The organism is Pseudoclavibacter sp. VKM Ac-2867 (assembly GCF_015351275.1).
Lineage (GTDB): Bacteria > Actinomycetota > Actinomycetes > Actinomycetales > Microbacteriaceae > Pseudoclavibacter.
Genome location: NZ_JADKSL010000009.1, coordinates 1 through 171,860, shown reverse-complemented (window position 1 = coordinate 171,860; position 171,860 = coordinate 1). Strand labels below are relative to the sequence as shown.

Genomic DNA, 171,860 nt, shown 5'->3' with positions numbered 1-171,860 from the left:
CGGTCGCTGAACGCGACCGGCCTGGCCTCTTCTCTTGCCGCGGTCAGCTCTCGCCGCGACCCGTCTTCTGCTGGAGGCGGTCGATGTGCTCTGACGCCTCGGCCTTCGTGATGTCTGCCGGGATCTCTTCGCCAGCCTCTCGTGCAAGCGTGTCGAGGTAGCTGCGCTGCGCGCCGGTCATCGGCTCGTCGCCCGTGACCCAGTTCGACGGGTCCTTCTCCGTGCCGTTCTCATCGGGCTCGGTTGCTCCGAGCATTTCGCCTTCGTGTGTCTCTGCCATACCGGCGACAGTAGGCGGCTCGCCTGGCTGGCGACCCGACGGTTCCTGGGAAGATGTGTTCGAACCCGAGCGCCTCCGACGCCGCACGGTGGTAGGTGTCAGAAGTCGGCGATGACCAGCTTCTTCATCTGCATCATGTGCTCGTAGCCATCCGGTCTCGCCATGAGCTCGCCCATGTTCGTCGGCACGATCTGCCAGCTCACTCCGAACCTGTCCGCAAGCCAGCCGCACTGCTCGGCTTCCGGGACGGCGCTCATCGCGTTCCAGTAGTGGTCGATCTCCGCCTGGTCGGCACAGTCGACCTCAAGTGAGACGCCGCAGTCGAAGCCGAATTCCTGGCCGGCCCCGTTGTCCATGGCGACAAACCACTGGCCTGCGAGCTGGAAGTCGGCGTACATGATGGCGCCCGCCGGAGCGGGACCCGACGGCGCCGGATACTCGGCGACCGTGCCGATGCGCGCATCAGGGAACAGGGAGACGTAGAAGTCGATGGCCTCGCGCGCCCTGTTCTGCGCCGCTGCGCCGAAGAGCAGACTCGGCACGATGAACGGCCGTGCCTCGTCGGCCGTGCTCAGCCCGTCGGGATCGACGAACATGAGCTGCCAGCTCACGCCGTAGCGGTCCTCGACCCAGCCGTAATGCGGGCTGAACGGATACTCCTGCAGCGGCATGAGCACCTTCCCTCCATCGCTGAGCGCAGTCCAGAGCTTGTCGAGGCTCGCTCGCACCGACGTCGTGTCGCCGCCAAGCACGCGCGAGTCGAAGTTGAGCATGAACGAGACCGACGGGTTCGGCCTGAACTGGTCGCCCGCGTTGATGAGCGTGAACCGGTATCCGTCGATCTCCACGCCCACGACGAGCGGCAAGCCCGCGAAGTCCTTCTGGAAGTCGAGGAGATCGGTCTCGGGGTATCGGGCTTCCACTGACGTCGTCGTCTTGGGGAAACTGGAAGCGTAGAACTCGCCCGCTTCTTCGGCATTCTTGTTGAACCAGAGGTTTGGGATGATCTTCTGCATGACTCGCTGCTCCTGCACGCGTCGGCCGATCTGAGCCCAGTCGGGCTCACGCACAAAATTACTCCCGACTGCCGATATCGGCGGCGAGCCCCCTGCTCCAGTGGGAGCAAACACCCAGGGTTCGGCTACTGCAGACCCGCGGTGAGTCTCGCGAGGTTGTCCAGGACGGTCGAGCGCAGCGGCTGCTTCCGCCACTCGAACATCGTCAGCTCTCGCGAGTGCTCGCGGTAGTCCTGCTGCACCTCTCGCAGGTCCTCCACGAAGTCCGCGCTGCGCACCATGAGCGACACTTCGAAGTTCAGCGAGAAGGAGCGCATGTCCATGTTGGACGACCCGATGACGGCGACCTCGTCGTCGATCGTGAAGTGCTTGGCGTGCAGGATGGTGGGCGACTTGTACATCCAGATGCGAACACCCGCGAGCAGCAGGGCCTCGTAGTAGGAGCGCTGCGCGTGATAGACCATGGCCTGGTCGCCGATCTCCGAGACGAACAGCTCGACCACCACCCCGCGTGCCGTTGCGGTCGTGATGGCGTACAGCATCGACTCGTCCGGCACGAAGTACGGGCTCGTGATGATGATCGACTTCTGGGCGACGTAGAGGAGGTTGAGGAAGAGGCGGAGGTTGTTCTCGCTGGGGTACCCGGGGCCGCTCGGCACGATCTGGCAGTCCATCCGCGCTTCCTGCGGCATCGTCTCGACGTCCGTGAGGTCTTCGGGGATGATCGTTCCCGACTCCGAGTACCAGTCGGTGATGAAGACGGCACTGACGGCGTGCACTGCCGGCCCTTCAAGGCGCACCATCAGGTCGTGCCAGTGGAGGCCGCGGCGGATGTTGCCGCGCTTGTTGTACGTCGAGTCGACGACATTCTGCGAGCCGAGGTAGGCGGAGTTGCCGTCGACGATGAGGAGCTTGCGGTGGTTTCGCAGGTCTGGCCGCTGGTACTCGCCGCGCCAGGGGCGGACGGGGAGCATGTAGTGCCACTCGGCGCCGGCCCGCTCGAGGGCCTTGAGCCGCGACAGCGTGTGCTTGCGGTAGCCCGGCACGCGGATGGAGGCGATGTGGTCGAGCAGGATGCGAACACTCACGCCCCGTGCGACCGCCCGGTCGAGGGCATCGAAGATCGGCAGAGTGGTGTGATCGCAGGCGAGGATGTAGAACTCGACGTGCACCCACTTCTCTGCCGTATCGATCTCGGCGGCCATCGCGACGATGGTTGCCTCATAGTCGCCCTGCAGGACGACCTCGTTGTCGCTGATGAGAGGGATGGCCGTGTACGTGCGGTTGAGGGCGACGACGGAGTCGAACCAGGCCGGGTCGCTGTGCCTGGTCGGCTCGACCTCGACGCTCCCGACGGCCATGTTGATGAAGGTCGTGACCTCTTGCTGACGCTCCATGCGCTTCGCGGGAAGGCGGAAGCTGCCGAGGAGGAGGAAGGCGATGACGCCGACGTACGGGATGAGGAAGATGGCCATGAGCCAGGCGATGCCGACGCTCGGCTTCCGATTCCGGGGCACGACGATGATCGCGATGACTCGGATGATCAGGTCGATGATCGCGAAGATCAAGCCAGCGCTGATCGTGATGTGCGGGATCTCGGTCATCGGGTCTCCTCGGGGTACTAGGGGACAGCGTAGGCCAAGGGATGCGCGCGGGCGGGACGTGCATCCACGCTCAGAACTTGTTGCACTTTTCTCAATTAGTGCAATACTGCACTAGTGACGGATAGTGCAATGAACCTGCGGGCTCGCAAGATGGCGCAGACAAGCCGCGACATCTCGTCGATGGCCCGACGCCGCGCCCTCGACGTCGGCCTTCCCGGCTTCACGATCGAGGAGCTCTGCGAGCAGGTCGGCGTCTCCCGAAGGACGTTCTTCAACTACTTCGCATCAAAGGAAGACGCTGTTCTCGGCATCTCGGCCCGACGAGACACGACCCACCTCGACGAGCGTTTCGTTGCGGGGGGCGCCCCGGAAAGCGAGCAGCTGAGCCCGGACCTCCTCGAAGCGCTGACACACCTCGCACTCGAGCGGTGGCGCGAGTCCGACCCGGAGCCGAACTCGGGAGACATCCGCGAAGTCATGGCCGTCATCGACCAGGAGCCGAAGCTCTTCAAGCGGGTGCTCGAGCACATGTCGAGCGACGAGAAGCGGGACGTCGCCCTCGTCGAGCGTCGAGAAGGGCTCCCAGCCGGGGACCTTCGCGCCGCCGCCGCCGTGCAGCTCCTCATGTCCATCATGCGGGCGAGCGCCTTCGAGTTCTTCACGACGGACAACACCGACGACATGGAGACGGTCGTCTTCCGACGAGTCGCCGCCATGCGCGCCGTGCTGCAGCACTGAGGGCGGCGCCGCCCCCTCTTCCTGTCAGACCTCTTCTCCTCTTCCCCTCCTCTCCCCCCCCTCCCTCTCCTTCCGCACCGCACTCCTCGAACGGACTCACGCATGACCACCAGTGCACCGGCGCCAGCAGCGCCGCAGTTCCTGCTTACGAAGCGCAGGATCTGGACCATCTTCGGCGCCCTCATCGCCGGCATGCTCCTCTCGAGCCTCGACCAGACGATCGTCTCGACGGCTATGCCGACGATCGTGGGCGAGCTCGGCGGAGTCGACCACCAGGTGTGGATCACGACCGCCTACCTCCTCGCGACGACCATCGTCATGCCGATCTACGGCAAGTTCGGTGACGTGCTCGGGCGACGGAACCTCTTCCTCATCGCGATCGCGATCTTCACGCTCGCGTCGGTGGGCTGCGCCTTCGCGGACAGCTTCTGGGCGTTCGTGGTGTTCCGCGCCATCCAGGGTCTCGGCGGTGGCGGGCTCATCATCCTGTCGCAGGCGATCATCGCCGACATCGTGCCGGCCAGCGAGCGCGGCAAGTACCTTGGCCCGCTCGGCGCTGTCTTCGGCCTTTCGGCGGTCGGCGGCCCACTACTGGGTGGCTACTTCGTCGACCACCTGACGTGGCAGTGGGCGTTCTACATCAACATCCCGGTCGGCATCGCGGCATTCGTCATCGCCGTGGTGGCGTTGAAGCTGCCGAGCAAGAAGGCGACGAAGCGCATCGACTATCTCGGTGTGATCTTCTTGTCGGCTGCGACGACCTGCCTCATCTTCTTCACCGACTTCGGTGCGGATGCTCAACACGGCTGGGCGTCGATGGTCACGTGGGCGTGGGGCCTCGGCCTCCTCGTGGCGGCGGCGATGTTCGTCTTCGTCGAGTCGCGCGCTGAGGATCCGATCATCCCGCTGGGCCTCTTCAAGAACCCGATCTTCGTGAACGCGACGGCTATCGGCCTGACGCTGGGCATCGGCATGTTCGCGGCGATCGGCTTCGTCCCGACGTTCCTGCAGATGTCGTCTGGCACGTCGGCCGCCGCCTCGGGGCTGCTCATGCTGCCGATGATGGCGGGCCTCATGGGCACGTCCATCGCTTCGGGAATCCTCATCTCGAAGACCGGGCGGTACCGCATCTACCCGATCGTGGGCACGGTGCTGACCGGCCTCGCGATGGTGGCGATGACCACCTTGACGGCGGATACGCCCATTTGGCTCATCTGCGTGTTCCTGTTCTTCTTCGGGGCGGGGCTCGGCCTCATCATGCAGGTTGTTGTCCTGGTCGTTCAGAACGCGGTGCCCGCCGCTGAGATCGGCACGGCGACGAGCACGAACAACTACTTCCGTGAGGTTGGGGCGGCACTCGGCACTGCGGTGTTCGGTGCGATCTTCACAACGCGCCTGACGGAGAACCTCACGTCGGTGTTCACGGCGAGCGGCGCCAGCCCGGCTGATGCGGCGACGGCGACCTCGACGATCGACCCGCAGACGCTCTCGCAGCTGCCGGACGAGGTTCGGGATGGGATCGTCACGGCCTACGCCGATGCTCTGGCCCCCGTGTTCTGGTACCTGGTGCCATTCATAGCGCTCGCGTTCCTGCTGTCGCTCTTCCTGAAGCAGATCCCCCTCTCTGATGTTGCCGGGCTCGTGGCCCGTGGCGAGGCGGTCGGCGGGGAAGAAGCGGAGGAGCTCGACGCTGCGGCTCGGGATCGCCACGAGGCGGTCGGTGGTGCCGCCACGAGCGCGGAGCCGACGAGGCTCGACTCGAACAGCCCGAGGAGCCGCGACTAGCGGGGAGCCGCCGAGAACGCGCGGGCCGCGCGGACGGCTGCTTCGATGTGCATCCCCTCGAAAGGGAGGACCGCATTGAGCGCCTGGGCGGTGAGGTCCGGGCCCAGCTCGGCGCCTCGCCGGACGGCTTCCGCGTCGACCTGCTCGGGAGCTGATTCCGGGTCATCGAGGTCCATGACGGCACCCTCGAACCAGTCGGCGGCGGCGGCGAGCATCTGCTCCTCGCTGAGCACGGGGAGCAGGTGCTTGTCGAGTCCGTCGGCGAGGCCGTGGTCGACGGTGCGCCAGGCTTCCCCGGCGTTCTCGCGCCAGTAGACGAATCCGAGCCAGGGCTGTTCCCCGCCAGTCTCCCAGTGGCGTCCCGATTCCGAGCTGACGGCGGCTTCGACGTGCGCCACTCCCCAGTCGGGCATGCCCGTGATGAGGTCGAGGCCCCGCCTGTGCGTCTCGGAGTGGTCGCGGTCGATGCCGGCGAGGACGGCCCGGCCGTCGGGGAGCGGGGTGAGCCGAGCCCAGCTGCCGCCACCGTCTGAGTAGAACCAGCCGTGCTCGTCGGCGTGGGAGCTGTCGCGACCCTCGCCGAGGATCGCGGTCTCGATGGCTGCCACGAGCGCCCAGCGCCCCCTGATCGCCTCGATGGTCGGAAACTGCTGAGGGCGAAGTGCTGTCATGCGCTCATCTTTCCAAGCGCCTCCTCGGCGCTGCTGGGTGCCGCCTGGAACTGGACCGCGCGCGGAGTCTCGCGGATACGCGCGCGAGCCACCCTGGGGCCGGTTGCCGGTTCGACCTTCCACGCCCGGCTCTGCGCGGGCGAGACGGTGAGTCGCCCCAGGTGCACTTCGTGATGGTGGAAGGTGCAGAGCGCGATGCCGTTCCTCGTGTCGGTGCGTCCGCCGCTCGACCACGGTGTGACGTGGTGGATCTCAACGGTGTCGAAGGGGAGCTCGCACGCGGGTGCCCTGCACCCGCCGTCTCGGGCGAAGACCGCTCTTCGCTGAGCCGGACTGAAGAGTCTTCGCTTGCGGCCGAGCTTGAGGACTTCGCCGTCGTCGTCGACGAGGGCAACCCGAATGATGCCGTCGCAGAGGATGCGCCGTGCTGCCTCGACCGGGACAGGCTCGCCGCTGTGCTCGAGGCGGGAGATGTCCGCCGTCGTCTCGGCGGCTCCCACCAGCCCGGCCCGCGTGACGGTCACGACCAGGGTGGGCGCTTCTCCGCCGGTCCGGGGTGCACCCGGGGACTCGGCGTGCTGAGCAAAGACCGAGACGAGCGCGTCGATGCGCCGCTGAGAGAAGCTGCGCTCGTCCCGGATCTGTGGTTCTTCCTGCGGAGCGAGGCTGCCGCGGGGCTCGTCGTCTGCCTCACACGTCTGCTCTCGCCGCGGCGAGAGATACGCGTCGAGGACACGCATGATGGTCTCGCCCTGTTCCGGGGTCGCCAGGAGCCTGGCCTGCACCATGCCATCAGCGCGACGGGTGAAGGAGAGCCCTCGCTTCGCGGCTTGACGTTCCGCGTTGGGCTCCGCACCGTCCGGGTCGAGGAAGGCCACCCACACGGCGGCCTGCTTGGCCAGACGCTCCGGCGACGCCGGCTCGTCGTCCTCCTGGGTGAGCCCGCAGGCTGCCTGGACGAGTTCGTACTCTGCGCGATCGAGGTCGGCGATGTCGACGCTGCCGTCCGCTTCGCGCAGCCCTGCGACGATCGCCGACGCCTGGGAGAGCGTCACCCTCCCTTCCGCGACAGCGACCGCGACCTGGCTCCGTGCGGGCCGAAGCGTCTCGCCCGTCATGCTGATGCGCTCGCGCGTCGCCTCGGCGACCTCGCGCAGCTTGGCCGCCTCGGCCCGGCGAAGGCCGAAGGTCTGCCGCACGGCCTCGTGCACGGAACGGTACCCACCCCGACGCACCAGAGAACCGGAGAAGGCCACGGGCGTGATCTCGTCTCGCCCGAGCAGCTCGGCCGACATCTCCAAGATCGTCGCGTCGAGCATCCGCTTGCGAGCGGCCAGCTCTTCGAAGGCGGCGAAGAACTCGGCGTCGAGCACCGACGAGACGGACCGTCGCCCATCGATCAGCGCCGTGACGACAGCCGTGGCGGCGACGCCGGACTCTCGCTCGGCAGCTGCAACGCTCGCCGGGAAACCCGACAGGACCCCAGCGCCTGACCCAGCGCCCGCCCCGGACCCAGACACAGACCCGGACCCGGACCCAGACCCAGACCCAGATACTCCACCCAATGCGTACTCGTCGTCGCCCATCGATTCCCCCCTCATCGCCCCGGCAGCCTCTCTCCCAAAGCACTTCTGCCTTTGGATTGACGTGCCGAGCTGGCTTCCCCCGAAGCCAGACCCAGCCTACAGTTCATCGAACCTATATTCGACCCCTGTGGGTAAATCCCACGTCACAGAACAGTAACCGGGTCGCAGCACCGCGAACCGCGCAGACGAGCCTGCTCGCCTGTCAGCACGCATCCGACGCTACATCTCGCCACAGACATTCGACGAGCGAGAGCACCCGGCGGGCGCCCCCTCCAAGCTGTGTTCCTCCCAGGGCGCGCGCGGGATACTCTTTCGATCACCTGTGCTTCACTTACCGACCCTGCATCTCAGCGACTGGACGCATCCTTCCGTGGCTCCCACACTCTTCCCCTGGCTCGACCCTGAAACGATCATTCACGGTGCGGGCCCCTGGGCGCTTCTCGTCGTGTGCCTCATCGTGTTCTCGGAGACCGGCCTCCTCGTCGGCTTCCTGCTGCCCGGCGACACGCTGCTGCTCATCACGGGCCTGCTCGCCTTCTACCCCGGCATCGGCTTCGACATCTGGTGGGTGTGCCTCGCCATCGGATTCGCCGCATTCCTCGGCGGCGAGGTCGGCTACCTGATAGGCCGAAAAGCAGGGCCCCGGATCTTCGAGCGCAAGGAGAGCGGCCTCTTCAGCGTGAAGAACGTCGAGCGGACCAACGCGTTCTTCGAGCGCTTCGGCGGCCTCGCTGTCATCATCGCCCGCTTCGTTCCCGTCGTGCGCACCTTCGCTCCGGTGGCCGCTGGCGTCGGCAAGATGGACTACCGCAAGTACACGATCTACAACCTCATCGGCGCGCTCATCTGGGGCGCCGGCCTCACCTTCGCCGGCTACCTCCTCGGCTACGTGCCGGTGCTCGGCGACTTCATCCGCCAGTACATCGACGTGATCCTGATCGTCGCGGTGCTCGCGACCGTGGTGCCCACGAGCATCCACTACCTCCTGAACTCGCGGAAATCCCGCCGCGAGGCGGAGCAGCGCAGCCGCGATGAAGCGAAGAACCTCTCGCTTGCACCGAAGGACTTCGATCAGAAGCTCGGCGACTGAACGTCGGGAATCCGGCACCAGCTGACCCGGCGCGCGCTGGGCTCCGACGCCCCGCGAACCGCCGATAACAACGAGTGTCGACCTCCCGCGAGACTCGATTCCGGCCGCAGACGGGTGCCTCGAGTGCGACGTAGGCTTGCCTCCGCGGCATGCTCTGCCGCGTCTTTCGACGGCGTTGCAGTGAGGAGTTCGGGTCACCGATGAGCGGCATCTGGCGGTACCAGTCGACCTCGATCCCCCTCCGGCTGGCGAACGCCGGAGCAGTCGTCGCCCTTCCCCTGCTTGCCGTCGAGCAGCTCGGGGACGTCGCCGTCGGCGGCCTCCTCGTCGCCGTCGCCCTCTTCCCGAGCGTCATCGCGGCACCGCTCGTGGGCGCCCTCCTCGACCGGATGCGCCGCCCGAAGCTGCTCCTCATCATCGGGGGGACGATCACGGCGGCCGCCTACCTCTTCGCCTCGCAGCTGGGCACACTGCCGATCGGCGTCATCGCCGTCATCCTCGCGGTCGCCGGCTTCGTGACCCCCGCCTACATGGGCGGCCTCTCGAGTTTCGCGACCGACAACATCGAACCGGCCAGGAAGGCCTACGCGCAGGACGCGCTCTCCTACACGATCGCCTCGGTGGGCGGTCCGGCGCTCGCGGCGCTCGCGATCCCGCTGGCAGGCTCAGCACGACTCGCGATGGTGCTCCTCGCGAGCCTCGCCTTCGTCGGGGCGGTTGCCGGGTTCGGCATCCGGATGCACGCGAAGAACGGCCCGGTGGAAGGCCTCGGGCGGACGATCGCTCGCGGCATGACGTACCTCGTCAAGCACAAGCCGATCGCGATCGTCACGATCGCCGGCACCGTCAGCCAGGTCGCCGGTGGCGCGCTCGGCATCGCCGCCATCGCCATCTCCCTGGAGCGGACCGGCTCCGAGGCGTCCGCCGCCTGGCTCGTCACGGCCTACGCGATCGGCGGCCTCGCGGGCGCCCTCTTCATGGCGGTGAGGACCTGGACCACCAGGGGCCCGGTCTGGGTGATGGGGATGGGCTTCGTCGCCACCGGCGTCTTCCTCCTCATCGCGGTGCCGGCGTTGCCGATCGGGTTCGCGTTCGCAGCCGTCCTCATCTCGGGCCTCTTCGCGGCACCGGCGAACGCCGCCATGATGCTGCTCCGCGACAAGGAGAGCAAGCCGAACGTGCGCTCGCAGGTCTTCACGATCGGCGCCGGCCTGCGGGTCACGGCGGCCGCCGTCGGCGCGGCCATCGCCGGGCTCATCGCGGGCTTCGACGCCGCCTGGCTGATCGCCGGAATGGCCATCATCTGGATCCTCTCCGGCGCGATCCTCTGGTTCTTCCCGAACCCGCCGGCGCGCACGGGCATCATCCCCGTGCAGAAAGGCCCGCGGGCGCCGTAGCGCGGGCCAGCAAGCACCCCTTGATGGCGCCGAAGGCCAAGACGGCGCCGGAGGCCTGGCTCCTCGAACGCAGTCGGTCGCAACCGGTCGCAGTCGGTCGCAACCGGTCGCAGCCGTCAATCGCCGACTGCCCGTTGCCCGCCGGACGCCGCTGAGGAGAGTCAGCTGCCGCGTCCGCGCAGGCAAACGCTGCCAGTCAAGTGGCCCGCAACACGCCCGACGAAAGGGGCACTCGGCTGGCAGCGTTTGCACCCCGGCCGTCGATGACTGCCTGGCCACCATCATGGGTTGCCGAGCATCACCGAGCATCACCGAGCAACGCCAGGGGCCGGCGAAGGCCACCGAGCACACCACCACGGGCCACCCAATTCAATCGAGTTCAACCGAGCCCGCCGCGCTCCACCGCGCCCAGCAAACCCAACCGAGCACGAGGGTGAGCGAGTGCGCCTCCCCGGCCGGCGTGGGAGACTCCCCGGAAGACGCGCGTGCAGCGCCTGAGCGAGCGGAGCATCCCATGACCGAGAACCCCGCAATGGTGGTTGCCGTCATCGTCCTGGGCTTCGCGGCGGTCACGTTCCTCCTGGTGTGGATGCTGCGCGCGGCACCTCGCCCACCGCGCGACTCCGAGCTCTCCCCAGACGAACGCCGCCGACGAGCCGAGAACCCCGGCCCGGCGCCGACGAGCATCCGCTTCGATCACGGCAACAACTCGGGCTACTGAGTCGCGCGACCTCAGCGCGGACGCCAAACGCTGCCAGCCGATGTGCCCTTCACGAACTCGGTGAAGGGCACACCGGCTGGCAGCGATCGCGGTGGTGTTGCGGAAGCCGCAGCTAGGCGACGCCCACGAGCAGCCAGACGACGAAGCAGAGCAGGAAGCCGACGAGGCCGAGCACCGTCGTGAGGACGGTCCACGTGCGGAGGCCGTCCGCGACGCCGAGGCCCAGGTAGCGGGTGACGACCCAGAAGCCGGAGTCGTTGACGTGCGACAGGCCGAGCGCGCCGAAGGCGATCGCGAGGGCGAGCAGCGCGACCTGGATCGTCGAGTACCCGCCGCCGAGGATCGACGCGCTGAGGAGGCCAGCCGTCGTGAGGATCGCGACCGTCGCCGACCCCTGCGCCGCGCGCAGCGCGAGCGAGATGAGGTACGCCATGATCATGAGCGGCATGCCGGTGGCGAGCAGCGTCTCGCTGAGTGCCGTACCGATCCCGCTCTCGGTGAGGACACGGGCGAACGCGCCGCCACCTCCCGTGACGAGGAGGACGACCGCAACTGGGGGCAGCGCCGCTTCGACGACATCGCCGAGCTGCGATGCGCTCCAGCCGCGGCGGATACCGAGGAAGAAGCTCGCGAGCAGCACCGTCACGAGGAGCGCGAACAGTGGGGCTCCGATGAACGCGAGCACGTTGCGGATGGGGTCGCCGGCCGGAAGCAGCGTGGCGCCGACCGTGCCGAGGGCGATCATGATGAGCGGCGTGACGATGAGCGTCATGACCATGCCTGCGCTCGGCGGCGCGACCGTGCGGGCCTTGGTGGCGGTGCCGGTTGCGCCGGACGCGCCACCCTCCGAGCCGGACGCCCCTTCGGCGTCGGCGACAATCGCAGTCGCTTTCTCCGTGCCGAACTCGGCGAACGACTTGGCCGTGGCTGGCAGCATCGTGAAGTTCTTGCGGTTGAGCCACTTCGAGAAGAAGTGCGAGACGACGGCGAGCATGAGGCAGATGGGGAGGCCGATCATGGTCACCCAGCCGAGGTCGGCGCCGAGGATTCCGGCACCTCCGACGATTCCGGGATGCGGGGGCATCGCGACGTGCACGGCGAGCATGATGCCGCCGATCGGCAGCCCGAACTTCACCGGGTCGACGCCTGCCGCCTTACAGAAGCCGTAGATGATCGGCACGAGGATGATGAACCCGACGTCGAAGAACACGGGGATCGCGAGCACGAGCGCGGCGGCCGTGAGGGCACCGGCGACGCGCTTCGGCCCGAGCAGCTTCGTGAAGCGCCCGGCGAGGCTGGAGGCACCGCCGGAGATCTCGATGATCTTCCCGAGCATCGCGCCCAGCGCGACGAGGATCGCGACCGAGCCGAGCACACCGCCCATTCCGGCGATGATCGACTCGATGATGCCGATGCGTGCCGGTTCGAGTTCCGTCTCGGGCACCGTCACGAGCGGCAGCCCCGTCGCGAGGCCCAGAAGGACGCTCACGATGAGCAGCGCCAGGAAGGCGTGCACCTTGAGTTTGATGATCAGCAGCAGGAGGAGGCCGATGCCTCCGGCTGCTATCGCGAGCAGTAGGAATGTAGACAAGTCCGTCTCCTTTGACGAGTGCGCCGACGAGGGCGCTGACGAAAGCGTTGTTTGGGTGAGAGCGGGGGCTCTTGCTTACGAGTCGGTGGTCTTCGGGGCGAGGGCGAGGATGACGGCTGAGTCGTCGGACGCGCCGAGTCCCTGTGCCTGTCCCAGGAGGTACAGCTGCTCGGCGGCGGCGGCGACTGGCGTCGGGAGTCCGACGGCGCGACTCGCCTTGCCGACGATGCCCATGTCCTTCACGAAGATATCGAGGCGGCTGAGCACTTCGGCGCCGTCCTCGTCGTAGGCCTCGAGGATGCGAGGGCCACGGTTCGCGAGCATGAACGAGCCCGCTGCTCCGGCGCCGAGCGTCTCGAGGGTCTTGGCCGGGTCGAGCCCGAGGCGCTCGGCGAGTGCAAGCGCTTCCGCTGCGGCCGCGATGTGCACACCGCAGAGCAGCTGGTTGACGGTCTTGAGCGCCTGACCGTCACCAGGGCGGTCTCCGACCACGGTGAGGGTGGATGCGAGGAGGCCGAGCACGGGCTGCGCCTTCTCTCGCGCTGCCGGCGTCGCACCGACGACGATGAGCAGGTCGCCCTCGCCCGCGCGGACGGGGCCGCCGGAGAGGGGCGCATCCACGAGCTCGACCGAGTGCTGCTCGAGGCGAGCGACGACGTCGGCGATGCCGTCGGTTCCGACGGTGCTCGTGAGGATCACGACTGCGCCCTCGTCGAGCTTGTCGGCGATACCGTTCTCACCGAAGAGCACGTCGTGCAGCTGCTCGCCGTTGCGGACGGCGAGGAGGACCGCGTCGACCCCGGCGACCGCGCTCGCCGCGGAGGCGTGCGGCACGATGCCCGCGCCGGCCGCGAGGTTGAGGCGCGGCTGCGCGATGTCGAAGCCGTTGACCGTGAGCTGGCTGCTGAGGCGGGTCGCCATCGGCAGGCCCATCGCGCCGAGCCCGAGGACGGCGACGGAGTAGGTGGAGGAGGTCATGGTTGCTCGTTTCTCGGTGCTGGTTGAGATGTCAGCGCTGTTGCTGATCAGTTGGATGCGGATGCGGGTGCGGATGCGGATGCGTCTACGTCGGCGGCGGCGCTCGCGTGGAACTTCTCGACGACCCGCGCGAGCGAGTCCTCGTCGCCGACGTTGCCGGCGAACACGACGTAGGGAATGCCGTCGGCCGGTCCCCCGACCGCCTGCCAGAGGGAGACGATGCCGGGCAGCATGGGGCCGCGGACGACGGCGTGACGGATCTCGAGGCCGTTCGTGGCGACGTCGCTCGAGGTGATGCCGCCCTTCGCGATGACGAAGCTCGGCGGCGTCACGCGGAGCGCGTGCGCGACGACCTCGCAGACGGCGGACGAGACGCCTCTGGAGATGGCGAGGGATGCGTCCGCATCGTCGGTCTTCACGAGCTCGCGGCTCGTGTGGAGGATCACGTCGCCGCTCGCGAGCGCTTCGACGACGCGAGCCTTCGCCTCGCCGAGGTGCGCGTCTCGGGCGTCCGCGTCGATGATCGCCGAGACGGACAGCTCGACGGTCGGCAGGTGGGGATGCTCGGTCCGGAGGGCTGCGAGCTGACGTGTCGTGAGGTCGACGTGCGAGCCGACGACGATCAGACCGCCGGCAGCGGAGCCGGTCACCCGATCGCTCGCCAGCTGCGCCGGAGCGAGTGGAGATGCGATCTCCTGCCCGATGCGGGCTCGCACGAACGGCGGCCCGACTCGGTAGAGGAACTGCTTGCCGTCGGCCTCCGCGAGCTCGAGCCCGAGGGCGACGATGCGGATGTCGTCCTCGATGACCACGTCGACGACGATCGGCTGACCGTCATGCGCATCCTGCAGCACGGTTGCGACCGCTTCGGGGCCGCGACGGATGATGTCGAGCGAGAGCACGGTCACGTCTGCGGCGGCCCAGCGGCCCTTCGTCTTCTCCTCGACCCATTCGGGGAGCGCGGAGCTGCGGAAGCCGAACGTCGCATCCTTCGCGAACTCCGTCTCGGCGACCGGCACGAGCTCTCCGCTCTGCCGGTAGTAGTGGACGCCCCCGATCGTGACCCTGCCCGCGTCGGGGAAGGCCGGAACGATGAGGACGCCGTCCGGCACCGGGCCGCCGAGCTCGGCGAGCGTTGCCGCGATGACGTCGGTCTCGAGGGGGAAGTGCCCGCGCAGTGTGCTGTCGCCGCGGCTCACGAAGGCGATTCGGCGCTCGAGGCGCTCCGCCGCCGCGAGCGCTGCCGTCACGATCTCGCGGTTGCGTGCGGCGGCGGATTCGGCATCGAGGCTGCGCGTGTTCGTGAGGACGTATACGGCGTCGCGGCCCTGTTCGAGCGCCCAGACGAGGTCGTCCTGCTCCCAGCGGGTGAGGACGGGAAGGTCGGCGACGGACTGCGTCCCGGTGGGGTCGTCGTCGAGCACGATGAGGGTCACTCCGGATTCGCGGACCCGGTCGGCGACCTCCGCAGCGTCGACGCGCACTGGGGCGGGGTACTGCTCGAGCAGTCGGGTTTCATCCATCAGAGAACTCCCTTGTAATCGGATATCAGATATCTTGCGCTCGCCGCAGGAGGGTTGTCAAGGAGATATCTGATATCCCACCGTGGGGACCCTGCTGAAGACGCCTGCGACACTCTGCCGACGGGAGATCACACCCGCCCGCCCACGTGCTCAGCGGCAGTTGCGAGGCGCTGGTGCGTCAGGAGACAGTCGACGATCACGCGGTCGCCAGTCCTCCTGCCGGCAGTCCCGCAACCCGTCGGTCAGGCTCGAGGCGTGAGCACGTACTCCTGCAAGTCATCCGCCGTCTGCTGCATGTGCGACTCCATCGCCGCTCGCGCGGCTGAGCCGTCGCCGGAGCGCAGCGCCTCGAGGATCCCCGCATGCTCGCGGATGGCGTTCACCTGCACCTGCGGCACCGCCGAGGTCTCGTAGCGGCGCTCGTACATGAACTTCCCGAGCGGCTCGAGCAGCACACGCAGGAACGGGTTGCCGCTCGCCCGCAGCACGACATCGTGGAACGCGATGTCGGCGGTGACGAAGGTGTGCACGTCGTTCGCGGCGCTCGCCGCACGCATCTCCTCGAGGTACCCCTCGAGCTTCTCGAGGTCTTCGGTGGTGCGCAGCGGGGCCGCGAGCTCGCAGGCACCCGTCTCGATCATCCGCCGAAGCTGGACGAGCTGCACCGAGGCCTGTGCCTTGCCGCCGGTCGATGTCGCGGCGCGCAGGAGCGGCTCGATGCCGGTCCAGTCCTCCATGGGAAGCACACGACCGCGAGTGCCGGGAACGGGCTGCACGACCCCCTGCGCCTGCAGCGTCTTGAGGGCCTCGCGCAGCGTGAGGCGGTTCACACCGAGCCGCTCGGCGAGGTCGATCTCACGCGGCAACGGCGCCCCCTGGGGCAGCTCGCCCGAGATGATGTCATCGAGGAGCCGGTCGCTGACCGACTGAACAAGCGACGCTCTCGCCATGGTGACCTCCGAACTGGCAATGCTAGTGGGCGCGTCCGGACAGCAGCTCACGCGAGCGTCACGGCAGCGTCACGGCGACCTCCACGACGACGTCGTTCGCATCCTCTCCGATGACACGCTGGCGCACCTCCGGCGACGTGAGCGCCACCCCACGCTCCGCGAGCGCGTCGAAGAGGGCCACCACGGCCGGATGCACGGAGCCCTCCGGCAGATCGGCGCCGTGCGACCGCCAGATGGCCACGAGATCGGTTCGCGGCGGCAGCTCATCCGCGAGGATGCGGCCGTCGTCCCACGACGCGTCGTCGACTTCCGGGAGGCGCGCGACCGGCCAGCAGAGGAGCATCTGCACCTCGGATGCTCTCGCCGTGCTGCCCGGGGCCTCACGAAAGGAGGTCCAGAACCCGGGCCCCGGCTCGAGCCCAGCCTCGACACTGCGCCGATGCAGTTCGGTGAATTCCCGGTTCGCGTCCTCATCGCTCGGCACCGCACCGTCCCCGTTACCGTCCCCGCCGTCCCCGTCCCCGAGATCACCCCCGGCCGCGTCGAGGTCAGCGGGCAACGGGATGACACGCGCGACGAACGGCGTGGACCCGAGTCGGCGCTCCTCGACGACAACCGGGCGCGCGAAGGCGGTGAGCACGGTGTCCGCAGCGGTCAGAGCCGCATCCTCGGCATCACGCTTCCGCAGCACCTCCGCGCGGTGGCGGAGCAGCACGTCGGCCGCGTCGCCGTCTCGGAGTGCCCTCGCGGCGGCGGGCAGCGGCACGCCGGCCGCCCGCAGCGCCCGCAGGAGGGCACCGTCGCGCACCTGGGATTCGGCGTACCTGCGGTACCCGGTCACCGCATCCACCTCGAACGGGACGAGCGCCTTCGTCTCGTCGTAGTGGCGCAGCGCCTTCACGCTGATGCCGGTCGTGTTCGCGAATTCCCCGATGGTGAGCATGCCTCAAGCCTGCCGCCTCCCGTAGGAGGAGAGTCAAGCCAGGGCACTCCGCAGATCTGCCCGGTTGGGCCAGACGCCTCGAACTCGCTGGCATACGGCTCGAGATGCGAGGCCCGATCAGCCCGCAGCCATCTCGAGCGCCTCCTCCGCACGCTCGGCGCTGCCCTCCGCGAGGCCGCGCTTGAGCGCCGGAGCCAACACGACGCACAGGCCCATCCCGACAGCGAGCACCGCGACCTCGGTGACGGTGAGCGCCCAGATGATGCCGGGCAGGCCGAACCAGATGCTCCCTGCGATCACAACCGGGATGAACAGCACCCCTTGAGCGGCCGACATGATGGTCGCGGGCAGGGCGCGGCCGGTTGCCTGGAAGAGAGAAGTGATGAGGCCGGTGAAGCCGTTCGCGATCATCGCGATGAGCTGCGCCGCGAGCACCACGACGCCGATCGCGAGCACGGATGCGTCGGCCACGAAGAGCGCGAACACCTGCTCGCGGAAGCACAGCACGAGGGTGGCCGCGAGTGCAGCGACCGCGCCGACCGTGATGGCGGATGCTCGCAGCGCGGATCCGAAGCGTGCGCCGTCACCCTTGCCGTACGAGTAGGCCAGCAGCGGCAGCACGCCGAGCGTGACACCCATGATGAGGAACTCGGGCACCTGAGCGATACGCACGGCGACGCCCATCGCGGCGAGCGGCCCCTCGCCGTAGGCCGCGGCGAGGTTGTTGAGCACCAGCGCCGTGACGATGAGGAAAGCGGACTGCAGCAGCGTGCCGATGCCGACGCCGAGGACCGGCTTCTGCACTGAGCCTGCGAGGGTGAACCAGCGCGGAGAGAGGCTCACGTGCTCGCTGTTGCGCGTGAGCCAGAGAACGAAGTACACGACGACGACGAGGTTCGCGAGGCCCGTCGCCACTGCCGCCCCCGCCACTCCCCAGTTGAGCACCAGGATGAACAGCGCGTCGAGGGCGAGGTTCACGACGGCGGACAGTATCAGCGCGACCATGACCTGCTTCGCCGCGCCTTCCGCCCGGACGAGCTGCTCGAGGCAGACCGCCGCGGCGAGGACGGGCACGAAGCCGAGCAGCACCCCGACGAAGGCAGCCGTGGGCGCGGCCACCGATGCGTCGGCGCCGAGCAGCGAGACGAGCGGCGACAGGAACACGAGCCCGATGGCGGCGACCACGGCCCCCACGATCACCGAGCCCCAGAGTGAGTAGGACGCGACCCGCTTGATGCTCGCCGCCTTCGAGGGGTCTCGTTCGGCCCCGCCGAGGAGGCGCGACACGAGCGCCCCTCCCCCGACCCCGAAGACGTTCCCGACCCCCATGACGAGGATGAGGATCGGTGAGCCCAGGGTGATGGCCGCCAGCAGGGCCGTGTCGTCGAGCGAGCCGATGAATCCCGCATTGGTGAGGTTGTAGATCGCCCCGACGATCATCGCGGCCGCCATGGGCACGCAGAGGTGCAGGAGTGCGCTGACGATCGGTGCCGACGAGAGGTACCAGCGGTTCGTGTGCGCCGCATCCGGGGTGGCCTCACGGGCCGCCGACAGATCGGCCTTGGCTTCGGTTTCTGGTGGTGTGCTCATGGTTGCTTCTTTCTGGGCAGGACGGAGCGCGCGCCGACACTCGTCGGCACGTGGGGGGGGGCGCGACTCGGTCGCGCGTCTCGAAGGGCTAGTCGCGCACTGGCTGCGGGAGCTGAGCCGTGATCTTGGCGAGCAGCGCCTCGAACGCGACTCGCTCGTCGGGGTCGAGCGGCGCGAGGATCGTCTCGTCTGCGGCGATCATGGCCTCCTCGAAGCCCGCGATGAGCTCGGCTCCCGCAGGCGTTGCATAGACGCGCTTGGTGCGCTCGTCGCCACCCTCGGTTCGGCGTTCGATGAGCCCTCGCCCTTCAAGGCCGCGAAGCAGACTCGAGACGCTCGCGGGGGTCGTGCGACTCATTCGAGCGAGCTCCGATTGGCTCGCCCCTGGGCTCTGCACGAGGTAGCCGAGCACGAAGCTCTGCGGCCGGGTGAGCTCGCGCTCACGTGTCCAGTCTTCCCCGGCCTTCATCTGCGCCCAGCTGATCCATCGAACGAACTCGAGGGGCGTGCGTGGGGCTGGCGCTTTATTCGACATAGTTAGAACTATTACAGTTAGACTTCTAACTGTCAAGATGGCACAGCCTGGAACACGCGCCTCACGCGTAGACTGGGCTGATTCCCCGGGAGGAGCAACGATGCCCGAACCGAAGCATCCAGAGAAGCGCGCGAAGCCCGAAGCCGGCGTGACGCGCATCGTCGAGAACATCGACGAGACCGCCGCCATGTTCTCCGAGCCGAAGATCACCGCCGTCGGCATCCCCGCCGTACTGAACTCGCTCAAGGTGACGACCGCGCAGATGGGCCCAGCCCGCACGGCCCGCACCCTGCTGCGCATCAACCAGAAGGACGGCTTCGACTGCCCCGGATGCGCGTGGCCGGAGGGCAAGCACCGCAGCCCGGCCGAGTTCTGCGAGAACGGCGCGAAGGCCGTCGCCGAAGAAGCGACGAAGAGACGCGTTCCCCCGAGCTTCTTCGCCGAGCACTCCATCGAGGAGCTGCGCACCTGGGACGACTACTCGCTCGGCCAGCAGGGCCGCCTCACTCACCCGATGCTCCTCGAAGAGGGCGGCACGCACTACCGGGCCGTGAGCTGGGACGACGCGTTCGACATCATCGCCGACGAGTTCGCGCAGATGTCGAGCCCAGACGAGGCGATCTTCTACACCTCAGGCCGCACCTCGAACGAGGCGGCGTTCGTGTACCAGCTGTTCGTGCGCGGCCTCGGCACGAACAACCTCCCCGACTGCTCCAACATGTGCCACGAGTCGAGCGGTTCCGCGCTCGGCGAGACGCTCGGCATCGGCAAGGGCTCGGTGAGCCTCGAGGACCTCCACGAGGCGGACCTCATCATCATCGCCGGCCAGAACCCCGGCACGAACCACCCGCGCATGCTCACCGCCCTCGAGAAGGCGAAGCTCAACGGCGGCAAGATCATCGCCGTGAACCCGCTGCCCGAGGCGGCGCTCATGCGGTACGAGAATCCGCAGACCGTGCGCGGCATGGTGCTCGGCGGCACCGCCCTCAACGACCTGTTCCTGCAGATCAAGCTGGGCGGCGACCAGGCTCTGTTCCAGGCGCTCGGCCGCATCCTGCTCGACGCCGAGGAGGCGAACCCCGGCACCGTCTTCGACCACGACTTCATCGCGGCGAAGACGTCGGGTGTGGATGCGTACCTCGAGTCCCTCCGCACGCTCGACTGGGCGGAGATCGAGACCGCGACCGGGCTGAGCGAAGCGGAGATCCGCGAGGCAGGCGAGCTGCTGCTCGCCTCGAAATCGACGATCGTCTGCTGGGCGATGGGCCTCACCCAGCACAAGCACTCGGTGCCGACGCTGCGCGACTGCGTCAACCTGCTCCTCCTGCAGGGCAACATCGGCAAGCCTGGCGCGGGCGTCTGCCCCGTGCGCGGGCACTCGAACGTGCAGGGCGACCGCACGATGGGCATCTTCGAGCGGATGCCCGAGTCGTTCCACGACAAGCTCGACGCCGAGTTCTCGTTCGCGTCTCCCCGCGAGCACGGCTACGACACGGTCGAGGCGATCCGCGCCATGCGCGACGGCAAGGCCCGCGTCTTCATGGCCATGGGCGGCAACTTCTCCAGGGCGACACCCGACACGGCAGTGACGGAGGCAGCCATGGAGTCGCTTGCCCTCACGGTGCAGGTATCGACGAAGCTGAACCGCTCGCACGTCGCAACGGGACGCCGAGCACTCATCCTCCCCACTCTCGGGCGCACGGAACGCGACCGGCAGGCGGGCGGCACGCAGCGCGTGACCGTCGAGGACTCGATGAGCGCCGTGCATGCCTCCCACGGACGGCTCGAGCCGGCGAGCGACGAACTGCTCAGCGAGGTCGCCATCGTGACGATGCTCGCCGAGCGGGTCCTGACACGTTCGCGCCCGAACGTGCCGCAGGTGAACTGGGCCGAGCTGCGCGCCGACTACGCGAACGTGCGCGCATCCATCTCCCGGGTCATCCCCGGGTTCGAGGACTTCGAGGCGAAGATCGACGAGCCCGGCGGGTTCATCCTGCCGAACGGACCGCGCGACGGCCGCGACTTCTCGAGCATCGGCGGCACCGCGAAGTTCACTGCCAACGAGCTCGAGTACCCGAAGGTTCCCGAGGGTCGCCTGCTGCTGCAGACGCTGCGCTCGCACGACCAGTTCAACACCACCATCTACGGCAAGGACGACCGGTACCGGGGCGTGAAGAGCGCCAGGAGGGTCGTCTTCGTCAACGAAGCGGATGCACGGGACCGCGGCCTCGCCGACGGCGACCACGTCGACATCGTCTCGGAGTGGCCAGGCCGCGACGGGTCGCTCGAAGAGCGCCGCAGCGAACGCCACCGCATCGTCGTCTACTCCACCCCGCGCGGCTGCGTCGCCGCGTACTACCCGGAGACGAACGTGCTCGTGCCGCTCGACTCGACCGCCGATGTCAGCAATACGCCGACCTCGAAGTCGATCGTGGTTCGACTGGAGAAGCTCGACAGCTGACGCGAGCTTCTCCCCCACCTTTGGAGCCGCCCGCCACCCTTGGGCAGCGCGAGGATCAGACGCGGCGGCGGATGCGGATCGGCCCCCTGGCCGAGGCGCCGTCGACGACTTCGCCGCCCTGGGTGATGTCGACGTCGCCGGCCGCCACGAGGCGCAGCGCGGCTGCCCTCGCCGCATCCATCTCGCCGCGCCACTCGTCTCCCCCAACGGCTCGCGCCGCCTCCGAGGGGCAGATGGTGGCCCCCTCAGCCCGCTTGGCGAGCAAGTCGAGGATCACACGCTCGAGCTGCTGATCGCGCTGCGAGACCGCGGTCACAGCAGCCGCTCCGCGAGGACCTTCGCCGTCGCCTCGGGATGCACGCGGTGCCCGACCGACTCGGCGACCTCGACGAGCTCCGACCCCGGCAGCGTCTCAGCAAGACGCCTCGCGGCGCTCGCGAGGAACGGGAACGTGTCGCCGCCCACGACGATCGTCACGGGCACCTGCACGTCGACCATCGCCGCTGTCGGCGTCGACACCTGCCGCACGAGCTGCGCGTCGTAGACCGTCGACTGCGCGAGCGGCACAAGCCCGGGGAAGATCGGGCTCTGCCGGATCTGCTCGACGAGGGCAGGGTCGAGTCCGACCCCCTCGAGCTGGAACGTCGAGACCGCGGTTGCCGCTTCACCCTCGTCGACGAGCCGCTGCAGGCGCTCGGCGAGGTCTGGGTCCGGTTCGTGCTGACCGAAGCGGAACGGAGGCTCCGACAGGAACAGGTGCTGCACGGGAACACCGAGGGAGGCGGCGAAGAGCGCCAGCACGGCCCCGGAGGAATGCCCCACGACGCTCACTTGACCGCCGACCGCGCCGATGACGGCCGCGAGGTCTTCTGCTTCACGCTCTGGCGCCGACGGCTTCGTGTCACCGCTGTCGCCGCGAGCGCGCCGGTCGAAGGCGACGGCGGCGAAGCCGACCCTGACGAGTGCGAGCGCGAACTCCGTCACGTCCCGCGCCGTCGAGAACGCGCCGTTCACGATGACCACCACGGGCCCCGAGCCGCGGACCTCGTATGCGATACGCGTTCCATCCGCCGACAGGACCGTCTCGCGATCAACGCGAATCCCGCCCGTGCCCGGCTCTTCTGCTGCAACCATGTTCCTGCTCCCTCACCCTTGAGCGCTGCCGTCGACCCTCCATCGAGGATGGGCCGCGAGGCAAGTCTGTACCCTCGCGGCCCGTCTGGGGCGTTTCCTCCTCGGAAAGCTACCGAGCTGCAGTCAGCTCCTCGTCGGGATGCTCGCGCGCGTAGTTGGAGCCGGCGTGGCCCGTGCTCAACCGCTTCCTGAGCACCAGCAGCCACCAGAGGAATGCCAGCCCGAGAGCTCCTGCGAACACGAAGCCGTTGCCAGCGAACGCGGGGAGGAACAGCAGTGCGATCTCGACGATCAGGAAGACCACGAGACTGATGATGAGCAGCGGTCGCCTGGCGCGCCCGAGGTCGAAGGTGCCCGGTTCGGGGGCTGGGATGCGACCCCTGTAGGACGCGATCAGCAACCCGATCGTCTGCAGGACGTAGGTGCTGAAGAACGCGAGCGTCGCGATGCCGAGGAAGTAGTTGAAGGCGGCGGGGCTGACGAGCGCAGACAGGAGCAGGAGCACCGAGACCACCCCGAGCGTGAGCACTGCTGTGGACGGGGTCTTGCGGGTGGGGCTGACGTGGCGGAGCGCTTTCGAGAAGGGCATCATGTTGTCCCGCGACATCGAGTAGAGCAGCCGGGTGCCGACCAAGACGTTGGCGAGCAGGCACACGAGGATATTGGTGAGCGCGATGGCGATGACGATCTTCGAGACGACGGGACCGAGCTGTTGCGAGATGATCTCGTCGATGGGCGCCGAGGAGGCGAGCACTCCGGCCGGGTCCTTGATCGCGAGCGTGTAGACGAGGTACATCGCGAACTCGATGATGCAGGAGGCCGCGAACGCGTAGAACATGGTGCGGGGGATGACGCGGCGTGCGTCTTTCGTCTCCTCCGCCACATCGGCGACCGCCTCCACCCCGACGAGTCCGAAGAACGGCCCGAGAGATGCGGCGAGCCATGCGAGCAGGTAGGGAGTCGCGTCATCGGGGCTGTTGCCCTCGAACAGCGACGAGAACGGCTGCGCGTTGCCCGGGATGACGAAGGCCACGAACGCGATCACGAGCGTGACGCCGATGGTGACGACGAATTCCAGCCCCACCCCGATGTTGTTGATGAGCGTCGCAAGCCGGACTCGGTAGGCGTTGATGAGCACGCAGACGATGACGACCGCGATGGCGAGGAAGATCTGATTCGGCTGTGAGAGCTCCCAGCCGAAGACGCTGCCGAGGTAGCCGGCGAACACGTAGCCGAGGCTGGTCATGCCGCTGGTCCAGCCGATGAGCGCCGCGAATCCGGTGAACCAGCCGAAGACCGGCCCGTTGAGTCGGCTTGTCCACTGGTAGGCGTAGCCGGCGAGAGGGATCTTGGCCGAGATGTCAGCCGCGATGAGCGTCCAGAGCAGGAATACCGGGATCGCGATGAACAGGGTCCAGATGAATGGAGCTCCCGCATTCGAATAGCCAGCCGCGAATCCGGAGAAGACCGCCGTGGTCGCGCTGATCGTCGAGAATCCGATTGCGAAGGATGCGATCTTCCCGACGGATCTATCGAGTTTCTGGTCATACCCGAATTCCGCGAGCCGGGCATCCTCGTCCGTGCCTGAACTCGATGGTTCAGGCAGAGGATCACGCCTGGACCTTTTCAGTGGATTTATCACTGCATCTCCTCGCCTCTTTGCGTGGAACGACCATGATCCGGCCGTGTCCTTGGAGACAGTGAACCCAGTGGCCCAGCACTCTGGAAGTCCGGTCCTCTTATGGATTGATAACTCTGGTCTATCGGTCCGAGTCCGATTGCCGCACCTGCGCCCGGTCGAGCATGCGCTGGACGAGTCTTCGCGCGGACGGTGAAACCCGGTCGGGGTGCCAAGCGAGCGCGGAGTAGCTGACGGGCCTGTCCACGATGGGGACGAACGTGATGCCCGGCCGGTCGTAGAGCCTGGTCATGGACGAGGTCGTGAAGCTCACGCCGATGCCGCGGGAGACCATCGTCGTCTCGGTCTCGTACGTTGCAGCCTCACCGGCGATCAGCGCCGGCTTGCCGTGTCGAGCGTCGGCAGCCATCCAGTAGTCGCGCCAGGCTCCTGCCGACTCGGGGGCGACGATCAGCGGCTCGTCGAGGAGCTCCTCGATCCGCAGCTCGCTCTTGCCCGCGAGCCGGTGCGCCCTCGGCAGGCAGGCCACCCAGGTCTCCTCCTCCACCACTGCCATCTCGAGCCCGAACGCCCCGACGGGAGGGCGGATGAGCGCGATGTCGGACTTTCCACTCGCCAGCCCGGCCGTCGGGTCCGCGAAGTCGTATTCCGTCATCTCGATCGTGATGCCCGGCAGGTCCCGCTCCACGTCCTCGAGCAGGGTGAAGAGGAGATCCGCTCCCGTGCCGATGAGATACCCGATGCGCACTTCGGCGTGATTGATGAGCGTCGAGGCGACGTCGAGGGTCTCGTCCACAGCGCGCAGCGCCGCACGCACATGGGGGAGCCACTCGCGTCCGAATGCGGTCAGCGTGACGGACCGGGTGTCGCGGTCGAAGACCTTCGCGCCCAGCTGCTCCTCCAGTTGACGGATGGCGGAGGAGAGGGCGGGCTGGGTGATGAAGAGCTTCTCGGCAGCTCGCCGATAGTTCAGGTCCGCTGCGACCGCGTTGACGTAGCGAAGCTGCCGCAGGGTCACGTCTCCGGTCATCGCTCCTCCAAGAGTCAGTGATAGATGCAGCTTATGAACTCATCGTAGCTTCGTCTTTCCGCTCAAACAGATTCGAGATCAGGATGAAGTCACTCACACGACTTCATTTGAGGAGCAGAACATGGGCGTTCACAGCGGGTCGCATTCGATCGACACACCCGCGCGGCAGGAGTTCTTCGACATCACCGACGAGGCGCAGACGTTCCTCGCCGAGCTCGGTGCCAGAAATGGACTCCTCACCGTCTACACGGCGCATACGAGCTGCACGGTCTTCCTCCAGGAGGAGTCCGAAGACGTGACGTATTACGGGACGCAGCTGATCCTGCAGGACACGCTCAACGTCCTCGCGAAGATCGCTCCCCCTACTCGCCATGAGGGCCAGTACCTGCATCCGGGGCCGATCCACATCGAGAACGCCGCCGCGCTGCGCGATGAGCTGCCCGAATGGGGCCTCAACACCGACGGTCACATCATCTCGTCGATCCTCGGCCGTTCCGAGGTCATTCCCGTCGTCGATGGCGCGGCCGTACTCGGTGAGTTCGGACGCATCTACTTCGGCGATCTCGACAGTGTGCGCCCGCGCACACGCGTCGTGCACTTCCAGTTCATGGGTGAATGACGATGCTCGTCTACGCCATCGATGTCGGAACCACGAACCTCAAGGTCGTGCTCTATGACGAGCGGCTCGCGGTTCTTGCGAGCGCATCCGGGCCCGTGAGCTACGAAAGGTCCGGCGACCACGTCGAGTTCGATGCTGGAGCGCTGTTCCAGACCATCCTGGCGCTCGTCGCCGATTGCGCGCGGCGCGCAGCGGTGACAACTCGTGAGCACGACGCAGTGCTCGCGTTCACGGGACAGGCGGAGTCGCTGGTTCTCGTGGATGCCTCCGGTCGTCCCGTCCGTCCAGCCCTCTCCTGGCTGGACAGCAGGGCCGGTGTCGAGGCCGAGCTCATGGCTGCGTCGTTCTCAGCGGACACCGCCTTCGAGATCAGCGGGCAGCCATTCGCGTCGGCTGCATGGCCCGCCGCCAAACTGCGCTGGCTCCGAGCGCACGAGCCGGAGACGATGGCGAGAACCCACGAGGTGCTGATGGTCAAGGACTATCTCATCCGCCGCTTCACCGGGCACAGCGTCGGCGAGGTCTCGACACGTGGCTTCACCTACCTGTGGGATGTCCGCCGATCCCAGTACTGGGGGGAGATGCTCGAGTTCTGCAGCCTCACCTCAGACCAGCTGCCGGAGGTCGCTGCTGCCGGCTCCGACGTCGGCCCAGTCCTGCCGGACGTGGTCCCTCAGCTGCCCGAAGCCGTCGGCTATCAGGTGAACGTGGGCGCGCTTGACCACTTCTGCGCGATGGCGGGCACCGGCTCCTACCAGGCTGGCACCATCAGCGAATCAGCCGGAACGGTGCTCTCACTGTCGATGCTCGCGAGCGACTGGCGCTTCGACCCCAGCCAAAGGATCTCATTCCACACCGGACTCCACCCCGACGACATCGTCCTCTTCAACGGCGCAGACAGCGGAGGGGTTGTCCTCGAGTGGTTCAGAAGGGAGGGGCTCCAGAACCTCTCCCATGCGGAGCTCGAACGCGAACTCACCTCCCGGTCGGCGATGGGCGCCCCCATCTTCCTGCCCTACCTCACAGGCCTGAATCCGCCCGACTACCTTCCGGATGCTCGCGGAGCTTTCGTGGGCATCTCCCTCAGCCATGACCGCTTCGACCTCGCATACGCAGTCGAAGAAGGCCTCGCCCACCTGTTGAAACGCAACATCGACTCTTTCAGCGGAGTGCGTGCGCAGCAGATCGTGTCCACCGGCGGTGGCACTGCATCGACCTTCAGGAACCAGCTCAAGGCGGACGTCTGCGAGGTGGACGTCGTTGTCCCCAATGAGCGCGAGGCGACCTGCAGAGGGGCCGCGGTGCTCGCCCTCGTCGCGGTAGGAGAGCTCGCGAGCATCCACGACGCCGCGGAACTCAACCGACCCCTGACCGCGCGCTACGAGCCGTCTCGTGGGCGGCTCCGGACCGAACTCATCGACCGCGCCGAGCGCTACGCGCTGTTCGAAGACTCCCTACAACGCCTCTACGCGACCTGACACCTGCACCAGCGTGCAGAGGACGACACAAAAACACCTCACACGAGGTCGAGAAAATGGAGTGAAGATGAAACTGTGCTGCTCATCGCCGATGATTCCCGGTGCGACTCTCACGGAGAAGGCGGAACGGCTCTCGGCCTGGGGGTACGACACGATCGCGATCTTCCAGCCGTTCGTCGATTGGAACGACGACATCCGGGTGGAACTGGGCGAGCTCGAGTCGCAGACCGGGGTGCGCCCAGTCGAGTTCGTGCTCACTGACGACGTCTACGGCAACGCCATGTCACCAGACGCGGATCTTCGAACCCGATGCCGAGAGATGTATCTGGAGGCGGCATCGGTCTGCGCTGAGATCGGCCTCGTCACTGAGATCGAGTTCGAGTACGGCCCCCAGAATCCCCTGCCCCTCTTCGACCCGTTCCTGCAGCTTGATCTCCGTCAGCAGGAGGGCTTCCTGGACTTCTACGCCGAGATGCTCGACGTCGTTGACGGGACCGCCGGGCGCGTGCTCCTGGAACCGCTCAACCGGTACGAGAGCCGGTACCTCAACCGCGCCTCCGACAACGTCCACCTCCTCGAGATGATCAACCATCCGAGTGCCGGTCTCCTCCCCGACACCTTCCACATGTCGATCGAGGAAGCGGACATCGCCGCGACGCTGCGTCAGTGCGGTGGCCACGTCAAGCAGGTGCACCTCGGGGAGAACAACCGACTCCTTCCAGGTCATGGCTCGCTCGACTGGCCCTCGATCATCGGAGCCCTCCGAGACATCGGATACACGGGCTCCCTGAATCTCGAATGCTCCACCCACGGCGATCCGGAGCGGAGCCTGCCAGAGACAGCCCGCTTCCTGCGGGCATTGATCGACGCATGACCAGACTCCTCACTCCGCCGTTCTTCGAGATCGGGCCGAAGAACCTGCTGCGTCAGACCGAGATCGAGGCGCTGGCCGTCGCAGCGGGAGCGGCGGGGGCCGAACACGAAGTCGATGTCGTCCTGACCGTCCCGAACGCGCTCGTCACTCGAACGGCAGAGCTCGATTCAGGCGTGCTCGTCTTCGCGCAGGCAATGGACGCGGACACGATCGGCGCCACCTTCGGTTCCACGACCGCGGAGGCGCTCGTCGACGCAGGCGCCGACGGAGTCATGCTCAATCACGAGAGCCGCCAACTCGGCCCAGAAACACTCGCCGAAACCGTGTCCCGTGCTCACGGGGTAGGGCTGCTCACCATCGTCTGCGCTGGCACGATCGGCGATGCCGTCCGCTTCTCACTCCTGAACCCGACGGCGATCCTCTTCGAACCGCCCGAACTCATCGGGACCTCAGGTGCCGTCAGCCGCTCCTGGATCCCCGAAGCGAATACGACGGTCCGCGACACCAGCGGGGCAGTTCTCATGATGCACGCGGGAGGCGTCGCCTCCCCAACAATCGCCAGACACATCATGGCCGCTGGCGCGGACGGCACGGGATCGACGAGCGGCGTGCTCGGTGCGCTCGACCGGTCGGACGCAGCTCGCACGTTCATCGCATCCACAAGACAGGGGTTCGACGAGGCACTCGCCTCTCCCCAGCACGTCCAACACAACGAAGGAGACAGAACATGAGCAGAGAACTTGCAGGCAGAACCGCAGTCGTCACGGGAGGCGGCCGAGGGATCGGGCTCACCGTCGCCCGTTCACTTGCCGAGAACGGCGCCGACGTCGCACTCCTCGATCTTCTCGACAGCGTCGAGGACACCGCAGCACAGCTCGCAGACGAGTTCGGCGTCAAGGCAGTCGGTCGGAGACTCGACGTCGTCGATCAGGACGCGACAGCGGCGGTCTTCGCGGAGATCACGGAACTGCTGGGCACCCCGCAGATTCTCCTCACAGCGGCCGGCATCGAGATCAACGGCGACTCGATCGGTGTCACCGCAGCCCAGTGGCGGAAGGTCATCGATGTGAACCTGACGGGGACGTTCTTCTCCGCGCAGGCTTTCGGCGCGGGCCTCCTGAAGGCAGGGCTTCCGGGGAGCGCCGTCCTCATCGCATCCATGTCGGGCTCCATCGTCAACGTGCCGCAATGGGCTGCCTCCTACAACTCGTCGAAGGCAGCAGTCGCTCATCTCGGGAAATCCCTGGCTGTCGAATGGGCCAGCGCCGGCATCCGCGTCAACTCAATCGCGCCCGGCTACGTCCTCACCGACCTCACCCAGCAGATCATCGAGCGCGAGCCGGAACTCCTCGAGGACTGGGTCTCCCGTATCCCGCTCGGCCGCATGGCCACCCCCGCAGATCTCACCGGCCTTGTTCGATTCCTCGCCTCAGACGCTTCGAGCTATCTCACCGCGCAGCAGATCGTCATCGACGGCGGGTACACAGCGATCTGACGGATCTCGTGTGCTGGCAACCCCACGCACACGACGGGCCCCACGCTGCAGTCCTCCCTGCAGCATGGGGCCCGCCGCCCTCCACGCTCTGTCGCGGTCTGGTGTCCCCCGCTCCTGGCTACTTCACGTAGCCGTTGGGGTTGAGCACGTACTTCTTCGGCGCGCCCGCATCGAAGTCGGCGTAGCCCTTCGGGGCCTCGTCGAGCGTGATCGGCGTCGCCTGCACGGCGTCGGCGATCTTCACCTTGTCGAAGAGGATCGCCTGCATGAGCTGCCGGTTGTACTTCATGACCGGGCACTGGCCGGTCGTGAACGACAGCGACTTCGCCCAGCCGAGCCCAAGCCGGATCGAGAGCGAGCCGACCTTCGCCGCCTCGTCCACTCCGCCCGGGTCGCCGGTCACATACAGGCCAGGAATACCGAGCGCGCCGCCAGCCTCCGTCACCGTCATGAGGGAGTTGAGCACCGTCGCCGGCGCCTCGTGCCCCGCGTCGGAACCGTGCCCGCGGGCCTCGAAGCCGACAGCATCCACACCGCACTCGACCTCCGGCACGCCAAGGATCTGCTCGATCTGCTCGCCGGGGTCGCCCTTCGAGACATCGACCGTCTCGCAGCCGAACGAACGCGCCTGCGCGAGGCGCTCCTCGTTGAGGTCGCCCACGATGACGCACGCGGCGCCGAGCAGCTGCGCGCTGACTGCCGCCGCGAGTCCCACCGGGCCCGCACCGGCGATGTACACCGTCGAGCCTGGGCCGACCCCTGCGCTGTAGGCACCGTGGAAGCCCGTCGGGAAGATGTCGGAGAGCATCGTCAGGTCGAGGATCTTCTCGAGTGCCTGGTCACGGTCCGGGAACTTCAAGAGGTTCCAGTCGGCATACGGCACCAGCACGTACTCCGCCTGCCCGCCGACCCAACCGCCCATGTCGACGTAGCCGTACGCACTGCCGGGGCGGTCCGGGTTCACGTTGAGGCAGATGCCCGTCTTGCCCGACTTGCAGTTGCGACACCGCCCGCACGCGATGTTGAACGGCACCGACACGATGTCGCCAACCTTGATGAACTCGACGTCCGGCCCGACCTCGATGACCTCACCCGTGATCTCGTGACCGAGAACCAAGTCGACCGGAGCGGTCGTGCGACCTCGCACCATGTGCTGGTCGGACCCGCAGATGTTCGTCGTCACGGTGCGCAGGATGGCCCCGTGCCGCACCTGTCGACCCACGTTCGCCGGGTTCACGCCCGGCCCATCCTTCAGCTCGAACTCGGGGTACGGGATGTCGATGACCTCGACCTCGTTCGGACCCTTGTACGCGACAGCTCTGTTACTCGCCATGATCTCTCCTTTGAGTTGAGCGGGCTCTGCGTGCGGTGCACGCGAAGGCGCATCCCTGCGAACGTCTCTGTTACGCAGTGTTTCGAGGCTATTGGCCGCCCTCGGGACACACCAGGATTCGAGGCAGATGACCAGTGGATGCACAGACTCAGGCCCGGGTGATCTGTCCAGTCGACTTCCCGCGCGTTCGGAATACGGCCGCCGCCCCATCGGTTGTTGTAGCTGCAAGCATCCACTTCTCGGAAGGAACAGCAAGCATGGCAATCGTCATCACCGGCGCGACCGGACAGCTCGGAACCCTCGTCATCGACAGCCTCCTCGAGCGCGGCGCGACCCCCACCGAGATCGTCGCCGGCGGTCGCAACGCCGAGCGACTCGCGCAGATTCCAGCGAAGGGCGTTCGCACCGCCACCATCGACTACTCGAAGCCCGACACCGCGGCCGCCGCGATCAACGCCGGCGACACCGTCGTGCTCATCTCCAGCAGCGAAGTGGGCACCCGCGTCGCACAGCACGAAGCGGTCATCGACGCAGCGAAGGCCAAGGGCGCGGCCCGCATCGTCTACACGAGCGTCCTCGGTGGCGACCCGGATGCCCTCATCCTCGCGCCGGAGCACGTCGCGACCGAGTCGCTCATCCGCGAATCCGGTCTTCCTGCCACCATCGCGCGCAACGGCTGGTACACGGAGAACTACGTCGCCGACATCGCCCAGGGCGAGACGACGGGCGTCATCGTCAACAGCGCAGGCCAGGGCCGCGTCGCCAGCGCCTCCCGCGCCGACTACGCCGCCGGCATCGCCGCGATCGCCCTCGAAGACGGCCACGAAGGCAAGGTCTACGAGTTCTCCGGCGACAAGGCCTGGGACTTCGAGGAATTCGCGAAGACCCTCGCCGACGCGATCGGCCGCGACGTCGAGTACCGCGCGCTCACCACGGAGGAGCACAAGGCCGCCCTCACCTCGAACGGGCTCGACGAAGGCACCATCGGCTTCATCACGGGCCTCGACGCGAACATCCGCGACGGAGCGCTCGCTCTTACCACCGGCGACCTCTCCCGAGTGTCCGGACGCCCCACGACGACGCTCGCCGAGACGCTCCGCACCCTCACCGCCTAGGCAGCTCCGCCGGCGGTCTGGCCCACGGTCTGGCCCACGCCACGACGACCCTCGTTTTCGGGATGGGTTCCGCGCCTCCGGATGGCTTGCAGAGCATCCGCGGGCGCGAAACCCACCCGGAGACGGTCGCGGGTTACGGGTCCGACGCCCCGCGACGGATGCGCGCGGTTGCTACCGGAGCGGCTGCGGGGCGAGCGAGCGGGGTCGGCTGATCGAGAACAGCTCGGGAGCTGCACCAGCACCGTTCTCGGCGAGGTCGGCTCCGAGGCGGCCGATCGAGGGAACGAACTTGAAGCCCTCCCCCGCGAAGCCAGCGAGGATCACGATGCGGCCGACCCGGTCGATCACGAACCTGGCGTCGTCGGTCGTCGTGTAGGTGCAGCTGATCGGGTCGGCACTGTCCGCGTCGACGCCGGGCAGCCAGTCCCGCGCATACTGCGTGATGGCGTCGAGCTGCGCGGACACCGGCAGGAAGTCTCGCGAGTCCGGGTCGACGACTGGCCCGACCCCGTGCCATCCCGCCTTGATCCCCTCACCGGGGGTGAGCATCCCGTAAACCGGCGAGAGCCACCCCTCGTATCCGGGCCTCCCGAGCGCGGGCAGGTGGTTGAAGCTCGGCCAGTCGATATACCCGTTGAACTCGCGGAAGTGCACGGGCGCCTCCTGGGTGACGCGCAGGCGCGGCAGCTCGACGGCCACGCCGAGCAGCGTGCGGGTCCACGCGTTGACCGCTGAGACGACGACCTTCGCGGTGATCGTCTCGCGCGCGTGCCCTCGATGCTCGGGCTCTTCACCCCAGGAGTACGCCTCGACGACCACGCGTTCGGCCTGCTCTACGACGTTCACCGCTCGGGTACCCCAGCTCAGCTCCGCGCCGCTCGCAGCCGCCAGCTCGGCCATGCTCGTCAGCGCGTCCGCTGCTCTGACCCGGCCGGCCCTCGGGAGGTGCAGCACCTCGGTGTCGAAGCGGATGCCAGGCCATCGTTCGCCCGCGTCCTGCGTCGAGAGCAGCTCGGCAGGTTCACCGCTGGCGGAGATCGCGGCGTGCACCTCGGGGCTCGCCGCCCCGGGTCCGTGGTTCACGAGACCGACGAGGTCGAGGATCTGGCGGCCCGAGTCGAGCTCGAGCTCGCCCCACAGTGCCCGCGACTCGTGCAGCATCGCGACGAGATCCGGCTGCGTGTACGACGTGTTGAAGTTGCGTGTCGCCCCGTGGGATGCGCCCATGTGGTGACCTGGCTGGAACTGCTCGAGCAGGCGCACCCGCCTGCCGCGTCTCGCTAGCTGCCATGCGGTCGACAGGCCCATCGCGCCGCCGCCGATGATGAGCACGTCAACGTCAGTCATGACCCCACGCTACCCGCACTCAACTCGCGCGCTTTCCTCGGTACCATTGCGGAATGCTCACCGTCTCCGGTCAGCGGGAGAAGATCCTCACCGCGTACATGAACCTGCTCGTCGACTCCGGCGTGCGCGGGACGACCCTCGAAGCAGTGGGCACGACCTGCAAGCTCTCCAAGGCCGGGGTGCTGCATCACTTCGCGTCGAAACAGGCGCTGGGGGACGCGCTCCTCGAGGAGCTGCGAGGGCAGGCGCGCGTCGACGCCGACAACATGCTCGCCGACCTCGACAACGCCGTCTCGTATTACATCGTCTCCTCGCAGGATCGGGACAGCCTCCTGGAACGGCTCGTGGAAGCGGTCTACCGCCTCGCGCAGACTGGCGACAAGGACGCGCTCGACGTGCTCCGCCAGTGCCGTGAGGGCTGGTTCGATGCCCTGGTCCGGGCTATCGGCGACGCCTCGGTCGCTCGGCTCGTGCTGTTCGTCGGTGACGGCATGAACCACAACGCACTGCTCAGCGTGGGCTCGGAGAACGAGAAGTTCATCAACGCGGAGTCGACAGCCGAGATCATGAACTCGATCGCGCAGCTGCGCGCCTAGGGCCAGCTGCAGCGCAGCCTGCCCGTCCAGTCCGGTCGGGTCGGGTCCCCCATCCCGCCGACGGCCGCGTCCTGCGCGGAAACACAACCGTTACGACGGGATGCGGGAAAACTCTCGGCGCATCACCGACCAAATGGTAAGTTCGTGCTCACTCCGCGAACGCGGCAGGCCCTTTGATGCGGGAGACAACGATGACCAACGCACAGCCTGGCCCCATTACCGAGGCCCTCGCCACTCAGACCCCCGTCGGCAAGGGGCTCGCCCCCGCACGACTCGGCATCTGGGGCTCGACCGTCATCGGCCTCGCCTCGACGGCGCCGCTCTTCTCCCTCGCTGCGACCCTCGGCTTCGTCGTGATCGCCGTCGGCGAGCAGGCGCCCATCGCATTCATCCTCGCGTTCATCCCGATGATGTTCACGGCCTTCGCGTACCGCGAGCTCAACAACGAGCTCAACGACTGCGGCACCGTCTTCACCTGGGCGGCCAAGGCGTTCGGACCTCGCACCGGCTGGATGTCGGGCTGGGCCCTCGCGGTCGCCGGGATCCTGGTCATGGCGAACCTCGCGGAGATCGCCTCCGTCTACATCCTGCTGCTCATCGGGGACGGATCGCTCGCCGAGAACCGGGTCGTCGTGACGCTCTTCGGCGCCGTCATCATCGCCGTCATGACGTGGATCTCCATGCGCGGCATCGAGCTGGGCGAGAAGATGCAGGTCGTCCTGCTCGTCATCCAGTACGCGGCCATGGCGGCGTTCGTCGTCGGCTGCCTCGTCGGCTACTTCAACGGCACGGCCCCCGACCCGACGCCCGTCAGCATCGACTGGTTCAACCCGTTCCTCGCGGACGGCACCGGCATGGTGCAGGCGATCATCCTCGCCCTCTTCATCTACTGGGGCTGGGACACCTGCCTCGCCCTGACCGAGGAGACGAAGGACCCGAAGAAGACCCCGGGCCGCGCCGCAGTGCTCTCGACCGTGCTGCTGCTCATCACGTACGTCGGCATCACGATCGTCGTCATGATGTACGCCGGCCTCGGCGAAACCGGCACCGGCCTCGCCAACGAGGAGAACGCGGACGACGTCTTCTCGGTGCTCACCGACCTCGCGATGGGCCCGTGGGGCTGGTTCCTCGTGCTCGCCGTCGCCGTCTCGTCGCTGTCGTCGTCGCAGACCACGATCCTGCCCACCGCCCGCGGCACCTTCGCGATGGGCGTGTACAAGGCGCTCCCGAAGCGCTTCGCCGTGGTGAGCGAGAAGTCGAAGACCCCGACGTTCTCGACACTCCTCATGGGCATCGTCGCGATCGTCTACTACGTCGGCATGAGCTTCGTGTCGAACAGCGTGCTGCAGGACTCGATCCTCTCGATCGGCCTCGCCATCGCATTCTTCTACGGCATCGCGAGCTTCGCCTGCATCTGGTACTTCCGCACGAGCCTCTTCACGTCGACCCGCAACTTCTTCTACCGGTTCCTGTTCCCGCTGCTCGGCGGCGTGTTCATGGTGTGGGCGTTCTTCCAGTCGGCGATCGACATGGCCAACCCCGAATACGGATACACGACGTTCTTCGGCCTCGGCAGCGCGTTTGTCATCGGCATCGGCTCGTTTGTCATCGGCTTCATCCTCATGTTCGTCTGGGCCGCGATGCCCGGCTCGAAGGACTACTTCGAGAAGCGCACCATCAACCGCCACTCGGCGATCCTCGCCCCGGAAGACTGACCCGCAGCCAAGCGTCCCGCCTCCGGGGCTCGCGCTTGAGCCGCACCGCACGACCTACCAACCGCAAGGTTCATCCCGAGAACCGGGCAGAACATCCACCGCACGTGATCAGAGAAAGGCCTTTCGTGCACATCCTCATCATCGGCGCCGGAGGCGTCGGCGCAGCCGCTGCCCGCATCGCGAAGCGACGCAGCTTCTTCGACTCCTGCCTCATCGCCGACTACGACCCCTCCCGCCCGCAGGACCTCGTCGCCGAACTCGGCGACGACCGATTCCGCGCGGCCCAGGTGGATGCGTCCGACCCGGGCGCCGTCGAGTCGCTCGTGCGCGACAACGGCATCACGCACGTCCTCAACGCGGTCGACCCCCGCTTCGTGATGCCCATCTTCACGGGCGTCACCGGTGCCGGAGCGACCTACCTCGACATGGCGATGAGCCTCTCGAAGCCGCACCCCGAGCATCCGCGCGAGCAGACCGGTGTGAAGCTCGGCGATGAGCAGTTCGAGCACGATGAGGCGCTGAAGGAGCGCGGCGTCCTGGCGCTGTGCGGCATCGGCGTCGAGCCCGGCCTCTCGGACGTGTTCGCCCGCTATGCGGAGGATGAGCTGTTCTCGGAGATCGACGAGCTCGGCGTGCGCGACGGCGCGAACCTGACCGTCGAGGGCTACGACTTCGCGCCGTCCTTCTCGATCTGGACGACCATCGAGGAGTGCCTCAACCCGCCCGTCATCTTTGAGCGCGAGCGCGGCTGGTACACGACGCCGCCCTTCAGCGAGGCCGAGGTGTTCGACTTCCCCGAGGGCATCGGCCCCGTCGAGTGCGTCAACGTCGAGCACGAGGAGGTCCTCCTCATGCCGCGGTGGACCGACGCGAAGCGCGTCACGTTCAAGTACGGACTCGGCCAGGAGTTCATCGACGTGCTCAAGACCCTGCACATGCTCGGCCTCGACAGCACCGACCCGGTCAGCGTCAAGGGCCAGCAGGTGTCGCCTCGCGATGTCGTCGCGGCGGTGCTGCCGGACCCCGCGAAGCTGGGCGACCGGATGCGCGGCAAGACCTGCGCGGGCCTTCTCGTGACCGGCAAGGGCAAGGACGGCGAGCCGAAGCAGGTGTACCTGTACCACGTGGCCGACAACGAGGAGACGATGGCGAAGGACAATTCGCAGGCCGTGGTCTGGCAGACCGCCATCAACCCGGTCATCGCACTCGAGCTGCTCGCGAACGGCGTCTGGTCTGGTGCCGGGGTGCTCGCACCCGAGGCGTTCGACGCGAAGCCGTTCCTGGAGCTGCTCGGCTCGGCGGAGCCCGCCGGCTACGGTTCGCCGTGGCACGTGCAGGACCGCAGCGCGGCGCTGTCCGCGTAAGCGCCCGGGTCCGCTGACCAACTTCAGTGCGATATTGGGCCGAAGAGCCCGCTCGGGCGCCGCAGAGCCCGATATTGCACTGAAGTTGGTCAGCGACTCCGCAGCAGCCGCTCGATTTCGGCGGGAGCCGCCGGAACTCAACGGCAGCCGGGGCACTCGACGACGGCCGGCGGGCTCCGCTCCACACCCTGCCGCGCGCGCCGCCCGGCGGCCAACTTCCGTGATCAACGAGGCCAAGACGCTACTCTCAACGCGGCGAGCGCCGATCCATCACGCAAGTTGGCCGCATCAGCTGGCGAGCAACTCCTCGATCTCGGCGGCCGTCGGGATGCTCGGCGAGGCCCCGCGCTTCGAGACGGCGAGAGCGCCAGCGGCCGCCCCGAACCGGATCGCCGCTTCGAGGGATCGCCCGCAGGCAAGCGCAGCCCCGAGCGCACCGGCGAAGGCGTCGCCGGCCGCGGTCGTATCGACGGCGTCGACCTCGATCACGGGGAACGTCTCCACGCGTTCGGGTGTCACGAGCGTCGTCCCGTCCCCGCCGCGGGTGACGAGCACCGCCCCGACGCCGCGGTCGAGGAACCACCGCCCGGCTTCGACTGCGCTCGCCTCCGAGTCGACGACGACGCCCGTGAGCATCCGCGCCTCCGTCTCGTTGGGGGTGACGAGGTCGACGAGACCCCACACCTCCTCATGGAGGGGTGCGGCGGGCGCCGGGTCGAGGATCGTCGTGATCCCGGCATCCCGTGCCGAGCGCAGGATGCTCGCGGTCAGCCGCGCGGGAGTCTCGAGCTGGGTGAGCAGCACCGAGCTCGTGGCCGCGGAGTCGCGGATGCCCTGCACGACGGTCGCCTCGTCGAGCGCGTCGTTCGCCCCCGGCACGATGACGATGGAGTTCTCGCCGCTCGCATCCACGCGGATGTGGGCGATGCCCGTCTCGCCTGGCACCGTCCGCAGCTTGTCGACGCCCACGCCGGCGTCGACGAGCTCGCGCGTGACCATCGTGCCGAACGTGTCGTCGCCGACACAGGCGATGAACGAGGTGGATGCGCCAGCGCGAGCGGCCGCGACGGCCTGGTTCGCCCCTTTCCCTCCGAGGGCCAGGCTGAAGCTGTCGCCCCGTAGCGTCTCACCGGGTTCCGGTGGCCGGGCGGAGAAGGCGGTGAGGTCGGCGGAGACGCTCCCGACGACAAGCACGCCGCTTCGGTTCGTGCCGCTCATGCGCGCTTCGAGCGCATCGCCTTGAGCTGCGTGAGCGACTCGTCGCCTGCTTTCTCCTCATACTCGTCCGAGCCGAGTGGCACGAGCGCGACACGCGCCTCCTCATCGGAGTGGATGCCCCACCCCCAGCGCTTGCCGAGGGGCGACGCTCGCAGGCAGGCTTGGTCTTTGGCGAAGAAGGCGGCCCGGGCCGCGGCCCGCTCCTCAGCCGGTATCGCGTTGCGCACAGCGTAGGTCTCGAAGAGCACATCGTCGGACGTGTATTCGTACGGGTGCGCGGCGATGAGGGCGTGCTGGAGGCTCGCGATGGTCGGCCCCTTCGCCGACTCGGGCGGCACCTCAGCCTCGTCGACGGGGCAGTCGTCGGCGATCTGGATGAACGTGCTCGCGTAGTTCGTCGTTCCCATGGGCAGAGCCTACGGGGCCTTCATCGCAACACGCGGGGCTCGTCATGTCAGCGCTGCGGGCGGAGGCCGCGAAGCCAGTCGTCGGCCTCGGCCTGCGACCGGAGACGGATCACGCGGAGGTTCGGCCAGGCCCGCTCGGCCGCGTCCACTCTCCGGCGAATCTTGGCTCGACCCTTCCACCCCCACCGGACGATGTGCTCCGGGTCGACGAGGATCGTGTGCAGGGGAGGCTCGATGTTGCCGTTCCACAGTTCGACGCGCCGCAGCCTTCTGCGGAGCGTGCGCCGCACGAGCCGAGACATGTGCGTCCAGACCGAGTAGTCGAGGAACACCAGCGTGTCGGCCCGGCTCGTGAGCAGGTCACCGAGCTGAGTCGCGTACTGCCACTCCGTGACCCAGCGCTCCTCGCTGGTGAAGGCGTCGACGGATTCGATGAACCCGGGCAGCACCGTCCATCCCGGGCCATGGAACAGGGCGTCGATCTCCGTGTGCGGAAGGTTCGCCGTGCGCTCCACCTGGCGCGCAACCGCTGTCTTCCCAACGCCGGCGGCACCCGCGATGAGCACACGGCGAGGGGCGGATTCCGGGGATCCTGCAGGAGCTGACACTCTGCAACCCTACGGTCGCCTTCCGGCACTCGCTGGCCCGATGCCGCTCGAGCTCGCCGCAGGGTGGTCGGCGGCGGAGACGCGAAGATGGCCGGACACAGGGTGTCCGGCCATCTTGCGCGCGTTCAGGGGAGACGCGCAGCACGATCGGGGGATCGCGCCTCGGCCGCCGAAGCGACCTGGTTCGTCGTTAGACGGCGAGCGTCGCCTGCACGTCGAGGTTGATCGTGACGGTGTCACCGAGCGTGAGGCCGCCGGCCTCGGTCGGTGCGTTCCAGTTGACGCCGAAGTCCTTGCGGTTGATCTTCGTGACAGCCTCGAAGCCGAGCTTCTTCTGGCCGTAGCCGTCGGTCGTGATGCCACCGAACTCGACATCGAACGTGACGGGCTTGGTGACGCCGCGGAGCGTGAGCTCGCCGTCGACCTTGACCGAGTCGCCCTCGACGCGCGTGGCGGAGGAGGCGAACGTGAAGGTCGGGAACTCTTCGGCGAGGAAGAAGTCGGAGGTCGCGAGGTGCTGGTCACGAGCAGGCTGCTTCGTGTTGACCGATGCGACCTCGACCTCGGCGTTGACCGTGGACTCCTCGATCGTCTCACCCGTCGTGATGGTGCCCGAGAAGGTCTCGAAGCCGCCACGGACCTTGCTGATCGCGAGGTGGCGAACGACGAAGCCGACCTCGGTGTGCGTGGGGTCGATGTTCCAGGTGCCGGCGGTCCAGCCGTTGATGTCTGCTGCGCTGATGCTCATGTCTTCTCCTGAAGGGTCGTTGGGTGCTGTCTCGGTCAAGTCCTGGACAACGTAACACATTGTTGCGGATACAAGTTATTCAAACGCATAGAAGTGTGACGGTATTCCGACGCCCAGGGAAATCTTTGGGAAACGGGTCGACAGCCTCGGCGACCAGCCGTCCGAGCTAGCCCTGCTGCTGCTTCGCGGCGTCGCTGACCGACTTCATGAACCGCAGCACATTGTCATCCACGAAGATGTCGTTCGGCTGCAGCGGCCGCGACAGATGCAGCCCATCGAGCGACCGGATGCGCGACAGGGCCACGTACGTCTGCCCGGGCGAGAAGGCCCTCGCCCCGAGGTCGACGACGGCGCGATCGTACGTCTTACCCTGCGACTTGTGGATGGTCACCGCCCACGCGAGCCGCAGCGGGAACTGCGTGAACTCCCCCACGACGTCGCGCGACAGCTCCCGCGTATCCGGCGAGTACGAGTACTTCAGCTTTTCCCACACGAGGGGCTCCACCTCGTGCTCGTCGCCATCGATCTCGACGTAGACGGTCTTGTCGATGCGCGTGACCTCGCCGATCGAGCCGTTCACCCAGCGCCCGTCCGAGTCGTTGCGGAGGAACATGACCTGCGCGCCGACCTTCAGATCGAGGCGCTCATCCGCGGGGAAGTTGCGACCACCGAACTCCCCCGAGATGTCAGCGTTCGCGGTCATCGACGCCCCGGGCAGGCGCTCGAGGTTCTGCGCGTTGATGCGAGACACCTGCGCGTTGCGCGAGGCGAGCGTGATCGTGCCGTCGGCCGGGGCGGGCCTCGCGCCGACCGTGTTGAGGCGGTTCGCCATGTCGGCCGTGACCTGCCCGTATCTGACAGCCGTGAGGATGTTCTTGAACTCGTCCTCATGCTGCCGGTGGATCTCGCGCAGGGCGTGGATGCGCAGCTCCGACTCCTGCCACACCTTCGCGTCGAAGAACCACAGCGAACGGTAGTGGTCGCGGAAGTACGCGCGCTCATCCGGGTCGGACGGCGGCACCGGCGCCAGCTGGAACGGGTCGCCGAACATGACGAGCTGCACGCCGCCGAACGCCTCGTTCTTCCGCTGACGCGCCTGCCGCAGCGAGCGGTCGATGGCGTCCATGAGATCGGCGCTCACCATCGACACCTCATCGATGACCAGCGTGTCGATCTTGTTGAGCAGCTTCCGCACGTCGCCGTTCTGCTCGATGGGCGCATCCCCGATGACACCGATCGGCAGCTTGAAGAGCGAGTGGATGGTCTGCCCGCCCACGTTGAGGGCCGCGACCCCCGTAGGTGCCGCGATGACGAGCTGCTTCGACGTGTGCCACGCGAGGTGGTTGAGGAGCGTCGACTTGCCCGTACCGGCGCGCCCCGTCACGAACAGGTGCTCGCGCGTGTGCTCGATGGCGTCGAAGACACCCTGCTGCTCCGGGGTGAGGACGATCGTCACTTGGTGGACTCCTGCTGCTGCTCGCGCTGGAGCCGCTCCTGCTTGCGCTTCTCCAGCGCCTCCGTACGGTCGGCCATCACCTTGAGCTGCGCGTTGTACGCCTCGAGCTCCGCGTCGCCGTCACGGTCGGCCTTCCGGTCTCGTCGCTTCGCCTCCCGGTCGTCGGACCGGGACCATGAGTAGGCGACGAGCATCGCGAGGAGCACCGTCGGCACTTCGCCGACACCCCACGCTATGGCACCGCCGATCTGCTGGTCGGTGATGGCATCCGCTCCCCACGGCCTACCCATCGCGCCGTACCAATCGGCGAGCAGCAGGCCCGTGCCGCTCATGATGCTGAGGCCGAAGAAAGCGTGGAACGTCATGACGAGCACGAGGGCGATGAGGCGCATCGGGTAGGGGGCGCGCGTGCCGATCGGGTCGATGCCGATGAGCGCGTTGGCGAAGAGGTAGCCGACGATGAGGAAGTCGGCGATCATCCACATGTGCCCGACGTGGTCGGTCACCGCCCAGCGGAACAGCGGCGTGTAGTAGAAGACGAGCAGCGAACCCGCGAAGACGACGGCGGACACGATGGGGTGCGAGAAGAACTTCGCCCACCTCGAATGCACGAACTTGAGCGCCCACTCTCGCGTGCCGAGGCTGCCGTCGTGGCGCGCGTGCACGCTGCGCAGGAGGAGCGTCATGGGGGCCGACAGCACGAACATGATCGGCACCAGCATGGTGAGGAACATGTGCTGCGTCATGTGGAAGCTGAAGACGAACTTGCCGTAGACGATGAGCGAGCCGTTGACGAGGTACAGCAGGATCACGATGCCGAGGACAAACGAGATCGTGCGACCAAGCGGCCACTCGTCGCCGCGGCGACGCAGGCGCAGGACCCCGGCGATGTAGAAGAACAGGCCGAAGAGGCACAGCGTTGTCCACATCGGGTCGAGGCGCCACTCGGTGAGCAGACGGAACGGCTCGAACTCAGGAGGCAGCAGCTCGCCCGTGAGCAGCTGCGCGGGCGTCGGGGCCGCGAGCTGGTCGGCCGTGACCTCCGTGACGGGCGACGGGGTACGACCGAGTGCCGCTGCGGCACCGGACGCGATGCCCATGAAGGCGAGTTCGAGCGAGATGAGCCACACCATGGGCTTGCGGGTGGATGCTCCCTGCTCGACGGCAGCGCGCATCCGGTTGATGAGTCCCCGCCGCTGCGCCCAGCCGACGAAGCCGAGCACGACGAGCACAACCGCCTTCACGATGACGATGACCCCGTATGGCGAGGCGAGCTCTTCGAACGAGCCGATGTTGGCGACGCTCGCGACGACACCGGATGCGGCGACCACGATGAACGCGACGAGGGCGAGCGACGAGTAGCGCTCGATCACTGCGAGGCGGCGCACATCGGGCATGCGCGGCGCGAGGATGGCGACGACCAGGAGGCCGCCGAGCCAGAGCGCGGCGCCCATGTAGTGCAAGGTGATGCCACCCACGACGGTCTCGTGGTTCGCGGCGCCCGCGGCGTGCCCCTGCGCCCCGAGCGGCCAGAGGCAGAAGAGCGAGAACGCGGCCGAGAGCCCGACCATCCACGGGCTGCGGCTCGCGAACACCACAACCGACAGCAGCAGCACCATGCCGAGCGCCAGCACCCACGCCTGGCCGAGCTCGAGCGAGGTGAAGAAGAAGAGCAGTCCCTGCCCGAAGGCGGCGTCGAGCGAGAACGCGGCGTTGGAGATCTGCAGGTAGGTGAGGAAGGCCGCCGCCGCCGTGGAGACCACCCAGGCAGCCGCACCGGACGAGGCGATCGTCATGGCCCGCTCGAACTCGGGCTGCTTGCGACTCGCCGCCCACGCCGCTAGCACCAGGGCGCCGATCGTGACGGAGGCCGAGAGGTTCAGCGCGAGACGCGCGACCGGCACACCCCACATGACGATGGGTCCAGGGTCGGAGACGATGAGCGGGGTCGCTCCGCCACCGTAGGCGAGCCCCCAGATGACCGCCACGAGAGCCGCGAGGAGGAAGATCGCCGGCCCGAGCACGATCATGCGCTTCGTGTGCAGCGACCAGGAGTCGGCGCTCGCGCGATTGCGCTCGGCCTTGCTGCCGCCCCTGCCCGCAGTTGCCGCCGCCTCGATCGTGGAACCGGAATCGAGGGGCGTAGGCATGATGATCAAGTGTAGATCGTCGCTGGCGTTCGGGCTCGTCATCCACAGAGGGAAGCGGTGCAGCCCTGGCCTTCCCGCCAGCGCCACACCCCTCGACCTCCGCGCCCCAACTGGTTTCGGGATGGGTTGCTCGCCTCGGGATGCATTGCTCCCCATCCCGAGACGAGGAACCCATCCCGAGTCATCGAAGCGTGGCGAGGATGTGGGGTGCGGCATTCGGCCAGCGGCCGGCGACCGGCAGCAGTAGGCAGGCGCCCGACGGACGGGATGAGCGCACACAAGAACGCGGGGCCGCTTCCGAGTGGAAGCGACCCCGCGTGCATTCAGGCGCGAAGACTACTTAGCTGCGGCCTTGAGCTTCGAGCCAGCCGAGATCTTGACGCCCTTCGAGGCGGCGATCTGGATGGCTTCACCCGTCTGAGGGTTGCGGCCGGTGCGCGCGGCACGAGCGGTCTGCTCAACGGAGAGCCAGCCCGGGATCGTGACCTTCGTGCCCTTGGCAACGTTCGAGGCGAGTTCGCTGAAGAGTGCGTCGAGGACGCTTCCAACAACAGCCTGGCTCTGGCCGGTCTCGGTCGCGATCGCGGCAACGAGTTCGGTCTTGTTCACAGTCTTGTCTGCCATATGTCCTCCTTAGGACGCAGCCCCGCCCTTGCGAGTGCAGCATGTTGGGTTCAGAAGTCCTGCAGTTCCGCGGGATTCCGCGGCAGGACCTTCGTCAACCTACCAAAACCAGGGCCTCTCGCTTGCAGATTCGCCTGACACGCCGCGTCTTGCCACGGAATTCACCGGTTCGTGGCTGTTCTGGACCGGATCGATGCCCGTATCGGCGCTTGAACGGTCCAAGTGGTGGCGTCGCGTCAGCAGCGACGGGACCCGCTCAGCGCCGCTTGATCTCCGGGAAGTCGTCGTCGCGCCACTCCTCGGCGAGGCGAGTGCCATCGGCCTCGATCTCGCGATTGCGGAGTTCGACGCGACGGATCTTGCCGGACGCCGTCTTCGGCAGCTCGAAGAACTCGAGACGCCGAACCCGCATGTACGGCGGCATGACCGCGCGGGCATGCCGGAGCACCTCGAGCGCAGTCTGCCGATTCGATTCCCAGCCCGCCGCGAGCGTCACGTACGCCTTCGTGATGTTGAGCTTCGTCGCATCCGGCGCCCCGACGACGCCCGCCTCCGCGACGGCATCGTGCTCAAGGAGGAGGCTCTCCACCTCGAACGGCGACACCTTGAAATCGGACGACTTGAACACGTCGTCGGTGCGCCCGACGAAGGTGATGCATCCGTTCTCGTCGCGCACCGCGACGTCGCCGGTGTGGAAGAAACCGTCGCGCACCGCATTGTCGGTCGCCGCGGGTGAGCCGAGGTATTCGGTCATGAGGTTCACGGGGCGCTCACCGCGCATGTCGAGGCAGATCTCTCCCTCGTCGCCTTCGACGCCCGTCACGGGGTCGAGGAGCACCACGTTCATGCCAGGCAGCGGATGCCCCATGGCACCCGGCTTGATGACATCGCCCGGCGCATTCGCGATGAGGGCGGTCGTCTCGGTCTGGCCGTAGCCGTCGCGGATCTCCAGCCCCCACCAGGAGCGGATGCGGGCGATGACCTCGGGGTTCAGCGGCTCGCCGGCCGAGAGCAGCTCGCGCATCGCCCGCGGCTTCTCCGACCTGCCGTGCTGCACCAGGATGCGCCACACCGTCGGCGGAGCGCAGAACGAGGTCGCGCCCGCCTTGTCGAGCTGCTCGAGCAGAAGGGCCGCATCGAAGCGCTGGTAGTTGACGACGAAGACGGTCGCCTCTGCGTTCCAGGGCGCGAAGAAGCTGCTCCACGCGTGCTTGCCCCAGCCTGCCGCACTGATCGCGAGGTGCACTCCGCCCGGCTCGACCCCGATCCAGTACATCGTCGAGAGGTGTCCGACGGGGTACGAGCGGTGGGAGTGGACCACGATCTTGGGGTGGCTCGTCGTGCCGGAGGTGAAGTAGATGAGCGCGGCGTCGTCGCTTGCCGTCCGCTTCTCGATCGGCGCATCCGACACGTCGTAGATGTCGTTGAAGTCGAGCCACGCCTCCCGCGCAGCCCCTTCGAGGCCAGCACCCACCTGCGCGATGCGGTAGCTCCCGAGGACGTTGTCGAACTTCACCGCGTCTGCCTCCTCGGCGATGACGAGCCGCACTCTGGCACGTTCGACGCGGTCGTCGAGGTCGTGCGGGCCGAGCACCACGGACGTGGGGAGGATGACGGCGCCGAGCTTGAGCGCGCCGAGCATCGCCTCCCAGAGTTCACGTCGATTGCCGAGCATGAGCATGACGACGTCACCGCGGCGGATGCCCTGCCCCTCGAGCCAGTTCGCGACCCGGTTGGATCGCCGGCGCAGCTCGTCGAAGCTGTACTTCGCCTCGCTGCCGTCATCTTCCACGATCCAGAGCGCGGTGCGGTCGTTGCCCTCGGCGATCTGGTCGAACCAGTCGAGCGCCCAGTTGAAGCTGTCCCCGACATCGGGCCATTCGAATTCCCGGACCGCGCGCCCAGCGTCTGTGCGGAGGGCGAGCAGCTGGTCACGTGCGCTGCGGAAGGCGTCTGCGCCTCGAACATCTGACATGCGTGCCATTCTCACGCACCCCGCCGACAAAGACCTTCGCTGCGCTAGGGCAGTTTCCGCCCATCCACGTGCCCAAGACGGGACGAAACTGCCCCATTCGCGGGCGGGATGGCGCGGGAGGCGCGAGAGCGGCAGGTATAGGGCAGTTTCCTCCCATAGAGGCGCCCGAAACGGGAGGAAACTGCCCCATTCGCGAGCGCGATGAGGCGGGAGGCGCGGCGCGGGGAGGCGCGACGGGACGGCGCGGGGATAGGGCAGTTTCCACCCATCCACGTGCCCAAGACGGGAGGAAACTCCCCCATTCGCGAGCGGGATGAGGCGGGAGGCGGCGGCGGGCAGCGCGGCGCGGCGCGGGAGGCGCGAGGGCGCGGCGGGGAGATATAGGGCAGTTTCCGCCCATCGGCGCCGCCGAGACGGGAGGAAACTGTCCCATTCGCGGACCGGATGGGGCGGGAGGGCGCGGCGGTAGGAGCGGGGATAGGGCAGTTTCCGCCCATCCAGGCACCCGAGACGGGAGGAAAACGCCCCATTCGCGAGCGCGATGAGGCGGGAGGCGGGCGGCGCGGGGAGGCGCGAGGCGGCGGGAGGGCACGGCGCGGGGCGGGGCGCGGCGGGGAGATAGGGCAGTTTCCACCCATCCACGTGCCCAAGACGGGAGGAAAGTGCCCTATTCGCGAGCGGGATGAGACGGGAGGCGGGCGGCGCGGCAGGCGCGGCCGCGGGCGCGGGCGCGGGCGCGGCCGCGGGCGCGGGCGGCGCTCAGCGCGGCGGAAGGTAGTCGAGCAGCTCGCCCGGCTTGCACTCGAGGACCGCGCAGAGCCTCGCGAGCGTCTCGAAGCGCACAGCCTTGGCGCGGTTGTTCTTGAGCACCGACAGATTGACCACGCTGATCCCCACGCGCTCCGAGAGCTCCACGAGCGTGATCCCGCGCTTGGCCATGATCTCGCCGAGGTGGCACACGATGTAACTCGGCTCCTCGAGGGGGTCCGGCACCATCAGACGAGCCCTTCCTGATCCTGCTGCAGGCGCGCGCCGCGGCGCATGATGAGGTTCACGACGAGCACGATCACGAGGATGAGCAGGAACGTCCACGTCTGGTCGAGGACCGTGGGCTCCGGCGCATCCCGTCCGTCCCAGCCGAGCTTCGCGATCGTCCAGTTCGTGCCGAGAAGCTCGAAGAATCCAGGCGCGGCGAGGGCAGCGATGACGAGTCCTGACGACCAGTCGAGGAGGCGGATGCTCTTGCCCCCGAAGAAGTCGCCCTTCGCGAGGTTCCTGGCGAAGAGGAGGAGCATCCACACGGCGGCGAGGCTCAGGAGCGCACCGACGACCTGGCCGATGAGGAGCAGCACGAGGGCGCCGGTGGGGATGAGGTCGCTCGCGACGAGGATCGTCGAGGCCCCGTCGAGTGGGATGTCGGCGCCGACGGGAGTGGGGAGCGAGACAGCCGCCCCCTCGAACGATGCGTTGACACGCACCTGGCCGTCGACGAGGAAGCCGATGACATTCTCGAGCGGCTTGAGGACGACGAGTCCGGCGGCGACGATGCCGAGCGGCCACAGGTAGCCGAGTTCCTTCGCTTCGCGGTCCGAGCCTGTCGTGTTCTGTCGTGCGTTCATGATCTTCCTCCATATCGTTTCTCGATATGCATAACGATAAACGATATGTCGGGATGCGCAACCCCGGACTCGCAGCTCGCTTCGGGATGCCCTTCACGCCTCGGGATGCCTTGCAACCCACCCGGAGGCACGCAAGCCATCCCGAGAGCGCGCTGGGGGGCTGAGTGAGCCCGACAGGGAACGCGAGGGAGCGCAAGTGGCGGGAGAGGGCCCGAGAGTTGCCCAGGATGCGAGAGCCCTGGCCGCGAGACCCAAGGACGCGACCGGGCCGCCGTTCCGCGCCCAAGCACGCAAAACAAGCACGCACGAAACTCCAGCGACCCAACGCCCCAACACGCACGAAACCCCCGAGCGGAGACGCTCGGGGGTTTCGGAAAGCACTACGCCATTGCTGGCGGGCCGGTGGTTACCAGCTCGACTTCGTGATTCCTGGCAGCTCGCCACGGTGTGCCATGTCGCGGAAGCGGACACGCGAGATGCCGAACTTCGAGACGTGGCCGCGGGGGCGTCCGTCGATGCTGTCGCGGTTGCGAACGCGGACCGGCGAAGCGTTGCGGGGAAGCTTCTGGAGGCCGACGCGAGCTGCCTCGCGCGACTCGTCGGTGCCGTTCGGGTCGACAAGAGCCTTCTTCAGCTCTGCGCGGCGTTCCGCGTAGCGCTCGACGATGACCTTGCGCTGCTCGTTCTTGGCGATCTTGCTCTTCTTGGCCATGTTTAGCGCTCCTCTCGGAATTCGACGTGCTTGCGGATGACCGGGTCGTACTTCTTCAGCACGAGGCGGTCAGGCGTGTTGCGACGGTTCTTCTTCGTCACGTAGGTGTAGCCCGTTCCAGCGGTGGAGCGGAGCTTGATGATCGGACGTACGTCCTGGCTCTTCTTCGCCATTAGAACTTGACTCCCTTCGCACGAAGCTCAGCGACGACGGACTCGATGCCGCGTGCGTCGATGACCTTGATGCCCTTAGCCGAAAGCGTCAGCGTGATCGTGCGCTTCATGGAAGGCACGAAGTACTTCTTCTTCTGGATGTTCGGGTCGAACCGACGGTTGGTCCGTCGGTGCGAGTGCGAGATGTTGTGACCGAATCCGGGAACCGCCCCGGTCACCTGGCACACTGCTGCCATTGTTTCCTCCGTAGATACCGCGGGAACCAGAAGGCCCCGCCCAAGATCTCTTGTCTGCGTCGATGGCGGTTGCACACCAACACGGTCGCGCCAGAGGGGAACCCCGGCGCACCAAGGGTCGAGCTTAGGCGACACGCCCGGGGAAGCGCAAGCCTGCATCGGGAGACGCGCCGCGACGGGATGAAAGACTCGAGCATGGTCTCCTCCCCCGGCTTCTCCCCTCCCTGCGGTCCGATCTCCGGCTGGACGCAGGACTGGCCCGGTGGCCGTCAGATCGTGCGGGCCTCGGGCATCCCTTATGCCAGGGCCGACAGATTCGAGGCCCCGCGAGCAGAGCCCGACCACGGCGAGACCTTCGCGGCGACGAGCTGGTCGCCCGCATGCCCGCAGGCGCCCATGCCCGTGCTCGAGGAGGTACTCGGGAGCGGCATCGACGAGCTCGGCGTCGACGAGGACTGCCAGCGGCTGTCGATCACCCTGCCCGATGATGTGGGGCCCGGGGAGCAGCTGCCCGTCATGGTGTGGATCCATGGCGGCTCCTACGTCTCTGCCGCCGGTGACGCTGCGGCGATGGACCCGGCACCGATCGTCGCCGAACAGCGTGTGGTCGCCGTCAACGTGACGTTCCGACTCGGCCTGTTCGGGTTCCTCGGGGGAACGGATGCACGCCCCGCGAACCTGGGACTGCTCGACATCCTCGAGGCGTTCCGCTGGGTGCAGCGCAACATCGCGGCGTTCGGCGGCGATCCGCGGCAGGTGACCGCCTACGGGCAGTCGGCTGGCGCGCATGCGATCGCGCAGCTGATGGCGCTGCCGGAGGCGCCGAGCCTGTTCCGGCGGGCCATCATCCAGAGCGCACCCCTCAACGTGGCGGGCGGGCGTGAGGAGATGCAGGGCAGGATGCTCGACGCGACGAGAGAGCTCACGGCAGCGAGTCCCGTGCGCGAGGTGGTGCGCGCGCACGCAGACGCGTTGCGCGCCTCGTCCGCGTACGGATTGCAGGGCGCGATGTCGTTCAGCCCGCAGTACGGCGAGGATCCGCTGCCCGACGATGCCGGCGTGCTCGCCGGGCGCGATGCGAACGCTCCGGCGATCGATCTGCTCATCGGCTTCACCTCGGAGGAGGCGCTCCTCTTCGTGCCGCGCATCCCGGCCACCAAGCGCCTGAGCGAGCTGCCGATCGTCGGGAAGCCGCTCACGAAGGCCGTCGTCGGCGCGCTCACGTGGCTCGTCTACCGGCGCGACGCGGCGACGTTCGCGAAGCGGCACGTGCGCGCCGGCGGCCGTGCGTCGACGTACGTCGTGAGCTGGAAGGCGCCGCACAACGTGTGGGGTGCCTGCCACATGATCGAGCTTCCGCTGCTCTTCGGCAGCGAGAAGACGTGGCATCGGGCGCCGCTCGTGCGCGGCGCGGGCTGGGCGGAGATCGATCGCGAGGGCAGGCGGCTGCGCGCCGTCTGGGGCGACTTCGCCCGCGGAACCCTGCCGAGCGGCACCGACAGCATTCCCGGAGTTGCGACCTTCCGGCGCCTCACGACCCGCGAGCGCTGACCGCAGCCCGCGGGTTACGCACCGCTAGGAGAGGAACGCCAGGGCCACGGGGGCGATCACAAGCGCTGGCAGCAGGTCCCCGACGGGGATGGGCTTCAAGGGGACCAGGCGGACGCCGAGCGCGATCAGGATGAGGCCGCCCACCGCCGACAGCCCGTCGATCTGGGCGTCGCTGAAGACATCGCCGGCGAGGAACCCCACAAGAGTGAACGCGCCCTGCAGGATCGCGACCGGGATGGCAGCGAAGAGCACGCCCTTCCCGAAGGTCGAGGCGAAGGCCATCGCAGCGAAGCCGTCGAGCACGGCCTTGACGTAGAGCTGGTCGGCGCCGAGCCCCAGACCGTCGGAGATGGATCCGAGGATGGAGAGCGGTCCGACGCAGAAGAGCAGCGTCGCGGTCACCATCCCGTCGACGAACCGACCGTCGCCGTTCGCGTCCGAGGTGAGGCGGCGTCGCACCCAGCCGGCGACGCCTTCGAGCCGGTCCTCGATGCGCAGCCAGGAGCCGAGGAGCGCGCCGAACACGAGCGACAGCAGGATGACGATCATCGCGAACGGACCAGCTGCGTCCGCGAGCGCCTGAGAGCCCATGTCGGCGACGCTCATCCCTCCGAGGACGATCACGAACAGCCCGAGGACGGCGGTGACGGTCGCCTTCGTCCGGTCCTTGAGGCGGTCGCCGAGGAGGATGCCGAGCAAGCCGCCGACGAGAATGAGTGCGACGTTCAAGAGCGTCCCGGACCCGATGATCACGGTCCGATTATCGCGCCTCCGACCAGGCTCCGTCGCAAGCGTCTCATGCCCCGCCTACTCGCCGACGTCCGCCACCGAGAACACGTAGTAGCTGTGGCCGGGCGCCGAGACCTCGACGACCCTCCCTCCCGGGATCTCGCGGGGCTCGCCCGTCGCGACGGCCGGGTGGTCCGCGCGCCACGCATCCACGTCGTCGACGAAGTACATGGGGCCCGCTGCACCCCAACCGGGCTCGTCGTCGAGCATCAGCTCGATCTCGAGCTCCGGCATCTGCAGCGACACCGTGTGCTCGCCCTCACGCCACGCCTCCTCCCACCCGAGGTCGAGGTAGTGCTGCACGGCCGCTTCGAGGTCGTCGACGGGCTGGAACTGGAACGTCAGGATCACGGTGCTCTCCCCGGTGGGCGTGCTGGCTCGGTGCTCCGAATGTAGCCGTCGATGCGCGCGGGGCGCCATGCGCCGATTCCGAATCGTGATGCTCGCGACGAGCGTCGATACGGTTCCGTGACCGGATGCGTGCCGTCGGGTTCGTAGGGTCGGTGCATGCCTTCTCGCCGTCTCACTCCAGCGACGATCGTCTGCGCCGCGCTCGCGGTGCTGCTCGTCGGATGCGCGCCCGCTGACTCCCCGAGCGTCGTGGGTTCCGCATCCGCGCCGGCGCAGACCGCGAGCGCTGGCGTCGAATCAGCGCCCTCGGAGACGGCCCCCTCCCAGGCGTCGCTCGAGGGCATCTCGATGCAGGAGATGACCCACCAGCCGGTGTCCGTGCAGATGACGCAGTGCCTCACGCAGCACGCGAAGTGGATCGACCTTCCCGCGGGCACGACGTCGTCTGACCTGTACACGCGCATCTCGGCGTATGAGCAGGAGCTGCTCTTCCTCCTCCCCGATGCGGTCGGCGGCTTCGACAACGTGGACGTCGCAGCCGACCCCAGCCCGCGCGGCACGGTCACGGTCTTCGTCGTCGGGTCCGCGGAGGCCGGCGACGAGGCAGCCGCCGCATGGACGGCGCTGCGCGATGCATCACCAGAGGTGGAGGCCGCCGCGGCCGGCATCGAAGCGGAGGGCGCATCCTTCGCACCAGAGCTCGTCGAGTACTCCTACGCGGAGCTCTGCACGTCGAACCTGGCGATCCTGTCCGTCTGGATGGAGAACGACAAGGGGCTCGTCTCCGCTCGCATGGACGTGGAGCTGAATCGCAACATCCTCGGCATCGAGCCTCAGCTCTTCTCGGACGAGTACCGGCAGCAGTTGCTTGCCCTCGGGCCTGCTGGCATCTACGAGTTCGAAGAGGTTCGGTAGTCGCGAGCCGGCGGCTGCCGAGCAACGTAGGCGCGGCAGTCCTCCGCTGTCGCCGGGCCGAAGACGCGGACCCACCCGGCGGGGGCCTGGGCGAAGTCCGGCCACAGCGAATGCTGCCGGTGCTCGTTCCTGACCACGAACACCTGCTCGCCAGAGTCCTCCCAGGCGCTCACCACGCGCTGAGGGTGGTGCGGTTGTCGTGGACGTCGCATCTGTCGTGCATTCCGGACCTCGGTTCAGCGTTCTGTAGGACTCCGAGAAGGAGCGTGGCGCTGTGCCGCTGCGGGGGGCTGGGCATGGGAGCGCGACCGTACGCCCGGCGCCAATGAGTGGCGTGTGAAGTAGGCAGGCGGCCTGCCGATCGCAGCAACCAGGACCCCCAACCGCGCGCTCCCAAGCAGCACCCCGCCGCTGCGCCTACTGTGTCCCGCATGACTGCGACCACGCACGAGGGTGTCCTCTTCGGGAATCGCTTCGCGCGCGAGCTCCCCGAGCTCGCCGTGCCGTGGCAGGCCGAACCAGCCCCCGCGCCGCGATTGCTGCTCCTCAACGAGGACCTCGCCGGGGAGCTCGGCTTCGAGCCGGCGTTCCTCCGCTCGGAGGACGGCGTCGCGGTCCTGCTCGGCACCTCCGTTCCCGAAGGGGCCACCCCGGTCGCGCAGGCCTACGCGGGCCACCAGTTCGGGCAGTACTCGCCGCGTCTCGGCGACGGCCGTGCGCTGCTCCTGGGAGAGGTGACGGATGTGCGCGGACAGCTGCACGACATCCACCTCAAGGGCTCCGGCCGCACGCCGTTCTCTCGCGGCGGCGACGGGCGCGCCGTGCTCGGACCCATGCTGCGCGAGTTCATCGTGAGCGAGGCGATGCACGCCCTCGGCATCCCGACGACCCGCGCGCTCGCGGTGATCGCTACGGGGCGCCACGTCCAGCGCGACGACATCGAGCCCGGCGCGGTGCTCACGAGGGTCGCGAGCAGCCACCTGCGCGTCGGCTCGTTCCAGTACGCGCGGGCCACCGACGACCTGGAGCTGCTCCGTCGCCTCGCCGACCACGCCATCGCCCGACACTTCCCTTCCGCGGCGGGCGCCGAGGCCCCGTACCTCGAGTTCTTCGAGCAGGTGGTGGCAGCGCAGGCGAAGCTCGTCGCGCAGTGGATGCTCGTCGGCTTCGTGCACGGGGTCATGAACACGGACAACATGACGATCTCGGGCGAGACGATCGACTACGGCCCGTGCGCGTTCATCGACGCTTTCGATCCCGAGGCGGTCTTCAGCTCCATCGATCACCGCGGGCGGTACGCCTTCCGGAACCAGCCGCCGGCCGCTGCCTGGAACCTCGCGAGATTCGCGGAGGCCCTCCTGCCGCTCTTCGCCGAGGATGAGGCCGAGGCCATCGCTCTCGCTGAGCGCAGCGTGTCGGCGTTCGGCCCTGCCTACGAGGATGCCTGGAATGCAGGGATGCGGCGCAAGCTCGGCCTGGACGACGAGGGCGACTCGGAGGCGAGTGATCGTCTCGTCGCCGAGCTGCTCGCGCTGCTCCAGAAGAGCGGGGCCGACTACACCTCCACCTTCCGGGCACTCAGCGCGTACGTGCGCGGCGACCGCGCGCCCGCCCTCGCCGCGTTCGGTGAGGCTGCCCCCTCGTTCCGCACCTGGGCTCAGGCCTGGCTCGCGCTCGCGCCGAACGCGGGCGCGATGGACCAGGTCAACCCCGTGTACATCCCCCGCAATCATCTTGTCGAGGAGGCCCTCGCCGCCGCAGACGCCGACGACCTCCAGCCGCTCGCCGATCTCCTCCAGGTCGTGACCAGTCCCTATGACATTCGAACGGGCCGCGAACGCTATGCGGCCGGGGCGCCGGCGGACTTCGGTGACTACCGGACCTTCTGCGGCACCTGAGTCGCGCTGCCCGAGTTCAACCGAACGGCCGATCCGCATGTCGGTGGTGGTTCCTAGACTCGCTGCATGACCGTTCCGCTGCCGAAAGCTCCGCCCCTCGTGGACGAGCTGGCCCTCGACGGCGTGGAGACGGCTGGTGGGCTGACGCAGAGCGACCTGCGGTCGGCTGAAGCTCTGGTGGAGAACCGACACTGGAAGCCGTGGATGCGCGCGGTGACCATCTCGCTCGGCTCGTTCCTGAGCGGGGCGCTCCTGTTCGTGATCACGCTCGCGGTCCAGGTGGAGGATCCCGGAACGGACTCGGAATCTGGTGCGTTCCTCGGGTTCATGATCGTCAACGTGGTCGTCGGCCTCGCGGCCTGCATCGCCATCGGCCCGGTTCGCGGGTCGCGCGCCGGAAACCTGTGGATCGTCGCCGTCGGCATGGCGAGCTCGCTCGCTTTCGCGGCCTGGCTCGTCGCCGTCATGCGCCTCGGAGCCAGGCGTTCGCTGCCCATGGATGTCTCGGTCGTCGCGATCGTCGTGGTCGGCGGAATCCTGTGGGACTGGTTCGAATCGAGCGTCACCGGCCGCGCGCCCATGGACGCGCCGATCTTCTACATCATCGTCGTCGCGCTCTCGACGATCATCGCCCTGCTCTTCGGCCGGTCCCGGGGCACGCGAGCCGCGCTCATCACGTCCCTGCGGGCCCAGGCCGCGTCGGCTGAGCGCGAACGCGCAGCCCTGGCGCAGAGCCGCGCCTCCGACATCGAGCGGGCACGCGCCGAGGAGCGTGCCGCCATCGCACGCGACATGCACGACTCCATCTCCCACGACCTCGCGGTCGTCGCCACGCAGGCCGGGGCGCTCGCCTACCGAAGCGATCTGTCACCCGAGCTTGTCAGGGAGACGGCCGCCACGGTTCGCGAGTCCGCTGCGCGAGCGAACACGCAACTCCGCGAGGTGCTGCAGGGCATGCGCGAGCCGAGCGAGACCGGACGAGGCGACACGCCGCTTCCCGACCTGGACGCGCTTGCGTCTCTCCTCGTCGACGGCATCCCCGCGCACGCGCCGCCTCAGATGACCTGGCTCACGATTGGGCCCGGAGACCTCTCGAAGCTCTCCGGGGAGCGCATCCGCGCCCTCCACCGCACGCTCTCCGAGCTGTTCGTCAACGCTGGGAAGCACGCGCCGGGAGCAGAGGTGCGGGTCGAACTCGCCGGCAGCGACACCGAGATGGCCATCTCGGTCGCGAACGCCGTGCAGCAGGGGCAGGCTCCCGCGCCGGGGACAGGCTACGGACTCCTCGGTGCTCGAGAGCGCATCCACCTCGTCGGCGGCACGCTCGAGGCGGGGGCTCGCGCAGACAACGATTTCGTGGTGAAGGTGAGGCTCCCGTGGTGAATCCCGACGGCATCCGCGTGCTCATCGTCGACGACGAGGCGGGCATCCGCCTCGGCCTGCGCCTGCTCATCGATGGGGCAGAGGGCATTCGTGTCGTCGGCGAGGGCACCAACGGCGAGGAGGCGCTTGCGCTCGCCGCCGAACAGCACCCAGACGTGATCCTCATGGATGTCCGGATGCCCGGGATCACTGGCATCGACGCCGTCCAGCGACTCACTGCCTCGGGTTCGCCGGCGAAGGTCGTCATGCTCACGGCGTTCGACACGGAGGAGTTCCTGCTGGATGCGCTCCGGGCAGGAGCGGTCTCCTTCCTGCTGAAGGACGCCCCACCGGAGGACATCGTCGGGGCGGTGCTCGACGCCGCGCAGGGCAAGGCCGTGTTCTCGCCGAGCGCCCTCGACCGGCTTGTGCGCGCGGCCGCAAGCGGCTCGAAGGACAGCGCTCACCACGGCGACAAGGGCGGCGGCGGTCAGCGACCGGCGCGTGACGCGCGGGGCGACGAGCTCCTCGCGACCGTCACGAGCCGAGAACGGGAGATCGCCCGCTACGTCGCGCAGGGCATGACCAACGCGGAGATCGCCGCCGCGCTCTACGTCAGCCAGGCAACGGTCAAGACGCACCTCGCGAGCCTGTTCTCAAAGCTCCACGTCACCAACCGCGTCCAGCTCGCACTGCTCACCCTGGAGTGGGACGCGGCCGGTCGCATCTGAGTGGCCGGACGGGCTGAGCGGCCGACAGGTTGCGGCTGACCGTCGTCTGACCGGCGGCTGACTGTGACGGCTGTCCGAGCGCTCCCTGCGTGTACTCTGGGCGGCACCACGGAGATCAAGGGGAGCGCTGTCATGCCGAACATCCCTTCTGCCGACCGCGAGGGCCAGGACGACGACCCGACCCCCGCCCCGCCGACCGAACAGAGTCCGGCGCTGCTGCTGAGCACCGTGCTGACCGAGTACGCCGATGCACGGTCCGCGTCCCAGAACGACGCGCGTCGCTCGCTCGGCATCGGCGAGATGGATGCGCGCGCCCTCGCGTACCTCAAGGAGAATCCGGGGGCCAGGCCCAGCGCCCTTCGCGCGCACCTCGGGCTCACGTCCGCCGGCGTCTCCACCCTGTGCGACCGACTCATCGAGCGGGGCACGATCCACCGCGACACCGACCCGAGCGACCGCCGCGCGAGCCTGCTGACCGTCATGGTCGACCTGGCCGCGGAGCCGTGGAATCGCCTCGGCGAATTCGACCGTGGAATCGCCTCGGCCATCGCGGCCGAGGCCGAGCCCGAGACGCTCCTGCGCCTGGCGCAGCTGCTGACGCACGCGCTCCGAGTGAGCAGCGCGTCGCGCGCAGACGCCGCGCCTCACCCCAGCTAGGAGCTCGCCTCAGCCGACACCGGTGGGCGATCGTTCTGCGAGTGGCGTGCGGCAACCAGCACGATCGACTTCGCTTGCAGGAAGGTGCAGAGCGCCGAGACGACCGCGAGCTCCTGCGAGAGCGTCTGCACGTCGGCTGCCGACAGGTGCAGCGTGTGCTCGCGCGGTTCCATCGTGACCGACCAATGCGGGCTCTCGAGCGTGCCCGGCTGCACGTACACGTCACTGGGCACGTGCGTCAGCTGCACCCGGACAAGGCCGGTGTCGTGCCCTTCGTCGCCGTCCTGCAGGATGACGTTGACGACCCCAGGTTCGACGTAGCCGAGCCCCTCGAACTCGCGGGCCCATGACTCGAGCACTTCCTTGCTGCGATAGGGCATCCTGAACCTCCGACCCGGGGTGATCACTTCCGCACCCAGCATCCCCCATCCTCAGCGGCTCCAACGCCTGCCCGGCCGCCCCTGGAGGAGGCTGGCACACTTTGCCGAGTCGGGGTGCCTCGACGGCACAGACTGCTCGATCCGCCGCCCGTATCGCCTAGGTTGGTCGGGTGTCAGACGAAGAAACCGCCCAGCCGGCGCAGCATCCCTCGCATCGCCCGATCTTCTCGTTCTCGCGACGCAGCGGCCGCCTCACCGACGGCCAGCAGACGTCGTGGGAGTCGCTCGGCCCGAAGTACCTCGTCGAGGTCGAGCGGGCGGAGCTGGACTTCTCCGTGAGCCCCACGTTCCGGGTCGATCCGGCCGAGCTGTTCGGTCGGGATGCGCCGCTTGTCGTCGAGATCGGCTCGGGCACCGGTGAGGCGGTCGTGGCGGCCGCCGCCGCGCATCCGGAATGGAACTTCCTGGCGGTCGAGGTGTTCGTCGCGGGTCTCGCGCGCACCCTCCGACGGGTCGAGGACGCGGGGCTCTCGAACGTTCGACTCGTCGAGGCGAACGCCGTGGAGGTGCTCGAGCACATGCTTCCCGCCGGCAGTGTCGAGGAGCTGTGGATCTTCTTCCCCGACCCGTGGCACAAGGCGAAGCACACGAAGCGTCGGCTGGTGCGCGATGGCTTCGGCACCGTCGCAGCGAACTCCCTCCGCATCGGCGGCCGCATGCGGCTCGCGACGGACTGGGAGGACTACGCCTTCCAGATGCGCGAGGTACTGGATGCGGCCACCGAGTTCACGAGCGAGCACCCGGGCGGCTGGGCCCCGCGCTTCGAGGGCAGGACCCTCACGGTGTTCGAGCGGAAGGCAGAGAAGGCCGGGAGGCGCATCCACGACCTCAGCTACGTGACGGCGGGCTAGCTTCTGCCGGCGACGACTCCTCGTCTTCGCGCTTCCCAGATCCGAGCCGGAGCGTCGCGGCGAGGCCGAGGGCCAGGAACGCGGCGGCGGTGAACGCTGACGCGCGGGTGCCGTCGGAGAGCGCGGCCTTCGCGTCGTCGGCGAAGTCGGCCGTGGCGGGGTTCTCGCCGAGGCCCGCGATCGCGCCGCCTGCCGAGTCGACGACCGCCGAGACCACTTGATCTCGCTGTTCGGCGGGCACCTGGGCGTCGTCGAGCGAAGCGCCGAGGGAGGCGCCGGTCGTGGTGAACAGGATGGTGCCCAGGATGGCGACGCCGAGCGCCGAACCCACCTGCCGAGACGTGGACTGCGTGCCGGATCCCTGCCCCGAGAGCTCGACGGGCACATCCTGGAGCACGACACCCGTCAGCTGCGCCGTGGCGAGCCCGACGCCGAAGCCGTAGACGAACAGGGCCGGGATGAGCCAGCCCCACTGCGCATCCGGGGCGATGATGAACCCCGCCCAGGCGATGCCGATGATCTCCGCGAGGATGCCGACGCGCACGATGACCACTGCGCTGACCTTGCCGCTGCTCGCCCCCGCGAAGCCGCTCGCGACGAACGAGCCCGCCGCGAGCGCCAAGAGCACGAACCCGGTCTGCAGCGCATCGAAGCCGAGCACGAACTGCAGCCACAGCGGCAGCGACAGGATGATGCCGAACTCCCCCAGGGCGACGACAAGCGCCGCCACGTTGCCGTTGCGGAACGATGAGATGCGGAACAGCGAGAACTCGAGGAGCGTCGACTCGCCCCGACGGGAACGGGACACACCCCGAACGATGAAGAGGGCGAGCGCCACGGCCGAGATGGCGAAGGCGAGCGGCACCGGCGAGATGGGGAGGGGCCACTCGAACGACCCGATCGTGAATGACTCGTTGACCGCCCACCAGCCGTAGGTGCGCCCCTCGATGAGCCCGAAGACGAGCGCCCCGAACGTGACCACTGAGAGGGCCGCGCCGACGAGGTCGAGGCGCTTCTGCGTCGGTTCCCGCGACTCGTTCACGAAGAGCAGGACACCGACGACGATGATGATGCCGAGTGGCACGTTGATGCCGAACGCCCACCGCCACGAGAACGCTGTCGTGAGCCAACCACCGAGCAGCGGGCCGACGGCCGCCATGCCGCCGATCGTCGAACCCCAGACGGCGAATGCGATGCCCCGCTCCCGGCCGCGGAAGGTCGCGTTGATGATCGACAGCGTGGTCGGCAGGATCATGGCACCGCCCACCCCCTGCACGAGGCGGGCGAGGATCAGCAGCCCGCCGGTCGGAGCGAGCGCGGCGGCCACCGAGGCGAGCGCGAAGATCACGACCCCGATCAGCATCAGCCGCCGACGCCCGACGCGGTCGGCGAGGCTGCCGAACAGGAGCAGCAGCGACGCGAACACCAGCGTGTACGCCTCCTGCACCCACTGGACCTCGGTCGACGTGATGCCGAGCTCCGTCACGATCGACGGCACGGCGACGTTCACGATCGTCGAGTCGACGATGATGAGCGCTACCGCGACGCTGATGAAGACCAGACCAACCCACCGACGACGCGCTGACTCCGCCATGATGCTCACTTCTTCTGCTGTGGAACGAGGAGGACGAGGTGAGACTACGCCCGCGATTCTGGAATTTCGCTCAATTGTTTAACTACTTTCAGGGCGGAGATGAATCAGGTGATGGTGCCGTTTCATTCCCTCCCTGACCGTTCATGACATCCTCCGGCGCACCATTTGTTGCGTGTCACGAAGCGTCACACCCTGGCCAGACCGATGGTCCAGGCGTAGCCTCGCTCAGTTCGCGAGAAATCTCGCGAAATGAGAAATCGCATCGGGAGATCTTCCATGTCGGCCAACACCCCAGGCACCCCCACCTCCGAGGTGGCATCCAACGCCACCGGAGCAGAGGCCACGCCGCGCCCCAAGAGCCGCGCGCGCAAGCTCCTCACCTCGTTCGGATTCCAGATCCTCGCCGCCCTCGTTCTGGGTGTTGTCCTCGGACTCGTCGCCCGCAACCTCGGCGACGACGCTGAAGGCAACCCGAACGGACTCGCGGCGACACTCGACACCATCGGCAGCTCGTACGTCACGATCCTGACGGCCGCTGTCGTCCCGCTCATCCTGACTGCCGTCATCTCGAGCATCGCGCAGCTGCGCCTCGTGACGAACGCGGCGAGGCTCGCGGGCCAGACGCTGCTCTGGTTCGGCATCACGGCCCTCATCGCCGTGACGATCGGCATCACCCTCGGCGTCACCATCCAGCCGGGCAACCGCGTCGACCAGTCGCAGCTCGAGACCGGCGAGCCCTCCTCCGTCGGTACCTGGTGGAACTTCCTCACCGGCCTCGTGCCGCAGAACTTCCTCGGCATGGGCGTGCGCTCGCGCGTCGACGCCGAGACGGGCGACGTGAATTCGACGATCGCGTTCAACGTGCTGCAGGTCATCGTCATCGCCGTCGTCATCGGCATCGCGGCCCTCCGCCTCGGCAAGCGCGCCGAGCCGTTCCTCGAGTTCACGGCCTCTGCCCTCGCGGTCATCCAGAAGGTCCTGTGGTGGATCATCCGCATCGCCCCGCTCGGCACGCTCGGACTCATCGCGAGCGCCGTCGTCGACTACGGCTGGGAGAAGCTCACGAGCCTCGCCTGGTTCGCGATCGCCATCTACGTCGGCCTCGCCCTCGTGCTGTTCGTCGTGTACCCGATCCTCGTGAAGGCGCACGGCCTCTCGGTCGGCCGCTTCTTCTCCGGCGTGTGGCCGGCAGTGCAGCTCGCATTCGTGAGCCGCTCTTCCATCGGCACGCTCCCCCTCACGCAGCGCGTCACCGAGCGCAACCTCGGCGTACCCCGCGAGTACGCGTCGTTCGCCGTGCCGTTCGGTGCGACCACGAAGATGGACGGATGCGCCGCGATCTACCCGGCCATCGCGGCGATCTTCGTCGCGCAGTTCTTCGGCATCGAGCTGTCGATCATGCAGTACGTCCTCATCGTGATCGTCTCCGTCGTCGGTTCGGCCGCGACGGCTGGCACGACGGGCGCGACGGTCATGCTCACCCTCACCCTGTCGACGCTCGGCCTGCCCCTCGAGGGCGTCGGCCTGCTCCTCGCCATCGACCCGATCCTCGACATGGGCCGCACCGCGACCAACGTCGCCGGCCAGGCGCTGGTTCCGATGATCGTCGCGAAGCGCGAGGGCATCCTCAACGAGAAGCTCTACAACGCGCCCCGCGGCGACGTCGCCTTCTCCGACGAGAGCGACGAGGAAGTGGAGGAGACCATCAAGCGCTCCACCGCCTCGACGACCGACCGCGAGCAGGACGAGTTCGAAGGCGCGACGCTCCAGGACGCGGAACGTCGCAGCTAGCAGCACGGCAGCGATCAGCGGGCGCTTGCCCTCGGAACCCCCAGCGGGCATCCGGGAGCGGGCGCCCGTTCTGCGTCTGCGACGACTGGCCGCGCCCCTCAGGCCGCCATCCAGGCCGCCTGCCCGCGCCACCACGGCCGCCGAGAGCGGACTTGTGGTCGTTTCCAGCGGGTTTTGACGACCACAACTCAGCTCCCGGCCACGGCGCGCGCATCGAGGTCCGGGATGAGATCGGGCCGGGATGCGCGGGCTCGGGATGCGCGGGGCGGGGACGGGTTCGGGGCGGGCTCGGGATGCACGGGGCCGGGCCATCCCGTGCCGCCGAGAGCGGACTTGTGGTCGTTTCCGGCGGGTCTTGACGACCACAACTCAGCTCCCGGCCGCGGCGTTCGCATCGAGGGCCGGGATGAGGTCGGGCCGGGATGCGCGGGCTCGGGATGCGCGGGGCGGGGACGGGTTCGGGGCGGAGGTCGGGATGCACGGGGCCGGGCGTGCGAACCTTGCCGCATGCGCGCATCCACCTGGACTCCCCTCGCGATCGTCTACCTCCTGCTCGCCATCGTCGGCGGAGCCGTGACGTGGACGTTCAACGTCATCGCTGGCATGGAGGGCAGCGCCTTCATCGGCGACTACTTCGGCAGCGGGCCCGCCGTCACGTCGATCGTGATCGACGTGCTTGTCGCCGCCACGGTTGGCGTCGTCTTCATCATCGTCGAGGGCCGCCGCCAGGGCATGCGGCGCCTGTGGGTGTACATCCTCTGCTTCGGCGTGGCCTTCGCGTTCGCCCTGCCGCTGTTCCTCGCGATGCGTGAGCGGCACCTGGCATTGGGACGCCACAAATCTCGTCCACCCGGCCGTGCGGACTTTTCGCAACCGTGATGGGTTTTTACCCATCACCGTTCGCCGAAACCCCGCACGCGCATCGGCGAAACCCATCACTGTTGCGAGAACCCAGCTCGAAGTCGCACCACCCGCTGGGATGCAGCCCAGTAGGCGCGGAACAGGAACACGACTCGTTCGCCCTTCGCTCTCCGCAACATCCACACGGGTATGGCGGCTCACGACAGCGGGGCCGCGGCGAGCCACATAAGTCCGGCTTCTCGCGACCCCCGCTCCTCACTGAGAACGCTTCACTGGTCGATGGAGGCCATGTTCGCGTCGTCGTGCCTGGCGCCCGCCGCGGGCTCGAGCGCGTCGAGGCGGGCGATCTGCGACTCCGTGAGCACAATCGCGTCGGCGGCGGTGTTCTCCTCAACGCGGCTCACGCGGCGTGTGCCCGGAATGGGGGCGATGTCATCGCCGCGCGTGAGGATCCAGGCGAGCGCCGTCTGGGCTGGCGTCGCGCCGATCTCCTCGCCGATCGCACGAACCTCGTCGACGATGCGCAGGTTGCGCTCGAAGTTCTCGCCCGTGAACCGTGGGTTCGTCGTGCGCCAGTCGTCGTCCGCGAAGTCGGCGACCGAACGGATCTGGCCCGTGAGGAGCCCGTGGCCGAGCGGTGAATACGGCACGAAGCCGATGCCGAGCTCGCGGAGCAGCGGAAGGATCTCGGCCTCCACGTCACGCGTCCACAGCGAGTACTCGGTCTGCAGGGCAGAGACGGGATGCACGGCGTGCGCCCGACGGATCGTCTCCGGGGATGCCTCGGACAGCCCGAAGTGCAGGACCTTGCCCTCGGCGACCAGCTCGGAGATGACCCCCGCCGTGTCCTCGATGGGCGTGTTCCGGTCGACGCGGTGCTGGTAGTAGAGGTCGATGTGGTCGGTGCCGAGGCGGCGCAGCGAGCCCTCGACGGCGGCACGGATGTTCGCTGGGCTGCTATCGACACCCGGCTGCCGCCCGGCGTGCGAGTAGAGGCCGAACTTGGTGGCGATCTTGACCTCGTCGCGGCGCCCCTTGATCGCCTCGCCAACGATCTCCTCGCTGAGGAAGGGGCCGTAGATCTCTGCCGTGTCGATGTGGGTCACGCCGAGCTCGAGGGCTCGGCTGATGGTCGCGATCGATTCGGAGCGGTCGAGTTCGCCCTCGCTCGTGTAGGTACCCGCCATGGTCATGGCGCCGAGTCCGATGCGGGAGACCTCGAGGCCTCCAAGAGTGATGTGCTTCATGGAGAGCAGTCAAACCTCATCCATCGACGGCAGCGCGGCCCTGGTGTGAGGTGCACTGACAGGGCCCCTCTGCGCAGCGAGCTGCGGCGTAGGGTCGCTGGCATGGACATCCATGACGACCTGAGCGCGTTCCTCACCTCCCGGCGAGCGAAGCTCACGCCGTCGCAGGCGGGGCTGCCCCACTTCGGTGGTCGACGCCGCGTTCCCGGGCTGCGCCGCGAAGAGGTCGCGCTGCTCGCGGGGATGAGCGCCGAGTACTACAAGCGACTCGAGCGAGGCAACGCGGGCGGTGTCTCCGAGGCCGTGCTCGACGGTGTGAGCCGTGCCCTGCACCTCGACGAGGCCGAGCATGCGCACCTGCACGAACTGGTGAGGGCAGCCAATGAGGGCATGCACCCGCAGCGACAGCGCCGCACCAAGAAGCAGCAGCTCAGCGCAGCCATGCAGCAGACCATCGACGCCATGTCGACGGTGCCCGTGTTCATCCAGAACGGCAGACTCGACGCGATCGCGACCAACACGCTCGGTCGGGCACTGTTCGGCCCGATGTTCGAGGATGCCCGCACGCCTGTCAACGCGGCCCGTTTTCTCTTCCTCGACAGGCGTTCGCATGACTTCTACCGCGACTGGGAGAACAACACGCGTCAGATCGTGGCGCTCCTCCGCTCCGAGGCTGGCCGCTCCCCGCACGACCGCAACCTCAGCAACCTCGTTGGCGAGCTCTGCACTCGCAGCGAGCTCTTCCGCAGGCTCTGGGGAGCTCACGACGTACGCGAGCACCGCGACGGGCTGAAGCGCGTGCACCACCCCGTCGTGGGCGACCTCGACCTCACCTACCAGAGCATGGATCTCGCCTCCGACCGCGGACTGCTCATGCTCGTGTTCTCGGCAGAGCCGGGGAGCGCATCCCACGAGCGCCTGCAGCTGCTGTCGAACTGGGCGGTGACGCATGCGACGGACATAGCGCGGATTCCTCAGCACGCACAACCTGAACAGGGGGTCAGGACCACGACGCTGCCGCGTCGCGCGGCGTCCCAATGAGGCCACCTCCACCGGGGCGTGGCCTGAGCTCGACGCTAGCCCATGGACCATCCTGCTGCCGAGCACCCGGTCTCGCGCATGAGCGCGGGCCTGTGCCAGGATCTGACCATTAAGCACGTGACGAAGCTGTCGGCTGTCGCCGCCGCGATTCTCCTCCCCGCGGCGCTCGCCGGGTGCACCTCTGGCCCCGCGGATGACGCGCAGGCGGCCCCGGACACCGGCACCTCGAACACCGCGGCGCCGACCTTCGCGGACCTCACGGCGAGCCCCGCCAACACGAAGGATCTCCCGGCAGACCTTCCCGACTCCGCGCTCGACGGGGCAGACATCGAGTCGATTCGGTGGGTCGGCGAGCACGAGGGAACCGACGTGTGGCTGGCCGCACCGGTCGACGGCAGCGAGTTCGACGCCTGCATCCTTGCGTTCCCTGACGCGCAGAACTGGACAAGCGGATGCGGCGGCGGCGTCTCGGGGCCCGACCAGCGCTGGTACGCCATCGTCCCCGACGGGGAGGCACCACCCGAGGACAGCACGGCTCTCTCCGAGAACGTGTACGTGCAGAGCGAGTGAGCGGGCCGGCCCCACGGCCGGATTCTCGGCTGACGTCATCCGCTCTCGCCTGACATTGTCGGTGGTCGCCGTTAGCGTCGCAGCATGAACATCATCCTCATTCCCGGCTTCTGGCTCACGGGCGATTCCTGGGCCCCCGTCACACAGGCCCTCGAAGCGGCTGGCCACGCCGTTCATCCTTTGACCCTGCCTGGCAAGGGCCCCGGCGAGGACCCGGCCGGCGTCGGCCTTCGCACCCACATCGACGCCGTGATCACGCTCGTCGACTCGCTCGACGGCGACGTCGTGCTCGTCGGGCACAGCGGCGGCGGGGCCGTGGCCTACGGCGTTGTGGACGCACGACCCGAGCGCGTCGCGAAGGTCGTGTACGTCGACTCCGGCCCGCTCGCAGACGGTGGCGTCATCAACGACGAACTCGAAGCGTCCGGCGTCACCCTCCTGCTGCCCGACCGCAGCGCCTTCGGAGAACCCGAGCTGGTCGACATGAGCGAGGAGGTCTGGAAGCGGCTCGAGGCCATCGCCGTGCCCGAACCCGCCGGCGTCGCGACCGAGAAGCAGCAGCTGAGCGACGAGCGCCGTTACGACGTGCCAGCAGTCGTCATCACCAGCACCATGCCAGAACCGTTGCTGCGGCAGTTCATGGAGGGCGGACACCCCTACGTGGCGGAACTCGCTCGTGCACGCTCAGTGCGCATCGTCGAACTCCCGACCGGCCACTGGCCCCAGCTCACGAAGCCCGCAGAGCTCGCCGCTGCCGTCGTCGACGCCGTGACGGGCTGACAACGACGAGACACCGCATCCCGAGCACCGGCGGGTCAACTTCACCGGGTCGATACAGGCGGGTCGACGTGATCGGGCCGAACACGGAGGTGGGGAGAAGAAGACGAGGCTAGAAGAAGATCTGCAGGGCGGCGAGCAGCGCGACTCCGCCCAGGACTGTCACGAGCACGGTGACACCGATGCGCGTCTGCGGACGTCGCCGCGAGCCGATGCTGCTCGATGTCTGCGCGAGCTGCGTCGCGGCTATCAGCTCCGGTGACCCTGCCGGCGGAAGCTGCTCCGTCACACTCGCCGGGTCGGACGCAGGAACGTCGATCGTGTAGCCACTCGGGTCGACCCGCTCCGGCAGACGCTCGAACCTGCCGTTCACTGCACTGCCCATGCCGCTGCCTCCGCTCCATCACCGCCCGCGCCGCTTGCCGCGTCCGCCCCACGCTATCGAGCCCAGGTCCGAGAGCCCCGGGAGCTGCCGCTTCTGTCCGGCACTCGAACCTGCGAGAATCCGCGCATGCGCACATGGCTGCTCCTGGCCGCGGCGATCTCATGCGAGGTCACCGCATCCCTCTCCCTCAAGGGGGCACTGGATGCTCCCGCTCTGTACGCGGTCGTCGTCGCCGGGTACCTGGCTTCGTTCGCGTTCCTCGCACTCGTGCTCCGCGCCGGCTTGCCCCTCGGCGTCGCCTACGGCATCTGGGGCGCCCTCGGGGTCGCCCTGACCGCACTGCTGTCGGCGGCGCTCTTCGCCGAACCGCTCACCGCGCTCATGGGCCTCGGCATCGTGCTCATCATCGGCGGCGTGCTGCTCGTCGAGCTGGGATCGCAGCGCGCGCACGACCGCGCCGAACGACTGAAGGTCCAGACGCAGAGGGCCGATGAGGTGTCCGCGTGACGCTCGGCTGGCTCTTCCTCGCCGGCGCGATCCTCACCGAGGTCGGCGGCACACTCTCCCTGCGGAAGACCGTCGACGGCAGCCGCCTCTGGTACCTGCCCGTCGCCGCCGGCTACGTGACCGCCTTCACACTGCTGTCGCTGACCTTGGCGCAGGGAGTACCGCTCGGCGTCGCCTACGGCATCTGGGCGGCCGTCGGCGTCGCACTCACCGCGGTGCTCAGTCACTTCATGTTCAAGGAGCCGTTCACGTGGATGATGGCGGCCGGCATCGCTCTCATCGGTGCCGGGGTACTGCTCGTCGAGGTGGGTGGCCAGCACTGAGCACGGGCCACCTCACGCTTCAGCTTCGGGCTGATGCGGCGGCGGCAACCGCTTCGACGGTGAGCGGCGGGCCACCCTGGGATCGGCGCTCCACGATCGGGAATGCCGCGCCGTTCAGCACCACCACGGGGGTGGCGAGCGAGCGGACCCGGGCACGCACGGCCTCGAGATCCACCTTGACGATCACGTCGCCAGCCGCGACCACGTCACCCTCCGCTCGCTTGAGGTCGAACCCCTCACCATGCAGGTCGACGGTGCCGAGGCCGATGTGCACGAGAACCTCGAGCCCCTCGGGCGTCGTCACGCCGAACGCGTGGCCGGTCGGGAACAGTGCCGTGATGGTTCCGGATACGGGACTGCGGAAGTCGCCGGACGTCGGTTCGACCGCGAAGCCGTCACCCATCGTGCCGGCGGAGAACGCTTCGTCCTCGACGTCGGAGAGGCGAATCACCGCTCCTTCGACCGGGGCGAGGACGTCGATGCGCCGGCCTGCCACCCCTGCCCCACCGGTCTGACCAGCCGCGGCCGCGGAGCCCGCGCGTGCTGCCTCGTCGCCGAGCAGCTCAGTCTCCTCGTCGCCCTGACCTGCGTTGTGCTCGGCGAGGAGCGCCGGCGTGAAGCCCCAGAGGTAGGTGATCAGGAAGCCGGAGATGTACCCGGCGAGGAGCCCGACCACGTACGCGAGGATCGCGTATCCCTGCCCGTTGTCGCTCTGCAGCAACGGCAGCAGCGCCCACCCCGAGGGGCCGATCGCCGTCGCGCCGAAGGCACCCGCGAACTGGTTGAAGGCTCCGGCGACAGCACCGCCAACCGCGCCGCCGAGGCAGGCAGTGAGGAAGGGGCGACCCAGCGGCAGCGTGACCGCGTAGATCAGCGGCTCCCCGACTCCCAGGATGCCGACAGGGAGGGCACCCTTGATCGTCGTCCGCAGGGACGTGTTCCGGTTCAGCCTGAAGTAGATCGCCAGCGCGGCGCCGACCTGGCCCGCTCCCGCCATCGCGAGGATCGTGAGCAGCGGTGTGAAGCCCACCTGCTCGATGAGCGTCGCGTGGATGGGGATGAGCGCCTGGTGGAGGCCGAGCATCACGAGCGGCAGGAAGAGCCCGCCGAGCACGAACCCGGCGAGGAGACCGGAGTTGTCGAGCAGCCAGATCGCTCCCGTGCCGATCGCAGTCGCGATGTTGCCCGCGACGAACATGAACACGAAGATCGTTGCGAGCCCCGAGATGAGGAGAGCCAGCGTCGGCGTGACGAGGATGTCGATGGCATCCGGGATCTTCCCGCGCAGACTGCGCTCGATCCAGGCGCAGAGCCCGGCGGCGAAGATAGCCCCGATGACGCCGCCCTGCCCGGGTGCGAGCACGATGTCGCCCAGGACGGGGAGGCTGTACTGCACGTCGCTGATGCCGGCGAAGACGATGATCGCCGCGACGGCGCCACCGAGCGCGGGTGTTCCGCCGAACTCCTTCGCGGCGTTGATGCCGGCGAAGATCGGCAGGAACGCGAAGAACGCTGAGCCGATGACGGTGAGGGCCGGAACCACCGCTTCGACGAACTCCGGGGCCGTCCCGACCGTGACCCAGTTGACGAGGAGCCCGCGCACGGCGGCGACGATGCCGGCTCCGATGAGCGCCGGGATGAGCGGCACGAAGATATTGGCGATCTTGCGGATGAAGTTCTTGAAGGGGGTGTTGTTGCGCTGCTTCTGACCAGCCTTGATCGCCGCGCCACGCGCGGCGAGGGCCTCGGCGTCAGCACCCGAGGCGCCGAGCGCTCGACGGAAGCCGTCGGTCACCTTGGTGACCTTGCCTGGGCCGAGCACAACCTGGTAGGTGTCGTCATCGACAACGCCCAGGACGCCGGAAAGCGACGTGATCGCGCCGTCGTCGACCAGGTCGCGGTCGACGAGGGAGACCCGCATCCGCGTCATGCAGTTCTCGACGCCGGCGATGTTGCCGGGACCACCGAGCAGCTTCAGCAGCTCGCTGGCGAGATCGTCGTTTGCGCTCATGGGCATCCTCTTCTCGCGACGTTGCTCGAATTTTGAAGAACAGTACCAGGATGAACGAGGAAAAGGTAAAAAAGTTCCCCACCGGCGCGAGCCAGCGATCCGCCACGGAGCGACGGAGCCCTACGACCTCGTTCACTCTCGTCGAGGGACCTCAGCCCCGCGGGACCGCCCGATGCGTCTTCTCGATCGCCGCGACAGAACCCTCGTAGTCGACCTGCGCGACCCCGGTGAAGACGCAGTCGACGACCATGAGCTGCGCGATGCGACTGCCGAGCGCTGCGGAACGCAACGGGGTCTCCCGCGCAGCGGTGCGCAGGACGATGTCGGCGAGACCGGCAAGCGATGACCGCTCATGGTTCGTGATCGCGATCGTCGTCGCCCCCGTCGACTTCGCGATGCGGAGGAACTCCACCACCCCCGCGGTCTCGCCTGAGTGCGAGATGGCGAGCGCGACGGACCGATCGTCGAGCACAGCCGCGGCAGTCCACGCCGCGTGGGCTTCCGGCCACTCGAGGGCGATGCGCCCGATTCGAGAGAGCTTGCGCTGCAGGTCGACACCGACCACGGAGCTCGCCCCGATCCCGTGGATGTCGACACGGGCGGCACCTGCGATGGCCGCGACGGCAGCCGCCAGGGAGTCGATATCGAGAACCTCGGCGGTGTCCGCGATCGAGAGCGTCTCGTTCATCGCGATCTTGGCCACGACGTCGGCGAGCGAATCACTCGGTGAGATGTCTGCCGCCGGGGCAACCCCTCCGCTCGAGGCGAGGCGCTCTCGCAGGTTCTGCTCGGTGAGGTCGTGGCGCAGATCGCGGAAGCGCGCGTATCCGGCACGTCGCGTGAACCGCACGACCGTGGTCGTCGAGGTGTCGGCGAGCTCCGCGATCTCTGCCATCGACTTCGACGCGAACCCTTCGGGGTCGGCGAGGAGCGCCTCCGCTATGCGACGCTCCGATGGCCGGAGCGAGGGCAGCAGCGCCCGGAGCTCGACCAGTACGGTGCGAGAGTTCGCTTCAGTGCCTTGGGTGCTCACGATCCACCTGCTTTCCGAGGACAGCGTAGCGAGGCTCGACCGCACCCCGTCGAGGAAGTTTATTTACTTACCTATCGTGCGTCGTGTACTTTCATAACTCAGGGTCGCATAGTGGCGAGCCAAGGATCGGAGACGAGCATGCCAGACACAGAGATCTCGACACTCGCGGCGCTCTCCACAGAGGGGCGCAATCCGCGCAGCATGGAGCTCGACACACTCGAGACCGAGCAGATCCTGCGCCTCATGAACGACGAGGACGCGACCGTCGCCGGCGCTGTCCGCGCAGCACTCCCCGTCATCGCGCAAGCCGCCGATCGCATCGCCGAGGCGCGGCGTGCCGGCGGGCGACTCATCTACCTCGGGGCTGGCACCAGCGGCCGTATCGGCCTTCTCGACGCGGTCGAGTGCCCACCGACCTTCGGCACCTCCCCCGAGGATGTCCTCGGCGTCATGGCCGGCGGGTCGCAAGCGTTCGTGCGCGCCGTCGAGGGCGCCGAGGACGACCCCGAACTGGCTGAGCGGGAACTCGATGCGGTCGCCCTGCGGGCAGAGGATATCGTCGTGGGGCTCGCGGCGAGCGGACGCACGCCGTACGTCATCGGCGGGCTCAGGGCCGCCAGGCGCCGCGGCGCCGCGACCATCTCCATCGCCTGCAACGCAGGTGCGCCCATCAGCGCGGAAGCCGATATCGCGATCGAGGTCGTGACCGGACCTGAGGTCCTCACGGGGTCGACCAGGCTCAAGGCGGGGACCGCCCAGAAGCTCGTGTGCAACATGCTCTCGACGGCCAGCATGGTCCGCGGTGGCAAGGCCTACGGCAACCTCATGGTCGATGTCCGCCCATCCAACGCCAAGCTGGTCGACCGGGCTCAGCGCATCGTCGCCGAGGCGACGGGAGCGTCGCGCGCCGACTCCGACGCTGCGCTCGCATCGGCGAGTGATCACGCGAAGACCGCGGTGGTCATGCTGCTCGCCGACTGCGACGCGCAGCGGGCCGCCGCCCTACTCACCGAAGCCGAGGGCAGCGTGCGCCAGGCAGTCGAGCTCGCCGCAGGCTGAGCGGGGTGACGGAAAGCTGAGTACCACCGCGCACAGGTCGACGGCCCTGCTCGTCACCTGACGTCGAGGCCCACCAGCTCCGCGCTGCGCTTCCACAGGCCCTCGATGAGGTCCTCGTCGAAGATCTGCGGATTCACGTTGGTCGCGTGGTGCCGCTCGTCGTAGTACTCCCCCGCCTGCCAGGTCACGCCGGGCTGCCCGGCGATGAACCACTCGAGCGTTTCGCCACCCTTGGCCGCGCTGATCGTGAAGAGCTTCGCGAGCGGTGTGCGATAGAGCAGGCGCATGAGGCTCGTCGAGTCGGAGGAGAAGTTCGTGCCGACGACCCCGGGGTGGAAGGCGACGCTCGCGACGGGCCGCCCCGCCAGGCCTCGGTGCAGCCCCTTGGTGAAGAGGATGTTCGCGAGCTTCGCGTCGCCGTAGGCCTTGTTCGCGCTGAAACGGGCGTCGTTGTTGAGGTCGTCGAGGTCGATGCGGCCCATGAGCCGTGCCGCGATGCTCGCCGTGTTCACGACGGCCCCCACGGTGACCTGGTCGAGCAGGAGGTTCGTGAGCAGGAACGGCGCCAGATGGTTGACCTGCAGGGTCAGCTCGTGGCCATCGACGGTGCGCGTTCGGTCGCCGAAGATGCCGCCGGCGTTGTTCGCGAGCACGTCGATCGGGCCGACCTGCTCGATGAGTCTCGCCGCGAGCTCCCGCACCTTGTCGAGGTGGGAGAAGTCGGCGACGAAGCGCTCGGCCCCGATCGCGTCGGCGACGGCGGCTGTCTTCTCCGCGTTGCGCCCGACGACGACCACGCGCCACCCCTTGGCCGCGAGGGCCCGCGCCGCCGCAGCTCCGATCCCGTCCGAGCCGCCCGTGATGACGACGGTGCGCGCCTCAGCCACGAGCGTTCGCCTCCAGGACGCTCTCGAGTCGCGTGATGATCGCCTCGAGCCCGAACTGGAAGGCCAGCTCGAGGCGACGCGACGGCTCGAGCGACGTCGTCACGCCGTGGAGGACGGGGTGCGCGACGGGGTCAGCCGACCACGGAATGGACGGGGACGCCGCATCCACGACCCGCCCGAAGGTGAGCCCTTCGAGCACGGCGATCGCGACGAGCGCCTGCTCGTCGGTGAACCCCACCGAACGGAACGTGATCGCGATGGCCTCGTAGACGTCGAGCGTCTCCTCGTCGCTCACGGGCTCCTGCACCATGATCGGCAGGGCGAGCGGATGCTTCGCGAGGGCCGAGGTGTAGTCCTTCGACCAGCGCCGGACCTGGTCCTGCCAGCTCATGGCGGCAAGCGCCGCGAGGTCCTCGTCGGTGGCGTCCTCGAGCCCGATCGCGAGCGACAGCTCCGTGCTGATGAGGCTGCGGATGCCGTTGACGATGCCAGCCCGCCCGTGCACGTGGTGATACATCGACGAGGCGCTCACGCCGAGCTCCTTCGCGAGGACCGGGATGGAGAAGTCACCCTTTCGGTCGATCTGGTCGAGTGCAGCCAGACAGATCTTCTCGGGCGACAGGATCGGTACCCGCGGACGCGCCATGGTCACACTCCCAGTTCTCGATCCACGGCAGAGCGTGGAGATGGATCGGTCTAGAAGACTATGACGCTTCGCGCGCGCTCGCCTCTCCGCATCGCATCGAACGCGTCGTTGACGTCGCTCAGCTGGATGCGTTCGCTGATGAGCTTGTCGACGGGCAGGCGTCCGGCGAGGTAGAGCGCGGCGAGCTTCGGGAAGTCGCGGCCGGGCACCGTTGAGCCGTAGTTCGTGCCGATGAGGCGCTTGCCGGTCTCGGCGAGCATCAGGGCGTCGATCGAGACCGGCGCATCGACCGGCGGGAGTCCGACGATGACGGCGGTGCCGCCCGGAGCGATGAGGCTGGGCAGGGACTCGATGGTCTGCACGCGTCCGATCGCCTCGAACGCGTATTCGGCGCCTCCCCCCGTGATCTCAGCCACCTGGGCGGAGAGGTCGGGCCCTGGCACGATCGTGTGGGTCGCCCCGAGCTCGCGGGCCGCGGCGAGCTTTTCCTCGTTGAGGTCGATGGCGATGATGGGGTTCGCTCCCACGAGGTGCAGGCCCATGATGATGCTCTGCCCGACGCCACCGGCGCCGATGACAACCGCTGACTCGCCCGCGTCGACGGAGGCGTCGTTGACGACCGTGCCGATGCCGGTGGCGATCGAGCAGCCGATGAGGCTCGCGACGTCGAACGGCACCTCACGGGGAACCTTGATGGCCGCCGACTCCGGCACCACCGCGTACTCGCTCATCGTGCCGGCCGTGAGGTACGGGTACACGGGTTCGCCGTCGAGCGACAGGGGCGTCGTGCCGTCGGGGAGGAGGCACTCCTCGCTGCGACTGCCCGTGCACACGTAGGCGCGACCGCTGAGGCAGGCGGTGCACCGACGGCAGGGGTAGAACCAGCTGAGGATGACGTGGTCGCCCGGTTCGACGTCGATGACGCCCTCGCCAACGGCGATGACCTCGCCCGCACCCTCGTGCCCCATGACGGTGGGCGATGGCAGCTGCCAGTCGCCGTCGAGCACGTGCCGGTCGGAGCCGCAGACGCCTGACGCGCCGATCTTCACGAGCACGGTGCCCGGCCCCGGCTCAGCGACCTCGATCTCGCGGATCTCGAGCTGGTTGCTTCCCTCGAAGTGAACTGCCGCTTGTGCGCGCATGGTCAGACCCCTTTCCGGGTGGTCGTGTGGTGAGTGGACGTGGCTTCCGTGTCCGAGAACGCGCCGACGCCGCGGCGCCGGTAGAGCAGCTGGGCGAGCAGCAGGTACACCCCGCCCGAGAGCACGGTGGCTGGGGCCGAAGCGGTGAGGATCAGGAACAGCGGATGCGTCTCGAGCGTGACCGGGTTGTAGATCCACAGGTAGAACGCCGCACCGACGACGACCGAGACGATGCCGGCCCAGTTGACGCCGCCCGTGAAGTGGTAGGCGCTCTCGCCTCGGAGCCGGTAGAGGTCGGGGAGGCGAACCCACTGGCGTCGGAGGACGAAGTAGTCGGCGAGGATCGCCCCGCACATGGCGGCCAGGAAGGCGCCAGAGATCGTGACGAACACCATGAACTGCTGATACATGAAGTCGGGGAAGAACGTGAGGATCGCCGGGAGCACGAAGAACGACCCGCAGAGCAGCGGCCAGGGCACACGCCCGAGGAGGTTGCCGCTCGCCTGCCTGATCGCGAGCACCGTCGAGTAGACGATGGAGGACATGCTCGTGATGTTGGCGAACGAGATGAACAGCAGCATGAACGCGCCGAGGATCGGACCGCCGAGGGGGAGCATCCACACCGTCGGGTCAGAGTCGCCGAGGGTGAGCGCCGCGGCCATGCCGACGACCTGGGCGACGAGCGTACCGACGATGAGGCCGGTGAACGCGGGCCAGAGCGCGGCCTTGGGCGAACGGGTCATACGCGCCATGGAGCCCATCACGGGGTACCAGGAGAAACCGACAGCGACGTTGAACTCGACCGCGAGCATGAAGTTCAGCTGCGATTCCTCGAACGGCGCGAGGGGCTCGGCTGCGAAGAGCGCCTCCCAGGACGTGTTCGAGACGAGGAAGAACAGCATGAAGACCGTGACGAGCACGAGGCCTGGGGCGACGAAGCGGTTGAGCTTGCCGATCGTGACGGGGCCGCGCGACAGGATGAGCCACGCGATGAGGATCGCGACGAGACCGACAACCGTGACGAGGAGGCTGCCCGAGCCGAAGTCGGTGCCGGCGGCACCGTTGGCGACCTGCGTGACGGCGCGGCCGACCATGATGGCGAGGAGCGACGACCAGCCCATCTCGGTGACGAGGATGACCGTGAAGACGAGCACACCCACGCCGATGAGCCCGAAGACGGGGCGGAGGATCGTGTACTGCTCGACGCCGAAGCGTGCGCTCGCCGCCGTGGCGGCTGGCACCATGATGCCGAGGCCGATCGCGTTGCCGATGACCATCGCGGCGATGCCGTCCTGGAAGCCGACGAGCAGTGCGGTCGAACCGCCGACGAGGAACGCCCAGGTCGCGATCGCGAGGCTCAGGTTCACCCAGCTGTAGTCCCAGCCGGACCAGATGCGCTCCTTCTTGAGGAGCGGGAGCGAGCCGAACGTCGCCGCCTGGTCGAGTTCGGCGGATGCACCCTCGACCTTTCGCCCGACGCCGCCGCTCACAGGATCACCACGAGGGCGCCAGCGGCCACGAGGGCGACGCAGGTGAGCACGAAGAGGCCGATGTCGCGGCCGCTCAGGGGTTCGTGCGCGATGTCGCCGGCTTCGGCGGTCGCGATAGAGTCGAGTCGTCTCGCGAGATCTGCCGTGATCTCCGGGTCGCGCATGTCCATGGGTCCAGCCTTCGTCGTCGAATCCAGAAGAACCGAATTACCTTCGGTTTCGGCTATCCTGAGGCTGCTCCCCCAACCATGTCAAGAACTACTTTTCGAGAGACACGGCACGCTCGAGATCCGAGCGACCACGACGACGATGTGAGGCTGGCAATGGCGCTGATTTCCGTACTGCAAGCACAGGGCGCCGTCGGCGCCGTCGAAGAGAACCTCGAGCTCCTCCGCTCCTTCGCCGGGCGAGCGGCCGAGGCAGGCACCGACATCCTCGTCACACCCGAGCTCTTCGCCACCGGCTACGCGCCAGAGCGGGTCGCCGGCGAGGACGGCTCGGCCATCCGCGAGCAGATCGCACGGATCGCCGCCGACTCCGGCATCGCGATCGTCGCATCCACGGTCGAGCACACCATCGAGCGCTCAGCCGGGTTCGCCGCCAACGCCACGACCGAGCGCCGCTTCATCTCAGCATCGCTCTTCGCGAGCGACGGCAACGAACTCACCCGCTACCGCAAGTCGAACCTCTTCGGCGCTGAGGAGCAGCGGGTCTTCGACCTGGGGGATGCGCCCGCCGAGGTCGTCGAGGTCGCGGGCCTCAGGGTCGCGCTCGCCATCTGCTACGACATCGAGTTCCCCGAGATCGCGCGACGTGCCGCGGTCGCGGGCGCGGAGGCACTGCTCATCCCGACGGCCGTCCCGTCGACGGGCGACGTCGCGGGCGGCCAGCCAGGGCACACCTACAACGCCGAGGTCATCTCGACGCACATGGTGCCCGTGCGGGCCCTCGAGAACGGGCTGTACATCGCCTACGCGAACCACTCGGGTCCGGGATTCACGGGGCTCAGCTGCATCGCGAGCCCCTACGGCAACACCCTCGCCATGGCCGGCCGCGACGACGCCGAGCTGCTGAGCGCTGAGTTCACCTCCACTGAGGTGGCGAAGGCCCGCGAGGTCAACACGTACCTGAAAGACCTCCGCGACCCTCGCTAGCCCCGGACTGCTCGGCCAGCTGCACGCCTACCGGTCGCTCGTCGGCCCGATCGGCTCGGACGCCGAGCCGTCCTGGGTGTCGGGCCGCGCCGCATCCCTCGACCGTCGGCGGACCGCCGTCTCGCGGCCCAGCTGCCGCCCGCCGAAGACGACGAGCACGAGGCCGACGACGAGCGACGCGATGCGCACCCAGACGGGAAGATCCGCGATGAGCGCCGGGCCGGCGAAGATGAAGGTGGCGGCAACGAAATACCAGACTGCAACTTGCTGGGGAGCGGCTTCCTGCTCGGGCTTCATGCCCACAACCCTACGAGCGGCAACTGGACGCGACGTCGACGAGTCGGCTGCGGGTGTCGTCCGCGGGCGTCAACTGCACTCGCCGACCACACGGCCCTGGGTCAGGTGCGGCGCGTTAGCATCGGGGATGCTTCAGCGAACCCTCGGCCGTACCGGCCGCCCCGTGTCCATCGTCGGCCTCGGCACCTGGCAGCTCGGCGCCGACTGGGGAGACGTCGACGAGCACGCAGCGCTCGACGTCCTCAGCGCCGCCGTCGAGAGCGGCGTCACCTTCTTCGACACCGCCGACGTCTACGGTGACGGTCGGAGCGAGACGCTGATCGGGACGTTCCGACGCGAGAACCCGAACGCCGACGTCTTCGTCGCCACGAAGATGGGACGCAGGGGCCCACAGGATCCCGCCGAGTTCACGCTCGACAACTTCCGGGCCTGGACGGACCGCTCGCGCAAGAACCTGGGCGTCGACACCCTCGATCTGGTGCAGCTGCACTGCCCGCCGACCCCCGTGTTCTCGAACGATGCCGTCTACGACGCCCTCGACACGCTCGTCGCTGAGGGGGCGATCGCCGCCTACGGCGTCAGCGTCGAGACCGCGGATGAGGCCCTCGCCGCGATCGCCAGGCCGGGAACCGCATCCGTGCAGATCATCTTCAACGCGTTCCGCCTGAAGCCGCTCGACCTCGTGCTGCCCGCAGCGCGCGAGGCTGGCGTCGGCATCATCGCCCGAGTCCCCCTCGCCTCCGGCCTCCTGAGCGGCAGGTATACGAAGGACACGACCTTCTCGGCCGACGACCACCGCACCTACAACCGCGACGGCAGCGCCTTCGACGTCGGAGAGACCTTCTCAGGCGTCGATTTCGGCACCGGCGTCGAGGCGGCCCAGGCGTTCGCCGCGGCGCTTCCCGAGGGAATCTCCCCCGCCGCGGCGGCCATCGCCTGGGTCGCGGCGCAGGACGGGGTGACGAGTGTCATCCCCGGCGCACGCAACCGAGCGCAGGCGGAGTCGAACGCATCCGCCGCCTCGCTCGAGCTGCCCGCAGATCTCGACGCAAACGTGCACGAGATCTACGACCGGTTCTTCCGCCAGACGGTCCACGCCCGGTGGTGAGCGGCCCCACGGGCGGCTCCACTGCGGGGCCGCCCCGCGCGGGCTAAGCGGACGCCGCAGCTGCAGCCGTGCACTTCGGGCAGAGGCCGAAGATGTCGACCACGTGCCTCGCCTGCGTGTAGCCGTGCTTCGCGGCGACGCTCGACGCCCACTGCTCGACGGGGTCGGCCGTGATCTCGACGGCCGCTCCGCAGTTGCGGCAGATGAGGTGGTGGTGGTGCTCGCCCATGACGCAGGCGCGGTAGACGACCTCCCCCTCGGCGTTCTGCAGCGAGTCGGCTTCCTCGCTCTCGCTCAGCGCGCCAAGCGTGCGGTACACGGTGGCCAGCCCGATGCGCTCGCCAGCCGCCGACAGCCGCTGGTGCAGCACCTGGGCGCTCACGAACTCCGAAGACTCGGCCAGAGCGCGGCGCACGGCCTCGCGCTGACGAGTGTTCCTCTTGACGGGGGCCGCGGCAGCACCGGCGGTCGCGCCGCCCTCACCGTTCGTCTCGTCGCTCATATCAGCCGACCATACCGGGGGCGGATGCGCGTTGCGAGACGCCCTGCGCGAACCGGTCGACGACGCCCTTCGCGAGGAGCGCGATGACGAAGATCGCGACCGCGGTGAGCGCCATCGACCCGCCGGCCGCGAACGACAGGGACCGGGACACCTGCAGGCCGACCACGGCGGCGGTGACGCCGAACACGCAGGACAGGGCGAGCATCCACCCGATGCGCTTCGTGAGGAGCCTGGCCGCCGCCGCGGGGGCAGCGATCATGGCGATCGCGAGGATGGACCCGATCGCCGGCATCGCGACGACCACCGTGAGCGTGATGAGCGCCAGCGCCACGAGATCCCAGATGCCCTCGCGGAAGCCGGCCGCGCGGAAGCCGCGGGCATCGAAGCTCGAGAACAGCAGCTGCTTGCCGAAGAGCGCATACACGCCGAGGACAATCACGAGCGCCGCACCGAGCAGCCACACGTTGGTGGGGTTCATGGCGAGGATCGACCCGGTCAGGTACGAGTCGACGCGCACCGACTGGCCGCGGTTGAGCGACGCGAAGAGCATGCCGAGCGCGTAGCCGAAGCTCAGGATGATGCCGGCCGCCACCTGCTTGCCCTGCCGCGGCACTCGCGAGAGCGCGGCCATGAGCGCCACGAGCAACAGGCTGAAGATGGATGCGCCCGCGACGATGTTGATGCCCGCGACGGCCGCGAAGACACCGCCGGGGAACGTCGCGTGCGTGAGGGCGACGGTGTAGAAGGCACGCTGGCGCAGCAGCACCAGCACGCCGACGAGACCGCTGAGGAGGCCGACCAGCGTGCCCGTGAGCAGCGCGAGAGCGAAGTAGTCCATGGCTACGAGACCACCCCGGCAGCGGATGCGGGGGCACGGTCAGCAGCGGTGGCGGTGCCTCGGCGGCGGGCGGCGGCGGCGAACGCGGTGAGCCTGGTCACGACGACCACCACGAGGTACAGCGCGACGAGCACAAGCACGAGCACGGCGCTCGGGGAAGCCTGGATGCCCGCATCCAGCGACAGCCAGAGGCCAGCCCAGAGGCCGACGAGCCCGCAGCCGACCGACACGAGGAGCGAGACCACGGCGATCGCCCAGACCCGACGCGTGACGAGGCGAGCGACGGCGACCGGCACGATGAGGAGGGCGAGCACAAGCAGGTTGCCGACCGCGCGCGCGGCTGCGACGACCACGAGCGCGATCGCGATGTTCAGCGCCAGCTCGTAGGCGAGCACCCGCATGCCGGAGGCCTGCGCCTGCTTGCGGTCGAAGGAGACGAGCAGCTGCTCCTTCCAGGTGCCGAGGACCAGCAGCACGGCGGCGCCGCCGAGCACGCAGATCGCGACGATGTCGGCGCTCGAGACCGTGAGGAGCTGCCCGAAGAGGAGATGCTCGAGCCCTGACGCGTAGTCGACGCTGCGCGAGACGATGACGATGCCGAGCGAGAACGCACCGGCGAGGACCACCGCGATGGTCGCGTCGGAGCCGATGCCCCGCGCCGAGGCGATGGTCAGTGCAACCGTCGCGATCAGGGCCGCGATGCCGGCGCCGACGTAGACACCGTCGGTGCCGGCCGCGATGAAGCCGATCACGACGCCGGGGAACACCGAATGCACCAGGCCGTCGCTGAGGAACTCGAGGCCGCGGAGTGCCAGGGCCGTGCCGACGATGGCACTCGCGACCGCGAGCACGATGATGGCGACGGCTGCGCTCTGCACGAACGGCAGCTGCAGCAGGACGGAGAGATCGGTCACACCCGGGCCCGCTCGTGGTCGTCGCTGTCGTCGCCGCCCGGCGCGCAGACCGTGCCGTGGGCGCCGCCGTGCGCCTCGGTGTCGGCGGACGTGCCGGAGAACGCCGCCGCGAGCGCCGCATCCGTCAGCGCCTCCGAGATGGGCCCGCCCGCGATCTGCCTGCCGTTGAGCAGCAGCACGTGGGAGCACACCTCATGCGCGAGCTCGAGGTCGTGCGTGGAGACGACGATGCCGACCCCCGTCTCGCGGAGGCGGCGCAGGGTCGCGATGAGCGCATCCCGGTTGGCACGGTCGAGGCCGTTGAACGGCTCGTCGAGGAGGATGAGCCTCGGCTCGGTGGCGAGCGCCCGAGCGAGCAGGCCGCGCTGCCGCTGGCCGCCCGACAGCTCACCGAAGGTCGTGTTGGCGAGCTCGGTCAGCCCGACCGTCTCGATGGCGCGACGCACGATCTCGCGGTCAGCGGCTCGCGGCCACCGGAGCAGCCCGATGCGCCGGTAGCGGCCCATCATCACGACCTGGCGGAGCGAGACGGGGAAATCGGGGTCGATGTGCGTCGACTGCGGCAGGTAGCCGACCTCCGACGCACGAGACCCCGGAGCCGAGCCGAGCACCTCCGCGGTGCCGCTGGTCGACAGGAGACCGAGCAGCGACTGCAGCAGCGTCGACTTGCCTGCGCCGTTCGGGCCGAGCAGCGCGACCGCGTCGCCCTCCCCCAGCTCGAACGACACACCGGTCAACGCAGGCGCCTCCCTGCCATAGGCAATGGAGGCGTCGCGGTACGAGACGAGCGGGGTTGGATGCGTCACTGCTGCGCGAGCACCTCAGGCAGGTCGGTCGCGGTGGCGCCCCAGGATTCGATGATCATCTGAGTATTGTGCACCGTCGCACCGACATACGTGCCCGTCGGGGTTCCCGGCTCGCCGAGCGCATCCGTCGCCAGCGCCTCCTCACCCGAGAACACCTTCGCTCCGGTCTGCGCCGCGATGGTCTCCGCGTTCTGCGGGGAGAGCTGCGTCTCGGTGAAGATGGCCTTCACGTTGTGCTCCTTGATCTCGGCGATGAGGGAGTCGATCTCCGCGGCACTCGGCTCTGCGCTGTCGTCGAAGCTCGGCATGATCGAGCCGACGAACGTGATGCCGTACTGGTCGAGGTAGTAGTGCAGCGCGTCGTGGTTGGTGACCACGACCCGCTCGGCCTCAGGGACGGCGTCGACATTCGCTGCGATCCACGTGTCGAGCTCCGTCAGCTCGGCGTCATACGCGTCGGCGTTCGCCTGCACCGTGGCGGCGTCGATGCCGGGGAGCTCCTCGAGGTGCGTGGCGATCTCGGCCGCCATGAGCTTCGCGTTCGCCGGCGAGGTCCATGTGTGGGGGTTGCCCTCGGCGTGCTCATCCTCGGCGTGCGCCTCGCCCTCGGCGTGCGCCTCCTCCTCGTGGCTGTGCTCTTCGCCCTCGGCGTGCGTGTGCTCGTCTTCGGCGTGCTCTTCCTCACCGTGTTCGTGCTCGTGGCTGCCCGAAAGCGTGACGTTGGCCGAGGCATCCACGACCTCGCCCGCGTAGCCGCTCGACGAGACGGCCGCGTCGAGCCACTCCTCGAGTCCAGCGCCGCTCGAGACGACAAGATCGGCCGAGCCGAGCGCGACGAGGTCGGCGGGGGTCGGCTCGAAGCTGTGCGCGCTCATGCCGGGCTGCAGCAGCTGCGTGACCTCGACGTTCAGGCCCTCGGTGAGCTCGCGAGTGAAGTCGGCGACCTGCGTGGTGGTCGCGACGACGGTGAACGACTCGCCCTCCGCGGTGGGCGCCGCGGCGCTGTCGGTGGCCGCGGTCGGACCGGAGCAGGCCGCGAGCGCGAGAGCGGACAGCCCGGCGAGGGCGATGAGGGCAGGAGAGCGAAGGTTCACCCGTGGAGTGTAATTCGTACTGAGAATCAATGTCAATTGCGCGAACTGGGAATTGTGGTCGGGTAGTGCGGTGACTCCCGGCAGCTGCCCGTCGGCCCGTCGGCCCGGCGGCTGGGTGGCTGGGTGGCTGGGTGCAAAGTTGTGGATAGACGCTGCTACACCCCGCGCCAACAACATCCCGCCACAACCCTGCGCAACACGAGGTGCGTAGACCCTGGTCCGCTCTCACCTCACGGGCCGGCGAGCCCAGCCCGCGCCCCGGCGACTCGGCGGCCCGGCAGCCCGGCGTCCCGGCGTCCCGGCGTCCCGGCGTCCCGGTGCAGAGTTGTGGATAGACGCTGCTGCACCCCGCGCCAACAACATCCCGCCACAACCCTGCGCAACACGAGGTGCGCGGACCCCGGTCCGCCCTCACCTCACGGGCAGGCGAACCCAGCCCGCGGCCCGATGGCTCGGCGGCCCGCCGACTCGGCGACTCGGCGACTCGGTGGCCCGGTGGCCCGGTGGCCCGGTGCAAAGTTATGGATAGACGCTGCTGCACCCCGCGCCAACGACACCCCGCCACAACTCTGTGCAACGCGGTGAGCACGCATCCCAGGAGCCAGCGCAACCACTGACCAGAGTTGTGACGAAGTGCGCCTTGGCGGACGCGGAACTGCGTCCAGCCACAACTCTGGCCGCGGTAGCAGCGGGGGCGGGGACGGGCGCGCGGACGCGCACGACCGGGGCCGAGCGCGGCTCAGTCGAGCAGCAGCGCAGGCTCCTCGACGATCGTCGCGACGTCGGCGAGGAAACGGCTCGCGACGTCCCCGTCGACCAGGCGGTGGTCGAACGATGCGCCGAGCGTCGTCACCATGCGGGGGCGGACCTCGTCCTCGAACACCCACGGCTTCAGCTTGATCGTGCCGAGCGCGAGGATGCCCACCTCGCCGGGGTTGATGACGGGCGTGCCCGTGTCCATCCCGAACACCCCGATGTTGGTGATCGTGAACGTGCCGTCGCGCATCTCCGTCGGCGGCGTCTTCCCGTCGCGGGCGCGGTAGGTGAGCTGCTCGATGGCCTGCGCCAGCTGGTGCAGGGTCATGGCGTGCGCATCCTTGATGTTCGGCACGATGAGCCCGCGCGGGGTCGCGGCGGCGAGGCCGAGGTTCACGTAGTGCTTGACCGTGTACTCCTCGTCGGTCCACGCGGCGTTGACCATCGGGTTGCGGCGGATCGCCCACATCACGGCGCGCGCCACGATGAGCAGCGGCGAGACCTTCACGCCGGCGAAGTCGGGCGACGCCTTGAGGCGCTTCACGAACTCCATCGTGCGTGTCGCGTCGACGTCGGTGAAGAGCGTCACGTGCGGTGCCGTGAACATCGACGAGACCATGGCGTTCGCCGTTGCCTTGCGCACGCCCTTGACGGGGTGCTTCTCCTCGCGGACCTCGCCCCAGATGGGGGTCTCGAGGTTCTTGAAGACGCTCGCCTGCTGCGCGTGGCGGATGACGTCGTCGCGGGTCGTCTCGCCGGCGAGCCCAGTCGGCTCGACCTGCGACAGGTCGACGGCCAGGTCCTTCGCGAGCTTGCGGATCGGGGGCTTCGCGATGATCGGCGACGCGGATGCGGCGGGCACCGAACCGGGGCGTGCCTGCGTCCGTGCCGCCCCAGACGCTGGAGCGGCAGCCTGCGCGGCTGGGCGGTGCGACGGCTGGGCCGGCGCGGGAATCTGCGCGGGGCGCGTCGGCTGGGCTGGCGCCGCCGACTTCTTACGCCGCCGCGTGGTGGGCGCGTCACCGAGTCCGTAGCCGACGAGCACCGAGTTGGCGCCAGACTCGGCCCCCTCGCTGGAGACGGTGGAAGCCGCATCCGCCTGTGCCGCATCGAACTCGAGGTCGGCAGCCGGGGCCTCAGGAGCCGCGGCGGGCGCCTCGGAGCTACTCGAGACCCCAGCGGTCTCGATGGAGAGGATGTGCTTGCCCACGTCGACGGTCTGGCCCTCGCTCGCGAAGAGCTCGACGACGCGGCCCTCGAAGGGGCTGGGCAGCTCGACGATCGACTTGGCCGTCTCGATCTCGCACAGCGTCTGGTTCAGCTCGACGCTGTCGCCGGCCTTCACGTGCCAGGAGACGATCTCGGCCTCGGTGAGTCCCTCCCCGACGTCGGGGAGTTCGAAGTTCTCGGTGCTCATTGGTGTGCTTGCCTCTATCTGTGCGGGCTTGGTTCAGTACTCGAGCGAGCGGTCGACGGCTTCGAGGATGCGGTCTGCGTCCGGCAGGTAGCTCGCCTCGAGCTTCGCTGGCGGGAAGGGAACGTTGAAGCCCGACACGCGAAGCACGGGCGCCTCGAGCGAGAAGAACACTCGCTCCTGCACGGTCGCGGCGATCTCGGAGCCGATGCTGGCATTCGAGGGGGCTTCCTGCGCGATGACGAGGCGACCCGTCTTGCGGACGGACTCCACGATCGGCGCGTAGTCGATGGGGCTCAGCGAGCGGAGGTCGATGACCTCGAGGCTGATGCCCTCGGCCTCGGCGACCGCTGCCGCCTGCAGCGCTACCGCGGTCATGGCGCCGTGCGCGACGAGCGTCACGTCGGTGCCGACGCGGGCGACTCGGCTCGCGTGCATCCCGGCGGCGGGGGCGGCGAGGCTGACCTCGCCCTTCTGCCAGTACTTGCTCTTGGGTTCGAAGAACATGACGGGGTCGTTGCTCTTGATGGCCTGCTGGATCATCCAGTACGCGTCGTTCGGGGTCGACGGCGAGATGAGGCGGAGTCCGGCGGTGTGCGCGAAGTAGGCCTCTGGGCTCTCCTGGTGGTGCTCGACGGCACCGATGTGCCCGCCGTAGGGCACGCGGATGACAACCGGCATCTGCAGGCGGCCCTCGTTGCGGTTCGTGAGCTTCGCGAGCTGCGTCGTGATCTGGTCGAAGCCGGGGAAGATGAAGCCGTCGAACTGGATCTCGCACACGGGCCGGTAGCCGCGCATGGCGAGGCCGATGGCGGTGCCGATGATGCCGGACTCCGCGAGCGGGGTGTCGAGCACGCGGTTCTCGCCGAAGTCGCGCTTCAGGTGCTCGGTGACGCGGAAGACACCGCCGAGCGTGCCGATGTCCTCGCCGAGCTGCACGACCTTGTCGTCGTCCTCCATGGCGCGGCGCAGGCCGGCGTTGATGGCCTTCGCGAGCGGCATGGTGACCGTCTCCGGCGCATCCGTCTCCGACCCGGGCGTTGTGGTGCTCGTGGCGACGTCGGTCATCGGGCTGCCTCCTGGCTCGCGTTGTCGTCGAAGGACGCCTCGTACCGGCGCAGCCACTGCTTCTCTTCCTCGAGCTGCGGATGCGGGTCGCTGTACACGTTCTCGAACATGGAGTCGTTGTCGGGCTCTTCGATCTCGAAGACGCCGCGGCGCACGTCGGCCGCGTAGTCCTTCGCTGCCTCGTCGACGCCGGTGAAGAAGTCCTCGCCCACGTCCTGCGCGCGCAGGTAGGCGCCGAGGCGGGCGATCGGGTCGCGGCGGCGCCACGACTCCTCCTCGTCTCTCGTGCGGTACTTGGTGGGGTCGTCCGTCGTCGTGTGGGCGCCCATCCGGTACGTCTCGGCCTCGATGAAGCCGGGGCCACCGCCGGCGCGCGCCCGCTCGAGGTGCGCGCGTGTGACGGCGAAGCTCGCCATGACGTCGTTGCCGTCGATGTGCGTCGAGGGCATGCCGAAGCCGCCCGCGCGCTTGTAGAGCGGGTTGTTCGCCTGCACCGAGACGGGCACGGAGATGGCCCATTGGTTGTTCTGCAGGAAGAAGACGAGCGGCACCTGATAGCTCGTCGCGAAGATGTAGGCCTCGTTGGTGTCGCCCTGGCTGGTCGCGCCGTCGCCGAAGTACACGACGCTCGCCTCGTCCTTGTCGAGGTCGCCGGTGCCGGTGGCGCCGTCGAACTTCTGGCCGAGCGCGTAGCCCGTCGCGTGGAGGGTCTGCGAGCCGATGACCAGCGTGTAGGGGCGCACGCCGTGGCCTTCCGGCGACCATCCGCTGTGGGTCACGCCGCGCAGCAGGCGCAGCACGTCGACGAGGTCGACGCCGCGCACGAAGGCGACGCCGTGCTCGCGGTAGGAGGGGAAGACAGCATCTTGCGGGCGCATGGCGTAGGCGGAGCCGATCTGGGCGGCCTCTTGCCCCTCGGCCGGGACGTACAGCGACAGCTGTCCTTGGCGCTGCAGCATGGTCGACTCGCGGTCGAATGCCCGCACGTAGCTCATGTCGCGGTAGGCGCGCAGGTAGTCCTCAGTGGTGAGCAGCTCAAGCTGCTCCAGGAAGGGCTCGGCGGCCTTCGTCGGCTTCACCTCTCCCTCTGGAGTGAGGATCTGCACGGTCTCGTCGCCTGGAGTCACGTCGTGTGGCGCCTTCCTGCTGTTCCGATCTCGCAGGCGGTTGCCCGAGATTTCGCCAGTCTAGTTCTCCACCCCATGGCCGTTCAGGAGAAATCCTCCAACAGTTCGGGCCAAGCCTGCACGGCATCGACGACACGAAGCGGGTGAACGCCCCAGCTGCTTCACCGCAGGATCGGGGAGAATGGGGGGCATGCGAGCCATTCTGAGCATCCTCATCAACGCCGTGGCCCTCTGGGTCGTGACCCTCATCCTGCAGGCGCATGTTCAGGTCATCCCGTTCGAGGAGTCGACCTGGGGCGTCATCGGCACGCTCGCACTGTTCGGACTGATCTGGGGCGTCGTGAACGCCGTGGTCGGTGGGGTCGTGCGTGTCGTCGCGTTCCCCCTCTACATCCTCACGCTCGGCCTCATCTCGTTCATCGTCAACGGCTTCCTGTTCTGGCTCGTCGGGGTCATCAGCGACAGCATCGGCTTCGGCATCGAGGTCTCCGGTTTCTGGTGGGCGGTGCTCGCAGCGCTCATCATGTCGGTGGTCACCGCGGTGCTCGGCGGCTGGGTGCGCGGTGCCGACTCGAAGCTCAAGAGCGATGAGCGTCGCCGTCGCGAAGCCTGATCGAGGCATTCAGATCTTGATGTCGTCTGGCTTGAGGCTGCTCGTGATGGGCGCGAACTTCTCCTCGATGAGCCGACTCGCCTCGTCGATGGCCTCGCCGGGCTCCGGCAGCGGGTCGAGCCGGTCAACCGTGTAGAGCCTCGACTCGTCGAGCTCGAAGCCGTCGTAGACGTCGAGGAGATCCGTGCGCGCCGCCTCGAGTGAAGGCACCCTGCTCGCGTCGGCGATGCCGGCAGTCTCGAGGTAGCGCGTCTGCGCGTGGGCCGCGAGCGGGTCGTCGTCGAACGGAGTCACCGCATCGGCATCGGCGAGCACGACCGTCGAGTCCTCACCGTCCGGGGCGAGACCCTGCAGGCCGACGATCGGGTCTTCCCGGTGCTGGATCTCGATGATCGGGGCTCGACTTCCCGGCGACCCGCCCTCGCCGCGCCCATCGTCTTGCTGGTGCTGGAGCTGCGCCCTCAGCCGCTCGGCGTCGATGGGACCTCCGATCGAGACGAGGCCCTTCGTGTCGAACTTCCCCAGCCCGGCGATCGACGCCGCGACGAGCGCACCCTGCGAGTAGCCGGCGAACACGACGGCATCGCCCGGCTCGATTCCCGCCTCTGCCATCGCCGCGAGGACGGCAGACACCGACTGCGAGTCGATGCCCGCATACGCCGCGAGGTTGCCGGCCAGATCGAAGGGGTTCTCCGTCGTGCCGTACGACTGGTTCGAGGTGCCCGTGATCGCGACCTCGTAGAGCTGGGCTCCGGCCGCGTCGACGTAGCTCGTGACGCGGACCTGCGGTCCTCCGTCGACCGAGGGCGGGATCGCCGCGACCAGCGGCTGGAGTCCCGTGGGAGCGGCATCCCGGCCATCGAGCGGAGCACTGGTGCTCCCCACCCGGAAGCGATCGCTGGGGGTCAGCCCGGCCACACCAGCCGCGGCGAGCGCCCACGACACGAGGTTGCTGCCGTCGGCGCCGGGGACCGGCGGGAGACCGAGCATCCCGAGCGCGAAGTCATCGGCGTTCTCGACGGTGACGCGGATGAGCTCCTGCACCCGCGGGTCGCTCAGAGTCGTCGCCTCCCCCGCAAGAGCCGCGAGCGCCGCGATTCCAGCCGCCGGACCGAGCAGCGCGACCGTCAGCGGCAGCGAGCGGCCGAGGAAGTTGGCAGCGCTTGCGCCCGCTGCTTGGACAACGGCCGCAGAGACCGCCTCGGCCCGCTCGTACAGTTCGGCGGCAAGCTGGATGCGCTCGCCGAGTGAGGACAGCTGGGTTTCGAGCGGCGCCCCTCCGAAGAACGCGACCTCGCCCTGTGCCGCTGCTGCGGCGAACGTGAGACCCGAACCGCTCAGCCATGCCGACGGCGGCATCCACTCCTGACCGGCGAGGATCGTGCGGAGCGCTTCGAAGTCGACGGCGAAGAGCCCAGCACGGGCGGCGACGGCGCGGACGTCGCTCGGACCGACGACGACAACCTCGCCGCTCATCGGGCTCCCAGCGCCTCGAGCTCGAGGGTCAATGCCCCATGCGCTCGGCGGTACTCATCCTCGGCGAGCTCGGCAGCGGTCGCGACGAGTCCGATCGCGTCGGCGAGGAGCTCGGCCTCGATGGCAAGGCAGCGCTGGGCTGGCGAGCTCCACGCGTCGGAGACCGCGAGCAGCCTGAGGCCCGTGCAGATGTCGGTGGTGCCCGAGCCGAAGGCGTGCAGGGCGCGAGCGTTGTCGAGGGCGATGAGCTGCAGGGCCCGGATGATCTGCTCCCTCGCGGCATCGACGAACGGCAGCGTCTGGCCGATCGTCAACGGCGTGATGGGAACGAAAGACGTGGTCTCTGGCATTCGCGGTGGTCCTCTCCTGCGTCGATGGCTCCGATCCTGAGGCGGCAGGAGGAGCGGCGACGGATGCACGCCCACGGGTGTGGAGGGACGCGCATCCACAAGCCAGATGCCTGCAGAGTGCGGCTTCGCTCCGACGGGCAGCGAAAGAGCGGGTGAACACGCACGCGAACCGGTGCTGAATGCGTGACAATGGGCGTCATGGCGAAAAACAGCAAGGACGCGGTCTTTCGCATCATCTTCGTCTGCACCGGCAACATCTGCCGCTCCCCGATGGCGGAGGTCATCTTCCGCGACATGGTCGAGCAGATCGGCCTCGGCAGCGCCGTGAGCATCAGCTCGGCCGGAACCGGCGAATGGCACGTGGGCGAGAAGGCGGACCCCCGCACGCAGTCCGCGCTCGAGCGGGCAGGGTTCACCGCCGAGAACCATCGCGCGAAGCAGTTCGAGGTCGACTGGTTCGACACGTTCGACCTCATCATCACCTTCGACCGCGGCCAGCGGCGCATCCTCAAGGCGTGGGCCTCCGACGACGAGCAGCGCTCGCTCGTACAGCCCCTTCTCACCTTCCACCCGGCGCCCCCGGGCGGGATCACGGAAGTCCCAGACCCGTACTATGGCAACGATCAGCTCTTCGACCACGTGCGCGACATGATCACGAGCGCGTGCGAGGAGCTTCTTCGTCAGATCGAGCCGGTCGTCCGGGCTGCGCTGACGGCGCGCGCCGGATCGTCCTCGTCCCAAGGAGCACAATGAGCCCCCTCCCTCCCCAGATGCTGAGCCCCCTCGACTCGCGCTACCGCAAGAGCGTCGAAGGTCTCGGCGAGCACCTCTCCGAGGCCGCGCTGAACCGTGCCCGCGTGCACGTCGAGGTCGAGTGGCTGCTGTTCCTCACCGACCGTGAGATGTTCGGCTCCCACAAGATCGATGCAGACAAGGCCGCAGCTCTGCGTGCCCTCGTCACCGACTTCGGCCAGAAGGACATCGACGAGCTGGCTGAGGTCGAGGCTCGCACCCGTCACGATGTGAAGGCCGTCGAGTACTACGTGCGCGCCCGCCTCGAGGAGCTCGGGCTGAGCGAGCTCGCCGAGCTCACCCACTTCGCCTGCACGAGCGAGGACATCAACAACCTCTCGTACGCGGTCACCATCCGCGACGCCGTCACCGACGTCTGGCTCCCCGCGGCCTCCGGGCTCGCGGACCGCATCGCGGAGCTCGCCGTCGAGCTGCGGGATGTGCCCCTGCTGTCGCTCACGCACGGCCAGCCGGCGACGCCGACCACGCTGGGCAAGGAGCTCGCCGTGTTCACGCACCGGCTCCGCCGCCAGCTGAAGCGCGTCGAGGGAACCTCGTACCTCGGGAAGTTCGCCGGCGCGACGGGCAACTTCGCCGCGCACCAGGCGGCGAGTGCCGACACCGACTGGGAGACGCTCGCCGACGAGTTCGTGAGCGGCCTCGGCCTCACGTGGAACCCGCTGACCACGCAGATCGAGTCGCACGACTGGCAGGCGGAGCTCTACGCCGACGTGTCGCGTTTCAACCGCATCCTGCACAACTTCTGCACCGACGTGTGGACCTACATCTCGCGCGGCGTCTTCCGTCAGATCCCGCAGGCCGGATCGACGGGCTCGTCCACGATGCCGCACAAGATCAACCCGATCCGCTTCGAGAACGCGGAGGCGAACCTCGAGATCTCGAGCGCTCTCCTCGACTCGCTGGGCTCGACGCTCGTCACCTCGCGCCTGCAGCGCGACCTCACCGACTCGAGCGCGCAGCGCAACATCGGTGTCGCGTTCGGCCACTCGCTGCTCGCGCTCGACAACGTGACGCGTGGACTCCGCGAGATCGCCGTCGACGAGGAGCTGCTGGCGAACGAGCTCGACGGCAACTGGGAGGTGCTCGGCGAGGCGATCCAGACCGTCATCCGGGCCGAGATCGTCGCGGGTCGTTCATCCATCGCCGACCCGTACGCCGTGTTGAAGGACCTGACGCGCGGCCGCCGCATCGGCAAGGCCGATCTCGTGGAGTTCGTGACGGGCCTCGACATCGGCCAGGAGGCGAAGGATTCGCTCCTCGCCCTCACGCCCGGCAGCTACACGGGCGCCTCGTCGCGCCTCGTCGACCACCTGAGCTGAGCGGGCGGGCAGAACGCCCGCTGGTTCTCCAGCTACTTGCTGGTCGGGGCCTCGTTCGACGTCGTCTCGTCGAGCGGGGCCTCATCTGCATCTGCGGGGAGCGCGGATGCGGGTTCCTCGGTCGCCGCTGCCTGCTCAGGTGCGTCGATGCGCTCTGAGGGCTCCGCTTCGGCTGCAGCCTCGTCGATGGGTGTCGTCTCGTCTGCAGCCGCCGCCTGCGTGGCCGCGCGGCTCTGCTCGCCTTCGTCGCTGCGGGAGACGCCCTGCTCTGCATTCTCGAAGCGGTCGAGGTAGATCTCGTTCTCGGGGTTCGGCGAGTAGGAGAGCACGAGCATCGCGAGCACGAGGATCGAGACGATGAAGGCGACACCGGCGAAGATGATGCCGAGCAGGAAGTCCTGTGTCGTGAGCAGCAGGATGAGGAGCACGAAGCCCGCCATCACGGCGGAGATGCCGAGCAGCTCGAAGGGCTTCATGAGCGCGCGGCGCTTGGGTTGTGTCACTGGGGAATCAGGCTTTCTTGGTGAGTTCTGGCTTGGCGGCTGGTGCATCCGCGAGGATGCCGCGGAGGGTGATCCCCTCGATGACCAGCAGCACGCCGAGCACTGCGAGGTAGGCGCCGACGTAGCCGACGGTCTGCACGGATGCGGTGAGGGTGCCCTCGACCTGCTCGATTCCGCCGTAGTCGACGCGGAGGTCTGGCGGGATGATCGCGACGAGGAGTCCGAGGAGCACGGTGACGGCGCCGGTGATGAGCACCTCGCGCGAGAAGAACTTGGTGGCGCGTCCGACGCGGGCGCTGATGAGTTCGAGCGCTCCCGTGACGAGGGCCCAGGTGGCGACGGTCGCGATGAACGCGGCGGCAGTCGCGTGCTCGGTCTCCGCAGTGCCCATGAAGAGGGCGAAGCCTCCGGCGAGCGCCGAGACGACGGCACGCGCGAACGTGAGCGCGCGCGCCGGGTGGTCCTTGAAGCCGACGGCTTCGAAGCCGATGAGCACGCCGGATGCGAGGGCGAATGCTCCGAACGTGATGAACCCGAACGCCGCAGAGTGATCCTGCGAGAAGGTGATGACGGCGGCGATGATGAGCGCGGGCACGGCGCGGGCGATCATCGACATCCACAGGCGTTCCGGGACTGCTGTAGGCCCCACTTGCATCGTCATCGTTCGCTCCTCACGATCTGCCGCCAGTCTACCCAGTCGGTACCGCACGGCTCCCCGGCGCGGGACGACGTCACCGTGTTGCAACCTGGCAGCCGCCGGGGCCACGTCATCTGCGCTCCGCTGCGACCTCGCTCAGCGGACGTCGACGAGTCCGCCGCGGATGCCCCAGAGCACGACCTGCAGGCGGTCCCTCGACGCGGTCTTCTGGAGGAGCCCCGCGAGGTGGTACTTCACCGTGGTGGGTTCGACGAACAGTTCACCGGCGATCTCCGCGTTGGACAGGCCGCGCGCGAGGAGCCGGAGCACGTCGAGCTCCCGCTCCGTCAGCGCGACCTCCGTCGGCGGGGCGGGCTGGGACGCGGGCCGCCGCCGTTCGGCGAATTCGTGGAGGATGCGCCGGGTGAGGCGCTGGTCGAGCGTCCCGTGCCCCGCGGCGACCGAGCGGACCGCGGCGAGCAGCGTCCCCTCATCCGCGCCCTTGAGGAGGAACCCGGCAGCCCCGGCCTCGAGCGCCGCGAACACATCAGCGTCGACGTCGAAGGTCGTGAGGATGAGCACCGCAGCGCCGAGCGAGGGTTCTGCAGCGATCATCCGCGTCGCAGCGATGCCGTCGGTTCCGGGCATGCGGATGTCCATGCAGACCACGTCGGGGCTCAGCTCGCGCGCGAGCCGAACCGCTTCTGCACCGTCGGCGGCTTCGGCAACGACGTCGAAGTCAGGCTCCGCGCCGAGGATCACCGACAGCCCGGCGCGGACGACCGCCTGGTCGTCGGCGATGAGGATCCGGATCATGAGTTCTCCCCGTCTCGGTTCGCGCTCTGGCCCGTGCCGCGGATCGTGAGCGCATTCCGCCACCCGCCGTCGCTCGTCGGCCCTGCGCTCAGGGCAGCGCCCACGAGCTCGGCTCGTTCGGCCATGCCGGAGAGTCCGTACCCCCGCTGCGCGGGCGCGGGCGGCCCGACCGCATCCGGTACGCGGCCGGTTGGCGCGTTCGCGACGACGATCTCCACCTCGCCGTCATCGAATCGCACGCTGACCTCGCTCCGCGCACCCCGGGCGTGACGTGCCGCGTTCGACAGTGACTCCTGCACCATGCGGTACGCGGCGGCCTCCGTCAGCGGGCCAAGTGGCCGAGACGCACCGGTGACACAGAAGTCGACAGCCTGGCCCCGCTCCCGCGCGGCATCGACGAGCGTCGCGATCCCTTCCAGGTTCGGGGTGGGACTCGGGCGATCAGGGCCGCCTGTGCGCTCGTCGTCGTCGCTTCGCAGCAGACCGACGGTCCGCCGGAGATCGACGAGCGTCGTGCGTGCGTCGTCCTGAATGCCCTGCATCATGGCCCTCGCCCGGTCGGGGTCCGAGCGGGTCAGGGTGGTTGCCGCTTGCGCGCTGACGATGATGCCCGACAGGTGGTGGCCGGCGATGTCGTGGAGTTCCCGTGCGAGCGCGGTGCGCTCCGCCCTGAGTTCACCGCGCGCCCGCTCCACCTGTCGCTGCTCGGCCATGCGCGCCTGCTCGCGGAGCGCATCCGTCAACCGCTCCCGCCCGAGCACGTAGTCGGCGATGCCCGCGGGAAGGACGTAGAGGAGCAGGATGCGCAGGAGGAGCGTTGCGGTGAGGATGAGCGGCGCCTCGCGTGACCCGAGCAGCATCGCGACGCCACCGACCGTGGTCGTCGCGGCTGCCCCCACGCCGAGCGCGATGAGTGCCGTCCTGCGGGGCAGCTGCCGAACGACCCGGTATGAGGCGATGCCCACCGCGAGCGCGCCGATGCCGAGCTCCCCGGCCGTCGTGCCGAGGATCGCGAGATCGATGCCGACGACCGCCCCGAACACGGGCAGCGGGCGGAAGCGGCTCGGCCACAGCAGCAGCGCTTGGACGGCGAGGAGGGCTGCCAGAGGAAGCGGGGACCCGGTGCCGGGGACCGACGCGAAGATCGCGCGATCCCAGGTACCGATCGCGAGGAATCCGAGGGCACCCGCCAGCACGAGGAGACTGGGCGTCGCAGACCAGAGGGCGCCGATCACGGCCGAGTTCCGCGGCGATGAGCGCATGACCCGATTCAACCACGCCGGGTGGTGGCCAGGGACGAGGCCACCACCCAGCGGCGAACGCGTCATTCGCTACCCCCCGCACAGCGTCTCGTCGAGGGCGTCAGTGACCATCCGGTACTGCGCGAGAAGCTGTTCGTTGTCGTCGGGCGACACGACCGCCCAGGGCAGTGCGGTGACGGCGATCGTCACGGCGGTGCCGTCCGGGCCGACGGCGTTGCGGGTCTGGGTTCCGGGGATGTCTCCCCCGTGCCCCCAGGCGACTCCGCCACAGGACAGCGGGTAGCTCTGCAGGCCCAAGCCATAGGCGGCGCCAGGGGTCAGTTCGTTGCTGGCGGGGACGGTCGTCTGCATCTCCGCGAGCGCTGAGGTGCTCAGGAGCTGGCCGTCGAGGAGGGCGCGCATGAACGTGTTGAGCTCGGACGGCGTCGACACGAGCGCGCCGGCGGCCCAGCCGAACGCGGGGTCCAGGTCGGAGATGTCGCGAAGGTCGCCGGCCGTCTCTGCGTGGTAGCCGCGGGGGTGCTGGCCGCGCAGCTGCCGTTCCCCCGGCGCGGGCAGATAGGTGTGCTCAAGGCCGAGCGGCGCGGCGATGCGGTCGTCGATCTGGGTCGCGAGGGCCCGTTCCGTGACCGCCTCGATCATGAGCCCGAGCACGAGGTAGTTCGTGTTGCTGTACGCCCACCGCTCCCCGGGGGCGAACGCCGCGGGCTTCTCCAAGGCGACGTCGAGCATGGCCCTGGGCGAGATGTACGTCTGCTGCGCGCCGAACGCGTCCGCCGCGATCTTGTCGGCGTACTCGGGCAGGCCTGCGGTGTGCTGGAGGAGCTGGCGCACGGAGATCTTCGTGCCGTCGACCCCGTCACCGGTGATGAGGCCGGGCAGGTACGTGTCGATCGGCTCGTCGAGGGCAACCTGATCCTCATCGGCGAGCTGGAGAACGATCGTCGAGACGAACATCTTCGTGTTGCTGCCGATGCGCACCTCCCCGTCCACGGGCGGTGCCTCTCCCGTGGCGATGTCCCCCTGTCCGAGGGCGAGGTTCGAGGTCCTGCCCTCGCTGTCGGTGACGGATGCCAGCACGCCGGGGTATCCCGCGTCGACGAGCGCCTGCATGGTCGCCGCATGGCGGTCTGGGCTGGCATCGGCGTTGGCGGCGTTCGACCATGCACCGACGCCGATCGCGCCGGCAGCGAGCACGCCGGCAGCGGCGATCACTGCGGTCGCTTTCTTCGGCTTGCCATGCCCGGCATGGGGTGCCGGATCGGTGGGGTGTGCGTCTGCGGTTCGTTGCGTTTCCATGTATCCAGCGTGACGAAACGCGCCGCTTGGCACCCCATCCTTGCGAACAGTCGAGCCTGCCCACGCGGCTAGTCAGCGACCTTCGGGGTCGCGAGCAGCGCGACCGTCAGGTCGAGGACAGATCAGGTGCCGGGACCGGAGCTGCATGACCGCTTGCCGCCAGAATCTCGTCGACGAAGCCCTGGGCGGTGGTCGCCACGATCTGGAAGTGGTCGCGCTCCGCGGTGGTGCTCTCCGGGCGCTCGACCTTGTCGAGGGCAGCGTCGGCGTACTCCTGAAGTGCGGTGATGAGGACGGAGTGGCGATCTTCGTCGGTCAGGTCGAGAGTCACGAGATGCGGGGTCTGCTCAGTCATCACGGCAGTGTCTCACCCTCTCCCGACACCAATATGTGCCCGTCGACACCCCGCGACGCTCGGTTGCGGGGGACCTCCGCCGCTCATCGAGTGGAGAAGGCCTCGAGCGGGCGAGCCCATCGCTGCCCGACGACGTCCCGTTCGAATCGCGGGTCGAGCTCCTGAGAGAGCAGGGAGAAGCCGGCGCTCTGGAGGAAGCCAGCGGCTGCAGTGAAGTCACGGGCGCTCCAGACCTCGACACGTGATGCGTTTCGTCTCCGGGCGAAGTCGATACCAGTGTCTACGAGCGCCCGGCCGACGCCGCGGCGCCGCGCGTCGGGTGTGACGATCAGCAGCCGCAAGAGCGCGGCTTCGCCGTCCTCCCCTGCCATGCAGAAGATGCTTCCCACGCGTCTTCCGTCGAGCTCGGCGATCCACGCCCCTTCACGCTCGCGTTCCTCGCCGTCGGCATAGCCCTCGATGGCGTGCGCGACAAGACGTTCGTAGGTGCGGCCATCCTCGAAGGAATCCGAGAAGACCTTGTGGGCGAGCAGTACCCAGGCGAGGTCCCCGGGCTGGTCGAGCTGGCGGATCGAGTGCTGCGGAGCGGACGATGCTTCAGGGGAGGTCATGACAGCTTCCTTCGAGCGCGAAGAAGTGGACGGACTCCGGTCAGTGCGTACATTTCCACGTTAGCGCCGACGATGCCAGGAACGAAGTGTTCAGCCGTGCAGACCGGGCCCGTCGTCGACGTCGTGACCGAAGAAGTACTTGACTCCGGCGCGCCACGGAAGGGCGAGGAGCCGATCGGCGTACGCGGCGAACGCCGCGACGTCATCTGGCCCGATCGTGGGGCCGATGGTGGGGTGTCCGAGGCCCGTCCAGGTGGCGAGAAGCTCAGCGTCCGGTCGGAAGAGCACTGGGCCCCCGGCTGCCGCTCGGTCGACGCCTTCCAGGAGCTCATCGATGACGTGCTGCGGGGTGAATGCTGCCCCTCGGAAGACGTAGCTCGCGGCGACGTCGGCCAACGCCATTGCCATCTCCCGTTCCCACGCGTCGACGGTCGAGCCCTCGTCGTAGAGATCGAACTCGACACCGGACAGGTCGAACCCGCTGTCGGTGGCGAGCTCGAAGGTGATGTCGTGGATCTCGTCGAAGACGCGTGCGAGCTCGACGTAGCGGACCGTGGCTGCGCGGGCCAGGAGGCTCCGGCCGGAACCGGCGAGGCGGAGGTAGATGGAACCGTCGTCGTGATCGGGCAAGACGAACAGGCGGTCGTCCGTTGCCTCGCGTTCTGTTGCGGTGGCGATGAGCAGGTCGAGGAGCTGGAGCTTCTCCTCGCGCTCGAGCGAAGAGGTGTCGCCGCTGTAGGTGTCGAGCAGTTCAGCACGGACCGTGAAGTCGCCGAGTTGCGCGAGACCAACACCGAGCGCAATCTTCGTCGCTGGGGACGTCGCATCGGCCCAGTCACGGAGCAGCGCGTCGAGCTGAGCGGCGTCTGGGGCAGGTCCGAACATGCGATCAGGCTACTGGGGACGCGTCTGAGCACTGCGGTGGGCGCACAACCCTCATGACGCGCTCGGGGTCACTCGGCATCTGCCAGCTTCGAGACCGACCGAACCGTCGCGGCCAGGATCGTCTGCCGCGCACGTCCCTGCGAGAGACGAGGCGCGCACTGCCAGATGGTCAACCAGGCATCGGTGGTGGCTTCTTGCGCTCGATCTTCTCGATTGAGGAGTCTGAGCGCCAGCGCGAACATCGTCGGGCTCAGGGCATCGTAGAGACGAGACAGCGCTGCACGGTCTCCGGATCCCACGAGCACGAGGTCGGCATTCAGCGTGTCGTCTCCTGGCTCCGATCCCCCGTCGGCACGTGGCTGTTCTGTGACGACCGTGCTCATCGCGCGCCACCTCGCATCGGGCCACGGCTCAACGTGCACCGACCTGAGTGCGTCATGGTGACCCTCTCTCCGTGAGGGGGTCGGAGCTGGCCGCTCTCCCTCGAGCCCTGCAAATATTTATCTAGTTAACCTAGCTAAATGAGAGGCGGGGTGCCCGCGAGTTTGCTGAGACCGTGACGTGCCACCGGTCGCGAGGAGCCGCAGTTCAACCCCTGGTTGGCATCCGCCACCACCCCCTCGTCCGTAGCGTCGTGAGCACGAGACAACCGCTATGACGAGGAGCGCGACGAGATGACGATCGAAGTTGAGGCCCTGACCAAGACCTACAAGGGAAAGCACGCGGTGCGGGATGTGAGCTTCACCGTCCAGCCGGGCAAGGTCACCGGGTTCCTTGGGCCGAATGGAGCAGGAAAGTCGACGACGATGCGCTCGATCGTCGGCCTCGACCACCCCACCTCCGGGCGTGCACGCATCGACGGCACCGAGTACCGGGCCTTCGCGGCACCGCTGCGCGAGGTCGGCGCCCTGCTCGACGCGAAGGCGGCGCACAAGTCCCGCACGGCACTGAACTACCTCACCTCGATCGCAGCGACGCACCGGATTCCGCGCTCGCGCGTCGACGAGGTCCTCGAGGCAACCGGCCTCAGCGCAGTCGCTCGCAAGAAGGTCGGTGGATTCTCCCTCGGCATGGGTCAGCGCCTCGGCATCGCCGCGGCGCTGCTGGGCGACCCAGGCACGCTCATCCTCGACGAGCCGGTCAACGGCCTGGACCCCGAGGGCGTGACCTGGGTCCGCGAGCTCCTGGCTCGGCTGGCGGCCGAGGGGAGAACGGTCTTCCTCTCATCGCACCTGCTGAGCGAGCTGGCCCTCATCGCGGACCACGTCATCATCATCGGCCGCGGCGAGATCATCGCGGACTCACCGCTCAGCGCGCTCACCGAGCAGAACGGCCTCCGCGTCCGCGTGCGCACCTCGGATGCGCGCACGCTCACTCGCCGAATGACGACCACGGGGGTGAGGATCGTCTCGAGCGAGCCCGAGCTGCTGGAGGTGGAGGGCCTCACCACCGAGCAGATCGCCCGCGCAGCCCACGAGACGGGGGTGCTCATCACCGAGTTGACGCCCCTACGGCAAACCCTCGAAGAGGCCTACAACCACCTCACCCGCGACTCCGTCGAGTACGCCTCGTCCTGATCTCGCTTGCTCCACGAAAGGACCATTCTCATGGGCACCACCACCACCGCCGCCACTCCTTCCCGCATCGTGCGCCAGTTCCCCGTCCGGAACGTCAGCCTGCGTGGCGCAGTCCGCTCCGAATGGATCAAGTTCCGCGGACTGGCCTCGAACAACGTGCTTGCCGGGTTCACGTTCCTCCTCCTGGTCGCCAACGGAATCGCGATGCCATGGGCGTACGTCTTCCGCGACCGCGGCTCCGCCCAGGCGAACTACGACGCGTACCCCGAGATGATCGTCGACAAGACCGGCTACGTCGGCATCGTGCTCGCCGTGCTCGCGGTACTGATGGTCACGAACGAGTATCGCTCCGGGCAGATCAGTACCACGCTGCTCTCGGTTCCGCGCCGAACGCCGGCACTGATCGCGAAGGCGGCGATCATCGCGAGCGTCGCCTTCGTCATCGGCGTCGTCAGCTCGGCGATCGGGTTCGCGGTCGCACCGCCCATCCTCGCCGGCGGTGGGTACAGCTACGTCCTCGAGACACCAGACCTGCTCCGGCTGGTCGTCGGCTCGGGCTTCTACCTCGCTGCCATCAGCGTCATCGGCATCGCGCTCGGCGCGATCATCCGCAACGTCATCGCCGCGGTACTCGCGACGATCGTGTTCCTCATCATCGTGCCCGTGATCCCGCAGATGTTCTCCGAGTACGGCACCGAGATCATGCGCTTCTTCCCGATCCAAGCTGGCTCGCTGCTCCTGGCGCCCGCCGGCACTGACCCGATGGGACCGTGGGGCGGCTCCGCCGTCCTGCTGCTCTGGACGCTGGCGCTGTTCGTGAGCGCAGCGGTCGTGCTCAAGCGCCGCGACGCCTGAGCACGCTCATGGTCGGGCTGGCAGCGAGAATGGGAGCACAGCTCGGGATGGAGGTCGGGGTATGAGTGCTCGCTCATCACCGCCAGGGGTGGATGCCGCGGAGGTCGACCGCGTCCTCAGCACACGGCTCCTGCTCTGGTCCGGCGCTCACCCCAGGACGGTCGACGGGGTCGTCGCCCTGCTGTGCCTGGGAGCCCAGATGCTCGTCCTCGTGCTCCCAGGTGCACAGGAGCCTTGGCCGGGCCTGCTCCTCGTGCCACTCTCCTGCGGCCTCCTCCTGTGGCGGCGACATTTTCCCCGCACCATCCTCGTGGCAGTCGCCTCGGTGAGCACGACGGGCTTGCTCCTCCCCACCCCGGTCGCGCTCCTCGTACTGCCCGCGGCAGTCGCGCTGTACACGCTGGCCTCGTTGGCTCCCGTCGCGACCGCGCTCCTGGGGTACGCAGTCGTCGTGGGATTGCCCGCAGCAGGCATGCTCCTCATGTTCCTGGCGACGGGCGTCCCCCGTGCACCGTCACTCCTCGACCCCCTGGCGCTGATCGCTCTGGCTCTGGGTATCGCCGTCCGCAGCGCAGCGCGGCGCCGAGAGGCGCTCACGGAGTTGGTGAACCAACGGCTCAGTACGGCGCGGGTCGTGGAGCGGCAGCGCATCTCGGCAGAGATGCACGACATCGTCGCCCACTCGCTCTCGACGATGATCGCCCTCGGTGACGGCGCATCGAAAGGGTGGGAATCGCACCCAGAGCGGTCCGCCCTCGCGCTCGGCAGACTCGGCGACGTCGGGCGAAGCGCCCTGGCTGAAATGAACAGGGTCCTGCACGTGCTTCGCGAGGAGGACCCGGTCTTGGACGAGAGCCTCCATCGTTCGGGACACAACGTCCCAGAGCTGGAAGAGGTGGTCGAGGTCTTTCGCGGCACCGGCATGCCCGTCACCCTCATCCGCTCCGGCGCGACGATGCCCGAGAATCCGGCACTCTCGACGACGGTGTACCGGATCGTCCAGGAGTCGCTCACCAACGTGCTTCGATACGCGGAAGCAGCCACACGAGTGGAGGTCAGCATCGCCGTCGCAGATGGCACGGTCACGGTGCAGGTCACCGACGACGGTCGCGCCGGCCCCCACGCGGGCCAGGCCCGGAGCCAGGGGGCCGGCCGGGGTCTGCTCGGTATCGCCGAGCGCGCTGCGACGTATGGCGGAATGAGCACAGCTGGCCCGCGCCCGGGCGGGGGCTGGATGACAAGAACCACCCTGTTGGCCGACGGGGCAGCCAGAACATGACCGTGCCCGGTTCACCGAAGATCAGAGTCCTGCTGGTCGACGACCAGGAACTCGTTCGGATGGGCACCGCGCTGACCCTGGACACTGCCGACGACATCGAGGTCGTCGGAGACGCAGGCACGGGTGAGGAAGCGATCGGCCGCACCAGGGAGCTGAAGCCCGACGTCGTGATCATGGATGTGCGGATGCCAGGCATAGGGGGCATCGAGGCAACCAGGATCATCACGACCGCGCACCCCACCACGAAGGTGCTTGTGCTCACCACCTTCGATATCGACGAATACGCCTTCGGTGGCCTGGACGCGGGAGCAAGCGCCTTCCTCCTCAAGAGCACCCCGCCGGATCGGCTCCGTGAGGCGGTCAGGACAATCCATTCCGGCGAGGCCGTGGTCGAACCCAGAATCACGAGACAACTGATCGATCACTACGCCTCTGGCCGGTCACCGCTTGGACGATCACGGAGTTCCGAGAACACCGACGCGCTCAGCCGGCTCAGTCCGCGCGAGCGTGACGTGTTCGGGTGCATGGTCGCCGGACTCTCCAACAGCGAGATCGGTGAGACGCTCCACCTCTCTCCCGCCACGGTGAAATCTCACGTGAACCGCATCTTCGCCAAGCTGCACCTGCGCGACAGGGTTCACGCGGTGATCCTGGGGCACGAGCTCCGCGGGCGGTAGCGGGGCGGCAGCGATCGTGGCGTTGCGGCACGGGGGTGGAGTGAAGTCAGGTGCCTCGTGCGCCGAGCGTTCTGTGGCTCACCGCCGAGCACGCTCGGTCAGCTTGGACTCGTGAAGGTGACAACGGGGGTCTGCCGGCGGGCGTCGACGGAGACTTCGGCGGTCACGCCGTAGACGTCTTCGATGAGCTCAGGAGTGAGCACCTCGGTCGGAGTGCCTGCGGCGACCACGGCTCCGTCGCGCAGAACGACGAGGACGTCGCAGTACATGGCCGCGAGGTTGAGGTCGTGGATGGCGATGATGGTCGTGACCGGCAGCGCGCGTATGAGTTCCAGCAGCTCCAGCTGGTGCCGGATATCGAGGTGGTTGGTCGGCTCGTCGAGGAGCAGTTCGTGGGGCTCCTGGGCGAGGGCGCGGGCGATCTGGGCGCGCTGGCGCTCTCCGCCCGAGAGGGTGTGCCAGAAGCGGTTGGCCTGCTCGAGCAGCCCGACATGGGCGAGGGCACGGTCGACCGCGTGGGCGTCAGCGGCGGTGTCTCCTCCGAGTCCTGAGCGGTGCGGGATCCGTCCGAGGCGCGCGATGTCGCGCACGGTGATGTCCACGTCAGTGTCCGCATGCTGGGTCACCGACGCCACGGACCGGGCGATATGACGACGCCCGACGGTGCTGATGTCGACGCCGTCGAGGGTCACGAGGCCAGCGCTTGGTTTCACGAACCCGTGCAGCACTCGGAGCAACGACGATTTGCCGGACCCGTTCGGTCCGAGCAGGCCGACGGTCTGGCCCGGCTTGGGGTGCAGGCTGACGCCGTCCACGACGAGCACTCCGCCTCGGCTCCACGAGACGTTCTCCGCGTTGATCGTCACGTGCGCTTCCTCTTCCGGGCGAGGAGTGCGATGAAGACGGGCACCCCGACGAGAGCCGTGCCGACACCGACGGGCAGCGGGGTGGGCGAGAACGCGACTCGCGATCCGGCGTCGACCCAGACCATGAAGATCGCTCCGATGATCGCGGTCGCCGGGATGAGGCGTGAGTGTCGCGGGCCGACGAGCAGCCGGGCGGCGTGCGGCAGCACGAGGCCGACGAAACCGATGGCTCCCGCGACGCTGACCAGCGTGGCGGTGATGAGGGCGGTCGCGATGAGGAGGATGGCTCGAGTACGCGCGACGTGGATACCGAGGGACGCAGCGACGTCTGGGCCGAACGCGAAGGCGTCGAGGGCGTGGGCGTACCTCGCGCAGAGCACGGTCCCGGCGCCGACGACGACGACGCAGAGCACGACGTCATCCCACCTCACCCCTTCCAGGGAGCCCAGCATCCAGAACATGACGCCCCTCGTCTCGTCGGAATCCGCGAAGGCGAAGATGATCAGCGACGTCAAGGCGGAGAACAGCTGCGTGCTCGCGACCCCCGCGAGGACAACTCTGTCGGTCCCGCCGCCGGAGAGCTGAGAGAGCAGGAGGACAAGCCCGAACGCGACAAGTGCGCCGATGAAGGCGCCACCGGAGAGCCCGATCGCGGCACCGCCGAGCCCGAGGACACCGATTGCGACGGCACCCGTCGATGCACCGGATGAGATGCCGAGGATGAAGGGATCGGCGAGCGGGTTGCGCAGGAGCGACTGCATGACCACGCCGCAGAGCCCGAGGCCGACTCCGCACGCGGCGGCCACGAAGGCGCGCGGGAGTCGCTCCTCCCAGACGATCGCGTCCTTCGACAGCTTCACCGGGATGTCGGTCAGGCCGAGGTGGTTCGTGACGATGTCACGGACGTTGACGGGCAGGATATCCGCCGGCCCGAGCGTGATCGCAGCCCCGACCGACACGAGCAGCAGAAGCAGACCGGCAAGCACCAGGGCGCACGCGATCAGCACGCGTCGCGGCCGGGGCGCGCGGGGAGATTCGGGGCTCACGCGTTCAACGGAACGCTGGCCCGTGGCGGAGCTCAGAGTTCCTCCCCGTGCTCGTCCCACCACGCCTTGATCTTCTCGAGGCCGTCGACGAAGCGTATGGACGGGTTGAGCTCCGCCCCGTGCAAGTCGATGTAGCGCTTGTTCTGCACGGCATCCATCGTCTTGGTCAGCGGGTCGGATTCCAGGAACGCGACCTTCTCGTCCAGCCGGTCGCCAGGGAATCGGTCTCGCTGCAGGTCGCCCACGATGAGCACCTGCGGGTTCCGATCGACGATGTCCTCCCAGGTCGTCGCGGGCCAGTCGTCGTCGAGGTCCGCGAAGACATTCGTGAGCCCCGTGGACGATCCGAGCATGGCGGCAGAACCCAGGCCACCCGCGACGTAGGGCGTCTTGGTGTCTGCGAACCAGTACGCGGCTGTCGCGCCGTCGAAGTCGACGCCCTCGGTCGCCGCTGCCGCGCGCGTCTGCAGATCGCTCACGAGCTCGGCCGCGCGATCCGAGACGTCGAAGATCTCACCGAGCTCCGTGATCTCCGCGTACAGGGCGTCGACCTCGAGCGGCGTCGTCCGAGTCCCTCCGCCGTTGATGCTGGTCCCGTTGTCGCAGTCCGTCGGCGAGAGGTAGCTGTCGACGCCCGTCTCAGCGAATCGTTCGCGCGAGGTGACCCCGCCTTCAGCGAAGTGCCGGCCGAAGGAGGCGGTCACGAAGTCCGGGTCCGCGCCGAGAACAACCTCGTAGGTGGGGGCGTTGTCGGCCAGCCTCGGGACGGCGGCGTTGGCGTCAGCCAGCGACTCGAGGACCGGGTCGGTCCAGGATGCCGTGCCGACCATGCGGTCCTGGAGCCCGAGCGACAGGAGGATCTCCGTCGAGTTCTGGTCGAGCGAGACGACCCTTTCCGGGGCCGCGTCGATCGTCATCTGCGTTCCGCAGTTGTCGAGTGTCAGCGGATACTGCGTCGCCCCATCTCCCGCACTCGCAGCCGAGTTGGTCTCAACCGCCTCCGACGCTCCGCATCCGGAGAGCCCGAGGACCACTGCGGCGGTGAGGACGAGGCTGAAGGTGGCGCGCTGACGCACATGGGCTCCCTGGATCGAGTCGAGTCTGCCGACTGGCTCGCTAAGGATAGCCTTACCTGCGCGCTCGGGCGCGCGTCGGGCGCGCCAGGGAAGAGCGCGGAGGTCCGAGAACGCGGCGATGCGCTTGAGCTGCAGACAACCCGGACAGCGACGGGGCACACGCGTTCATCACTCAGGGATGATCGGAGCTCCGAGACGCTCTTCGACCTGCTGCCAGACACTTCGACCGAGTTCAGAGCTGAGGCTTGTCGGCACCGGGGTCGTGAGGATCGGCGCACCGGTGGCTCCCGTCCGGGGGCCGAAGTAAGCGGCAGCTGGGAGCATGGGTGTCGTCATCGCGGCGATCGCCGGCTGCGCAGCCGCATCCTTGCCCTGCACCACCCTCGAGAACACTGGCGCAACGGCCGCCGCGAGCGTGCGGACGAGCGCGGAGCGCTGATGCAGTGGGGGCCGGTCCGGCGTCAACGCGTCGATCGCGGAACCGGGGTGACTGACGACCGATCTCACGCGAGAACCACTCGCGACGAGACGTCGGTCGAGCTCGAATCCGACGATCTCCGCGGCATGCTTCGACATCGCGTAGGCGGCGCGAGGACGATACGCGGACGGAGCGAGCCAGCCGTCCGCATCGAACGGGATCTTCTTCGTGAGGAAACTGCCTGTGCTGATGACCCGCGCCTCAGTCGCGTGCGTGAGCGCAGGAAAGCTCAACCTCAGGAACTCGAGGTGCGCGAGGACGTTGACTCCGACCGTGGACTCGACCCCGAACGGACCTTCGCTGTAGGTGGGGTGAGCGGCGATGACGCCGGCGTTCATCACGAGACCGTGGACCGGCGGACCCGCGCCGATGCGCGACCCGGCCCCGCGAACGGATTCGAGGTCCGCGAGGTCGAGTTCGAGGTGGCGGTGGCGGGTGGGTTCCGCGAGGAGCGCGATGGCGTTCTGCGCTTTCTCCGCGGAGCGGGCCGCGACGATGATCTGCGCACCGAGGCGAGCGAGCCCTTCCGCGACGAAGAAGCCGATGCCGCTGGTTGCGCCGGTGACGATGATCGACTGTCCATCGAGTCGTGGTGTGTCCATTGATCAGGCTTTCCGTTCAGGCGCGGGGGCGCGGGGCTGTTGCGTTCGCGGGGAAGCCAAGCGGCAGCCGCACGTCGACCGCCCACTTCCTTCAAGTTCTGAAGTGACTGTAGCAGAAGCTTCAAGTCTTGTAGCAAGTGCTAGGGTGTGCGCATGGGAGACGAACGCGCACAGAAGCTCTCTGAGGCCCTCTTCGCCGCATACGACGTCGTCGCGCGCACCAACGACGCGCTCGAGCCGGCACTTGCAGAGTTCGGACTCACCGCAGTCACCGCTCACCTGCTCTGGGTGATCGACCCCGACGCGCCCGCACCGTCGATGCGCACGGCCGCCGAACGAACGCACTGCACCCCGCAGAACGTGACCTTCATGTGCCACCAGCTCGAGGCCAAGGGTCTCGTCACTCGAAAGCCGTCCCCCACCGACCTCCGACAGCGCGTCATCGAGCTCACCCCTGAGGGCCGTGCAGCTCGCGACGCGATCGTCGAGCTCGCCTCGACCAGCTCGCCGTTCGCCAACATCGACGAGTCCGACCTCGCGCGAATCACCGAGCTCCTCGGAAGCGCACCGTCGCGCCTGGCCTGAACACCCTCGGGCACGCGGATACCCCCTCTCCTACTGACTCCCGATGAGTCGAGCTGAGCCCCGCCTGGCGTGCCCACAGCGCACGACTCAGCCCCCGACTTGGCAGTCAGGGGCTGAGTTCAGTGCGCGTGGAGTTGGGCGATCGACTACCCGTCGAGCTCCGCAACCGCGAGGCCGTAGGTGACGTTCGCGGCGTTGTTGACGCCCGCGTAGATGAAGCCGAACGGGTTCTCTCCGCCGGTGATGGCGTTGTACACGCCGTCTACGCTGAACGCGCCCGTGGTCGGGTTGATCGGCACGAGAAGGCCGGCGTCGCGGCGCAGATCCACGCGCCCCTCGCTGACATCGGAGAAGCTGAGGATGACCTCGGCCGGGAGCGCACCGCGATTGACGGTGACGACGCCGGTGAGCGTCGGGAAGATCGTGACCCCGTCGACCTCGCTGCCCCGGTACTGGTTGGGGGAGAAGTTGATGGTGCCGGTCGTCTCTCCGGGTGCGGTGCGCGGGGCGATGACCTCCACCGTCACCGATACCGACGTGCCGCCGGTGATCGAAGCGGAGACGGTGCCCGTGAATTCCTGGCCCGAGCTCGCCCCGGCATAGAAGCCGCTCACGTTGACCGTGACTTCGAACTCGCCCGTCTCGGAATCGACGGCGGCGCTCGATGGGCCCGTGATCGGCGAGGAGTACGCCAGCTGCACGGTCTGCGGACGGGACCCCGCCTCGGTCGTGGCCGCGAACCCGCGCAGCGAGATCGTGGATTCACCATCAGAGACGACCGCCCCATCAGGACCCAGCGTGAGGGGCTCTGGGGCCGGCGCGGTCGAGGCGACCGCGAGGGGCGCGGCGAGTGCTGCACTGACAGTCGGCAACACCCAGGCGGCGGTGGTGACGACGGCCCGACGACTCGGTCCTGAAGATGGCTGGGAACTCATGAACATCCTTCGAATGGGGGAATCGCGGAAAGGTCGGCAACACGCAGAGAGGCCCAACCGCTTCAAGCAGAGTACCCGCGAGGCATGAACGAGCGGCGAAACCCGGTGGCGGCTTGACCCGGGTGGCCGCCTCGGAGTATGGGCCCCAACTGAACCCCTGGACAACTGGGATCCCAGTTGTACACTAGGCCCATGAAGACGCCACTGCCTCCCACCGCGACCGAGGTGGCCTACCAGCGGATTCTCGCGTGGCTGCGCGACGGCACATTCGCGCAGGGCAGCATGCTGAGCGAGAACGATCTCTCGAAGCGCTTGGCGGTCAGCCGCACTCCGGTGCGAGGCGCCCTCCGTCGCCTGGAATCGGATGGACTGGTGACGATCTTCCCGCAGCGTGGGGCGCTGGTCCGCACCCTCACGGCCGAGGAAGCGAGAGCCGTCGCGGACGCGAGGCAGGTACTGGAGTCTGCCGCCTTGGATTCCCTGTCCGTCGAGGCACGGCAGCGGTTGTGCATCCGACTCGAGGAGTCCATCCAGGATCAGCTGACCGAGCTCGAGCAGGGCAGCTACGAACGCGTCGTGCAGCTCACGATCGACTTCCACCGCATCTTCGTCGAAGCAGGGGGGAACCCGATCCTGTTGGAGTTCTACGACAAGCTCCGACAGCGTCAGGCGGCGATGACGCTCCGAACCTACGACGACGTCGCTGGCCGGTGGTCGGAGTTCATCGCGGAGCACCGACACCTCGTCGAGCACGTGCGCACCGGGGATCGAGGCGCGTTCCTCGCCGAGCTCCGCTCGCACATCCATCACACGCACGGGTCCCTCATGGGGTCACTGTGACCCGCATCACCGAACCCACCCACACCCGCAGAAAGGCACGACCATGACGCTCCCCTCCCCCTTGGACACGCTCAGGTCCGTTGCCGTCGCACCTATGGCTGGCGGCCCGAGCAGCCCTGGCCTCATCATCGCCGCGGCCCGCGCAGGACACTTCGCGCAGCTCGCCGGCGGGTACAAGACCGCGGCGGCGCTGAACGCGCAGATCGCCGAGGTGACCGAGGCCGGGGTGTCGGCGTTCGGCGTCAATCTCTTCGTCCCCAACCCCCACCCCATCGACGAGGCGGGATACGCCGCGTACTGGGAGAGCATCCGCGAGCACGCGTCGACGCACGATGATGCCGCGACCATGGCCGCCAGGCTGGAAGACGACGACGAGTGGTCGGAGAAGCTGGATGCGGTCATCCTCAGCCGGACGCCGGTGGTGAGCTTCACGTTCGGGCTCCCCTCGCCGAGTACGTTTCTGAGGCTGCAGGCGGCAGGGGTTCTCACGATCCAGACGGTGACCTCCGTCGATGAGGCCCGACAGGCCGCGGCAGCCGGCGCCGACGCCCTCACCGTTCAGGGGCACGACGCCGGCGGACACAGCGGTGTGTGGAATCCCGACACCTTCCCTGAGAACATCGCGCTCGCGACGCTCATCGAGCGCGTCCGGACGGTCACGGACCTGCCCCTGATCGCGTCGGGTGGGATCACGCGTCGCGAGCAGGTGCTCGAGCTCCTCGGCGCAGGCGCTGACATGGTCGCGGTCGGCACCGCGGTGCTTCGGTCAGAGGAGAGCGGAGCGTCTGCAGTGCACAAGGCCGCGCTCGCAGATGAGCAGTACACCGAGACGGCCTTCACGCGGGCGTTCACGGGTCGTCCCGCACGTGCGCTCGTCAACGCCTTCGTCGCGAGCCACGTGGATGCCCCGGTCGGGTACCCAGCGCTGCATCACCTGACCCGCACCATGCGGGCGAAAGCCACGGCCGCGGGCGACAGCACGCTCGTCAACCTCTGGGCAGGACAGGGCTGGCGAGAGGCGAAAGACGGCCCCGTCGTCGCGATCCTCGATGCTCTGGAACCGTGAGACCGTCGGGGTCCTTTTGCACCGACGGACATCGTCGCGCCTGCGTGGTGGCGCTCAGACCCTCGGACGAGCTCCCGATTCGCACATCGACGTTCGAGAGGTGGCTCACGCGAGGATGGACCGAGCAGCCTCCTCGCCCATGCGTATCGCGCCTTCGATATGCGTGAACCCAAGTCCGGCGATGTCGGAGCTCGCGAAGCGGATCCTCCCGACTGCGGCCTTGGACGCCTCGCCGTATCGCACGGTGCCACCGACGTCGAAACTTGCCCCGTACGCGCCTCGCGTGTAGCGCTCGTTGACCCAATCGCTCTCGAAATACGTTCGTGGATGCAGGGCGGCGTCACCGAAGTACGCAGCGAACGACCCGAGAACGGCACTGCGTCGTGCCTCCTCGGAGAGGCCGTAGAGACGATCGGCCACCCGGTCCGAGACGAACCCGACGAGCGTGCCACCACGGTCGCCGGGCACCGTGTTGTCGTACGCCTCGTGCACGTCCTGGTAAGGACTGAAGGCCGTGCCGGAAAGACCGTTGTTGCGCCAGAACGGCTCGTCGTACCAAGCCTGCACTTTGATCACCTGACCGCTGGAAAGGTGCTGATATGCCTGCTGCTTGATCGGCGGGAGGGCAGGCTCGAAGTCGATCCGCGAGATGAGCTGCGGTGGAACGGCGACGATCACGTCCGAGGCCAGGAAATCGGCATCGTCCGTGCGCACGAGAATGCGATCGCCGGAGTGCGCGATGGTGCGAACATCCGTACTGAGCCGCATCGCATGCTCGCCGACCCTCTTGGCGAGGGCGAGTGGCACCTGGTGCATGCCACCGCTGACTCGACGATCGAGAATGAAGTCGGGGTCCACGAGATCATCGAATCCGCCAGCACTCGCGCACATGACGAGGGCCTGGAGCATCGAGAAGGCATCGGCCGGTTTGGTGAGCATGGCCCCGGCGATGAAGAGCGCGACGTTGTCAACCGCCTCGTCATCAGTGGAACGGGCGCGGAGCCAACCGTCCAAGGTCACCGAGTCCAGTTCGGCAGCCCGAGGATGCAGCCACGGTGTCGATGGGTCGATCTCGAGCGACAATGTCTGCAGCTCGGCCATGAGTCGCTCTGCCTCAGCGACGGTTGCCGGGGGCATCGGGAACATCTCGCCGACGTAGGTGCGCACGACGCCATCGGGCCCGATGTAGACGTTCTCCCCCGTCCTGTAGCGCTGGAACGTCTGCAGGCCCAACTCCTCGATGACCGCGATCAACCTCGTCTGGTCTGGCGCGATCCACTGCCCGCCGACCTCGACGAGCGTCTCGCCGTGGTGCTCCGACTTCACCCGCCCGCCGACACGATCCCGCGCCTCGAGCACGAGCACGGAGCGCCCGGCGTCCTGCAGCATCCGAGCCGCAGACAACCCGGCCATGCCTGCGCCGATGATGACCACGTCCGCGTCTTGGGTCCGATCAGTGCGGCCAGTCTCAGTTCTCGTCATCTCGCATCTCCTCGTCTCCGGCGCTCGGCGCCGTTTCCATCGAACCCGGACCGTACGACCCGGAACAGACTGCTGTCACGGGTGACCGCGCCGCGAATGAACCCTCCGTGGCTGCGCGCCGTGTCGCGGAGGAAGTGCACGACCTCCTCGGTGATCTCCTCGCCCGGCAGGACGTTCGGGATGCCGGGCGGGTAGGCCGCGAGCGTGTCCGAGGACACCCGCCCCACCGCCAGCGCGGCCGGCACCAGCTCACTCGGAGCGAGGAATGCGGCTCGGGGCGTGAGCACGCTCCGGCCTGCCGGCGGCAGCGTCCGCTGCAGCACACTTGGCGGCGTGGCCGCGTCGGTGAGACCCTCCCCTGCGATCCTGGCCGCCTCCTCGAGACTCGACACGATCCTTTCGACATCGGGTTCGGCCCCCGCCCCGAGCAAGGCGATCACGGCATGCGAGGTCGCGGCTTCGAAGTAGACGCCGAGGCTGTTCGCGCAGATCTCCTTGAGCTCGTACCCGGAGATGCCGAGGGCTGAGACGTCGATGGGCACGTGCAGCGGATCCATCGCCACGATGTCGGGGAACTGGCTGAAGCTGTCCTCGACGAGCGTCAGCGCGCTGCTCGCACGCACTGCCGCACGCAGCGCATCCGCCGAGCGCACCGACCTGGCGATGGCCTCGGCCCCCGTGCTCAGGTGGTGGCGAGCGATGTCGAGGGACGCCAGCAGCCACGTGTTCTCGCTCGTGGACTGCTCGAGGTTGAAGGTGCGCTCGACAAGCGGTTCGAGCAGGTCTGCGAACGGTCCCTCCGCCAAATGCAGCATCGCCGATTGTGTGAGGCTCTGGCCGAGCTTGTGCGTGCTGGAGACAACCAGATCGGCGCCTTGACGCAACGGGTTCTCCGGAACGAGCGGGCTGAAGCCGAAGTGTGCACCCCAGGCCGCATCCACCACAAGGGGAAGCCCGTGCCGGTGAGCGACGGACGCGAGCCCCTCGACATCGGCTACTGCCCCGAAATAGCTCGGGCTGATGATGTAGACCCCGGCCACGTCGTCACCGGCCGCCGCGCTCGCTGCGATCACGTCCTCCAGGTCGGCCGGGGAGACGCCGTGCGCGATGCCGCGCTGCACGTCGATCCCTGGGAGCACGAAGCGCGGCGAGAGGCCCGAGAGGATGAGACCGTCGACGAAGGAGCTGTGCGAGCTGCGCTGGGAGATCATTCCGGATGCCAGGCAGCCGAGGGCGAGCGCGGCAACGCGGTTGCCCTGCGAGGCGCCGTTTGTGAGGAACCAGACCCGGCGGGCTCCCCATGCGTCCGCAGCGAGTGCTTTCGCGCGATCCAGGGGGTTGTCATCGCCCTTGTCGAGCCCGGTGAGGAGTGGCGTCCAGTCTTTCGCGAACGGGCGATCGGACATGAACCGGTCGAGGCGCTCTGGCACGGCACCGGCCTGAGCGCTGTGACCGGGCACGATCACTCGGACGAGATCTCGCTGCGCGAACGCGTCGAGCGCGTCCGCATACGGGGTCCGATCCTGGCTGTGCACATCTGAGGATGCTGCGGAGTCTTTGGTCATCGTTCAGTACCTCCAGCGGACCCGCGCCGCCACATCGTCGCCGTCGAGGTCGCGGTGGACCTCCCAGTCACGAGCACGTACCACGCGGTAAGAGTCGAAGAGCTCGGGCCCGAGCAGGTCACGGAAGAACGTGCTCGCGGAGTAGCGTTCGAGTGCGTTCCCGAGGTCGGTGGGGAAGCGCTCCACCCCCAGGCGCGTCCGTTCGGCATCAGAGAGCTCGGCAGGATCTGCACGGACGGCGGCCGGCAACGGCGTGCGCCTCCGGACGCCCTCGGTAGCCGCCCCGATCAAAGCGGCCACTGCCAGGTAGTGGTTGGCGGCGGGGTCAGCGCACTTCACTTCGATGTTCGACTGCTCGGCACCGTACCCCGCGAAGCCACCCATGTACCGGACCGCCGCTTCGCGGTTGCTCGGCCCCCAGCAGGCGTATGCCCCTGCCCAGTGGTGCGGTTGCAGTCGCTCGAAGCTCAGCGTGGATCCTCCGAGCAGCACTAGACCGTCGACGAGGTTGCCGACGATCCCGCCGACCATGTGCTCCGCGTCCTCCGCCATGCCTGACTCGCGCTCGGGATCGAAGAAGATGTTCGACCCGCTGGCCGACGCCGACAGGTGGATGTGGCATCCGTTCGATACGCCGCCAAGCACGGCAACGGGGGCGAAGGAGACCAGGAACCCGTGTCGAATGGCAACGCGGGTCACGATCATGCGGGCGAGGACGTAGTCGTCGACAGCACGCACCGGGGCGCGCGGCGCTAGGGACAGCTCAATCTGCCCGGACTCGTACTCGGGGTGCAGCTGCTCGACGGGGACACCGGCGACACGGAGGGCGTCGAGCAGATCAAGGTGCCAGGCCTCGAGCTCCAGGAACGGCAGGGTGCCGTACCCCGGTCCCGAGTGGGCGAGTTCCGGCGCGTCCTTCGTGCCCCGGAAGAGGGTGAACTCCAGCTCCATGCCGACGAGGAACTCGTAGTCGGAGTCATTCGCGATGCGCTTGAGGGCCGAACGCTGACAGGTGGGGTGGGGCATGCCGTCCAGGGCGAAGAGGTCGCTTGGCGCCCACGCGAGGCCGAGCTCTTCGTCGATCCAGGCCAGGGCACTCGAGTCGGGAATGCCACGCAGGTCGCCGATGGTGGGATCGATCGCCGTGGTCGAGGTAGCGAAATCATCAACCGCCAGGAGCATGCCCACGCTCAAGGAGATCGTCGATCCCTTCGTGAGAGCCGAGGGCACCCGGTCTTGCGGGATGACCTTGAGCCGGCTGATTCCGGCGTTGTCGATGTGCGAGATCATCAGCGCACGGATGTCCCGGATGTCGACGTTCTGCGGTGCGTCAGGCATGGAGCTCCTTCTGGTCGAACATGAGCTGGGGGTTGTTTCGCACGACGGCGAAGTAAGCGCGGAGCATCATCCGCGCCAGCACCTCGACGAGGTCGTCATCTGGTGCAAACGCCGGATTGTGCAGTCCGGGCGAGTCGGCGTGGCCATCACCGACGCCGACGAAGATCATGAGCGAGGGGAAGAGCTCGCAGTAGAACGCGAAGTCATCTGACCCACACGATCGGAAGGGTTCCGCCTGCACGGCACCGTCGTCCTCGAGTGCGGCAGCGATGGCTGCCGTCAGCTCCGGATCGTTGTGCAGCACGGGCTCGCCCTGACTGAAGACCACTTCGGCCTCGCATCCGTACGCCCCCGCGACTGAACGCGCGACTTGGCCGAGCTCGGCTTGGAGGAACCTCCGGTCGCCCTCGTGATAGCTGCGCACCGTTCCGCCGAGCGTTGCTTCGCCGGGGATCTGATTGTTGGAGTCGCCGGCGCGGAGACGGCCGATCGTCACGACCGCGGGCGTCATCGGATCGATTCGCCGGGAAACCAGCTGCTGGACCGCTTGGACGATGGCCGCGGCCGCCACGATCGGATCGTTGCCACGGTGCGGATAGGCGCCGTGGGCGGCCCGGCCCGTGATCCGGACCTCGAAGTCGTCTGCCGACGCGTTCACCGGGCCAGGAATCGACGAGATGTGCCCGCTCGGGAGCGCCGGCTGAAGGTGAAGGCCGAGCATGGCCTGGATCTCGTTGCTTCTGAACTCATCGCTGGCGACGAAGTCACGGGCGCCAGACGGCATCACCTCTTCGCGCGGCTGGTAGGCGGCGACGAACCCGATCGGGATCTCAAGCTCGCTGAGCGTCATCACTGCCGCCGCGAGCGCGGCCGCATGCACATCGTGGCCGCACAGGTGCGCAGCACCTGGGCGCTCGGACGACCACGCTCGACCGCTCTTCTCCTGGATCGGCAGGGCATCGAGCTCCGCACGGACCGCCACGGAGGGCCCGCTCGCGGGGCCGACCCGGACGTACATCCCCTCCGCGACCGGCACGCCCGTGACACCGAGTGCAGCTTCGATGAGGGACCGAGTCTCCGTCTCTTCCCCGCCGAGCCGCGGGCTGCGGTGAATACTGTGGCGCAGTCCGATCGCCGCCGGGATGTGGCCGGCGAGGTGTCGGCTCGCTTCGCGCTCGAGCGCGTCGAGTTCCGCGATCCTCACGCGTGGTCCTCGATTCCGTAGAGGCGCTCGGCGTTGCCGGACGCGATCAGGCCCGCGATGCGGCGCGCTTGCTCGGCGGTCGTCCAGTCGTCGGCGATCCAGCTGTCGAGGAGTCGCCCCAGCTGCGTTCGCCACGACAGGCTGCTGATGAGGTACTGCTCGGCGAGGCCGTAGGCGTCCGAAGAGAACAGGATCTTCGTGAATGGAGCGACCTCCATCATGTGTCCGATCGCCACACCTGCGCTTGGTCCGAGGTAGTGGGTGACGGCTCCGACGTCGCAGTACACATGCGGGAAGATCTGGGACAGGATCCCGGCCTCCCGGATGAACGGGTAGCAGTGCAGGAGGGTGAATGCGGCGCCGGACTCGACGGTTGCCGCGAAGAACCTGGTCGCCCGTGACGGGTCGGCTCGGAACAGCTGTATGTCGCTGTCTCCGTACCCCGTGTGCAACTGGATCGGCTTGCCGAACGGGATCGCCGCCCACAGCAGGTGGCGCAAGATGACGGGCTCGGTGAGCCGCCAATCCCCCGTGGCCGAGGCTGCGGAGAACCATCGCCCTGCTGCCTCGACGACCTCAGCGTCGCTCGGCGGCTCGGGCGGGATGTCGAATCCGAACCGGTAGACGATGATCGATTTGAAGCCGATCGCGCGCTCGGCGGCCTCGGTGAGTGCGGTGAGGAAGTCGCTGGCGAACGTTGCCGCGGTGCTCGCGGGGGCAATGTGCTCTGCAATGCGCTCGAGTCGCACGATCTCATGGGCAGGAAGCCCGGTGATCTCCGCCATGGTCGATGGCGAGGCCACCGGCGATGCTTCGAACCCCGTGTCGATGAGCAGGCGTGAGATCCCTGAGGCGCCCATCAGACGGCGATGCACCTCGTCGGCTCCGAGCTCTGCGCGCCGGTCGAGATAGGCGTCGATTTCGGTGTGGCGCGGGAGGTCGAGCAGCGGCGCGCAGCGGGAGCGGATCGCGAGGCCGATTGGAGAGTCGAGTGTCTCTTGCGGTGTGGGGGCCAGGTGATCGGACTCCGTCGCGAGGAGGCGGAACTCTTCGCCCGTCAGCGAGGTTGGAACCAAGCCGTGGCAATGGTGATCCAGCAGCGACAGTGAATCGGTCACGCTCATGTGAATCCCTTCGAAGTTTCGTCGTTGCCGACATGAGATCGAGGCGATATTTCCGGTATGCACGTTCCGAACAACCCCGTTCGAGGCACACTATCTCAGATCCAAGCAGAACGTAACCAGAATTTCACATCATTATCTATTGACCCTTTCTGGAATGTGAGTATCGTGAATCCAACGCATTCCAGACCGCTCGGGCAACGGTGTCCGAGACCACAACTGCAGGGAGTCCCCCATGAGTTCCAAACGCGTCCAAGTGCCTTCTCGTCGGGCAGCAGCACTGGCGGCAGTGGCGGCTGTGACCCTGACCATGTCCGCATGTGCACCCCCGAGTGGTGGGTCCTCCGGAGACGGGGAGGGTGACGTTGTCCTGGGCCTGCTTGCACCGCTCACCGGCGGCTCGGCCGCCGACGGCGAGCTCATGGAGCAAGGGGCGCGTCTCGCCGTCGACGAGTTGAACGCGGCGGGCGGCATCGATGGGCGGACAGTGACGCTCGAGGTCGCCGACGTCAAGGACCAGAGCGCCGACGCGGTGGCCTCAGCGGTCAACTCCCTGACGGCCAACCCCGACGTGGCAGCGGTCCTGACCGGGTACGCCAGCACCACCAACTTCGAGATCGACCTCATGGCCGAAGCGGGCATGCCCTACATCATCGGCGGAGGCAGCGACCAGACAGCGGCGATCATCTCCGCGGACCCAGAGGCCTACCCGACAGTGTGGTCGCTCACCCCCTCGTACGCCGGGTACGGCACCGACTTCCCTGCCAAGGTCGCAGCGTGGGACGAAGACGGCTCCTTCCCACTTCGCAACGAGACCGTATACATCATCTCCAGCGACAATCCCTACTCGAACGGAATCGCCTCCGGGCTGAGTGAGACGTTCGAGAGCGACGGCTGGAACGTCATCGGCCCCGACACCGTTCCGTTCGGCGAAGTCAACGACTGGACGACGCAGATCACCAAGATCAAAGAAGCCGATCCTTCGGTCATCGTCAACACCGACTACCAGACCGCGAACGCCGCGAGCTTCCTCAGCCAATTCGTCGCCAACCCGACCGACTCCCTGGTGTTCTCGCAGTATGCGCCGAGCGTGCCCGAGTTCATCGATCTGGCAGGCTCCGCAGCGAATGGCGTGCTCTACAACCTGCCGATCTCCCCGTTGAAGACCACGCCGGAAGGCGAGGCGGCGATCGCGGCTTTCGATGAGGCCTACGGCACCGACCCTGGCCTCTACGGAATCATGCTCTACGAATCCGTCCGCCTGTGGGCGGATGCCGCCGAGGCCGCCGGTGACCCCACCAACCGAGAGGCGGTCGGCGCCGCGATCGGCGATCTCGACGTCGTGACCTCACTCGGTCGAGTGCATTTCGACCCGGCGACGCATCTCACCGTGGCGGGCGACGACGGAATCCCGATGATCTACTTCCAGATCCAGGATGAGCAGCGAGTCAGCATCGCACCGGACGAAGCCGCCGAGACCTCCTTCACCGTGCCGCCATGGATGCAGTGACCCCCCGGCCCGGCCCCGTGCTGTCCGTGCGCAACGCCAGCCGGGTGTTCGGCGGCTTCACCGCAGTGCGCGACGTCTCCTTCGATGTAGCCGAGGGCGAGATCCTCGGCATCGCGGGCCCCAACGGCGCGGGCAAGTCGACGCTCTTCAATCTGATCTCCGGCGTACCGTTCGGACCGTCGTCGGGTGAGATCTGGTTCGACGGGGCGCGGATCGACCGACTCCGTGCCCCGAAGATCGCGCGACGCGGCCTGCGTCGCACGTTCCAGAGCGAGCAGCTGTTCACGACGCTCACAGTCGGGGACAACGTGTCAGTCTCCGCCGCATACCTCAGCACCGGTATGACCCGTGCGGCCCGGCAGGAGTCCATCGACATCGCCATCGACGCCGTCGGTATCGGTGCATACCGTGACCTGCCATCCGGCGAGGTGCCGTTGTTGGTGAAGAAGAAGCTCATGATCGCCTCGGCCCTGGTCGCGCAGCCGCGGCTCCTGATGCTCGATGAACCAGCGGGCGGGCTGGACGCGGAAGACCAGGCAGAGCTCGTCGAGCTCCTCAGCTCGCTCAACAGCCAGGGCCTGACGCTGCTCATCATCGAGCACGTCCTGAGCCTCCTCCGCGAGCTGGCGGGTCGGATGGTCGTGATGGCTGCCGGTTCTTCGCTGAGCGAGGGGACTCCCGAACAGGCGCTCAGCGACCCCGCCGTCGTCGAGGCCTACCTGGGAGGCGCGCATGAGTGAGCATCCACTGCTCGAGATCTCGGGGCTCCGAGCGGGGTACGGCCGGGCGACCGTGCTCCGGGGCGTCGACGTCACCGTGCAACGAGGAGAGGCGATCGCTCTCCTCGGCCCGAACGGCCACGGCAAGACCACCATGCTCAACACCGTCTCCGGGCTCATCCGCCCGATGGCGGGAGCCATCCGATTCCAGGACGAGGACATCGTGCGCCGCGACCCGACGGAGATCTTCCGCCGCGGACTCGTCCACATCCCTCAGGGCAGCCTGCTGTTCCCGCGCCTGACCGTGCAAGAGAATGTGCTGCTCGGTTCGCGTCGCCCCGAGGCCCGTGCCCACCGGAGCGAGACGCTCGAGCTCGTGCAGGCCCTGTTCCCGAAACTGCAGCAGCGCCGCGACCAGCTCGTCGGCACACTGTCCGGCGGTGAACGGCAGATGGTCGCGATCGCAATGGGTCTGATGGCGAGGCCGGAATTGCTGGTCCTCGACGAGCCCACGCTCGGACTCGCACCCAAGGTGCGGGGCGAGATCCTAGCAGCCCTCAAACAGGTACAGCGCACAGGACTCACGCTCCTGGTCGCAGACGGAGACATCGATTTCCTCTTCGAGCTCACCGACCGTTGGTATCTCATCGAACTCGGCCGCGTGGTCGGAAGTGGCAGCGCAGACCAGCGCCCCTCACAACAGGAGGTCATGGACATGTACGTTGGCGGGACCCATCCCACAGCCAGCTCGACTCCGGCAGGCAACAATGGCTGACGCACTCATCGCCATCCTCGTCTCCGCCGTCGTGCTCGGCTCGCTCTACGCTCTTCTGGCGAGCGGATTGTCGATCGTCTGGTCCACCCTCGGCGTATTCAACTACGCCCAGGGCGGGATCCTGATCGCGGCCGGATATCTCATCTGGACCCTCGCCGGTCCGCTTGGGGTCCCCGTGCTTCTGGCCTTCATCCTCGCCGTCCCGCTGGTGGCCCTTCTCGGCGTCGTGCTCGAACTGGTGGCGGTCCGTCCACTCGTGCACCGCGCCAACGGCACCCTGCTGGTGATGGTGTCGACGCTCGCCGTCGCGAGTGCCATGGGTGGCGCCATGCAGCTCATCTGGGGCCCGACGAACCGCCAGCTTCCCGCAGTCTCAACGGAGACGGTGTCCATCGGAGGGACCCAGGTCGCAGTGACAAGTCTGCTCGCCCTCGCGCTCGCCCTCGCTCTCGTGATCGGGCTCATCCAACTGCTGAACCGCACCGAGTGGGGCGCGGGCATCCGCGCCGTGGCGCAGAATCGCGACATGGCGCTGCTGATGGGGATCAAACCGTCTCGGGTATACGCGACGGTCTTCGGCATCGCGGCCGTCCTGGCATGCGCTGCAGCGCTCATCTACGGAACGACGTCCACCCTCACACCCACGAAGGGCTTCGAGCCGCTTCTGACTGCTTTTGTGGTGCTCGTGTTCGGCGGCTCCGCGACACTCTGGGGAACGCTCCTCGGCGCGTTCGTGATCGGCCTGCTCGAGGCGGCCACCTCGTTCGCGCTCGGCCTGCAGTGGAGTCCGGTCATCGTGTTCGTGGTGCTGGTCGCGGTCCTCCTGATCCGACCCCAGGGCTTGGTCAAAGGACGGACGGCATGAAACATCTCCTCTTCCGCTTCGGCGTCTACGCCGCCCTGCTGGCCGCGGCGTTCTTCACGCCGTACGTGATCGTGTCCGGCCCCGCGCGGCTTCTGGCCATCACTGCCTTGCTCTACGCTCTGCTGGCGACCAGCTGGAACCTGACGGTCGGGTTCGGTGGCATCTTCAACTTCGCGCACGTGGGCTTCTTCGGCCTCGGCGGCTACGCCATGGCAGTCTCGACGGTGTCGTGGGAATGGAATCCGTGGTGGGGCCTCCTGTTCGGCGGGCTCACGGGAGCGGCCGCCGCCGCCGTGGCCTTCCTCCCGGCGCTGCGGATGCGAGGCATCTACGTGGCACTGGTGACCTTCATCTTCGTGCAGTTGTGCTTCTACCTGGTGCTCGCCGTCCCCGGGCTGACCGGCGGCTCCAACGGGCTCCCCGGTGTGCCAGGGCTCGCGCTCGGCGACTTCCGCCTCTCGGATGCCGGCGGACTCGGCTATCTGTGGCTCACGGCGTTCGCTGTCGTCGCTCTGGTGATCGTGCTGCACCACGTCATCCGATCGCCCTTCGGGCAGAGCCTCATCGCGCTGCGCGACAACGAGCAGCTGGCGATCAGCCGCGGCATCAACCGCATCCGACAGCAACTGCTCTCCTTCGTGCTGAGCGGGTCGATCGCGGGCATCGCCGGTGCGCTGTACGTCTCGTTCTTCCGAGTCGCCGACACCACCCTCTTCAGCTTCGGCTTCGTGACCCTCGGCCTGAGCATGATCTTCCTCGGAGGTACCGGACACATCTGGGGACCGGTCCTCGGCGCGATCGTGGTCACGTTCGTCGACCGCTCCCTCACCGGCCTCGGTGCCTGGCAGCTGATCATCATCGGTGCGGGAACCGTACTCGTGATGATCTTCCTCCCGAAGGGGCTGGCCGGCCTCGTCGACACCTCCGTCCGCGCAGTCGCCCGCCAGGTGCGCCGACGGAGACCACCCTCCGCCCCGCAAACCATCCCATCGGCTCCAACCGTCACCTCACCAGGAAGCAGGATCGACCATGCCCGCATCTGACGCACCCCTCATGCCCGAGCCCGCGCTCGCACTCCGCGAACGGGTGCTCGCTGCCGTCGACGCGCTGACCCCGCGGATGATCGAATCGGTGGCTGCCGCCGTGCGCATCCCCAGCATCAACCCGAAGTACCCAGGGCAGGTCTACGACGACCATGTGGGACGCGAGAGCGAGGTCAGTGCGCTCGTCGCCGAGATCTACCGTGAGGCGGGAGCCGAGGTGGAGATGATCTCGGTCGAAGCGCAGCGGGACAACGCCTGCGCCCGTCTCGTCGGGTCCGGTGGCGGACGCTCGCTGCTGCTCAACGGGCACGTTGACGTGGTCCCGGCAAACGCTGAGAAGTGGAGCGAGGACCCATTTTCCGGACGGATCACGGACACGGCCGTCCACGGCCGCGGCACGACTGACAACAAGGCTGGCGTCGTGGCCGCCGCGTATGCCGCCCTCGCACTTGCCAAGGCCGGTGTGACGTTGCAGGGCGACCTCGTGCTCCAGGCCGTTGTCGGTGAGGAGGTGGGCGATCACGAGGCGGGCACCACCGCGGCAGTGAACGCGGGATACACGGCGGATGCGGCGATCGTCGTGGAGCCGTCTCATTTCGATGATGGGGATCCCAACTACGCCATGTCGACCCCGGGCGGCCTGGTGTTCCGCGTCACATTGCAGGGGAAGACGGCGCATTCGAGCCTGCGGGGCATGACCGTCCACCCGACGCTGCGCGGCGAGGCGCTCGGCGTCAACACCATCGACAAGTACTGGGTCGTCTACTCCGCGCTCCGCGAGCTCGAGAACCGCTGGGCGCTCACCGATCGGCACCCCGACTTCGTCCCCGGCTATTTCAATCTCCTCCCCGGCGTCCTCGAGGCGCACCCGGTGGGCTTCCGGGTGCCATTCGCCCACCCGGACGAGCTGGTCGTCGAATACTGCGTGGCCCACCACCCCGACCGCACCAATGCCGAAGTGGTCGCCGAGGTAGAGGCCGTGATCACTGCCGCATGCGCAAACGACTCTTGGCTCGCGGCCAACCCTCCCCAGATTGAGTGGACGCTGCTGTGGCCGCCATACAACGCTCCTGAGGACCTCGACGTGGTGCCGGCGCTGCGCGCTGCGCACAGCGACGCTCTCGGCGCGTTCGACGGTTCACGCCCGGCGCTGCGCGAGGGATTCATGGGCCTGTGCGACGCGACCTGGCTGCAGGAGGCTGGCATCCCCGGTGTGATCTACGGGCCGGGGGCCGCCACCACCGCCCACGCCGAAGGCGAGTACGTGCCGATCCACCAGATCATCACGGCGGCCAAGACCTACGCGCTGACGGCTGTGCGCTACTGCGGCGTGGCCTGAGCGAACGGCGGCTGCGGCTTACGCCAGGGGTGCTCGAGTGGCACCCCTGGCGCGCATGGCCTCGAGCTGCTCGAGCCGCGCTCGCCCCTCGTCGCCGATCCGGTCGGTGACCGCCGCGATGAGGCTCTCCACGAGTGCGAGGGCCGGCACCAGGCTGTCGAAGGGTGACGGTGCCTCGACCCGCACTGGCAGAACGACCCTGGCCAGGTCGGCGACGGGTGAGAGCCACCGATCCGTGAGCAGCACCACCTCTGCTCCCCGGTCTGCCAGGCGCTGGGCGAACCTCACCGTCTCGATGTCGTAGCGGCGATAGTCGAAGACCACGATCACGTCGGTGCGTGACGAATCGTTGACGAGCCCGAGCCGGCCGATCTCGTCATCGGGAACCACCTCGACTCCTGGTCGGATCATCTGCAGGTGCGAGCACAGGTACTTGGCGAGGATCCAGCTGAAGCGGCCACCCATCAGGTGCACTCGGCGTCGCGGATCCGCGAGCAGGGAGACGGCGCGGTAGAACTCGCTTTCCGGCAGCTCGGCGAACGATTCGTTGATCCCCTGGTTGTACAGGTTCGCCGCATAGCCGAGGAACTGCGAGGACTCGACCCGCCTATCTGCGCGGTCATACTGCTCGAGCGGTGATCCGAGATGCTCGTGGACCTCCCGAGCCAGCCGTCGCTGGAAAGCCGGATACCCCGAGAACCCAAGCCGAGAGATGAACCGCACGACCGTCGGCGGCGAGACGTTCGCTCGCTTCGCCAGCTCTGCCATGCGTTCGAGCCCGGCAATCGGGTAATTCGCGAGGAGCGTGCGGGCGACCTTGCGCTCGCTCGCCGAGAACCGATCCAGGGCGTCGCGGATGAGCTCCTCGATCGCCGGTTCGGACACGTCACTGCCTTCTGTCACCGGACACCCCCCTCGTGTAACGCACGTTACGAGGTGAGCCTACCGCCGTTTCTTTCGGGTCGAGCCTTCGACGCCGTCTTCCTCGTCAGACCGGCCCGCGAGCTTCTCCTGCCGCGGCGGACGATCCCGGCTCAGAGCACCTCTCCCCTGCAGATTCGTCGTAGTCCGTGGCTGCCAGCCCCTCGAAGACTCGTCTCCCCCGGAATCGAGGCAACGCGCGCTCGTGACAACGGCCCTCAGATCGATGAATCGTCTCCGGATGCACGGGAGTCGACCCCGCGATCGCCGGCCTGCAGCGCCAACTCGAGCACCTGCCGTGCCACCAGCTCCGGCTCGGATGCCGTGACGACGTGGCCCGACTGCTCCGCCCGCACGTGCACCGCCCCCGGATGCGCGGCGACCGTCTCCAGGTGCGCCGCGATCAGCGGGCCGCGCGTGCGGTCCGCCGGCGTCTCCTTCATGCCCGAGATCACCCGCATGGGCAGGTCGCCGAGCCGCGGCGGGCGCGACCGCAACCCGGCGAGCTCGCTCCCCACGAGGCGCTGCTCGGCGGCGGCGGCCCGGGCCGCGGCCGGGTTCGTCGACGCATCCAGCGCCTGTGCCGCCGCGATCGGACCCATCCCATCGACGAGGCTCCGCAGCTGCACACGCAGCAGGCCGAGTCGGGCGGCGGGTTCCAGCACCGCGGCCGAGAACGCGAAGAGGCGCCGCGTCGAAGGCCGGAAATACAGGGCCGCGTGCTCGTCGCTCTGGTCGACCAGCACAACCCCATCCATCGGCGCACCCGCCGCAAGGCGACGTGCTGCCAAGCGCCGCACGATGGGTCCACCCCAACTGTGGCCGACGAGCACCAGCCGAGAGGGCTCCTGCGCGTTCACCACTGCGTCGAGGTCATCCGCGAGCCGCTCCAACGTGCGCGGGGCGGGATCCGGTGTGCTCTCCCCATACCCGGCACGCTCGTAGGCGACGACCCGCACGCGCTCCGCGAGCACCCGGTGCACGAGCCCCCAGTACAGGCCGCTCGCACCGAGGCCCGCCTCGAGCACGACCACCGCGCCAGCATCAAGAGGCCCGCTCGCGAAGGTGCGCAGGCGACGACCGTCGGGGGTGGTCACGAAGGCGGCGGAGTCGATCATCCCGGCATGCTCTCACGCCCCGACAACCACTCGCCAGGCACCGGTGGCAGCCTCCGGTGCGAGGATGGCCCCAATGGATATCGAATTCTCGGCCATCGAGGGCGGCACCGTCGAGCTGCACGACGCCCGCCGGAAGCTGCGGAGGCGCGTCGAGCTGGAGCCGTTCGAGATCGGCGTCTACGCCGTCACCCAGTCGCAGCTCGGCGAGCTCCTCGGCGAAGCCACCGACGACGGGACCAGCCACCCCGAACGGCCAGCGACCGACGTCAGCTGGCTGCGCGCCATCCGCTTCTGCAACGCCGCCTCCGAATGGGAAGGGCTCGACCCCGCTTACTCGTACGACGGCGAGCAGGTCACGTGGCACGTCGACTCCGACGGCATCCGCCTCCCCACCGAATCGGAGTGGGAGCTCGCGTGCCGCGCCGGGTCGACCGCAGCCCAATACGGGCCGCTCGCCGACGTCGCCTGGACGAGCCTCGACGGCGTCACCAGCCCGCAGCCCGTCGGCGGCAAGCACCCCAACCTCAACGGCCTCTTCGACACCCTCGGCAACACGTGGGAATGGTGCTGGGACCACCTCGACCCGGCCCGCTACGACGACTACCGCGTGTTCAGGGGCGGCGGCTACGCCGACGACACGTGGAGCGTCCGCGCCTCCGTTCGCCGCGGCGGTGCGCCACGCATGCACCACGAGGACGTCGGGTTCCGCGTCGCGCGCGGCGGGTTCGACGCCGTGGATGCGGCCCAGGGCTGGTCAGCGGCAGCCGATCGCGAGCGCGCGACGTTGGAGGGGCCCACCCCGTTCGGGTGGACCCCTCAGAGCTGACCGGCGCCAGCCGCCATCCTCAAGCTGAGGTGACCGTTCGGCTCGGACAGCGAGCCGTCAGACCGCGAACTGGATGACGCCCGTGACGATGAGCGTCAGCAGGGTCGTCCACAGGATGATCGCGGCCGCCTGCCACACCAGCACGCGCCCCTTCGAGATGCCGCTTCCCGCGAGCGCGGCGGCCGTGAAGTGCGTCGGGAGCAGCAGCGGGCCGAGGAGGCTCACACCGGCGACCCCGTAGCGATTGAAGGCACGCTGGAACTTCTCGCGGCTCGCGGTCTTAGGCTTCGCGTCCGCCGGCGACTTCGCGAAGCGTGCCCGGATGGCAGCACCCAGGTACACGACCAGCGCTACCGCGATGAAGTTCCCAACTGCGCCCGCCACCGCGGCGATGACGGGGTTGATGCCGCCGATGATGCCGATCGTCGCGGCCCCCTCCCCCTCGATGAAGGGAACGGCGCCAGCGAGCGCCACGATGAGGGGCTGGAGCCACTCGGGCAGCTGCGCCATCAGGTTCTGGAAGCCGAGGATGAGCTCTGCGATGGGATTCATGGTGTGGCCTTTCCAAGCTGCGATCTGGGCTACCGCGTCGGAGTACCGCGGTGATGACTCCATTCCAGTCGGGATGCTCGCGCAGCGGCAGTGTCACCGCGTCACCACTCCTCGTGAGGATGCGCGTGCCGGTTCGTGACATATGTCACGGGTCGCGCGTCCCCCGCTGGCCTACCGTGGAGGGATGAGCACTCCACGCATCGGCGAGATGGCGCTCGCCCGCGGCGTGACCGCCACCTGGTGGTACACGGCGGTCGGCGTCGTCTCCTTCGTCGCGTTCACGAGCGTGTTCTGGGTCTTGTGGGCCTGGGCGTCGCCGGCGCTCGACGCGCCCTGGCGGCTCCCCGTCTCGATCGCCGGCGGGGCGGCCTGGCTCGCGTCCAGCATCCTCCTGCTCCTCGACTACCGACCGAGCGTGCACGCCGCCCGTGACGGCGAACGACACCTGCGGTCGCCGCTCAACGTGACCGGGTTCACGGCCGCCGCGCTGGGCGCGCTGCTGCTCGGAGTCGGCACGTCGTCCGTGTTGGCTGCGGTCGGGGTCCTCGGGTTCGTCCTGGCTGTCCGACCGTGGACACCCGGCGTCCGGTGGCGGGTCGTCGTCGGGGCGACGGTGATCGTGACCGCGCTCGTCTTCGTGGAGGCGTCCAGCTTCACGAGGCAGGGCATCCCCTCGAGCGCGTTCTCAGCGCCCGCGTTCTTCATCGTGATGCTCCCCACCATGACCGCCTTCTCCCTCTGGTGGTGGGAGATCGTCCTCGAACTCGACCGGGCTCGCGCCGCCGAGAGCCAGCTCGCCGCGACCCGCGAGCGTCTTCGTCTCGCCAACGACGTCCACGACCTGCAGGGCCACCACCTGCAGGTGATCGCGCTGCAGCTGGAGCTCGCCGAGCGGCTCCTCACGAAGGACCCGGCGGCGGCGGCAGAGCAGATCCGCGCCGCCCAGGGCGCCGTCGATGAGGCGCGCGCCGGCACCCGGGCCCTCGCGACGAGCTTCCGAGGCGTGCCCCTGCCCGACGAACTCGAGAACGCGGCCGACCTGCTGCGCGCCGCCGGCCACGACGTGCGGATGCACGTGGGACCGGGCACCGCATCCGCCCCAGTCGCTGTACTCGGACCGATCGTGCGCGAGAGCGTCACCAACGTGCTCAAGCACGGCGACGGTGCCCGCGCCCGGATCGAGCTCAGCCGTGATGGCGACACGTGGCTCTACCGGATGGTGAACGACGCCGCCGACCGTACTGAGAGCGCCGAGGCCGACATCGCCTGGGGCAGCGGCCTCACGGGCATGGGCGAGCGCCTCGAGTCGAGCGGCGGTGAAGTCGAAGCCTGGAACGACGGCACGAGCTTCACCGTGCAGGTGCGACTGCCCATCGCCGCCCTGCACGCTGCGGCGAGCACGGAGGGACACGCATGATCCGGGTCCTGCTCGCCGACGACGAGGACATGATCCGCACGGCGCTCGCCTCGCTCCTGCGCCTCGAGGACGACCTCGAGGTGATCGCCGAGTGCAGCACCGGCACGGCCGCCGTCGAGGAGGCCCTGCGCCTCAAGCCCGACATCTGCCTGCTCGACCTCGAGATGCCCGGCCTCGACGGTGTCGAAGTCGCCGAGCGTCTGCAGGGGCTGCCCGAGGTGCGGTGCATCGTCGTCACGAGGCACGCGAGGCCCGGGGTGCTGCGTCGGGCGCTCTCCGCGGGGGTGGAGGGGTTCATCCCGAAGTCCCGCCGGGCCGAGGAGGTGGCCGACATCATCCGCCGGGTCGCCGCTGGCCGACGCTACGTCGACCCGGAGATCGCCGCGGATGCGCTCGCCGACGAACGCAGCCCCCTCACCGACCGAGAGCTCGACGTGCTGCGGGCCGGGCAGCGGGGCGAGACGATCGCGGAGATCGCCCGCACCCTGCACCTCTCCCCCGGCACCGTCCGCAACCACGTGTCATCGGCGCTCGGGAAGCTCGCCGTGTCGACCCGGCAGCAGGCGACCGTCGTGGCCCGCGAGCGCGGCTGGATCTAGCGCGGCGGGCCGGCTGGCCGCCCGGTGCCCTGCCCAGCCCAGCCTGGCCTGGCCCACCACCCAAGTTTCGGGATGGAAACATCACTTCGTTGCAGAAACTTTCCCAGAACGAAGCGACTTCCCCATCCCGAAACTCGCAGCACCGTCGGATACCCACCCGAACCAATCCGCTCGCCAGCCCGACGAAACCCACGCGAGGCCCACCGGCAGACAAGCCCACGGGCGCACCCAAAACCCACGGGCATAAGGACACCCACGTCCGGTTTCGGGATGGAAACATCACTTCGTTGCAGGAACCTTCCCAGAACGAAGCGACTTCCCCATCCCGAGTTAGCGGACGACGGATGGGCAGACGGGCAGACGGACGGGTTGCGGGGCGAAAGGCAGGACGGGCGGGCAGGCGGCCGGGCAGGCAGACCGACGAGCCCACTGGCTGCCGACGCGCGTCAGCGGGCGGCCACTCCGATGGCTGGCTGCACGCGACTCGCGGTCCGCATGGGCGCGAGCGCAGAGAGCACCGACGCGCCCACCACGCCCGCGCCGAGGACCGCGAGTGCCCCGAATGGCGGCACCCCGCCTGCCATGCCGAGGCTGTGCAGGGCGAGCAGCCCGTATCCGCATCCCACGGCGACGCCGATCCCCGCGCCGATCGTGGCGGCGAGCGCTGCCTCTGCAGCGACGGAGCGGCGAGTTCCTGCGCGGCTGACGCCCAGGGCGCGCAGCAGCGCGATCTCCTGTCGTCGCTCGGCGACCGAGAGCGCCAGCGTGACGGAGACCCCGATCATCGCGACGAGCAGCGTCACCCCGATCATGGCGGCGCCGATGAGCTGCCCGATGAGAATCGTCTGCTCGATCCCCGCCTGCACATCGGCGGCCCAGTACACGGGGATGCCGGCGTCCAGGCGGTCGAGCACGGCTGATCGCAGCGCCTCAGGCGCCACCCCCGGGGCCGGGTCGATGAGGATGTCCGCGTCGGCGAGGCGCGCCTCCACGTTCGGGTCAGCGGAGAGGCGGTCGATGACCGCGTCTGGGTCGTCCACGAGGTCGACGGGAATGATGGCCGCCGTGGGGAAGTTGCGGGCGACGCTTGCCTCGGCGTCGGCGGTCGCGCCGGCGACGCCGACGGTGAGCGCCGCTGTGAGGCCGACACCCAGCGTCAGCACGGTGGTCATGGCGGCGGTGCGGCGGGATGCGCGACGTGCGTTGGACATCGTCAGCCGAAGGGCGACTGACCTGGATGCGAGGGGCCGCAGCAGCAGGGCCGACCAGCGTATGAGGAAGGGCCCGACGGCGACGAGTGCCGCGAAGACGAGCGTGCCGCTCAGCGCGGCGAGCGCGAGGCCGAGGAACTCGTCGGTGGGCGCAACAGCCACCCCTGCGATCGCGGCGGCGGCTGCGAAGGCGGCCGCTGTGACAGCGGTCAGACCGCGGGCTCCTCCACGCAGCGGACGTGCATCCGACGAGCGTGCCTCCCCGAGCGCGGCGACCGGCGAGGTCCTGCCCGCAGCCTGTGCAGCCGGGAGTGCGGCGACGATGGAGCAGGCCGCGGCAAGGACGAGGCAGGCGATGAGTCCTGCAGGCGCGGCGTCGAATGGTGCGTCGACCAGCCCGGCCCCTCTCGCCGCCGCGACGAGCACCGCGGCGGCCGCGAGCCCAACTGCGACGCCCCCTGCTCCGCCGACGAGTCCGATGAACGCCGCCTCGACGAGCACCGAGTGGCGGACCTGGGCCCGTGACGCCCCGACGCAACGCAGCAGGGCGAGCTCGGCGGCTCGTCGGGCCAGCAGGATGCGGAAGGTCGAGCTCACGATCGCGACGGCGGACAGCACAGCAAGGCCGACGAATACCGTGAGCGCGCCGAAGACGCCCACGAGCGTGTCGGTCACCGAGCGCGCCTCCTCCGCGCGCCGCTCCTCGCCGCCCACGACAGTGCTCTCCCCCGCCACCGCGCTCAGCACGTCGAGGTCGGGCTCGCCCGTCACGAAGATCTGCATGGGGGTCATGGCGTCGCCGATCGCAACTGCATCCTGCTCCCGGATGAGGGCGACATCCTGACCGAACTCGTGCACCTGCCCGATGCCGGCGACCGTGAGCTCATGGCCGCCCGCCACGAACACGTCGCCGACCGAGGCACCGGAGCGTTCGGCCGTGCTCGAACCGATGACCACCTCGCCGACCTCCGGAGGGGCGCCGGCGGTCAGCGCGCCGATGCCGCTCAGCGGGCCGGTACCGGGGTCACTCGTCAGCTTCCAGACGGTGGTGGAGCCGCCGAGTTGCACTTCGACGTCGCCGAGGTACTCGACGGCGACCTCGTCCACGCCGGGGAGCGTACGCGCGCGCTCGGCGATCTCCGTGACCGCCTCCGTCGCGAGTTCCGCGTGCGGGAGGACAACTGCATCCGCCGCCGCCGGTGTGCTCATGCCGAAGGCCACGAGTGCGGTCCGGGCGTTGAGCGCGATCAGCAGGGACGCCGCCGCGAAGGCGGTCGCCGCGACGATCGCGATGCCGATGAGGACCGCCTGGCCCGGCCTCCGGAGCACGCTTCTGGCCGCCGCGCGGATGACGATCATGCGGACACCCCCGCACCGGCCGCGAGCGCGGCGACGTTCTCGAGCACCCGACCGCGGGTCGGCGAGGGCAGCGTGCCGGCGGCCCTCCCGTCCCTGAGCAGCACGACCTCGTCGGTGACGGCGGCGGCCACCGGGTCGTGGGTGACCATCACGACGGTCTGCCCGTACTCGTCGACACACGCGCGCAAGAGCGCGAGCAGGGAGCTGCCCGACTCGCTGTCGAGGGCACCGGTCGGCTCGTCGGCGACGATGAGGTCGGGTCGTCCGAGCAGGGCCCTCGCGACGGCGACCCGCTGACGCTGACCGCCGGAGAGCTGTGCAGGCAGGTGCCGGAGTCGGTCGGAGATGCCGAGCCGCTCGACGAGCTCAGCCCGCCAACCACGCTCGGGGCGACGCCTGGCGAGCGACGCTCCGAGGTCGATGTTCTCACCCGCGGTGAGATGCGGGAGCAGGTTGCCGTCCTGGAACACGAACCCGATCCGGTCTCGACGTGCTGCCGTCAAGGCTGCGTCGTCGAGCCGCCCGAGGTCGGTATCGCCGAGCAGGATACGGCCGGAGGTCGGCTGGTCGAGCCCCGCGAGGCAGTGCAGCAGGGTCGACTTACCTGAACCGGAGGCACCCATGATGGCCGTGAACCGCCTCGCGGGCAGGTCGAGGCTGAGCCCGTTGAGGGCGCGCACTCGGTTGCCGGAGGCACCGTATTCGCGCACGACGTCGATTGCTTGAGCGGCCAGCGGGAGCGGCTGCGCGGAGGGCTGGGAGCGGACAGCGCCGAGGTCTTGAGTCATGCATCCACCCTCCGGTGCGGGAATGCCTGCCCGCCTCGACCGAGGGGACGGTCATGTCCGGCTCGCTCGTCCCTTCGAACGATTTGCTGGTGAGACGCAGTGGAGCTCAAGCCGGTTCCGCGAGGATGGATGAGTGACGACAAGCAGCGACGGCGGACGAGGGCGGCTCGGCTCCCTCCCAGCCCGCCTCAAGGCGGCGCCGAAGATCGCCGAGTTCGTGGCGCTCGCGTTCCTGCTCGTGGTCGATTTCGAGCTCGCCGCCCGGTCCGCGGTCGTCCCGGAGTCCGGCGCCGCCGATGCGCTCATCGCTGGCGCCATGGCGACCGCGTTCGTTGCTCTCGTCGTGGCTGCGCTCGTGGTCGCTCGAGGCCGGCTGCCCGTCACACTCACCGTGCTGTCCGCGTTCGCGGTCTCGCTCCTCGCATCCGGTGTTGCCGCATCCATCGGCTTCCCCTGGTTCTCGCTGACCGAGTCGGCAGCCCTCGCCGCGCTCACAGTGTTCGGCGTGCGCGCCGCTTCTCCCCGAGGCGCGATCGCCGTCGGCGGCGGCGCGCTTGTGGTCGCGCTTGCCATCACCCTCCTCCGCATCGGCGTCGACGAGGCCGCGATCCTGCTCGCCATCCTCATCTGGGGGTGCGCCGTGATCGGCGGTGTCGCAGCTCGGTTCGTGCGCCTCCGCCGTGAATCCGCTTTGGAGACTGCTCGCCGAACCGAGCGCTTGGAGCTGGCGCGCGAGCTCCACGACGTAGTCGCGCACCAGGTCACCGGCATCGTCGTGCAGGCCCAGGCGGCACTCGCCGTCGCCCGCGACGACCCCGAGCGCACCACCGAGGCTTTGACCGCCATCGAGGCGGCCGGCGCTGAGGCACTCACCGGGATGCGGCGCATGGTCGGTGCGATCCGCGACGAGCACAGCGACGGGAAACCCGCATCCTTGAGCGTTGGATACGGTCTCGCGGACATCCCGACGCTGGTCGAACGGTTCGACCCAGCCCGCGAGCGCACGACGCTGCACCTCGAGGACGCGGATGCGCCCCTGCCGCCGGGCGTCGGCGAATCCGTGTACCGCGTGGTCAGGGAGGCGCTCACGAACGCCCGCAAGCACGCGCCTGCGGGGACCACGGCGGTGTCGGTGCGGGTGATCGACGCCGAGTTGGTGCTCGAGATCGAGAACGACGGGGTGCCCGCCGGTGCTCGCGAGGACGCCACTGCCGGGTTCGGGCTCACGGGCATGTCCGAGCGGGTCGCGGCCCTCGGCGGGGTGATGACCGCCGGCGCGGGCACCTCGGACACGTGGACCGTCGCGGTCTCCCTCCCCCTGGAGACGCAGCGATGATCACCGTCGTGCTCGCCGATGACCAGGAGATGGTGCGCGCCGGGTTCCGCATGATCCTCGAAGCTGAGGGCGACATCCGCGTGGTGGGCGTCGCCGGCTCCGGCGACGAGGCCGTCACCGCGACGACGAAGACGAACCCGGATGTCGTGCTCATGGACATCCGAATGCCCGGGATGAACGGGCTCGACGCCACACGCATCATCACCGCTCGGCCTGACGCGCCGCGGGTCGTCATCGTGACCACGTTCGACAGCGACGAGTACCTGCGTTCCGCGCTGCAGGCGGGCGCATCCGGTTTCATGCTCAAGGATGCAGGACCGCGGCTGCTCGTCGAGGCGGTTCGCGCCGCCGCCGGCGGGGACGCGCTGGTCTCGCCCTCGATCACGGTGCGGCTGCTGGGCGAGCTCGCTGGCACCGCCGTGAGAAGGACCCCGACCAGCGTCGAGCACGAGCTCTCCGAACGGGAGGTGGAGATCGCGGCCGCAATCGCCCGCGGCGGCACCAACGAGGAGATCGCCGCCGACCTCTTCGTCTCCGTCTCGACCGTGAAGACGCACGCGCGCAACATCAGCGTGAAGCTCAGTGCCCGCAACCGCGTCGAGATCGCGGCCTGGGCGTGGCGGATGGGCGTCGTCAGGTGAGCGAGCGATGACGGAGGCGGGAGCCGCTGCGTGCGATTCCCGCCTCCGTCTTCGCCCCAGCGAGCTCAGCTCCGGTGGTGGCGACGGCGCGTCAAGCCGTAGGCCCCGAGCCCGAGCAGCAGGGCGCCGACCCCGGCGATCCAGCCGAAGGTCGCCGTGCCGTCGAAGCCCGTGTTGGCGAGCGCGTCAGGGGTGTTGGATCCGCCCGCTCCACCCGCCGGTGGCGTGCTCGTCGAGCCCGCGCCCGCAGGAGCGGTCGCGGTCGTCGTCGCCGATGCACTAGCCGTCGGAGTCTCGCCGCTTGTCGAAGTCGCCGTCGCCGTCGCCGTGGGCGTGGGCGTGGGCGCGCTCGGCACGATCTCGATCGCGTCCCAGCCGAGCACGGCGTCGTCAGCGTCGGAGACCGCGATGGTCCGGTCTCCGGCCTCCAGCTCGACCGGCAGGGTCACGGCGATGCGCCCGGCATCGTCGACCAGCACGGAGCCGAGCAGGAGCGGCTCCGGGGTCTGCAGCCAGACATTGACCGTCGCACCTGCGTAGTCGGCGCCGACCCCGAGGGTGACCGTTCCGCCGATCTCCGCGGATGCGGGCACCGAGATGCCGCCGCGGAGTTCTTCCGCGAGATCCTCAGCACCGATGGGCGCTGGCGTCGGCGTCGCAGTTGGCGTCGGCGTGCGAGTGGGGGTCGCCGTCGGCGTGGCCGTCGCGGTCGCGGTCGCGGTCGCGGTCGCGGTCGCGGTCGCGGTCGCCGTGGCGGTCGCCGTCGGCGTCGGGGTGGCCGTCGGCGTGGGCGTCGCCGTAGCCGTAGGCTCTGGGGTCACGCCGCCGATCGCTGCGGTCCACTCGAAGGGCGAGGCGACGCAGGGGAGGACGGGCAGGTCCATCTGCGCCAGTCCTTCGCCCGTGAAGGTGCCATCCGCATCCAGTACCCCGGAGAGCTCGTAGGTGGTCGTGCCGCTGCCGCCGCTCAGCTCCCATTCGACCTCGAACGGCACGCCGACCTCGACGTCCACGGGCGGGTTGTCGCCGGACCAGACGATGAAGATCGTCTGCGGGAACATCCCGAAGATCGAGCAGGTGCTGGTGGTTGAGAAGCCGGTGAGCGTGCCGTTGCCGTCGATGGTGAACTCGACGTCGCGACCGCTGTCGGTGGTGCCCGAGTAGTTTCCGGCGGTGGCTGGTGCCGCCGAGGCTGGCAGTGCCGCTGCCGCAGCGAGGAACCCGCCGAGTGCGAGCGAAGCTCCCGTGAGCAGGGCCGCGCGCCGCCGCGTCCGTCGTCGTGTTGTCATAGGGGAGGTCACCTTTCGTCGGGCAGCAGCATCGGCCGCGTCTCCTTGCCCAGGGCGCGGCCACACCAGCCTCGCGGGGTGCCATCTGGCGCGGCAAGGGCGCGCCCCGACCCCGTACGAACCCGTACGGGTCGACGCGTGACGCCCTCCGGACGCCCGGCCGGGCCAGCGGATGCGACCATCCCCGTCTCTGCTACCTTCATCGGCATGAGCGCGCCGGTCTCGACCCTCGACGATCCCGACCTCCCTCCCGCGACGTTCGACGAGCTCGTCGGACGTCTTCGGCAGTTGCGCCAGCGCTCCGGTTCTCCGTCGTTCTCGGAACTCACGGAGCGTGTTCGCGACGTTCGAGTCAGCCGTGGGGCCCACGCGCGGGAGTCAGCGGTCGGCCGCATGACGGTCTACGACTGCTTCAGGCTCGGTCGCCGTCGTCTCGATGTGCCCCTGGTGCTCGACATCGTGCGGGCGCTCGGCGTCGACGATCGCGGCGCGCAGCTGTGGTCCGACTGGTGCGGCCGCGTGCTGAGCGGCGGCACGGCGCTCCGGGTCGCGAGACTCGGCCTCGACGAGTCCACCAGCCCCGCGGCTCCCCTGGTCGGGCGGGCGGATGAGCTTCGAATGCTGACGGCGAGCGAGGGGCCCGCGGTCATCACGGGGATGCCGGGCGTCGGCAAGACGCAGCTCGCGGTCCAGGCGCTTCACGCCCTGCTGGACACGGACGCGATCAGCGACGTCGTGGTCGTCAACGTGCGCGAGCAGCTGAGCAAGGGTGGGGCCGCGGATGCTCGTTCGCTTGCAGACGCGCTGGCTCGCGCGCTCGACGTGCCCGCGGAGGCCCGCGACACCGAGGCGTCGGTGATCGCCGCAGTCGCCGACGCCGCCGCCGCGCGCCGAATCGGGGCCTTCGTCGATGACGTCAGCGAGCTCGCTCCCCTTGAGCCGCTCATCCGTGCGCTGCGGACCCCGACCATCGTCGTATCTCGGAACGAGGCCGAGCGAGCGCCGTGGCTGCGGCTCGTCGAGCTCACCCCCTGGAGCGACGAGGAGACCGGCGCCTTCCTGCGCGCCAGCATCGGGACGGACCGCGCCGACTCGGAGCCGGAAGCACTGCAGGGTCTCGCCGCCGCGACCGGCGGATTGCCGCTGGCCGCACGCCTGCTGTGCACGCGCATCCTGCAGCGACCGCACTGGCGGCTCGCTGACCACCTCGACGAACTCGACGAGCGCGAAAGCGCGCCGGATGGGCCGTTGCGCGCGTCGATCGAGCTGAGCTATGCGGCGCTCGACGCGCAGGTCCAGCGCACGCTGCGTCTCCTCGCTTCTGTTCCCAGCGATGGTCTCGACACGGCGGCCGTCGGGGTCGTCGCGGATGCACGTGACCAACTGCGCGCATCCGCGGTCCCCTCGGCGCAGGCGCAGGCGTCGGCCCTTGATGCCCTCCAGGAGGCGCAGCTCGTGCAGCGCTCGACCGGAGCGACGCTGCTGCACCCGGTTGTCCGATCGTTCGCGCTGTCGCGCAGCCTCGAGGAGGATGCCCCGGTGGAGCGCAGGGCCGCACTCGACCGGGTGCTGGATCTCTACCTCCGGCGCGGCTGGGCTGCGCTCGAGATCAGCTACCCCGACGCGTTCGAGCGAGCACGTTCGAGCACACGACGGGCCGCTGATTCGGAGCGTTCGGAGGGGAACCGCGGGTTCGAACCACCGCTTGGCGACGGCGACGCGGCGGAGTTCTGGCGGGGCCAGCTGCCGGTGCTCATCGAGCTGTCCGCGGCGGTCGCGGACAGACGGCCCGAGGTGCCGATCGAGGTCAGCGAGCTCGCCGCGCACCACCTCGACGTCGACGGCAGGCACCGCACCGCCGAACAGGTGCACCGTGAGGCCCTCCGTCGTGCGGAGGCGCGCGGCAACCCGGAAGCCATGGCGGTGGCAGCGCACCGCGTCGGCCAGTCGATGGTGCGGATGGGCAGCCCGTATGCGCGTGCCGAGCTGCTGCGTGCGCAGCAGCTCGCCGAGCACGTCGGCAGCGACGAGCTTGTGCTCAAGGCCTCGAACACCCTGGCCATCCTCGCCGCACAGGGTGGTGATCTCGACGAAGCGGCCCTGCGGTTCGAGCAGGCCGTCATCGCCGCCGAGCACGGCGGGCTCGACCACTTCGCGGCGTCGCTCAACGACAACCTCGGGGTCGTGCTGCGGCGCCTGGGCGACCTCGAGGGCGCCAGAGCTCGGCATGGAGCAGCCCACCGAATCGCCCTCACCCGGGGCGACGAGGTCGCAGCTGGTGTGGCACTTGTCAACCTCAGCGACGTCGAGGTGGAGCTCGGCGACTTCTCGAGCGCGGCGAACTCCGCGCGCGAAGCCGTCCGCCTGACCGAGCACCAGGCGGGCCTGCCGCACGCGTACGCACTCACGAATCTCGCCCTCGCGCTTGCCGGCCTCGGTGACCGTGACGCAGCGGCGGCACAGCACGGGGCCGCGCTCGCGCTCGCCGAGGCCATGGGCAACTCGTCGCTTGTCGCTTCGGTGAGGAACAACCTGGGTGAACTGCACCTGCAGTCCGACCGGGTGGCGGATGCGGCCGGGCACCATGCGCTCGCCCTCGAGGTAGCCGAGGGTTCCGCCAACACGCACGAACGTGCCAGGGCGCTGCTCGGACTCGCGGAAGCGGAGCTCCGCGCGGGAACGCCGGACGTGGCGCGACAGCACCTGGCAGCCCTGATAGCAGGCATCGATTCGAGCACGCCGGCGGTGGCGACGCCGCAGCTTGAGCGCGCTCGCGCGCTGCTCGCTGAGCTCGACGCCGTCTGAGATCGGCCGCGCCCATCCGGTCCGCCGCCCATGCACTCCCCGAGCTACGCCGCGCTCTTCCCGACCCGCAGCCCGCGCACCCCAACCGCATCACTCAAACCTCGGGCTGGAGAACTCACCTCGTTGCGGGAACATTGCCCGAACGAAGTGACCTTTCCATCCCGAGACCAGGCGGGCGACCAGGCAACCGGGTTGGCGGGCGGCGGCGAGACAAGGCGGTAGGCAGGCAGCCGGCGGCGAGGTACGCCGACCAAGGGCCTCGTCAGCCGGCGGTGAGCCGGTCGAGCACATGGCGCAGCAGCGGCCACTCCGCGGTGCCGCGGAGGTACGCGGCGGATGCGCGCAGCATGGGCGGGTCCTGCATCCGCACGATCCGCACGTTGTCGCGCTGCTCCCTCGTGAGGGGCAGCATCCCGACCCCGAACTCGGCGGCGATGAGATCTTCGACGAGGGCCAGGTCGTCGGACTGGTGCGTGACGTTCGGCTCGTAGTCGGCGAGCGATGCGAGCACGCCGATCGCGATCTCGTCGGCGTTGTTCCTGGAGTTGCCGATCCACTCCTGGTCGCGCAGCGCCAGCATGAGTTCGCGGTTCGGCAGCGGCACCAGCCCGCGGCCCGGGAGCGCGTCGGCGTGGCGGTCCGCCATGCCGATACCCCACTCCCCCTGCCAGAGCCGTACGCTCTCGTAGCCGGCGGGGATACGCAGCGGGGCGAGCGTGTAGTCGTAGACGAGTGCCAGGTCGATTCGGCCGGCATCCACGAGCGCCAGCGCTTCGTCGGGTTCCTGCTCCTCGAGCACGAGCCGCACCCCCGGGTGCGAGGCGGCGAGTTCGCGCATGATCGGGAACAGGGCGCGGGCCGCCGTGGCGAAGCCGGCAACGCGCAGGGTGCCTTGCGGCTCACCGTCGGGGTCGAAGTCGCGCTTCGCTTCATCCAGGCTCGCCAGTATCCCGGATGCGCGCGTCGCGAGCCGAGCACCCGCGGCGGTCAGCCGCACCCCGCGCCCGATTCGCTCGAGGAGTCGCGCACCCAGCTCCTGCTGCAGGAGTGCGAGCTGCTGTGACACGACGGACGTCGTGGTGCGGTGCAGCTCGGCGACCGCCCGCATAGAGCCGAGCCGGTCGAGGTCGACGAGGTACTCGAGGCGTCGTGTCTCCATGGGCCCTCCAGCCGATGATCCTGGTCGCGGTCGTCACCGTCCACTCCACCATTGTGCGTGTTTCACGAACGATGTGTTCGCTCATCTCGCGTGGACACGGACACCGCCGAGCGACATCCTGAATCCATGACCACGTCCAAGCTCGCGCCAGCTCCGCGGGGAACTGCACGTTCCGGCACGCTCATGACCATCTCGGCGATGCTCTTCGTGCAGCTCGGGCTCGCGCTCAGCACCGGCCTGTTCGAGCAGCTCGGTCCGCTCGGCACCGGTTGGATCCGCCTCGTGTTCGCGGCAGCGCTCGTGCTGGTCATCGTGCGCCCACGCCGTTCGTGGTTCACGCGCAGCAGCTTCCTGGCATGCGTTGTGCTCGGCGCGGCAACCTCTGGAATGACGCTCCTCTTCACGCTCGCGATCGACCGCATCCCCCTCGGCACTGCCGCGGCCCTCGAGTTCCTGGGTCCGCTCGCCGTCGCCGTGCTGCGCAGCCGCGGCCGGGCGCTGCTCTGGCCGCTGATCGCCGCCGTCGGGGTCGTGCTGCTCACGGAGCCGTGGACGGGGAACATCGACCCGCTCGGCGTCCTGTATGCGCTCGCCGCGGCCGCCTGCTGGGCCGTCTACATCCTCTGCACGCAGCGGGTGGGTGACGAGCTGAGCGGGGTGCGCGGCCTGGCCGTGTCGATTCCGGTCGCCGCCGTCATCGCGAGCCTCATCGCTGCTCCGAGCACGATCCCTTTGCTCACCTGGGAGGCCGCCCTCGCCGGCCTGGGCCTGGCCGTGCTCCTGCCGACCGTGCCGTTCATGCTCGAGATCCAGGCGCTGCGCCGCATCACCGCGGCCGCGTACGGAACCCTCACGAGCCTGGAGCCCGCCGTCGCACTGGTCATCGGGCTGCTGCTCCTGCACCAGGTGCCGGGCATCCTGCCGGTTGTGGGTCTCGCGCTGGTCATCGTGGCGGGCATCGGCGTCGAACGCTCGGCGGGACGCGCAGCTCCAGCGAGCGCCCCGACGCCCGATGATCCCGGTTCAGGCGCCCGTGAGGCGCCCCTTGAGCGCGGCGAGCTCCGCACCGGTGAGACCGCCTGACTGCAGGTACGCGGCCGAGCCGCCGTGGGCATCCACCCATTCGAGGGCACGCTCGATGGCTGACGCCGGGGTGGCAGCGACGAGGTCCTTGATCTCGTCGGTGAGCGGCAGGCCGTACTGCGCGACCATGCCGTACATGCGCTCAGCCCACTCGCCCGCGAGGTGCTCACCGGACGACGTGTAGTCAGCGACGATCGCCGATCGCTCGACCCCGACCGCGTCGAGCAGCAGTGCCGAGCCCACTCCGGTGCGGTCCTTGCCTGCGGTGCAGTGGACGAGCACCGCCGTCGGCGGGGCGGTCGTCGCGTTGGCGACCAGGCGTGCGAGCTCAGCGAACGACGTGGCCCCGTGCTCGAGCATGCCGACGTAGAGCTCGCCGAGCGAGGGGATCTGCGCGAGCACCGCATCGAGCGCCTTCGCCTGCTCGGCCGGGTCTCCACCGCCAGCCGTGGACTGCAGCCCCTGCTGCACGAGTCCGGACACGGCACCCTCGAGCAGGGGCAGCTCCGCAACACGGAACGGGCGACTCACGGGGAGGCGGTCCGGCGCCATCTGCCGCTCTGAGGGGGTGCGGAAGTCGACGATGACACCGATATCGCTCGCGGCGAGCTCCTCGAGGCCGGTCTGGGTGAGGGAGCTCAGCGCATCTGACCTGTAGAAGAGGCCGGGCGTCGTCTTGCCGCCAGCCGCCAGCGGCATGCCGCCGGTGTCTCGGAAGTTGAAGGTGCCCTGGAGTGATGTCGCCGTCGTCATGCGACCAGCCTAGGACGGGGCTCCGACATTGTGTCGGTCGCGTGTGGGGCTCGTCGTGGGACTCCCGTGCCGACACCGATGAGCACCCCGAAAGACGAGGAGCTGCCATGGGCTGAACCCACCCAGCAGCGAGCGTCAGCTCACTCCACCGCGGGAGGGATCGCCTTCTGCGGCGACACCGCGGCGTCCGGGGCCGCGGCCAGAGCACTGCGCATGCGCCGCGCCGTGCCGAACCCCGCGCCCCTGGCGGCCGCATCCTGATTCGCTCCCTCGAGCAGCAGGCGCTGCGCGAGGCGCACGCGCGCCCTCCTGAGGTAGGCCGACGCGGTGTCACCCGTCGCGGCGAACGCCCGATACAGGTGCGCCCGGGATGCGCCGAGGGCGGCTGCCATCGAGTTCACCGTGGTCGCCTCGTCTGACGCGAACCGGGAGACGTACTTGACGGCCTCGCTGTAGACGTGAGCGAGGTCAGTGCTCGCCGTACTGAGCGTGCGGAGCTCGGTCTGAGTTGCCAGCGCCCAGACCAGCGCCTCGACGCCGAGCCCGACGCGGGTGAAGGCGGGGTCCTCAGCGCGGAGTCCGCCGCTGAGGATGGATGCGGAGGCGTCGACGAGCACCTGCAGGTAGGCATCCGACGCCGAGGTCGTTCCGACGTAGTTCTCCGTGAAGGACTGGGGGCGGGGAAAGATCACCAGGAGGCTGCTGACCGGACCGTTCGACGTCTTGCTGACGAGGTCCTCCGGGTTGGCGAACAGCACGCTGCCCGGGGTGAGCGTCTCCAGCGTTCCGGCGATGTCGACCACGACCTCGCCTTCCAGGCAGGCGAGGAGCAGCCTGGCGGCGCCCCCGGCAAAGGCGCTCGGGACTTCGTATCGGAAGGTCGCTGCCGTGTGGCGGTAGCGGCTGAGGGCGAAGGTGTCGTTCTTGAGCACATCGCCGACGACCCTGAAGTCCTGACCGTCCGACTGGAGATGCCATCCCCAGCCCCGCACGGTCTCGACGGCCTCCGGCCCCACCTCGTCGACAGTGAGAGAGACCACCCGAGGGAGTTCCGCCCGCATCGGCCACTGGCCGTCACTCGACTCCCTCACGGCAACCTCGGTGTCTGCCTGACTCGTGTGCTCCTGCACCTCACCCATTCCAATCGCTCGATGTCATTCGGAGAACGCGCAGACCGCGCGTTCCCTGGTGAGACGACACGAGCGCGGTGTTCGTCACACATTCCATTCTGTCGGATGGGTTGGAGAACGGGGTTGCGCGTCTCACGGGGGAGAAACACCCGGGGAAATGAGCTGCGATACAGCAAACTCGGAGTCACTCGGACGGCTTCAACTCCCCAGAATCATTTCCGTCGACGCGCTGAATCAAAGTGGTACTCGAGCCGAACCCACATCCGAATGTGCGAAAAATACCAGGTCATCGTAGATATATAGGCCGATGGCGACCACATCGCGGCGCGAAACTCTCGGCAACGATTCCGTACGTCGTGCATATGCTCACCGGGCAGATGCGAGTTCACTTCGCTGGGTGCACGCAATGTGAAATACCACTCGCGCGCCACAGCGGACCACAGCTGCGACCCCTCCCCCGACTCTGCCCGTTCTCGCCAACTCGACCGCGCCGTCAGGCCAGTGATCCGGCTCCCGAATCTCTTTTCTCAAGCCATTCGTGACAAATCATCGAAAGCACACGTCTCACCAGCACAACCCCACAGCAGGTGCACCCGCACCGCCGGGCAACCACAAGGAGCGCATCATGTCGAACACCACCCCGAACGTCAGCACCTCGTCCAGCGACCGCAAGGACCTGCGCCCCGCTCACGCCTCCAACGGCAAGACCACGATCAACGACAGCGTCGTGGCTCGCGTTGCGGGCATCGCGGCCCGTGACGCTCGCGGCGTCTACGACCTCGGTGGCGGCGCGGCCCGCGCGATCGGTGCCATCCGCAACGCCCTGAACGCCACCGACCAGGGCCAGGGCATCAGCGTCGAGGTCGGCGAGAAGCAGGTCGCCGTCGACGTGACCATCGTCGCCGAGTACCCCGTCTCCCTCCAGGACGTCGCCGACGGCGTCCGCGCCGACGTGATCCGCGCGATCGAGACGATCGTCGGCCTCGAGGTCACCGAAGTCAACGTGACCGTCAACGACGTCCACCTCCCCTCCGAAGACGACACCAACGACAAGACGGAAGAAGCGCGAGTCCAGTGAACACCGCATCCCTCACCCGAACCGGCATCCTCATCGGCGCAGTCCTCGCGCTCACCTGGATCATCCTCGGCTTCTGGGCGTTCTTCTTCGTCGCGATCGCGATGATCATCGGCGGCGTCGTCGGACGCATCCTCGAAGGAAAGCTCGACGCCAGCGCCCTCGTCGACGTCATCCGGGGACGGAATACCTCCTCATGAGCATCGCCGCGACGACACACCACGGCGCGGCGCAGCGAGGCACAACACGACTCACCGCGAAGGCCCTGACTCGTGTCGCGTCAGCTGTCGCCGGTGACGCCCTCGGGGTCGACGCTGGCAGCGTCAACGTCGACCTCGACGACCACAACGGCAAACTCGCGCTGCGGATCAGCACACCGATTCGTGTGCCCTCCCTCGCCCGCATCCGCTCACAGGACGCCGCCATCGAACGCAGCGGCGGGCCGATCCTCGATCGAGTCGAAACCGCGAAGGTCGCGATCCGGGATCGCTTCCAGACGTTGACCGACTCACACGTCGACCGCGTCATGCTGCGGATTACCGGGCTCGACATCCGAACCGAGGAACGAGTCACATGAGCAACCGCGATTCCCTCTACGCACGGGTCGCACGGCGCGAGACGCACTCCCCTCGGTCGGCGCTCTCGATCACCCTCGCCCTGCTGCTGATCATCGTGGCTGCCTGGGTCGGCACGGAGATCGTCCTCGCGCTCCTGGCGCTCCCCGCGCTGCTCGTCGCGCCGGTCGACATGTTCACGTCGACCCTCGGCGTCCTCGAGCAGCCCGCCCAGTACGTCGGGATCGCGGGCGTCGTGGTTGCCATCCTGGGTCTGGCCCTGCTCATTGCCGGGCTCGCCCCCGGACGGCGAGCACGCCACGTCCTGCGCTCGTCGCGGACCGCCACCGTCGCGGACAACGCGGTCATCGCCTCCGCCCTCGCCCGCCACGCGGCCCTCGCCGGCCACGTCAGCCCCGACAACGTCACCGTCTCCGTGTCGCACCGTCGCGCCGACGTGCGCCTCACCCCCGCCTCCGGGGTCCCGGTCGACGCCGCCTCCATCGAAGCGGCCGTCAAACAGCAGCTCGAGCAGTACGAGCTCACCCCGCGCGTCACCGCCAAGGTGCGCGTCGCAGAGAACGGGAAGGTCGGCGCATGAACAACACGAACCGAGGCCTGAACCGCCTCCTCATCGTCGCCGTCGGCCTCGTCCTGCTCGCGATCGGAGCAGCCGCCGCGATCGGTGCCTGGCTGCCCGGAGCGAAGGACACCTGGACCCCCATCTCCGAAACCGTCAACACGCAGGTCGGGAGCTGGCTCCAGCAGACACCCTTCCCGGGCACCGACTTCAGCTGGCTGATGATCGCCGTCGTCGCCGTGCTCGTGGTGGGCATCATCCTGCTCCTCGCCTTCACCCTCCGACAGGGGCAAGGCCGGACGGGAACCCTCATCCACGACCGCGAATCGCGAGTAGGGCCCACTGTCGTGGACGTCAGCGTCGCCAGGGACGCGCTCTCAGACTCGCTCGGCGAACGCGATGAGTTCATCGGGGCCAGTGTCTCCGCCTACGAGGTGCGCGGCGCCTCCGTACTGAAGGTCTCCGCAAGCTGTCGGCGCGGGGTCTCCCCGAGAGACGCCGTAGACATCGTCGAACGCGACCTCCACACCCTCGACGCGCTGCTCGGCAGTGAGCTGCCGGTGCTCCTCCAGCTGACTGGCGGGTTCCGAGCACGAACGCAGAAGTCGACTCGCCTGCAGTAGCCAGACCGCGACCCCCACAAGCACGACCCAGCTCCAATCCGAAAGCTCCACCACCATGTTCCTTCGCATCATCACCTTTGCCCTCGGCATCATCACCAAACGACGCAGCGCGAAAAAGCGACAGCAGAAGCGCGACTCACCCGGGAACCGACACTGACCGCCACCCTGCAGATGACCGCGCGACGGATTCTGAGAGGCCCGGCCTGGAGCGCACCTGTCGTTGCGGCCGCGGTCGCCCCTACTGCTCCCCCCGAGTACCCCTGCCTGGGAAATTCCACCTCGCGTTCGGCGTGGAAGATCGACGCCGGCCCGCTGACGGGTGCGTTCGTCGAAGGCTCGGGCACAAACGGCTTCGAGAGCTCGACGGGCGTCACCCTGGTCTCCGGGATGGACGCCGCCGGCACGGCTGCTCCCGCGACCTGGAGCGCGAGCTACGCCTTCCCGGTGACCCCTGGCCGCACGTACACCTTCACGTCTCGGGTTTCCGCGAGCCGCCACTCGTCCGACTCCGGGTCGAGCCGCCCTGCGGCGATCGTCGTGGACGCCGTCGATGCGAGGGGGACGACGATCGAATCCCTCGCCGTGCTCTCCACGGCATCCACCGACCCCGCGCCGGCACAGACGCTCCCGGTCACGCACAGCGCAGACCCGACGATGACCCCGATCACGTTCGCCCACCACTCCGGAAGCGCAGCTGGCATGGTCACACTGCGACTGCTCTTCTCGAAGGCGATCGCTCCAAGCGACCTGACGGCGAACGACGACCTCAGAATCGAGCTCCCCACCGTCACCTGCACGTTCCCGCCCGCCTGAGACCGTCGGTGGGGAATGGCTGATTACTGCCCCCGCTCCGCTTCTTCGACGGCCTTGACCAGGCGGGCGCGCTCCTTGTCGATCCACTGCTTCCCTGAGTACGACTGGCCGAACGTCTCGGCGAAGTCGACCGGGTCGCTGCCCACGATGTCGCGGACAGGAGCGTCATCGGCCACGGCCCGCTCCCAGAGGTCGGCGAGGTCGGCGTTCATGCGCACCATCGACTCGCCATCGGCGATGCCGCTGTAGTACATGAGGTACCGCTGGATGGCCTTCGCAACCCTGCCGTAGGGCTCCGGCAGCGCATCCAGCCGAGCTTGTGCTTCCTTGTACTGCTTCTTCTCCTCGAATGAGCCCGTGAGCGATTCGATCCACTTGGCGGCCATGTCAGTTGCCTCTCTCGATGTCTGTGCTGGTGTCAGCGGATGGTGCGGTTATGGTGTCGCGGAGCTGCTCGAGGCGTTCGACGAGGAACCCCCACGTGCGCCAGAACTCGGCGAGGTACTCGGTGCCCGCGGCGTTGATCGTGTAGACCTTCCGCGGCGGGCCCTTCTCGGACGGGACCTTCTCCACGTCGACGAGACCCTTCTGCTCGATGCGCACGAGGAGCGCGTAGACCGTTCCCTCGGCGATGTCGACGAAGCCCTGCTCGCGGAGCCAGCTCGTGATCTCGTACCCGTAGGCGGAGCGCTTCGCGAGGATCGCGAGCACGATGCCCTCGAGCGTGCCCTTGAGCATCTCGGATGCTTGCTTGCCCATCGGCCACCTTCTCTACTCAGCAACGATGAATACCGGTACAAAGTAACACCGAGTACCGGTACTTAGCAACAAAGATAAGTGGCCACCTGGCGAACACCCAGAGCCACCCTGAATGCACAGCTTCACCGACATTCACCGATGTATCGTCGGGTGTCGTCAGGTATCGCCAATCCGCGCATCCACCCGGCCGACACGATCGCCACCGGATGCTCGGCACTCGAAAGGAATGCACATGGTCGCTCAGCACACCCCAGGCGGACTCGGCTTCGGCCTCCGCGAAGCCGTCGACGAGATCCGCGAGACCTTCGCTTCGCGACCGACCACTGCTCGAGCCGGCCGCGGAGATGTCAGGACCGCCCTCCTCGTCGCGCTCCTCGAGGGCCCACAGCACGGCTACCAGCTGATCCAGGCCATCGAAGCCCGCACGAGTGGCGCTTGGAAGCCCAGCCCCGGCTCGGTCTACCCCACACTCCAGCTGCTCTCCGACGAGGGCCTCGTCGTGCCCGAGGTCACCGGCGAGCGCAAGGTCTACGCGCTCACCGAAGAAGGCCGCGCCGTCGCAGTGGATGCCTCAGCCGGGGAGCTCCCCTGGGAGTCGCCAGCCGCACGCCGCGCCGAGCGCGCAGCGACCCTCCCGAAGGCCGGCGCTCGCCTCGCGCAGGCCGTCGTCCAGGTGCAGAGCAGCGCGACCCCCGACCAGGCCGAACGGGCCGCAGCACTGCTCGACGAGACACGGCGCAAGCTGTACTCGATCCTCGCCGAGGACTGAACGTGACCGATGGCCCCGGCCTCACGGAGGAGCTGGCCGCCGAGAGCAGACTGACCGCAGCCGCGGCGCAGGCACGAGCCGTCACCCGGCCCGGTGCCGTCCGCAGCAGCGATACGAAGCTCTCGGCGGAAGGCCGTGCCAGGTACCGCAGGATCGTGCGGTTCGCGCAGCGTGCGATGGTGCAGATCTGGTGGTTCGAGATCTTCCTGCCGCGCATCCGCCTCGGGAAGCTCGCGGAACGCGGACGCACGGCGCGCATGCAGCGCCTCGCTCGCCGCTTCCACGCACTCGCCGTCGAGCTCGGCGGACTCATGATCAAGGTGGGCCAATTCCTGTCCTCGCGCCTCGACGTGCTGCCGCCTGAGATAACCGCAGAGCTCGAGGGGCTGCAGGATGAGGTGCCCGCGGTCGCGTTCCCGGCCATCCGTGCACAGGCCGAGGCTGAACTCGGTATGCCGCTCGGGCAGGCCTACGCGAGCTTCGACGAGACTCCGATCGCCGCCGCCTCCTTCGGGCAGGCGCACCGGGCTGTGCTCACTCCCGCGCTCGCCGAGGAGACCGGCTACTCCAACGTCGTCGTGAAGGTGCAGCGGCCGGGCATCGAGGACCTCGTGGAGACCGACCTTCGCGCACTGCGCCGCGTCGGCCAGCTCCTGAAGCGAGTCGAGCTCGTCTCCAAGCGTGCAGACGCACCCGCCCTCGTCGAGGAGTTCGCCGCGACGAGCCTCGAGGAGATCGACTACATCCACGAGGGCACGAGCGCCGAGCGATTCGCCGCCGACTTCGAGGCCGACCCGCGCGTAGGGGCCGCCCAGGTCGTGTGGGAGCGCACCGCGTCGCGCATCCTCACCCTCTCCGACGTCACCGCGATCAAGATCACCGACGTGGATGCCCTGCGCGCGGCGGGCATCGACCCCGTCGAGGTCGCCAACGAACTGGCGAGGGCCACGTTCCAGCAGCTGTTCGTCGCCGGGTTCTTCCACGCCGACCCGCACCCCGGCAACATCTTCGTGACCCCCCTGGCCACCCCAAGGCAGCCTGCCCTGTCGGACGTCGATGCCGAAGGAAGCGCCGAGCCACTCGCGCCCGTGACCTGGGAGCTGACCTACATCGACTTCGGCATGATGGGCGTCATCTCCGACACCCTCCGGGCGAGCCTCCGCCAGCTGATCTTCGCGATCGTCTCTCGCGACGGGCCAGGGCTCGTGCGGTCGATGCGCAGCGTCGGCGTGCTCCTCCCTGCCGGTGACACCATCGAGCTCGAGCAGGCGATGACCGAGCTCTTCGGGCGCTTCGGAGGAATGGGAGTCGCCGAGCTGCAACGCGTCGACCCTGCCGAGCTCGGTGACTTCGCCGACCGCTTCCGCGACACCATCCGCGAGATGCCGTTCCAGCTGCCCGAGAACTTCCTGCTCATCATCCGAGCGATCTCGCTCGTCTCCGGCGTGACCTCGGCGCTCGACAAGGACTTCAACATGTGGGAGGCGGTCGACCCGTTCGCCCGCACCCTCACCCGCGACGAGGGCGGCAACACGGTGCAGGCCGTCGCCAAGCAGGCGATCTCCGCGCTGGCGACCGCAGTCACCCTCCCCGGTCGCCTCGATGCGCTCACCACTCGCCTCGAGGCGGGCCAGCTCAAGGTGCAGACGCCCAGCGTCGATCGGCATATGCGCTCACTCGAGCGGATGCTGCGCGGGGTCGTCTCGGCGATCGTGTTCGCCGCGCTGCTCATCGCCGGTGTGCTCCTGCTGCCGCAGCTCGCCCCGCTCGGGATCGTGCTCATGAGCGTCTCGGTCGTGCCGCTGCTGCTCGCCGCAGGAGCAGTCTTCGGTCGGCGTCGGGGCTAGACCGCGAGCTTGCCGCTCTTCGACAGCTCGGGGTCGGTGCACGAGGAGAGGTCGAAGCAGCACGGGCGGCGCTTGCCCGCCTCGAGCTTCGAGAGGCCGACCTCGACGCGACGCAGACGCGTCTGCGGGTTCCGGGTCGCGTTGATCCACCGCACCCACTCCCACCTCGCCATCGGCGTGATGTCATGCCAGGTGGCGGCAGATTCGGGTGCCTCCGCGAGCGCGGCGGCGAAGTCCTCGGGAATGGCCGGCTCTGGCCAGTCGCCTCGAGGTCGCAGCTCGACCGCCACGGCGTCGCCGGCCCGGACACCTGCACCGAGCGCGGCCGCGACGTCCAGCCAGTGGCCGCGGAGCCCGTCGGGTTCGATGACGGAGTCGAGGGACTGCGCCGCTTTCGCGCCATTCGGCCGAATCGAACCGGTCACGGCCACCTGACCGCGCGAGGGCAGCATTCTGCTCGCGTCGTCCGGGAACCGGACGATGAGCCGCTCGCCCGCATCGCCGACGACCGGGGCGGCGATGACACGCGCCTCGAATCGCACACCGTCGGTGTCTGGTGCCGCACCCTCCTCGACGAGAGCACTCTTCTTGTCAGCCATGAGGAGATCGTACGACCCGGCGCCGTGCGCCGGGAATGCAGGCCCCAGTTGCGCCGAGCACCTCGGGCGCGGTGCTACGAGCGACGGCGGATGGCTGCCTCCTTGCGCTGCGCCTCGATCGTCGCGATGAGCGTGCGTGCATCGTGCGCACCGCTGTGGCGCGTCTCGCCGAGGAAGAACGTCGGAGTGCCGCGCGCCCCGCTGTCGATGGCGCTCTGCATATCGTCGCGGATGCGCCTGGGCAGTTCGTCGTCGAGCATGTCGAGGTCGAACCGGTCGAGGTCGAGCCCGATCTCCTCCGCGTAGCCGCGCAGGAACTGCACGTCGAGGCGCTCCTGGTTGGCGAAGAGCAGATTATGCATCTCCCAGAACTTCCCCTGGTTCGCGGCGGCCTCGGCCGCGATCGCGGCCTGGAAGGCGTGCGGGTGGTACTCCTCCAGCGGCAGGTGGCGCACCACGTAGCGTGCCCCGCCGTCGCTGAAGTACTCGCCGAGGTCCTGCCACATGCCGGTCGCTCGCGCGCAGAAGGGGCATTCGAAGTCGAGGTACTCGACGATCGTGACCTGCGCATCCGGGTCGCCGAGGAGGTGGTCGCGCTCGGGATCGACGGGCCGAGACAGCTTCGTCGGCAGATCGGCAGTGGTCTCGTTCATCTTGACGCGCGCGAACGTGAAGGTGAGCCAGCCGAGCACCCAGGACAGCACCATGGCGATGAAGACGCCCACGATGGCCTGCCCGGCGACCTCGCCCTCGAGCGCCAGCGAGATGATGAGCAGCGACATCGTGAAGCCGATGCCGCTGAGCGCGGCGCCGCCGAAGACGCTGCCCATGCCGACGCCCTGCGGGAGGGTGCCGAGGCCAGCACGAACAGCGATCCAGCTGCCGAGCGCGATGCCGCCGAACTTGCCGAGGACAAGACCCGCGACGACACCCCACGTGACGGGCGAGGTGAGCGCGTCGCCGAGCATCCCGCCCCGCAGGTCGACCCCTGCGTTCGCGAGCGCGAAGACCGGCACGATGAAGAGCGCGACGGGGCTGAGCAGCACCTCGTGGAGCCGTTCGTTGACGGAGATCGACTTGGCGAGACCGAGCCGCACGTTGCGGGCAGCGTCGGCGCGGGGTGACTGCCAGAAGTCGCGGAAGAGCCGCTTCGCTCGCACCACGTCCTCCCGGTCCGGATCCGAGGCGGGGATGAGCAGACCAGCGGCCATTCCGGCGAGCGACGGATGCACACCGGAGAGCAGCGTCGCGGCCCACAGCACGACGATCACGACGATGTACGGACTGCTGCGCCACTCGTTCGCGCGTGCCAGAAGGAACAGGAGGACGAGGCAGACGACGGCGATGCCGAGGGGCATCCACTGCACGGACTCCGTGTAGACGATGCCGATGATGGCGACGGCGAGGAAGTCGTCGACGACGGTGAGCGTCAGCAGGAAGACGCGCAGCTGGCTCGACATCTTCGGACCGACCAACGCAAGCGCACCAAGGAGGAACGCCGTGTCCGTGCCGATGACCGCTCCCCACGCTTCCGGGGCGTCGCGCCCGGCGATGGCGAGGTAGATGAGCGCAGGGAGAGCGACTCCGGCGAGGCCCGCGACGATGGGCACAAGAGCCTGGCGCCGGTCACGCAGCGAGCCGACCGCGAGCTCTTGTCGCACCTCGAGCCCGATGAGGAAGAAGAAGATGACCATGAAGCCGTCGTTCACCCAGTGGTGGAGGCTCATGTCGATGCGGAAGTCGCCGATGCCGATGGCAGCGTGGGTCTCCCACAGCTGCACGTACGACTCAGACCAGGGCGAGTTCGCCCACAGCAACGCGAACACCGCGACGCCGACGAGCAGGAGGGCGCTCCCCGACTCGGTGCGCAGACGGTCCGCGACGAGACGGACCCAATCCTGTTTCTGCTGGCCCAATGGCTTCCCCTCCACGATGGCGGGGTCTGTGCTCAGACTTCTCGCCGGATGGAAGCATACGTCGCAGCGGAGACGCGCGGGGTCGTCAGGCGGTCCTGTCAGTCCTTCCCTGGCGTCACGGTCGACTGCCTCAGGCGTGATGAGCGAATGCGAATGCGTCGAGCCAGGCATGCACGTCTGGCCAGTGCGGCGCATCCGGCGCAATCGCGGCGCGATGCTCAAGGCTCGCGGGCTCGATGAGCTCGACGTCGGCGCCAGCCCGCCTGGCGGCGGCAACGTAGGCGCGGGTGTGCTCGACCGGCACACGCTCGTCATCGGCGCCGTGCACAAGCAGCGCCCGTGCCTGCAGAGGCAAGTGCTCGATCGGTGACGCCGACGCGTAGACCTCCGGGGCTTGGGAGGGCGCCACGCGGAAGAACTCCGAGACGGCTCCGTCGCCGTTGCCCTCTTCGTAGCCGCGCGCGAGGTCAGTGACGGGCGCGAGCGCCACAACCGCGTCGCCTGGTTCTCCGCCGAGGAGCGCGAGCTGACCGCCAACCGAGTGCCCGACGATCACGAGCCGCGCATCCGCCGTCAACCGGGACGCCTCGCTGCGCGCCGCCGAGAGGCCACGCGAGAGGTCCCCACGCGTCGCCGACCATCCATCGTCGCCCCGCCGATACTCGAGATTCGCCACGGCCCAGCCGCGTCGGGTGAACTCTGGCACCAGCGGCAGCATGAGCTCGTCGGTGAACTGCGATCGCCAATATCCACCGTGGATGAGCACGGCGAGCCCGCGCACGGGCCCGGAAGCCGCCCAGAACGTCAGATGCTGATCTGCGTCCGACCCGTATGTCTCGCGCCTCGCCTCCGGGTCGCCCGGCACGCCCCGGACGCTCGCATCCGTCACGTGCGACGCCTCACGCGCCTTCCACGGCACCCTCTGGCAGGAAGTCGACGCCGTTCAGGGCTGAGAGACGCACGACTTCGGCCGGGTCGGTCACGTTGTGCAGCAGGCTGAAGAGGTTCGCCAGCCTTCCGCCTGGGCTCACCCAGAACAGCGACTTCGCAGCCTCGTCCTGCTTGTTGTAGTAGGCGTGCGGGATGCCCTTCGGCATCTGCACGAGGTCGCCAGGGCCGGCCGTGGTCCACTGGCCGTCGAGGTAGAGGGTGTAGACCCCTTCGAACACGTAGATGAACTCGTCCTGGGTGGGGTGCACGTGCGGCGGCACCCCGGTTCCGGCCGGGTCGAGCGAGAGCCATGAGTAGGTCGAGGAGCTCTCTGCCTTCGTGATGTAGGTGTGGCCGAGCACATTCCAGACACGGCCGGCCACGGCCTCGTCGGCTCGGACGATACCTGCGGGCAGGTCGCCCAGGACGATCTCTTCAGAACTCACCATTGGGTTCCTCCAGTTGGGGTCGGTGCGCTCAGTCTGGCAGATGCCTCGCCGCCTCGGCGATCGCGTTCGGGCTACTTGCTGGCCTGCTGGCGGATCGCGAGGACGCCGGTCGTCCAGGCCGTGGCAATCGCGGCGCATCCGCTGCTGCCGGCGATGATCATGGGCGCAGAGCTGGCCATGACCCCGGCAACCAGCATGACGAGCACTGCGAGCAGCAGAACGCTCATCGCGATCGTGAGGATGCGTATCGATCGGCGCTGCTTCATGCTGGCCGGCTGCGTCGCGTCAGCGTTCATGATCTCTCCCTTGTCCTTGTCACCGCGAGTGGGTGCTGCATTCAAGGTACGAAGCACAGGAGCCTCGGCGCTTCGGCCGCGGGGCTGAACTCGATAGCCGGAGGGATGAGACCGACGAGCTCGTGGTGCAGATACGAGCTTCGCGCTCCATCCGCTTCTCATGCCGCTCGCGTTCCTTGGTCGCCTCCGCCTCGCGATTCTCCGGCGGCGCGTTGGTGACGACGTCGTCGAGGAGGCGCGGCCGGATTCGCCTACTGCCCCGTCGCGTAGCCGGGCGCCATGTCCATGAAGCGAGAGAAGTGCCCCTGGAAGGTGACCGTGATCGTGTCGGTCGGGCCGTTGCGGTGCTTGGCGAGGATGAAGTCGGCCTCACCGCCGCGCGGGCTCTCCCGGTCGTAAGCGCCTTCGCGGTGGAGCAGGATGATCATGTCGGCGTCCTGCTCGAGCGATCCGGACTCGCGGAGGTCGCTCGCCGCCGGACGCTTGTCGGCACGCTGCTCGGGACCACGGTTCAGCTGCGACAGCGCGATGACGGGAACGTCGAGCTCCTTCGCGAGCAGCTTCAGCGCACGCGAGAACTCCGACACCTCCTGCTGGCGGCTCTCGACGCGCTTGCCGCTTGTCATGAGCTGCAGGTAGTCGATGACGACGAGCGACAGCCCGACCTTCTGCTTGAGCCTGCGGCACTTCGCGCGGATCTCGACGAGCGTCATGTTGGGGCTGTCGTCGATGTAGAGCGGGGCGTCGGAGATATCACCCTGCGTGCGGGCGATCTGCGTCAGATCTTCCTGCGTGAGGCCGCCGGCACGCATGTGCTGCAGCCGAACGCTGGCCTCCGCCGAGATCAGGCGCATGGCGATCTCGCTCTTGCCCATTTCGAGACTGAAGAAGATCGAGGCCTTGCCGTGCGTGATGGATGCGGAGCGTGCGAAGTCGAGCGCCACCGTCGACTTTCCGAGACCGGGGCGGGCCGCGACGATGATGAGCTGGCCACCGTGGAAGCCGTTCGTGATGCGGTCGAGGTCGCTGAACCCGGTCGGCACTCCGGTCATGCCCCCGGATTTGTTCTGCGCGGCGTCGATGTCGTTCTGTGCTTCGAGGATGGCCTCGGCGAGGACGACGTAGTCCTCCTTCTCGACTGCCCCGGTGACGCCGTAGATCTCTGCCTGGGCCTGGTTGACGAGGTCGACGACCTCACCTTCCGCGAGGTAGCCCATCTGCACGATGCGGGTGCCGGCCTCGACCAGGCGCCGCAAGACGGCGCGTTCCGAGACGATCGCCGCGTAGTAGCCGGCGTTCGCTGCTGTCGGCACGATGCCGGCCAGCGTGTGCAGGTATTCGGCACCGCCGGCACGCGAGAGCTCACCCGACTTCGTGAGGTGGTCGGTGACGGTGATGACATCCGTGGGCTCACCGGCGGCGTAGAGCGCGTGGATGGAGTCGAAGATGATCTCGTGCTTCGGCACGTAGAAATCGATGCCGCGCACGGCCTCGACGACGTCGGCGACCGCGTCCTTCGAAAGGAGCATGCCGCCGATGGCGGACTGTTCGGCGAGCAGGTCGTGGGGAGGTGTGCGGACCCCGTCGTGCGTCTCTCGCTCACCCTGAGATGAGGAACCGAGATGCGCGATCGACACGGATGCTCCTGACTTCGCTCGAATGCCGGTGAGAGATTTGACCACAGTAGCCCCCAGCTCCCCAGCCGAGCGAACCATCACCGGCGTGCCTGTGGATAACTCTGTGTGTAACTGTGGAGACGCGCCGGACGATGTGTGGAAACTCTGTGGATAACGTCGGGGATAATCTGCGAGATGTAGGCAAAAAATGCCTTCTCACCTGGTGTTTTCCTTTGAAATTCTGCTGTGCACAACAGGTGTGAAGCATCCATTGAAGGTTGAAACCTGCAAGCAGGACTGTGCATAACATCCGCCCACTTCCCCACGCAAACCGGGGATATCCGGGCGTTTTCCACAGCCTCGCGAGCGTGAGCTCAGCGCTGCGTGTCGGCGCGCTGCCGCAGCTTCCGCTGCCGTCTCGCGCTCCACCGATCGACGAGCACCTGTCCGTACGGAACGGCGATGACCACCGCACGACCCGAGACGTTGCTCGAACGCCACCACCAGACGAGCACGGACAGGGCGAACAGCACCGTGATGCTGGCCACCGCGATGCGCGTGTATGGCCCCTCGAAGAACGAGTCGGTCGGCTCAGCGAGCGTCACCGTCGTGAAGAAGATGTTCACCAGCATCGCGAGGTGCTCCTGCCCCTTCCTCCACGGACCAGCGACGGCCGCGAACGGGAGGATCCACATGACGTACCAGGGGTGGATGGCAGTGGAGGCCGCGACGATGACCGCCGTGCACAGCACCAGGCGCAGCAGGGGGTCGATGGGCCGCTTCGTGAGGACAACCCACGCGGCGACGAGACCGGCGATCGAGAAGGCGATCACCTTGAGGATGACCTCGAACACGAACGGGTCCAGGGCCACGAGCTCCGCCAGGCCGCGCACGGTGCCGACCATGAGCGTCAACGGGGAGTACCAGTGCTGGATCGCCCCCGGCACGGTGAGGGCCGTCACCCAACCGAACCCCAAGCCCAGCACGAGGCCGATCGCACCCACCAGTCCGACCGCGATGGCACCGTGCAGGGTCCAGCTCTTGACCCTGTCCCACACGGGGAGCGAGCTGGGCCTGCCGATGAGCGCCACGATGGGCAGGGCGATGAGCGCGATCGGCTTGATCGCGACGGCCAGCGCGATCCAGACCACTCCGAGGACACGATGCCCCTTGAGCGCCGCGAGGAGGCCGAACCCCATGCCGGCGAGCATGAGGCCGTCGTTGTGCCCTGAGGCGATGAACAGGAGGAGCGTGAGGGGGTTCGCGGCGATCATCCAGGCGACGAACGCGCGGTTGCGTCCACGAAGTGCGGCGATCTTCAAGAAGGCCACCACCATGAGCACAGCGCCCGCGGTTGCGGCGACGCGATTCAGGAACAGGGCGTACTCGGGGATCTCAGCCCCGAGCCAGGAGAAGACGGCCGCGACGCCGAGGAACAGCGGACCATAAGGCGACTCGGTGCTGGACCAGAACGGGTCGACGCCGAGCGAGTACCAGCCGGCGATCTCGTTGACGCCGTGCTGGTACGGGTCGATCCCCGCTGCCATGAGGCGCCCGACCGCGACGTACGAGAACATGTCCCGACTGAAAACGGGGATGCAGATCAGCAGCGGCAGGGCCCAGATGACGGCCGTCCTGATCACGCGTCGCAGCGAGGCGTCGTCGTCGCGAATGCTGGGCCTGAAGCGGATCCAGGCGATGAGGAGCAGGAAGCCGCCGACGATGAGCAGCATCGTGCAGAGACGCGTCAGGTCTGGTGAGCTGCGGAAGAACGCGATGGGAAACCACTCGCGAATACCGAGGCCATCGCCGATCCAGCCAGCGCCGAACGATCCGATGAGGATGAACAGCGACCCGATGAAGCCGAGGACCGTCGGGCTCACCGTCACCGGAAACCGGCGCGGCTCGTGCTCTGCTGCCGGTCGGTGCGTGTGGTTCGACATGTTCGTGTGTCAATCAGGAAAGGGAACCAGCTGGATGCTGGACTCCGCTGACCTTATAGCGTTCGGTCGCGCATCCACCTCAGACTGGTGCGTGCAGGCCGTGGGGTGCGACTTTGGCCCCGACGCGAGACAGGAACGGCCCCGGACATCGAGATGTCCGGGGCCGTGCTCTGTCGATCAGCTACCGAAGCAGCTTCTGGCTATCGCTGGGCGATGACCTGGAGCTTGACGGTCGCAACGAGGTCGTCACGGAGGCGAACAGTCGCCTCGTGGTTGCCCGTGTACTTGATCGGGTTCGGGAACTCGACCTTGCGCTTGTCGATCTGACCGAGGCCAGCTTCCTCGACTGCGGTCGCGACGTCGGCACCGCGAACGGAACCGAAGAGGCGGCCTTCGGCGCCCGACTTCACGTGAAGCTTGACGAGGGCGGACTCGATCTTGTCCTTGAGCGCCTTCGCCTCTTCGAGGGTTGCGAGCTCGCGTGCGGCACGAGCGGAACGAATCTGCTCAACCTGCTTCTCGCTGCCACGGGACCAGCTGACTGCGTAGCCCTTGGGGACGAGGTAGTTGCGGGCGTACCCGCTCTTGACCTCGATGACGTCACCGGCTGCACCGAGGCCGGAGACCTCGTGCGTAAGAATTACCTTTGCCATGTCGACTACTCCTTAGCGGCCAGAGCCGGCGTAGGGCAGGAGCGCCATTTCACGTGCGTTCTTGACTGCACGTGCGATGAGGCGCTGCTCCTGGACGGAGACGCCGGTGATGCGACGAGCGCGAATCTTTCCGCGCTCCGAGATGAACTTGCGGAGGGTGTTGACATCCTTGTAGTCGATGACTCCGACCCGGATCTGCTTCGCGGGAGCAGCGGGCTTGCCGCCCTTCCCGCGTACACCCTTGCGGCGGTCGCCGCTTGACTTTCCAGCCATTGGGATCTTCTTTCGTTGAGTGTGTTTGCGAGCGCCCTTTAGAAGGGGGGCTCGTCAAAATCGTTCGATGCGCCGGGCGTCGCCCAGCCGGATGCGCCGTTGTCGCGGGGCTGGCCCGCAGGCTGGCCCCATGGCTCGTCCGCCGGGGCGGACTGACGTCCACCTGACGCGTTGCCGTTGCCGTTGCCGCCGCCGTTGCCACCGAAGGAACGCTGCTGGCCACCGCCGAAGCCACCCTGGCCGCCACCCTGCTGTCCGCCGGCGCCGCCGGAGGACGTGCGGGTGAGCTGCGCAGTGGCGTAGCGGAGGCTAGGACCGATCTCCTCGATCTCGAGCTCGATGGAAGTGCGCTTTTCGCCTTCCTTCGTCTCGTAGGAGCGCTGCTTGAGGCGACCCTGCGCGATGACTCGCGAGCCCTTTGAGAGGCTCGAGGCGACATGCTCCGCAAACTCACGCCAGACGCTCGCCCGAAGGAAGAGTGCCTCGCCGTCCTTCCACTCGTTCGCCTGACGGTCGAACACGCGGGGGGTGGATGCGATGGTGAAGTTCGCGACTGCGAGCCCGTTCTGCGTGTACCGCAGCTCGGGGTCAGCCGTGAGGTTGCCCACCACGGTGATGATCGTGTCGCCAGCCATGACTAGGCCTCGGTGGTCGCCGCGGGCTTCGCTGCGATAGCAGCGGCCTTGGCAGCCTTGCGAGCCTCGTCGCGCTTCGCCTCGGAGGCGACGCGAGCGATGGCCTCTTCTGCGCGGAGCACCTTGGTGCGCATGACAGCTTCGGACAGGTTCAGCTGGCGGTCGAGCTCGTTCGCCGTTGCCGAGGTCGACGTGAAGTCAACGACGGCGTAGATGCCTTCGCTCTTCTTGTTGATCTCGTAGGCGAGGCGACGACGGCCCCAGATGTCGGTCTTCTCGATGGTTCCACCGTCATTGCGAATGACGTTGAGGAACTTATCGAGGCTCGGAGCTACGGTGCGCTCGTCGATCTCTGGATCGAGGATCACCATCAACTCATACTGATGCACGATAAACCCACCTCCTTCGGTCTAGAACGGCTGCAGACGATCTGCAGCAGGAGGGTTATTGCGCGTGCCTGGGCAGTTGATCGCTCAGACAACCTGGCAAGCATAGTCGCTTCCGGCTCCTAAATGCCAGTCAATTGGAAGAACTCCCCCACGCGCGAACGAATATGCTCTTTCCAGCACAACCGGCGGCCCCCGTGGTCCGCTGAAACGCACCACTACCTAGGGGAATCATGAGCGATCCAACAGGCGGCGCGGGCGAACGCGACCCGAACGCCCCCGTGCCAAAGAACTCAGCACCGCAAGAGGGCGACGCTGCGGCGTCGCAGGCTCCTCAGGCGTCGTTCGGCGACCAGCCCGGCGGAGCCGAGCAGGGCTCGAGCAATGGCTACGGCGTCGGCAGCAGCTACGGCTCGAGCGGCGACAACTACCAGGCCCCGGGCAACTACACGGCACCTGGCGGCTCCTACGAGGCCCCGGGCGCAGCTTCCGGCTACCAGGGCGGTCAGTCGTCGTACTCAGGGTCGACCGGTTCGAGCGTGCCGAGCGCATCGTCGAACTCTGGCTACTCGACCCCCAGCTACGGCGCTCCGAGCGACACCCCCAGCTACGGTGCTCCGAGCGACAACTCCTACTCGTCGCCGAGCGCCGGCTCGTATACGGGTGACACCTCGTACACGGCACCCTCCGCATCGGGAAGCGACTACGCGGCTCCGAGCTACGGCAGCACTCCCGACTACTCGGCCGGGAACGGCTACGGCAACGACAGCGCACCCGGGTCCTACGGTTCTGCGCCAGCACCCGACGCGTATGGTGCATCCGCGCAGAACAACGCGTACGGCTCCGCTCCGGCGCCCGACGCGTACGGCGCTTCCGGACAGAGCAACGCCTACGGCGCCCCGTCGCAGGACCCGAACGCAGCTCCCGGCGCCTACGGAGCAGCTCCTGCCTACGGAGCAGCCGGTGGTGCTGGCGGAGGCCAGCAGCAGCAGTACGGCAACTACGCCCCGCAGGGCAAGGGCGGCATGAACACGCTGGGACTCATCGCGCTCATCGCCGGTGCCATCAGCCTCCTGATCTCGTTCATCCCGTTCTTCGGCTACTTCGGCATCCTGTTCGCCCTCGTCGGCATCGGCCTGGGCATCGCAGGCCTCGTCGTCAAGCGCTACAACGCGAAGAAGCTCATGGCGATCATCGGCCTCGTGCTGGGTGGCCTCGGCCTCATCGTGGGACCGTTCATCACGACCGCCACGACCGTCGCCGCGGTTGCCGGCTCGGTCGACAGCTCTGTGGATGACTTCCAGCAGGAGCTCGACGACGAGTACTCGACCCTCGACAACGGCTTCCCGTCGGAGGGCGAGATCGATGTCGAGCTCACCGTGACGAGCACCTCGACCACGCCGGTCGACATCACCTACAGCTACGACAACGCCCTCACGGGCGCCGACCGCCAGCAGGTCGACACGGAGGCTCTCGCGAGCGCTGTGCCGTGGTCGGAGTCGGTCACGATGAAGTACAAGGCTGAGTACGGCTACGACAGCTCGTCCGCTTCGGTGTACGCATCCACGAGCGACTACTCGGACACCGCGCAGCTCACCTGCACGCTGACCGTCAACGGCAACGTCGTCGAAGAGGCGACGAGCTCGAGCTACGTCTCCTGCTCGGGCTACAGCCTCGCCGACTACCTGGTCGCCGAGTAGCTCCAGGCATATCGACACGAACGGCCCCCTCTGCGGAGGGGGCCGTTCTGCGTTGCCTGGACAGACCGGAGTTCACCTGGCTGGGCAGAGTTGACCTGGCTGGGCAAGAGTTGACTCGGCAGACCGAACGCGCCTTCCGCCGTCTTCCCTGCCGCATCGCCCCACCTGTGGACGATTCGTGCTGGGTTTGGGTGACCGATGGTGGGTTTCTGCTCGGCGCGTGCTGGCTTTTCACGAGTGATGATGGGTAAAAATCCATCAGCGTCACCGAAAGCCATCACGCACCCCACTGGTGCGACTCCGGCCTGATGCCACTACGGCCTGGCCTGGTGCGGCTACGGGCGATTTTGCTCCCACCAGGCGAGCAGTCGCTGCTTGGCATCGTCGTACTCGAGCGGACCCTCGTCGAGGCGCACCTCGAGCAGGTGCTTGTATGCCTTGCCGACGAGCGGTCCTGGGGCGATCTCGAGGATCGCCATGATCTGCTCCCCGTCGAGGCTCGGACGCACGGAGTCGAGCTCTTCTTTCTCCTGCAGTTCCAGAATGCGCCGCTCGAGGTCGTCGATCGCGAAGAGGAGCCGGTCGGACTTCCGCTGGTTGCGCGTCGTGATGTCGGCGCGGATGAGGATGAGGAGCCGCTGCAGCTCTGGTCCGGCGTCTCGCGCGAAACGTCGCACGGCCGAGTCGGTCCAGCCCGCGCCCTCGTAGTTGAAGACCCGCATGTGGAGTTCGACGAGGCGCGCCACCGACTTGATGGTGTCGTTGTCGAACCGCAGCGCAGTGAGGCGCTTGCGTGCGAGCTTCGCGCCGACGACGTCGTGGTTGTAGAAGGTGACCTTCCGCCCCTCGCCGAAGCGTCGCGTCTTGGGCTTGCCGATGTCGTGCAGCAGCGCGGCGAGGCGCAGGACGAGGTCCGAGTCCGCTCCGGGGTTGCGTTCGCGCTCGAGGCTGATGGCCTGCTCGAGCACCGTGATGGAGTGCTCATAGACGTCCTTGTGCCGGTGCGCGTCATCGCGTTCGAGCTGCAGCGCGGGCAGCTCCGGCAGCACGAGCTCGGCGAGCCCCGTCTCGACGAACAGCTCGAGGCCCGGCCGAGGTGTGTCCGTCTTGAGCAGCTTCACGAGCTCGTCGCGCACTCGTTCCGCAGAGATGTCGAGGATGCGCCGCCGCAGCTCGACGATCGCGTCGAAGGAGTCGCGGTCCAGCTGGAAGCCGAGCTGCGATGTGAACCGCACCGCCCGCAGCATCCGCAGGGGGTCGTCGCCGAACGAGACTGCAGCCTCGATGGGCGTGCGCAGGGTCGTCTCGATGAGGTCTTTCGTGCCGTCGGAGGGGTCGACGAGCGTGAGCGCGGGGAGTTTAAGGGCTAGCGCGTTGACGGTGAAGTCGCGACGATGCAGGTCGCCGTCGATGCTGTCGCCGAACGCCACGACGGGCTTTCGAGATGTCCCGTCGTAGCTGTCGGCCCGGTAGGTCGTGATCTCGACGGTCTCACCGGAGAACCGGGCCCCGATCGTGCCGAACTCGCGACCGATGTCCCAGTGCGCATCCGCGATCGGGGCGACGATGCGGAGGATCTCATCCGGCCGAGCGTTCGTCGTGAAGTCGAGGTCGGTGACGTCCCTTCCGAGGAAGGCATCCCGAACCGGGCCGCCGACCAGGGCGAGCTCGAAGCCCGCGGCCTCGAAGGCGGAGGCGAGCTCGGCGACGGGGGACGCGGTCGCGAGTCCGCGAAGGCGTTCCATGGCGGACTGCACGTTTTGCATCCGCTCATTCTACGAGGCGAGGCGGATGGTCGGCTCGCCACTGAGGGCGCGTTCAGCTCGCCACCTCGCCGTCCGTCCTTACTATGGAGGTCATGGACCACGCACCGCGCGCCGCTGTGCCACGGTTCCTGCGTGCCTGCGCACGCCGGGTTGTCCCTGCGACGCTCCTGGCGTCGGTGCTGGCACTCGGGGTCACCGGTGGCGCGTCAGGTGCACCCACGAACCACACGAGCCCGGCCGCGGTCAGCTCTTCGACGGCCGCGCCGCGGGCCATCGCCGACGCACCGGACGGGCAGGTCTCGATCTTCGCCGCGCCGGCCGACGGCGGTCTCGTGCAGCCCGGCGGACCGCTTGTCGTGGAGCTCGTCGTCGTGAATAAGACGGATGCCGAGCTCCCGCCCGCTCAGCTCGAGCTCGCGGTCGGCTCGTCGACGATCGACACGAGGTTCGCGTTGGATGCGTGGAGCTCCTCGAGCAGCGAGTCCGCGGTCGACCGGCTCGATGTCGTCGCGAGCCTCGCAACCGAGAGCGTTCCGCCAGGAGAGACGGACCTGCTCAACGTCTCCGTTTCCGCGGAGGGGCTGCCCTTCGCCGCCACCGACGACTTCGGGCCTCGTGCCATGGCTGCGACGCTCACGAGTGGTGACGCGAAGCTCGCACAGGCGCGTTCCACGATCGTGCTCAATGGGGCCGCGGCGGCTGAGCCGACGCTCGTCTCGACCGTCGTCCCCATCACCTCCGGCCTGTTCGTCGACGCCGATGAGCCACTGCTCAGCAGTGCGCGACTTGCCGAGCAGACGGCACCGGGCGGGCGCCTCGAGGAGATCCTCGCCGCAGTCGAGGCCAGCCCGAACTCGACCGTCGCGATCGACCCCCGCATCCTGGCTTCGATCCGCGTGCTCGGCTCTGCAGCGCCGCAGTCGGCGCTGACCTGGCTGGACCGGCTGACGGCCCTCGACAACCAGACGTTCGAGCTTCCCTTCGCCGACGCGAGCCTCACACTCCAGTCGCAGTGGGGGGCGCAGCAGCCGCTCGAGGTCACGAACTTCGACTTCGACATCGATCCCGCGAACTTCGCCGATCCCACGGAAACGCAGACGCCCACACCCACGCCCACCGAGAGCGCAGACACGGGGGTGACCACGCCTTCCGAGGACGGGGCCACTGGCACCGACACGGAGGGCAGTGCAGAAGCGTCCGCGTCTCCAGAGGCGACCGCAGCCGACACTCCGGAGCCGACCGCCACGGAGGATCCTGAGCCCGTCGCACCGCCGCTCCCCACGACCGAGAGCCTCGTCAGCTTCCCGTACACGATGAGCGGCGTCGTCTGGCCTCAAGCGGGCACCGTCCAGTCGACGGACCTCGACAAGTTCCGCGGCTGGGGCGGCGAGTCGCTCATCCTGGACGACTCCAACACGGGGGTCAGCACGGATGCGGACTTCACGGAGAGCGCGCAGGCCACGGTCGCCGGGTGGAGCGCGGTGATCGCCGAGAAGACCCTCGACGACGCGATCGACGACGCCGTGCACGCCACCACCGATGAGGAGTGGAACGAGGCGGCCACCCGCATCGCGACCCTGCTGGCCGTCGTGACCCGCGAGCTTCCCTACGAGCCGCGCACGCTGGTCGGCACGGTGACTCGCGACGAGTTCGACGGCGACCGCCTCGCACAGACCCTCCAGTTCGTGGATGGGCTGAGCTGGGCGTCATCGACGCCGCTGACGTTCCCGAGCGATGCGGACACCGGGCGCCGAGAGGCCTCCCTCATCGACGGCAGTGTCGGCGAGACCTCGTTCAACCAGATGACGAGCGTCATGCAGACCATCGAGCGCGCGCAGGTCATCTCGACGATCTTCGACGACCCGCTGGATTACAGCGACCCCGTCAGAGTCGCCGGCATCGGTGCGCTCGCGACCGGATGGGCGACCGTTCCGGCAGAGGCGCAGACCGCCGTCAGCGGACTCCGGGACTACGTCACGCTCACGGAGTCGTACGTGCAGCTCGGCGACACGAGCGAGGCGCTCATCGTGGGCCGCGACACGGAGCTGCCACTCTTCGTGTCCAACGCAGTTCCTAATCGCAAAGTCACCGTGCTCGTCGAGTTGAGGCCGACGACGGGGGCAGTCGAGACCGGCGACGCCGTGGCCCTCACGATCGAGCCGAACTCGATGTCGCGTGTCGGCATCCCCATCAAGGCGATCGCCAACGGCACGACGTACGTCACCGTGAACGTCATGACTCCGGAGGGCGAGCAGCTCTCCTCGACGAAGCAGATCCGCCTGGATGTGCGCGCCGAGTGGGAGAGCATCGCGATCCTCGTCGCGAGCGTCGGCCTGGCCGTGCTCTTCGTCGCGGGTCTCGTGCGCACCATCCGTCGCCGGCGCGCGGCAGTGGCCGGAGCCGGAGCCGAGCCGTCGGACGCGCAGACCTCGGAAGAGGACAGCACCGAAGCTGACGCGGACGGCAAGCACACCGCCGACGCAGCGAAGACCGAGGAGTAGGCATGGCTCAGGGCATCGCGCGGGCGAGCGCGCTCCTGGCATCGGGCACCATGGTGTCTCGCGTGCTGGGCTTCGTGAAGGCCATCGTCATCGCTCAGACGATCGGCGTCATCGGCGTCTCGGCTGACGCGTACGCCGGGGCGAACCAGCTGCCGAGCAACATCTACTCGATCATCTCGGTCGGTCTCCTCAACGCCGTCATCGTGCCGCAGGTTGTCAAGGCGGCGAGACACGAGGACGGCGGGCAGCTCTACGTCAACAGGCTCGTGACCCTCGCCATGGTGCTGCTTGGCGGCCTGACGATCCTCGCGACCGTTGGGGCGCCCATCATCGGTGCGCTCTACGGCGCGAGCCTCAGCCCCGAACAGCTGGGGCTCCTCGTGGCCTTCGCCTACTGGTGCATGCCGCAGATCTTCTTCTACGGCATGTACGCCGTCCTCGGCGAGATCCTCAACGCCCGCGGCCTCTTCGGACCGTTCGCGTGGGCGCCCGTCATCAACAACGTTGTCGGCATCGCAGGCCTGCTGCTGTTCAGCACCGTGTTCGGCGCCGACCCGACTGGCCAGGACAGGATCATCTCGGACTGGGACCCGACGATGATCGCGGTCCTCGGAGGCACGGCAACGGTCGGCGTCGCGATGCAGACGATCGTCCTGCTGTTCTTCTGGCGTCGCGCCGGCCTGCGCTTCGGCCTGGATTTCCAGTTCCGCGGTACCGGCCTGGGACAGGTGGGCCGCCTCGCGGGCTGGACGCTCGGGATGCTCCTCGTCATGCAGCTCGCCGGCCTCGTCGAGACGATCGTCGCCAACGTCGCATTCGGTCGGGCCGCGTCCATCGCGGCCATGCAGAACGCGTTCCTCATCTTCGCGCTTCCGCACGCCGTCATCGCCGTCTCCATCGCCACGGCGTTCTTCACCCGCATGAGCGCGGCGATCAGTGACGGGAAGCCGAAGGACTTCATCCGCGACCTCTCCGAGGGCTCACGCCTCATCGGCATGTTCCTCGTCTTCTCGGGGTTCGGGCTCGCCCTCGTCGCTGTCCCGTTCGCGCGGATCTTCGCATCGACGGATACCGGCATCAACTCGATCGCACTGACACTTGTCGCCTTCCTGGTCGGGCTCATCCCGTTCAGCGGCCTGTTCCTCGTGCAGCGCGCGTTCTACGCGCTCGAGGACACCAAGACGGTGTTCTTCGTGTTCCTGTTCACGGTCCCACTGCACATCTTCGGCATGGCGCTCGCAGCGATCGGGCCGGTGGAGCTCATCGTCGTGGGGCTCGCCCTCATGCAGTCGATCATGTCGACCCTGCGGCTCGCGATCCTGCTCTTCATCCTGCGAAAGCGGATGGGCCAGCTCGACTTCGCGAACATCGCCCGCTCCTACGTGCGCTTCACGATCGCGGCCATCGCTGCATCCATCCCGGCCCTGATCGTCATGATGCTGCTCGGCACGTTCCAGGAGGACGGCTTCCCCCGCTCCGGCATCTTCCAGGCACTCGTCTCGTGCGCGATCGGCGCCGGCATCATGGCCCTCTTCTATTTCCCGCTGCTCTGGCTGCTCAAGTCACCCGAGTTCCGGGGCTTCGCTGGCCCGCTCCTCGCTCGATTCGGCATCAAGCCCGGACCGCCATCGAATCCAGCCCGCCCCGGCGAGAAGGGCCTCGACGAGGATGACCTTCCGCTGTTCCCGGAGACCGTCACCGTTGGCGCGGAGGACTCGGCACCAACGCCATGGAATCTCGCATCCGAGGAGATCGAGCCCGACGCAGCGGACGAACGCCGGCACGCTGAGGAGCAGGAACAGCGCGAGGAGCGAGTCAACGCGGCCTCCTGGGCATTCGGTGGCGCGACGGAGGACCTCTCGACCGCCGGCATCATCCTGCCCATGCACTCTCGGACGACCGAGATCCCGAAGGTCGGCCGCCAGGAACCGCCCCGCACCCGCCGAGAGCGTCGCGAGGAGGAGCGCCGAGCTGTGATCGAGCTGGCCGCCCGCCGTGAAGAAGAGGCGCGTCTCGCCCGTGAGGCCCGGAGCCAGGCCGATGACGACGACGGGCGCGGTTCAACACCTCGTCCGAAGGAATAGTCGCTAGTCTCAACGCGTTTGCCTGTATGTCGAGCCGCGATTCCCGCGACTCGGAGAAGTGCGGAGGACTCATGCGGAACGTCATCATCATCGGTTCAGGCCCCGCCGGCTACACAGCTGCGATCTACGCGGCCCGTGCTGGCCTCAAGCCTGTTGTCATCACCTCGAGCGTCGAAGTCGGCGGCGAGCTCATGAACACGACCGACGTCGAGAACTTCCCGGGCTTCCCCGAGGGCATCCTCGGACCTGACCTCATGGAGCGAATGCAGGCGCAGGCTGAGCGCTTCGGCGCTGAGCTCGTCTACGACGACGTCACGACGGTCGACCTCGACGGCGACGTCAAGAAGGTCTCCACGTCGTACAGCGGCGACTTCGAGGCGCGCACGGTCATCATCTCCACTGGCTCCGCCTACCGGAAGCTGGGCCTCGACGCTGAAGGTCGTCTCTCGGGACGCGGCGTCTCCTGGTGCGCGACCTGCGACGGTGCGTTCTTCAAGGACCAGCACATCGCGGTTGTCGGCGGCGGCGACTCGGCGATGGAGGAGGCGACCTTCCTGACGCGTTTCGCGAGCAAGGTCACGATCATCCACCGTTCCGAGAACCTCCGCGCATCGGTCATCATGCGCGAGCGTGCAGAGCAGAACCCGAAGATCGAGTGGATGCTCAACTCCCGTATCGAGGACATCGCCGGTGAGGCGAGCGTCGAGTCGGCGAGCGTCCTCAACACGGCGACCGACGAGCGCACCGAGCTGCCCGTGACGGGTGTGTTCGTGGCCATCGGCAACGACCCCCGCATCGATCTCTTCAAGGATGTCCTCGACATCACCGAGGAGGGCACGATCTGGGTGGATGGCCGCTCGTCGCGCACGAGCATCCCCGGCGTCTTCGCCGCTGGCGACGTCATCGACCCTCACTATCGTCAGGCCATCACGGCTGCGGGCTCCGGCACGGTCGCGGCGCTCGATGCGGAAGCATTCCTGGCAGCTCTCCCCGAGCCGATCGCACAGGAGTCGGAAGACCAGGCAGCCGCTGCGGTGACGGAGAGCGAAACCGTCATCGTCTGACCGGCCGGAGTGCAGCCAGACTCAATCCGAGCAGGCACTCCGCCCCGAACACCATTCACCACGAAGCACGACAACTCCCACGGAGGTACCAATGTCAGAACCGATCGTCGCCACCACGGCGAACTTCGACCAGATCGTGGCAGACGCCCCGGGTCCCGTCATCGTCGACTTCTGGGCGCCCTGGTGCGGCCCTTGCCGTCAGGTCGCGCCGGTGCTCGATCAGATGAGCGAAGCGCACGAGAACCTCTCCATCGTCAAGGTCAACGTCGATGACGAGCCTGACCTGGCCATGAAGTTCCGCATCACGAGCATCCCGGCCCTCAAGCTGTTCTCGAACGGCGAGGTCGTCAAGGAGGTCGTCGGCGCCTACCCGCGTGCGGCACTCGAGAAGCAGTTCGCCGACTACCTGGGCTAGACCCGACCGGCGAAGGAAGCAGACATGGCGAGGGCGCCGATAACGCCCGCAACGAAGGCGCTCGTCGCTGCCGGGGTCGAGCACGTGGTTCACAGCTACGTGCACGACCCCGGCGTCTCTGCGTTCGGGGCTGAAGCGGCCGCGAAGCTCGGCATCGACGAGGCCCGTGTCTTCAAGACGCTGATCGTGCAACTCGACGAGAAGCAGCTGGCTGTCGCCGTCGTGCCCGTCAGCGGGTCGCTCGACCTGCGCGGGCTCGCTCAGGCGGCTGGCTGCAAGCGCGCGTCGCTCGCCGACACCGCACTCGCAGAGAAGCGAACCGGGTACGTGCGAGGGGGCATCAGCCCGTTCGGGCAGCGGATGCGCCTGCCGACGTACCTCGACGAGTCTGCGTTCGCGTATCCGACGGTCTTCGTCTCCGGCGGACGCCGCGGCCTGGACATCGAGGTCGCGCCGGCGGCGTTCCTGCAGGTTCTCGACGGCCATCGCGCGCCGATCTCGAAGCGCTGACTCTGGGCTCTGAGGCTCTGAGGCTCTGGGACTCGTGACGCTAGCCTGGACCGATGCGCCTGACCCGACCCGCCGTGATCGCGGCATCCTCCCTCCTCGTCCTCACCGGATGTGCAAACACGTCGGAGACAGCTTCCGATTCTCCGGATGCCGAAGCCAGCACGACGACGACGGTCTCGGCCAGCGCGGATCCTGAGCCGACACAGAAGCCAGTGCTCAGTGAGGCCGACGCAGCGGCTCAGTGCCTCGACGCATGGCACCCGGGAGTAGGTTCCGACTTCCAGGCCAACTACGAAGAGACCTTCGGAACCGACCACTATCTTGCGACGACGGCGGCTGGCGAGTGGCGCATCACGCTGCTTCCGAAGCTCAATCGCGAAGCCGAGTGGAACCTCTACTGCGCGACCGGCGGATCCGAGACGGTCGCGCTGAGCAATGGCTACGACGACTGGCCCGCGGCCGACGACGATTCCGATCACGTTCTGACCCGAGGCCAAGCGCTCGAACAGTGTCGGATGGCGACTCGCGACTCGCGCATGGCACTCTACGCTGAGGCCTTCGAGGAGCTGTACCCGAATGAGCTCGCGGTCATCGATTTCGTGGACGGTGAGTGGGCGGTGACGCTGGTGCCGAGCGACACCTCCCGGGCCCCCGACGAGCTGCAGTGCACCTCGGACAGGGCTGTCTTCACCTTCACCGCGCCCGTCTCCTGATGTGTGCGTGAGCTGCGCTCGGACTTCGCCTGCAGCTCACGCACACGAGCCGATCAGTCCACTTCCTGCATGCGGTTCGCGAGACAACGCTCGGCGCGGGCGTATCCTGGGATTTCGACTCTCGCGAAGGAACCCCGTGACGCATCCAGGAGACGTCGGCCCGCAGACAGGCCGAAACCTTGACCCGTGGTACACCAGCTACGCCGACCGCACCGCCGGTCTTGCCGCCAGCGAGGTTCGAGCCCTCTTCGCCGTCGCCTCTCGCCCCGAGGTCGTGTCGCTCGCCGGCGGGATGCCGTTTGTGCAGGCTCTTCCGGAAGAGCTCATCCACTCCGCCTTCTCCACGATGATGCGGGAGCACGGCTCCGAAGCGCTGCAGTACGGGGGCGGCCAGGGCATCCCCGAGGTGCGCGAGCAGATCCTGCAGGTCATGAGCCTCGAAGGCATCAACGACGCGTCAGCGGACGACGTCGTCACGACGACCGGCTCGCAGCATGCCCTCGACCTCGTGTCGAAGCTCTTCCTGAACCCGGGAGATGTCGTCCTCGCGGAGGCGCCCAGCTACGTGGGTGCGCTCGGCACGTTCAAGTCGTACCAGGCGGATGTGGCCCACGTCACGATCGACGACAACGGGCTCATCCCCGAAGCGCTCGAGGAGACCATCGCGCGTCTTCGCGCCGAAGGCCGGACGATCAAGTTCCTGTACACCGTCGCGAACTACAACAACCCGGCTGGCGTCACGATGAGCCTCGAGCGGCGCATCCGCGTGCTGGAGATCTGCAAGCGCGAGCACATCCTGATCCTCGAGGACAACCCCTACGGGCTCCTCTACTTCGACAAGCCCGGCCTGCCCGCGCTGCGTTCGATGGATGCAGAGAACGTCGTGTACCTCGGGTCGTTCTCGAAGATCCTCTCCCCGGGCCTCAGAGTCGGATGGGCGCTCGCACCGCACGCCATCCGCGAGAAGCTGATCCTCGCCGTCGAGGCGTCCATCCTCTCCCCGTCGACGTTCAACCAGTGGGTTGTCACCGAGTACCTGCGTCAGAGCGACTGGCAACAGCAGATCGAGGGCTACCGAGACGTGTACCGGGAGCGTCGCGACGCCATGGACCAGGCCCTGCGGGAGCACCTCCCACAGCTCAGCTGGACGAAGCCAGACGGTGGCTTCTTCGTGTGGGTGCGCCTCACCGAGCAGCTCGACTCGAAGCAGATGCTGCCCCGCGCCGTGAAGGAACTCGTCGCCTACACGCCAGGAACCGCGTTCTTCGCCGACGGCCGCGGGCGCCACGAGATGCGCCTCTCGTTCTGCTACCCGACCCCCGAGCGCATCAAGCTCGGCGTGCGGCGTCTCGCGAACGTCATCAACGGCGAACTCGACCTCGTCGAGACGTTCGGAACGTCGACGCGGCGCGGACCCGACGCGGACCGCGTCAACATGCCGCCGCCCAACATCTCCTGACCGCGGCACCTGACTCTCCTACGAAGGGAACCCCATTGAGCATCGAGGGCCTGCACGTCGTCATCCTCTCCGGTGGCATCTCGCATGAGCGAGACGTGTCGCTGCGATCTGGCAGGCGGGTCGCGGATGCGCTCACCCGAGCGGGCGCAAACGTCACCATCCGCGAACCAGACGCGTCCCTGCTCAGCTTCCTCGAAGAGACGAAGCCAGACGTCGTCTGGCCCCTGTTGCACGGCTCCAGCGGCGAGAACGGCGCCCTGTACTCGCTGCTGCGCGCCGCGCGCATCCCGTACGTGGGATCCCGACCGACGTCCGCGCGGCTCGCGTGGAACAAGGCCACCGCGAAGGCGCTCGCGAAGCGAGCAGGGCTGTCGACTCCGCCCTCGATCGTGCTCGAGAACAGCACGTTCCGTGAACTCGGCGCCGAGGCCGTCATGCGCCTCATCGCGCGCGGCATCGAACTGCCAGCTGTCGTGAAGCCCGTCGAGGGCGGTTCAGCGCAGGGTGTGACATCGGTCTCGACGTTCGAGGAGTTCCCGCAGGCACTCGTCACCGCGTTCACCTACGACGACACGGTGCTCATCGAGAAGCGCATCGAGGGGCGCGAGGTGATGGTCGGTGTGCTCGACCTCGACGGCGAACCGCTTGCCCTGCCCGCGGTCGAAGTCGTGGCCAACAAGGGTGTCTACGACTACGAGGCCCGCTACAACGCCGGTGAGACGACGTACTACGCTCCGGCGAGGCTGTCCGACGAGGAGGCCGAGCGCGTCAGCGAGGCGGCCCTGCACGCGGTCGCGACGATCCGTCTCTCCGATATCGCTCGGGTCGACTTCATCGTCGACGAGGCCGGCGTCGTGTGGTTCCTCGAGGCGGATCCCATCCCCGGGCTCACGGAGACCTCGATCGTGCCCCTCGGCATCGAGGCTGACGACTCCGAGCTCAGCACGATCTACGCGCAGCTCGCCGCGTCAGCCGCTGCACGCGGGCCGCTCGAGTAGCCAGCTTCTCCCTGCAGAACAGAAGAGGTGGATGCGCGCCGACCGCGCATCCAC

Annotated in this window: 169 protein-coding genes and 1 pseudogene; 72 read left to right on the top strand and 98 right to left on the bottom strand. The window is 68.2% G+C overall.

The window, feature by feature from the left end; translation table 11 throughout:
* Positions 1 to 43: 43 nt before the first annotated feature.
* From ITJ67_RS11105 to cls, 3 genes are all read right to left on the bottom strand, one after another.
* Complete coding sequence (locus tag ITJ67_RS11105) at positions 44 to 280, bottom strand: DUF3072 domain-containing protein (RefSeq protein ID WP_104243732.1); 237 nt, start codon at positions 278 to 280, stop codon at positions 44 to 46.
* Between the two features lie 98 nt (positions 281 to 378).
* Positions 379 to 1,296, bottom strand: a complete 918-nt coding sequence (locus ITJ67_RS11100) for a VOC family protein (protein ID WP_194677648.1) — start codon at positions 1,294 to 1,296, stop codon at positions 379 to 381.
* Positions 1,297 to 1,421: 125 nt separating this feature from the next.
* Positions 1,422 to 2,900: a cardiolipin synthase gene (gene cls / locus ITJ67_RS11095; RefSeq protein ID WP_194677647.1), complete on the bottom strand. Its 1,479-nt coding sequence runs from the start codon at positions 2,898 to 2,900 to the stop codon at positions 1,422 to 1,424.
* A 114-nt stretch (positions 2,901 to 3,014) separates the two neighbouring features.
* Here cls and ITJ67_RS11090 point away from each other — a divergent pair, with 114 nt between their 5' ends.
* On the top strand, positions 3,015 to 3,638 hold the full coding sequence (locus ITJ67_RS11090) for a TetR/AcrR family transcriptional regulator (RefSeq protein WP_323741448.1): 624 nt from the start codon (positions 3,015 to 3,017) through the stop codon (positions 3,636 to 3,638).
* Between the two features lie 102 nt (positions 3,639 to 3,740).
* On the top strand, positions 3,741 to 5,423 hold the full coding sequence (locus ITJ67_RS11085) for an MDR family MFS transporter (protein WP_160073704.1): 1,683 nt from the start codon (positions 3,741 to 3,743) through the stop codon (positions 5,421 to 5,423).
* On the opposite strand, the gene ITJ67_RS11080 is transcribed toward ITJ67_RS11085, so the two are convergent.
* Both ITJ67_RS11080 and ITJ67_RS11075 read right to left on the bottom strand, forming a co-directional pair.
* Positions 5,420 to 6,094, bottom strand: a complete 675-nt coding sequence (locus ITJ67_RS11080) for a hypothetical protein (protein ID WP_194677646.1) — start codon at positions 6,092 to 6,094, stop codon at positions 5,420 to 5,422. The genes ITJ67_RS11085 and ITJ67_RS11080 overlap by 4 nt on opposite strands.
* Entirely contained in the window at positions 6,091 to 7,614 is a 1,524-nt protein-coding gene (locus tag ITJ67_RS11075; protein ID WP_194677645.1) for an HNH endonuclease signature motif containing protein, read from the bottom strand. Before ITJ67_RS11075 ends, ITJ67_RS11080 begins: the two co-directional genes overlap by 4 nt.
* A gap of 436 nt (positions 7,615 to 8,050) precedes the next feature.
* On the opposite strand from ITJ67_RS11075, the gene ITJ67_RS11070 reads away from it, so the two are divergent.
* The 3 genes from ITJ67_RS11070 to ITJ67_RS11060 all read left to right on the top strand — a co-directional run bounded on the left by ITJ67_RS11070 (position 8,051) and on the right by ITJ67_RS11060 (position 10,888).
* A complete protein-coding gene (locus ITJ67_RS11070) occupies positions 8,051 to 8,770 on the top strand; it encodes a DedA family protein (protein WP_160073698.1) in 720 nt (239 codons plus the stop codon).
* Positions 8,771 to 8,970: 200 nt separating this feature from the next.
* Positions 8,971 to 10,167, top strand: coding sequence for an MFS transporter (locus ITJ67_RS11065; protein WP_194677644.1), 1,197 nt, complete (start codon positions 8,971 to 8,973; stop codon positions 10,165 to 10,167).
* 514 nt (positions 10,168 to 10,681) lie between these two features.
* Entirely contained in the window at positions 10,682 to 10,888 is a 207-nt protein-coding gene (locus tag ITJ67_RS11060; protein WP_194677643.1) for a hypothetical protein, read from the top strand.
* A gap of 112 nt (positions 10,889 to 11,000) precedes the next feature.
* On the opposite strand, the gene ITJ67_RS11055 is transcribed toward ITJ67_RS11060, so the two are convergent.
* The 7 genes from ITJ67_RS11055 to ITJ67_RS11025 all read right to left on the bottom strand — a co-directional run bounded on the left by ITJ67_RS11055 (position 11,001) and on the right by ITJ67_RS11025 (position 18,998).
* Positions 11,001 to 12,479 carry a GntP family transporter gene (locus tag ITJ67_RS11055; protein ID WP_160073692.1) on the bottom strand — a complete coding sequence of 493 codons (1,479 nt, stop codon included), beginning with the start codon at positions 12,477 to 12,479 and terminating at the stop codon, positions 11,001 to 11,003.
* A 75-nt stretch (positions 12,480 to 12,554) separates the two neighbouring features.
* Positions 12,555 to 13,457 (bottom strand): NAD(P)-dependent oxidoreductase, encoded by a 903-nt coding sequence (locus ITJ67_RS11050; protein ID WP_194677642.1) that lies wholly within the window; start codon positions 13,455 to 13,457, stop codon positions 12,555 to 12,557.
* 47 nt (positions 13,458 to 13,504) lie between these two features.
* Positions 13,505 to 14,983 (bottom strand): four-carbon acid sugar kinase family protein, encoded by a 1,479-nt coding sequence (locus ITJ67_RS11045; RefSeq protein WP_416362318.1) that lies wholly within the window; start codon positions 14,981 to 14,983, stop codon positions 13,505 to 13,507.
* Between the two features lie 239 nt (positions 14,984 to 15,222).
* Positions 15,223 to 15,930, bottom strand: coding sequence for a FadR/GntR family transcriptional regulator (locus ITJ67_RS11040; RefSeq protein WP_194677640.1), 708 nt, complete (start codon positions 15,928 to 15,930; stop codon positions 15,223 to 15,225).
* Between the two features lie 58 nt (positions 15,931 to 15,988).
* The gene (locus tag ITJ67_RS11035) at positions 15,989 to 16,873 is read right to left on the bottom strand and encodes a MerR family transcriptional regulator (protein WP_160073684.1); all 885 of its coding nucleotides are present in this window, start codon (positions 16,871 to 16,873) and stop codon (positions 15,989 to 15,991) included.
* A gap of 117 nt (positions 16,874 to 16,990) precedes the next feature.
* Positions 16,991 to 18,463 carry an MATE family efflux transporter gene (locus ITJ67_RS11030; protein ID WP_194677639.1) on the bottom strand — a complete coding sequence of 491 codons (1,473 nt, stop codon included), beginning with the start codon at positions 18,461 to 18,463 and terminating at the stop codon, positions 16,991 to 16,993.
* 88 nt (positions 18,464 to 18,551) lie between these two features.
* Entirely contained in the window at positions 18,552 to 18,998 is a 447-nt protein-coding gene (locus ITJ67_RS11025) for a MarR family winged helix-turn-helix transcriptional regulator (RefSeq protein WP_194677638.1), read from the bottom strand.
* Positions 18,999 to 19,185: 187 nt separating this feature from the next.
* Here ITJ67_RS11025 and ITJ67_RS11020 point away from each other — a divergent pair, with 187 nt between their 5' ends.
* Positions 19,186 to 21,459 carry an FdhF/YdeP family oxidoreductase gene (locus tag ITJ67_RS11020; protein ID WP_160071554.1) on the top strand — a complete coding sequence of 758 codons (2,274 nt, stop codon included), beginning with the start codon at positions 19,186 to 19,188 and terminating at the stop codon, positions 21,457 to 21,459.
* 55 nt (positions 21,460 to 21,514) lie between these two features.
* Here ITJ67_RS11020 and ITJ67_RS11015 read toward each other — a convergent pair whose 3' ends face one another.
* The 4 genes from ITJ67_RS11015 to ITJ67_RS11000 form a co-directional block, all read right to left on the bottom strand.
* On the bottom strand, positions 21,515 to 21,775 hold the full coding sequence (locus tag ITJ67_RS11015; RefSeq protein WP_194677636.1) for a DUF3253 domain-containing protein: 261 nt from the start codon (positions 21,773 to 21,775) through the stop codon (positions 21,515 to 21,517).
* Positions 21,772 to 22,593, bottom strand: a complete 822-nt coding sequence (locus ITJ67_RS11010; protein WP_160070894.1) for an alpha/beta fold hydrolase — start codon at positions 22,591 to 22,593, stop codon at positions 21,772 to 21,774. Before ITJ67_RS11010 ends, ITJ67_RS11015 begins: the two co-directional genes overlap by 4 nt.
* Before the next feature lie 109 nt (positions 22,594 to 22,702).
* Positions 22,703 to 24,235: an APC family permease gene (locus ITJ67_RS11005; RefSeq protein WP_323741447.1), complete on the bottom strand. Its 1,533-nt coding sequence runs from the start codon at positions 24,233 to 24,235 to the stop codon at positions 22,703 to 22,705.
* A gap of 118 nt (positions 24,236 to 24,353) precedes the next feature.
* Positions 24,354 to 25,262, bottom strand: a complete 909-nt coding sequence (locus ITJ67_RS11000; protein WP_194677635.1) for a LysR family transcriptional regulator — start codon at positions 25,260 to 25,262, stop codon at positions 24,354 to 24,356.
* A gap of 121 nt (positions 25,263 to 25,383) precedes the next feature.
* Between ITJ67_RS11000 and ITJ67_RS10995 the strand changes: the two genes are divergently transcribed.
* From ITJ67_RS10995 to ITJ67_RS10975, 5 genes are all read left to right on the top strand, one after another.
* The gene (locus tag ITJ67_RS10995) at positions 25,384 to 25,881 is read left to right on the top strand and encodes a YjbQ family protein (RefSeq protein WP_160070896.1); all 498 of its coding nucleotides are present in this window, start codon (positions 25,384 to 25,386) and stop codon (positions 25,879 to 25,881) included.
* The gene (locus tag ITJ67_RS10990; protein ID WP_194677634.1) at positions 25,878 to 27,359 is read left to right on the top strand and encodes an FGGY-family carbohydrate kinase; all 1,482 of its coding nucleotides are present in this window, start codon (positions 25,878 to 25,880) and stop codon (positions 27,357 to 27,359) included. The genes ITJ67_RS10995 and ITJ67_RS10990 overlap by 4 nt, the downstream gene beginning before the upstream one ends.
* 67 nt (positions 27,360 to 27,426) lie before the next feature.
* Positions 27,427 to 28,233 (top strand): sugar phosphate isomerase/epimerase family protein, encoded by an 807-nt coding sequence (locus ITJ67_RS10985; protein WP_228502669.1) that lies wholly within the window; start codon positions 27,427 to 27,429, stop codon positions 28,231 to 28,233.
* Positions 28,230 to 28,964, top strand: a complete 735-nt coding sequence (locus ITJ67_RS10980) for a triose-phosphate isomerase (RefSeq protein ID WP_194677633.1) — start codon at positions 28,230 to 28,232, stop codon at positions 28,962 to 28,964. Before ITJ67_RS10985 ends, ITJ67_RS10980 begins: the two co-directional genes overlap by 4 nt.
* Positions 28,961 to 29,728, top strand: coding sequence for an SDR family oxidoreductase (locus ITJ67_RS10975; protein ID WP_194677632.1), 768 nt, complete (start codon positions 28,961 to 28,963; stop codon positions 29,726 to 29,728). Before ITJ67_RS10980 ends, ITJ67_RS10975 begins: the two co-directional genes overlap by 4 nt.
* Before the next feature lie 118 nt (positions 29,729 to 29,846).
* Here ITJ67_RS10975 and fdhA read toward each other — a convergent pair whose 3' ends face one another.
* Positions 29,847 to 31,061 carry a formaldehyde dehydrogenase, glutathione-independent gene (gene fdhA / locus ITJ67_RS10970; RefSeq protein WP_160070901.1) on the bottom strand — a complete coding sequence of 405 codons (1,215 nt, stop codon included), beginning with the start codon at positions 31,059 to 31,061 and terminating at the stop codon, positions 29,847 to 29,849.
* A 257-nt stretch (positions 31,062 to 31,318) separates the two neighbouring features.
* Here fdhA and ITJ67_RS10965 point away from each other — a divergent pair, with 257 nt between their 5' ends.
* Entirely contained in the window at positions 31,319 to 32,176 is an 858-nt protein-coding gene (locus ITJ67_RS10965) for an SDR family oxidoreductase (RefSeq protein WP_194677631.1), read from the top strand.
* 171 nt (positions 32,177 to 32,347) lie between these two features.
* Here the strand turns inward: ITJ67_RS10965 and ITJ67_RS10960 are convergent, their stop codons facing one another.
* Positions 32,348 to 33,523 carry an FAD-dependent oxidoreductase gene (locus tag ITJ67_RS10960; RefSeq protein ID WP_194677630.1) on the bottom strand — a complete coding sequence of 392 codons (1,176 nt, stop codon included), beginning with the start codon at positions 33,521 to 33,523 and terminating at the stop codon, positions 32,348 to 32,350.
* 53 nt (positions 33,524 to 33,576) lie between these two features.
* On the opposite strand from ITJ67_RS10960, the gene ITJ67_RS10955 reads away from it, so the two are divergent.
* The 3 genes from ITJ67_RS10955 to ITJ67_RS10945 all read left to right on the top strand — a co-directional run bounded on the left by ITJ67_RS10955 (position 33,577) and on the right by ITJ67_RS10945 (position 37,198).
* Complete coding sequence (locus ITJ67_RS10955; protein WP_160070904.1) at positions 33,577 to 34,119, top strand: TetR/AcrR family transcriptional regulator; 543 nt, start codon at positions 33,577 to 33,579, stop codon at positions 34,117 to 34,119.
* A gap of 191 nt (positions 34,120 to 34,310) precedes the next feature.
* Positions 34,311 to 35,834 carry an APC family permease gene (locus ITJ67_RS10950; protein WP_160070905.1) on the top strand — a complete coding sequence of 508 codons (1,524 nt, stop codon included), beginning with the start codon at positions 34,311 to 34,313 and terminating at the stop codon, positions 35,832 to 35,834.
* A 125-nt stretch (positions 35,835 to 35,959) separates the two neighbouring features.
* A complete protein-coding gene (locus tag ITJ67_RS10945) occupies positions 35,960 to 37,198 on the top strand; it encodes a saccharopine dehydrogenase family protein (RefSeq protein ID WP_194677629.1) in 1,239 nt (412 codons plus the stop codon).
* Between the two features lie 288 nt (positions 37,199 to 37,486).
* Here ITJ67_RS10945 and rbsK read toward each other — a convergent pair whose 3' ends face one another.
* From rbsK to rpmB, 13 genes are all read right to left on the bottom strand, one after another.
* Entirely contained in the window at positions 37,487 to 38,416 is a 930-nt protein-coding gene (gene rbsK / locus ITJ67_RS10940; protein ID WP_194677628.1) for a ribokinase, read from the bottom strand.
* Positions 38,413 to 38,823, bottom strand: a complete 411-nt coding sequence (locus ITJ67_RS10935; protein WP_194677627.1) for a DUF6157 family protein — start codon at positions 38,821 to 38,823, stop codon at positions 38,413 to 38,415. Before ITJ67_RS10935 ends, rbsK begins: the two co-directional genes overlap by 4 nt.
* Before the next feature lie 47 nt (positions 38,824 to 38,870).
* Positions 38,871 to 39,431 carry an AAA family ATPase gene (locus ITJ67_RS10930; protein ID WP_194677626.1) on the bottom strand — a complete coding sequence of 187 codons (561 nt, stop codon included), beginning with the start codon at positions 39,429 to 39,431 and terminating at the stop codon, positions 38,871 to 38,873.
* A 190-nt stretch (positions 39,432 to 39,621) separates the two neighbouring features.
* Positions 39,622 to 40,179, bottom strand: coding sequence for a YceI family protein (locus ITJ67_RS10925; protein WP_104243798.1), 558 nt, complete (start codon positions 40,177 to 40,179; stop codon positions 39,622 to 39,624).
* A 166-nt stretch (positions 40,180 to 40,345) separates the two neighbouring features.
* Positions 40,346 to 41,635 (bottom strand): ATP-dependent DNA helicase, encoded by a 1,290-nt coding sequence (locus ITJ67_RS10920; protein WP_160070911.1) that lies wholly within the window; start codon positions 41,633 to 41,635, stop codon positions 40,346 to 40,348.
* A complete protein-coding gene (locus ITJ67_RS10915; protein WP_228502616.1) occupies positions 41,632 to 43,785 on the bottom strand; it encodes a cytochrome c oxidase assembly protein in 2,154 nt (717 codons plus the stop codon). The genes ITJ67_RS10920 and ITJ67_RS10915 overlap by 4 nt, the downstream gene beginning before the upstream one ends.
* A gap of 336 nt (positions 43,786 to 44,121) precedes the next feature.
* On the bottom strand, positions 44,122 to 44,409 hold the full coding sequence (locus ITJ67_RS10910; RefSeq protein WP_068483913.1) for an HU family DNA-binding protein: 288 nt from the start codon (positions 44,407 to 44,409) through the stop codon (positions 44,122 to 44,124).
* A gap of 256 nt (positions 44,410 to 44,665) precedes the next feature.
* On the bottom strand, positions 44,666 to 46,384 hold the full coding sequence (locus ITJ67_RS10905; protein ID WP_194677625.1) for an AMP-binding protein: 1,719 nt from the start codon (positions 46,382 to 46,384) through the stop codon (positions 44,666 to 44,668).
* Between the two features lie 759 nt (positions 46,385 to 47,143).
* Positions 47,144 to 47,380 (bottom strand): helix-turn-helix domain-containing protein, encoded by a 237-nt coding sequence (locus ITJ67_RS10900; RefSeq protein WP_160070913.1) that lies wholly within the window; start codon positions 47,378 to 47,380, stop codon positions 47,144 to 47,146.
* Entirely contained in the window at positions 47,380 to 48,003 is a 624-nt protein-coding gene (locus tag ITJ67_RS10895) for a DUF2975 domain-containing protein (protein WP_194677624.1), read from the bottom strand. Before ITJ67_RS10895 ends, ITJ67_RS10900 begins: the two co-directional genes overlap by 1 nt.
* Positions 48,004 to 48,409: 406 nt before the next feature.
* Entirely contained in the window at positions 48,410 to 48,715 is a 306-nt protein-coding gene (gene rpsN / locus ITJ67_RS10890) for a 30S ribosomal protein S14 (RefSeq protein WP_068483923.1), read from the bottom strand.
* Between the two features lie 2 nt (positions 48,716 to 48,717).
* Positions 48,718 to 48,888 carry a 50S ribosomal protein L33 gene (gene rpmG, locus ITJ67_RS10885; RefSeq protein ID WP_068483925.1) on the bottom strand — a complete coding sequence of 57 codons (171 nt, stop codon included), beginning with the start codon at positions 48,886 to 48,888 and terminating at the stop codon, positions 48,718 to 48,720.
* Entirely contained in the window at positions 48,888 to 49,124 is a 237-nt protein-coding gene (rpmB, locus tag ITJ67_RS10880) for a 50S ribosomal protein L28 (RefSeq protein ID WP_068483927.1), read from the bottom strand. The genes rpmG and rpmB overlap by 1 nt, the downstream gene beginning before the upstream one ends.
* Positions 49,125 to 49,319: 195 nt before the next feature.
* On the opposite strand from rpmB, the gene ITJ67_RS10875 reads away from it, so the two are divergent.
* A complete protein-coding gene (locus ITJ67_RS10875) occupies positions 49,320 to 50,675 on the top strand; it encodes a carboxylesterase family protein (protein ID WP_194677623.1) in 1,356 nt (451 codons plus the stop codon).
* Positions 50,676 to 50,699: 24 nt separating this feature from the next.
* On the opposite strand, the gene ITJ67_RS10870 is transcribed toward ITJ67_RS10875, so the two are convergent.
* Positions 50,700 to 51,428: a DUF554 domain-containing protein gene (locus ITJ67_RS10870; protein ID WP_160070916.1), complete on the bottom strand. Its 729-nt coding sequence runs from the start codon at positions 51,426 to 51,428 to the stop codon at positions 50,700 to 50,702.
* Positions 51,429 to 51,482: 54 nt separating this feature from the next.
* Positions 51,483 to 51,815 carry a VOC family protein gene (locus ITJ67_RS10865; protein ID WP_194677622.1) on the bottom strand — a complete coding sequence of 111 codons (333 nt, stop codon included), beginning with the start codon at positions 51,813 to 51,815 and terminating at the stop codon, positions 51,483 to 51,485.
* A 156-nt stretch (positions 51,816 to 51,971) separates the two neighbouring features.
* Here ITJ67_RS10865 and ITJ67_RS10860 point away from each other — a divergent pair, with 156 nt between their 5' ends.
* The gene (locus tag ITJ67_RS10860; RefSeq protein WP_194677621.1) at positions 51,972 to 52,730 is read left to right on the top strand and encodes a hypothetical protein; all 759 of its coding nucleotides are present in this window, start codon (positions 51,972 to 51,974) and stop codon (positions 52,728 to 52,730) included.
* On the opposite strand, the gene ITJ67_RS10855 is transcribed toward ITJ67_RS10860, so the two are convergent.
* The gene (locus ITJ67_RS10855; RefSeq protein ID WP_236558272.1) at positions 52,706 to 52,906 is read right to left on the bottom strand and encodes an MbtH family NRPS accessory protein; all 201 of its coding nucleotides are present in this window, start codon (positions 52,904 to 52,906) and stop codon (positions 52,706 to 52,708) included. The genes ITJ67_RS10860 and ITJ67_RS10855 overlap by 25 nt on opposite strands.
* Before the next feature lie 255 nt (positions 52,907 to 53,161).
* Between ITJ67_RS10855 and ITJ67_RS10850 the strand changes: the two genes are divergently transcribed.
* From ITJ67_RS10850 to ITJ67_RS10835, 4 genes are all read left to right on the top strand, one after another.
* The gene (locus tag ITJ67_RS10850) at positions 53,162 to 54,628 is read left to right on the top strand and encodes a protein adenylyltransferase SelO (RefSeq protein WP_194677620.1); all 1,467 of its coding nucleotides are present in this window, start codon (positions 53,162 to 53,164) and stop codon (positions 54,626 to 54,628) included.
* 66 nt (positions 54,629 to 54,694) lie between these two features.
* Positions 54,695 to 56,011: a sensor histidine kinase gene (locus ITJ67_RS10845; protein ID WP_194677619.1), complete on the top strand. Its 1,317-nt coding sequence runs from the start codon at positions 54,695 to 54,697 to the stop codon at positions 56,009 to 56,011.
* Positions 56,005 to 56,721 (top strand): response regulator, encoded by a 717-nt coding sequence (locus ITJ67_RS20280; RefSeq protein WP_194677618.1) that lies wholly within the window; start codon positions 56,005 to 56,007, stop codon positions 56,719 to 56,721. The genes ITJ67_RS10845 and ITJ67_RS20280 overlap by 7 nt, the downstream gene beginning before the upstream one ends.
* A 132-nt stretch (positions 56,722 to 56,853) precedes the next feature.
* On the top strand, positions 56,854 to 57,378 hold the full coding sequence (locus ITJ67_RS10835; protein WP_160070922.1) for a MarR family winged helix-turn-helix transcriptional regulator: 525 nt from the start codon (positions 56,854 to 56,856) through the stop codon (positions 57,376 to 57,378).
* Here the strand turns inward: ITJ67_RS10835 and ITJ67_RS10830 are convergent.
* On the bottom strand, positions 57,375 to 57,758 hold the full coding sequence (locus ITJ67_RS10830; protein ID WP_194677617.1) for a hypothetical protein: 384 nt from the start codon (positions 57,756 to 57,758) through the stop codon (positions 57,375 to 57,377). The two genes, ITJ67_RS10835 and ITJ67_RS10830, sit on opposite strands and share 4 nt — an antisense overlap.
* 170 nt (positions 57,759 to 57,928) lie before the next feature.
* Between ITJ67_RS10830 and trmB the strand changes: the two genes are divergently transcribed.
* Positions 57,929 to 58,669 carry a tRNA (guanosine(46)-N7)-methyltransferase TrmB gene (gene trmB, locus ITJ67_RS10825; protein WP_194677616.1) on the top strand — a complete coding sequence of 247 codons (741 nt, stop codon included), beginning with the start codon at positions 57,929 to 57,931 and terminating at the stop codon, positions 58,667 to 58,669.
* On the opposite strand, the gene ITJ67_RS10820 is transcribed toward trmB, so the two are convergent.
* Positions 58,647 to 60,263, bottom strand: a complete 1,617-nt coding sequence (locus tag ITJ67_RS10820) for a DHA2 family efflux MFS transporter permease subunit (protein ID WP_194677615.1) — start codon at positions 60,261 to 60,263, stop codon at positions 58,647 to 58,649. The two genes, trmB and ITJ67_RS10820, sit on opposite strands and share 23 nt — an antisense overlap.
* A 276-nt stretch (positions 60,264 to 60,539) precedes the next feature.
* Between ITJ67_RS10820 and ITJ67_RS10815 the strand changes: the two genes are divergently transcribed.
* Together ITJ67_RS10815 and ITJ67_RS10810 are read left to right on the top strand one after the other, a co-directional pair.
* Positions 60,540 to 62,054 (top strand): dicarboxylate/amino acid:cation symporter, encoded by a 1,515-nt coding sequence (locus tag ITJ67_RS10815; protein ID WP_194677614.1) that lies wholly within the window; start codon positions 60,540 to 60,542, stop codon positions 62,052 to 62,054.
* Between the two features lie 507 nt (positions 62,055 to 62,561).
* Positions 62,562 to 62,933, top strand: coding sequence for a DUF2834 domain-containing protein (locus tag ITJ67_RS10810; protein WP_194677613.1), 372 nt, complete (start codon positions 62,562 to 62,564; stop codon positions 62,931 to 62,933).
* A 251-nt stretch (positions 62,934 to 63,184) separates the two neighbouring features.
* Here the strand turns inward: ITJ67_RS10810 and ITJ67_RS10805 are convergent, their stop codons facing one another.
* Positions 63,185 to 64,162 carry an aldo/keto reductase gene (locus ITJ67_RS10805; protein WP_194677612.1) on the bottom strand — a complete coding sequence of 326 codons (978 nt, stop codon included), beginning with the start codon at positions 64,160 to 64,162 and terminating at the stop codon, positions 63,185 to 63,187.
* A gap of 102 nt (positions 64,163 to 64,264) precedes the next feature.
* Here ITJ67_RS10805 and ITJ67_RS10800 point away from each other — a divergent pair, with 102 nt between their 5' ends.
* The 3 genes from ITJ67_RS10800 to ITJ67_RS10790 all read left to right on the top strand — a co-directional run bounded on the left by ITJ67_RS10800 (position 64,265) and on the right by ITJ67_RS10790 (position 66,553).
* On the top strand, positions 64,265 to 65,203 hold the full coding sequence (locus ITJ67_RS10800; RefSeq protein WP_194677611.1) for a helix-turn-helix transcriptional regulator: 939 nt from the start codon (positions 64,265 to 64,267) through the stop codon (positions 65,201 to 65,203).
* 42 nt (positions 65,204 to 65,245) lie between these two features.
* Positions 65,246 to 65,773, top strand: coding sequence for a hypothetical protein (locus tag ITJ67_RS10795; RefSeq protein ID WP_194677610.1), 528 nt, complete (start codon positions 65,246 to 65,248; stop codon positions 65,771 to 65,773).
* 84 nt (positions 65,774 to 65,857) lie between these two features.
* Positions 65,858 to 66,553 carry an alpha/beta fold hydrolase gene (locus ITJ67_RS10790; RefSeq protein ID WP_194677609.1) on the top strand — a complete coding sequence of 232 codons (696 nt, stop codon included), beginning with the start codon at positions 65,858 to 65,860 and terminating at the stop codon, positions 66,551 to 66,553.
* 109 nt (positions 66,554 to 66,662) lie between these two features.
* Here ITJ67_RS10790 and ITJ67_RS10785 read toward each other — a convergent pair whose 3' ends face one another.
* On the bottom strand, positions 66,663 to 66,935 hold the full coding sequence (locus ITJ67_RS10785; protein WP_194677608.1) for a hypothetical protein: 273 nt from the start codon (positions 66,933 to 66,935) through the stop codon (positions 66,663 to 66,665).
* A gap of 126 nt (positions 66,936 to 67,061) precedes the next feature.
* On the opposite strand from ITJ67_RS10785, the gene ITJ67_RS10780 reads away from it, so the two are divergent.
* Positions 67,062 to 67,442 (top strand): DMT family transporter, encoded by a 381-nt coding sequence (locus ITJ67_RS10780; protein WP_160070933.1) that lies wholly within the window; start codon positions 67,062 to 67,064, stop codon positions 67,440 to 67,442.
* Positions 67,439 to 67,765, top strand: coding sequence for a DMT family transporter (locus ITJ67_RS10775; protein WP_160070934.1), 327 nt, complete (start codon positions 67,439 to 67,441; stop codon positions 67,763 to 67,765). The genes ITJ67_RS10780 and ITJ67_RS10775 overlap by 4 nt, the downstream gene beginning before the upstream one ends.
* Positions 67,766 to 67,784: 19 nt before the next feature.
* On the opposite strand, the gene ITJ67_RS10770 is transcribed toward ITJ67_RS10775, so the two are convergent.
* The gene (locus ITJ67_RS10770) at positions 67,785 to 69,776 is read right to left on the bottom strand and encodes a glucose PTS transporter subunit IIA (RefSeq protein ID WP_228502614.1); all 1,992 of its coding nucleotides are present in this window, start codon (positions 69,774 to 69,776) and stop codon (positions 67,785 to 67,787) included.
* Between the two features lie 151 nt (positions 69,777 to 69,927).
* The gene (locus ITJ67_RS10765) at positions 69,928 to 70,809 is read right to left on the bottom strand and encodes a MurR/RpiR family transcriptional regulator (RefSeq protein ID WP_194677606.1); all 882 of its coding nucleotides are present in this window, start codon (positions 70,807 to 70,809) and stop codon (positions 69,928 to 69,930) included.
* A gap of 138 nt (positions 70,810 to 70,947) precedes the next feature.
* Here ITJ67_RS10765 and murQ point away from each other — a divergent pair, with 138 nt between their 5' ends.
* Positions 70,948 to 71,868, top strand: coding sequence for an N-acetylmuramic acid 6-phosphate etherase (gene murQ, locus ITJ67_RS10760; RefSeq protein WP_160070937.1), 921 nt, complete (start codon positions 70,948 to 70,950; stop codon positions 71,866 to 71,868).
* Positions 71,869 to 71,921: 53 nt separating this feature from the next.
* Here the strand turns inward: murQ and ITJ67_RS10755 are convergent, their stop codons facing one another.
* The 5 genes from ITJ67_RS10755 to ITJ67_RS10735 are packed head-to-tail and all read right to left on the bottom strand — an operon-like array spanning position 71,922 to position 76,203.
* Positions 71,922 to 72,755, bottom strand: coding sequence for an SDR family NAD(P)-dependent oxidoreductase (locus ITJ67_RS10755; RefSeq protein WP_194677605.1), 834 nt, complete (start codon positions 72,753 to 72,755; stop codon positions 71,922 to 71,924).
* Positions 72,748 to 73,401 (bottom strand): TetR/AcrR family transcriptional regulator C-terminal domain-containing protein, encoded by a 654-nt coding sequence (locus ITJ67_RS10750; protein WP_194677604.1) that lies wholly within the window; start codon positions 73,399 to 73,401, stop codon positions 72,748 to 72,750. Before ITJ67_RS10750 ends, ITJ67_RS10755 begins: the two co-directional genes overlap by 8 nt.
* Before the next feature lie 50 nt (positions 73,402 to 73,451).
* Complete coding sequence (locus ITJ67_RS10745; RefSeq protein ID WP_194677603.1) at positions 73,452 to 74,543, bottom strand: alcohol dehydrogenase catalytic domain-containing protein; 1,092 nt, start codon at positions 74,541 to 74,543, stop codon at positions 73,452 to 73,454.
* Between the two features lie 2 nt (positions 74,544 to 74,545).
* Positions 74,546 to 76,033 carry a purine-cytosine permease family protein gene (locus tag ITJ67_RS10740; RefSeq protein WP_194677602.1) on the bottom strand — a complete coding sequence of 496 codons (1,488 nt, stop codon included), beginning with the start codon at positions 76,031 to 76,033 and terminating at the stop codon, positions 74,546 to 74,548.
* Positions 76,030 to 76,203 carry a hypothetical protein gene (locus ITJ67_RS10735; RefSeq protein ID WP_160070941.1) on the bottom strand — a complete coding sequence of 58 codons (174 nt, stop codon included), beginning with the start codon at positions 76,201 to 76,203 and terminating at the stop codon, positions 76,030 to 76,032. Before ITJ67_RS10735 ends, ITJ67_RS10740 begins: the two co-directional genes overlap by 4 nt.
* A gap of 153 nt (positions 76,204 to 76,356) precedes the next feature.
* Between ITJ67_RS10735 and ITJ67_RS10730 the strand changes: the two genes are divergently transcribed.
* Positions 76,357 to 77,187 carry a nitrilase-related carbon-nitrogen hydrolase gene (locus ITJ67_RS10730; RefSeq protein WP_194677601.1) on the top strand — a complete coding sequence of 277 codons (831 nt, stop codon included), beginning with the start codon at positions 76,357 to 76,359 and terminating at the stop codon, positions 77,185 to 77,187.
* A 27-nt stretch (positions 77,188 to 77,214) separates the two neighbouring features.
* On the opposite strand, the gene ITJ67_RS10725 is transcribed toward ITJ67_RS10730, so the two are convergent.
* Positions 77,215 to 77,484, bottom strand: a complete 270-nt coding sequence (locus tag ITJ67_RS10725; RefSeq protein WP_194677600.1) for a hypothetical protein — start codon at positions 77,482 to 77,484, stop codon at positions 77,215 to 77,217.
* Between the two features lie 127 nt (positions 77,485 to 77,611).
* On the opposite strand from ITJ67_RS10725, the gene ITJ67_RS10720 reads away from it, so the two are divergent.
* Positions 77,612 to 78,592 (top strand): aldo/keto reductase, encoded by a 981-nt coding sequence (locus ITJ67_RS10720; protein ID WP_194677599.1) that lies wholly within the window; start codon positions 77,612 to 77,614, stop codon positions 78,590 to 78,592.
* A gap of 43 nt (positions 78,593 to 78,635) precedes the next feature.
* Here the strand turns inward: ITJ67_RS10720 and ITJ67_RS10715 are convergent, their stop codons facing one another.
* The 8 genes from ITJ67_RS10715 to ITJ67_RS10680 form a co-directional block, all read right to left on the bottom strand.
* Positions 78,636 to 79,094, bottom strand: coding sequence for a Fur family transcriptional regulator (locus ITJ67_RS10715; RefSeq protein ID WP_104243879.1), 459 nt, complete (start codon positions 79,092 to 79,094; stop codon positions 78,636 to 78,638).
* 1 nt (position 79,095) lies between these two features.
* Positions 79,096 to 79,932, bottom strand: coding sequence for a metal ABC transporter permease (locus tag ITJ67_RS10710; RefSeq protein WP_194677598.1), 837 nt, complete (start codon positions 79,930 to 79,932; stop codon positions 79,096 to 79,098).
* Positions 79,933 to 79,934: 2 nt separating this feature from the next.
* Positions 79,935 to 80,846 (bottom strand): metal ABC transporter permease, encoded by a 912-nt coding sequence (locus tag ITJ67_RS10705; protein ID WP_160070946.1) that lies wholly within the window; start codon positions 80,844 to 80,846, stop codon positions 79,935 to 79,937.
* Positions 80,843 to 81,652: a metal ABC transporter ATP-binding protein gene (locus ITJ67_RS10700; RefSeq protein ID WP_104243885.1), complete on the bottom strand. Its 810-nt coding sequence runs from the start codon at positions 81,650 to 81,652 to the stop codon at positions 80,843 to 80,845. The genes ITJ67_RS10705 and ITJ67_RS10700 overlap by 4 nt, the downstream gene beginning before the upstream one ends.
* Entirely contained in the window at positions 81,649 to 82,746 is a 1,098-nt protein-coding gene (locus ITJ67_RS10695; protein ID WP_323741446.1) for a metal ABC transporter substrate-binding protein, read from the bottom strand. Before ITJ67_RS10695 ends, ITJ67_RS10700 begins: the two co-directional genes overlap by 4 nt.
* Positions 82,747 to 83,485: 739 nt before the next feature.
* On the bottom strand, positions 83,486 to 84,919 hold the full coding sequence (locus ITJ67_RS10690; protein ID WP_194677596.1) for a dihydrolipoamide acetyltransferase family protein: 1,434 nt from the start codon (positions 84,917 to 84,919) through the stop codon (positions 83,486 to 83,488).
* A 33-nt stretch (positions 84,920 to 84,952) separates the two neighbouring features.
* Positions 84,953 to 85,918 carry an alpha-ketoacid dehydrogenase subunit beta gene (locus ITJ67_RS10685; RefSeq protein ID WP_104244172.1) on the bottom strand — a complete coding sequence of 322 codons (966 nt, stop codon included), beginning with the start codon at positions 85,916 to 85,918 and terminating at the stop codon, positions 84,953 to 84,955.
* Positions 85,919 to 85,980: 62 nt separating this feature from the next.
* Complete coding sequence (locus ITJ67_RS10680; protein ID WP_160070949.1) at positions 85,981 to 87,111, bottom strand: thiamine pyrophosphate-dependent dehydrogenase E1 component subunit alpha; 1,131 nt, start codon at positions 87,109 to 87,111, stop codon at positions 85,981 to 85,983.
* 190 nt (positions 87,112 to 87,301) lie between these two features.
* Between ITJ67_RS10680 and ITJ67_RS10675 the strand changes: the two genes are divergently transcribed.
* Positions 87,302 to 87,724, top strand: a complete 423-nt coding sequence (locus ITJ67_RS10675; protein WP_104243893.1) for a phage holin family protein — start codon at positions 87,302 to 87,304, stop codon at positions 87,722 to 87,724.
* Between the two features lie 9 nt (positions 87,725 to 87,733).
* On the opposite strand, the gene ITJ67_RS10670 is transcribed toward ITJ67_RS10675, so the two are convergent.
* Together ITJ67_RS10670 and ITJ67_RS10665 are read right to left on the bottom strand one after the other, a co-directional pair.
* On the bottom strand, positions 87,734 to 89,200 hold the full coding sequence (locus ITJ67_RS10670; RefSeq protein ID WP_194677595.1) for a hypothetical protein: 1,467 nt from the start codon (positions 89,198 to 89,200) through the stop codon (positions 87,734 to 87,736).
* A complete protein-coding gene (locus tag ITJ67_RS10665) occupies positions 89,197 to 89,550 on the bottom strand; it encodes a hypothetical protein (protein ID WP_194677594.1) in 354 nt (117 codons plus the stop codon). The genes ITJ67_RS10670 and ITJ67_RS10665 overlap by 4 nt, the downstream gene beginning before the upstream one ends.
* A 198-nt stretch (positions 89,551 to 89,748) precedes the next feature.
* Here ITJ67_RS10665 and ITJ67_RS10660 point away from each other — a divergent pair, with 198 nt between their 5' ends.
* Complete coding sequence (locus tag ITJ67_RS10660) at positions 89,749 to 90,303, top strand: low molecular weight protein-tyrosine-phosphatase (RefSeq protein ID WP_308471370.1); 555 nt, start codon at positions 89,749 to 89,751, stop codon at positions 90,301 to 90,303.
* Positions 90,300 to 91,682, top strand: a complete 1,383-nt coding sequence (gene purB, locus ITJ67_RS10655; RefSeq protein ID WP_160070952.1) for an adenylosuccinate lyase — start codon at positions 90,300 to 90,302, stop codon at positions 91,680 to 91,682. The genes ITJ67_RS10660 and purB overlap by 4 nt, the downstream gene beginning before the upstream one ends.
* Before the next feature lie 32 nt (positions 91,683 to 91,714).
* Here purB and ITJ67_RS10650 read toward each other — a convergent pair whose 3' ends face one another.
* From ITJ67_RS10650 to ITJ67_RS10610, 9 genes are all read right to left on the bottom strand, one after another.
* Positions 91,715 to 92,185: a hypothetical protein gene (locus ITJ67_RS10650; RefSeq protein WP_194677593.1), complete on the bottom strand. Its 471-nt coding sequence runs from the start codon at positions 92,183 to 92,185 to the stop codon at positions 91,715 to 91,717.
* Between the two features lie 7 nt (positions 92,186 to 92,192).
* On the bottom strand, positions 92,193 to 92,846 hold the full coding sequence (locus ITJ67_RS10645) for a hypothetical protein (protein WP_146080269.1): 654 nt from the start codon (positions 92,844 to 92,846) through the stop codon (positions 92,193 to 92,195).
* Between the two features lie 132 nt (positions 92,847 to 92,978).
* A complete protein-coding gene (locus ITJ67_RS10640; RefSeq protein ID WP_194677592.1) occupies positions 92,979 to 93,638 on the bottom strand; it encodes a response regulator in 660 nt (219 codons plus the stop codon).
* Positions 93,635 to 94,900 (bottom strand): sensor histidine kinase, encoded by a 1,266-nt coding sequence (locus ITJ67_RS10635; protein WP_194677591.1) that lies wholly within the window; start codon positions 94,898 to 94,900, stop codon positions 93,635 to 93,637. Before ITJ67_RS10635 ends, ITJ67_RS10640 begins: the two co-directional genes overlap by 4 nt.
* 69 nt (positions 94,901 to 94,969) lie before the next feature.
* Positions 94,970 to 96,199 carry a serine hydrolase domain-containing protein gene (locus tag ITJ67_RS10630; RefSeq protein WP_194677590.1) on the bottom strand — a complete coding sequence of 410 codons (1,230 nt, stop codon included), beginning with the start codon at positions 96,197 to 96,199 and terminating at the stop codon, positions 94,970 to 94,972.
* Between the two features lie 106 nt (positions 96,200 to 96,305).
* Complete coding sequence (locus ITJ67_RS10625; RefSeq protein ID WP_194677589.1) at positions 96,306 to 96,554, bottom strand: hypothetical protein; 249 nt, start codon at positions 96,552 to 96,554, stop codon at positions 96,306 to 96,308.
* Between the two features lie 83 nt (positions 96,555 to 96,637).
* Positions 96,638 to 97,165 (bottom strand): GNAT family N-acetyltransferase, encoded by a 528-nt coding sequence (locus ITJ67_RS10620; protein WP_194677588.1) that lies wholly within the window; start codon positions 97,163 to 97,165, stop codon positions 96,638 to 96,640.
* Between the two features lie 90 nt (positions 97,166 to 97,255).
* Entirely contained in the window at positions 97,256 to 98,050 is a 795-nt protein-coding gene (locus ITJ67_RS10615) for a hypothetical protein (protein ID WP_194677587.1), read from the bottom strand.
* A 68-nt stretch (positions 98,051 to 98,118) separates the two neighbouring features.
* Positions 98,119 to 98,433 (bottom strand): sigma factor, encoded by a 315-nt coding sequence (locus ITJ67_RS10610; RefSeq protein ID WP_194677586.1) that lies wholly within the window; start codon positions 98,431 to 98,433, stop codon positions 98,119 to 98,121.
* Positions 98,434 to 98,724: 291 nt separating this feature from the next.
* On the opposite strand from ITJ67_RS10610, the gene ITJ67_RS10605 reads away from it, so the two are divergent.
* The 4 genes from ITJ67_RS10605 to ITJ67_RS10590 all read left to right on the top strand — a co-directional run bounded on the left by ITJ67_RS10605 (position 98,725) and on the right by ITJ67_RS10590 (position 102,438).
* Positions 98,725 to 99,627, top strand: coding sequence for an ATP-binding cassette domain-containing protein (locus tag ITJ67_RS10605; protein ID WP_194677585.1), 903 nt, complete (start codon positions 98,725 to 98,727; stop codon positions 99,625 to 99,627).
* A gap of 30 nt (positions 99,628 to 99,657) precedes the next feature.
* Positions 99,658 to 100,482, top strand: coding sequence for an ABC transporter permease (locus ITJ67_RS10600; protein WP_194677584.1), 825 nt, complete (start codon positions 99,658 to 99,660; stop codon positions 100,480 to 100,482).
* A 61-nt stretch (positions 100,483 to 100,543) separates the two neighbouring features.
* Entirely contained in the window at positions 100,544 to 101,761 is a 1,218-nt protein-coding gene (locus ITJ67_RS10595; RefSeq protein WP_194677583.1) for a sensor histidine kinase, read from the top strand.
* A gap of 2 nt (positions 101,762 to 101,763) precedes the next feature.
* Entirely contained in the window at positions 101,764 to 102,438 is a 675-nt protein-coding gene (locus tag ITJ67_RS10590; RefSeq protein ID WP_416362317.1) for a response regulator transcription factor, read from the top strand.
* Positions 102,439 to 102,536: 98 nt separating this feature from the next.
* On the opposite strand, the gene ITJ67_RS10585 is transcribed toward ITJ67_RS10590, so the two are convergent.
* From ITJ67_RS10585 to ITJ67_RS10570, 4 genes are all read right to left on the bottom strand, one after another.
* Positions 102,537 to 103,304, bottom strand: coding sequence for an ABC transporter ATP-binding protein (locus ITJ67_RS10585; protein ID WP_194677581.1), 768 nt, complete (start codon positions 103,302 to 103,304; stop codon positions 102,537 to 102,539).
* Positions 103,301 to 104,350 (bottom strand): iron chelate uptake ABC transporter family permease subunit, encoded by a 1,050-nt coding sequence (locus ITJ67_RS10580; RefSeq protein WP_201297552.1) that lies wholly within the window; start codon positions 104,348 to 104,350, stop codon positions 103,301 to 103,303. The genes ITJ67_RS10585 and ITJ67_RS10580 overlap by 4 nt, the downstream gene beginning before the upstream one ends.
* Before the next feature lie 32 nt (positions 104,351 to 104,382).
* A complete protein-coding gene (locus ITJ67_RS10575; RefSeq protein ID WP_194677580.1) occupies positions 104,383 to 105,426 on the bottom strand; it encodes an ABC transporter substrate-binding protein in 1,044 nt (347 codons plus the stop codon).
* A gap of 168 nt (positions 105,427 to 105,594) precedes the next feature.
* Positions 105,595 to 106,506, bottom strand: coding sequence for an SDR family NAD(P)-dependent oxidoreductase (locus ITJ67_RS10570; RefSeq protein ID WP_194677579.1), 912 nt, complete (start codon positions 106,504 to 106,506; stop codon positions 105,595 to 105,597).
* Positions 106,507 to 106,659: 153 nt separating this feature from the next.
* Between ITJ67_RS10570 and ITJ67_RS10565 the strand changes: the two genes are divergently transcribed.
* Positions 106,660 to 107,091 carry a MarR family winged helix-turn-helix transcriptional regulator gene (locus ITJ67_RS10565; RefSeq protein WP_104300286.1) on the top strand — a complete coding sequence of 144 codons (432 nt, stop codon included), beginning with the start codon at positions 106,660 to 106,662 and terminating at the stop codon, positions 107,089 to 107,091.
* Between the two features lie 146 nt (positions 107,092 to 107,237).
* On the opposite strand, the gene ITJ67_RS10560 is transcribed toward ITJ67_RS10565, so the two are convergent.
* On the bottom strand, positions 107,238 to 108,026 hold the full coding sequence (locus ITJ67_RS10560) for a hypothetical protein (protein ID WP_160070968.1): 789 nt from the start codon (positions 108,024 to 108,026) through the stop codon (positions 107,238 to 107,240).
* Positions 108,027 to 108,218: 192 nt separating this feature from the next.
* Between ITJ67_RS10560 and ITJ67_RS10555 the strand changes: the two genes are divergently transcribed.
* Together ITJ67_RS10555 and ITJ67_RS10550 are read left to right on the top strand one after the other, a co-directional pair.
* Positions 108,219 to 108,866, top strand: coding sequence for a GntR family transcriptional regulator (locus ITJ67_RS10555; RefSeq protein WP_194677578.1), 648 nt, complete (start codon positions 108,219 to 108,221; stop codon positions 108,864 to 108,866).
* A gap of 43 nt (positions 108,867 to 108,909) precedes the next feature.
* A complete protein-coding gene (locus tag ITJ67_RS10550) occupies positions 108,910 to 109,932 on the top strand; it encodes an NAD(P)H-dependent flavin oxidoreductase (protein ID WP_194677577.1) in 1,023 nt (340 codons plus the stop codon).
* A 105-nt stretch (positions 109,933 to 110,037) separates the two neighbouring features.
* Here ITJ67_RS10550 and ITJ67_RS10545 read toward each other — a convergent pair whose 3' ends face one another.
* The 5 genes from ITJ67_RS10545 to ITJ67_RS10525 are packed head-to-tail and all read right to left on the bottom strand — an operon-like array spanning position 110,038 to position 116,645.
* Positions 110,038 to 111,414 carry a flavin monoamine oxidase family protein gene (locus tag ITJ67_RS10545; RefSeq protein ID WP_160070971.1) on the bottom strand — a complete coding sequence of 459 codons (1,377 nt, stop codon included), beginning with the start codon at positions 111,412 to 111,414 and terminating at the stop codon, positions 110,038 to 110,040.
* On the bottom strand, positions 111,411 to 112,979 hold the full coding sequence (locus ITJ67_RS10540) for an aminotransferase class I/II-fold pyridoxal phosphate-dependent enzyme (protein WP_160070972.1): 1,569 nt from the start codon (positions 112,977 to 112,979) through the stop codon (positions 111,411 to 111,413). The genes ITJ67_RS10545 and ITJ67_RS10540 overlap by 4 nt, the downstream gene beginning before the upstream one ends.
* A gap of 3 nt (positions 112,980 to 112,982) precedes the next feature.
* On the bottom strand, positions 112,983 to 114,317 hold the full coding sequence (locus ITJ67_RS10535; RefSeq protein ID WP_194677576.1) for a glutamine synthetase: 1,335 nt from the start codon (positions 114,315 to 114,317) through the stop codon (positions 112,983 to 112,985).
* On the bottom strand, positions 114,310 to 115,521 hold the full coding sequence (locus ITJ67_RS10530) for a M20 metallopeptidase family protein (protein ID WP_160070974.1): 1,212 nt from the start codon (positions 115,519 to 115,521) through the stop codon (positions 114,310 to 114,312). Before ITJ67_RS10530 ends, ITJ67_RS10535 begins: the two co-directional genes overlap by 8 nt.
* Complete coding sequence (locus ITJ67_RS10525) at positions 115,518 to 116,645, bottom strand: amidohydrolase family protein (protein WP_194677575.1); 1,128 nt, start codon at positions 116,643 to 116,645, stop codon at positions 115,518 to 115,520. Before ITJ67_RS10525 ends, ITJ67_RS10530 begins: the two co-directional genes overlap by 4 nt.
* Before the next feature lie 232 nt (positions 116,646 to 116,877).
* Between ITJ67_RS10525 and ITJ67_RS10520 the strand changes: the two genes are divergently transcribed.
* The 6 genes and pseudogenes from ITJ67_RS10520 (at position 116,878) to ITJ67_RS10495 (ending at position 122,893) form a co-directional block, all read left to right on the top strand.
* On the top strand, positions 116,878 to 118,152 hold the full coding sequence (locus ITJ67_RS10520; protein WP_160070976.1) for an ABC transporter substrate-binding protein: 1,275 nt from the start codon (positions 116,878 to 116,880) through the stop codon (positions 118,150 to 118,152).
* Positions 118,140 to 118,892, top strand: a complete 753-nt coding sequence (locus ITJ67_RS10515) for an ABC transporter ATP-binding protein (protein ID WP_194677574.1) — start codon at positions 118,140 to 118,142, stop codon at positions 118,890 to 118,892. Before ITJ67_RS10520 ends, ITJ67_RS10515 begins: the two co-directional genes overlap by 13 nt.
* A pseudogene (locus ITJ67_RS10510) lies at positions 118,885 to 119,385 on the top strand (ABC transporter ATP-binding protein); the annotation flags it as partial. The gene ITJ67_RS10515 and the pseudogene ITJ67_RS10510, both read left to right, overlap by 8 nt.
* Before the next feature lie 253 nt (positions 119,386 to 119,638).
* On the top strand, positions 119,639 to 120,511 hold the full coding sequence (locus ITJ67_RS10505; protein WP_160070978.1) for a branched-chain amino acid ABC transporter permease: 873 nt from the start codon (positions 119,639 to 119,641) through the stop codon (positions 120,509 to 120,511).
* Positions 120,508 to 121,554, top strand: a complete 1,047-nt coding sequence (locus ITJ67_RS10500; protein ID WP_160070979.1) for a branched-chain amino acid ABC transporter permease — start codon at positions 120,508 to 120,510, stop codon at positions 121,552 to 121,554. Before ITJ67_RS10505 ends, ITJ67_RS10500 begins: the two co-directional genes overlap by 4 nt.
* Entirely contained in the window at positions 121,541 to 122,893 is a 1,353-nt protein-coding gene (locus ITJ67_RS10495) for a M20/M25/M40 family metallo-hydrolase (RefSeq protein ID WP_160070980.1), read from the top strand. Before ITJ67_RS10500 ends, ITJ67_RS10495 begins: the two co-directional genes overlap by 14 nt.
* A gap of 18 nt (positions 122,894 to 122,911) precedes the next feature.
* On the opposite strand, the gene ITJ67_RS20275 is transcribed toward ITJ67_RS10495, so the two are convergent.
* Positions 122,912 to 123,778, bottom strand: coding sequence for a MurR/RpiR family transcriptional regulator (locus ITJ67_RS20275; RefSeq protein WP_160070981.1), 867 nt, complete (start codon positions 123,776 to 123,778; stop codon positions 122,912 to 122,914).
* A 254-nt stretch (positions 123,779 to 124,032) separates the two neighbouring features.
* The gene (locus ITJ67_RS10485; protein WP_194677573.1) at positions 124,033 to 124,932 is read right to left on the bottom strand and encodes an alpha/beta fold hydrolase; all 900 of its coding nucleotides are present in this window, start codon (positions 124,930 to 124,932) and stop codon (positions 124,033 to 124,035) included.
* Positions 124,933 to 125,005: 73 nt separating this feature from the next.
* Between ITJ67_RS10485 and ITJ67_RS10480 the strand changes: the two genes are divergently transcribed.
* Positions 125,006 to 125,758, top strand: coding sequence for a formylglycine-generating enzyme family protein (locus ITJ67_RS10480; protein ID WP_194677572.1), 753 nt, complete (start codon positions 125,006 to 125,008; stop codon positions 125,756 to 125,758).
* A 57-nt stretch (positions 125,759 to 125,815) separates the two neighbouring features.
* Here ITJ67_RS10480 and ITJ67_RS10475 read toward each other — a convergent pair whose 3' ends face one another.
* Positions 125,816 to 126,310 (bottom strand): small multidrug efflux protein, encoded by a 495-nt coding sequence (locus ITJ67_RS10475; protein ID WP_160070984.1) that lies wholly within the window; start codon positions 126,308 to 126,310, stop codon positions 125,816 to 125,818.
* Positions 126,311 to 126,494: 184 nt separating this feature from the next.
* Here ITJ67_RS10475 and ITJ67_RS10470 point away from each other — a divergent pair, with 184 nt between their 5' ends.
* Positions 126,495 to 127,727, top strand: a complete 1,233-nt coding sequence (locus ITJ67_RS10470; RefSeq protein WP_194677571.1) for a sensor histidine kinase — start codon at positions 126,495 to 126,497, stop codon at positions 127,725 to 127,727.
* Complete coding sequence (locus ITJ67_RS10465) at positions 127,724 to 128,326, top strand: response regulator transcription factor (RefSeq protein ID WP_194677570.1); 603 nt, start codon at positions 127,724 to 127,726, stop codon at positions 128,324 to 128,326. The genes ITJ67_RS10470 and ITJ67_RS10465 overlap by 4 nt, the downstream gene beginning before the upstream one ends.
* A 446-nt stretch (positions 128,327 to 128,772) precedes the next feature.
* Here the strand turns inward: ITJ67_RS10465 and ITJ67_RS10460 are convergent, their stop codons facing one another.
* Positions 128,773 to 130,896 (bottom strand): FtsX-like permease family protein, encoded by a 2,124-nt coding sequence (locus ITJ67_RS10460; RefSeq protein WP_194677569.1) that lies wholly within the window; start codon positions 130,894 to 130,896, stop codon positions 128,773 to 128,775.
* Positions 130,893 to 131,684: an ABC transporter ATP-binding protein gene (locus ITJ67_RS10455; RefSeq protein WP_194677568.1), complete on the bottom strand. Its 792-nt coding sequence runs from the start codon at positions 131,682 to 131,684 to the stop codon at positions 130,893 to 130,895. Before ITJ67_RS10455 ends, ITJ67_RS10460 begins: the two co-directional genes overlap by 4 nt.
* Positions 131,685 to 131,817: 133 nt before the next feature.
* Between ITJ67_RS10455 and ITJ67_RS10450 the strand changes: the two genes are divergently transcribed.
* Together ITJ67_RS10450 and ITJ67_RS10445 are read left to right on the top strand one after the other, a co-directional pair.
* Entirely contained in the window at positions 131,818 to 133,020 is a 1,203-nt protein-coding gene (locus tag ITJ67_RS10450; RefSeq protein ID WP_194677567.1) for a sensor histidine kinase, read from the top strand.
* Positions 133,017 to 133,661 (top strand): response regulator, encoded by a 645-nt coding sequence (locus ITJ67_RS10445; RefSeq protein ID WP_194677566.1) that lies wholly within the window; start codon positions 133,017 to 133,019, stop codon positions 133,659 to 133,661. Before ITJ67_RS10450 ends, ITJ67_RS10445 begins: the two co-directional genes overlap by 4 nt.
* A gap of 65 nt (positions 133,662 to 133,726) precedes the next feature.
* On the opposite strand, the gene ITJ67_RS10440 is transcribed toward ITJ67_RS10445, so the two are convergent.
* Positions 133,727 to 134,950, bottom strand: a complete 1,224-nt coding sequence (locus ITJ67_RS10440; protein WP_194677565.1) for a hypothetical protein — start codon at positions 134,948 to 134,950, stop codon at positions 133,727 to 133,729.
* 138 nt (positions 134,951 to 135,088) lie between these two features.
* Between ITJ67_RS10440 and ITJ67_RS20270 the strand changes: the two genes are divergently transcribed.
* Positions 135,089 to 137,755 carry a tetratricopeptide repeat protein gene (locus tag ITJ67_RS20270; RefSeq protein WP_194677564.1) on the top strand — a complete coding sequence of 889 codons (2,667 nt, stop codon included), beginning with the start codon at positions 135,089 to 135,091 and terminating at the stop codon, positions 137,753 to 137,755.
* Positions 137,756 to 138,017: 262 nt separating this feature from the next.
* Here the strand turns inward: ITJ67_RS20270 and ITJ67_RS10430 are convergent, their stop codons facing one another.
* Complete coding sequence (locus tag ITJ67_RS10430) at positions 138,018 to 138,914, bottom strand: LysR substrate-binding domain-containing protein (protein ID WP_194677563.1); 897 nt, start codon at positions 138,912 to 138,914, stop codon at positions 138,018 to 138,020.
* Positions 138,915 to 139,040: 126 nt separating this feature from the next.
* On the opposite strand from ITJ67_RS10430, the gene ITJ67_RS10425 reads away from it, so the two are divergent.
* On the top strand, positions 139,041 to 139,997 hold the full coding sequence (locus tag ITJ67_RS10425) for an EamA family transporter (protein WP_194677562.1): 957 nt from the start codon (positions 139,041 to 139,043) through the stop codon (positions 139,995 to 139,997).
* On the opposite strand, the gene ITJ67_RS10420 is transcribed toward ITJ67_RS10425, so the two are convergent.
* Both ITJ67_RS10420 and ITJ67_RS20265 read right to left on the bottom strand, forming a co-directional pair.
* Positions 139,938 to 140,750 carry a tyrosine-protein phosphatase gene (locus ITJ67_RS10420; protein ID WP_194677561.1) on the bottom strand — a complete coding sequence of 271 codons (813 nt, stop codon included), beginning with the start codon at positions 140,748 to 140,750 and terminating at the stop codon, positions 139,938 to 139,940. The genes ITJ67_RS10425 and ITJ67_RS10420 overlap by 60 nt on opposite strands.
* A 140-nt stretch (positions 140,751 to 140,890) precedes the next feature.
* Positions 140,891 to 141,790 carry a helix-turn-helix domain-containing protein gene (locus ITJ67_RS20265; protein ID WP_194677560.1) on the bottom strand — a complete coding sequence of 300 codons (900 nt, stop codon included), beginning with the start codon at positions 141,788 to 141,790 and terminating at the stop codon, positions 140,891 to 140,893.
* Positions 141,791 to 142,505: 715 nt separating this feature from the next.
* On the opposite strand from ITJ67_RS20265, the gene ITJ67_RS10410 reads away from it, so the two are divergent.
* The 6 genes from ITJ67_RS10410 to ITJ67_RS10385 all read left to right on the top strand — a co-directional run bounded on the left by ITJ67_RS10410 (position 142,506) and on the right by ITJ67_RS10385 (position 145,525).
* Positions 142,506 to 142,958 (top strand): Asp23/Gls24 family envelope stress response protein, encoded by a 453-nt coding sequence (locus ITJ67_RS10410; protein ID WP_194677559.1) that lies wholly within the window; start codon positions 142,506 to 142,508, stop codon positions 142,956 to 142,958.
* A complete protein-coding gene (locus ITJ67_RS10405) occupies positions 142,955 to 143,155 on the top strand; it encodes a DUF2273 domain-containing protein (protein WP_194677558.1) in 201 nt (66 codons plus the stop codon). Before ITJ67_RS10410 ends, ITJ67_RS10405 begins: the two co-directional genes overlap by 4 nt.
* A complete protein-coding gene (locus tag ITJ67_RS10400; RefSeq protein ID WP_194677557.1) occupies positions 143,152 to 143,532 on the top strand; it encodes a hypothetical protein in 381 nt (126 codons plus the stop codon). The genes ITJ67_RS10405 and ITJ67_RS10400 overlap by 4 nt, the downstream gene beginning before the upstream one ends.
* Positions 143,529 to 144,110, top strand: coding sequence for a DUF6286 domain-containing protein (locus ITJ67_RS10395; protein ID WP_194677556.1), 582 nt, complete (start codon positions 143,529 to 143,531; stop codon positions 144,108 to 144,110). Before ITJ67_RS10400 ends, ITJ67_RS10395 begins: the two co-directional genes overlap by 4 nt.
* A complete protein-coding gene (locus tag ITJ67_RS10390) occupies positions 144,107 to 144,712 on the top strand; it encodes a hypothetical protein (protein ID WP_194677555.1) in 606 nt (201 codons plus the stop codon). The genes ITJ67_RS10395 and ITJ67_RS10390 overlap by 4 nt, the downstream gene beginning before the upstream one ends.
* Positions 144,713 to 144,883: 171 nt before the next feature.
* A complete protein-coding gene (locus ITJ67_RS10385; protein WP_194677554.1) occupies positions 144,884 to 145,525 on the top strand; it encodes a hypothetical protein in 642 nt (213 codons plus the stop codon).
* A gap of 23 nt (positions 145,526 to 145,548) precedes the next feature.
* Here ITJ67_RS10385 and ITJ67_RS10380 read toward each other — a convergent pair whose 3' ends face one another.
* Together ITJ67_RS10380 and ITJ67_RS10375 are read right to left on the bottom strand one after the other, a co-directional pair.
* Positions 145,549 to 145,911 carry a DUF1048 domain-containing protein gene (locus tag ITJ67_RS10380; RefSeq protein ID WP_160071215.1) on the bottom strand — a complete coding sequence of 121 codons (363 nt, stop codon included), beginning with the start codon at positions 145,909 to 145,911 and terminating at the stop codon, positions 145,549 to 145,551.
* A gap of 1 nt (position 145,912) precedes the next feature.
* Entirely contained in the window at positions 145,913 to 146,284 is a 372-nt protein-coding gene (locus ITJ67_RS10375) for a PadR family transcriptional regulator (protein ID WP_194677553.1), read from the bottom strand.
* Between the two features lie 232 nt (positions 146,285 to 146,516).
* Here ITJ67_RS10375 and ITJ67_RS10370 point away from each other — a divergent pair, with 232 nt between their 5' ends.
* On the top strand, positions 146,517 to 147,053 hold the full coding sequence (locus ITJ67_RS10370) for a PadR family transcriptional regulator (RefSeq protein ID WP_228496668.1): 537 nt from the start codon (positions 146,517 to 146,519) through the stop codon (positions 147,051 to 147,053).
* Positions 147,054 to 147,208: 155 nt separating this feature from the next.
* Entirely contained in the window at positions 147,209 to 148,900 is a 1,692-nt protein-coding gene (locus ITJ67_RS10365; RefSeq protein WP_323741449.1) for an ABC1 kinase family protein, read from the top strand.
* On the opposite strand, the gene ITJ67_RS10360 is transcribed toward ITJ67_RS10365, so the two are convergent.
* The 11 genes from ITJ67_RS10360 to rpsF all read right to left on the bottom strand — a co-directional run bounded on the left by ITJ67_RS10360 (position 148,897) and on the right by rpsF (position 158,602).
* Complete coding sequence (locus tag ITJ67_RS10360; protein WP_194677552.1) at positions 148,897 to 149,499, bottom strand: YdeI/OmpD-associated family protein; 603 nt, start codon at positions 149,497 to 149,499, stop codon at positions 148,897 to 148,899. The two genes, ITJ67_RS10365 and ITJ67_RS10360, sit on opposite strands and share 4 nt — an antisense overlap.
* A gap of 74 nt (positions 149,500 to 149,573) precedes the next feature.
* A complete protein-coding gene (gene nhaA / locus ITJ67_RS10355) occupies positions 149,574 to 151,415 on the bottom strand; it encodes a Na+/H+ antiporter NhaA (RefSeq protein ID WP_228502612.1) in 1,842 nt (613 codons plus the stop codon).
* A 130-nt stretch (positions 151,416 to 151,545) separates the two neighbouring features.
* Positions 151,546 to 152,304 carry an alpha/beta hydrolase family protein gene (locus ITJ67_RS10350; RefSeq protein ID WP_160071211.1) on the bottom strand — a complete coding sequence of 253 codons (759 nt, stop codon included), beginning with the start codon at positions 152,302 to 152,304 and terminating at the stop codon, positions 151,546 to 151,548.
* A 10-nt stretch (positions 152,305 to 152,314) separates the two neighbouring features.
* On the bottom strand, positions 152,315 to 152,794 hold the full coding sequence (locus tag ITJ67_RS10345; protein ID WP_160071210.1) for a cupin domain-containing protein: 480 nt from the start codon (positions 152,792 to 152,794) through the stop codon (positions 152,315 to 152,317).
* Positions 152,795 to 152,865: 71 nt separating this feature from the next.
* A complete protein-coding gene (locus tag ITJ67_RS10340; RefSeq protein WP_160071209.1) occupies positions 152,866 to 153,090 on the bottom strand; it encodes a hypothetical protein in 225 nt (74 codons plus the stop codon).
* A 251-nt stretch (positions 153,091 to 153,341) separates the two neighbouring features.
* On the bottom strand, positions 153,342 to 154,727 hold the full coding sequence (dnaB, locus tag ITJ67_RS10335) for a replicative DNA helicase (RefSeq protein WP_104243995.1): 1,386 nt from the start codon (positions 154,725 to 154,727) through the stop codon (positions 153,342 to 153,344).
* A 353-nt stretch (positions 154,728 to 155,080) separates the two neighbouring features.
* Positions 155,081 to 156,649 (bottom strand): polyprenol phosphomannose-dependent alpha 1,6 mannosyltransferase MptB, encoded by a 1,569-nt coding sequence (gene mptB / locus ITJ67_RS10330; RefSeq protein WP_194677550.1) that lies wholly within the window; start codon positions 156,647 to 156,649, stop codon positions 155,081 to 155,083.
* 200 nt (positions 156,650 to 156,849) lie between these two features.
* Positions 156,850 to 157,302, bottom strand: a complete 453-nt coding sequence (rplI, locus tag ITJ67_RS10325; protein ID WP_104329922.1) for a 50S ribosomal protein L9 — start codon at positions 157,300 to 157,302, stop codon at positions 156,850 to 156,852.
* 12 nt (positions 157,303 to 157,314) lie between these two features.
* Positions 157,315 to 157,575, bottom strand: a complete 261-nt coding sequence (rpsR, locus tag ITJ67_RS10320) for a 30S ribosomal protein S18 (protein WP_068482210.1) — start codon at positions 157,573 to 157,575, stop codon at positions 157,315 to 157,317.
* Between the two features lie 38 nt (positions 157,576 to 157,613).
* Entirely contained in the window at positions 157,614 to 158,210 is a 597-nt protein-coding gene (locus ITJ67_RS10315; RefSeq protein ID WP_160071207.1) for a single-stranded DNA-binding protein, read from the bottom strand.
* Between the two features lie 2 nt (positions 158,211 to 158,212).
* Positions 158,213 to 158,602 (bottom strand): 30S ribosomal protein S6, encoded by a 390-nt coding sequence (gene rpsF, locus ITJ67_RS10310; RefSeq protein WP_104244003.1) that lies wholly within the window; start codon positions 158,600 to 158,602, stop codon positions 158,213 to 158,215.
* A gap of 227 nt (positions 158,603 to 158,829) precedes the next feature.
* On the opposite strand from rpsF, the gene ITJ67_RS10305 reads away from it, so the two are divergent.
* Positions 158,830 to 160,296: a hypothetical protein gene (locus ITJ67_RS10305; RefSeq protein WP_160071206.1), complete on the top strand. Its 1,467-nt coding sequence runs from the start codon at positions 158,830 to 158,832 to the stop codon at positions 160,294 to 160,296.
* Between the two features lie 335 nt (positions 160,297 to 160,631).
* On the opposite strand, the gene ITJ67_RS10300 is transcribed toward ITJ67_RS10305, so the two are convergent.
* Complete coding sequence (locus tag ITJ67_RS10300) at positions 160,632 to 162,062, bottom strand: CCA tRNA nucleotidyltransferase (protein WP_194677549.1); 1,431 nt, start codon at positions 162,060 to 162,062, stop codon at positions 160,632 to 160,634.
* Positions 162,063 to 162,154: 92 nt separating this feature from the next.
* Between ITJ67_RS10300 and ITJ67_RS10295 the strand changes: the two genes are divergently transcribed.
* The 8 genes from ITJ67_RS10295 (at position 162,155) to ITJ67_RS10260 (ending at position 171,806) form a co-directional block, all read left to right on the top strand.
* The gene (locus ITJ67_RS10295; RefSeq protein WP_194677548.1) at positions 162,155 to 164,563 is read left to right on the top strand and encodes a DUF6049 family protein; all 2,409 of its coding nucleotides are present in this window, start codon (positions 162,155 to 162,157) and stop codon (positions 164,561 to 164,563) included.
* A gap of 2 nt (positions 164,564 to 164,565) precedes the next feature.
* Entirely contained in the window at positions 164,566 to 166,647 is a 2,082-nt protein-coding gene (murJ, locus tag ITJ67_RS10290; protein ID WP_160071203.1) for a murein biosynthesis integral membrane protein MurJ, read from the top strand.
* Positions 166,648 to 166,718: 71 nt separating this feature from the next.
* Positions 166,719 to 167,711, top strand: a complete 993-nt coding sequence (gene trxB / locus ITJ67_RS10285; RefSeq protein WP_160071202.1) for a thioredoxin-disulfide reductase — start codon at positions 166,719 to 166,721, stop codon at positions 167,709 to 167,711.
* Positions 167,712 to 167,802: 91 nt separating this feature from the next.
* Positions 167,803 to 168,126 carry a thioredoxin gene (gene trxA / locus ITJ67_RS10280; RefSeq protein WP_104244011.1) on the top strand — a complete coding sequence of 108 codons (324 nt, stop codon included), beginning with the start codon at positions 167,803 to 167,805 and terminating at the stop codon, positions 168,124 to 168,126.
* A gap of 24 nt (positions 168,127 to 168,150) precedes the next feature.
* Complete coding sequence (gene ybaK / locus ITJ67_RS10275; RefSeq protein ID WP_194677547.1) at positions 168,151 to 168,636, top strand: Cys-tRNA(Pro) deacylase; 486 nt, start codon at positions 168,151 to 168,153, stop codon at positions 168,634 to 168,636.
* A gap of 53 nt (positions 168,637 to 168,689) precedes the next feature.
* Complete coding sequence (locus ITJ67_RS10270; protein ID WP_194677546.1) at positions 168,690 to 169,349, top strand: hypothetical protein; 660 nt, start codon at positions 168,690 to 168,692, stop codon at positions 169,347 to 169,349.
* Between the two features lie 136 nt (positions 169,350 to 169,485).
* Complete coding sequence (locus tag ITJ67_RS10265) at positions 169,486 to 170,808, top strand: PLP-dependent aminotransferase family protein (protein ID WP_194677545.1); 1,323 nt, start codon at positions 169,486 to 169,488, stop codon at positions 170,806 to 170,808.
* A gap of 35 nt (positions 170,809 to 170,843) precedes the next feature.
* Positions 170,844 to 171,806 (top strand): D-alanine--D-alanine ligase family protein, encoded by a 963-nt coding sequence (locus ITJ67_RS10260; RefSeq protein ID WP_194677544.1) that lies wholly within the window; start codon positions 170,844 to 170,846, stop codon positions 171,804 to 171,806.
* The last annotated feature ends 54 nt before the right edge of the window (positions 171,807 to 171,860 follow it).

Coding starts and splice junctions, on each gene's coding strand:
- ITJ67_RS11105 (WP_104243732.1), bottom strand. CDS start 280: ATGGCAGAGACACACGAAGGCGAAATGCTCGGAGCAACCGAGCCCGAT.
- ITJ67_RS11100 (WP_194677648.1), bottom strand. CDS start 1,296: ATGCAGAAGATCATCCCAAACCTCTGGTTCAACAAGAATGCCGAAGAA.
- cls (WP_194677647.1), bottom strand. CDS start 2,900: ATGACCGAGATCCCGCACATCACGATCAGCGCTGGCTTGATCTTCGCG.
- ITJ67_RS11085 (WP_160073704.1), top strand. CDS start 3,741: ATGACCACCAGTGCACCGGCGCCAGCAGCGCCGCAGTTCCTGCTTACG.
- ITJ67_RS11080 (WP_194677646.1), bottom strand. CDS start 6,094: ATGACAGCACTTCGCCCTCAGCAGTTTCCGACCATCGAGGCGATCAGG.
- ITJ67_RS11065 (WP_194677644.1), top strand. CDS start 8,971: ATGAGCGGCATCTGGCGGTACCAGTCGACCTCGATCCCCCTCCGGCTG.
- ITJ67_RS11060 (WP_194677643.1), top strand. CDS start 10,682: ATGACCGAGAACCCCGCAATGGTGGTTGCCGTCATCGTCCTGGGCTTC.
- ITJ67_RS11050 (WP_194677642.1), bottom strand. CDS start 13,457: ATGACCTCCTCCACCTACTCCGTCGCCGTCCTCGGGCTCGGCGCGATG.
- ITJ67_RS11040 (WP_194677640.1), bottom strand. CDS start 15,930: ATGGCGAGAGCGTCGCTTGTTCAGTCGGTCAGCGACCGGCTCCTCGAT.
- ITJ67_RS11035 (WP_160073684.1), bottom strand. CDS start 16,873: ATGCTCACCATCGGGGAATTCGCGAACACGACCGGCATCAGCGTGAAG.
- ITJ67_RS11030 (WP_194677639.1), bottom strand. CDS start 18,463: ATGAGCACACCACCAGAAACCGAAGCCAAGGCCGATCTGTCGGCGGCC.
- ITJ67_RS11025 (WP_194677638.1), bottom strand. CDS start 18,998: ATGTCGAATAAAGCGCCAGCCCCACGCACGCCCCTCGAGTTCGTTCGA.
- ITJ67_RS11020 (WP_160071554.1), top strand. CDS start 19,186: ATGTTCTCCGAGCCGAAGATCACCGCCGTCGGCATCCCCGCCGTACTG.
- ITJ67_RS11010 (WP_160070894.1), bottom strand. CDS start 22,593: ATGGTTGCAGCAGAAGAGCCGGGCACGGGCGGGATTCGCGTTGATCGC.
- ITJ67_RS11000 (WP_194677635.1), bottom strand. CDS start 25,262: ATGACCGGAGACGTGACCCTGCGGCAGCTTCGCTACGTCAACGCGGTC.
- ITJ67_RS10995 (WP_160070896.1), top strand. CDS start 25,384: ATGGGCGTTCACAGCGGGTCGCATTCGATCGACACACCCGCGCGGCAG.
- ITJ67_RS10990 (WP_194677634.1), top strand. CDS start 25,878: ATGACGATGCTCGTCTACGCCATCGATGTCGGAACCACGAACCTCAAG.
- ITJ67_RS10985 (WP_228502669.1), top strand. CDS start 27,427: ATGAAACTGTGCTGCTCATCGCCGATGATTCCCGGTGCGACTCTCACG.
- ITJ67_RS10980 (WP_194677633.1), top strand. CDS start 28,230: ATGACCAGACTCCTCACTCCGCCGTTCTTCGAGATCGGGCCGAAGAAC.
- ITJ67_RS10975 (WP_194677632.1), top strand. CDS start 28,961: ATGAGCAGAGAACTTGCAGGCAGAACCGCAGTCGTCACGGGAGGCGGC.
- fdhA (WP_160070901.1), bottom strand. CDS start 31,061: ATGGCGAGTAACAGAGCTGTCGCGTACAAGGGTCCGAACGAGGTCGAG.
- ITJ67_RS10965 (WP_194677631.1), top strand. CDS start 31,319: ATGGCAATCGTCATCACCGGCGCGACCGGACAGCTCGGAACCCTCGTC.
- ITJ67_RS10960 (WP_194677630.1), bottom strand. CDS start 33,523: ATGACTGACGTTGACGTGCTCATCATCGGCGGCGGCGCGATGGGCCTG.
- ITJ67_RS10955 (WP_160070904.1), top strand. CDS start 33,577: ATGCTCACCGTCTCCGGTCAGCGGGAGAAGATCCTCACCGCGTACATG.
- ITJ67_RS10950 (WP_160070905.1), top strand. CDS start 34,311: ATGACCAACGCACAGCCTGGCCCCATTACCGAGGCCCTCGCCACTCAG.
- rbsK (WP_194677628.1), bottom strand. CDS start 38,416: ATGAGCGGCACGAACCGAAGCGGCGTGCTTGTCGTCGGGAGCGTCTCC.
- ITJ67_RS10935 (WP_194677627.1), bottom strand. CDS start 38,823: ATGGGAACGACGAACTACGCGAGCACGTTCATCCAGATCGCCGACGAC.
- ITJ67_RS10925 (WP_104243798.1), bottom strand. CDS start 40,179: ATGAGCATCAGCGCAGCAGACATCAACGGCTGGACCGCCGGCACCTGG.
- ITJ67_RS10915 (WP_228502616.1), bottom strand. CDS start 43,785: ATGCCTACGCCCCTCGATTCCGGTTCCACGATCGAGGCGGCGGCAACT.
- ITJ67_RS10910 (WP_068483913.1), bottom strand. CDS start 44,409: ATGGCAGACAAGACTGTGAACAAGACCGAACTCGTTGCCGCGATCGCG.
- ITJ67_RS10905 (WP_194677625.1), bottom strand. CDS start 46,384: ATGTCAGATGTTCGAGGCGCAGACGCCTTCCGCAGCGCACGTGACCAG.
- ITJ67_RS10900 (WP_160070913.1), bottom strand. CDS start 47,380: ATGGTGCCGGACCCCCTCGAGGAGCCGAGTTACATCGTGTGCCACCTC.
- ITJ67_RS10895 (WP_194677624.1), bottom strand. CDS start 48,003: ATGAACGCACGACAGAACACGACAGGCTCGGACCGCGAAGCGAAGGAA.
- rpsN (WP_068483923.1), bottom strand. CDS start 48,715: ATGGCCAAGAAGAGCAAGATCGCCAAGAACGAGCAGCGCAAGGTCATC.
- rpmG (WP_068483925.1), bottom strand. CDS start 48,888: ATGGCGAAGAAGAGCCAGGACGTACGTCCGATCATCAAGCTCCGCTCC.
- rpmB (WP_068483927.1), bottom strand. CDS start 49,124: ATGGCAGCAGTGTGCCAGGTGACCGGGGCGGTTCCCGGATTCGGTCAC.
- ITJ67_RS10875 (WP_194677623.1), top strand. CDS start 49,320: ATGGTCTCCTCCCCCGGCTTCTCCCCTCCCTGCGGTCCGATCTCCGGC.
- ITJ67_RS10860 (WP_194677621.1), top strand. CDS start 51,972: ATGCCTTCTCGCCGTCTCACTCCAGCGACGATCGTCTGCGCCGCGCTC.
- ITJ67_RS10850 (WP_194677620.1), top strand. CDS start 53,162: ATGACTGCGACCACGCACGAGGGTGTCCTCTTCGGGAATCGCTTCGCG.
- ITJ67_RS10845 (WP_194677619.1), top strand. CDS start 54,695: ATGACCGTTCCGCTGCCGAAAGCTCCGCCCCTCGTGGACGAGCTGGCC.
- ITJ67_RS10835 (WP_160070922.1), top strand. CDS start 56,854: ATGCCGAACATCCCTTCTGCCGACCGCGAGGGCCAGGACGACGACCCG.
- ITJ67_RS10830 (WP_194677617.1), bottom strand. CDS start 57,758: ATGCCCTATCGCAGCAAGGAAGTGCTCGAGTCATGGGCCCGCGAGTTC.
- ITJ67_RS10820 (WP_194677615.1), bottom strand. CDS start 60,263: ATGGCGGAGTCAGCGCGTCGTCGGTGGGTTGGTCTGGTCTTCATCAGC.
- ITJ67_RS10815 (WP_194677614.1), top strand. CDS start 60,540: ATGTCGGCCAACACCCCAGGCACCCCCACCTCCGAGGTGGCATCCAAC.
- ITJ67_RS10810 (WP_194677613.1), top strand. CDS start 62,562: ATGCGCGCATCCACCTGGACTCCCCTCGCGATCGTCTACCTCCTGCTC.
- ITJ67_RS10805 (WP_194677612.1), bottom strand. CDS start 64,162: ATGAAGCACATCACTCTTGGAGGCCTCGAGGTCTCCCGCATCGGACTC.
- ITJ67_RS10800 (WP_194677611.1), top strand. CDS start 64,265: ATGGACATCCATGACGACCTGAGCGCGTTCCTCACCTCCCGGCGAGCG.
- ITJ67_RS10795 (WP_194677610.1), top strand. CDS start 65,246: ATGGACCATCCTGCTGCCGAGCACCCGGTCTCGCGCATGAGCGCGGGC.
- ITJ67_RS10790 (WP_194677609.1), top strand. CDS start 65,858: ATGAACATCATCCTCATTCCCGGCTTCTGGCTCACGGGCGATTCCTGG.
- ITJ67_RS10785 (WP_194677608.1), bottom strand. CDS start 66,935: ATGGGCAGTGCAGTGAACGGCAGGTTCGAGCGTCTGCCGGAGCGGGTC.
- ITJ67_RS10780 (WP_160070933.1), top strand. CDS start 67,062: ATGCGCACATGGCTGCTCCTGGCCGCGGCGATCTCATGCGAGGTCACC.
- ITJ67_RS10770 (WP_228502614.1), bottom strand. CDS start 69,776: ATGAGCGCAAACGACGATCTCGCCAGCGAGCTGCTGAAGCTGCTCGGT.
- murQ (WP_160070937.1), top strand. CDS start 70,948: ATGCCAGACACAGAGATCTCGACACTCGCGGCGCTCTCCACAGAGGGG.
- ITJ67_RS10750 (WP_194677604.1), bottom strand. CDS start 73,401: ATGGCGCGTCCGCGGGTACCGATCCTGTCGCCCGAGAAGATCTGTCTG.
- ITJ67_RS10745 (WP_194677603.1), bottom strand. CDS start 74,543: ATGCGCGCACAAGCGGCAGTTCACTTCGAGGGAAGCAACCAGCTCGAG.
- ITJ67_RS10735 (WP_160070941.1), bottom strand. CDS start 76,203: ATGGACATGCGCGACCCGGAGATCACGGCAGATCTCGCGAGACGACTC.
- ITJ67_RS10730 (WP_194677601.1), top strand. CDS start 76,357: ATGGCGCTGATTTCCGTACTGCAAGCACAGGGCGCCGTCGGCGCCGTC.
- ITJ67_RS10725 (WP_194677600.1), bottom strand. CDS start 77,484: ATGAAGCCCGAGCAGGAAGCCGCTCCCCAGCAAGTTGCAGTCTGGTAT.
- ITJ67_RS10720 (WP_194677599.1), top strand. CDS start 77,612: ATGCTTCAGCGAACCCTCGGCCGTACCGGCCGCCCCGTGTCCATCGTC.
- ITJ67_RS10715 (WP_104243879.1), bottom strand. CDS start 79,094: ATGAGCGACGAGACGAACGGTGAGGGCGGCGCGACCGCCGGTGCTGCC.
- ITJ67_RS10710 (WP_194677598.1), bottom strand. CDS start 79,932: ATGGACTACTTCGCTCTCGCGCTGCTCACGGGCACGCTGGTCGGCCTC.
- ITJ67_RS10690 (WP_194677596.1), bottom strand. CDS start 84,919: ATGAGCACCGAGAACTTCGAACTCCCCGACGTCGGGGAGGGACTCACC.
- ITJ67_RS10685 (WP_104244172.1), bottom strand. CDS start 85,918: ATGCCGCTCGCGAAGGCCATCAACGCCGGCCTGCGCCGCGCCATGGAG.
- ITJ67_RS10675 (WP_104243893.1), top strand. CDS start 87,302: ATGCGAGCCATTCTGAGCATCCTCATCAACGCCGTGGCCCTCTGGGTC.
- ITJ67_RS10670 (WP_194677595.1), bottom strand. CDS start 89,200: ATGAGCGGCGAGGTTGTCGTCGTCGGTCCGAGCGACGTCCGCGCCGTC.
- ITJ67_RS10665 (WP_194677594.1), bottom strand. CDS start 89,550: ATGCCAGAGACCACGTCTTTCGTTCCCATCACGCCGTTGACGATCGGC.
- ITJ67_RS10660 (WP_308471370.1), top strand. CDS start 89,749: ATGGCGAAAAACAGCAAGGACGCGGTCTTTCGCATCATCTTCGTCTGC.
- purB (WP_160070952.1), top strand. CDS start 90,300: ATGAGCCCCCTCCCTCCCCAGATGCTGAGCCCCCTCGACTCGCGCTAC.
- ITJ67_RS10645 (WP_146080269.1), bottom strand. CDS start 92,846: ATGACGATGCAAGTGGGGCCTACAGCAGTCCCGGAACGCCTGTGGATG.
- ITJ67_RS10640 (WP_194677592.1), bottom strand. CDS start 93,638: ATGATCCGGATCCTCATCGCCGACGACCAGGCGGTCGTCCGCGCCGGG.
- ITJ67_RS10635 (WP_194677591.1), bottom strand. CDS start 94,900: ATGCGCTCATCGCCGCGGAACTCGGCCGTGATCGGCGCCCTCTGGTCT.
- ITJ67_RS10630 (WP_194677590.1), bottom strand. CDS start 96,199: ATGGAAACGCAACGAACCGCAGACGCACACCCCACCGATCCGGCACCC.
- ITJ67_RS10625 (WP_194677589.1), bottom strand. CDS start 96,554: ATGACTGAGCAGACCCCGCATCTCGTGACTCTCGACCTGACCGACGAA.
- ITJ67_RS10620 (WP_194677588.1), bottom strand. CDS start 97,165: ATGACCTCCCCTGAAGCATCGTCCGCTCCGCAGCACTCGATCCGCCAG.
- ITJ67_RS10615 (WP_194677587.1), bottom strand. CDS start 98,050: ATGTTCGGACCTGCCCCAGACGCCGCTCAGCTCGACGCGCTGCTCCGT.
- ITJ67_RS10610 (WP_194677586.1), bottom strand. CDS start 98,433: ATGAGCACGGTCGTCACAGAACAGCCACGTGCCGACGGGGGATCGGAG.
- ITJ67_RS10605 (WP_194677585.1), top strand. CDS start 98,725: ATGACGATCGAAGTTGAGGCCCTGACCAAGACCTACAAGGGAAAGCAC.
- ITJ67_RS10600 (WP_194677584.1), top strand. CDS start 99,658: ATGGGCACCACCACCACCGCCGCCACTCCTTCCCGCATCGTGCGCCAG.
- ITJ67_RS10595 (WP_194677583.1), top strand. CDS start 100,544: ATGAGTGCTCGCTCATCACCGCCAGGGGTGGATGCCGCGGAGGTCGAC.
- ITJ67_RS10570 (WP_194677579.1), bottom strand. CDS start 106,506: ATGGACACACCACGACTCGATGGACAGTCGATCATCGTCACCGGCGCA.
- ITJ67_RS10565 (WP_104300286.1), top strand. CDS start 106,660: ATGGGAGACGAACGCGCACAGAAGCTCTCTGAGGCCCTCTTCGCCGCA.
- ITJ67_RS10560 (WP_160070968.1), bottom strand. CDS start 108,026: ATGAGTTCCCAGCCATCTTCAGGACCGAGTCGTCGGGCCGTCGTCACC.
- ITJ67_RS10555 (WP_194677578.1), top strand. CDS start 108,219: ATGAAGACGCCACTGCCTCCCACCGCGACCGAGGTGGCCTACCAGCGG.
- ITJ67_RS10550 (WP_194677577.1), top strand. CDS start 108,910: ATGACGCTCCCCTCCCCCTTGGACACGCTCAGGTCCGTTGCCGTCGCA.
- ITJ67_RS10545 (WP_160070971.1), bottom strand. CDS start 111,414: ATGACGAGAACTGAGACTGGCCGCACTGATCGGACCCAAGACGCGGAC.
- ITJ67_RS10540 (WP_160070972.1), bottom strand. CDS start 112,979: ATGACCAAAGACTCCGCAGCATCCTCAGATGTGCACAGCCAGGATCGG.
- ITJ67_RS10535 (WP_194677576.1), bottom strand. CDS start 114,317: ATGCCTGACGCACCGCAGAACGTCGACATCCGGGACATCCGTGCGCTG.
- ITJ67_RS10525 (WP_194677575.1), bottom strand. CDS start 116,645: ATGAGCGTGACCGATTCACTGTCGCTGCTGGATCACCATTGCCACGGC.
- ITJ67_RS10520 (WP_160070976.1), top strand. CDS start 116,878: ATGAGTTCCAAACGCGTCCAAGTGCCTTCTCGTCGGGCAGCAGCACTG.
- ITJ67_RS10515 (WP_194677574.1), top strand. CDS start 118,140: ATGGATGCAGTGACCCCCCGGCCCGGCCCCGTGCTGTCCGTGCGCAAC.
- ITJ67_RS10505 (WP_160070978.1), top strand. CDS start 119,639: ATGGCTGACGCACTCATCGCCATCCTCGTCTCCGCCGTCGTGCTCGGC.
- ITJ67_RS10500 (WP_160070979.1), top strand. CDS start 120,508: ATGAAACATCTCCTCTTCCGCTTCGGCGTCTACGCCGCCCTGCTGGCC.
- ITJ67_RS10495 (WP_160070980.1), top strand. CDS start 121,541: ATGCCCGCATCTGACGCACCCCTCATGCCCGAGCCCGCGCTCGCACTC.
- ITJ67_RS10485 (WP_194677573.1), bottom strand. CDS start 124,932: ATGATCGACTCCGCCGCCTTCGTGACCACCCCCGACGGTCGTCGCCTG.
- ITJ67_RS10480 (WP_194677572.1), top strand. CDS start 125,006: ATGGATATCGAATTCTCGGCCATCGAGGGCGGCACCGTCGAGCTGCAC.
- ITJ67_RS10475 (WP_160070984.1), bottom strand. CDS start 126,310: ATGAATCCCATCGCAGAGCTCATCCTCGGCTTCCAGAACCTGATGGCG.
- ITJ67_RS10470 (WP_194677571.1), top strand. CDS start 126,495: ATGAGCACTCCACGCATCGGCGAGATGGCGCTCGCCCGCGGCGTGACC.
- ITJ67_RS10465 (WP_194677570.1), top strand. CDS start 127,724: ATGATCCGGGTCCTGCTCGCCGACGACGAGGACATGATCCGCACGGCG.
- ITJ67_RS10460 (WP_194677569.1), bottom strand. CDS start 130,896: ATGATCGTCATCCGCGCGGCGGCCAGAAGCGTGCTCCGGAGGCCGGGC.
- ITJ67_RS10455 (WP_194677568.1), bottom strand. CDS start 131,684: ATGACTCAAGACCTCGGCGCTGTCCGCTCCCAGCCCTCCGCGCAGCCG.
- ITJ67_RS10445 (WP_194677566.1), top strand. CDS start 133,017: ATGATCACCGTCGTGCTCGCCGATGACCAGGAGATGGTGCGCGCCGGG.
- ITJ67_RS10440 (WP_194677565.1), bottom strand. CDS start 134,950: ATGACAACACGACGACGGACGCGGCGGCGCGCGGCCCTGCTCACGGGA.
- ITJ67_RS10430 (WP_194677563.1), bottom strand. CDS start 138,914: ATGGAGACACGACGCCTCGAGTACCTCGTCGACCTCGACCGGCTCGGC.
- ITJ67_RS10425 (WP_194677562.1), top strand. CDS start 139,041: ATGACCACGTCCAAGCTCGCGCCAGCTCCGCGGGGAACTGCACGTTCC.
- ITJ67_RS10420 (WP_194677561.1), bottom strand. CDS start 140,750: ATGACGACGGCGACATCACTCCAGGGCACCTTCAACTTCCGAGACACC.
- ITJ67_RS10410 (WP_194677559.1), top strand. CDS start 142,506: ATGTCGAACACCACCCCGAACGTCAGCACCTCGTCCAGCGACCGCAAG.
- ITJ67_RS10400 (WP_194677557.1), top strand. CDS start 143,152: ATGAGCATCGCCGCGACGACACACCACGGCGCGGCGCAGCGAGGCACA.
- ITJ67_RS10395 (WP_194677556.1), top strand. CDS start 143,529: ATGAGCAACCGCGATTCCCTCTACGCACGGGTCGCACGGCGCGAGACG.
- ITJ67_RS10390 (WP_194677555.1), top strand. CDS start 144,107: ATGAACAACACGAACCGAGGCCTGAACCGCCTCCTCATCGTCGCCGTC.
- ITJ67_RS10385 (WP_194677554.1), top strand. CDS start 144,884: ATGACCGCGCGACGGATTCTGAGAGGCCCGGCCTGGAGCGCACCTGTC.
- ITJ67_RS10380 (WP_160071215.1), bottom strand. CDS start 145,911: ATGGCCGCCAAGTGGATCGAATCGCTCACGGGCTCATTCGAGGAGAAG.
- ITJ67_RS10375 (WP_194677553.1), bottom strand. CDS start 146,284: ATGGGCAAGCAAGCATCCGAGATGCTCAAGGGCACGCTCGAGGGCATC.
- ITJ67_RS10370 (WP_228496668.1), top strand. CDS start 146,517: ATGGTCGCTCAGCACACCCCAGGCGGACTCGGCTTCGGCCTCCGCGAA.
- ITJ67_RS10360 (WP_194677552.1), bottom strand. CDS start 149,499: ATGGCTGACAAGAAGAGTGCTCTCGTCGAGGAGGGTGCGGCACCAGAC.
- ITJ67_RS10345 (WP_160071210.1), bottom strand. CDS start 152,794: ATGGTGAGTTCTGAAGAGATCGTCCTGGGCGACCTGCCCGCAGGTATC.
- ITJ67_RS10340 (WP_160071209.1), bottom strand. CDS start 153,090: ATGAACGCTGACGCGACGCAGCCGGCCAGCATGAAGCAGCGCCGATCG.
- mptB (WP_194677550.1), bottom strand. CDS start 156,649: ATGTCGAACCACACGCACCGACCGGCAGCAGAGCACGAGCCGCGCCGG.
- rplI (WP_104329922.1), bottom strand. CDS start 157,302: ATGGCAAAGGTAATTCTTACGCACGAGGTCTCCGGCCTCGGTGCAGCC.
- rpsR (WP_068482210.1), bottom strand. CDS start 157,575: ATGGCTGGAAAGTCAAGCGGCGACCGCCGCAAGGGTGTACGCGGGAAG.
- ITJ67_RS10315 (WP_160071207.1), bottom strand. CDS start 158,210: ATGGCTGGCGACACGATCATCACCGTGGTGGGCAACCTCACGGCTGAC.
- ITJ67_RS10305 (WP_160071206.1), top strand. CDS start 158,830: ATGAGCGATCCAACAGGCGGCGCGGGCGAACGCGACCCGAACGCCCCC.
- ITJ67_RS10300 (WP_194677549.1), bottom strand. CDS start 162,062: ATGCAAAACGTGCAGTCCGCCATGGAACGCCTTCGCGGACTCGCGACC.
- ITJ67_RS10295 (WP_194677548.1), top strand. CDS start 162,155: ATGGACCACGCACCGCGCGCCGCTGTGCCACGGTTCCTGCGTGCCTGC.
- murJ (WP_160071203.1), top strand. CDS start 164,566: ATGGCTCAGGGCATCGCGCGGGCGAGCGCGCTCCTGGCATCGGGCACC.
- trxB (WP_160071202.1), top strand. CDS start 166,719: ATGCGGAACGTCATCATCATCGGTTCAGGCCCCGCCGGCTACACAGCT.
- trxA (WP_104244011.1), top strand. CDS start 167,803: ATGTCAGAACCGATCGTCGCCACCACGGCGAACTTCGACCAGATCGTG.
- ybaK (WP_194677547.1), top strand. CDS start 168,151: ATGGCGAGGGCGCCGATAACGCCCGCAACGAAGGCGCTCGTCGCTGCC.
- ITJ67_RS10270 (WP_194677546.1), top strand. CDS start 168,690: ATGCGCCTGACCCGACCCGCCGTGATCGCGGCATCCTCCCTCCTCGTC.